General features: G+C 71.2%; 217 protein-coding genes, 2 tRNA genes and 14 pseudogenes (1 of these 233 only partly in view). 101 read left to right on the top strand and 132 right to left on the bottom strand.

Going from position 1 to position 224435, the window contains the following annotated elements; all coding sequences use genetic code 11:
• Nucleotides 1-546: 546 nt before the first annotated feature.
• Complete coding sequence (locus JYK04_RS00615; RefSeq protein WP_189747054.1) at nucleotides 547-2175, top strand: sigma-70 family RNA polymerase sigma factor; 1629 nt, start codon at nucleotides 547-549, stop codon at nucleotides 2173-2175.
• Between the two features lie 17 nt (nucleotides 2176-2192).
• Here JYK04_RS00615 and JYK04_RS00620 read toward each other — a convergent pair whose 3' ends face one another.
• From JYK04_RS00620 to JYK04_RS00635, 4 genes are all read right to left on the bottom strand, one after another.
• Entirely contained in the window at nucleotides 2193-3341 is a 1149-nt protein-coding gene (locus JYK04_RS00620; protein WP_189747052.1) for a DUF475 domain-containing protein, read from the bottom strand.
• Nucleotides 3342-3538: 197 nt separating this feature from the next.
• The gene (locus tag JYK04_RS00625; RefSeq protein ID WP_189747050.1) at nucleotides 3539-3841 is read right to left on the bottom strand and encodes a winged helix-turn-helix domain-containing protein; all 303 of its coding nucleotides are present in this window, start codon (nucleotides 3839-3841) and stop codon (nucleotides 3539-3541) included.
• Nucleotides 3841-4293, bottom strand: coding sequence for a hypothetical protein (locus JYK04_RS00630; protein ID WP_189747048.1), 453 nt, complete (start codon nucleotides 4291-4293; stop codon nucleotides 3841-3843). Before JYK04_RS00630 ends, JYK04_RS00625 begins: the two co-directional genes overlap by 1 nt.
• A gap of 92 nt (nucleotides 4294-4385) precedes the next feature.
• Entirely contained in the window at nucleotides 4386-6572 is a 2187-nt protein-coding gene (locus JYK04_RS00635; protein WP_202185913.1) for a coiled-coil domain-containing protein, read from the bottom strand.
• Between the two features lie 320 nt (nucleotides 6573-6892).
• On the opposite strand from JYK04_RS00635, the gene JYK04_RS00640 reads away from it, so the two are divergent.
• Complete coding sequence (locus tag JYK04_RS00640) at nucleotides 6893-7087, top strand: hypothetical protein (protein WP_189747044.1); 195 nt, start codon at nucleotides 6893-6895, stop codon at nucleotides 7085-7087.
• A gap of 91 nt (nucleotides 7088-7178) precedes the next feature.
• Here the strand turns inward: JYK04_RS00640 and JYK04_RS00645 are convergent, their stop codons facing one another.
• The 3 genes from JYK04_RS00645 to JYK04_RS00655 all read right to left on the bottom strand — a co-directional run bounded on the left by JYK04_RS00645 (nucleotide 7179) and on the right by JYK04_RS00655 (nucleotide 8797).
• On the bottom strand, nucleotides 7179-7766 hold the full coding sequence (locus JYK04_RS00645; protein ID WP_189747042.1) for a hypothetical protein: 588 nt from the start codon (nucleotides 7764-7766) through the stop codon (nucleotides 7179-7181).
• Nucleotides 7763-8047, bottom strand: coding sequence for a hypothetical protein (locus JYK04_RS00650; protein WP_189747040.1), 285 nt, complete (start codon nucleotides 8045-8047; stop codon nucleotides 7763-7765). Before JYK04_RS00650 ends, JYK04_RS00645 begins: the two co-directional genes overlap by 4 nt.
• Before the next feature lie 105 nt (nucleotides 8048-8152).
• Entirely contained in the window at nucleotides 8153-8797 is a 645-nt protein-coding gene (locus JYK04_RS00655; protein ID WP_189747038.1) for a TetR/AcrR family transcriptional regulator, read from the bottom strand.
• 112 nt (nucleotides 8798-8909) lie between these two features.
• On the opposite strand from JYK04_RS00655, the gene JYK04_RS00660 reads away from it, so the two are divergent.
• Together JYK04_RS00660 and JYK04_RS00665 are read left to right on the top strand one after the other, a co-directional pair.
• Nucleotides 8910-10619, top strand: coding sequence for an ABC-F family ATP-binding cassette domain-containing protein (locus tag JYK04_RS00660; RefSeq protein WP_189747037.1), 1710 nt, complete (start codon nucleotides 8910-8912; stop codon nucleotides 10617-10619).
• A gap of 81 nt (nucleotides 10620-10700) precedes the next feature.
• Nucleotides 10701-11618: a Vgb family protein gene (locus JYK04_RS00665; RefSeq protein ID WP_189747036.1), complete on the top strand. Its 918-nt coding sequence runs from the start codon at nucleotides 10701-10703 to the stop codon at nucleotides 11616-11618.
• A gap of 54 nt (nucleotides 11619-11672) precedes the next feature.
• Here the strand turns inward: JYK04_RS00665 and JYK04_RS00670 are convergent, their stop codons facing one another.
• From JYK04_RS00670 to JYK04_RS00720, 11 genes are all read right to left on the bottom strand, one after another.
• Nucleotides 11673-12104 (bottom strand): cupin domain-containing protein, encoded by a 432-nt coding sequence (locus JYK04_RS00670; protein WP_189747034.1) that lies wholly within the window; start codon nucleotides 12102-12104, stop codon nucleotides 11673-11675.
• Between the two features lie 95 nt (nucleotides 12105-12199).
• Nucleotides 12200-13099 carry a hypothetical protein gene (locus JYK04_RS00675; protein WP_189747031.1) on the bottom strand — a complete coding sequence of 300 codons (900 nt, stop codon included), beginning with the start codon at nucleotides 13097-13099 and terminating at the stop codon, nucleotides 12200-12202.
• The gene (locus JYK04_RS00680; protein ID WP_189747029.1) at nucleotides 13096-14109 is read right to left on the bottom strand and encodes an SPFH domain-containing protein; all 1014 of its coding nucleotides are present in this window, start codon (nucleotides 14107-14109) and stop codon (nucleotides 13096-13098) included. Before JYK04_RS00680 ends, JYK04_RS00675 begins: the two co-directional genes overlap by 4 nt.
• A gap of 366 nt (nucleotides 14110-14475) precedes the next feature.
• Nucleotides 14476-15066, bottom strand: coding sequence for a hypothetical protein (locus tag JYK04_RS00685; protein ID WP_229876872.1), 591 nt, complete (start codon nucleotides 15064-15066; stop codon nucleotides 14476-14478).
• Between the two features lie 178 nt (nucleotides 15067-15244).
• Nucleotides 15245-15874, bottom strand: coding sequence for a hypothetical protein (locus tag JYK04_RS00690; protein ID WP_189747027.1), 630 nt, complete (start codon nucleotides 15872-15874; stop codon nucleotides 15245-15247).
• Nucleotides 15875-16149: 275 nt separating this feature from the next.
• Nucleotides 16150-17118, bottom strand: a complete 969-nt coding sequence (locus tag JYK04_RS00695) for a Clp protease N-terminal domain-containing protein (protein WP_189747026.1) — start codon at nucleotides 17116-17118, stop codon at nucleotides 16150-16152.
• Nucleotides 17119-17328: 210 nt separating this feature from the next.
• Complete coding sequence (locus tag JYK04_RS00700) at nucleotides 17329-18210, bottom strand: ABC transporter permease (protein WP_189747024.1); 882 nt, start codon at nucleotides 18208-18210, stop codon at nucleotides 17329-17331.
• Nucleotides 18207-19322 carry an ATP-binding cassette domain-containing protein gene (locus JYK04_RS00705; RefSeq protein WP_189747022.1) on the bottom strand — a complete coding sequence of 372 codons (1116 nt, stop codon included), beginning with the start codon at nucleotides 19320-19322 and terminating at the stop codon, nucleotides 18207-18209. The genes JYK04_RS00700 and JYK04_RS00705 overlap by 4 nt, the downstream gene beginning before the upstream one ends.
• A gap of 106 nt (nucleotides 19323-19428) precedes the next feature.
• Entirely contained in the window at nucleotides 19429-19584 is a 156-nt protein-coding gene (locus JYK04_RS00710) for a VenA family class IV lanthipeptide (RefSeq protein ID WP_189747020.1), read from the bottom strand.
• Between the two features lie 45 nt (nucleotides 19585-19629).
• Entirely contained in the window at nucleotides 19630-22317 is a 2688-nt protein-coding gene (gene lanL, locus JYK04_RS00715) for a class IV lanthionine synthetase LanL (protein ID WP_189747018.1), read from the bottom strand.
• Between the two features lie 820 nt (nucleotides 22318-23137).
• Nucleotides 23138-23677 (bottom strand): MarR family winged helix-turn-helix transcriptional regulator, encoded by a 540-nt coding sequence (locus tag JYK04_RS00720; RefSeq protein ID WP_229876871.1) that lies wholly within the window; start codon nucleotides 23675-23677, stop codon nucleotides 23138-23140.
• 205 nt (nucleotides 23678-23882) lie between these two features.
• Here JYK04_RS00720 and JYK04_RS00725 point away from each other — a divergent pair, with 205 nt between their 5' ends.
• Nucleotides 23883-25013: an NADH:flavin oxidoreductase gene (locus tag JYK04_RS00725; protein ID WP_189747016.1), complete on the top strand. Its 1131-nt coding sequence runs from the start codon at nucleotides 23883-23885 to the stop codon at nucleotides 25011-25013.
• Between the two features lie 114 nt (nucleotides 25014-25127).
• Here JYK04_RS00725 and JYK04_RS00730 read toward each other — a convergent pair whose 3' ends face one another.
• Nucleotides 25128-27347: an ABC transporter substrate-binding protein gene (locus JYK04_RS00730; RefSeq protein WP_189747014.1), complete on the bottom strand. Its 2220-nt coding sequence runs from the start codon at nucleotides 27345-27347 to the stop codon at nucleotides 25128-25130.
• A gap of 202 nt (nucleotides 27348-27549) precedes the next feature.
• Here JYK04_RS00730 and JYK04_RS00735 point away from each other — a divergent pair, with 202 nt between their 5' ends.
• On the top strand, nucleotides 27550-27792 hold the full coding sequence (locus JYK04_RS00735) for a hypothetical protein (RefSeq protein WP_189747012.1): 243 nt from the start codon (nucleotides 27550-27552) through the stop codon (nucleotides 27790-27792).
• Nucleotides 27793-28205: 413 nt separating this feature from the next.
• Here the strand turns inward: JYK04_RS00735 and JYK04_RS00740 are convergent, their stop codons facing one another.
• Nucleotides 28206-29174, bottom strand: a complete 969-nt coding sequence (locus JYK04_RS00740; protein WP_189747010.1) for a helix-turn-helix domain-containing protein — start codon at nucleotides 29172-29174, stop codon at nucleotides 28206-28208.
• 257 nt (nucleotides 29175-29431) lie between these two features.
• Between JYK04_RS00740 and JYK04_RS00745 the strand changes: the two genes are divergently transcribed.
• Nucleotides 29432-32173 carry a M4 family metallopeptidase gene (locus JYK04_RS00745; protein WP_189747009.1) on the top strand — a complete coding sequence of 914 codons (2742 nt, stop codon included), beginning with the start codon at nucleotides 29432-29434 and terminating at the stop codon, nucleotides 32171-32173.
• A 98-nt stretch (nucleotides 32174-32271) separates the two neighbouring features.
• Here the strand turns inward: JYK04_RS00745 and JYK04_RS00750 are convergent, their stop codons facing one another.
• From JYK04_RS00750 to JYK04_RS00785, 8 genes are all read right to left on the bottom strand, one after another.
• Entirely contained in the window at nucleotides 32272-32655 is a 384-nt protein-coding gene (locus JYK04_RS00750; protein WP_189747007.1) for a hypothetical protein, read from the bottom strand.
• Between the two features lie 94 nt (nucleotides 32656-32749).
• Nucleotides 32750-33628 (bottom strand): C40 family peptidase, encoded by an 879-nt coding sequence (locus JYK04_RS00755; protein ID WP_229876870.1) that lies wholly within the window; start codon nucleotides 33626-33628, stop codon nucleotides 32750-32752.
• 228 nt (nucleotides 33629-33856) lie between these two features.
• Nucleotides 33857-34915, bottom strand: a complete 1059-nt coding sequence (locus tag JYK04_RS00760) for a 3-oxoacyl-ACP synthase III family protein (protein ID WP_229876869.1) — start codon at nucleotides 34913-34915, stop codon at nucleotides 33857-33859.
• On the bottom strand, nucleotides 34912-35601 hold the full coding sequence (locus JYK04_RS00765; protein WP_189747003.1) for an HAD family hydrolase: 690 nt from the start codon (nucleotides 35599-35601) through the stop codon (nucleotides 34912-34914). The genes JYK04_RS00760 and JYK04_RS00765 overlap by 4 nt, the downstream gene beginning before the upstream one ends.
• Nucleotides 35598-36689 carry a ScbA/BarX family gamma-butyrolactone biosynthesis protein gene (locus tag JYK04_RS00770; protein WP_189747001.1) on the bottom strand — a complete coding sequence of 364 codons (1092 nt, stop codon included), beginning with the start codon at nucleotides 36687-36689 and terminating at the stop codon, nucleotides 35598-35600. Before JYK04_RS00770 ends, JYK04_RS00765 begins: the two co-directional genes overlap by 4 nt.
• Before the next feature lie 64 nt (nucleotides 36690-36753).
• Nucleotides 36754-37797 (bottom strand): ketoacyl-ACP synthase III family protein, encoded by a 1044-nt coding sequence (locus JYK04_RS00775; protein ID WP_189746999.1) that lies wholly within the window; start codon nucleotides 37795-37797, stop codon nucleotides 36754-36756.
• Nucleotides 37794-39338 (bottom strand): FAD-dependent oxidoreductase, encoded by a 1545-nt coding sequence (locus tag JYK04_RS00780; protein ID WP_189746997.1) that lies wholly within the window; start codon nucleotides 39336-39338, stop codon nucleotides 37794-37796. Before JYK04_RS00780 ends, JYK04_RS00775 begins: the two co-directional genes overlap by 4 nt.
• A gap of 102 nt (nucleotides 39339-39440) precedes the next feature.
• Nucleotides 39441-40835: an MFS transporter gene (locus JYK04_RS00785; RefSeq protein ID WP_189746995.1), complete on the bottom strand. Its 1395-nt coding sequence runs from the start codon at nucleotides 40833-40835 to the stop codon at nucleotides 39441-39443.
• A gap of 221 nt (nucleotides 40836-41056) precedes the next feature.
• Here JYK04_RS00785 and JYK04_RS00790 point away from each other — a divergent pair, with 221 nt between their 5' ends.
• The 5 genes from JYK04_RS00790 to JYK04_RS00810 all read left to right on the top strand — a co-directional run bounded on the left by JYK04_RS00790 (nucleotide 41057) and on the right by JYK04_RS00810 (nucleotide 47148).
• Entirely contained in the window at nucleotides 41057-41455 is a 399-nt protein-coding gene (locus tag JYK04_RS00790) for a nuclear transport factor 2 family protein (RefSeq protein ID WP_189746993.1), read from the top strand.
• Nucleotides 41456-41509: 54 nt separating this feature from the next.
• Nucleotides 41510-43990, top strand: coding sequence for an alpha/beta fold hydrolase (locus JYK04_RS00795; RefSeq protein WP_202185985.1), 2481 nt, complete (start codon nucleotides 41510-41512; stop codon nucleotides 43988-43990).
• Between the two features lie 151 nt (nucleotides 43991-44141).
• A complete protein-coding gene (locus JYK04_RS00800) occupies nucleotides 44142-44876 on the top strand; it encodes an Ldh family oxidoreductase (protein WP_189746991.1) in 735 nt (244 codons plus the stop codon).
• 554 nt (nucleotides 44877-45430) lie between these two features.
• Nucleotides 45431-46183, top strand: coding sequence for a helix-turn-helix domain-containing protein (locus JYK04_RS00805; RefSeq protein WP_341875267.1), 753 nt, complete (start codon nucleotides 45431-45433; stop codon nucleotides 46181-46183).
• A gap of 119 nt (nucleotides 46184-46302) precedes the next feature.
• Nucleotides 46303-47148 carry a helix-turn-helix transcriptional regulator gene (locus JYK04_RS00810; protein ID WP_189746987.1) on the top strand — a complete coding sequence of 282 codons (846 nt, stop codon included), beginning with the start codon at nucleotides 46303-46305 and terminating at the stop codon, nucleotides 47146-47148.
• 86 nt (nucleotides 47149-47234) lie between these two features.
• Here JYK04_RS00810 and JYK04_RS00815 read toward each other — a convergent pair whose 3' ends face one another.
• From JYK04_RS00815 to JYK04_RS00825, 3 genes are read right to left on the bottom strand one after another with little or no spacing between them, the layout of a single operon-like run.
• Nucleotides 47235-48308, bottom strand: a complete 1074-nt coding sequence (locus tag JYK04_RS00815) for a DUF7405 family protein (RefSeq protein WP_189746985.1) — start codon at nucleotides 48306-48308, stop codon at nucleotides 47235-47237.
• Nucleotides 48308-48961 carry an NAD(P)H-binding protein gene (locus JYK04_RS00820; protein ID WP_189746983.1) on the bottom strand — a complete coding sequence of 218 codons (654 nt, stop codon included), beginning with the start codon at nucleotides 48959-48961 and terminating at the stop codon, nucleotides 48308-48310. The genes JYK04_RS00815 and JYK04_RS00820 overlap by 1 nt, the downstream gene beginning before the upstream one ends.
• A gap of 4 nt (nucleotides 48962-48965) precedes the next feature.
• Entirely contained in the window at nucleotides 48966-49943 is a 978-nt protein-coding gene (locus tag JYK04_RS00825; RefSeq protein ID WP_229876868.1) for a zinc-binding dehydrogenase, read from the bottom strand.
• Between the two features lie 107 nt (nucleotides 49944-50050).
• Between JYK04_RS00825 and JYK04_RS00830 the strand changes: the two genes are divergently transcribed.
• On the top strand, nucleotides 50051-50974 hold the full coding sequence (locus tag JYK04_RS00830) for a LysR family transcriptional regulator (RefSeq protein ID WP_268254182.1): 924 nt from the start codon (nucleotides 50051-50053) through the stop codon (nucleotides 50972-50974).
• 53 nt (nucleotides 50975-51027) lie between these two features.
• On the opposite strand, the gene JYK04_RS00835 is transcribed toward JYK04_RS00830, so the two are convergent.
• The 4 genes from JYK04_RS00835 to JYK04_RS00850 form a co-directional block, all read right to left on the bottom strand.
• Complete coding sequence (locus JYK04_RS00835) at nucleotides 51028-51897, bottom strand: hypothetical protein (RefSeq protein WP_189746980.1); 870 nt, start codon at nucleotides 51895-51897, stop codon at nucleotides 51028-51030.
• Nucleotides 51897-52214: a hypothetical protein gene (locus JYK04_RS00840; protein ID WP_189746978.1), complete on the bottom strand. Its 318-nt coding sequence runs from the start codon at nucleotides 52212-52214 to the stop codon at nucleotides 51897-51899. Before JYK04_RS00840 ends, JYK04_RS00835 begins: the two co-directional genes overlap by 1 nt.
• 629 nt (nucleotides 52215-52843) lie before the next feature.
• Nucleotides 52844-53548: a ribonuclease FAU-1 family protein gene (locus JYK04_RS00845; RefSeq protein ID WP_229876867.1), complete on the bottom strand. Its 705-nt coding sequence runs from the start codon at nucleotides 53546-53548 to the stop codon at nucleotides 52844-52846.
• A gap of 165 nt (nucleotides 53549-53713) precedes the next feature.
• Nucleotides 53714-55945 carry a DUF6777 domain-containing protein gene (locus JYK04_RS00850; RefSeq protein ID WP_189746976.1) on the bottom strand — a complete coding sequence of 744 codons (2232 nt, stop codon included), beginning with the start codon at nucleotides 55943-55945 and terminating at the stop codon, nucleotides 53714-53716.
• 785 nt (nucleotides 55946-56730) lie between these two features.
• Here JYK04_RS00850 and JYK04_RS00855 point away from each other — a divergent pair.
• Entirely contained in the window at nucleotides 56731-57723 is a 993-nt protein-coding gene (locus JYK04_RS00855; protein ID WP_189746974.1) for a DUF4344 domain-containing metallopeptidase, read from the top strand.
• 26 nt (nucleotides 57724-57749) lie between these two features.
• On the opposite strand, the gene JYK04_RS00860 is transcribed toward JYK04_RS00855, so the two are convergent.
• Nucleotides 57750-59174, bottom strand: coding sequence for an oxygenase MpaB family protein (locus JYK04_RS00860; protein ID WP_189746972.1), 1425 nt, complete (start codon nucleotides 59172-59174; stop codon nucleotides 57750-57752).
• A 289-nt stretch (nucleotides 59175-59463) separates the two neighbouring features.
• On the opposite strand from JYK04_RS00860, the gene JYK04_RS00865 reads away from it, so the two are divergent.
• The gene (locus JYK04_RS00865; protein WP_189746970.1) at nucleotides 59464-60309 is read left to right on the top strand and encodes a hypothetical protein; all 846 of its coding nucleotides are present in this window, start codon (nucleotides 59464-59466) and stop codon (nucleotides 60307-60309) included.
• A gap of 71 nt (nucleotides 60310-60380) precedes the next feature.
• Here the strand turns inward: JYK04_RS00865 and JYK04_RS00870 are convergent, their stop codons facing one another.
• Nucleotides 60381-64163 carry an nSTAND1 domain-containing NTPase gene (locus JYK04_RS00870; protein ID WP_189746968.1) on the bottom strand — a complete coding sequence of 1261 codons (3783 nt, stop codon included), beginning with the start codon at nucleotides 64161-64163 and terminating at the stop codon, nucleotides 60381-60383.
• A 155-nt stretch (nucleotides 64164-64318) separates the two neighbouring features.
• Between JYK04_RS00870 and JYK04_RS00875 the strand changes: the two genes are divergently transcribed.
• The 5 genes from JYK04_RS00875 to JYK04_RS00895 all read left to right on the top strand — a co-directional run bounded on the left by JYK04_RS00875 (nucleotide 64319) and on the right by JYK04_RS00895 (nucleotide 67569).
• Nucleotides 64319-64777, top strand: coding sequence for an RICIN domain-containing protein (locus JYK04_RS00875; RefSeq protein WP_189746966.1), 459 nt, complete (start codon nucleotides 64319-64321; stop codon nucleotides 64775-64777).
• Between the two features lie 153 nt (nucleotides 64778-64930).
• Nucleotides 64931-65416, top strand: coding sequence for a DUF2975 domain-containing protein (locus JYK04_RS00880; protein WP_189746964.1), 486 nt, complete (start codon nucleotides 64931-64933; stop codon nucleotides 65414-65416).
• Nucleotides 65416-65664 carry a helix-turn-helix domain-containing protein gene (locus tag JYK04_RS00885; protein WP_189746962.1) on the top strand — a complete coding sequence of 83 codons (249 nt, stop codon included), beginning with the start codon at nucleotides 65416-65418 and terminating at the stop codon, nucleotides 65662-65664. The genes JYK04_RS00880 and JYK04_RS00885 overlap by 1 nt, the downstream gene beginning before the upstream one ends.
• 269 nt (nucleotides 65665-65933) lie before the next feature.
• Nucleotides 65934-66653, top strand: coding sequence for a hypothetical protein (locus JYK04_RS00890; RefSeq protein WP_189746960.1), 720 nt, complete (start codon nucleotides 65934-65936; stop codon nucleotides 66651-66653).
• A gap of 73 nt (nucleotides 66654-66726) precedes the next feature.
• The gene (locus tag JYK04_RS00895) at nucleotides 66727-67569 is read left to right on the top strand and encodes an amidase family protein (protein WP_425282275.1); all 843 of its coding nucleotides are present in this window, start codon (nucleotides 66727-66729) and stop codon (nucleotides 67567-67569) included.
• 19 nt (nucleotides 67570-67588) lie between these two features.
• Here JYK04_RS00895 and JYK04_RS00900 read toward each other — a convergent pair whose 3' ends face one another.
• On the bottom strand, nucleotides 67589-67963 hold the full coding sequence (locus tag JYK04_RS00900; protein WP_229876866.1) for a winged helix-turn-helix transcriptional regulator: 375 nt from the start codon (nucleotides 67961-67963) through the stop codon (nucleotides 67589-67591).
• A gap of 64 nt (nucleotides 67964-68027) precedes the next feature.
• On the opposite strand from JYK04_RS00900, the gene JYK04_RS00905 reads away from it, so the two are divergent.
• The gene (locus JYK04_RS00905; protein ID WP_229876865.1) at nucleotides 68028-68732 is read left to right on the top strand and encodes an NADPH-dependent F420 reductase; all 705 of its coding nucleotides are present in this window, start codon (nucleotides 68028-68030) and stop codon (nucleotides 68730-68732) included.
• Nucleotides 68733-68769: 37 nt separating this feature from the next.
• Here the strand turns inward: JYK04_RS00905 and JYK04_RS00910 are convergent, their stop codons facing one another.
• From JYK04_RS00910 to JYK04_RS00940, 7 genes are all read right to left on the bottom strand, one after another.
• A complete protein-coding gene (locus JYK04_RS00910; RefSeq protein ID WP_189746956.1) occupies nucleotides 68770-70521 on the bottom strand; it encodes a thiopeptide-type bacteriocin biosynthesis protein in 1752 nt (583 codons plus the stop codon).
• A gap of 29 nt (nucleotides 70522-70550) precedes the next feature.
• A complete protein-coding gene (locus JYK04_RS00915) occupies nucleotides 70551-72488 on the bottom strand; it encodes a TOMM precursor leader peptide-binding protein (RefSeq protein ID WP_189746954.1) in 1938 nt (645 codons plus the stop codon).
• Nucleotides 72485-74365 (bottom strand): hypothetical protein, encoded by a 1881-nt coding sequence (locus JYK04_RS00920; protein WP_189746952.1) that lies wholly within the window; start codon nucleotides 74363-74365, stop codon nucleotides 72485-72487. The genes JYK04_RS00915 and JYK04_RS00920 overlap by 4 nt, the downstream gene beginning before the upstream one ends.
• Nucleotides 74362-75585, bottom strand: a complete 1224-nt coding sequence (locus tag JYK04_RS00925; RefSeq protein WP_189746950.1) for a lantibiotic dehydratase C-terminal domain-containing protein — start codon at nucleotides 75583-75585, stop codon at nucleotides 74362-74364. Before JYK04_RS00925 ends, JYK04_RS00920 begins: the two co-directional genes overlap by 4 nt.
• A complete protein-coding gene (locus JYK04_RS00930) occupies nucleotides 75582-78281 on the bottom strand; it encodes a lantibiotic dehydratase (protein ID WP_189746948.1) in 2700 nt (899 codons plus the stop codon). Before JYK04_RS00930 ends, JYK04_RS00925 begins: the two co-directional genes overlap by 4 nt.
• 189 nt (nucleotides 78282-78470) lie before the next feature.
• Complete coding sequence (locus JYK04_RS00935) at nucleotides 78471-78653, bottom strand: thiazolylpeptide-type bacteriocin (RefSeq protein WP_189746946.1); 183 nt, start codon at nucleotides 78651-78653, stop codon at nucleotides 78471-78473.
• 22 nt (nucleotides 78654-78675) lie between these two features.
• Nucleotides 78676-78864 (bottom strand): thiazolylpeptide-type bacteriocin, encoded by a 189-nt coding sequence (locus JYK04_RS00940; protein ID WP_189746945.1) that lies wholly within the window; start codon nucleotides 78862-78864, stop codon nucleotides 78676-78678.
• Between the two features lie 610 nt (nucleotides 78865-79474).
• On the opposite strand from JYK04_RS00940, the gene JYK04_RS00945 reads away from it, so the two are divergent.
• Nucleotides 79475-80464 (top strand): PI-PLC domain-containing protein, encoded by a 990-nt coding sequence (locus JYK04_RS00945; protein ID WP_229876864.1) that lies wholly within the window; start codon nucleotides 79475-79477, stop codon nucleotides 80462-80464.
• A gap of 182 nt (nucleotides 80465-80646) precedes the next feature.
• Here JYK04_RS00945 and JYK04_RS00950 read toward each other — a convergent pair whose 3' ends face one another.
• From JYK04_RS00950 to JYK04_RS00965, 4 genes are all read right to left on the bottom strand, one after another.
• Nucleotides 80647-81810: a PP2C family protein-serine/threonine phosphatase gene (locus JYK04_RS00950; RefSeq protein ID WP_229876863.1), complete on the bottom strand. Its 1164-nt coding sequence runs from the start codon at nucleotides 81808-81810 to the stop codon at nucleotides 80647-80649.
• A gap of 167 nt (nucleotides 81811-81977) precedes the next feature.
• Nucleotides 81978-82625, bottom strand: coding sequence for a CE1759 family FMN reductase (locus tag JYK04_RS00955; RefSeq protein WP_189746941.1), 648 nt, complete (start codon nucleotides 82623-82625; stop codon nucleotides 81978-81980).
• The gene (locus JYK04_RS00960) at nucleotides 82622-83722 is read right to left on the bottom strand and encodes an LLM class flavin-dependent oxidoreductase (protein WP_189746939.1); all 1101 of its coding nucleotides are present in this window, start codon (nucleotides 83720-83722) and stop codon (nucleotides 82622-82624) included. The genes JYK04_RS00955 and JYK04_RS00960 overlap by 4 nt, the downstream gene beginning before the upstream one ends.
• Before the next feature lie 329 nt (nucleotides 83723-84051).
• Nucleotides 84052-85656 carry a phospholipase D-like domain-containing protein gene (locus JYK04_RS00965; RefSeq protein ID WP_189746937.1) on the bottom strand — a complete coding sequence of 535 codons (1605 nt, stop codon included), beginning with the start codon at nucleotides 85654-85656 and terminating at the stop codon, nucleotides 84052-84054.
• A gap of 440 nt (nucleotides 85657-86096) precedes the next feature.
• Between JYK04_RS00965 and JYK04_RS00970 the strand changes: the two genes are divergently transcribed.
• Nucleotides 86097-86849: a dienelactone hydrolase family protein gene (locus JYK04_RS00970; protein WP_189746935.1), complete on the top strand. Its 753-nt coding sequence runs from the start codon at nucleotides 86097-86099 to the stop codon at nucleotides 86847-86849.
• 51 nt (nucleotides 86850-86900) lie between these two features.
• Entirely contained in the window at nucleotides 86901-87464 is a 564-nt protein-coding gene (locus tag JYK04_RS00975; RefSeq protein ID WP_189746933.1) for a hypothetical protein, read from the top strand.
• A gap of 136 nt (nucleotides 87465-87600) precedes the next feature.
• Here JYK04_RS00975 and JYK04_RS00980 read toward each other — a convergent pair whose 3' ends face one another.
• Nucleotides 87601-88722 (bottom strand): glycosyltransferase, encoded by a 1122-nt coding sequence (locus JYK04_RS00980; protein WP_189746931.1) that lies wholly within the window; start codon nucleotides 88720-88722, stop codon nucleotides 87601-87603.
• 278 nt (nucleotides 88723-89000) lie between these two features.
• Here JYK04_RS00980 and JYK04_RS00985 point away from each other — a divergent pair.
• Nucleotides 89001-89075 (top strand) — tRNA-Trp (locus JYK04_RS00985).
• Between the two features lie 50 nt (nucleotides 89076-89125).
• Entirely contained in the window at nucleotides 89126-89518 is a 393-nt protein-coding gene (locus tag JYK04_RS00990) for a hypothetical protein (RefSeq protein WP_229876862.1), read from the top strand.
• Between the two features lie 29 nt (nucleotides 89519-89547).
• Here the strand turns inward: JYK04_RS00990 and JYK04_RS41820 are convergent, their stop codons facing one another.
• The 5 genes from JYK04_RS41820 to JYK04_RS01010 form a co-directional block, all read right to left on the bottom strand.
• Nucleotides 89548-89679 (bottom strand): hypothetical protein, encoded by a 132-nt coding sequence (locus tag JYK04_RS41820; protein WP_268254181.1) that lies wholly within the window; start codon nucleotides 89677-89679, stop codon nucleotides 89548-89550.
• Complete coding sequence (locus JYK04_RS00995; RefSeq protein WP_189746929.1) at nucleotides 89670-90065, bottom strand: nuclear transport factor 2 family protein; 396 nt, start codon at nucleotides 90063-90065, stop codon at nucleotides 89670-89672. The genes JYK04_RS41820 and JYK04_RS00995 overlap by 10 nt, the downstream gene beginning before the upstream one ends.
• 571 nt (nucleotides 90066-90636) lie before the next feature.
• Entirely contained in the window at nucleotides 90637-91071 is a 435-nt protein-coding gene (locus JYK04_RS01000) for a hypothetical protein (RefSeq protein WP_189746927.1), read from the bottom strand.
• A 516-nt stretch (nucleotides 91072-91587) separates the two neighbouring features.
• Nucleotides 91588-93027 carry an MFS transporter gene (locus tag JYK04_RS01005; RefSeq protein ID WP_189746925.1) on the bottom strand — a complete coding sequence of 480 codons (1440 nt, stop codon included), beginning with the start codon at nucleotides 93025-93027 and terminating at the stop codon, nucleotides 91588-91590.
• 720 nt (nucleotides 93028-93747) lie between these two features.
• Entirely contained in the window at nucleotides 93748-94152 is a 405-nt protein-coding gene (locus JYK04_RS01010) for an aggregation-promoting factor C-terminal-like domain-containing protein (protein ID WP_202186001.1), read from the bottom strand.
• 780 nt (nucleotides 94153-94932) lie between these two features.
• Here JYK04_RS01010 and JYK04_RS01015 point away from each other — a divergent pair.
• On the top strand, nucleotides 94933-95394 hold the full coding sequence (locus tag JYK04_RS01015) for a hypothetical protein (protein WP_229876818.1): 462 nt from the start codon (nucleotides 94933-94935) through the stop codon (nucleotides 95392-95394).
• A gap of 786 nt (nucleotides 95395-96180) precedes the next feature.
• Here JYK04_RS01015 and JYK04_RS01020 read toward each other — a convergent pair.
• The 4 genes from JYK04_RS01020 to JYK04_RS01035 form a co-directional block, all read right to left on the bottom strand.
• Nucleotides 96181-96783, bottom strand: a complete 603-nt coding sequence (locus tag JYK04_RS01020) for a TIGR03086 family metal-binding protein (protein WP_229876978.1) — start codon at nucleotides 96781-96783, stop codon at nucleotides 96181-96183.
• Nucleotides 96693-97277, bottom strand: a complete 585-nt coding sequence (locus tag JYK04_RS01025; protein WP_229876979.1) for a hypothetical protein — start codon at nucleotides 97275-97277, stop codon at nucleotides 96693-96695. Before JYK04_RS01025 ends, JYK04_RS01020 begins: the two co-directional genes overlap by 91 nt.
• 827 nt (nucleotides 97278-98104) lie before the next feature.
• Entirely contained in the window at nucleotides 98105-98311 is a 207-nt protein-coding gene (locus JYK04_RS01030) for a hypothetical protein (RefSeq protein WP_189748584.1), read from the bottom strand.
• Nucleotides 98312-98683: 372 nt separating this feature from the next.
• Nucleotides 98684-98845: a hypothetical protein gene (locus tag JYK04_RS01035; protein WP_189748587.1), complete on the bottom strand. Its 162-nt coding sequence runs from the start codon at nucleotides 98843-98845 to the stop codon at nucleotides 98684-98686.
• A gap of 315 nt (nucleotides 98846-99160) precedes the next feature.
• Here JYK04_RS01035 and JYK04_RS01040 point away from each other — a divergent pair, with 315 nt between their 5' ends.
• A complete protein-coding gene (locus JYK04_RS01040) occupies nucleotides 99161-99910 on the top strand; it encodes a DUF6082 family protein (protein WP_189748590.1) in 750 nt (249 codons plus the stop codon).
• Between the two features lie 188 nt (nucleotides 99911-100098).
• Here the strand turns inward: JYK04_RS01040 and JYK04_RS40905 are convergent, their stop codons facing one another.
• Entirely contained in the window at nucleotides 100099-100440 is a 342-nt protein-coding gene (locus tag JYK04_RS40905; RefSeq protein ID WP_308431154.1) for a transposase, read from the bottom strand.
• A gap of 164 nt (nucleotides 100441-100604) precedes the next feature.
• Between JYK04_RS40905 and JYK04_RS01050 the strand changes: the two genes are divergently transcribed.
• The gene (locus JYK04_RS01050) at nucleotides 100605-100880 is read left to right on the top strand and encodes a hypothetical protein (RefSeq protein WP_189748601.1); all 276 of its coding nucleotides are present in this window, start codon (nucleotides 100605-100607) and stop codon (nucleotides 100878-100880) included.
• Here JYK04_RS01050 and JYK04_RS01055 read toward each other — a convergent pair.
• The 3 genes from JYK04_RS01055 to JYK04_RS01065 form a co-directional block, all read right to left on the bottom strand.
• Nucleotides 100841-101563, bottom strand: coding sequence for a DUF4232 domain-containing protein (locus tag JYK04_RS01055; protein WP_189748593.1), 723 nt, complete (start codon nucleotides 101561-101563; stop codon nucleotides 100841-100843). The genes JYK04_RS01050 and JYK04_RS01055 overlap by 40 nt on opposite strands.
• Nucleotides 101564-102120: 557 nt before the next feature.
• On the bottom strand, nucleotides 102121-102474 hold the full coding sequence (locus JYK04_RS01060) for a hypothetical protein (protein WP_189748595.1): 354 nt from the start codon (nucleotides 102472-102474) through the stop codon (nucleotides 102121-102123).
• A 199-nt stretch (nucleotides 102475-102673) separates the two neighbouring features.
• Nucleotides 102674-103177, bottom strand: coding sequence for a GNAT family N-acetyltransferase (locus JYK04_RS01065; RefSeq protein WP_202186002.1), 504 nt, complete (start codon nucleotides 103175-103177; stop codon nucleotides 102674-102676).
• Between the two features lie 168 nt (nucleotides 103178-103345).
• Between JYK04_RS01065 and JYK04_RS01070 the strand changes: the two genes are divergently transcribed.
• The 5 genes and pseudogenes from JYK04_RS01070 to JYK04_RS01090 all read left to right on the top strand — a co-directional run bounded on the left by JYK04_RS01070 (nucleotide 103346) and on the right by JYK04_RS01090 (nucleotide 106499).
• Nucleotides 103346-103555, top strand: coding sequence for a hypothetical protein (locus tag JYK04_RS01070; protein ID WP_189748203.1), 210 nt, complete (start codon nucleotides 103346-103348; stop codon nucleotides 103553-103555).
• 240 nt (nucleotides 103556-103795) lie between these two features.
• A pseudogene (locus tag JYK04_RS01075) lies at nucleotides 103796-104188 on the top strand (transposase); the annotation flags it as partial.
• Nucleotides 104189-104674: 486 nt separating this feature from the next.
• Nucleotides 104675-105109, top strand: coding sequence for a hypothetical protein (locus JYK04_RS01080; protein WP_189748201.1), 435 nt, complete (start codon nucleotides 104675-104677; stop codon nucleotides 105107-105109).
• 177 nt (nucleotides 105110-105286) lie between these two features.
• Nucleotides 105287-105783 (top strand): annotated as a pseudogene (locus JYK04_RS01085) (helix-turn-helix domain-containing protein); the annotation flags it as partial.
• 206 nt (nucleotides 105784-105989) lie between these two features.
• Entirely contained in the window at nucleotides 105990-106499 is a 510-nt protein-coding gene (locus JYK04_RS01090; RefSeq protein ID WP_189748199.1) for a hypothetical protein, read from the top strand.
• Nucleotides 106500-106595: 96 nt separating this feature from the next.
• On the opposite strand, the gene JYK04_RS01095 is transcribed toward JYK04_RS01090, so the two are convergent.
• A complete protein-coding gene (locus JYK04_RS01095) occupies nucleotides 106596-106745 on the bottom strand; it encodes a hypothetical protein (protein WP_189748197.1) in 150 nt (49 codons plus the stop codon).
• A gap of 587 nt (nucleotides 106746-107332) precedes the next feature.
• On the opposite strand from JYK04_RS01095, the gene JYK04_RS01100 reads away from it, so the two are divergent.
• The 5 genes from JYK04_RS01100 to JYK04_RS01120 all read left to right on the top strand — a co-directional run bounded on the left by JYK04_RS01100 (nucleotide 107333) and on the right by JYK04_RS01120 (nucleotide 110399).
• On the top strand, nucleotides 107333-107680 hold the full coding sequence (locus JYK04_RS01100; RefSeq protein ID WP_189748194.1) for a VOC family protein: 348 nt from the start codon (nucleotides 107333-107335) through the stop codon (nucleotides 107678-107680).
• Between the two features lie 194 nt (nucleotides 107681-107874).
• Nucleotides 107875-108692, top strand: a protein-coding gene (locus tag JYK04_RS01105; protein WP_189748192.1) for an IS5 family transposase whose coding sequence is annotated in 2 segments (ribosomal slippage) — nucleotides 107875-108217 and nucleotides 108217-108692 — 819 coding nt in all. Because the reading frame shifts where the segments join, the coding sequence is not laid out codon by codon here.
• Between the two features lie 27 nt (nucleotides 108693-108719).
• Nucleotides 108720-109112, top strand: a complete 393-nt coding sequence (locus JYK04_RS01110; protein ID WP_189748190.1) for a DUF6221 family protein — start codon at nucleotides 108720-108722, stop codon at nucleotides 109110-109112.
• Entirely contained in the window at nucleotides 109109-109906 is a 798-nt protein-coding gene (locus JYK04_RS01115) for a site-specific integrase (protein ID WP_189748187.1), read from the top strand. Before JYK04_RS01110 ends, JYK04_RS01115 begins: the two co-directional genes overlap by 4 nt.
• 25 nt (nucleotides 109907-109931) lie before the next feature.
• Nucleotides 109932-110399, top strand: a complete 468-nt coding sequence (locus JYK04_RS01120; RefSeq protein WP_189748185.1) for a site-specific integrase — start codon at nucleotides 109932-109934, stop codon at nucleotides 110397-110399.
• On the opposite strand, the gene JYK04_RS01125 is transcribed toward JYK04_RS01120, so the two are convergent.
• Nucleotides 110339-111622, bottom strand: a complete 1284-nt coding sequence (locus JYK04_RS01125; protein ID WP_189748183.1) for a helix-turn-helix domain-containing protein — start codon at nucleotides 111620-111622, stop codon at nucleotides 110339-110341. The two genes, JYK04_RS01120 and JYK04_RS01125, sit on opposite strands and share 61 nt — an antisense overlap.
• A gap of 233 nt (nucleotides 111623-111855) precedes the next feature.
• Here JYK04_RS01125 and JYK04_RS01130 point away from each other — a divergent pair, with 233 nt between their 5' ends.
• Both JYK04_RS01130 and JYK04_RS01135 read left to right on the top strand, forming a co-directional pair.
• Nucleotides 111856-112005: a hypothetical protein gene (locus tag JYK04_RS01130; protein ID WP_189748181.1), complete on the top strand. Its 150-nt coding sequence runs from the start codon at nucleotides 111856-111858 to the stop codon at nucleotides 112003-112005.
• Between the two features lie 6 nt (nucleotides 112006-112011).
• Nucleotides 112012-113127: a methyltransferase domain-containing protein gene (locus JYK04_RS01135; RefSeq protein WP_189748179.1), complete on the top strand. Its 1116-nt coding sequence runs from the start codon at nucleotides 112012-112014 to the stop codon at nucleotides 113125-113127.
• 77 nt (nucleotides 113128-113204) lie between these two features.
• Here the strand turns inward: JYK04_RS01135 and JYK04_RS01140 are convergent, their stop codons facing one another.
• Both JYK04_RS01140 and JYK04_RS01145 read right to left on the bottom strand, forming a co-directional pair.
• Nucleotides 113205-113417 carry a DUF397 domain-containing protein gene (locus JYK04_RS01140; protein ID WP_189748177.1) on the bottom strand — a complete coding sequence of 71 codons (213 nt, stop codon included), beginning with the start codon at nucleotides 113415-113417 and terminating at the stop codon, nucleotides 113205-113207.
• Nucleotides 113410-114291, bottom strand: a complete 882-nt coding sequence (locus tag JYK04_RS01145) for a helix-turn-helix domain-containing protein (protein ID WP_189748175.1) — start codon at nucleotides 114289-114291, stop codon at nucleotides 113410-113412. Before JYK04_RS01145 ends, JYK04_RS01140 begins: the two co-directional genes overlap by 8 nt.
• Before the next feature lie 347 nt (nucleotides 114292-114638).
• On the opposite strand from JYK04_RS01145, the gene JYK04_RS01150 reads away from it, so the two are divergent.
• The 6 genes from JYK04_RS01150 to JYK04_RS01175 all read left to right on the top strand — a co-directional run bounded on the left by JYK04_RS01150 (nucleotide 114639) and on the right by JYK04_RS01175 (nucleotide 120296).
• Nucleotides 114639-115142 (top strand): recombinase family protein, encoded by a 504-nt coding sequence (locus JYK04_RS01150; RefSeq protein ID WP_189748173.1) that lies wholly within the window; start codon nucleotides 114639-114641, stop codon nucleotides 115140-115142.
• A gap of 323 nt (nucleotides 115143-115465) precedes the next feature.
• The gene (locus JYK04_RS01155; protein ID WP_189748169.1) at nucleotides 115466-116047 is read left to right on the top strand and encodes a class I SAM-dependent methyltransferase; all 582 of its coding nucleotides are present in this window, start codon (nucleotides 115466-115468) and stop codon (nucleotides 116045-116047) included.
• Between the two features lie 241 nt (nucleotides 116048-116288).
• Nucleotides 116289-116783, top strand: coding sequence for an NUDIX domain-containing protein (locus JYK04_RS01160; protein WP_189748167.1), 495 nt, complete (start codon nucleotides 116289-116291; stop codon nucleotides 116781-116783).
• 93 nt (nucleotides 116784-116876) lie between these two features.
• Nucleotides 116877-118121 carry a hypothetical protein gene (locus JYK04_RS01165; protein WP_189748165.1) on the top strand — a complete coding sequence of 415 codons (1245 nt, stop codon included), beginning with the start codon at nucleotides 116877-116879 and terminating at the stop codon, nucleotides 118119-118121.
• Between the two features lie 88 nt (nucleotides 118122-118209).
• Nucleotides 118210-119529, top strand: coding sequence for a UDP-glucose dehydrogenase family protein (locus tag JYK04_RS01170; RefSeq protein WP_189748163.1), 1320 nt, complete (start codon nucleotides 118210-118212; stop codon nucleotides 119527-119529).
• Nucleotides 119530-119582: 53 nt separating this feature from the next.
• Nucleotides 119583-120296, top strand: coding sequence for a nucleoside triphosphate pyrophosphohydrolase family protein (locus JYK04_RS01175; protein WP_189748161.1), 714 nt, complete (start codon nucleotides 119583-119585; stop codon nucleotides 120294-120296).
• 339 nt (nucleotides 120297-120635) lie between these two features.
• Here the strand turns inward: JYK04_RS01175 and JYK04_RS01180 are convergent, their stop codons facing one another.
• The 6 genes and pseudogenes from JYK04_RS01180 to JYK04_RS01205 form a co-directional block, all read right to left on the bottom strand.
• Entirely contained in the window at nucleotides 120636-121598 is a 963-nt protein-coding gene (locus tag JYK04_RS01180; protein ID WP_189748159.1) for a hypothetical protein, read from the bottom strand.
• A 220-nt stretch (nucleotides 121599-121818) separates the two neighbouring features.
• Complete coding sequence (locus JYK04_RS01185; protein ID WP_202186004.1) at nucleotides 121819-123855, bottom strand: WD40 repeat domain-containing protein; 2037 nt, start codon at nucleotides 123853-123855, stop codon at nucleotides 121819-121821.
• A 277-nt stretch (nucleotides 123856-124132) separates the two neighbouring features.
• A pseudogene (locus JYK04_RS40910) lies at nucleotides 124133-124261 on the bottom strand (IS5/IS1182 family transposase); the annotation flags it as partial.
• Between the two features lie 1521 nt (nucleotides 124262-125782).
• Nucleotides 125783-126724 (bottom strand): hypothetical protein, encoded by a 942-nt coding sequence (locus tag JYK04_RS01195; protein ID WP_189748156.1) that lies wholly within the window; start codon nucleotides 126722-126724, stop codon nucleotides 125783-125785.
• 425 nt (nucleotides 126725-127149) lie between these two features.
• A complete protein-coding gene (locus tag JYK04_RS01200) occupies nucleotides 127150-128034 on the bottom strand; it encodes a hypothetical protein (protein ID WP_189748154.1) in 885 nt (294 codons plus the stop codon).
• Nucleotides 128031-128408: a hypothetical protein gene (locus JYK04_RS01205; protein WP_189748152.1), complete on the bottom strand. Its 378-nt coding sequence runs from the start codon at nucleotides 128406-128408 to the stop codon at nucleotides 128031-128033. The genes JYK04_RS01200 and JYK04_RS01205 overlap by 4 nt, the downstream gene beginning before the upstream one ends.
• 64 nt (nucleotides 128409-128472) lie before the next feature.
• Between JYK04_RS01205 and JYK04_RS01210 the strand changes: the two genes are divergently transcribed.
• Nucleotides 128473-130137, top strand: a complete 1665-nt coding sequence (locus JYK04_RS01210) for a trypsin-like serine peptidase (protein WP_237410250.1) — start codon at nucleotides 128473-128475, stop codon at nucleotides 130135-130137.
• A gap of 236 nt (nucleotides 130138-130373) precedes the next feature.
• Here JYK04_RS01210 and JYK04_RS01215 read toward each other — a convergent pair whose 3' ends face one another.
• Nucleotides 130374-130718, bottom strand: a complete 345-nt coding sequence (locus JYK04_RS01215; protein WP_189748463.1) for a hypothetical protein — start codon at nucleotides 130716-130718, stop codon at nucleotides 130374-130376.
• A gap of 327 nt (nucleotides 130719-131045) precedes the next feature.
• On the opposite strand from JYK04_RS01215, the gene JYK04_RS01220 reads away from it, so the two are divergent.
• Complete coding sequence (locus JYK04_RS01220; protein WP_189748466.1) at nucleotides 131046-131189, top strand: hypothetical protein; 144 nt, start codon at nucleotides 131046-131048, stop codon at nucleotides 131187-131189.
• An 11-nt stretch (nucleotides 131190-131200) separates the two neighbouring features.
• Complete coding sequence (locus JYK04_RS01225) at nucleotides 131201-131470, top strand: hypothetical protein (protein ID WP_189748469.1); 270 nt, start codon at nucleotides 131201-131203, stop codon at nucleotides 131468-131470.
• Nucleotides 131471-131799: 329 nt separating this feature from the next.
• Here the strand turns inward: JYK04_RS01225 and JYK04_RS40915 are convergent, their stop codons facing one another.
• A complete protein-coding gene (locus tag JYK04_RS40915; RefSeq protein ID WP_229876974.1) occupies nucleotides 131800-132600 on the bottom strand; it encodes a hypothetical protein in 801 nt (266 codons plus the stop codon).
• Here JYK04_RS40915 and JYK04_RS01235 point away from each other — a divergent pair.
• Nucleotides 132599-132790, top strand: coding sequence for a hypothetical protein (locus JYK04_RS01235; protein ID WP_189748472.1), 192 nt, complete (start codon nucleotides 132599-132601; stop codon nucleotides 132788-132790). The two genes, JYK04_RS40915 and JYK04_RS01235, sit on opposite strands and share 2 nt — an antisense overlap.
• Nucleotides 132791-132851: 61 nt before the next feature.
• On the opposite strand, the gene JYK04_RS01240 is transcribed toward JYK04_RS01235, so the two are convergent.
• Both JYK04_RS01240 and JYK04_RS01245 read right to left on the bottom strand, forming a co-directional pair.
• Entirely contained in the window at nucleotides 132852-133574 is a 723-nt protein-coding gene (locus JYK04_RS01240) for an HNH endonuclease family protein (protein ID WP_229876975.1), read from the bottom strand.
• A gap of 168 nt (nucleotides 133575-133742) precedes the next feature.
• A complete protein-coding gene (locus JYK04_RS01245) occupies nucleotides 133743-134327 on the bottom strand; it encodes a hypothetical protein (RefSeq protein WP_189748478.1) in 585 nt (194 codons plus the stop codon).
• A 743-nt stretch (nucleotides 134328-135070) separates the two neighbouring features.
• Between JYK04_RS01245 and JYK04_RS01250 the strand changes: the two genes are divergently transcribed.
• Both JYK04_RS01250 and JYK04_RS01255 read left to right on the top strand, forming a co-directional pair.
• The gene (locus JYK04_RS01250) at nucleotides 135071-135712 is read left to right on the top strand and encodes a hypothetical protein (protein WP_189748481.1); all 642 of its coding nucleotides are present in this window, start codon (nucleotides 135071-135073) and stop codon (nucleotides 135710-135712) included.
• Entirely contained in the window at nucleotides 135705-137432 is a 1728-nt protein-coding gene (locus tag JYK04_RS01255) for an IclR family transcriptional regulator domain-containing protein (protein WP_189748484.1), read from the top strand. Before JYK04_RS01250 ends, JYK04_RS01255 begins: the two co-directional genes overlap by 8 nt.
• Nucleotides 137433-137566: 134 nt before the next feature.
• On the opposite strand, the gene JYK04_RS01260 is transcribed toward JYK04_RS01255, so the two are convergent.
• From JYK04_RS01260 to JYK04_RS01270, 3 genes are all read right to left on the bottom strand, one after another.
• On the bottom strand, nucleotides 137567-137749 hold the full coding sequence (locus JYK04_RS01260; protein WP_189748486.1) for a hypothetical protein: 183 nt from the start codon (nucleotides 137747-137749) through the stop codon (nucleotides 137567-137569).
• 15 nt (nucleotides 137750-137764) lie between these two features.
• Entirely contained in the window at nucleotides 137765-138055 is a 291-nt protein-coding gene (locus JYK04_RS01265) for a hypothetical protein (protein WP_189748489.1), read from the bottom strand.
• Nucleotides 138056-138150: 95 nt separating this feature from the next.
• The gene (locus JYK04_RS01270) at nucleotides 138151-138576 is read right to left on the bottom strand and encodes a hypothetical protein (RefSeq protein WP_189748491.1); all 426 of its coding nucleotides are present in this window, start codon (nucleotides 138574-138576) and stop codon (nucleotides 138151-138153) included.
• A gap of 582 nt (nucleotides 138577-139158) precedes the next feature.
• Between JYK04_RS01270 and JYK04_RS01275 the strand changes: the two genes are divergently transcribed.
• Together JYK04_RS01275 and JYK04_RS01280 are read left to right on the top strand one after the other, a co-directional pair.
• Nucleotides 139159-140118, top strand: coding sequence for a CPBP family intramembrane glutamic endopeptidase (locus tag JYK04_RS01275; protein ID WP_189748493.1), 960 nt, complete (start codon nucleotides 139159-139161; stop codon nucleotides 140116-140118).
• A gap of 196 nt (nucleotides 140119-140314) precedes the next feature.
• Nucleotides 140315-140512 (top strand): hypothetical protein, encoded by a 198-nt coding sequence (locus JYK04_RS01280; protein WP_189748495.1) that lies wholly within the window; start codon nucleotides 140315-140317, stop codon nucleotides 140510-140512.
• Here the strand turns inward: JYK04_RS01280 and JYK04_RS42265 are convergent.
• Nucleotides 140499-140603 carry a Mu transposase domain-containing protein gene (locus tag JYK04_RS42265; RefSeq protein ID WP_373297553.1) on the bottom strand — a complete coding sequence of 35 codons (105 nt, stop codon included), beginning with the start codon at nucleotides 140601-140603 and terminating at the stop codon, nucleotides 140499-140501. The two genes, JYK04_RS01280 and JYK04_RS42265, sit on opposite strands and share 14 nt — an antisense overlap.
• 56 nt (nucleotides 140604-140659) lie before the next feature.
• Here JYK04_RS42265 and JYK04_RS42270 point away from each other — a divergent pair.
• A pseudogene (locus JYK04_RS42270) lies at nucleotides 140660-140812 on the top strand (NAD(P)H-dependent glycerol-3-phosphate dehydrogenase); the annotation flags it as partial.
• A 22-nt stretch (nucleotides 140813-140834) separates the two neighbouring features.
• Here JYK04_RS42270 and JYK04_RS01290 read toward each other — a convergent pair.
• The 3 genes and pseudogenes from JYK04_RS01290 to JYK04_RS01300 all read right to left on the bottom strand — a co-directional run bounded on the left by JYK04_RS01290 (nucleotide 140835) and on the right by JYK04_RS01300 (nucleotide 143736).
• Nucleotides 140835-141116 (bottom strand): hypothetical protein, encoded by a 282-nt coding sequence (locus JYK04_RS01290; RefSeq protein WP_189748497.1) that lies wholly within the window; start codon nucleotides 141114-141116, stop codon nucleotides 140835-140837.
• Nucleotides 141117-141571: 455 nt separating this feature from the next.
• Nucleotides 141572-142404, bottom strand: a pseudogene (locus JYK04_RS01295) (IS5 family transposase).
• A 471-nt stretch (nucleotides 142405-142875) separates the two neighbouring features.
• Nucleotides 142876-143736 (bottom strand): hypothetical protein, encoded by an 861-nt coding sequence (locus JYK04_RS01300; protein ID WP_189748695.1) that lies wholly within the window; start codon nucleotides 143734-143736, stop codon nucleotides 142876-142878.
• Nucleotides 143737-144287: 551 nt separating this feature from the next.
• Between JYK04_RS01300 and JYK04_RS01305 the strand changes: the two genes are divergently transcribed.
• Nucleotides 144288-145823: a trypsin-like serine peptidase gene (locus JYK04_RS01305; protein WP_202186005.1), complete on the top strand. Its 1536-nt coding sequence runs from the start codon at nucleotides 144288-144290 to the stop codon at nucleotides 145821-145823.
• 316 nt (nucleotides 145824-146139) lie between these two features.
• On the opposite strand, the gene JYK04_RS01310 is transcribed toward JYK04_RS01305, so the two are convergent.
• Nucleotides 146140-146406, bottom strand: coding sequence for a hypothetical protein (locus tag JYK04_RS01310; RefSeq protein WP_189748685.1), 267 nt, complete (start codon nucleotides 146404-146406; stop codon nucleotides 146140-146142).
• Between the two features lie 53 nt (nucleotides 146407-146459).
• Here JYK04_RS01310 and JYK04_RS01315 point away from each other — a divergent pair, with 53 nt between their 5' ends.
• From JYK04_RS01315 to JYK04_RS01330, 4 genes and pseudogenes are all read left to right on the top strand, one after another.
• Entirely contained in the window at nucleotides 146460-146771 is a 312-nt protein-coding gene (locus tag JYK04_RS01315; RefSeq protein WP_189748682.1) for a hypothetical protein, read from the top strand.
• A gap of 910 nt (nucleotides 146772-147681) precedes the next feature.
• Complete coding sequence (locus JYK04_RS01320; protein WP_229876981.1) at nucleotides 147682-148251, top strand: hypothetical protein; 570 nt, start codon at nucleotides 147682-147684, stop codon at nucleotides 148249-148251.
• Nucleotides 148252-148937: 686 nt separating this feature from the next.
• A complete protein-coding gene (locus tag JYK04_RS01325; protein WP_189748679.1) occupies nucleotides 148938-149213 on the top strand; it encodes an isoamylase early set domain-containing protein in 276 nt (91 codons plus the stop codon).
• A 43-nt stretch (nucleotides 149214-149256) separates the two neighbouring features.
• Nucleotides 149257-149602, top strand: a pseudogene (locus JYK04_RS01330) (PRC-barrel domain containing protein).
• 163 nt (nucleotides 149603-149765) lie between these two features.
• Here the strand turns inward: JYK04_RS01330 and JYK04_RS01335 are convergent.
• Nucleotides 149766-150164 carry an STAS domain-containing protein gene (locus JYK04_RS01335; RefSeq protein WP_202186006.1) on the bottom strand — a complete coding sequence of 133 codons (399 nt, stop codon included), beginning with the start codon at nucleotides 150162-150164 and terminating at the stop codon, nucleotides 149766-149768.
• 74 nt (nucleotides 150165-150238) lie between these two features.
• Nucleotides 150239-150910 carry an HSP18 transcriptional regulator gene (locus JYK04_RS01340; RefSeq protein ID WP_202186007.1) on the bottom strand — a complete coding sequence of 224 codons (672 nt, stop codon included), beginning with the start codon at nucleotides 150908-150910 and terminating at the stop codon, nucleotides 150239-150241.
• Nucleotides 150911-151035: 125 nt separating this feature from the next.
• Between JYK04_RS01340 and JYK04_RS01345 the strand changes: the two genes are divergently transcribed.
• The 3 genes from JYK04_RS01345 to JYK04_RS01355 all read left to right on the top strand — a co-directional run bounded on the left by JYK04_RS01345 (nucleotide 151036) and on the right by JYK04_RS01355 (nucleotide 152489).
• Entirely contained in the window at nucleotides 151036-151470 is a 435-nt protein-coding gene (locus JYK04_RS01345; RefSeq protein ID WP_189748824.1) for an Hsp20/alpha crystallin family protein, read from the top strand.
• Nucleotides 151471-151580: 110 nt separating this feature from the next.
• Nucleotides 151581-151976: a DUF2267 domain-containing protein gene (locus JYK04_RS01350; RefSeq protein WP_189748393.1), complete on the top strand. Its 396-nt coding sequence runs from the start codon at nucleotides 151581-151583 to the stop codon at nucleotides 151974-151976.
• 66 nt (nucleotides 151977-152042) lie between these two features.
• Entirely contained in the window at nucleotides 152043-152489 is a 447-nt protein-coding gene (locus tag JYK04_RS01355) for a DUF2267 domain-containing protein (RefSeq protein ID WP_189748391.1), read from the top strand.
• A gap of 73 nt (nucleotides 152490-152562) precedes the next feature.
• Here JYK04_RS01355 and JYK04_RS01360 read toward each other — a convergent pair whose 3' ends face one another.
• On the bottom strand, nucleotides 152563-152736 hold the full coding sequence (locus JYK04_RS01360) for a CsbD family protein (protein WP_189748389.1): 174 nt from the start codon (nucleotides 152734-152736) through the stop codon (nucleotides 152563-152565).
• Nucleotides 152737-152945: 209 nt separating this feature from the next.
• On the opposite strand from JYK04_RS01360, the gene JYK04_RS01365 reads away from it, so the two are divergent.
• A complete protein-coding gene (locus JYK04_RS01365; RefSeq protein WP_229876972.1) occupies nucleotides 152946-153584 on the top strand; it encodes an ATP-dependent Clp protease proteolytic subunit in 639 nt (212 codons plus the stop codon).
• Nucleotide 153585: 1 nt separating this feature from the next.
• Nucleotides 153586-154188: a ClpP family protease gene (locus tag JYK04_RS01370; RefSeq protein WP_189748386.1), complete on the top strand. Its 603-nt coding sequence runs from the start codon at nucleotides 153586-153588 to the stop codon at nucleotides 154186-154188.
• Nucleotides 154189-154273: 85 nt separating this feature from the next.
• On the opposite strand, the gene JYK04_RS01375 is transcribed toward JYK04_RS01370, so the two are convergent.
• Nucleotides 154274-154714, bottom strand: coding sequence for a helix-turn-helix domain-containing protein (locus tag JYK04_RS01375; RefSeq protein ID WP_189748383.1), 441 nt, complete (start codon nucleotides 154712-154714; stop codon nucleotides 154274-154276).
• 169 nt (nucleotides 154715-154883) lie between these two features.
• Nucleotides 154884-155081, bottom strand: coding sequence for a hypothetical protein (locus tag JYK04_RS01380; protein WP_229876971.1), 198 nt, complete (start codon nucleotides 155079-155081; stop codon nucleotides 154884-154886).
• Nucleotides 155082-155203: 122 nt separating this feature from the next.
• Between JYK04_RS01380 and JYK04_RS01385 the strand changes: the two genes are divergently transcribed.
• The 10 genes from JYK04_RS01385 (at nucleotide 155204) to JYK04_RS01420 (ending at nucleotide 163435) form a co-directional block, all read left to right on the top strand.
• Nucleotides 155204-157987, top strand: coding sequence for a tetratricopeptide repeat protein (locus JYK04_RS01385; protein ID WP_202186008.1), 2784 nt, complete (start codon nucleotides 155204-155206; stop codon nucleotides 157985-157987).
• A 144-nt stretch (nucleotides 157988-158131) separates the two neighbouring features.
• Nucleotides 158132-158683, top strand: coding sequence for a helix-turn-helix domain-containing protein (locus JYK04_RS40925; protein WP_229876970.1), 552 nt, complete (start codon nucleotides 158132-158134; stop codon nucleotides 158681-158683).
• 21 nt (nucleotides 158684-158704) lie between these two features.
• Nucleotides 158705-159055, top strand: coding sequence for a hypothetical protein (locus JYK04_RS40930; protein ID WP_229876969.1), 351 nt, complete (start codon nucleotides 158705-158707; stop codon nucleotides 159053-159055).
• Entirely contained in the window at nucleotides 159025-159312 is a 288-nt protein-coding gene (locus JYK04_RS40935) for a hypothetical protein (RefSeq protein WP_229876968.1), read from the top strand. Before JYK04_RS40930 ends, JYK04_RS40935 begins: the two co-directional genes overlap by 31 nt.
• A 167-nt stretch (nucleotides 159313-159479) precedes the next feature.
• Entirely contained in the window at nucleotides 159480-159641 is a 162-nt protein-coding gene (locus JYK04_RS01395) for a hypothetical protein (RefSeq protein ID WP_189748376.1), read from the top strand.
• A complete protein-coding gene (locus tag JYK04_RS01400) occupies nucleotides 159638-159871 on the top strand; it encodes a hypothetical protein (protein WP_189748373.1) in 234 nt (77 codons plus the stop codon). The genes JYK04_RS01395 and JYK04_RS01400 overlap by 4 nt, the downstream gene beginning before the upstream one ends.
• Before the next feature lie 102 nt (nucleotides 159872-159973).
• Nucleotides 159974-160132 (top strand): hypothetical protein, encoded by a 159-nt coding sequence (locus tag JYK04_RS01405; protein WP_189748370.1) that lies wholly within the window; start codon nucleotides 159974-159976, stop codon nucleotides 160130-160132.
• 133 nt (nucleotides 160133-160265) lie between these two features.
• Nucleotides 160266-161192, top strand: coding sequence for a hypothetical protein (locus tag JYK04_RS01410; protein ID WP_189748368.1), 927 nt, complete (start codon nucleotides 160266-160268; stop codon nucleotides 161190-161192).
• Nucleotides 161193-161567: 375 nt separating this feature from the next.
• Nucleotides 161568-162488, top strand: a complete 921-nt coding sequence (locus JYK04_RS01415; protein WP_189748366.1) for a hypothetical protein — start codon at nucleotides 161568-161570, stop codon at nucleotides 162486-162488.
• 66 nt (nucleotides 162489-162554) lie between these two features.
• Nucleotides 162555-163435, top strand: a protein-coding gene (locus JYK04_RS01420; protein WP_189748396.1) for an IS5 family transposase whose coding sequence is annotated in 2 segments (ribosomal slippage) — nucleotides 162555-162921 and nucleotides 162921-163435 — 882 coding nt in all. Because the reading frame shifts where the segments join, the coding sequence is not laid out codon by codon here.
• 22 nt (nucleotides 163436-163457) lie between these two features.
• On the opposite strand, the gene JYK04_RS01425 is transcribed toward JYK04_RS01420, so the two are convergent.
• Nucleotides 163458-163898: a phage tail protein gene (locus tag JYK04_RS01425; RefSeq protein WP_189748364.1), complete on the bottom strand. Its 441-nt coding sequence runs from the start codon at nucleotides 163896-163898 to the stop codon at nucleotides 163458-163460.
• A gap of 329 nt (nucleotides 163899-164227) precedes the next feature.
• Between JYK04_RS01425 and JYK04_RS01430 the strand changes: the two genes are divergently transcribed.
• A complete protein-coding gene (locus tag JYK04_RS01430) occupies nucleotides 164228-164932 on the top strand; it encodes a phosphotransferase (protein ID WP_189748362.1) in 705 nt (234 codons plus the stop codon).
• A gap of 111 nt (nucleotides 164933-165043) precedes the next feature.
• Here JYK04_RS01430 and JYK04_RS01435 read toward each other — a convergent pair whose 3' ends face one another.
• On the bottom strand, nucleotides 165044-165526 hold the full coding sequence (locus tag JYK04_RS01435) for a DUF6233 domain-containing protein (RefSeq protein WP_189748360.1): 483 nt from the start codon (nucleotides 165524-165526) through the stop codon (nucleotides 165044-165046).
• Nucleotides 165527-165695: 169 nt separating this feature from the next.
• Nucleotides 165696-165947 carry a hypothetical protein gene (locus JYK04_RS01440; protein ID WP_229876967.1) on the bottom strand — a complete coding sequence of 84 codons (252 nt, stop codon included), beginning with the start codon at nucleotides 165945-165947 and terminating at the stop codon, nucleotides 165696-165698.
• A 202-nt stretch (nucleotides 165948-166149) separates the two neighbouring features.
• Here JYK04_RS01440 and JYK04_RS01445 point away from each other — a divergent pair, with 202 nt between their 5' ends.
• The 4 genes from JYK04_RS01445 to JYK04_RS01460 are packed head-to-tail and all read left to right on the top strand — an operon-like array spanning nucleotide 166150 to nucleotide 167573.
• Entirely contained in the window at nucleotides 166150-166488 is a 339-nt protein-coding gene (locus tag JYK04_RS01445) for a hypothetical protein (protein WP_189748357.1), read from the top strand.
• The gene (locus JYK04_RS01450) at nucleotides 166485-166931 is read left to right on the top strand and encodes a MerR family transcriptional regulator (RefSeq protein WP_189748356.1); all 447 of its coding nucleotides are present in this window, start codon (nucleotides 166485-166487) and stop codon (nucleotides 166929-166931) included. Before JYK04_RS01445 ends, JYK04_RS01450 begins: the two co-directional genes overlap by 4 nt.
• Complete coding sequence (locus JYK04_RS01455; protein ID WP_189748355.1) at nucleotides 166912-167226, top strand: hypothetical protein; 315 nt, start codon at nucleotides 166912-166914, stop codon at nucleotides 167224-167226. The genes JYK04_RS01450 and JYK04_RS01455 overlap by 20 nt, the downstream gene beginning before the upstream one ends.
• Nucleotides 167227-167237: 11 nt before the next feature.
• The gene (locus JYK04_RS01460; RefSeq protein WP_055616634.1) at nucleotides 167238-167573 is read left to right on the top strand and encodes a YnfA family protein; all 336 of its coding nucleotides are present in this window, start codon (nucleotides 167238-167240) and stop codon (nucleotides 167571-167573) included.
• A gap of 1 nt (nucleotide 167574) precedes the next feature.
• Here JYK04_RS01460 and JYK04_RS01465 read toward each other — a convergent pair.
• Nucleotides 167575-167811 (bottom strand): annotated as a pseudogene (locus JYK04_RS01465) (Tn3 family transposase); the annotation flags it as partial.
• A gap of 120 nt (nucleotides 167812-167931) precedes the next feature.
• Here JYK04_RS01465 and JYK04_RS01470 point away from each other — a divergent pair.
• The 6 genes from JYK04_RS01470 to JYK04_RS01495 all read left to right on the top strand — a co-directional run bounded on the left by JYK04_RS01470 (nucleotide 167932) and on the right by JYK04_RS01495 (nucleotide 173709).
• Nucleotides 167932-168549 (top strand): hypothetical protein, encoded by a 618-nt coding sequence (locus JYK04_RS01470; protein ID WP_189748354.1) that lies wholly within the window; start codon nucleotides 167932-167934, stop codon nucleotides 168547-168549.
• Nucleotides 168550-168660: 111 nt separating this feature from the next.
• The gene (locus tag JYK04_RS01475) at nucleotides 168661-169689 is read left to right on the top strand and encodes an ATP-dependent DNA ligase (protein ID WP_237410251.1); all 1029 of its coding nucleotides are present in this window, start codon (nucleotides 168661-168663) and stop codon (nucleotides 169687-169689) included.
• A 115-nt stretch (nucleotides 169690-169804) separates the two neighbouring features.
• Complete coding sequence (locus JYK04_RS01480; protein WP_189748732.1) at nucleotides 169805-170689, top strand: hypothetical protein; 885 nt, start codon at nucleotides 169805-169807, stop codon at nucleotides 170687-170689.
• A gap of 399 nt (nucleotides 170690-171088) precedes the next feature.
• A tRNA-Gly gene (locus JYK04_RS01485) sits at nucleotides 171089-171207 on the top strand.
• 615 nt (nucleotides 171208-171822) lie between these two features.
• Nucleotides 171823-172392, top strand: coding sequence for a methyltransferase domain-containing protein (locus JYK04_RS01490; RefSeq protein ID WP_229876950.1), 570 nt, complete (start codon nucleotides 171823-171825; stop codon nucleotides 172390-172392).
• A 414-nt stretch (nucleotides 172393-172806) separates the two neighbouring features.
• Complete coding sequence (locus JYK04_RS01495) at nucleotides 172807-173709, top strand: helix-turn-helix domain-containing protein (protein WP_189748138.1); 903 nt, start codon at nucleotides 172807-172809, stop codon at nucleotides 173707-173709.
• A 128-nt stretch (nucleotides 173710-173837) separates the two neighbouring features.
• Here JYK04_RS01495 and JYK04_RS01500 read toward each other — a convergent pair whose 3' ends face one another.
• Nucleotides 173838-175310 carry an ice-binding family protein gene (locus JYK04_RS01500; RefSeq protein ID WP_229876949.1) on the bottom strand — a complete coding sequence of 491 codons (1473 nt, stop codon included), beginning with the start codon at nucleotides 175308-175310 and terminating at the stop codon, nucleotides 173838-173840.
• 321 nt (nucleotides 175311-175631) lie between these two features.
• Here JYK04_RS01500 and JYK04_RS01505 point away from each other — a divergent pair, with 321 nt between their 5' ends.
• From JYK04_RS01505 to JYK04_RS01515, 3 genes and pseudogenes are all read left to right on the top strand, one after another.
• Nucleotides 175632-175910, top strand: a complete 279-nt coding sequence (locus JYK04_RS01505) for a hypothetical protein (RefSeq protein WP_189748134.1) — start codon at nucleotides 175632-175634, stop codon at nucleotides 175908-175910.
• Between the two features lie 512 nt (nucleotides 175911-176422).
• A complete protein-coding gene (locus JYK04_RS01510) occupies nucleotides 176423-177652 on the top strand; it encodes a PP2C family protein-serine/threonine phosphatase (RefSeq protein WP_189748132.1) in 1230 nt (409 codons plus the stop codon).
• 208 nt (nucleotides 177653-177860) lie between these two features.
• A pseudogene (locus JYK04_RS01515) lies at nucleotides 177861-178148 on the top strand (HNH endonuclease); the annotation flags it as partial.
• 378 nt (nucleotides 178149-178526) lie between these two features.
• On the opposite strand, the pseudogene JYK04_RS01520 reads toward JYK04_RS01515, so the two are convergent.
• The 4 genes and pseudogenes from JYK04_RS01520 to JYK04_RS01535 all read right to left on the bottom strand — a co-directional run.
• Nucleotides 178527-179350 (bottom strand): annotated as a pseudogene (locus JYK04_RS01520) (SecDF P1 head subdomain-containing protein); the annotation flags it as partial.
• Between the two features lie 99 nt (nucleotides 179351-179449).
• Nucleotides 179450-179827, bottom strand: a complete 378-nt coding sequence (locus tag JYK04_RS01525; RefSeq protein WP_189748130.1) for a hypothetical protein — start codon at nucleotides 179825-179827, stop codon at nucleotides 179450-179452.
• Between the two features lie 465 nt (nucleotides 179828-180292).
• Nucleotides 180293-181039, bottom strand: coding sequence for a DUF2071 domain-containing protein (locus JYK04_RS01530; protein WP_189748128.1), 747 nt, complete (start codon nucleotides 181037-181039; stop codon nucleotides 180293-180295).
• Complete coding sequence (locus tag JYK04_RS01535; RefSeq protein ID WP_189748126.1) at nucleotides 181036-181368, bottom strand: metalloregulator ArsR/SmtB family transcription factor; 333 nt, start codon at nucleotides 181366-181368, stop codon at nucleotides 181036-181038. Before JYK04_RS01535 ends, JYK04_RS01530 begins: the two co-directional genes overlap by 4 nt.
• Before the next feature lie 326 nt (nucleotides 181369-181694).
• Here JYK04_RS01535 and JYK04_RS01540 point away from each other — a divergent pair.
• Nucleotides 181695-181832 (top strand): annotated as a pseudogene (locus JYK04_RS01540) (IS5/IS1182 family transposase); the annotation flags it as partial.
• 27 nt (nucleotides 181833-181859) lie between these two features.
• Here JYK04_RS01540 and solA read toward each other — a convergent pair.
• From solA to proC, 4 genes are all read right to left on the bottom strand, one after another.
• Nucleotides 181860-183023, bottom strand: coding sequence for an N-methyl-L-tryptophan oxidase (gene solA / locus JYK04_RS01545; protein WP_189748124.1), 1164 nt, complete (start codon nucleotides 183021-183023; stop codon nucleotides 181860-181862).
• A complete protein-coding gene (rarD, locus tag JYK04_RS01550) occupies nucleotides 183020-184003 on the bottom strand; it encodes an EamA family transporter RarD (RefSeq protein ID WP_189748122.1) in 984 nt (327 codons plus the stop codon). Before rarD ends, solA begins: the two co-directional genes overlap by 4 nt.
• Nucleotides 183967-184785 carry a 50S ribosomal protein L11 methyltransferase gene (locus JYK04_RS01555; RefSeq protein ID WP_189748120.1) on the bottom strand — a complete coding sequence of 273 codons (819 nt, stop codon included), beginning with the start codon at nucleotides 184783-184785 and terminating at the stop codon, nucleotides 183967-183969. The genes rarD and JYK04_RS01555 overlap by 37 nt, the downstream gene beginning before the upstream one ends.
• 149 nt (nucleotides 184786-184934) lie before the next feature.
• On the bottom strand, nucleotides 184935-185735 hold the full coding sequence (gene proC, locus JYK04_RS01560; RefSeq protein ID WP_268254193.1) for a pyrroline-5-carboxylate reductase: 801 nt from the start codon (nucleotides 185733-185735) through the stop codon (nucleotides 184935-184937).
• 285 nt (nucleotides 185736-186020) lie between these two features.
• Here proC and JYK04_RS01565 point away from each other — a divergent pair.
• Nucleotides 186021-187783 (top strand): annotated as a pseudogene (locus tag JYK04_RS01565) (Tn3 family transposase); the annotation flags it as partial.
• A gap of 173 nt (nucleotides 187784-187956) precedes the next feature.
• Here the strand turns inward: JYK04_RS01565 and JYK04_RS42275 are convergent.
• From JYK04_RS42275 to JYK04_RS01580, 3 genes are all read right to left on the bottom strand, one after another.
• A complete protein-coding gene (locus tag JYK04_RS42275; RefSeq protein ID WP_373297547.1) occupies nucleotides 187957-188292 on the bottom strand; it encodes a group II intron maturase-specific domain-containing protein in 336 nt (111 codons plus the stop codon).
• Complete coding sequence (locus JYK04_RS01575) at nucleotides 188195-188932, bottom strand: reverse transcriptase/maturase family protein (protein WP_268254194.1); 738 nt, start codon at nucleotides 188930-188932, stop codon at nucleotides 188195-188197. Before JYK04_RS01575 ends, JYK04_RS42275 begins: the two co-directional genes overlap by 98 nt.
• A gap of 34 nt (nucleotides 188933-188966) precedes the next feature.
• A protein-coding gene (locus JYK04_RS01580; RefSeq protein WP_189748115.1) for an IS3 family transposase occupies nucleotides 188967-190177 on the bottom strand; the annotation gives its coding sequence in 2 pieces (ribosomal slippage) (nucleotides 188967-189880 and nucleotides 189880-190177; 1212 coding nt in all).
• A gap of 168 nt (nucleotides 190178-190345) precedes the next feature.
• Here JYK04_RS01580 and JYK04_RS42280 point away from each other — a divergent pair.
• Nucleotides 190346-190495: a pentapeptide repeat-containing protein gene (locus JYK04_RS42280; RefSeq protein WP_189748113.1), complete on the top strand. Its 150-nt coding sequence runs from the start codon at nucleotides 190346-190348 to the stop codon at nucleotides 190493-190495.
• Nucleotides 190492-190686, top strand: coding sequence for a pentapeptide repeat-containing protein (locus JYK04_RS41825; protein WP_189748141.1), 195 nt, complete (start codon nucleotides 190492-190494; stop codon nucleotides 190684-190686). Before JYK04_RS42280 ends, JYK04_RS41825 begins: the two co-directional genes overlap by 4 nt.
• Here the strand turns inward: JYK04_RS41825 and JYK04_RS01595 are convergent.
• The 4 genes and pseudogenes from JYK04_RS01595 to JYK04_RS01610 form a co-directional block, all read right to left on the bottom strand.
• Nucleotides 190628-191698 carry an IS630 family transposase gene (locus JYK04_RS01595; protein ID WP_189748110.1) on the bottom strand — a complete coding sequence of 357 codons (1071 nt, stop codon included), beginning with the start codon at nucleotides 191696-191698 and terminating at the stop codon, nucleotides 190628-190630. The two genes, JYK04_RS41825 and JYK04_RS01595, sit on opposite strands and share 59 nt — an antisense overlap.
• A 1601-nt stretch (nucleotides 191699-193299) precedes the next feature.
• On the bottom strand, nucleotides 193300-193617 hold the full coding sequence (locus JYK04_RS01600; protein ID WP_189748108.1) for an STAS domain-containing protein: 318 nt from the start codon (nucleotides 193615-193617) through the stop codon (nucleotides 193300-193302).
• 101 nt (nucleotides 193618-193718) lie between these two features.
• Nucleotides 193719-194945, bottom strand: coding sequence for a hypothetical protein (locus JYK04_RS01605; protein ID WP_189748106.1), 1227 nt, complete (start codon nucleotides 194943-194945; stop codon nucleotides 193719-193721).
• 371 nt (nucleotides 194946-195316) lie between these two features.
• Nucleotides 195317-195454, bottom strand: a pseudogene (locus JYK04_RS01610) (IS5/IS1182 family transposase); the annotation flags it as partial.
• Between the two features lie 92 nt (nucleotides 195455-195546).
• On the opposite strand from JYK04_RS01610, the gene JYK04_RS01615 reads away from it, so the two are divergent.
• Both JYK04_RS01615 and JYK04_RS40945 read left to right on the top strand, forming a co-directional pair.
• Nucleotides 195547-195738, top strand: a complete 192-nt coding sequence (locus JYK04_RS01615) for a tetratricopeptide repeat protein (RefSeq protein ID WP_189748104.1) — start codon at nucleotides 195547-195549, stop codon at nucleotides 195736-195738.
• A 180-nt stretch (nucleotides 195739-195918) separates the two neighbouring features.
• Nucleotides 195919-196206: pseudogene (locus JYK04_RS40945) on the top strand (GmrSD restriction endonuclease domain-containing protein); the annotation flags it as partial.
• A 61-nt stretch (nucleotides 196207-196267) separates the two neighbouring features.
• Here JYK04_RS40945 and JYK04_RS01620 read toward each other — a convergent pair.
• The gene (locus JYK04_RS01620; RefSeq protein WP_189748102.1) at nucleotides 196268-196459 is read right to left on the bottom strand and encodes a hypothetical protein; all 192 of its coding nucleotides are present in this window, start codon (nucleotides 196457-196459) and stop codon (nucleotides 196268-196270) included.
• 471 nt (nucleotides 196460-196930) lie between these two features.
• On the opposite strand from JYK04_RS01620, the gene JYK04_RS01625 reads away from it, so the two are divergent.
• Together JYK04_RS01625 and JYK04_RS01630 are read left to right on the top strand one after the other, a co-directional pair.
• Nucleotides 196931-197266: a hypothetical protein gene (locus JYK04_RS01625; protein WP_189748100.1), complete on the top strand. Its 336-nt coding sequence runs from the start codon at nucleotides 196931-196933 to the stop codon at nucleotides 197264-197266.
• Between the two features lie 5 nt (nucleotides 197267-197271).
• Nucleotides 197272-197625, top strand: a complete 354-nt coding sequence (locus JYK04_RS01630; protein ID WP_189748098.1) for a DUF6233 domain-containing protein — start codon at nucleotides 197272-197274, stop codon at nucleotides 197623-197625.
• A 595-nt stretch (nucleotides 197626-198220) separates the two neighbouring features.
• Here JYK04_RS01630 and JYK04_RS01635 read toward each other — a convergent pair.
• The 4 genes and pseudogenes from JYK04_RS01635 to JYK04_RS40950 all read right to left on the bottom strand — a co-directional run.
• The gene (locus JYK04_RS01635) at nucleotides 198221-198739 is read right to left on the bottom strand and encodes an RICIN domain-containing protein (protein ID WP_189748096.1); all 519 of its coding nucleotides are present in this window, start codon (nucleotides 198737-198739) and stop codon (nucleotides 198221-198223) included.
• A 96-nt stretch (nucleotides 198740-198835) separates the two neighbouring features.
• Nucleotides 198836-198964: a hypothetical protein gene (locus tag JYK04_RS41830; protein WP_268254192.1), complete on the bottom strand. Its 129-nt coding sequence runs from the start codon at nucleotides 198962-198964 to the stop codon at nucleotides 198836-198838.
• A 21-nt stretch (nucleotides 198965-198985) separates the two neighbouring features.
• Nucleotides 198986-199108, bottom strand: a complete 123-nt coding sequence (locus JYK04_RS41835) for a hypothetical protein (RefSeq protein WP_268254191.1) — start codon at nucleotides 199106-199108, stop codon at nucleotides 198986-198988.
• 241 nt (nucleotides 199109-199349) lie between these two features.
• Nucleotides 199350-199796: pseudogene (locus tag JYK04_RS40950) on the bottom strand (HNH endonuclease family protein); the annotation flags it as partial.
• A 401-nt stretch (nucleotides 199797-200197) separates the two neighbouring features.
• On the opposite strand from JYK04_RS40950, the gene JYK04_RS01645 reads away from it, so the two are divergent.
• The gene (locus JYK04_RS01645; protein WP_202186013.1) at nucleotides 200198-201259 is read left to right on the top strand and encodes an IS630 family transposase; all 1062 of its coding nucleotides are present in this window, start codon (nucleotides 200198-200200) and stop codon (nucleotides 201257-201259) included.
• Nucleotides 201260-201284: 25 nt separating this feature from the next.
• On the opposite strand, the gene JYK04_RS01650 is transcribed toward JYK04_RS01645, so the two are convergent.
• From JYK04_RS01650 to JYK04_RS01665, 4 genes are all read right to left on the bottom strand, one after another.
• Nucleotides 201285-202115 (bottom strand): gluzincin family metallopeptidase, encoded by an 831-nt coding sequence (locus JYK04_RS01650; protein WP_189747668.1) that lies wholly within the window; start codon nucleotides 202113-202115, stop codon nucleotides 201285-201287.
• Between the two features lie 648 nt (nucleotides 202116-202763).
• Nucleotides 202764-204230, bottom strand: coding sequence for an NF041680 family putative transposase (locus JYK04_RS01655; protein WP_189747670.1), 1467 nt, complete (start codon nucleotides 204228-204230; stop codon nucleotides 202764-202766).
• Nucleotides 204231-204370: 140 nt separating this feature from the next.
• Nucleotides 204371-204700, bottom strand: coding sequence for a hypothetical protein (locus JYK04_RS01660; protein WP_189747672.1), 330 nt, complete (start codon nucleotides 204698-204700; stop codon nucleotides 204371-204373).
• 73 nt (nucleotides 204701-204773) lie between these two features.
• Nucleotides 204774-205643, bottom strand: a complete 870-nt coding sequence (locus tag JYK04_RS01665; RefSeq protein WP_189747673.1) for an IS5 family transposase — start codon at nucleotides 205641-205643, stop codon at nucleotides 204774-204776.
• A gap of 313 nt (nucleotides 205644-205956) precedes the next feature.
• On the opposite strand from JYK04_RS01665, the gene JYK04_RS01670 reads away from it, so the two are divergent.
• A complete protein-coding gene (locus JYK04_RS01670; protein ID WP_229876918.1) occupies nucleotides 205957-206307 on the top strand; it encodes a hypothetical protein in 351 nt (116 codons plus the stop codon).
• Nucleotides 206308-206456: 149 nt separating this feature from the next.
• Here the strand turns inward: JYK04_RS01670 and JYK04_RS01675 are convergent, their stop codons facing one another.
• Genes JYK04_RS01675 through JYK04_RS01690 form a run of 4 tightly spaced genes read right to left on the bottom strand, consistent with a single transcriptional unit; the run spans nucleotide 206457 to nucleotide 213269 of the window.
• Entirely contained in the window at nucleotides 206457-209393 is a 2937-nt protein-coding gene (locus JYK04_RS01675) for a TniQ family protein (protein WP_189747677.1), read from the bottom strand.
• The gene (locus JYK04_RS01680; RefSeq protein ID WP_189747679.1) at nucleotides 209390-210478 is read right to left on the bottom strand and encodes a TniB family NTP-binding protein; all 1089 of its coding nucleotides are present in this window, start codon (nucleotides 210476-210478) and stop codon (nucleotides 209390-209392) included. Before JYK04_RS01680 ends, JYK04_RS01675 begins: the two co-directional genes overlap by 4 nt.
• Entirely contained in the window at nucleotides 210475-212520 is a 2046-nt protein-coding gene (locus tag JYK04_RS01685) for a helix-turn-helix domain-containing protein (RefSeq protein WP_189747681.1), read from the bottom strand. Before JYK04_RS01685 ends, JYK04_RS01680 begins: the two co-directional genes overlap by 4 nt.
• Nucleotides 212517-213269, bottom strand: coding sequence for a TnsA-like heteromeric transposase endonuclease subunit (locus JYK04_RS01690; protein ID WP_189747683.1), 753 nt, complete (start codon nucleotides 213267-213269; stop codon nucleotides 212517-212519). Before JYK04_RS01690 ends, JYK04_RS01685 begins: the two co-directional genes overlap by 4 nt.
• A 190-nt stretch (nucleotides 213270-213459) precedes the next feature.
• Here JYK04_RS01690 and JYK04_RS01695 point away from each other — a divergent pair, with 190 nt between their 5' ends.
• On the top strand, nucleotides 213460-214089 hold the full coding sequence (locus JYK04_RS01695; RefSeq protein WP_189747685.1) for a class I SAM-dependent methyltransferase: 630 nt from the start codon (nucleotides 213460-213462) through the stop codon (nucleotides 214087-214089).
• A 192-nt stretch (nucleotides 214090-214281) separates the two neighbouring features.
• On the opposite strand, the gene JYK04_RS01700 is transcribed toward JYK04_RS01695, so the two are convergent.
• From JYK04_RS01700 to JYK04_RS01740, 9 genes are all read right to left on the bottom strand, one after another.
• Nucleotides 214282-215445 carry a C40 family peptidase gene (locus tag JYK04_RS01700; protein ID WP_229876919.1) on the bottom strand — a complete coding sequence of 388 codons (1164 nt, stop codon included), beginning with the start codon at nucleotides 215443-215445 and terminating at the stop codon, nucleotides 214282-214284.
• Nucleotides 215442-217784, bottom strand: a complete 2343-nt coding sequence (locus tag JYK04_RS01705; protein WP_189747687.1) for a hypothetical protein — start codon at nucleotides 217782-217784, stop codon at nucleotides 215442-215444. Before JYK04_RS01705 ends, JYK04_RS01700 begins: the two co-directional genes overlap by 4 nt.
• Nucleotides 217781-220324, bottom strand: coding sequence for an ATP-binding protein (locus JYK04_RS01710; RefSeq protein WP_189747688.1), 2544 nt, complete (start codon nucleotides 220322-220324; stop codon nucleotides 217781-217783). The genes JYK04_RS01705 and JYK04_RS01710 overlap by 4 nt, the downstream gene beginning before the upstream one ends.
• Before the next feature lie 14 nt (nucleotides 220325-220338).
• The gene (locus tag JYK04_RS01715) at nucleotides 220339-220968 is read right to left on the bottom strand and encodes a hypothetical protein (protein ID WP_189747690.1); all 630 of its coding nucleotides are present in this window, start codon (nucleotides 220966-220968) and stop codon (nucleotides 220339-220341) included.
• On the bottom strand, nucleotides 220965-221279 hold the full coding sequence (locus JYK04_RS01720) for a hypothetical protein (RefSeq protein ID WP_229876920.1): 315 nt from the start codon (nucleotides 221277-221279) through the stop codon (nucleotides 220965-220967). The genes JYK04_RS01715 and JYK04_RS01720 overlap by 4 nt, the downstream gene beginning before the upstream one ends.
• Nucleotides 221280-221293: 14 nt before the next feature.
• Nucleotides 221294-222400 (bottom strand): conjugal transfer protein, encoded by a 1107-nt coding sequence (locus JYK04_RS01725; RefSeq protein WP_189747692.1) that lies wholly within the window; start codon nucleotides 222398-222400, stop codon nucleotides 221294-221296.
• A complete protein-coding gene (locus JYK04_RS01730) occupies nucleotides 222397-222666 on the bottom strand; it encodes a hypothetical protein (RefSeq protein WP_189747694.1) in 270 nt (89 codons plus the stop codon). Before JYK04_RS01730 ends, JYK04_RS01725 begins: the two co-directional genes overlap by 4 nt.
• Before the next feature lie 67 nt (nucleotides 222667-222733).
• Nucleotides 222734-223606, bottom strand: coding sequence for a hypothetical protein (locus JYK04_RS01735; protein ID WP_189747696.1), 873 nt, complete (start codon nucleotides 223604-223606; stop codon nucleotides 222734-222736).
• Nucleotides 223607-224016: 410 nt separating this feature from the next.
• Nucleotides 224017-224435, bottom strand: the 3' portion of a protein-coding gene (locus JYK04_RS01740; protein WP_189747698.1) for a DUF2637 domain-containing protein. The gene runs 1273 nt beyond the window's last position; 419 of the gene's 1692 nt are visible here — the last part of the coding sequence; its start codon lies off the right edge, out of view — the gene reads right to left on this strand; its stop codon occupies nucleotides 224017-224019.

Consider the following 224435-nt stretch of genomic DNA (forward strand, 5'->3'; position numbering starts at 1 on the left):
CGCGTGGTCACTGCGGGGCTGTCCTGCTCGGCTCGCGAAGCGGCCCGGGGTGGAGGCCGTATGCCGCGGCGCCCGGGCACCGTTCTTCGCCGAAGGCGCCCCAGGCGGTGCGGGTCGCGGGCAGGTGGCGCCTGTGGCACAACCCGGGCGAGGCCGCCGGGCGTTGTGTCGCAGATGCGGCCCGGTCCGCCCCCGGCCGGGGAGGCTCGAAGACCCGTCCGGCTCGCCCTGGCCGACCGGACGTCGGCTCGCCGCCCGCACCCGCGCCAAGCACGCGGCCGGGCTCGGCCGGAAGGCGGTCCCCGGTGCGGTCGTCGCCTTCGGCGGCAGCGATCCGGGGCGTCGCGTCATCGCCGGGTCGCGCTGTGCCCCTGATCGGCCGGTCGGCCTCCCGTGCGAGGCGTTCCGGTTGTGCGTCCCGTTTGCTTGCCGCCCTGCAAGGGTGCACACTTGCGCGAATTCCGGTCGGGCGCAGCGTCGCACCCTCATGACGGATGTGCCCGGAACCGACGCCCGGGTCATCAGCAAGCCACACGGGAGCACGTGTTGAGCACACCAGGTACCGCCCGTCAGCAGCATCTTCGAATCCTCAGCGACGGGGAACTGTGTGCCCTGCTGCGCGGGCACACCTCGGAGGCCGACGCGGCGGTCAGCGACGTGATGGACGAGGTGTTCGCCCGTCACCATCCCTCGGTGCTCGCCTACGCCCGCACGTGCTGCCGGGACCTGTCCACCGCCCAGGACCTCGCCGCCGAGGCCTTCGCCCGTACCTACCGGGCCATCGCCTGGGGTGCCGGACCCGAGTACGCCTGGCGGCCGTACCTGCTGACCTGTGTGCGCCGTCTGGCGGCCGCATGGGCGCGGGATGCCGCCCGTACGCGGCTGTCCGACGATTTCGAGGAGTGGGCCGCCCAGCTGTCGGACGGTCAGGACACCGAGGACGCGGTCTTCTCGGCGGAGGAGGGGTCGCTGGTCCTGCGGGCCTACCGGTCGCTGCCGGAGCGCTGGCAGGCGGTGCTGTGGCACTCCGTCGTCGAACACGAGCCGGCGGCCGAGACCGCGGCACGCCTGGGGATATCGGCGGGAGGTGTCGGCTCGCTGGTCGCGCGTGCACGGGAAGGCTTGCGGGAGGCGTACCTGCGCGCCCACCTGGACCAGGCCGCGAGCGACGAGTGCAGGCACTACGGCGGGCAGATCGCCGCCAGGTTGCGCCGGCCGGGCAGGCGCCTGACCCGGGATCTGGGCCGTCACCTCCAGGGGTGCGACGACTGTGCACGGGCCGAGCGCGACCTGCGCGATGTCAACGGCCGTCTGGGCGTGCTGCTGCTGGGCGGAATCCTGCTGTGGAACCCCGCCTCCTTCCTGTCGGCCCTGGGCGGGGGCGGTACGCATCTGGCGTCGGGCACGCTGAACGGGACGCAGCTCGCCGGGGCCAAGGCCGGCGTCGTGAAATGGGCCGCTGCGGCAGCCGTGGCGGGAACGGCGGCCACCGTGGTCGTCCTGCTGCCGGCCGACTCCGAGGGCGACGGGCCCGGCCGGGCCGCGGCCCCCGCCATGACCTCCGCGGCCCCGGGCGACCCGCTCCCGGAAACCGCACCGGTCACGGCCATCGGCCCGGCTGCATTCGCCACTGCTCCCGCCGCACCGGACCCTTCCGAATCCGCCTCCGCGTCCGCCTCGGCCTCCGCCGTGGCGCCATCCGCGTCGCCCTCGGCGGACCGCACCGGCTCCGCCCTGGTCAACGTGGCCTCGGGGCTGTGCGTCGGCCTTGGCGGCCCCGGTTCCGGCGGCCCGTTGCAGCTCGAGAAGTGCACCGGAAAGGCCGGCCAGGGATGGGAGCGGCTGCCGGACCGTCAGAACACGTACCAGCTTCGCAACACGGACACCGGCACGTGCCTCGACGGAACCACCGGCGGCGGGAACCTCGCCGAGGTCGCCCTGCGCGACTGCCGGACCGGCGCGGACCGTGCGACGCAGCTCTGGCGGTTCGAACCGGACGCACGGCCGGGGGCGTACCGCATCTGGTTCGTGCCGAAGGTCCCGCACACCGACTACTCCGACCATCTGCTGGGCCCGCGGAACTGGCCGAAGGCCGACCCGCCGCGTCCGGGGTCGCAGATGGTGCACCTGCCCAACTACTACAACTCGGTGAACCTGCTCTTCGCCCTGAGGTGAGCGCCGGTGGCCCAGGGTCAGACGCCGGAGGGGACCTCGGCCTTTCCGTCGGCCCCCGTGCCCTGTGTCCGGGCCGGCGCCAGCCTGCGGTTGCGGCGGACCGAGGAGACGAAGGACCAGCCGATCAGGACGACGCCGACGAGGCCCGTGACGACTTCGTGGATCTCGTACCGGATGGTGACGAGCAGGATCACGGCGAGGGCGCCGATGGCGTAGTGCGCGCCGTGCTCCAGGTAGACGTAGTCGTCGAGGGTGCCCTGGCGGACCAGGTAGACCGTGAGCGAGCGGACGTACATGGCGCCGATGCCGAGGCCGAGCGACATCAGGACGATGTCGTTGGTGATGGCGAAGGCGGCGATGACGCCGTCGAAGGAGAAGGAGGCGTCGAGGACTTCGAGGTAGAGGAAGAGGAAGAAGGCGGCCTTGCCGGCCATCACGACCGCCGGGACCTTCGTGCCGCTCGTCCTGGCCGCTTCCTCGGCCTCGTGCTCTCGTTCCTCCTCTTCCTCGAGCTTGTTCTCGAAGTGGCCGGAGAGACCGCCGACGACCAGGTAGGTGACCAGGCCCGCGATGCCGGCGATCAGGACGGTCTCCGTCTTGTCCGCGTGGATGCCGCCGTACTGGTGGGCGTTGGTGGCGAAGGTCGTCGCGGAGACGAGCAGCACGATGAGGGCGATGCAGGCGGAGAGCATGTCGATCTTGCCGAGCCTCGCGAGCGGGCGCTCCAGCCAGGCGAGCCACTTGAAGTCGCGATCCTCGAAGATGAAGTCGAGGAAGATCATCAGGAGGAAGATGCCGCCGAAGGCGGCGATCGACGGGTGGGCGTCGGTCACCAGCTGCTGGTACTCGGCCTTGTCGTCGAGCGCGAGCCGTACCGCGTCGATCGGACCGATCCTGGCGCTGACGGCGACGATCACGACGGGGAAGACCAGGCGCATGCCGAAGACCGCGATCAGGACACCGACGGTGAGGAAGATCTTCTGCCAGAAGGCGTTCATCTTCTTCAGGATCCCGGCGTTGACCACGGCGTTGTCGAAGGACACCGAGATTTCGAGGATGGACAGGACCGCCACGATCCCGAATCCGGCCCACCCCCCGTATAAGACCGCCGCGATCAGGCCGAGCGCGGTGACCGCGAACGACCAGCCGAACGTTTTCAGGAGCACTGGCTACCCAATCGTCATGTGCGGGGCTCCCCCGCGCCGTACATGACTTTGCGAAACGTTGGCCCTGGAGTCTAGAGCGATGCCTCGCGGCCCTGGCGGATCTCGCCGGGCCGCGCGTGCTCAACTTCCGTTCGTCGCCGCGCCGTTGGGCTTCGCCGATCGCCCTGGGGGCGCCGCCGGGCGTGCGCGTCTTCCGGCTACTCCAGGGGTTTGCGCGCTGCCGCCACGATCCTCTCCAACGCCGAGGCGTGCCGCTGGAATGCCTGGCGCCCGTACGGGGTGAGGCGGAGGTGGGTGTGCCGGCCCGTGCGGATGCGCGTCTTGCGGACCTCGACGTACCCGGCGTCCGCCAACGCGGCGACCTGCTTGGACAGGGCCGAGTCGCTGGTGCCCACCGCGTCCCGGACGAATCCGAACTCCACCCAGTCGGCCGGGGCGAGGAGCGCGACCACCGAGAGCCGCGCGGGAACGTGCAGGAACTCGTCGAAGTCGGGATCCATCAGGCTTGGCCGTTCCCGCGGACGATGGTCTCGACGAACGGGCGCAGTGCGTACGAGACGGCCACGATCGCGAGGACGGTGACGGCCGCGGCGAGCGTGTGCCGTGCCGACAGGTGAAGGAAGTAGGCGCCGATGGCCACCGCCCAGAAGAGCACGAGGAGGAGGACCCCCACGGCCGCGTAGACCAGCACCTCCGGGCCGGTGGCCTTCCGGCGGACGGGAGCCCTGCGCTTGTACACGAAGAGCCCTCCCAGGACCAGGGCGTTCCCTACCAGGACCGCGGCGGTTTTCCAGGGGCTCGGCAGATCGAAGGACGAGCACACGGCGAACAGGCCCAGCGTCGAAACGATCAGCTGGGGGCGGGAGCCGGCGTGGCGCATGTAACCGTCGAGGGTCTGCTCCTGACGGTGGTGTATGGCGTCGAGGGCGGTCTGGGCGTCGTAAGTGGTCATGGGTGGCGTCCTGTTCATCGTTCTCCGAGCACTTTCCCATGAGGAAAGTACCACCTTCTTTCCCGATGGGAAAGAAGGTGGTGGGCGGCTGTTCATTCGACGCGGGGCTCCGTGCGCTGCCAGAACGCCCGGGAGAACACTCTCTGGTGATGCTTGAAGCGCTCCTTGCGCAAGGCGTCGGTGAAGCTCCGGCCCTTGCTCGCGGTGGCCGCCGAAACCAGCGCGGCCGCGCTGCCGGGGAGCCCGGCGGCCTCCAGCGCCAGCACCATCACGACCTGGTACGGCACGGACCTGGCCGCTGCGGTCATGTTCATGATCTGGCCGCTCACCGACTCGCGCCCCGCGCCGGCAGCGCTGCCGAGCCGTTCCAGCTGCTTCAGGAGAAGCACGATCTCCTCCGCATCCCGGTACGCCAGCTCCCGCACCAGACACGCCAGTTCCTCGTGCAGCCCTGCGGCTCCAAGGGCGAGCAGGAGCGGTGCCATTCCCGCGGGCGGACCGCTCTGCGCCTGCGCCACGAGGAAGCCACTGCCGGTGAACGCGGACCCGGCCTGGTTCAGGTGGATCAGGAACCAGGCGGCGTGGCCGGTGGGCCTGCCCCGCACGGTGCACGTGAAGACGGTCCGGGCATGCTCCACCAGCCCGTTCTTCTCCAGACCGGCGACCACCGCCGCGGCTTCCTTGTAGCCGGCGGTCTGGGCTGCCCGTTCCAGTAGGACCTTCGTGCCGGGGTGGGCGCCGTCCAGACCGTCCAGAAGGTGGAGGAGGTCCGTGGAAGACGCCCGCTGCAAGGCGGTGATCAGCGCTTCCGAAGCCTGCTGGTGGCGTCCCATGGCATGCATGTCCGTGATCAGCACCCGGGTGTCGGCTGTCGGGCGGGAGGCGATGGCATGGTTCACCACGGCGGTCGCGACGTGATGTCTGTCCATGGCCTGCAGGGCGGAGACGAGAGCGAGCAGATGCCCGATCGTCTGGTTCTGCGTGGCGCGGAAGACGTTCTCGGCATCCTGGTGCAGCCCTGCGCGCGCGAGGGCCTCGGCCAGTGCGGCGACGTCGTACGCGGACCGGCGGGTCGCCGCCGCAGTGTGCAGCGCACTCTTGACGGGGTGCATACCCGCCTCCGTCAGGCAGCGGCTCAGGGCCACGAGGTCGTGCACGGTGCGTTCGGTGGCGGCCGCTTCCATGGCCGAGGCAACCGTCGCGTCCAGCCCCGTGCCGGCCAGCCAGGTGAGCATGGGCACCACGTCGGGGAGCGGCCGGGTCGCGCAGGCAGCACCGAGGAGGGTCACGGCGTGCTCCCGCAGGCCGCTCGCGTGCAGGCCGCGGACCAACACGGCCATGTCGCGAGGGGTGTGCAGCTGCACCGAGGCGCGGAGCAGCTGGACCAGGTGCTCTTCCAGGCCCGCGTGGTACAGGTGCACGATCAGCGCGCAGGTCTCCTCCACCGAACGCGTCATGACCAGCGCGGGCAGGGCGGCCTCGGCATGTGCGTGCAGGCCTGCGTTCTGCAGGCCCGCCAGGAGCACGGCGACCTCCTGGACCTCCCGGGAACGGCTGACCGAGGCCACGAGCTCGCTCGCCATCGCCCGCTGGGTCCGTGACTCGAGATCGGCGACGACCGTGATCAGCTCTGCGACCGAGGCGCTGCGGTCGGTCTCTTCCAGCACGGCCATCAACGAGATCCGGCCGGCCGGTTCCACCTCCGGATCCTGCGCCTGCTCCAGCTGGACTTCCAGGTGATGGCACTGTTCCTCGGCCGCGATCAGTTCCGCCCGGGCGACGGCGAGCGCCTCCCGGAGGTAGAGCACCTGCTGCTCGAGATCACCGCACTCGCTCTCGAGCTCGTCGAACTCGCTCTGCCACAGTTCGAGGTCGCTGCGGTGGGCGAGCCGCTGCTCCTCAAGGTCCACCTGGAGCTGCCGGCAGCGCCCGTGCGCCTCGGCCAGGCGCTGGGTACGGTCCATCAGAGCTTCTTCCAGGGCACGCTGGCGGGTCCGGATCCGGCGGGTCTCCTCGTCCGCCTCGGCCAGCCGATCCTGCAGAGTCTGTTTCTCGTTGTCGCTCCGGTGGCACTCCAGCGCCTTCCGGTGCAGGGAGCGCAGACCCGTCTCCGCTTCGAAGGTGACCGGTGAGTCCGCCTCGCGCAGGTCGGCCAGCACTCCGGCGACGAAGTCCCACGGAGGAACGCGCTCCCCGCCCAGATAGCGGGTGACCGTGCTGGGGTCCATGTGCCGGCGTGCCGCATAGCGGCGGACGCTGACACCCAGCGCCAGGAACATGCCGCGGAGGTCCTCGGCGAAGACCCGCTTCTCAGGCGGGAGGCCTTCCTTCAGGGGTGATAAGCGAGCCGGTCGAGCTGTGCGCTCCATGTTTCAACAACCTCGCCACAGACGCTGCCGATCTGATCGAGCGTCCAGTATCCCGGCTGGGACCCGACTGCGGCCGCTGCAGGTGTTGCCGCCGCAGACGGCAACACCGAGCCGCCGGCGAGGGGGTGCCATCTGCGGCGGCAACACCCGTCCCTGCTGTCCGGAGCCCTGGCCCGCCCAAGATGAGACGAGCGACTCGAGACCCCTACCCGGACAGGAGACACAGGCACATGGAACTGCTCGACGACGGCAACGGGGAGCGCAAGGCGCCACGGCCCGCCCCACCGCCCTGCCCGCGCCGACGGCATCGGCAACGGTTCGGCCGGCTGCTGCACCGGCTGCTGCGCCAGTCGCTGCTGGGCGCCGCCGGTGCCGCGGGCGCCGCTCTGGTCACCTGGCTGCTCGCCTGGCTGCAGTCGCTCTGACGGCAGCCACCGAGCGGCCGCCCCGCGCCGCGACTCGTCCCGTACCGACGACTCGCGGCGCCGGCCGGACTCGGCATCGGCCGGGCCGGGTTCAGGGGGCGACGGGCCGCTTGTAGTAGCGCCACGGGAACCATCCCGCGCCGACCGGGATCCAGCCTTCCGACTCCAGTCGCCGGTGCCGCGCGAGGGAGGGGAGCGTGATCCGGCAGTGCTCCCAGGGGTGGCCGGACGCCTCCACCTCGTGGAAGAAGGGGCCGTAGCCGACCATGTGCCAGCCGTCCCGGCCGGCCTCCTCCAGGGCGGCCATCTCGTTGAACGCGGTCAGCCCGCCGAGGGTGCGGCGCTTCGGGTCGTCCGGTCCCCCGGCGGGCGGTGCCGACGGGGACGCGCCCGCGGCCTTGCCCGCGAAGCGCTGCTGGGCGGCCTGGCGGCTCACCCCCAGGACGCGGCCCACCGTGTCCCAGCTGTGGCCGGCGGCCCTGGCGCCCTGGACGGCCTCGCGCAGCAGGCGGCTCGCCTCCTCGGCGCCGACGCGCGAGGCGTCCAGCAGGCGCAGGTAGCCGTGGGCGTCGTGTTCGAGCGACTCGGCCAGCCCCTCGGGGGCGCCGAGGACGGCCGCGGCGATCCCTTCCCGGATCCGGTCCATCTCCACCGGGTGGAGCAGCGGTTCGCCGCTCATCGGCGCAGTCCGGCAAGGGGTTCGAGGGCGTCGAGGACCGCCTCGTCGCGGCGCGCCCGCTCGGCCGAGTCACGGGCCGCCGCCCGGGCGGCCAGGCCGGCCGTGCAGGCGATGAGTGCGAGGCCCACGACGATCAGGGCGATGGTGGCGAAGGTGGCGAACCAGCCGCCGAACATCACCGTCACGGCCGGCAGGCTCACGGCGAGCGGCAGTACGGCGGCCATGGATCCGGTGGCGGGGAAGAGGTCCCGGTGCCGGGTCTCCGAGTTCAAGATCAACATGCGTCAAGGAAACCTTGACACGGGCGACTTGTCAAGAATTCCTTGACACTCAGGTCTCTCACCGCCCCGGGCCCGCACCGTCCCCGGCCCGTCCCGCCTCCGGGGTCATCGCGGGGTGCCGAAGGCGCCGGCGCGGGCCGCCGCGGCGGCGGCCCGGGCGGCGCGGTGCGGGAGCGCCGGTTCGGGGGCGGCCCGGACCAGCAGCAGCTCGTGGTAGAGCGGGGCGGTCGCCGCGACGAGCAGCGCCCGGCCGTCGGCGGGGCCGGGCAGTTCACCGCGGCCGGCCGCCCGGGTGACGACCACCGCGCACCGCGCGTAGCGGTCCTCCCAGAAGCGCGACAGCGCAGCCGCCGCCTCGGGCGAGCGGAATCCGGCGGCGATCAGGGCCGTGGTCAGGTTCGGTCCGCCACCCGCCAGCGCCTCGTACACCTCCTGGTTGAGGGCGGCCAGGTCGCCCTCCAGCGACCCGGTGTCCGGCGGGCTCCACGGGTCGTCGGACGCGGTGTCGAGTACGTCGGCCAGCAGCGCCCCGACGTCGCGCCAGCGCCGGTAGACGGTCGTGCGGTGGACGCCGGCGCGTTCGGCGACCGCGTCGACCGTCAGCCCGTCGTACCCGGCCTCCAGGAGCAGTGCGCCCACCGCCTCCAGCACCTGGGCGCGGACGCGGGCGCTGCGACCGCCCGTCCGGCGCCGCCTCGTGGCCGTTTCCTGTCGGCCTGAATCTTCGCTTGCCTGCGCGGGGGAATCCATGTCAGCATTTTAACGCAACATTCGTCGCCTTAAAGGAGAAGTCCCGTGGTCATCCCCCGCGTTGCCGCCCACCGCACCGCCGCCCCCGCCCCCGAACCCCTGGAGCCGCCCTGTGACCGCACAGCTCACCGCGTCTGACCTCACCAAGTCCTACGAAGGCCGCCCGGTCCTCGACTCCGTCGACTGCTCCGTCCGCGTCGGCGAACGTCTCGGTATCGTCGGCGAGAACGGCTCGGGCAAGTCCACCCTGCTCCGGCTGCTGGCCGGGGCCGAGCGCCCCGACCGCGGCGAGGTCGTCCTGCACGCCGAAGGCGGCGTCGGCCACCTCGCCCAAGAGGAAAGCCTCCCCCCGCACCTGACCGTCCAGCAGGTGGTCGACCGCGCCCTCGCCGGACTGCGCGCCCTGGAACGGGACCTGCGCCGGCTGGAGGCCCGCATGGCCGGCGGCGACGCCACCGCCGGGACCCTCACCGCGTACGCCGACACCCTCACCGCCTTCGAACTGCGCGGCGGGTACGACGCGGACGCGCGCGTGGAGCGCTCCCTGCACGGCCTCGGCCTGCCGGGCCTGCCCCGCGAGCGCGCCGTCGGCAGCCTCTCCGGCGGCGAGGCCGTACGCCTGCGCCTGGCCGTACTGCTGGCCGCCGCACCGGAGGTACTGCTCCTCGACGAGCCCACCAACCACCTCGACGGCACCGCCCTGACCTGGCTGGAGGACCACCTGCGGGCCCGGCGCGGCATCACGGTCGCCGTCTCCCACGACCGGGCCTTCCTGGAACGCGTCGCCACCTCCCTCCTGGAGGTCGACGGTGACCTGCACAAGGCCGTGCGGTACGGCAACGGCTACGCCGGCTACCTGGCGGAGCGCGCCGCCGAGCGGCGGCGCCGCACCGAGGCCCACACCGCCTGGCGGGCCGAGGCGGCCCGGCTGCGCGAGGCCGCCGCCGTCACCGCCCGCCGGGTGGCGCCCGGCCGGGCCGTCAAGGACGGCAACAAGATGGCGTACGACCGCGCTGCCGGCCGGGTCCAGCAGTCCCTCGCGAGCCGGGTGCGCAACGCCGAGGAGCGGCTCGCCCGGCTGCTGGCCCGGCCGGTGCCCGCGCCCGCGGACCCGCTGCGGTTCACCGCCGTACCGCGCACCGCCACGGCCACCGCCACGGCCACCGCCACGGCCACCGCCGTCGCCGGGCCCGGGGCGCCCGCCGGGCCGGCCGGGTCCGGCGACGCGCGACGAGTGCTGCTGGCCGCGGCGGGCGTCGCGGTCGAGGGACGGCTCGCGCCGGTGGACGTGAGCGTGCCGGCCGGCGGCCGGCTGCTGGTCACCGGCCCGAACGGGGCGGGCAAGAGCACCCTGCTGCACGTTCTGGCCGGCGCCCTGGACCCCGGCCCCGGGCAGGTCGTCCGGCACGGCCGGACCGGGCTGCTGGCCCAGCACGCCGACGCCGGCGCAGGCCGCGGGACGCTGCTCGCGGCCTACGCCGAGGGCCGCCCCGGGAACCCCGAGGAGCATGCCGAACGGCTCCTGTCGCTGGGCCTGTTCGCCCGCGACCGGCTGTCCGCCCCGGTCGGCTCCCTGTCCGTCGGGCAGCGGCAGCGGCTGGCCCTGGCCCGCCTGGTCACCGAACCGGCCGACGTCCTGCTGCTGGACGAGCCCACCAACCACCTCTCCCCCGCGCTGGCGGAGGAACTGGAGGAGGCGCTGGCCCGGTTCGCCGGCGCGGTGGTCGTCGTCAGCCACGACCGGCGGCTGTGCGCCCGCTGGACGGGCGACCGGCTCACCCTGCGCGCCCCGGCGTACGCCGCGGCCGGCGCCCGCCCGTGACGGCGGACCGGCGGACCGGCAGACCGGCAGACCGCTCCCCCTTCCCCGCCTCCCCGCCTCCCCGCCGAAAGGACGCCCCGCTTGACCACCTCCGCAAGCCCGCTCGCCGCCCTCACCGTGCCCACCGCAGGCTCCGGCCCGTACGCGCTCGCCGTCGGGCCGGACGGCCACCTGTGGTGCACCCTCGTCCACGCCGGGCGCATCGCCCGCCTCACCCCGTCGACCGGCCGCGTCGAGGAGTTCGCACTCGACTCCCCCGACTGCGGCCCCACCCTGATCACCGCCGGACCGGACGGCGCGCTGTGGTTCACGCGGTACCGCGACCACCGGATCGGCCGGATCACCGTGGACGGCGAGACCCGCTCGTACGCGCTTCCCGGCGGTGCGGGCGGGCCCTACGGGATCGCGGCCGGGCCCGACGGCGGCGTGTGGTTCACCCTGACGAACGCCGACCGCATCGGCCGGATCGGCGCGGACGGCGAGGTCCGCGAATTCCCTCTGCCGTGCGCGGGGGGATTCCCGTCCTTCCTCACGGCGGGACCCGACGGAGCCCTGTGGTTCACCCTCAACCAGGCGAACGCGATCGGCCGGATCACCGTCTCCGGCGAGGTCCGGCTCCACCCCCTGCCCACGCCCGGCGCCGCCCCGGTCGGGATCGCGGCCGGCCCGGACGGGAGCCTGTGGTTCGCGGAGATCGACGCCGGGCGGATCGGACGGCTCACGACCGGCCCGGCAGGCGTGGAGATCACCGGATTCGCGCTGCCCGAAGCCGACTGCCGGCCCCACGCCGTCGCGGTCGCGCCGGACGGCACCTGCTGGTTCACCGAGTGGGCCACCGGCCGGATCGGCTCCGTCACCCCGGACGGCACGATCACCGAACACCCGCTCGCGCACCGGGACCGCGAACCCCACGGACTCGCCTTCGGCCCGGACGGCACGCTGTACGTCGCAGAGGAGCGCAGCGGCATCTCCAGGTGGCAGGTGCGCCACGCCACCTGAGACCCGGACGGACGGCAGGGCCGACAGAACGGCGGCGTCGAGGCGGCCCGTGGCTCAGCCGGCTCCGACCGGCATCGGGGCGAGCCGGGTCTCCAGCCAGGAGGGCAGGTCCAGCAGCCGGACGCCTTCCTGCTCTTCGGGGTCGGTGCGGGCGACCAGGCAGACCATGTCCTGCGCTCCGGTGTTGACGGGCAGGTGGGGCGTGTCCGCGGGGATGTGGAGGTAGTCCCCGGGGTGCAGGACGACGTGTTCGGCGAGGTCCGGGCCGTGCCAGACCTCGACCTGCCCGGACTGGATGAAAATGGCCGACTCGTGCCCCTCGTGGAGGTGAGGACGCCCCCGCGTCCCCGCGGGCATCACCAGCCGGTGCAGGCACAACCGCTCCGAGCCCGCGGACCGGGCGCTGATCCCCGCGCCGAACGTGCCGCCCTGGACGCCTTCGTAGGTGCCGGTCCGCACGACCGTGCACTGCTTCTGATCTGCCATGCGGGCAGTACACCAGGCAGCGGGCGGCGTCCGGGGAGTTCCCGCCACCGTCGGCCGCGGGGCCTGCGGTGGCGGCGGCCGGTCGGGCGGGGCGCTCATGTCACCAGGTGCAGTGACGTTCCCGCGATGCCCAGCCGTACGCTCTGACCCCAGGTCAGCTCCAGGGCGTCGCTCTCCATTCCGTCGCCGAAGACCACGATCCGGTCCGATTCCACGGTCAGCTGCAGCCCCTGCCCCCGCCCCAGCTCGCCGGCGACGTTCGCCGTTCCGGTCGTCGGGGAGGGCCAGGCCTCGCGCACGAACCACAGGAGCCGCCGGTCGCAGGGGGCGGGCAGTCCCGCGGGGCTGCCGCGCTCCAGCCACAGGGAACGCAGCCAGCCGGTGGCGCCCGTGCCGGTGCCCACCAGCACCCCGGAGGAGGCCTGGGCCTCGCCCGGGCCCTTGTCGGCGTCGGAGCCCAGGCGGTAGCGGGCCGTCTGATGGCCGGGCGAGCCCACGTAGATCTCGTTCAGTGCGAGAAGGCGCTGGGTGTCGTCGGCGACGGCCTCGACCATGGTCAGCTCCTCCGCCCGGCCGCCGGCGGCGGTCGCCGCACGCAGCAGGGCGGCCGCGTCGGCCCAGCGGTGCCGGACCAGGACCCCGGGGTTGCGCCCCGGGTCGGTGTCGATGCCCACCACCGGCTGTCCGCGCAGGTACTTCGCGGTGTTGGCGACCAGGCCGTCCTGGCCGACCACGACGACCACGTCCTCCGGGGCGAACAGGAAGCGGTCCAGGTCGGCCCGCTCCACCCGGGTGCTGCGCCAGGTGAGCGGCACGGCCGCCGCCACCTCCCGCAGCGCCTGCCGGGTGCGCTCGTGGCGGCGGGCCACCTCGTCGATCGACCGGCCCCGGCTGGAGAGGAAGAACGCGGCCTGCCCGTGCGTCCCGTGCCGGGCGAGCAGTTCCTCGTACTCGGTCCTGCGGTGCACGAGCACCGCCCGCGGGGCCAGGCTCACGCGTCCGCGCCGCCTTCCGGGCGTCCGAGCCTGGTGAGGAGCCCGGTGAGGACGTCGGGAGAGAGCGTGATGCTCTCGATCCGCGGCAGGTTCTCCGCCAGCCGGGTCACCGCCAGGGCGTGCAGCGTGCCCGGGCCGGCTTCGTCGTGCACGCGCAGCCAGGCTGCCTGGGCCTCGGCGCGCGCCGCGCCCGTCTCGCGCGCCGCCTCGGCGTCCGCGCGGGCCAGGCGGACCTTGCGGGCCGCCTCGGTCTCGGTGCGCACGCCGTCCGCCGCCGCCTTCTCCTCCGCCTCGCGGCGGGTGTTGGTGCCGCGCTGGTCGATCAGCTGTGCCTCGCGCCTGGCCAGTTCGATCTGACTGGCCAGTTCGTTCTCGGCGATGGCGCGCTCACGTTCGACGGCGACGGCCCGCCGTTCGTAGGTGGCCCGGTCCGCCTCCTGCTGGATCTGCTCGCGGGCCGGGGTGCGCAGGGCGCGCTCCACCTCGGCCTCGGGGCGGATCGCCACGACCCGCACGGCCACCACGTCGATGCCGGTGGCCGGGAGCCTGGGCTCGGCGGCGAGACCGGCGGCGACGCGCCCCCGCACGGAGGCGACGCCGTCCACCAGGGCGACGGCCAGCGGAGTGCGGGCCAGTACGTCCAGCGTGTGCTGCTGCGCGGTCTCGGTGAGGAGGGTGGCGATCTGCTCCAGGGGGGCGCCGCGCCAGCTCCCGGTGTCCGGGTCGACGGAGAAGTCGAGCCGGTCCGCGGCCTCGGCCGGGTCGCTGATCCGGTAGGTGACGGTGGCCTGCACGGCGACGTCCTGGAAGTCGGACGTACGGGCGTGGAACGCCATGGCCAGCTCCCGGTCGTCGACCGGTACTTCGGAGAGCGCCGCCGACAGCGACCGGTACCAGAAACTGAGCCCCCGGCCGTCGTGGACGAGCCGGCCGCGCTTGTGGTGGCGGATGTGGGCGGTGGGCGCGGAGCGCAGATGGCGCCAGCCGAAGCGCCGGGTGATGTCGGCCATGACGGACCCCCTTCATTTCGTCAATGCGACGATAACGAGACGCGTCCATATCGTCAAGTAGACGAGAAGAAGGTTCCGCGGCGCCGCCCGGGCGGCAACGGGAGCCGCCCGAACGGGTCTTCGGCCTGCGGGACGGCCTGCCCCGAGCGGTCTCACGGTCCGTGCGTCCGGTGTGCCGGTCGTCCCGGAGTCGGTGATCACGGCCCCGGACCCCCGGTCCTGTCCGACGACCCCGAGGGGACCCCCTGCCTGATGTCCATATGTCCATATGGACTTCGATCGATCGCCGCGGCCGCCACGCCGCTGGGCCCCGGCCATCGCTGACCGGCGAGCGCACCGGGCCGGGATCCGCTCCGGCGCGTGCCGTTACCCGTCCCGCGCGGTCAGGAGCAGGACCTGGGCCTTGGAGCGGGTGGTGCCGAGCGCGGTGGCCACCGCTTCGGCGGACATGCCGTCGTCGCACAGCGCGCCGGCGGCCGTCCGGCCCGCCCGGGCCGCCATCCGCTCCAGCACACCGGCGGCGCGCAACGCGGCCAGCGGCGCGTCCGCGGCCGTGGCGGTCAGCTGCCCGGCCATCGCGGCCAGGAGCGCGGCCAGCGGCTCGGGCAGCGGTACCGCCCTGTCGCGGACGACGGACAGGTGCGCGGTCCAGTCCGCGAGCGGTCCCGCCAGGTCGACGTCCGCCTCGTACAGGGGCTGGTCGCCGATCGTCGCCCAGTCCAGCGGATACTCGGCGGCGCCGCGCCATCCGCATGCGCACACGGCCCTGAGGGCCTCGGCGCGCGGGCGGCGGGCCCGGCCGTCGTAGGCCGACCAGTGCGTGGTCGACGGCACGTCCGGACCGCTCCCGACATCGAAGTACGCCGGGCCCGGTTCGCTGCCGCCGACGAGTACACCTGCCGCGCCCGCGTGCGCGTCCCCGAAGTCCACCGTCCACCAGTCCCAGTCCACGAGCACACCGCCTTCTCCCCGGTCCCGCCGACAGACCGGCCGGATCCCGACTGCGACCCTGCCCCGCCCGCGCACCCGCCCACACCCCGGCGACCCCAACAACCGATGCCGTTGGATCCCGGGCCTGGAGCCGGGACCACGATCCGTGAACAGAGCCGGCCGGTACGGGCGTTCGGCCCTGCTGCTATGGGCAGGACTCCTCCGTCTTGGCGACGGTGAAGGCGACCGGCTGTCCGGTCAGCGCGGTCCCCGGCTTCGGGTCCTGGGAGCAGACCTTCCAGTTCGACTCCTGGAGGACCATGCGGCCCTGCAGCGCGTCCTTCACCGTGATGCTCGCGTTGGAGGGCAGCGCGCCGCGGACCGCCTTCATGCCCTGCCCGGTGAAGTCCGGCATGGTGCTGCCGGCCGGCTTCGGAGCGGGCGCGTCGGCGACCGGGCAGGACTCCTCCAGCTTCACGGCGCCGAAGTCCACGGTGGTGCTCGTGTCGACGTTCGCACCGGCGGCAGGGGTCTGGCTGCAGACCTTCCAGTTCCGGTCGAGGGCCTGGAGCCGGTCGCGGCCGAGGGCGTCGTGGGACTTGAGGAGGACGAACCCGGCCGCCTGCGCTTCGTCCTGGGCGGTCTGGAGGCCCTTGCCGACGAAGCCGGGAAGGGTGGCGGTCTTCGCTGCGGGCGCGGAGCCGGCCGGCGCCGGGGCGGCGGGCGTGCCGGGGGCGGCGGGCTTGGCGGTGTCGGTGGTCTGCGGGTTGCAGGCGGTGAGGGCGAGAAGGGCTGCAGCCGTGGCGGCGAGGGTGGCGGTGCGGTGTGTGCGCATCGCGCCATGGTGGCCGACGTGTACGGGGCGTGAGGTGGCTGTGACGCTCCTGTGACGCGCGAAAGCCCGCCGAGGTGGCGGGACTTCGCACATCGGCCGCCAGGGCTTGCCGGGTCGGCGGGTCGTTCGGAACCGGCGGTGAGGGCTGCGGCGGGGACCGGCGGAGGGTCGGTGCAGGCGCCGGCCGCGGGCTGACGAGCGCGGCAGACCCTTCCGACTCCCGTCACCGGCGCGGCGCGTGCACGAGGCGGTCCGGCCCGCCAGCGCAGGTGCGGTCAGGGGCCGGCGGGGCGCCGGAGAGCGGCCGGGTCCACGTCGAGCGCGGCCAGCAGCCGGACGCTGCGGTTTCCCGGCTCGCTGAGCAGCCGGTCCAGCAGCCCGGAGGTGCCGCCGGCCATCGTGTCCTTGAGCAGCTCGCGCGGTGGCACCGTGTCCTGGCCGAGGTCTGCGCTCGCCATCACCGCACTCGCCCGTGCGTGGTCCACCCCGGCCCCGACCAGGACCCGGCCGCCGTCGTAGTCGGCCTTGGCCTCCTTCGCCAGGTGCGGATAGGCCTGCGCGACCGCGTACGTCCGCAGCATGCCCAGGAGGACGTCGTCGGTGCGGACCTTCCCGCGGTGTGCTCCGGCAAGTTCCCCGGCCTCCAGGCGCGCCCACAGCACCGGGTGCGCCGCGGCGTTCATCGGCATCACCCTGACCAGCAGCGTCGACCAGAACTGCCCCAGCTCACGCGGCTTGTAGCGGCGGCGGCCCACCAGGGCGTCGCGGGTGGAGCGCAGCTCCGGCGGGACGGCGTCCTGCACGGCGGGGACCCGTCCCGACCGCACGGCCTGCCGCAGCGCGGCCGTGTCGACCCCGCATCCGTCGAGGTAGCGCACCGCCCCGCAGGACGGGTCGTCCAGGATGGCCGCCAGCAGATCGGCCGGGGAGCGCTCGACGCCGCGACCGGTCACGGACGGGTGTTCCCGGCACCGGGCGAGCGCCGCTGCCCCGGCGGTGCTGAGCGTGAGCGGGCGGCCCTCCTGCCCGGCCGGTGCGACCTCGGCCCTTCCGGGTTCCTCGTCCATCTTCCCGACGCCCCGGCGGATCACGTGCGGTGTGAGGTCGTACGGGGCGAGGAACTCCTGGACCCGGTCGTCCTTGCCGATGCAGGCCAGCAGGGTGTGTGTGCTGACGTGGCGTCTTGCGTAGACCGGGCCGAGCGCGGTGAGCAGGGCCTGGTCGGCGCGGAAGTCTGAGGTCATGCGGAAGATCCTGGCCGGGGCGCAGGGGTGTTGCGTCAGCCCACGGTCGGAATCGGGTGCGAGGAATGCCGGAAATCGGTGCGACGAAAGTTGGAAACCGGTGCGACGAAAGGGGGAGTCACGGCGCGGGCTTCGCCGAGGGCCTCGCGGCTGCGATCGGGCGGGCCGCGCGTACCGGCCGGGGTCTGCGTTCGGTCCCTCGGCTGCCGGTCATTCGGGGCGGCTGAAGCGGTGGGCGGCCCAGAGCAGGGCCATGACTCCGCCGGCCAGCAGGAGGGCGCCTTCCAGGAGCAGGGGAGGTTGCCGGCCGAACCAGTCGAGGCCGGCGGTGGCCGCCTGGTCCGGTACCCGTAGCGCGATGCAGCGGCGGAGCAGGTCGACTCCGTAGGCGAGCGGGTTGGCGGCGGCCAGCGCGTGGGCCCAGCCCGGGAGGTTCTCGATCGGGAAGAAGCCTCCGGACAGGAACAGCAGCGGCATCATCACCAGGCCGAGCAGCATGTGGAAGATCTCGGGCCGGCCCAGGGTCACGGCGAGGGCCAGGGACAGGGCCGTGATGGTGAAGGAGGTGAGGATCATGCCGACGAGGAGCAGCGCCAGGAGGAGCGGGTCGTAGGGCAGGCCGACGGTGCCGGCCAGGCCGAGCAGGACGGCGCCCTGGACCGTGGAGACGATGGTGCCGCCGGCGCAGCTTCCGAGGAGCAGGGTGGACCGGCTGACCGGGGCCATGAGGAGTTCACGCAGGTAGCCGCTCTGCCGGTCGGTGATCAGGCGGATGCCGACCATGATGGCCGGCGTCTGCACCGTCATCATCAGCATGCCGGGGAACAGGTAGGTCTGGTAGCCGACGCCCAGCGAGGAGTTGGGGATCAGGGCGGCGAGACCGCCCCCCAGGACGAAGAGGTAGAGCACCGGCTGGAGCAGCATCAGGGCGGTGTGGGCGGGTTGGGAGGACAGGCGCAGCAGATCGCGGTAGATCAGGGCGTGGACCGCGCGCAGTTCGTGGCGCAGGGGGGTCCCCGGCTCCCGGCCGGTGGCGGGGGCGTCGGGGGTGCCGGCGGAGGTGTCCGGGGCCGGGACGGCGGGTGCGGTCATGGGGCCTCCTGGTTCGCTGCCGTGGTCGCGCTCGGGGTGGGAGCGGCCGGCTTCGGGTGGGGCCGGGGGGTGTGGATGCTGCGGCCGGTGTGGTGGAAGAAGACGTCGTCGAGGGTCGGCGGGGTCGCGGACGCGGCGTGCACCGCGATGCCGTGGGCTTCCAGTGCCGCGCACAGGCGGGGAATCCAGGCGCTGCCGTCGGGCACCCTCAGGGTCACGCCTTCGGTGTCCAGGGTGACGGCGAGTCCCGGCGGTGCGGTCCGGCCCACGACGTGGCGTGCCGCTGCGTCGTCGCCGGTGCGCAGCACCACCCGGTCGTCTCCGATCGCGGCCTTCAGGGCGAGGGGGGTGCCCTGTGTCACGAGCCGGCCGTGGTCGATGATGCCGAGGCGGTCGCAGTTCTCCGCCTCTTCCAGGTAGTGGGTGGTGACGAAGAGCGTGCTGCCGTGCCGGTCGCGCAGTGCGCGCAGGTGCTCCCAGACCTGGGCTCGGGCGTGTGGGTCGAGTCCGGTGGTCGGCTCGTCGAGGAACAGGACCCGGGGTGCGTGGAGCAGGCCGCGGGCGAGCTCGAGGCGGCGTCGCATGCCTCCGGACAGGGTGCGTACCGGGGCGCGCCGGCGGTCGGCCAGTCCGACCATCTCCAGGGTCTCGGTGGTGCGCAGGCGGGCGTGGCGGCGGCGCAGTCCGTAGAGGCGTGCGTGGATGTGCAGGTTCTGTTCGGCTGTCAGGTCCGGGTCCAGGGCGCTGTGCTGGAAGAGCATCCCGACCAGTCTTCGTACCTGCTGGGGGTGGCGCAGTACGTCGACGCCGGCCACCGTGGCCTGTCCGGCGGTGGGGCGGGCCAGGGCGCACAGGAGGGCGAGGGTGGTGGACTTCCCCGCGCCGTTGGGGCCGAGGAAGGCGAAGGTTTCGCCTTGGAGGACGTCCAGGTCCAGGCCGCGGACGGCGTGGGTGGTGGTCCCGTCCGGACCCTCGTAGCTCTTGAACAGGCCGCGCGTGCTGATGGCGTGGACGGGCGGGGCGGCGGCGGACGGTGTGGTGTCCGGGTGGGTGGGGGCGGCGGTCAGGAGGGTTGCCCGGGTGCGGGCGTCGTCCGCGGCAGGTGGCTGCATGGTCGGGTCCTCGTCTACGGGGGTGTCGTGCGCAGGCGTGCCGGCCGCGGCGGCCTCGCTCCGTCCGGTGGCTGCCCGGGGGCGGCCACCGGACGGAGGTCGTCGGCTAGGCGCAGCTGATGCCGATACAGACGGTGTTGAGGAGCGTCAGCAGGCCGACGCACTCGCAGGTCGCGGCGAACGGCGCGCCGTCGACGCCGACCGGGTCGGTCTCCGGAAGGGCGTGCAGGTGGGCGAGCAGGGTGAGGTCCTGGTTCTCCATGACATTCTCCTTCTCTGAGCGGTTGCGACAGGGGGTCCCTGTCGCTCAGCCCGGCTGTTGGACCATCCAGTGCCGGGAGTCTGTGTGGCGGGTCCGCAGGAGGAAGGCCAGGATTCCTGCGGATCCGTCGCTCCAGCTCGTCGAGACGTCCCCGTATTCGTTGGGGAAGACGACGTGGCTGTCGCGGTGGGCCCGTTCGGAGACGATGAGACGGGCCAGGTCGTCGGCCATCGCGCGGTAGGCGGGGTCCCCGGTGGCGTCGGCCATGTCGAGGAGGAAGTCGCCGTTGCCCGCCAGCCCGTGGCACTGGGCGAGGGCGGCGCGGGAGGCGCGCTCCATGACGGCGTGTGTGGCGCCGCGGGCGAGATCGCCGAACCGTTTGTCCCCGGTGCGCTGCCAGAGGCGGATCAGGAACGAGCCGATGCCGGCCGAGCCGTGGCACCAGTACGGGGCCGTGGGCACGTCCGTGGCCTGGGCCGGCCACTGGGCCGCCCGGCCGACCATCACGGCGTTGGCCACCAGGTGCTCTCCCGCCGCCACGGCCAGTTCCAGGTGGTGCGGGCGGTGGGAGACGGCTGCGGCCGTGAGGAGGAAGAAGCCGATGCCGGAGGTTCCGTGCGCGAAGCCGAGGTAGCGTTTGCCGGCCTCCGTGGAGACGGCTTCGGCGGGGACCGGCCAGCTGACGCCGGACGGCTCGGGCTGTGCGGCGGCGGCGAGCCGGTCGGCCGCGTCGGCGACCAGCTCGGCCAGGCGCGGGTCGCCGGTACGGTGCCACAGGTGGGCGGCGGCGAGTCCGCTGCCCGCGGAGCCGTGGGTGATGTCGTGGCTGGGTGTCGGTTCCAGCGGGGCGAGTGCCAGGGCCAGCGCGTGGTCGGTGAGCGCGCGGTCGTCGATGGCGCGTCCGGCGTCGTACAGCGACCAGGCGATTCCGCGGCCGCCGAAGTGCAGGCCCGGGCGGATGGAGCGGGTGTCGGTACGGGCGGCGATCCAGTGGCCGGCGGTGGCGATCAGGTCGGGCAGGCGCGGGTCGCCGGTGAGTTCGAAGTAGCGGGTCAGGACCGCCAGCGCGCCTGCCGCGCCTTGCTGCACGGTGCAGGGGTCGGTCTCCCCGGCGAGGGTGGACACGGGCCACAGCCGCCGGTCGTCGGCGGGGGTCATGGAATCGACGAGGTGGTCCACCATGCCGGTGATCGCGGTGTGTGTCGCGGCGTGTGTCGCGGGGTGCGGCTCGTCCGCCCGCGTCGTTCCGGTGCCGGGGTGCACCGGCCGGCGCGCCGGGTCCGTCCCGCGCAGTGCCTCACGTGCCCTGGCGGGGTCCCAGCGCTCGCCGGGATCGTCCTTCATCAGCCCGAGGATCATCTCCGGCAGGCCGTCCGGCAGGTGCAGCGTCGCGGCGCAGGCGGTCAGCCATTCGGCGAAGCGCTGCTCGGCCGGCCTGGTGGCCGGCTCCTCGGGCAGGAGGTTGGGTACCTTCCCGCCGAGCACGAAGCACACGGTGGCGCCGAGGCTGTAGTAGTCGGCGGTCGGGGAGACGGGGGCGTCCAGCAGGCGCTCGGGGGCGCTGAAGCCGGGGGTTCCCACCTGGGTGGGGAGCGTGGCGTCGTCCGCCAGGGCGGCGAGCTCCAGGTCGATGAGGCGCAGTTCGCCGTCGGGGCGGACCATGACGTTGCCGGGTGTGAAGTCCCTCAGTACGCAGCCGTGGGCGTGGGCCGCCGCGACGAGGTCCACCAGGCGCCGGACCTGGGCGAGTGCGTCCGCTCGGTAGCGTTCGCTGCCGGCGTCGCGGAAGCGTTCGGCGACCCAGGTGCGCAGGGGTACGCCCGGCACTTCCTCCTGGGCGAGGAACAGGTGTCCGCCCGCTTCGAACAGGGCGAGCGGTTCGGGTGCCAGTCCCGTGCCCTTGAGCTTCTCCAGCGTCCTGGCCTCGGCCCGCAGCCAGTCGCGTACGTCGGAGCCGGACGCGTCGCCCTCGACGTGCGGCCGGGCCTCCTTGATCACCACGGGTGCGCCCGTGGTGATGTCCGTTCCCCGGTAGACGCCGCCCTTGTTGGTGTGGCGGATCGCCTCCCGTACCGAGAACCGGCCGCCGAGCAGCACCGGGTTGCCCGCCGCCTTCTCCTGTTGCGGTGGAAGCGGTACCGAGGCGGGGAAGGGGCTGACCGCCCAGGGGGGCGGGGAGTACTGACCGGTGCGCTTGTCCTCCACGGGGTTGCCGTCGGGGTCCTCGATGAACCACACCAGCAGGCCCTGGTCCGACAGCCGCCGGCGGCCGACGAAGGCGCCGTAGCGGTAGTGCACGAGACTGTGCGGGGCGTACGGCTGGTCGGACAGGATCCGGGGGCCGGCCAGTCCTGCCGTGGCCTTGTGCAGTGCGAGTGCTATTCGGGCCGCGTCGTCGTCGGAGGGCGGGTAGATGGTGATGAACTTGCCCGAGCTCCCCCGTGGCGTGGCCCGGGAATTGAGTGCGCTCACCTGTTCGAGTGACCGGACGAATTTGAAAGCGGCCTCTTCGCCCAGCAGCACGTCCAGGGCTTTTACGAGGACTTCCGGTGCGGAGGCGGCGGTTGCGGACACATGCAGTTTCCAGCCCTGCGTACGTCGTATTCCGGAGTGATGCGTGAGGCGGCACCACATTTCGTCCGCGTCGGCCGTCCAACGCTTTTCCGTACCTGTGGTCCGCAGCGCCCGGCGGAGCAGACTTTCGAGGTCGACTTCGGTTGCGTGGCTCGTCATGCGTGTCCCTCTCAACGGTGAGAACCGCTGGTTGGAATATGCCTTCGGTAAGAAGAAACGTACAACGTGCGCCCGGCGGCGGTCAGTTGATTCGGCGAGCGCACAGAGGTGTTGCGACGGTGGATGGCGTGGTCCGGCGTGAATGGAGGCGCATGGGCATCACCGGAACGGAAATGCTCCGCCTGTTCGATGAAATGAACCCTCGCACTCGGTAGATAAACAGTCCGGGCGATTCGCTTAAAATTTCGCAGGGCCCGGCGGCATCGGTTCAGGAGAACTGCAGTGACACCCTGACCTCAACTCCCCCATCGGACCCTTTGTGTTCGGCTGCGGCGAGCGCCGTTCTCGTCTTCACCGTTGGCCGGCACCTCGTTCCGATCTGGCGACGGGATGAATACGAGCGGCGGCACGGCCACGGCGAACGCTATCGACGCGGGCTGTCGCGGTACAGCTTTCCTCCCGACCGGGCGGCGGTAAAGAGGTTGATTCCGCCACGACTCCAACCAGCGAAGGGGCATGATCCGGAATTTCGCGACCGCCGGGATCAGCGCCCTGATCTGCGCTCACCGGAGATGTTTAACGAGCAACTGGTTACCGAAGGTCGCCGGATACTGGCTCGAAGTGACGAGGGGGGCTTTCCCGGTCCGGCCGCGCGCGCAGCGACCACCGGGGCTGCCGGTGCGGCAGGGGTCCGTGGTGCCACGCCTGCCGCCCCGGAGGGAAACGCGGGGGCGCACCGGTCCCACCCGGCGCAGGACGCCGGCCGCGAGTTCGCGCCGCCCGGTGCGCGGGTGTTTCCGCGGGGCGGGAGCGGGCGCTCCTACGGAGCGGGATCCGCGGGCGCCTGCGGAGCGGGATCCGGGGATCCGTGCGGGGCCGGCGGGCGGCATGCGGCGCGGGCGCCGCCTTCCTCCGCTTCCTCCGCGCGCGGCCAGTGCCGTCCTTCGAGGGCCTCGGCGCTGCGGTTGAGCCGGGCCAGGGCGTCCTCCAGCTCCCGCACTTCCTCAGGGGACCAGCCGGCGACCACCCGGGCCAGGCAGGACCGGTTGACCTCACGGTCTTCGGCGAGCCGGCGCCCGCCTTCACCGGTGATGCGCAGCTTGCGGGCCATGCCGCCGTCCGGGTCGGCGACGCGCTCGGCCAGTCCGCAGCGCAGCAGCGCGGCCGTCTGGCGGTTCACGGTCGAGGTGTCGAGCCCGAAGGCCTCCGCCAACTGTCCGATGGACATGGGGCCTTGTGTGTCGATCCGGCTGAGCAGCAGGTACGCCGACCGCTCCAGGCGTTCGGGGTCGCGCTCGCGCCGGGCCAGCACCTGGTGCCGCGAGAGCAGCATCAGCTCCCGCTCCAGTTTCTCCAGCACTGCGCCTCCCGCTCCTTCCGGCGCTCCATTATCGCGGACCTGTGGACCCCCGGGACCGGCGGACCCCTGCGCAGCCCGTCCCGCGGGCGGCGCCGCGCGAAGGCCGCACGACGGTGGCACGGCAATATGCATGATACATAGCATGTGTACTATGCACTCCTCGTTGTCATCCCGACGAGGCACAGCCTCAACCCGGAGGACCCGCATGACCGTCACCACGTCCACCGCCTCCCGCGCGGCCGAGATCCTGTCCCGGCCCATCGAGCTGAACGGCCTGACCGTCCCCAATCGCATCGCGATGGCGCCGATGACGCGGATGTTCTCCCCCGGCGGCGTGCCCGGCGAGGACGTGCAGGCGTACTACGCCAGCCGGGCCGCCGCGGGCGTGGGCCTGATCGTCACCGAGGGCACCTACGTCGGGCACGACTCCGCCGGGCAGAGCGACCGGGTGCCGCGGTTCCACGGCGAGGACCAGCTGGCGGGGTGGGCGAAGGTCGCCGCGGCCGTGCACGAGGCGGGCGGCACGATCGTGCCCCAGCTGTGGCACATAGGCATGGTGCGCAAGCAGGGCGAGGCCCCGTATGCCGATGCGCCCGCCGTCGGCCCCTCCGGCATCCGCGTCGACGGCACCGAGGGGACCGGCAGGGCGATGACCCGCACCGACCTCGACGACGTCATCGGCGCGTTCGCCGACGCCGCCGCGGAGGCCGCGCGGATCGGCTTCGACGGCGTCGAACTGCACGGCGCCCACGGCTACCTGCTCGACCAGTTCCTGTGGGAGCGGACCAACCGCCGCACCGACGCCTACGGCGGCGACGCGGTGGCCCGTACGAAGTTCGCCGCGGAGATCGTGGCCGCGGTCCGCGAGCGCGTCCCGGCCGACTTCCCGGTGATCTTCCGCTACTCGCAGTGGAAGCAGGAGGCCTACGACGCACGGCTCGCGCAGACCCCGGAGGAGCTGGAGGCGATCCTGGCCCCGCTGGCGGCGGCGGGCGTCGACGCGTTCCACGCCTCCACCCGGCGCTACTGGCTCCCGGAGTTCGAGGGCTCGGACCTGAACCTGGCGGGCTGGACCAAGAAGCTCACCGGCCGGCCGGCCATCACCGTCGGCTCGGTCGGCCTCGACGGCGACTTCCTCCGCGCCTTCACCGGCGAGGGCGCGGCGCTCGGCGACATCGACAACCTCCTGGACCGCATGGAACGCGACGAGTTCGACATGGTCGCCGTCGGCCGGGCGCTGCTCCAGGACCCGCAGTGGGCGGCGAAGGTCCTCGGCAACCGCTTCGACGAGCTGAAGCCGTACGACGCGGCGGCGCTCAGGTCGCTCAGCCGGTAGTCCGACAGCCGGAAGCCGTCCGGACGCCGGTCCGCGGACGCCCTGTGACATCGGTCCGCCGAAGTCACAGGGCGTCCGCGCCCACTCGGCCCACGCGCCCGCCCCGCCGTCCGGTCAGGGGCTCGGGGGGCCCAGGCGGACCACCTGGGGGGTGTGGGTGCTGATCCGGTTGCCGGTCTGCGGGTCGATGCGGAAGATGCCGCCGGCTCCTTCGATGACGTTGGTGGTGGCGAAGAGGTAGAGCTGCGCTCTGACCGCGTAGACGGTGGGCGGCTTCTGGGGCGGGTCGACGGCGTTGCGGATGGCCAGGGTCGCGGTGACGAGCGAGTCGTGGGCCATGACCGCCCACCCGCTGGCCAGGTGGCCCGGGTCGAACCTCTGGCCGTGGTGGTCGCGGCCGAAGTCGTCGGCGAATTCCTGGTAGAGGCTGTGGTCGGGGTTGGTCTTGTCGCCGAGCTGGCCGGGGTCGGCGAGGGGGACGTAGAGGATCGTGATGGGCGCTTCGGGGTCGTTCAGGGCGGGCAGTTTGCGGTCCAGGGTGGCCGCGTCGGAGCCGGTGACCACGGTGATGGGGGTGGTGCGGCACTGCCGCTGGTGCAGTTTCTCCAGGAAGGTGGGCAGGAAGGTCGCGCGGCCCGCGTAGATCACCACGTCGGGTGTGACCTTGCCGCAGAGGTTCTTGCTGATGGTGCCGAGGCTGGTCTGCGCGGCGCCTCCCCGGACGTCGAAGTTGAAGGAGATGCCTCCCGCCTGGAGGTAGGGCAGGAGTCCGGTCGCCGGGTTCTGCGCCGCCTTCTCGATGGAGTTCGAGTAGAAATCGGGGGTTCCGGCGGGGGTGGTCGGGGCGCTCACGAGGGCAGCGGTCTTCAGCTCGGGACGCTTGCGGAGCTCCTGGCCGATCGCCTGCAGCTGCGCGCTGGAGTTGGGGGCGACGCGTACCAGCCCCTCGATCCTGGCGCCGGCGTCGATGCTGCCGGTGGTGTCGAAGCCGTCCGCGGTGATGACGTCGCCGACCATCGGAACGGATGCCGCCGACAGTGCCCGCGCGGCGTCGATCGACTCCTGCTGGCTCAGGCCCATCCCGGTCACCGCGACGAGCGGGCCGGGTGTACCGGGGGCTCCGGGTGTGCCGGTCATCTTCTTGAGCTGGTCGACGACGCCGGGCCAGTGCGTTTCGTCCGAGCCCATGTTGGCCAGTACCAGCCGGATCCTGGGGTAGGCGTTGCCCTCGTTCGCCTTGCGTACGGCGATGAGGGCTCCCTCGATCTGGTGCACGGCGCGGTCGCCGGTCAGGCTGCCCGGGCCCTGGGTCAGCGGCCCCATCAGCGCCACCGTGACATAGCCGCCGGTCTTCTCCGTGGCCGTGTTCTCGGCGTCGAGCACCGTCAGGGCCGGCTCGAGTCCGGGGCCGAAGATGCCGGGCCCGTCACTGCCGTCGGTGATCCCCGCGCACCCGTCCGGCGTGGTCGTCAGTGCCGGATTCCCGGTGCCGCAATGGGCCTTGCGTTCCTGCTCCTCCAGCTGCCGCTCGTGTGCGTGCTTCGCGGCGTCCTTCCCCTTCCCGTCCTCCACGTACCACCACGCGCCGCCCCCGATCAGAGCGCTCGCCGACACCAGCGCGGTCACCACGATCAGCCGGCGCGTGAGCCAGGACGGCCGGCCCCGGCCGAAGCGTTCCGGCTCTGCGGATCCCTGCGCCGGGGCCGGCGGATCGGAGGGGGCCGCGGCACCGGAGCCCCCGGCCGGGTCTGCCGCAGGACTGCCCGCCTGCGTCTGCGCCTGCCCCTCGGGCCCGTGCACCGGGGCCTCGGGCTCCTGCGGCGGGGTCCCGGAGCCCGCGGGCGGATCTGCCGGGGAACCGTCCTGCGACGGGGCTGCGGAGCCGTTCGGGTCCGGCTCGACGGGCAGCGCGACGGGCGGCGCGGTGTCGTCGTGGGTCTGCCGGCCCGTGGTCTGCCGGCGTCTGCTCGCCCACTGGGCGCGGCGCTGGGCCAGCTTGACGTCCTGCCAGTGCCCGCGCCACTCCTCGACGAGCCCGGGGTCGGCCCGGAACTTCTCGGCGGCCGGCTTGTCCAGGGAGCTGGGGGTGGTGACGATGCGGACGAACTCGAGGAGCGCCTCGAGGGAGGGCAGGCGTTTGCCGGTGAGCATCTCGTTCAGGCCCGTGGTGGTCAGGCGTGGCCGCACCGAGGCGGAGGCGACGGTCGCGTAGGACGGGGAGCCGCCGGATATGTGGAGGAGGTTCAGCTTCTCGGTGAAGGCGGCCTGTGCGCCCTCGTACGCCTCGATCGCCTCGCGGTCCTGCGGCTCGACCCCGGGTTCTTCGGCTGCCATCAAACCCCCCTGCCTGTGCGGAAAAAGCCACGCTAGAGGGCGGTGGGACCGTACGTATGCGGAATGCTCCGAACAGTTACGGACACCCCGCCCCGTCCGGAACCGGCCCGGACTCCGCCTGCCGGAACGGAGGGTCGTACGGGTCCGGGCGGACCCGTACGAATCGCTGGGAACCGGGCGGAGCAGCCGCTCTCCTGGACTCATGACCACCACCGGCACCACCCCGCAGACACCCGACCCCGACCCCGACCCCGACCCCGGCCGACAGCCCGCCGGCCGCGAACCCGACCCGGAGACCAGGACGCGCCGCGTCCCCGACGCCGTGGTCCTGGTCGCGCTCCTCGCCACCTGCGCCGGCACCTACCTCACCGTCGGCGAAGCCGGATTCGCCGGCGTCATCAGCGCCGTCGCCGCCCTCTACGGGACATGGCGCGCACGCCGCTGAACGCGGCGGGCGGGCGGATCCACTTGCCGGGCCCGCCTCTTCGGCCGGGATGCGCCGGTGCCGTGCCCGACCCGCCGGGGCGCCGGCTCCGGCGCGGGCCGGCGCCGGGTCCCCTCGGCGCCGGGCCGCGCGGGCGAAGGCGGGGCAGACGCCCGCCGCGTCCGTCAGATCACGGGCGTGGACCTCGTACACCCGGCCGTCCGCGGCGCGCAGGGCCGCCGTCCGCTCTGCGCATGCGGCCGCCCCGCGAGGCCGAAGACGCCCCAGGGCGTCTGTGCCCCGGCCACATCGAACAAGGTCACGTCGGTCCTTTCCGGCGGCTCCGCTGCCCCTGGCCCCTTCCCGTGCCCGGTCGTTCCGTCCAGCCGCACCCTGCGGCGCGTTTCCGGGCGGGAGGAGGTCCTCCGCGCGGGTCAGCCGTTCGCCATCGCGGTGGGGCCGGGGCCGCCGGATGCCGTGAAGTGCTCGCCGGCCGGGTCGGGTTGCGGGGGGAGCCAGCCGCGGATGGCGGCCTGGACGCCGGCCTGGAAGCGGGTTCCGGCGTCGAGTTCCTCCAGCATGCGGGTGATCCGCCGGCGGGCGGTGTGCACGTGCACGCCGAGGCGGCGGGCGATGGTTTCGTCCTTCAGGCCGGAGGCGAGCAGTCCGAGCAGTTCCCGCTGGTCCGCGGTGAGGGGGCCGCCGGGGCTGCCGAGGGGGGTGGCGCGCGCCCACAGGGACTCGAACAGGGGCAGGGCGGCCCGGTGCAGCAGGCGGTCGCCGAACACCAGGGCCGCTCCGTCGTCCCCTTCGTCGTCGCCGGGCGGCGGGGGCAGCAGGCAGGTGCGCCGGTCCACGAGGACCAGGGCGGTGGGCAGGTGCTGTCCGATGCGGGCCTGGAGGCCGAGTCCGGTGAGGGCGATCAGCTCCTGTGCCCGGTCGGGGAAGTCGGTGCCGCGCCGGTCGGTGACGGTCCGTACGGCGACGCCGCGCGCGAGCAGGCGGCGGATGCGGTCCGCGCCGGGTGCCCCGGTGCCGACGGCGTCTGCGGTGCTGTCGGGTGCCCCGGCGGTCCGTGTCGCGCGGTCGAGGATCAGGACCTCCGTCTCGGCGGCTTCGAGCATGGTGTCGAGGCGGGACCCGGCCGCTTCGGTGCCGGTGAGGACCTCGATGCCGGCCGGGGGTCCGGGGGTTCTCGCGGGCTGCGGGGGAAGCCGGTGGGCGAGCCGCTCGGCGTAGGAGCGCAGGGACTTCAGGTCGGCCGACTCCTGGTGCAGGAGGGCCTGGCGGCGCTGGATGAGTACGTGCAGTACGGCGGCCGGGTCGGCGGCCGTGCGGATCACCGCCCTGGTGTCGTCCTGCGTGCGGGCCGGAGTCCGGTCGTACGGGTCGGTTTCGATCATGCGGGGGATTTTGACCGCCTTCACAGATGCCCCACAAGTGTGCATGGCCACTTCTGAGGGGGGCCCGGCTCTGGTCGGGAGCCGCCCGCGGCGCTTGCATGGCGGCGACTCACAGCAACGCATCAGGCACTCATGGTTGAGGAGACCCCTTGCCCAAGTTCAGCGCAGGTTCGTCGGCGCCCACCCCCGCCGCACGACGGATATGGCGGAAAGAGCTCCGCTCCGCCGGAGGAATAGCGGTTCTGCTGGCCGCCGCGATGACCTTGCAGGCGTCGCCGGCGTGGGCCGCGGGCTCCGGCCCCTCGAACGCCCTTCCCGGCCAGGACACCGCGACCCCGGTGCTCGTCGAGGGCATACGGGAGCCCGTGGACGCCAAGGCCGCCCCGGCCGACGCGGCACGGCAGCACCTCGCCTCGAACAAGAGCCGCTACAAGATCCCGCGGGCGGGCAGCGACCTGGTCCCCCTGGCGGCGACCGCCACCGGGGCCAAGGACGAGACGGTCCGGCTGCAGCAGAAGCACCGCGGTGTCGACGTCCTGGGCGGCCAGTACGTCGTGCGCATGCAGAAGCAGGACGGCAAGCGCGTGGTCACCGGCACCTCGGGGCACTACTTCACCGCCCTGAGCACCGACGTCACCCCCCAGGTCGGCGAGGACGTCGCGGTCCGCCGTGCGGTGGCCGCCACGGCCCGCCGGCTGGGAGCGGCCCTCGACAAGAGCCGGGCACCGCGGTCCGAGTCCGGTGATCCGGCGGCCACCGGCATGACCGGTGAGCCCAAGGGGCTCGTCGTCCTGCCGAAGGGGGGCGGTGTCCTGGCCTACCGCGTCACCGTGCGGGGTACCGCGCCCGGCACCGGGGCGCCGGTCGTGGACGAGGTGTACGTGGACGCCCGGTCGGGCTATCCGGCGCTCCAGTACAGCGCGTTGAAGACGATGGCGGCCCCCGCGGCCCGGACGGCCGGTGCGGCCGCCGACGGCCCGACGGCGGGCGGACCGCCGGCCCCGGCGCCGAACCTGGTCCCCGAGACCGGGTCCGGGGCCCGGCTGAGCGGCGCCGCGACCTCGCTGGACATCGCCTACGACCCGGCGGCCGGCAGCTACCTGCTGGCGGACGCGGGCCGTATGCGCGCCGGCTCCAAGAGCCTGCTGGCCACGTGGGACGCCCGTGGCAAGTCGGTGTCGGAGACCTCGGGCACGTGGCCCGCCGGCATCGCCATGTTCTCCTCCCCGAGCACCGCGTTCGGCGCGGCGGCGACGGATTCGGGGGCCGTGGACGCCCACTGGAACGCGGGCCAGGTCTACGACTTCTACAAGAAGAACCTCGGGCGCGACAGCCTCGACGGGAACGGCGGGGCCGTCAACTCCCTGGTCGGCGTGACGTACTACGGCCTGCCCTACGCCAACGCGTTCTGGGACGGCACCAAGATGGTCTACGGCATCGGGGACACGGAGTTCAAGCCGATGTCGGCCGACACGGACGTCGTCGGCCACGAGATGACCCACGGGGTCATCGAGCACACGGCGAACCTGGTCTACGCGGGCCAGTCCGGTGCCCTGAACGAGGCCCTGGCCGACTACTTCGGCAACGCGATCGACGTCACCGCGAGCGGGACGCCGATGAGCGATCCGGCCGCGGGCCTGATCGGCGAGAACCTGTGCCGCACGAAGGCGGCCGCCGACTGCGCCCTGCGTGACCTCAACGACGGGGCCACCACCTCGAAGAGCTTCCTGGGCGTGTCGTTCGCCACCGACAACGGCGGCGTGCACCTGAACTCGACGATCTTCTCCGGCGCGCTGTGGGACATGCGCGAGGACCTGGGCGGCGCCCTGGCCGACAAGATCGTGTACAAGGCCGTCACCGAGTACATGACGCCGATCGACGGGTTCACCGAGGCGCGGGGCGCGGTGCTGGCGGCGGCCAAGGCGCTGGGCGCGACCTCGGCCCAGCAGAACACGGTCAAGCGGTCGTTCAACGCCCACGGCATCGTCCCGGACTGGGAGCAGGCCCTGGGGATCGACACCGACACCCTCTTCGGGAAGCTGAACACCACCGATTCCGGAGTGGGTGCGGGCGGTGGCTGGTGGACGGCCTCCAAGTCCAACGACGACGGCTCCGAGCCCTACTCGGTGTACGCCGGCCGCCTGGACGGCAAGGGCGCCCCGAAGGTGATCAGCCCCAACGACGGCCGGTACCACACCGCCCCGGCGACCGACGGCAAGACCGTGGTGTGGACGGCGTACGGCCCGACCTCGGTCGACGTCCTGTCCCGTCCGGTGGCGGGCGGCCCGGTCAAGACCCTGTACAGCTCGGCGACGGGCGTCGCGGGTCTGCGGGTGGAGAAGAACACGGTCGTGTTCGAGGAGTACGACATCTTCGGCGGCCGGCACGTGGGTTACATGCGGCCCACCGACAAGGCCCCGGTCTTCACCGACGGGAAGAAGTGGAACACCCTGACCGCCCTGCCTTCCATCGGCGACAACAGGATCGCCTACGCGAAGCTGTACTCGCAGGGCGGTTCCTACCGGCTGGGCGTGGAGGTCGTCGACCTCGCCACCGGCACGGCGGTGATGACCGAGCAGCTCGACGAGCCGGCGGGTCTCGGCCAGACCGGTATCAACGGCAAGAACGTGTTCTGGCTGGCGGACACCGACGAGAGCGACGGCGGTCTGATGTCGGTCCTCAGCTCCGGCCTGGACGGCCGCGGCACCTTCATCGTCAGCAGCGAGCACAAGCCGGGCGCGTTCGTCGCCTCCGACCTGACGGTCTCGCAGGACGCGCTGACCGTGGTCGCGCAGACGCCCGACACGCGGTACCGCAACGAGTCGCTGCCCAAGCTGTGGCAGCTGACCACCGACGGCTCCCGCCGGGAGCGGGTCTCCTGCAACCGCGGTGAGCAGAGCTATCCGGCGGCCGGCGCGGGCCGTCAGGTCGCCTGGCTGGACGCGACCACCGGCTCCACCGACCTGGTGGTCCGGGAGCGGCCGGCCGGGACCTGCTGATCCCGGCAGGTGGGTGAGGGGCCGGCGGCGCTGCCGCCGGCCCCGTCCGCGGGCCGCCGCCCCCTGGCGGAGGGGGCGGCGGCCCGGGCCTCAGCGGGTCAGCACTCGCGCAGGCCCGGGGCGGGGTCGACGGGGGTGTGGAGGTCCACGGCCGCGACGTTGCCCCACTGGCCGTTGTCCAGCTGGGTCCAGTACCAGACGTTGTTGCCGCCGGCGTGCTGGTCGCCGCGGCCCCAGCACTGGAACCAGCTGGGGCTCGTGTTCAGCGGCCCCCGTACCGCGGAGTTGTAGCGGCGGTGCTCGTAGCCCTTGGCGCCGACCCGGTTGCCGCACCACAGTTTGCCGTCGGCGCGCACGCCGCATTCGGCGGCGGCGCTCTCGGCGGCCGCGGGCGTCGCCTGGGCGGGGCCGGTCACGGTGGCCGTGCCGGCCGCCAGTGCGATGGTGGCGAGGCCCAGGGCGATCTTCCTGCCTGCGTGCATGCTTCCTCCTCGGAAGGGCTCCCTCGGGAGCCGGGTGACGGTGGTGGGTGATCCGTGGTGGGTGATCGGTGGTGCGTGGTGGTGGGGACGGTGCTCAGGGGCAGGTGGGTACGCCGTCCAGCCAGGCGGCGCCCTTGATGTAGATGTTGGTGATCCACGACCCGTACTCGGGCAGGTAGGACCAGGCGTCGTTGGTGTAGCCCTCCGCCGTCACCGGCTGGGCGTGCTTCTGGCATTCGACGCGCACGGTGGTCGGGCCGGGGAACCGGTGGACCCGCGGGCTGCCGGTGGACGGTTCCCGGTGGGTCCACACGTCCGTGCCCCAGGTGCTGAACGTGCCGGGTGCCGTGGCGGGCGCGATGCGGACCGCTCCCGCGTAGTCCCCGCCCGGCCGTACGTCGCCGGCGGTGATCCGGGTGCCCGATTCCCGGGCCTCGACCATCTTCCCCGCGCCCAGGTAGATCGCGATGTGGTGGACGGAGCCTCCTGAACCCCAGGCCAGGAAGTCTCCCGGGAGGAGCGGTGCGGTCCCTTGCGCGGCGGTGAACCGCTGTTGCACCTGCGGTGAGTGGAACTGGTGGTGGGCGTTGCCGGGGAGCGGGTCGCCGCCGGCCGCGCGGTGGTAGGCGTAGCGGACCAGTCCCGAGCAGTCGAAGCCCAGCCGCTCCGGGTCGTGTGCGCTGTCCGGGTCGCTCGGGTCGACCTGGCCGTACGTCGGCCCGGGCTGCGGTCCGTGGCCGCCGCCCCAGGTGTACCAGACGCCGATCTGTTCGCACGCCGCCACCACGGCCTTCTCGGCCGCCGTGGAGGCTCCGGGGGCGAGCACGCCGCACGCCTGCTCGGTCTTCGCGGTCTTCGCGGTCTTCGGTGCCGCGGCCGCCGCGGCGTCGTGGGTCCCTGCCCCGGCGGCCAGGAGGGTGAGCACCGCCACCGCCGCCGCCGCTACCGCCGCCGCCGTTCTCCGCATCGCCATGTCCGCTCCCCCTTGTCCCCGCCACGCGGTGTCCTGCGGGTCGTCCGCCGGCACTTCGAGACTGTGCCCCGCCACCCCTGCGTGTCGAGGAAGCGCGGGTAGCCCACCGCAACGGGAAACGGGAAACTCCCGGGAAACCCCCTCCCACCAGGGTTCTTGAGCCCCTGTCAGCATGCCGCCGGGGCGCGCGACGGGATGCGTCGGCGCCCCGGCGGGGGGAGGGCGGGGTCAGCGCGCGGCGGCGGCCAGGACGCGGGGGGCGGCCGCGTGGGCGGTGGGGGCCCAGCTGAGGAGGGTGGAGCCCACCGACATGCCGCCGCCGAAGCCGGACAGGAGGACCACGTCGTCCTCGGCGAGCAGGCCCCGGCGGTGGATCTCGTCGAGGGTGATGGCGATGGACGCGGCGCCGGTGTTGCCGTACCGGGCCAGTTCCAGGTGGAGGGCGGCGTTGTCCAGGCCGAGCGCCGGCCATACCTCGCCGATCATGACGGCGTTGGCCTGGTGCGGGACGAAGTGGTCGACGGAGCCCGCCGGCAGCCCCGTGCGGGCCAGCAGTTCCGCGACGGCCGCGGGCAGGTTCTCCTGGACGAACGTGCGCACGCCGCGGCCGTCCATGCGGAAGTGGTGCGCGCCTTCCTCCAGGGTCCGTGCGGAGGCCGGGCGCCGGCTGCCGCCGGCCGGGACGCCGATCAGCTCGTGCTGGTCGCCGCGGGTGAGCAGGCTGGTGCCGAGCAGGCCGTGGCCGGAGGGCGAGGGGCCGAGGAGGGCGGCGCCCGCTCCGTCGCCGAAGAGGATGGCGGTCTTGCGGTCGGTGTGGTCCAGGATCCGCGAGTAGATGTCCGCGCCGATCACCAGGCCGTGGGCGTCGCCGGGTTCGGCGCGCAGGAGGCGTTCGGTGACCGTGAGCCCGCAGACGAAGCCGCTGCACACGGAGTTGACGTCGAAGGCGGCGGCGTTGACGGCGCCGAGCAGGTGCTGGACCACCGCGGCGGTGGCCGGCTGGGGCTGGTCGGGGGTGGAGGTGGCGACCACGATGTAGGAGAGGTCGTGCGGGCGGATGCCCGCCTGCTCCAGGGCCCGGCGGCCCGCGTGGGCGGCGAGGTCGGAGGTGGCTTCGTGGGGGGCGGCGCGGCGGCGTTCGCGGATGCCCGTCTTGCGTACGATCCATTCGTCGGTCACTCCGGTGGTGCTCGCCACCTCGTCGTTGCCGATGATCTGCTCGGGCAGGTAGGAGCCGGTGGCCAGGACGGCTGTCGGGTTTCCCGTTGCGCGGACTCTGTTCGTCACGTTCTCGTCTCCTGATGTCTGGGCTCGGCGGCGCGCGTGCCGGGCAGTTGCTCCCATCCGGCCAGCTGTGCGTGCGCGGCGAGTACGGGGTCCGAGCCGACGACCACCGGGCGGCCGACGGAGCGGAGCAGGTCGAGGTCGCTGCTGTGGTCCCCGTACGCCGAGCAGTGGGCGAGGTCGAGGCCGCGGACGGCGGCGACGGCGTGGGCGGTGCGGCCCTTGGCGGCGCCGATCAGCGGGGTCACCACGTCGCCGGTCAGGACGCCGCCGCGGATCACGGGCCGGGTGCCGAAGGCCCAGTCGGCGCCGAGGTGTTCGGCGACCGGGTCCAGGCAGGCGAAGAAGGACCCGGAGATCAGGACGGTCAGGTCGCCGCGCCGGCGGTGTGCGGCGAAGCGGGCGGTGGGGCCCGGGATGAAGGGGGCGCCGGTCAGTTCACGGGCGAACCAGGCCCGGCCGGACGCCGCCAGGGCCGCCGCGTTCTCCCCGGCGTAGAGGCGGTAGTAGCGGCGGTTGACCTCGGCGCGCGGGACGCCGTCGGCGGCGGCGCGGTGGAGGGTGGCGGTCAGGCGCGCGTAGGTGCCGGGGGCCGCTCCCCGGCGTTCCAGGTGGAACGCCAGGAAGCGGAACATGCTCTTGAAGCCGATGAGTGTCTCGTCGACGTCGAAGAAGGCGGCGGTGCTCATCGCGGGTTCCGGACCCGGGCGAGGTTGAGGGTCAGCAGGCACAGGCTCTCGCCGTCCTGGTGGGCCTCGACGCGCACCGGCACGTGGTCGGTGTCGGGTGTGGTGTCGTCGCCGAGCTCCACGATCCCGCCCTGGGTGTAGTAGGAGGCGGGCTCGCCCGGGCGGGCGGTGTTTCGGTGTTCGCCGACGACGGCGGTGAGGGTGGCCGGGCTGTCGAGTTCGCCGAAGCGGCTGAAGGTCACCGCGAGGTCGGTCGGGTAGGTGCGCGACGGTGACATGCCGCGCACGTCGAGGGCTCCGTAGAGGGCGATCTGGCGGGCGGCCTCGGCGATGACCATGCCGGGCAGGTGGTCCTGCGGGTGGTCGAACATGCTGGGGTGGCTGCCAGGGGTGCGGATCCCGGCAGTCAGGGTGTCTCCGGTGACTTCGATGCCGGAGAGGACGACGTTGTCGGCGTTGGCCCGGCCCACGCGGTAGGGCTCGACGGGTGCGCCGGTGGCGCTGCCCGGCCCGGGGTGGTCGGCGGAGGAGGGCAGCGGCCGCTGGTCGCGGTTGCGCAGCCGGAGCGCGAGGTAGGACTCGGGGGACTTGAAGCGCAGGCCGATGCCGGCGCGGCCGATGCTGAGGTCGCCGACGCGCAGGTCCACGTCGTAGTCGAGGCCGTTCGTGCGGCCCTCGCGGACGTAGTGGTTGCTGGTGGTGACGTGCAGGGTCAGCTGGCAGGGTGAGGCGCCGACGGCTATGCGGTCCGGGCGGGAGAGGTGGACCCGCAGGTGGGTGAGGATGAACTTGTCCGTGCGGGGCACTGCGAAGTAGGCGTGGGCGCCGGCCAGTGCGGCCTGCCGGCAGGCCTCGAGCAGCAGGACCGGGTCGTAGACGTTGGGGTTCAGCAGGTGGTCGCCGTAGTAGGCGTGGGAGCGCGGCAGTTGGGAGGCGGCGACGTAGGAGGTTCCGCCGAGGGGCTGGAGGTCGGTGAGGAACACTTCGCCGAGCGAGTCCCGGTGGACCAGCGTGCGGTCGACGGTACGGCTGTAGCTCAGCTCAAGTGCGGCGAAGTCCTGTTCCAACGGCGAGGGTGCGGTGGTCACGTGCGGAACCTGCTTTCTCGGGTGGTGTGCTGCTTCTGCTGCTTCTTCGTCGTCGTCCGGGTGGTCAGCGGCGCTCCAGGAGCACTCCTGTCCAGGTGAAACCGGCTCCGGCGCCCAGCAGGACGATCCGGTCGCCCGCGGCGAAGGTGTGGTGGCGTTCGAGGTGGTCGAGGCCGGCGATCTGGTCGCCGCTGCCGAGGTGGCCGACGGTGGCGCCGAAGTCCCACAGGGATGTGTCGGCGCCGCCGGGGAACTCGGGGAAGTAGTTCTCCTGGAGGAGGGGCAGGCCCAGGTTGGGGTAGACGACGTGGCGCAGCGCGGGGTCCGTGCCGGTGGGCAGGAGGGCCCGGCGGATCTCGCGGACCGCTCGGCGGGTGGCCTCGCGCAGGCTGTCGGTGCCGTGGGCGGCGAGGTAGCGCTTCTTGGCGGCGCGGACGTCGTGTTCGGCGCCGAACAGGGCGCGTGTCTCGGGGGCCGGTTCGTCGAGGCGGTGCAGTCCTTCGAGCTCGGGGTCGCTGACGCTGTGGATGGTCAGGACGCGCCAGCCGGGGGCCCGGGGGGCGGGGGTGTCGGCGGTCAGGACGGCGGCGGCCGCTCCGTCGCCGTAGACGATGCCGTAGTCGGCGGTGAACCGGTCGAAGCCGGAGGCGGCGAAGCGGTCGGTGGCCACGATGAGGGCGTTGCGCCGGCTGCTGCCGGAGAGGAGGCCGGCGGCGAGGTCGAGGACGAGGAGCTGCGCGTTGCAGCCCTGGCTGACGGTGAAGGGCAGGGCGCGGGTGGCGCCGAGCCGGGACTGGAGCCAGGAGGCCGGGGACCACAGGCGCTGGTGGCCGTGGCGGTGGATGGCGGTGACCGCGATGAGGTCGATGTCCTGCGGTTTGGTCCCGGCGGCGGCCAGGGCCCGTTCGGCGGCGACGAGGGCCATGTCGCCGGGGTAGAGGGTGTTCTCGGCGGCGATGGTGCGGTAGCCGGTGGCGCGGATGCGTTCGGCATCGGCGTCGGGGTGGCGGGCCGCTTCGGCTGCCAGGTCGAGGCGCTGCTCGGGGAGGTAGCTGCCCGTGCCGGCGATGCTGAGGCCGGGTGAGGGGCGGGGCGGGGCGGTGGTCATGCCGCCTCCTTCTCGGTTTCGGCGGTGGCACCGGCGGTCGTGCCTGCGGTGGTGTGCGGGTCGGCGGGGACGGTCCGGGCGACGTGGGCGACGTGGCCGTCGGGGCGTACGAGGACCGCGGTGGCGCCGGCCGGGAGCCAGGAGCGTTGTGCCGGGGTGAGTTCCGCGGTGCGGGTGAGCGGGGGCAGGGGGGTGTCGTCGGGGCGGGCGCCGGGCAGGTGGAGCCAGGTGTGGCGGCCGGGTTCGGGGCGGTGGCCGGGGACGCGGGCGCCGGGCTGGAGGCGGTGGCCGGCGCGGGGCGGCAGTGCGAGGTGTTCGGGCGGGGTGCCTGTGGGTGCGGGGGCGGTGGGTGCGGGGGCCGGGCGGTAGTGGAGGTAGAGCTGGCTCCAGGCTTCCGCGTATCCGGTCAGCGCCTCCTGTACGGAGCTTCGCGCCGCCGGTGTGGTGGCCCGGCGCATCGCGTCGAGCAGTGCGAGGACGCCGGTGGAGCGGGCGACTTCGGCGGCGGCGGCGCGGCGTTCGCGGTCGTAGTCGGCGAGGAGGGGGGCCTGGGAGCCGTCCAGCAGGGCGGCGAAGCGCCAGGCCAGTGCCCAGGCGTCGCCGAAGCCGGTGTTCATGGCCTGGCCGCCGGCGGGTGAGTTGAGGTGGGCGGCGTCTCCGGCCAGGACGGTCCGGCCGCTGGTGAGGCGGTCGGCGAGCCGTTCGTGGACCTGGTAGTGGGCGATGCGGTCGACGCGTTCGAACCGCAGGGCGGGGCCGAAGCCGAGGGTGTCGACGGTGTCCTGGAAGTGCTGGGTGCTCAGTTCGCTGTCCCGGTCGAGGGATTCGGCGGTGACGGGGCCGGCGATGCGTACGGTGCCGTGGGGCAGTGGCAGCAGGGAGACCGCGCCGGCCGGGCCGATGTACATGGCGGAGGCGTCCGGGTCGGCGGGGACGAGCGGGGCTCCTTCGGCGAGGAGGTAGCTCATGGGGTAGGTGATGCCGGGGAAGCCGATGTCCAGGGCGGTGCGGACCGCGCTGCTCGCGCCGTCGGCTCCGACGAGGTGGCGGGCGGTGATGGTGTGCGGGCCGGCGTCGGTGAGGGTGTCGGCGGTGATGCCGTGCCCGTCCTCCTGGTGGCCGGTGTAGCGCAGGCCGCGCAGCAGCCGGCCGCCGGTGGCGGTGAACCGGTCGGCGAGGACCGCTTCGACGTCGGGCTGGGGGACGTTGACGTAGTAGGGGAAGGCGGTGTCGAGTGCGGTGAAGTCCACGGTGAACAGGGCTTCGTGGCGGGTGTGGAAGTCGATGCGGGTCTGGCGTACGCCCCTGTCCTCGACGGCGGTGCGCAGGCCCAGGACGTCGAGCATTTCCAGTCCGGCCGCGTGCACCATGACCGCGCGGGTGCGGGGGTCGATGGTGTCGCGCTGCTCGATGACGGTGCACTCGATGCCGTGGTGGCGCAGGAGGCAGCCGAGCATCAGTCCGGTGGGGCCGGCGCCGACGATCAGGATGTCGGTGGTGCGGTGGTCGCTCGCCCGGGCGCGCGGGGTGTTCCGGTTCATCGGTTCGTCGCTTTCTGTGCGTACGGGCGTGGCCGTCGCCGGGGGCGCGGGCGGGGGTGGGACCGGCCCCCGGCGACGGTCGTTCGGTGCCGGCCGGGCCGGTCAGTGGCGGCCGGCGGTGCGGCGGTTGCGGAGGAAGAGCGCGACCAGCAGGGCGACGGCGATGAGGATGAGGCCGTTGACGAGGATCGCGAGGTTGATGCCGGACAGGGTTGCGGCCTTGACCGGCTCGCTCGACATGCTCCGGATCTGGGCGGTGGCGATCGCGCTCATGATCGGGATGCCGATCGTGATGCTGACCTGCTGGGTGAGCGTGGTGATGCCGGTGGCCAGGCCCTGCTGCTCGTTGGGCAGGCCCGAGGTGGCGGTGACCATGAAGCCGACGATGGCGGCGACGTGGGCGTAGCTGCTGAGGAAGGCCAGGCCCAGGACTCCGTACAGCCAGCCGCGGGCGTCACCGGCGAAGAACAGCACGCCGACGGTGATGCCCTGGACGAGGAGGCCGGCGACGAGTACGGCCCGGCTGCTGCCGAGGGCGCCGATCCAGCGGGGGGCGGTGACGCCTCCGAGGAAGGCGCCGACGCCGAGGACGCCGAAGGTCAGACCGGTCGCGATGGCCGAGTAGCCCAGGACTTCCTGCAGGTAGAGGGTGAGCAGGAAGATCATGGCGGTGAAGCCGATGAAGGTGGCGGCGCCGCCGATGTTGCCCCAGGTGACGCTGCGGCGGCCGAGGATGCGCAGGGGGGCGAGCGGCTCGCTGGCGTTGAGCTCCACGAAGCCGAAGACGACGAGGAGGACGATGCCGACGGCGAGGGAGATCAGGGTGGTGGGGTCGCCCCAGCCGTACTGGCCTGCGGCGGAGATGCCGTAGACGAGGGCGATGAGGCCGGCGCTGACGGACACGGCGCCGGGGATGTCGAGCTTGCCGCCGTGCGAGCGGGAGCCCTGCAGGAGCAGGGGGGTGACGACGATCAGCAGGATGCCGATGGGGATGTTGATGAAGAAGCCCCAGCGCCAGCTGAGGGTGTCGGTGAGGAAGCCGCCGAGGATGGCGCCGCAGGTGAAGCCGGCGGACAGCATCGCGCCGTTGAGTCCGAGTGCGCGGTCGCGCAGCGGTCCTTCGGGGAAGGAGGTGATGAGCAGGGCGAGGCCTGCGGGGGTGACCATGGCGGTCGCCAGGCCCTGTGCCACGCGGGCGGCGAGCAGGGGGCCCGCGGAGTCGACGAGGCCGCCTGCCAGGGAGGAGAGGGTCAGCAGGACGAGGCCGGCGAGGAAGACCTTGCGGGGTCCGATCAGGTCGGCGACGCGGCCGAAGAGCAGGCTGAACCCGGCGGCGCTGAGCGCGAAGGCCGTGGCGATCCACTGCAGGTTCTCCGTGGCGAAGTCGAGCTCGCGGCCGATGACCGGTACCGCCACGTTCATGATGGAGAAGTCCACCGCCAGGGTGAACTGTGCGCCGAGCAGCAGGAGCAGGATGAGCGTCTGCCGCTTCGTCATCCGCTCCGACGCGGGGGCCGGGCCCGGCGAATGATCTGCCCGAGTCTCCTCGGGGCTGTTGACCGTTGACATGAGAGACCTTTCGCTTCCTGCCGGTTGGGGTGTTCCGAGCATCTGCGCGGTGTGGGGGGCTAGCCAGTACCCGCTGTTTCATAGGGCTGCGGTGGGTACCACTGGCTGGGTCTGTCTCATGCGGCCCGGCCGTGAATACGTTTCGGGGCATGACGCATTCCACACTCTCCGTAGTCGAAGACTTCTTCGGCCGGCTCGGTGCAGGCGAGGCCGACCGGGCCCTGGAACTGCTCGCGGAGCCCCTCGACTGGTTCACTCCCGGTGACACGGCGCTGATTCCGTGGATGGGCCGGCGTACCACCCGCGGCGAGGTCGCGGACTTCTTCAAGCAGGCGGGCGAGAACCTGACGCCGGAGGAGTTCGCCATCGAGCGGATCCTGGCCGAGGACGGCACCGCCGTGGCGCTGGGCCGGTTCCGTTACCGCGTGAACGCCACCGGCAAGTCGTTCGGTTCGCAGTTCGCGGTCGAACTGCAGGTCTCCGACGGGCTGATCACCCGCTACCACATGCACGAGGACAGCTACGCCATCTCCCTGGCCTTCCTCTGAGCCGTCCGGCCCACTTCGATCCGGCTTCGGACGGCGAGCGCGAAAGAGGCTTAGATGACCACCCGGTACCCCACTGAAGAAGACAGCGGCGCGGACGCCGCGCGGCCGGATGCCTACGACGTCCTGGTCGTAGGTGCCGGCCCGACCGGTCTGACCGCGGCGTGCGAGCTGCTGCGCCGGGGGGTCCGCGTCAGAATCGTGGACGCGGCTCCCGGCCCCAGCGTCCATTCCAAGGCGATGCTGGTGTGGCCGCGCACCCTGGACATCCTGGAGGACCTCGGGCTCTCCGGTGGTGTCGGCCAGGTCGCGGTCAAGCTGCGGCAGATGACCTACTACTCGGAGAAGAAGCCGGTCACCCGGATGCGGATGGCCGACGACATGGCTCCCTACTGCCTGCCCCAGCGGCTGACCGAGGAGGTGCTGGCCGAGGGTCTGCACCGGCTCGGCGGCCGTGTGGAGCGCGGTGTGCGGCTGGTGTCGCTGCAGGACGTGGACTTCAGCGGGGCGATACGCGAGGACCGGCCGGTCACCGCGGTGCTGGAGCACGCCGACGGGAGCGTCGAGCGGGCCGCCGTGCCGTGGGTGATCGGCGCGGACGGGGCGACGAGCGCGGTGCGCCGTCAGCTCGGTATCGCCTACGAGGGCGCCACGTACGAGAACCGCTTCCTGATCACGGACGCGAAGGTGGCCGGCGACCCGCTGGAGCCCGACGAGATCCACTACTACCAGTCACGGATGGGTGTCCTGGCGATCGTGCCGCAGCCGTTCGGGCTGTTCCGGTTCTTCACCAACGCGCCCGCGGACATGGCGGACGGGACGCTGGCGGACATGCAGCGGCTGGTCGACCTGCGCGGGCCCGGCGGGCTGCGGCTGACCGATCCGGACTGGGTGACCACCTTCCGGGTGCACCGGCGGCGGGCCGCCTCCTTCCAGCTGAGCCGGGTCTTCCTGGCCGGGGACGCCGCGCACGCGCACAGTCCGATGGGCGGGCAGGGGCTGAACACCGGGATCCAGGACGCCCAGAACATCGCCTGGAAGCTGGCCTCGGTGGTGCGCGGCGAGGCGCGGACCGCGCTGCTGGAGAGTTACACGCCCGAGCGGGCCGCGGTGGCCGATGCCGTGGTGCGCGACACCGATCTGCAGACCCGGGCCGCGATGTGGACCAGGGGCAGTCAGGTCACCCTGCGGGACACGGCGATGCGGGCCCTGGACCGTACGGGGGTCCTGGACCGCTTCTACGTGCCGGTCGCCGCGGGCCGGCGCTGGGTCTACGGCCCGGTCGCGGACGGCCCGCGGCGCGCGCGGGCCGTGCACTGGTGCTCGGCCCGGGCGGGTCTGCGCCGGCACGCCCGGGAGGGTGCGGCCCTGCCGCGGCAGCTGGCCGTGGCGCTGGGGGTGGCCGGGCCGGCTGCCGATCCGGTCCGGCTGCACCTGGTGGTGCTGCCGGGCGAGAAGGACCCGGACCGCGGCCTGGCGGGTGCGGTCCGCCGGCTGGCCGCACCGTGGGCCGGCCAGGTGCGGGTGGTGGACACCGCGGCGCTGCCCGGGCGTGGCCCGGCCGCGTCGGCCGCCCGTGAACTGCACTGCCGGCACGCCGGTTTCCATCTGGTGCGGCCGGACGGGCACGTCGTCCTGCACGGGCACCGCGAGGAGCTGCGCGAGCTGTACGACACCCTCGACCGCCTTCTGGTCCCCGGGGCGGGCACCGCCCCCGAGGCCGGTCATTCACCGATCGTCGAACTCCCGCTGGAGGAAGAAGACATGTACCAGACCGCCGGATCCGTTCCCTTCGCCCACACCGTGGGTTCCGGCCCGCACAAGGTGATCGTGCTGCACTCCCTCTTCGGCGGGCACCAGTCGTTCTCACCGCTGTGGCCGTACCTGGACGGGTCGCGTTTCACGTATGCCTTCATGGACGCCCGGGGCTTCGGGCGCAGCCTGGACGTGGCCGGTACGTACACGACCGACGAGATCGCCTCGGACGTGCTGACCCTGGCCGACAGCATGGGCTGGCAGGAGTTCTCGCTGATCGGGCATTCGCTCGGCGGGCAGCCGATCCAGCAGGTGCTGCTCAAGGCTCCGCAGCGGGTGCGGCGGATCGTGGGGATGAGCCCGGTCCCGGCGGGTGGCATGCCGATCCCGGACTCCGACTTCCCGTTGTTCGCGGAGGCCGCGCACAAGGTGGAGAACCGTCGCATCGTCATCGATCTGACCACCGGCAACCGGCTGTCCCCGCACTGGGTGACCTCGTTCGCCGAGTCCTCGATGAAGGAGGTCGGGCCGGTCGCCTTCCGCAGCTACCTGGATTCCTTCCGCACCACCGACTTCGCCGACCGGGTGAGCGGTGCCCAGGTGCCGGCTCTGGTGGTGGTCGGTGAGCACGACCCGGCGGTGACGGCGGAGTCGATGCAGGAGACGTGGATGAAGCACTACCCGAACGGGCGGCTGGCGGTGGTCGGGAACGCCGGCCACTACCCGATGGTGGAGACGCCGGTCGCGCTGGCCACCCTGCTGGAGGAGTTCCTCTCCCAATAGTCCTGGCTGCCCCTCCCCCGTCCCCCGCGGGCGGGGCGCCGAGGAGGCGGAGGCGGACGTCCGGTGACTCTCCTGTCGGTTGCCCGGGCGTCCGCCTTCTGTCTTGTCCGGGACCGGTTGCGGCCGGCGCGAGCAGGAAGAGGTGGGACGGATGTCCAGGGTGACGGCGGCGCCGGCGGCGGTGCGCGGGTCCGGGACGGGTCTGGTGGCGGTGGTGGCCGGGCATGAGCTGACCGCGTTCGTCAGTGCGGCGCTGGAGTCGGCGGGTGCCCGCCCGGCCGATGCGGACCTGACGGCCGAGGTGCTGGTGGCCGCCGATCTCGCGGGGGCGGCCCGGCACGGGGTGGTGCGGCTGCTGCCCTATGTGCAGGGGCTGCTGGGCGGAACGATCAACGGTGCCGCCCGGCCCGAGATCGTGCGCCGGTACGGGGACGTCACCGTGATCGACGCGCATCACGGGCTGGGCCAGCCCGCGCTGGCGTTCGCCGTGGACCAGGCGGTGGAGCAGGCCCGGGTGCACGGTTCGTCGGTGGTCTCGGTGCAGCATTCACGCCATGTCGGCATGACGGCCTGGTATTCCGGGCGGGCGGCGCGGGGCGGCGCCTTCGGTGTCATCACCACACGTGCGGCCGCGTCCGCGGGGGGTGCGGGGGGCCTCCGGGAGGGGGCGGTAACAAGCCAGTTCCTGATGTGCCTGAGCCAGAGCGCCGCGGGCTCCGCGCGGCCCCCCGTCCCCGTCCCGCCGGCCGGCGCCGCGAGGGTGCGGCCGCGGTTGACGCTGCCGGTTCCGGTATTGGACGAGCTGGTCCGGATCGCGGCTCTGGTCAAGGTGGCGCCGGTGCGGGCGCTGGACCGGCGGCGGCCCACCCGTTCCGAACACCCTTGAGTAAACACTCCGGACTTATTTTATTTACCGGCTCCGCTGCAGAACATACCGGAAGACAGGTAGTACACACCCGAACCAAAAATCGTACACACGTCAACGATCGAGGTGGATTTACACGGTAAGTGACCAGTAACTCCGGCACCTGCAGCCCGCCGGGGAATACGGCGGCACTTGGCTGAATTGTTGCCGGTGCTCCCCTGCGGGCGGACTCGCCGGTCCTGCTCTGCTCGCCAAATCGCCCTGCTGCATGGGATCTTGGGCCCCAGTCCTGGGGAGTGACGGATGTCACGGGCCGGAATTCGCTGTTCCGGGTTTCCTTTGTAAGGAGACCCGTGGCGTGAAACAGACCGGCCGCGGACGGGCACTTCCCACGTTCCCCATCGGCTAGTATTCGGCGGATGTTTCAGCGCAGTGCGCGGGCAGCGAAAGGCGAAAAGAGAATGCAGCGGGCGACGGGAGTTCGAGATTCTGATCTTGGAAAGTTCCTTCAGGTACGGCGCAGCCTGCTGACGCCAGACGACATCGGCCTGCCCGGCGACGGCAAGAGACGCCGGGTGCGGGGGCTGCGCAGGGAGGAGGTCGCCCATATCGCCCAGGTCAGCGTCAACTACTACACGCGCCTGGAGCAGGGGCAGAACCGCAGCGCCTCGCCCGAGGTCCTGGACGCCATCGCCAACGCGCTGCGCCTGAACCCGGGCGAGCGGGCACACCTGCACAACCTGTCCCGCGCCGCCGAGCTCGCGCGCCCGGCCAAGGCCGCCGAGGAAGTGCGGCCCGCGGTGGCCCGGATGATCTCCGCCTACCTCCAGGGGCCGGCGGTCGTGCTGGGCCGGCAGATGGACATCCTCGCTTGGAACGCCCTGGCCCGGACCATGTTCTCCGGTCACATCGACATCGAGGAACTCCTCGCCCGGGACACCGCGCCGAACCTGGCCGAGCTCGTCTTCCTGCACCCCGGCGCCCGCGCCCTCTACCCCCGCTGGAACGACGAGGCGGTCGAGATGGCGGGGTACCTGCGGATGATGGCCGGCCGCTTCCCGGGCGACCCGGAACTGGTCGAGCTGATCGAGCGTCTCTCCCACGCGAGCCCGGAGTTCACCGAGATCTGGTCGGGGCACGTGGTGTGGGACAAGACGTTCGGTACGCGCCATCTCCACCATCCGGCCGTCGGGGAGCTGACCCTCTCCTTCGAGAGCCTGCGCCTTCCCGACTCCCCCGACCAGTGCATCGTGCTGTACCACGCGGAGCCCGCCTCCCTGGAGGAAGAGGCGCTGCGCATCCTGCTGGAAGGCCGCGGCGGCGGCTGACGGCCCGCGCCGCGAGGACGCCGGCGCCGGTCCGGGGGCAGTCGAGAATCCGTCAATTCCCGCTGAGGATGACCAGCAGGGGCAGGCGAGGGGATCAGCCCCTCGCCGAGACTGGACCCATGGAATCCTTCGCCGACCTCAGCCACTTCCTGCGCTCCCACCGCCTGCGCACGGCCCCCGCGGAGACGGGGGTGTCGACGGGCGCGGGACCGCGGACCGCGCCCTGCCTGCTGCCCGCCGAACTGGCCCGGGCGGCGGGGCTCGACGCCGACCGCTACGCCGACATCGAGGACGGCCGGGCCGGCCGCGTGTCCTTGTCCGTGCTCCACGCCCTGGCGTCGGCACTGCACCTCGACGCCGACGACCGGGCCGAGCTGTTCCGGCTGGGCGCCTCCCCGGGCACGTCCCGGCTGCGGGGGCTCGGCCACCTGACCCGGGCGGTGCCCATGCTGCCGGTCATCGCCTTCAACCACCGCTACGACATCACCGGTTGGAACCTGCCGGGGCAGGCACTGCTCGCCTGGGACCTGGACTGGCCCGTGGAACACGTACAGCCCAACCTCGCCCGGATGCTCTTCCTCGGCCGGGCGACGCGGGCGCTGTACGGGAACGGGAACGCGCACGGGCAGCGGCAGGTGGCCGGGCTCGTCGGGGCCCTGCGGCGGGCGGTGGAGCAGCATCCGGACGAGGAGCTGACCCGCCTGGTGGTGGAACTGGCCGCCGGCAGCCGGGAGTTCGCGGAGCTGTGGGCCCGTCCGGCCGAGGAGCGGAGCGACGAGGACGACTGCGGCGTCCTCTTCCGCTTCGAGCATCCCGCGGTGGGCCTGATGGAGCTCTCCCGGGTGGTGCTGGAGGAGGGGGCGCAGAACGGGGAGTGGGCCGTGGTGTTCAGCCCGGAACCCGGTTCCGCGTCCGCCGCCGCCCTGGACGACCTGCTCGCGCGGGTCTCCGGCCGGCCCTGCTGATCCGCGGCGGCCGGCCGCCGCGGCCGCACCCGGCGGCCGTCGCCGCGCCGTGCACGCGTACGCGTACGCACGGGGGCCCGGCCCGCTCAGGCGGGCGGCCCCGGCAGCCCCGGATAGGCGCGCTCGGCGCGCGGGGGCACGGCGAAGGTGGCCCGGCTCCGGACGTCCATGAACGCGTTGATGCCGTTGTTGCGCCGCACGCCGATCCCGCCGTGGTGGGTGGACGCGTCGGCCGCGTTCATCATCGCCCGGGTGGCGTGGAAGTCCTCCATGGTGCGCTGCAGGGACACGAAGTGGGTCCCGGGCACCCCGTGGTCCATCGTCGCGAAGTCCCTGCGGTTGATCCGCGGGCGGCCGGCGAGCCGGGCCCGCCCGGTCGCCTGGGCATGGCCGACCCGTCCGTGGGCGGCGGCCACCGCCGCCAGCTCCGTACGGTCGCTCTCCGCGTCCTCGACCAGTTCCTCCGCTTCCTTCGCGGTCATCCGGGGCGAGTACATCAGTCCGGCACGCTCGTCCTCGTGCTGCTCGTACCAGCTGTCGGTGTCCAGGACGATGTAGCTGACGTGCATGGTCGTGCCGCCGGCCAGCGGCCCCCGGGGGATCGAGACCTCCTCCTCGGTGGCCTGGTTGCGGCGCAGTCCCGAGTGGAAGCCCAGCAGCAGCGGGGCCTTGGCGGGTACGCCGGCCTGCGGACGGCGCCGGGCCGGCAGGCCCTCCCCCACGAAGCCGCTGCGGGTCTCGCGCAGCACGAGGCGTCCGCGCTGGTCGTGCGGTCCCGGCCCGAAGAGCGACGCGGCGGCCTGCGTCACCGTCTCCTCCCGGTCGGAGGCCAGGTGCAGGCAGGCGTCGTAGTCCTCCAGCACCGGGTTCTCCCAGCGGGCCATCGGAACGGGCCGCCCCACCGGGGAACGCAGCCGGGTGTGCCGCTCGAACCAGCCCGGGCCCCAGCCCATGCACATCAGGATGCCGTCGGGCCCGTGCCCGTGGCGTTCCTCCAGGGCGCCGAGCGCGGCCTCCAGGTGTGCGGCGTCCTCCGGTACGGGGGAGCCCGCCACGTCGAGCATCAGCAGCCGGTGGTGGCGGGGCGGCAGCGCGCGGCCGGCCTCGTCGGAGCGGAAGGTGTCCTCCCAGGCGTGCTGGGCGGCGGGGCGCAAGGGCATCACAGCTCCTCCTGCGGCTCGTCGCGGCGCAGGGCCGCGAACGCCGCGGCCCAGTCGGCCACGGGCGTGCCGGGTTCGTTGAACAGGCTGAAGGTCGTGGACCGGCTGGCGGGCTGCTCGATGGCCGCGACGATCGCGGCGGCCATGTCGGAGCGTGCCACCATGCCGTCCCCGTGGGGATGCTGGCTGAGGGTCAGGGCGTGGCTGCCGGGCGGGTCGTCGGTCATCCAGGTGGGCCGCACGATGGTGTACGGCAGACCGCCGGCGCGTACCAGCCGCTCGGCGGCGACCCGGGCGGGCAGCAGGGTGTCGTTGATCCGGTTGAGCGGGTGGGCCGGTCCGTGGCCCACCGCGAACGAGCTGAACAGGACGAAGTGCGCGCCGGGCCGGTGGCGCCGTACCTGCTCCAGCATGACCCGGGTGGCCCGTTCGGTGTGCACCCGGGCGTCGCCGCGCTTGGGTACGAGTACGACGGCGTCGGCGCCCTCCAGGACGGCGGCCGCGTCCGTCAGTTCACCGAGGTCCTGCGGCCGGGCCGGGTCGCCGAGGTCGCAGACGTAGCGGACCGTGTGGCCGCGGTCGGCCGCCGCGGAGGCGATGATCTTCCCGGTGCCGGCGCTGTAGGCCGAGCCGGCGACGACGATCCTTGCCACGCCCTCACGCCCCGTCGTGGACGAGCAGGGTGGCCTTGCCGGCGATGCGCCGCTCGCGCAGCGAGGTCATCACCTCGGGGAGCCGCTCCCAGGCGTCCTGGTGGCCCAGGACCGGCCGCAGCCGGCCGAGGTCGATCAGGCGGACCAGCAGCTCCAGGTCCTCGCCGACCGGCTCGCCGGACCCGAACACCCAGAAGGGGTGCAGGGTCTGGCGTGCGTGGGGCACGAAGGAGGAGATGCTCAGGCTGGCGGTGCGGCCCGAGGAGGTGCCGAGCACCACGATGTGGCCGAGGGCCGACAGCCGCTTGAGCGCGGAGACCAGCACCTCGCCGCCCACGGATTCGAGGATCACGTCGAAATCGCCCTCGGTGTCGGCGAGCGAGGTGGCCACGTGGTGCGCGCCCAGCGCCTTCAGGTCGAGGTCGCGGTGGGTGCCGGTCAGCGCCGTCACCTCGGCGCCCTCGGCGGCGGCCAGCTGCACGGCGAAGGAGCCGACGCCGCCGCTCGCCCCGGTGACCAGGACGCGGCGGCCCAGCAGCGGCCCGCCGCGGCGCAGGGCGCGCAGGGCGGTCAGTCCGGCGACGCCGAGGGTGGCGGCCTCGGTGAAGGCCACCGCGTCGGGGAGGACGGCGAGGCGGTCGACGGGGACGGCCGCGTACTGGGCCCACCCGCCGAAGTCGTTCATCGCCGCGATCCGGGTCCCGGCGGCGGGGCCGCTGCCGTCGGCCGCGGCCCGTACGACGACGCCGGCCAGGTCCTGCCCGGGCCGCCAGCCCTCGGCGCGGCGCCGGAACAGGTTCAGTTCGCCGCGGTTGACGGAGAAGGCCGCGACGCTCACCAGCGCCTCGTCCGGGGCCGGTTCGGGCAGGGCGACGATGCGCAGGTCGGGGCCGTCGGGGGTGCCGATCCAGGCGCGCATCCGCTGCGGCAGGATCGGCGGCACGGGGTGCGCGGGGGCGGGAGAGGTGCGGGAAGAGGTCATGCACCGACCGTAGGCAGGGCCCCGGCCGGGAGGGAAAGACCAGCTCCGTCTCGGTTCATAACTCCCGGATATGAATGGGGCGGCGCCCCTACGATGGCGGGGTGACGATGCCCGAGGCGAGACTGCTGCGCTACTTCCTGGCCGTGGCCGAGGAGGGGAGCTTCACCCGGGCGGCGGCCCGGCTGCACATCGCGCAGCCGGCGCTGAGCACGCAGATCCGCCGGCTGGAGAGCCGGCTGGGCGTGCTGCTGCTGCACCGCACCACCCGCGTCGTGCGCCTCACGGAGGCCGGCCGGGCCGTGTACCAGCGCGGTGCGGGCGCGCTCGCGGCGCTGGAGGACGTGTGGGAGGCGGCGCGGCGGGCCGGGCGCGGCGAACTGGGCCGGCTGCGCCTGGTGTACAGCACCAGCACGGGGTACGGGACCGTCCCGAGCCTGGTGGAGGCGGTGCGGGCGCGGCTGCCGGACGTGCAGGTCGCCGCCGAGGTGCTGCGGACCCCCGACATCGCGCACGCGGTGCTCGACGGGCGTGCGGACGCCGGGATCGCGCGTTCGCCGGAGGCGGTGGCGGGGGTCCGGCTGCTGCTGGTGCGGACCGAGCCGCGCGGGGTGCTGCTGGCGGCCGCCCATCCGCTGGCCGGGCGGCGCGAGCTCACCCTGTCCGAGGTCGCGGCCTTCCCGCTGGTGCTGCACGAGCGGCAGGCCAATCCCGGCCACTTCGACGAGGTGCTGGCCGTCTTCCAGGGGGCGGGCCTGGTACCGCGGCTGACGGAGCGTCCGATGGCCTTCGATCCCACGCAGAGCGCGCTGCGGGACGCCCGCACGGTGGGTCTGGTCGCCGCGTCCTCCGGCGACCAGCTGCCGGGGTGGCTGCGCTGGATCCCGCTCGCGGCGGGGACCCGGCCGCTCAGCACCCACCTGGTGCTCCCGGAGACCTCGCCGTCGCCGATCGTCACGCACTTCACGGATGCCGCGCTGGACGCGGCCCGGGAGGCGGGGTGGCTGGACGGCGACGGCGCCCGGCCCGTGTGAACGTGGGAGAGGGCCGCCCCGGGCGGGGCGGCCCTCCGGGTCCTGCCGTCGGGTCAGATGCCGTGCTTGAAGAGCGAGAGCAGCTGGAGCGTGAGGAACAGGATCGTGGAGATCATGCTGAGGGCCGCCTCGAAGCTCAGCCGGGCCCGGAACTCGTTCCAGGCGGCGCTCATCCTCCTCCTTTCGGTCTCGGATCCGGCCGGCTCGGCGGACCTGGCCTGAGAGATCTTGATGCGGGTGGCGGTGCGGTGCCATTCGTTGATCCGGACGAGTCCCACGTTGCAGCCCAGGAGGAAGCCGTGGAGGGGCTCGGTCTCGGGGATCTCGCTGCTGTGGAGGACGCTGAAGACGTCGCCCCGGCCGAGGACGATCCCCTTGGCACGGGCGTTGGCCCTGATGTCGAGGGAGCTGAGGCCCTGGGTTTCCATCAGGTCGCGCAGCAGTTCGCGGAAGTCGTAGGCGGTCGTGCACAGCGCGAGCGCGGTGCTGACGGTCATGGCCTCCGACGGGCTCCAGGCGGTGGTCTGCTGGCGGCGTTCGACCTCCTCCCGTACGAGCTCGGCGACGGTCGACCGGCGCTGGCGCGGGACGCCGCCGCCCGGCCGGCGCTCGGCGGTGTCCGGGCCGGTGGCGTCGGCCTCGGTCCGGCGGCGTTCGCCTTCCTCGGCGGCCAGCCACCGCGCCTTCCAGACCGGCTCCTCCGCGCCGGGGTCGCAGCCGTGGATGAAGGCCCAGGTCACCTCCCAGGTGGGCAGTTTCTTGCCGGAGACCGCGCCCGAGAGGGCGGCGGTGGAGTAGTGCACGCGCTCGTGCAGGGTGGAGAAGGTGAGGCCCGCGCGGTCCTTGAGGTCGCGCATGGCGCCGGCGAGCTCGCGGAGTTCGGCGGACGCGGCGGCGCTGATGGGGCTGGGCTGGCGCGGCATCAGCGGCCTCCCGTCCGGCGGACGGTGATGCGGCGGACCCGCCGGGGCGGCCAGAACGCGGCGGTGGTGGCCGCCACGTTCAGCCCGAGGCCGGCCGATTCCGCCGGGGCCAGGCCGGCGGCAAAGCCGGTGGTACCGGCGAGCGCGCCGGCCAGGACGTAGGCGGCGAGCCGGACCGTGGAGGCGCCGTGGCGCCGGACGAGGCGGCCGAAGTGGTCCCGGGAGCGGCGGACCGCGCGCGACGGCGCGGACCACCACGGACCGGGCGTGGGCGAAGGCAGGCAGATACCGCCTCGCGGATGGGTGTGGGCTTGCATCAGGTCTCGAACCCTTCCCTTCAGGGCAGGGTCCGCCACCGTGGAGGCACGCGGTACCGGATTCCATGGCGGCGGACCCTGCTGACCTCGGACTGGTTCCGCCTGGGAGCGCCAACTCCCTCGTGCTGCGGAACCGATGACACCCATTCATGTTGGCCTACGCTGTCGCGCCCGTACAGAGCGTGATATTCACTCTTCCGGGCTCTTCTCGGAAACCGAAGTGAAGAACACCGAAAGCCGTGCTGACCTGCATTGACGTCTCGGGGCCGGGTTCGTAACAAATCCTTTGCGCCACTACGGTGGATGAACAACCCCCGGAGAGAGCACGATGGGTCCACACGGCCCCAGCGGCCGCGGTTCTCGGCGCTCGTCCCGACCTCGGACACGCTGACACCCCGGGTGCCCTGCGCCAACAGGACGCCCACGGCTCGGCCTCCCCGCCCGCACGCTCCGGCACGCGGGACACACCCACTTCTGGGCGTGTGCGCGGGGAGGCCGAGCCATTTCCATGGGCCGGTCCGGCGGACGCACCACTCCCGCAGGCTCCAACGCCGGCACCACACCCCCGGGTTCCCCGCCCCCGGGTTCCCCCCGCCCCCGCACCGGGTGTGGAACCGTCCGGCAACGGTTCAGCCTCCCTGCGGTGCAGCCCGCTCCGCAGCCGCCGTCGGCCAGGGCAGGCGCGGCGTGGGCCAGGACGGCTCCCGCCTCCGGCCCGCCCACCGCGCTGCCTGCGCGAAGGCACCGGCGCGGGCGGCGGGCACCGCCAGCACCTGGGCGCGGGCGGCGTCGACGGCCCGGTGTTCGGTGTCGGAGACGATGCCGATCCTGCGCACGCGGGCGTACTCGTCTTCGTCCTTCCACTCCCAGCGGGTGAGGTCGGGGGTGACGACCAGGTCCACGGCGAGGTCGAAGGTGTCGAACCCGGCCTCGGTGCGGCGGGTGGGGTGCTCGAAGTTGACGTACCAGTTCCGCAGCCGCCGCCCCTCGCCGCGGGGGACGAAGAAGGCGTTGACGCTGAACCAGGCCGCCGGCGGCTTCCACAGCAGCAGGTCGGTCTCCTGCCACACCGCGTCCGCGAGCTCCCACTCCCCCGTCGCCATCGTCATCGCCATCGCCATCGCCTCGAACGCCTCCGTGCGCACCGAACGCTCCCCGCCGTCACGGGCGTTCGCGTACAAGGCGGGCCGGCGGGCCTCCGCTCCGGGCGCGCAGGCGCTCACCAGCGCCTCGCCCGTGTCGGCGACGACCCGCAGCGCCTGCTCGCTCCACACCCGGCCCGTCCGGTTCACGTCGCGCCGTACAAGCGTCTGCCCCGTCTCGAAGCCGGGCACCGCACCCTCCCCCGCCGGCCGCATCCGTGATGCCCGGCCGGACCTGCCCACCTCACCACAACTCCACGACGGGATCAGGCCGTCGGCGAGGAGGCGGCTCTGTCGCCCACACGACGGACGCAGCCACCGCGGGCATCAGCCCGCGGTGGCTCGGCCGGGGCGTCATCACCCGGGTGTGCCGACTCCCGGCTCACCGCCGGAAGCCCCGCCTTGCTGCCGTCCCGGTTCGTCACCGGGATTCCGGCCCGTGCTCCCGCCCGGCTCCTGGCCCGCCTTCCCGGGGCGGTTGCGGTTGCCGGGGCCGGCGCCCGAATCCCGGCCCGGCGCCGTCCCGGAATCCTGACCGGCGCCCCTGCCTGTGTCCTGCCCGGGGGCCGTCCCTGAATCGTTCCCGCCGCCCTTGTACGGGGCCTTGCCCGACTCCTGGCCGGATCCCGGCGCCGTCCCGGGGCCCCTGCCCGGCTCATGACCCGGCGAGTTCCCGGACTCCTGACCTGCGCCCCTGCCTGTGTCCTGCCCGGGGGCCGTCCCGGGCTCGTGGCCGGACTCCGGCACCCTCCCGGGAGCCGTGCCCGGGGCCTGGCCCGCCCCGCTGCCGGGGGCCTCACCGGGCTCCTTCCCGGAACCCCTGCCCGACTCCTGACCAGGCACCTTCGCCGGATCGTGGGCGGTCCCCCTGCCGGGCTCCTGGCCAGGCGCCTTCCCCGACTCCTTCCCCGGGCCCCTGTCCGACTCCTGACCGGGCACCTTCGCCGGATCGTGGCCTGACTCCCGGCCCGGAGCCGTCCCCGAGTCCTTGCCCGGGTCCTGACCGGACTCCTTGCCCGGGTTCCGGCCCGTCTCCTTGCCGGGCGTCTTCCCCGAGTGCCCGCCGGACCCCTCACCCGGGACCTTCTCCGAGTCCTTGCCCGGCGCCTTCCCGGGAGCCTGACCGGACTCCTTGCCCGGCTGCTCGCCCGACTCCTTGCCGGGCGCCTTCGGCGGGTCCTCTCCAGGCTCCTTGCCCGACTCCTTGCCGGGCGTCTTCCCCGGGTCCTCTCCATGCTCCTTGCCGGGGGCCTGGCCGGACTTCTCACCCGGCTCCTGACCTGACTCCTTGCCCGGCTGTTCGCCCGACTCCTTGCCAGGCGCCTTTCCCGGGTCCTCGCCGGACCCCTCACCCGGGACCTTCTCCGAGTCCTTGCCCGGCGCCTTCCCCGGGTGCTCGCCATGCTCCTTGCCCGACTCCTCGCCCGGGACCTTCTCCGAGTCCTTGCCCGGGTCCTTCCCGGGAGCCTGGCCGGACTTCTCACCTGGAGCCTGGCCGGACTCCTTGCCCGGCTGCTCGTCCGACTCCTTGCCGGGCGTCTTCCCCGGGTCCTTGCCGGGGGCCTGGCCCGGGTCCTTGCCGGGGGCCTGGTTCGGGGTCTTCTCCGAGCCCTCGTCCGGGTTCTTGCCCGGTTTCTGGTCCGGGGGTACGGCCGGTGCCTTCCCAGGGGCCCGGTCCGGGACGTCGCCCGGGCTCTGCGCGGGGGCGTTCCCGGGGTTCTGGCCGGGGGCGTTCCCCGGGGGACGGTCCGGTACCCGGTCCGGGGTGGTCTGCGGGGGCTGGACCGGTGCCGGGTGGGCCGCCGGCAGGACCGGGTAGGCGGAGCCGGGGGTCTGGCCGTTCGGGGGCGGGACCTCGCGGTCGTGCTTGCCCTGCGCCGCCCCGCTCGGGCGCTCGTACCATCCCCTGTGGTCCTGGTCGAAGACCGTGACGGTCTTCACCGGCTCCACGGCCGGCTTGACCGCGACGAGGCCGGAGGGCCGGAACGAGGACCACTTCGCGCCGCTGTACGTCTGGCTGCCCCTGACCGCGACGGGCGGGTCCAGGGGGTTGCCGCAGGCGCAGCGGACCCGGGGCACGCCCCGGCTGTCGACCAGTACGGGAGTGCCTGCCTGCAGGACCGCCTGGTAGCTGGTGGGCATGCCGTTGCGGTATCCGTGATTGGTGACCCTGGTGTCCCAGCCCAGCCGGACGGGCGTCAGCGACCGCAGGTACGAGGGGATCCCGGACTGGCGGATACCCAGCGCGACGGCGAACGCCCGGCCCTTGTCCGGGTGCTGCGTGAGGAACCGGATCTGCTTCTCGACGTCGCAGCTCGCGACGTTCCGCGTTCCGCCGTATAGCCCCGGATAGCCTCCGTCGACCTCGAGCGTGCGGGCACCGCTCGTGCCGTCCTTCGGGTTCGCGCCCGGTGTCATGGGCGTGGTCTTGGCGACGCTCTCGGCCTGTGTGGCCGTCGAAGGGGTGAACGGGTCGGGCCCGGCCTCCGGAGCGGCCTGGAGGAAGACCTCGCCGCCTGCGGCGGTGTTCCCGCCCAGCGCGGTGAAACTGAGGGCCACCGCCGACACGACGGCCACCGCCGTACTCACGCTCAGCACGGCCTTGCGTGATCGCCACCCGCGACCCCGGCCGCCGCCTTCCGGCGGCAGCGCAGACCCGCCGGAAGAGACCGGGAGGGGGCCCGACGGGGGCCCGGAGGGAGGCGGAGGACCTGGTGGCGGCGGAGGGGGCGGCGGGGGCGGCGGCTCTGCCTGCGCGCCCCGGCCCGACAACGGGCCGGGCGGCGGGCCGGTGGGACGCTCGGAGGAGGGAGGCAGGGAATTCACGACGCTCGCCCCCCGACGCGGGGCAGCGGGTAGACCGTGGTGACTCGCATGCGCTCACTCCTTCCGTACCGTCAACGCCTCCACATCCCGGAGGTGGAACCAGCCGTCCACTGGGCGTGCGTCCATCTCCTGAGTAAGCCCCCCTCCCTCGCACCAGGTCATGCCGCGACCTTTCGGGACTTGACAAACCGGACCCCGCTGCTTGAGCCGCGGGCGTCCGCCCGCCGGCCGTCGCCGGCCCGCGGAGGGCTAGGCCGTCTCTTCCGGATCTTGCCGGGCCCGCGACGCCCGGCACCGCACCTGGCCGCGTTGTCGGGGCACCCGAGTACGTCCAGTACACGGGCGCCCCTCCGCCTTGCCAGGCACGGCACCGGACGCCGCGGGCTCGGCCGACAAGATCCGAAAGAGACGGCACGAGCGGTGGCCTCCCCGGCCCGCGGCGCGGCATCCGGGCGGGCGGAGGGCCCCCGAACGGGCGGTTCGGCGGGCAGCGGCCTGCGGACGGCCGGAGGATCGGTGCGGGGACACGTGACGGGAGCCGACCAAGGATGCCGAACACCGCCGGTTGCTCGAAGAGGGCGCGCCTCGCCCTGTCGGGGGTGCTGGTCCTCGCCGGGGTCGCGGCCGCCGGGTGCGGCGGCGGGACCCGCGACGCCGGGCAGGGGCCCGGAGCGGGACCGCGCCCCCAGGCTATGCGCTCGGGCAGGGTCACCGTCGTCTACGAGACCCGGACGGTCGCGCCGAAGGACCGGCAGGCCGTGGCGCTGATCCGGGACTCGCGTGTGCTGGAGCGGACGGCCGACTGGGTGAACAGAGCACTCACCCTCCCGCACGACATGGTCGTGAAGGTCACCGCCGAGGTGCCGCGCGGCGTCACCGACGCCGTCACCCAGCCCGACGGCAGGACGATCTTCATCCCGCCGCCGTTCCTGACCGAGATCGAGAAGGCCCTCGCCGATGTCGTGAAGACCGTCGAACGGCCCGCCCCGTTCCCCGCGTCCGAGTACAACACCGACGACCTGACCGTGCTGTCGACCGAGTTCATCTTCGGCCACGAGATGGGCCACGCCCTGCAACGCCAGCTCCTCCTGGCCAACCTCGGCCTCGAAGAGGACGCGGCCGACGGCTTCGCGTCCTTCTACACCGTCAACGAGGTCGGGCCGGGGCCGTCGCTGGCCGCCGCGATCCTCTTCGACGAGATCGCCCGCAAGGAGGGCCGGCCGACCCTGGAGGGCATGTCGAGCGACCACCCCGTCACCCAGCAGCGGGCCTTCAACTTCCTGTGCTACCTGGAGGGCAGCGACCCGAAGGAGTACCAGCGGTCCCTGGTCGACAGCGGCTATCTCCCCAAGACCCGCGCCCCGCTGTGCCCGCAGGCGTGGGCGATGCTGGACTACGGCTGGTGGACCCAGCTCCAGCCCCACTTCAGCGCGGCGTTCAGGGCGAAGGGGGACGAGGAGCAGAAGAAGGCGCACGCGCGGCTGATCGCGGAGACGCAGGCTCTGGCGAAGCGCATCGACGAGATCCGCAGCAGTCAGTGAGCCCGCGCCGGCATGTCGCCCGCCTTCTAGGGGCGTCCGAGGAGTTGGCTGCCGGCCGTGTTGTCGGTGCGGGCGGTGAAGTAGTCGGTGAAGGCCCGGACGAATTCGTCTTCGGTGATGCGGCCGTCTCCGTCGTGGTCGAGCTGGCGGAAGCCGTGGTTGAGTTCGGCGAGGTGGACCCGGGAGCCGCCGAAGACCTTGCGGTACTCGTCGGCGCACAGGTGTCCGCTGCCGTCGGTGTCGACCGCGTGGAAGACCGCCCGTACCGCGACGTGCAGTCCTTGGTCGAGGTAGGACGGCTCGGAGTCGATTCCGGTGAGCATGGCGGTGACGAACTCCTCGCAGGTGACCTGTCCGTCCTCGTCGGTGTCCATGCCGGTCCGCAGCTGCTGCCACCAGCTCTCGAAGGCGGCGTAGACGGGGGCTTCGCGTTCGGCGGCGAGTTCGAGCGGCCAGCACACGTTGTGTGCCATGGCCTGCAGATCGGCGGCGCCGATGCGGCCGTCGCCGGTCTGGTCCAGGACCTGGTGGAAGAAGGTCCGCAGGCGCGCCGGGCGGGAATCGGTGCCCTTGCGGCGGCGTGCCGCGGGGAGCCGGACGGGGCGTGAGGAGGGGCCGGCGGAAGGCTGCGGGTTCTGGGGGACGCCGGCCGGCGGGGTGCGGTAGCGGCGGTGCTCGGGCAGGGCGTTCGTCAGCACGCGCATGCCGCGGTGCAGGAGGAAGGACAGCAGGGCCGCGCGGCGGGTGCGGGGCAGGCCGAAGCGCTCGCGGAAGGGTTCCGGCAGGTCGGCGACGGTCAGCGCGCCGATCACATGGGCGGCCGTCGTGCGCAGGACCGGCCAGAGCGGCTTCAGGCGGCCGAGGCGGCGGGGTGCGGGGGCTTCGCGGAGCATGTCGAAGAGCAGGTAGCGCACGGGTTCGCCGTATTCGAGGCGCTCGCGGATCGTGCGGTCCATGTACGCGGGCACGTCGGCGGCGGTGGCCGGGAACAGGTCGTCGGGCAGGGCGAACTCGGCGCACACCGCACGGAATTCTCCGTACATCTGCTCCAGTTCGGGTGGCGTCAGCGGGTGTCCGGAGAGTTCCCGCATCGCCGTCATGCACTCGTACAAGGTGACCAGCACCCAGACCCGGACGGCCGGGTCGGATGCTGTGAACGGCCTGCCCTGCTCGTCGGTCCCTGCCAGGCGGCGGTGCGTGCGCTCGAGCCGGGCGACTTCGCGGCGCAGTCCTTCGCGGTCGGAGAAGAACAGCCGCTTCCCGCTGTCCATCGTGTGCTCGATGCGCCGCCACGGGTGCGCGCGGTAGGTGGAGAAGCCGCGCATGCCGGCGGCGACCGCCGGATCCGCGGTCTGCAGGACCAGCAGCCGCCATGCGACCAGACCGATCCGCCACTCCCCCAGCGTGCGGCGCAGCAGCGAGTCGGGGCCGGGAAGGTCAGCGGTAGCCAAGGGTGGTGTCTCCTCGAGCACGTGTGCGGGAACGGGCCGGGCGAACGGCCGGAGGAGAGATCATCCGGCGGTCCGCCCGGCTCAACGGCCCTGCCGGGATCGGGGAGCGGCCGGATTCCCGAGTTCACCCGTCCGGGAAGCGTGCTGACGCGGTCCGTGGGGGCGGGTCGCCCTGCTGACCTGTGATGATGGGTGGTGGCGGGCTCCGTGGCGGCGTCCGGCGGGTTCCCGGGGGTGGGCAGTGGTCGAGGTCGGGCGGCAGGGCGCGTTCGGTGTGAACTGTGTCGGCATGGAGCGTCGGCCGTTCCCGTTGAGCTTCAGTGTCCGTGAGGCCGAGGGGGTGTGGCGGGTGAGCGCGGGTGCGGCCCAGGCGGGTGAGCTGGCCGACCTGCTGGTGGCCGTGGCGGACGGCTCGGTCGCGGTGCTGTCCCTGGAGACCAATTCCTATCTGGACGAGGACTGGCAGCAGCTGCGGCCCGGGCTGATCGCGGCCGATCTCGGCGTGCCGTGCACGGTCCACCCCCTCGGGTCTTGGGCGTCCGGCACGCACGGGCTCGCGGAGGAGATCCTGGTGATGGACCGCGGCCTCCTGCCGCGGTTCCTGGACGGCAGCTGGTCGCCGTACGAACTGGCTCTGGTCGACGTGCCCGCCGGCGTGAGTGCGGAGCGGCTCGACGAGCTGGCGCTGGTGGTCGGCACGGCCGGCTTCGACGAGACGCTGCTGAGCCGCTTGGAAGGCTCCCGGGTCTGGTTCTCGGGTCACGACGACTGCTATGTGCTGCTGGAGGCCCGCGACGCCGCCCTGCCGGGCGCGGTCCTGGCCCGGCTGCTGACCCTGCTGGCCGGCTCCGCCCTCGCCGGACTCACCGGGAGCCCCTCCGTGCGTGTTCCCGAGCCCGGGCCCTGGCTGTCTGAGCGGCTGATCGCCCGCGCACCCCACTGGATCGGGGCCCTGGGCGAGGTCACCGGGGAGCTGGTGACCATCGAGCTGGCCGCCCTGGCGGCCCCGTGGCGGCTGGACGTCGCCTTCCCGCAGCGGGCCGACCTCACGGTGACGCTCGATGTACGCGGCGGGACGTGGCGGATCGCGCCCGTGGGGTCGGATGCGCGGAGTGTCGCGCCGCCGGGCTCGTGACCGGCCCGGTGCGGTGCCGTGCGGTACGCCCGGTGTGTCGTGCCGTGTTGTGTTGTGGGGGTTGACGGCTGTCATGGGGCGGGGCAGGGCGGGGTGAAGTCGACCGCCGTGAAGTACTGGGCCCACTGGGCCCTGGTGATCCGGGGGTAGGCGCTGTCGCAGATGCGGGTGGCGACCGTGGCCGGGCCGGTGTCCCGCAGCCGGATCGTGAAGTCGTTGCCGCCGGTGGCCAGGGTGTTGCCGTCCGGGCTGAACGCCACGGCCGGGACGGGGTTGGTGTGGCCGGTGAGGACGACGGGGGTGGCCGCGCCGCCGACGTCCCACAGCAGGGCCTTGCTGTCCGCGGCGCCGGCGGCCAGCCGGCGGCCGGCCGCGTCGAAGGCCATGGTGTAGAGCCAGGAGCCGGAGGCCGGCAGGCGCGTCACTTTCGCCGGGCGGTTCATGTCGTCGACGTCGATCAGCCAGAGGGTCTTGTCCGTTCGGTGGAAGGCGGCCAGTCTCCGGTTGTCGGGGCTGAACACGCCGCCGGTCAGGGGGTCGGACCGGAACGGGGACGGCAGTTCGCGGGGGCTGCGCGGTGCGCTGATGTCCCAGAACCTGAGCGAGCCGGACTCGCCGGTGCTCGTCACCAGTGTGCGGCCGTCCGGCCGGAACGAGGCCGTCGTGACGTGCGGTCCGTCCTCGGCGATCCGGCCCAGTGGCCGGGGGTCGCCGGGGTCGGTGAGGTCCCACAGTCCGGCCGTGGCCTGGGCCCAGAGGGCCAGCAGGTGGCCGTCCGGGCCGAAGGCGGCGCCGGCGACCTCGCCGCCGTCGGGGGTGAGGACCGATACCGGCCGCGGTGTGCGGGGATCGGTCACGTCCCACACGCGTGCGGTGCCGTCCTCGCTGGTGGTGACGAGGGTGCGCCCGTCCGGGCTGAACGCCACGCACCGGACGAACCTGGTGTGCCCGTGCAGGACCGACAGCGGCCACAGGGCCCGGCCGCCGGTGACCTGCCACAGCCGTGCGGTGCCGTCCCAGCTGGCGCTGGCGAGCAGGTGGCCGCCGGGGGCGAACGCCAGGGACGTGACGACGTCGTCGTGGGTGGCCAGGGACAGGTCCCGCAGGTCCAGGAGGCGGTCGGAGTTGGCGAGCACGCGGCCGTCCGGGCTGAACGCGGCCTGGTAGAAGCCGCCCTGGACGGTGCTGGTCCGCTTCGGGTGCGCCGGGGCGGTGACGTCCCAGAACTGGGTGGACCCGCCGACCGAGACGAGTGTGCCGCCGTCCGGGCTGAACGCCACCGACCAGACGATCGCCGGATGGACGGGCAGGACGGCCGGTGGCTGCGTCCGGCGGTCGCCGGAGATGTCCCAGACCCGTGCGGTGCGGTCCCAGCTCCCGGTCGCCACGGTCTTGCCGTCAGGGCTGAAGGCGGCGGAGGTCACCGTGTCGGTGTGGCCGCGCAGGACGTCGAGGAGGAGCGGATGCGCGGGGTCGCGGACGTCCCACAGTCTGGTGGTGGTGTCGCCGGTGGTCGCCGCCGTGCGGCTGTCGGGGCTGAACGTCACCGAGGTGAGGGCGGCGGAGTGGCCGGGCAGGGTGGCCAGCAGCCGCGGGCGGCGGGGGTCGGTGACGTTCCACAGTCGCGCCGTGCCGTCGGTGTGGCCGGTGGCGATGAGGCCGGCCGGCCCGGACGCCACCCATGTCGGCGCGGACCGCTGGTCCGCCAGCGTGCTCAGTTCGGCGGGCGCACGCCGGTCGGTCACGTCCCACAGCCGCACGGAGCGTTCGCTCGCCGTGGCCAGGATGCGGCCTCCTTCGCCGAAGGCCACCGACATCAGCCGCTCCGGCTGGTTCACGACGGCCAGTTGGAGGGGGTGGTGGGCGTCGGCGATGTCCCACAGCCGGATGGTGCGGTCCCAGCTCGCGGTGGCCAGGAGCGTGCTGTCCGGGGCGACGGAGACCGAGACCACGTCGGAGGTGTGGCTGGTGAGCCGGCTCGTGTACGGCGTCGCGAAGGTGCTCATCAGCTGGTCGCGGACGTCGTCGGTGGCTGCCAGGCGGTACGCGGCCAGGTTCAGCTGCGCGGCGAGCGAGGGGTTCTGCTGCCGTACCTCGGCCGCGTTCGCGGCGGCCTTGCGTGCGATGGCCACGTTGCGCTGCCCGATGGCCGCGTCGCGCGAGTCGACGGCCAGCCCGCCCGCGGTCGCCGCGACGGCCACCAGCACGGTGAGCAGGGTGACCAGTTGCCGCAGGCGGACCGTCCGGCGCCTGACCGCCGCCAGCTCGCCGGCCTGTGCTTCGCGGCTCGCGTCGAGGAAGCGGCGTTCCCTGGAGGTCAGCCGGGCGCCGTCGTGGGCGGCGGCCAGGTCCAGTGCCGCGGCCAGGCGGGCGCCCCGGTACAGGGTGTGCGGGTCGTGGTCCTGCGCCTCCCAGGCGGCGGTGGCGTCGGTGAGCTGGCGGTGCAGGAGCAGCTGGTCCCGGTCCTCGGTCAGCCAGCCGCGCAGTCTCGGCCAGCAGCGGATGATCGCCTCGTGGGTGATCTCGAGGCATTCCCGGTCCAGGGTCACGAGCCGTTGCCGGGCCAGGGATTCGAGTACGTGGACGGTGTCGGGGCTCGGGTCCAGCTCGTCCCTGGTGATCCGGCGCCTGGTGTCCTCGGTTCCGTCGCCCAGTGCGGTCAGCCGCAGGAACAGCGACCGGGCGAGGTCCTGCTGCGGCGGTGTCAGCGCCCCGTAGGCGGTCTCCGCGGTGTGGGCGAGCGCGTGCTGGATTCCGCCGGCCGCCAGGTATCCCTCCAGGGTCAGGCGGCTGCCGCTGCGCCGGCGCCAGGTCTCGACCATGGCGTGCGAGACCAGTGGCAGCGCGCCCGGCCGGCCGGTGGCGTCCGCGACCACGGCGGCCAGCAGCGGGCCGGTGACGGTGCAGTCGGCGAGGGCGGCCGGGCGGGTGACGGCCTCGCGCAGTTCCTGGCTGTTCATCGGGCCGACGGCGAGCTGTGCGTCGCGGATCGCCTCGACCAGGCGGGGGTCTTGGACGCAGTGGCCGTAGAAGTCGGCGCGGACGCCGAGTACGACCCGGGTCCGGCTGGTCGCCGTGGTGGCGGCCGCGGTCAGCATGGCGATGAAGGCGCCTCGTCGGCCTTGGTCCCCGCAGAGGGTGAAGACTTCCTCGAACTGGTCGACGACGATCAGTGTGTCGGTGTCCGGCGGATGATCGATCATGGCCTGCCGGATGCGCAGGTGCAGTGCCGCGGGATCGTCCGGCAGCTCGGCCGCGAGTGTGCCGGGGGCCTCTCCCGTCGCCGCGGCGAGGTGGATCGCGCACTCCTCCATGGGGTGCGGGCCGGGTGTGAAGAGCATCACCGGCCACCCCGATGCCCGTGCGCGGGCGACGAGTCCGGCCCGCAGCAGGGAGGACTTCCCCGAGCCGGACGGCCCGAAGACGGCCAGGAAGCGGTGCTCGCGCACCTTCGCGAGCAGCTCGGCGGTCAGGCGCTCGCGTCCGAAGAAGCGGTCGGCGTCCTCCGGCTGGAATGCCGACAGGCCCGTGTACGGTGCGCTCCGCCGGCCGGGCTGTCCGGGCTGCTCGTCGGGGGGTGTGCTCGCGGCGATCTCGGTGGCGACCGTGTGCCATCGGGCTTCCCACGCGCGGCGGTCGCCCTGGCAGGCCTCGACGTAGGCGAGCGTGACGGCAAGGCTCGGGAAGGTGTTCCCGCCCGCGGCGTCCGAGAGTGTCGTGGACGAGTAGTGCGCCCGTTTCGCCAGGGCCCGGTAGGGCGGCCGTCCCGCTGTCTCGCGCAGTTTCCGGAGGTCGGCCGCGAAGCGGGTGAGTGGACCGGAGTCCGGGTCGAGCGGGCGTTCGGGGCGTGGCATTGCCTTCCTTTCTGCGGCTCCGCAGCCGTGTCGGGTGGTGTTTGTCCAGCTTTTGATGTCCGGAACCCTCGTTCCGGCGCCGGACATCGGCCGGGGGCTAGACCAGGGCCAGCGCAACCGCGCAACGGCGATGGGAAGGGGAAATCATGAGGTCCGTGCGACGACTGATGCTGCTGGCGGCGGTCACCGGGCTGCTGGCCGGCGCCACCTTGACGGGCTCGCCCGCGGCTGCCGCGGCACCGCTGCTCAGGTCCAACCTGAACGGAAGGTGCGCCGACGTCTTCATGTTCCACCAGGAGAACGGCGCCTCCACCGTGACGTGGGACTGCCATGGCGGCACCAACCAGCAGTGGTACTGGGACGGTGAGCAGATCCGTTCGAGCATGAACGGGAAGTGCCTGGAGATCTACGGTCCCCATCTGGGTGACCAGGGCTCGGTGAGCATGTGGGACTGCCATGGCGGTCTCCACCAGAAGTGGTACCGCAACGGCAGTGAGATCCGTAACCGGGTGAACGGGAAGTGCCTCGACATCCTGGCCGGCCGGCCGGAGATCGGCCAGCTCCTGGTGAGCTGGAGCTGCAACGGCGCGCGGAGCCAGAGCTGGGACTTCTGAACGCCGGCCCCGTCCGGCCCGGCACACCGCGTGCCGGGCCGGGCGGGGCGTGCCGGGCCGGGCGGGGCGGGGGCCGTTGCCCGTTGTCCCGGACCTTGCCCTGCCTATCGAGTTTCGATAGATTTCCATCGTGGATCGATGGAAGGATGGGCCGTGGGGAAGCTGACCGTGCGTGCGTTGCGCGCCGTGCTCGCGGTGGTGCTCGTCGGCACCGTGTTCGTGCAGGCGTCGATGGTGTGGGCGTTGGTCACCGGCGAGGTGGAGGGGTCGCTCCCCCTGACCCCGATGCGGGTGATCGTGATCCTGGGCATGGTGTCGGCCCAGGTCGCCCTGGTCTGCGTAGGGCGGCTGACGGCGATGGTGCGGCGCGGAACCGTGTTCTCGCACGCCGCCTTCCGGTACGTGGACGGCGTGATCTGGGCGATCGTGGCGGCGGCCCTGCTGTGGTTCGCGGTCACGGCCGTCAACGCCCCCGGCCAGCGGGAGGACCCGGGCGTCACCGTGATCATGGGCGGGATCGGTCTGGCCATCCTGGGGGTCGCGCTCATCGTGCTCGTGCTGCGGATGCTGCTCGCCCAGGCCGTCGCGCGCGACGGCGAGGCGGCGCAGATGCGGGCCGAGCTGGACGAGGTGATCTGATGCCCATCGCCGTCGACATCGACGTGATGCTGGCCAGGCGGAAGATGTCGGTGGGTGAGCTCGCGGACCGGGTGGGGATCACGCCGGCCAACCTGGCGGTGCTCAAGAACGGCCGCGCCAGGGCGGTGCGCTTCGCGACGCTCGCGGCGCTCTGCGAGGTGCTCGAGTGCCAGCCGGGCGACCTGCTGCGCTGGGAGGCCGGGGACACCGCGGCGGACATCGCGGCGGACGGCGCGGAAGGGCGCTGAGCGGCCGGCGTCCGCCGTGCGGGACTGCGTACGGGCCAATTCCCGGGAACGGGCCCCGGCACGGCTTCGCACCCGGGGGCCGGCCCGGCCCGGAGGGCGGCAGCTCGTGTGCGCGTCTTCGCCGGAACCGGACTCCTGCCGGCGGTACCGCGGCTGCGGGCTGAGTGACCGTCGGTTTCGGAATGTCCGATTCCGGGGACGGTGTCCCAGCAGTGCCGCGATCGGCCCCCGCGCCACGACGGCGCCTGACGCGACAGCCGAGGGAGACCATGGGTGGGAAAGGCGTACGCCGGACGGCCGCGTCGGCCGCTCTTGCCGGAGCGGCCGCCCTCGTCCTGGCGGCTCCGCCGCCGGCCGGCGCCGAGCCCGGGGCCGGGACCGCGCCGCCGTCCGGGACCGCGGCCGCGCGGCAGGACGCCTCTCCCGCGCCGCCCGCGCCCCGCCTCCCCCGCGACTTCCGGGGCAGGGGCAAGTGGATCGTCCGGGACCTGGACATCACGGTGCCGTTCACCTGGGAGGGGAGGGAGGGCGACAGCCAGATGACCGCGGGGGGCCCGCAGTACCCGATCTGGTTCACCAACCTGATCTACCACGACACGCTCTACACGCTGACGTACAAATGGCCCGGCCTGGACGAACACCCCTGCTCGCGCATCCCGGGCTTCAGCCTGGAGGACCTGAACCAGGGGTTCGCAAACGCCCGGTTCGTCGGGCCGGAGACCCTGCGGCGCACCCCGCAGCGGCGCGTGAACCACTGGAGGGTGGGGGTGGTCTTCCCGGAGCTGCCTCCCGGGAATTACCCGCGGCTGCCGCTCGCGCTCGGCGACGTCTACGTCGACGAGAACGACCGGGGCACCTTCTGGCAGGTGCTGCAGTTCGGCGTCCAGAACCTCTACGACCCCGAGCTGGACGAGTGGCTGGTCATGGACACCTTCGAGCACCGGCCGGGGACCGTGACGCTTCCCCGGCGGTGCGAGCCGCCCCGGTGAGCGGTTCCCGTCCGGTACCCCCTCGACTGATCGATCTTCAACATCATCCGGTCGCATCGGCACTGCCCCTGACATCAACGGCCTCGCGGTGCACGGCGGGCTCAGCCGCACCGTGCGCGACAGTGCGGCCCTGCTCGACCTGATCCAGGGCCCGGAGACCGGCGACCCCTACTTCGCCGAGCGCCCCCGCCGCCCGTACCTCGAGGAGATCACCAGGGAGCCCGGCCGGCTGCGCGTCGGCCTGGTCACCACCCCCTGGAGCGGGCGGACGGTGGAGCCGGCCGTGGGCGAGGCCGCGCTGGCCGCCGCCCGGCTGCTGGAATCGCTCGGCCACCGGGTCGAGGCCGCCGCCGTGGATCTCGGCGTGGGCTGGGAGGAGTTCGTCCTGGCCAACGCCCGCCTGTGGTCCGCGAATCTGGTGACGTGGATCGACGGCCTCGCCGGGGCGTCGGGCCGCCCGGTGGACGAGTCCACCGTGGAGCCCGAGATGCTCGCGAGCTACGCGTGGGGGCTCGGGGTGAGCGGTGCGCAGTTCGTGCACGCCCTGGAGGTGCGCAACCGGGTCGCCCGCTCGGTCGGCGCCTGCTTCGGGGCCCGGGACCTGCTGCTGACGCCCACCCTCCCCGAGATACCGGTGCCCCTGGGCACCTACGGCCGGGGCGCGGAGCACGCCGACGGGCTGGGCCGGATGGAGCACCTCTTGCACCGCTCGCCGTTCACCGCCGCCTTCAACGTCGCCGGGACGCCCGCGATGTCGGTGCCGCTCGCCTGCGACCCGGCCACCGGCATGCCGGTCGGTGTCCAGTTCGCCGCGGGCTACGGACGCGAGGACGTACTGTTCCGGCTCGCCGCGCAGCTGGAGAAGGCCGCGCCCTGGGCGCAGCGCAGGCCTGCCGTGTGGGCGGGCGCGGCCTGACCCGGCAGGAGACACCCCCTCAGCGGGTGCTGAAGCGGTCCTGGGAGGCCAGGACGGTGTCGGCGTGGCGGGCGGCCCAGCTGCCCATCGCGCGGATGGGGACCAGCAGGGCCGTGCCGGCCTCGGTGAGGGTGTAGTCGACGCGCGGTGGCGCCTGGGCGTAACGGCGGCGCTCCACCAGGCCGTTGTACTCCAGCCGCCTCAGCGCGTCGTTGAGCACCTTGGGGCTGATCCCGCCGATCCGCTCCAGCAGGGCGCGCGGGCGCATCGGGCCGCCCTCGCCGAGGACGAAGACCACCACGCTGTCCCACCGGTTCGCCAGCACCTCGAAGGCGATCCGGGCCCGGCAGTCCGCCGCGAACACGTCCCCCGCCAGCTCCTGTTGCTCTCCCATCCGCCCATCCTGCCCGGCCGATGCACACCGTGCGGTGTGCATCGGGGCGCCTAGCGTCCGGGGCATGACATCCCACAATGCGGGGGAAAAGGGGAGCGGCATCATGCGGATCGGCATTCTCGGCACGGGCTCGATGGCGACGGCCCTGGGCGGTGCCTGGGTGCGGGCCGGGCACCAGGTCCTGGTGGGCGGGCGGAACGCGGCGGCCGCGGCCCGGGCGGCGGCCCGGACCGGGGCCGCCGGGCACGGCGGGCTCGCCGAGGCGGCCGCCTACGGTGAGGCGGTGCTGATGGCCGTACCGGCGGACAGCGCACCGCGGCTGGCCCGGGAGCTCGCCCCGGTGCTGGCCGGGCGGACGGTGCTCGACTGCACGGTGCCCATGGCGGCGGGCCCGGACGGGCCCTCGCCGACCACGGCCGGCGGCACGGACTCCGTCGCCGCGCGGATCTCGGCGGCCGCGCCGGACGCCGGTGTCGCCAAGGTCTTCGGGATCTGCCACGAGAGCATCTGGACCCTGCCGCGGCCCGCCTTCGAGGGAGCGCCCCTGGCGGTGCCCTTCTGCGCCGGCACCCCGGCCGCCGCCGCCCTCACCGGGGAGCTGATCGTGTCGATGGGCTGCTCCCCGCTGCCGTGCGGCGGACTGTCCCGCGCGGCGCTGCTGGAGTCGGCCGCCGTCCTCGCCGTCGGTGTGTGGTGGTCCGGCGGCGAGGTGCGCCACGTGTTCCCCTCCCCCGCCCTGGCGCCGGGCGCGGTCGACGACGGGCCCTGAGGGCCGTAGTGCGGTGCGGGCCCGTGGCGTGCCCGGGTCACCTGTCGTGGCGGTGCGGCCTGCGGCCGAGGGGAAGGAGGTACTGGAGCGGCTGGTCCGGGTCGTTGAGTCCGAGCAGTTCGTGGGCCAGGTCGTCGTGGAAGCCGCCCAGCGGGGTCCCGCCCAGGCCCAGGGCCGACGCCGTGAGCAGCAGGGTCTGGGCCAGGTGGCCGGTCTCCAGCAGGGCCAGGCGCAGCGCGCGCAGTCCGTAGCGGCGGCGCAGCAGGCCGAGGTCGGCGTAGAGGGCGAGGAGTACCGGTGCCTGGGCGATGCCGATCCAGTCCGGGTCGGTGGAGGGGCGCGAGAGGTAGGTCGACAGGGCGGTGATGTCCTCGGGCGGCGCCGCCGGGCCGATGCGGCGCAGGGTCCGGCGTTCGGGGACGCAGTCGTAGGTGCCGGCGGGAAGGCCGCTCACGTCGAGGACGAGGAGGCGGACGCGTGCCGTGTGGAGGGCGCCGGCGCTGGGGTAGGGGCGGTGGGCCAGGGTACGGGTCGTGCCGTCGGCGAGGTGCTGCTCGCTGCGGCCGCTCTCGGCGAGGGAGTGCCACAGCAGGGCGCCGAGCGTGCCGGTGTCGAGGGGGCCGGTGAGGGCGCCGCGCAGCGAGGAGCGTGCGGCCAGCACCGCGGCCAGGGGCACCTGGGGCAACGGGTCGGCGGGGAGGGGGATTTCGGCCGGCCCGGCCGCCGGGGACGGGGATGGGGCCGTGGATGGGGACGGGGAGGGGGAGGGGGAGGGTAGGGGGCGCAGTGCCGAGTCCTCGCCGCGGCCGATCTGGAACTTGCTGCGCTCCAGGTACTGCAGGTCGGGGGCGGTGTGGCCGGGCGGGAAGAAGCCTGCCGGCGCGTCCGTCTCCAGCAGGGTGCGCGCGGCCAGCCGGCACACGGCCCGTTCCTCGTCGGGGCTCACTCCCAGCCGGTTGAACAGCATGTGCAGCTGGGAGCCCCAGATCCCGGCCCGGGTCCCCTCGCCGGGGCCGCCGAGCAGCGCGTCGGCCTCCCGGACCTGTTCGGCCCAGTGCTCCAGCCAGGGCGCCGCGGTGCCGGCCCGCAGGCGTTCGCGCAGGTCCGCGGCGCGCCCTGCGAGGGTGGTGCGCTGCGCGGCGTGGACGGTGTTGACCCTTGTGTGGACGGCGGCGGCGGGCAGCAGCGGCACCTCGGTGACCCAGCGCCAGCCGGCCGCGTGCGCGCGGAGCCAGCGTGCGGCGGCGAGCGGGTCCATGCCGAGCGCGTACGCCGTGGTGTGTGCGAGGTCCGCGGCCGCGGTGAGGCGGGATGCGGCCGTGGTGGTGGCGGGCAGGGCCCGCAGTACGTCCAGGGCGGTGCGGGTGGAGGCGGCGAAGAGCGCCTCGGCGACGGGCAGGGCCCGCGGTCCGCCGTAGCGCCGGGTTTCGGGTACGTAGGGCACGGCGCGGATCTCGGCGTGCCGGGAGGGCCAGGGGCCGGGGACGGCGGGCACCTGCCGGGCCCGCCGGGCCAGCAGGTCCGGGAGGTCCGGGAGCCGGTGGGGGTCCGCGGCGGCCGCGGCCGTGGTGGTGCGGATACGGATCCGCAGGTGGGGGCCGTCCTGCCCGTAGCGGATGAAGAACCAGTCGGCGGCTTCGCCGGCGGCCACGAGGCCGTCGAGGAGGGGGGCCGCGTCGCGGAGCAGGAAGCGGTCGGTGTCCTCGGTGGTGGAGTGCAGGAAGAGGTGGTGGCTCTGCCAGGTGCCGGCGGCGGCGCCCGTGCCGGTGTCGTTGTCGGTCGTCGTCACGTCGTCCGGTCCTCGCCTCGCGTGTCGGGTCAGGGGAAGGGGTGCGGGTGCAGGGGCAGTTCGCCGTGGCGCAGCGGCCGGCTCGTGCGGCCCAGGCGGTGGGGCACGTCCAGCAGCCGGGACAGGCCGAGGGTGCGCCGGTTGACGTGCCCGAAGGTCATCGGGAGGGCGCCGGGGACGACGACCTTCACGCAGTGCAGGCCGAACCGGTCGCGCAGTCCCGGCTCGCTCTGGTCGACGGTGATCACTTCCAGTCCGGCCCGGGCCAGCCGGCCGACGGTGTGCGTCAGGAGGCCGGAGAGGTCGGGCACCGGGGCGGGGGCGCCGGGCCAGGCCGCCTCGACCGTCGTGGCCGGGGTGTCGGCGAAGAGGAACTCCAGGCGCGGGGCGGCCTCGGGCAGGGTGCTCAGCCCGACGTGGTCGTCCAGGGTCTGCACGAGTTCGGGGTGCTCCAGCATGGGCCGCAGCCGTCCGGGGTCGCGCGGCCCTCCCGTGGCGGAGGAGCGGTGCGGTGCCTCCAGCACGTTGGTGACGACCTCGGCGACGGCGGAGCGGATGGCGGCGCGCGGATCGTGGTGGGCGCCGGCCGCGAGGAACATCCGCGGTGCGTCGGGGTGGCCGCCCTCGTAGCGGCAGACGGCCAGGACGGCCGGGACGGCGAAGTCGTTGGTGGCGTCCAGGAGCAGGAGCCGGTAGCCGGCGGCCGCCGCCCGGTCCGCGAGCAGCAGGGTGTCGGTGTCGTCGGCGGGCGGGTGGATGCGGCGCAGCGGGGTGGCGGCGTACCAGGCCATGAGGAAGGCGTCGCGTTCGGCGACCTCGAACAGCCCGTACAGGGCGGCTTCTTCGGGGCTGTTGCCGAGGCCGCAGCCGTTGGAGGACTCGTAGACGACGCGCGGCCGGTCCGGTCCCGGCACGTCCCAGTAGGCGACGTGTTCGGGGACGGCGGTCGGTTTGCGGTGGGTGAGGGACCAGCCGTGTACCCAGTGGAGCGGCAGGTCCGGGGTGTAGGGGACGGTGGGTGAGGCGGGGTGGCCGTGGTGGGCGGGGTCGGGCAGGCCGAGGCGTGCGGGGTCCAGGGCGCGGTCCGGGCCCAGTTCGGCGAAGGAGGCCAGCAGGTCGGTGCGGCGGCCGGTGGGGCGCATGCCCGCGTACCGTTCGACGGCTTCGAAGAGGGCGATGCGTTCGCTGTCGGGGAAGGTGCGGGCCCGGCCGTGGCCGCCGTCGTCGACGGTCCTGCCGTCGGTGACGAGCGCGCTGGTGAGGCTGAACGCCGAGTCCTCGGAGCGGCGCAGCAGCCGCACGGGGCCGAACCGTTCGTCGTGGAGGGCGGCGCGCAGTGCGGCGCCGGTCGTACGGGGGTTGGGGTCGCGCAGGACGGCCGGGTCGGGCAGCGGGCGGGGTCCGCGGGGCAGGGGGGCCAGCGGTGTCTGTGTGTCGGAGGGCAGCGGGTGGCACACGTCGCAGCCGCCGACGGGGCGGACGTGGTGGGTGGACCAGGTGCCGCGGCCCTGGTGGACGATGTGGACGACGGCCGCGTCCGGGTCCCTGTCCGGGTCGGGGTCGGGGTCGAGGAGGTCGTGGACGAGGGCTTCCACGGCCGGGGTCAGGGCGGGTGAGGGTACTCCGGCCAGGGTCAGCTTCGGGGTCTGCCAGGGGACCCGGCCGCCCGCGGTCGCCAGGCGCTGGTACTCGGTGCAGACGAGGCAGGCCGGGCCGCCCGGCCGGAGCACCGGTCCGATCACCGCCAGCGGCCCGTCGTAGCGCACCGGGACCAGGGCCAGGGGCCGGTGCAGGGCGTGGCGGCTCAGTTCCCCGGCGAGGCCGAGCGTCCAGCGGGTCAGCAAGACCGCGGCCCGGCCGGTGGTGGCGGCGAGGGCTGCGGTGGCGTCCAGTACGGGGACGGGGCCCGGACCGGCCGCGGGTGCGGGTGCGGGTGCGGGTGCGGGTGCGGTGGCGGGGCGGGTCATCGGGCCTCCCCGGCGGTGTGCAGCACGGTGAGGCCGAAGGAGCGCAGCAGGCCGGCGAGGCCGGGGTCGGGTGCGGATTCGGGTGGGGGTGGTGTGGGCGCGGGGCCGGCTCCGTAGAGCCGGTGCAGGGTGTCCTGGAGGGCTTCCTCGCGTCCGGCCAGGTCGGCGAGCCAGCCCCCGGTCCAGCCGGGGTCCTCCCAGGCGGCGGTGGGTACACCGGCCGCCGCCAGCGGGGCGGCCGCGCCTCCGGAGGGCGGTGGCGGGGCGTCGGGCGCCCCGGCGGCGGGGGTGCAGGCGGTGGTGACGGCGGCCAGCGCGGCGAAGGCGGCGGCGTCGCCGGGGGTGGCCTCGACGGCTTCGCCGAGCAGCGGGCCCGGCCCGTGTCCCGGCCCCGGCGGGGTGCGGTGGACCACGGCCCGGTACGCCTGTGCGTGGGGGGCGGCCCGGTGCACCTCCAGTCGTGCGGGGACGGCGAGCCGGCCGGTCAGGGTCGTCCACCAGTGGCGCAGCTGCGGGTGGCCGGACCATCGGGCCGGGTCCATCGGGGTGCGGCGGTGCGGGGCGGCGGCGAGGCGGCGTGCGGCGGCGTGGCGCAGGGCGCGGCCGCGGGCGTGCCCGGGGTCGGCCCCGACGGTGAACGCGGTGTTCCCGAGGAGCAGTTCGGCGGCGCGGCAGAACAGTTCGAGGCGGGCCAGGTCGAGGCGGGGCCCGCCGCCGGTCAGGGTGCGGGGGGTGGTGGCGTGCCCGGTGGCGGGGCCGGGCAGTGTGCAGGTGGCGAGGGGGACCGGGAGTTGGGGCAGGTCCCCCGGCAGGGGTGCGGGCAGGGGTCCGCAGCGGCGTTCCCCGAGGGCGGTGATCCGCCGCAGTGCTTCGGCGAGTCCGGCCGGGGGCGCGAGGCGGACGCGGCGGTCGGCGTCGATCCGCTCGGGGCCGAGCCAGCTGTGGTGGTCGGCGCGGGCGGGGCGGGCGTCGGCGAGGAGGACGGCGGGGATGCCGGGGAGCAGCCGCGGGTCGTCGGCCTCGGTGGCGGGGTCGGGCAGCCCGGCGGCCGCGCACAGCAGCCGGTGGGCGGCCGCGCCGGCCAGCAGTGCGGCGAGCGTGCCCGGGGGCCGGCCGGGGCGCGGTGCGGCGGCACCGTCGGCGGCGTCGGCGGCGTCGGCGGCGTCGGCGGCGTCGGCGGCGTCGGCGGCGTGGGCGGCGTGGGCGGCGTGGGTGAGCCGGGTCTCCAGGGCGGCCGCGTCGGCGCGTGCCTGGGCGGCGCTGCCGGGGGCGGTCGCGTATCCGGTGGCGCCTACCTGTCCGGCCGCGACCGTCCGGTCCGGGCCCGTGCCGCGGACGGTCAGCAGGACGCGGCCGGGGGGCAGGTCCGGGTCGGGGGTGAGGGTGACGGGCACGCCGCCGGCTGCCAGCGCCCGTACGGCGGCGGCGGCGGGCGGGGAGGCCGGGTCGCGGGCCAGGACCTGGGCCCGGGCGGTGGCGAGGAGGGCGGCCGCGTCGGCGGGGCGGGCGGCCGTGGCGTCGATCCATTGTGCGACGGCGGGGTCGGGGTGCGCGGCGGGTGGTGCGGGGAGGAGGAGGTCGTGGTCGGCGAGCCGGGCGAGGAGGGTGTCGACGGCGGTGCGGACGGCCGAGCCCGGTTCCAGGCCCTCCCGGAAGGCGGCGAGGCGTCCGTGGCGCAGGGGTTCCTCCAGCAGGCCCCACACCACGGGGACGGCGGTGCTGCCTTCCAGCGTGACGCTGCCACGGCGCCCGCGCAGGTGCAGGCCGGTGCGCAGTGGTGTGGCGGCGGTGCCGGGGCGCAGCCGGTCGCCGCCCGCCCGGTTCCCGCCGGCGCCCTCGGCGTTCTGGGTGTTCTGGGTGGTGTGTTCGCCGGTCATGTCCGTGCCTCCACCGCGTCGATGACGGTGGCGATCTCGGTGCGCCAGTCGCAGCCGGTCAGGGCGGGCACGGCGCGGACGACGAGGTGGGCGGCGAGGTAGCGCTCCAGCGGGCGGACGTCGCAGACGGCCAGCAGCCGGTACAGGGCGTTGGTGCAGGCCCGGTGGATGAGGTAGTCGGGGCGGCTCCACATCGTGCCGTGCGGGTCGGCGCGGCGCAGCAGTTGGTGGAACTCGCTGTAGCGGGTGCGGATGTCCTGGTTCCAGCGTTCGTAGGCGGCGGTGTCGCCGGTGGCGGCGGCGCGGGTCCGGTAGGCGAGGGGGTCTCCGTGGAGGTCGGCGCCGGCGGCGTGGCGGCGGGCCGTGAGCTGCCAGGCGGTGCGGGAGAAGCCGGCCCAGGCCTGTTCCCATGCGTCGGTGTGTCCGTCGGCGATGCGCTGGACGAGGGCGGTGACGGTGTCCCCGGCGGTTTGGGCGTGCCGTTCGAAGGTGGCGCGGAGCCTTCCGTCGGGGTCGTCGTGGAGGAGGAAGTCCTCCAGGTGGGAGACGTAGGACCAGTGTCCGCCGGTCAGGCCGCCGGGGTGGGCGCAGGCGTGGGCGGCCAGGGCGGTCACCGCGAGGCGGAGCCGGGCCCGGTCGGTGTCCCCGTGCCGGCCGAGGAAGCCGGCTCCGGCCCGCAGGGCGTGAAGGCCGTGGCGCAGGAGGTCCTCGCGCAGGGCGGTTCCGTCGGCTTTGAGGAGGGTGCGTACGGGGGTCCGGTCGACGGGTTCGATCCGGGTGGTGTTGTCGGGGTGGATCGGCCCGTAGGGCGGGGGGAGGAGTTCGGCGCGTCCGGCTTCGGCGGCCTGTTGCAGGAGTTGGGCCTCGGTGAGGTCGCTGTGGGAGGGGTGGGCGTGCAGCCAGGTGCGGATGCGGGCGGCGGCGGCCTCGGCGGTGCGGGCGACGGCGGCGGGGTCGGTGCCCTGCAGGCGCAGCCGCAGGTGCGGGCCGTGCAGCCAGTGGCGCTCCACGTGGGCGGGGGTGCCGGCGGCGGTGGCGGTGGCGGCGAGCGGCAGCATGACCTCGCGCAGCAGCGGGGCTTTGACCGGGTGGTGGTAGTAGGCGACGACGTCCAGCGCGCCGTGGTCGCGGGGGTCTGGTCGCCGGGGGGTGGCGGGGTCGGGGGGCGGCATGTCGGGTGCGCTCCTGTCGTGGTGCTGCGGGGTCGGCGGGCGGGTCATCGCGGGCGTCCGTCCCGGTAGACCTCGAGGGCGAGTTCGACGGCCCGGGCGGGTGCGGGCAGGCCGCCGGGTGCGGGCAGTGCCTCTTCCAGGACGGCGCCGTCGGGGTGCCGGGACAGCCATTTGGCGAGGCTGCGCAGGTGCAGGGCGTTGCCGAGGTCGGCGAGGTGGGGTTTGGGGCGGGTCAGGCGGCCCAGGAAGTCCTCGGTGGCCCGGCCGGTGGGGGCGGCGGCGGCCGGGTGCAGGAAGACCTGTTCGGGCAGGCCGAGGCGGGCGCGCCAGTCTGCGGTGGCGGCGGCGGGGACCCGGTGGGGGCGGGTGTCGGCGGCGAGGTCGGCGCGCAGGGCGGCCACGACGGCGGGGGGCAGCAGCCAGCGGCGGCGCTGGAGGACCACGTGGCGGTGGCGGAGCCGGGCGCTGACGGTGACCGGGCCGCCGGGTGTGTGAAGGGTCCGGCGGGGGGCGAGGGGCCGGAAGTCGACGGCGCCGGCGGGGTGGTCGGCGAGGTGGGGTGCGATGCGGGCGGGCAGCAGCACGGGGGCGAGGAAGCCGGGGTAGAGCACGTCGAGGGGTTCGCCGGTGGTCCTCAGGCGGATGCGGACCTGGTCGGTGGCTTCGTCGTGGACGAGTTCGAGGTCGGCCTCGGCGATGGGGGTGCGGGTGCGGTCGGGGCCGATCTCGTCCGGGACGAGGAGGGGGTGGAGGTTGGCGTTGAACCCGCCGACGGGGCGGATCTGGGCGGGGCGGGCGCCGGGGCCGAGGCCGCGGCGGATCTGCCGGGACACCTCGGCGGTGGCGCAGGGGTCGAGGAAGTCCAGGAAGCGGCTGGTGAAGCGGCCCCATCCGCCGTAGACGTGGTTGACGGCCAGCAGCCCGGCGGCGGGGTCGCGCTGGAGGAAGTAGGTGTAGCTGAGGGGGCGTTCGAGGGCCTGGGCGGGGAGCCGTTCTCCGAGGGTCTTGAGGGTGTCGGCGGGCAGTACCGCCTCGGCGGTGGGAGCGGGGCCGTCGTGGTCGTGCAGGGCGGCGGTGATCTCCGTGCGCAGCCGGGCCAGGGGTTCGGTCGCGCTGGGGAACGCGTCCCGGTCGGCGGGGTCGAGCAGGGCGATCCGTCCGGCGGACTCCCAGGCGGCGGTGACGTCGGGGCCGAACTCCCAGGGGTGTGCGCAGCGTCCGCCGGTGCCGTAGCGCTCGACGAAGCGGTCCCGCAGGGCGCGGCGGACGAGATGGCCGAGGTCGAAGAGTTCGGCGAGGGCGGTGACCTCGCCGAGGGCCTCGTGGTCGGCGGCCGTGAGGAATCCGTCGAGTGCCAGCGGGCGCGGGGCGATCACGTCCTCGGACAGGACGGTCAGCGGGGCGGATCCGGTGGGGACGGGCCGGCCGGCGGCGGCCAGCTCGGCGGTCCAGCGCTGGGTGAGGGTGGTGAGCAGGCCGGGGCGGTCGGCGGCCGGGGTGGCCGTGAACCGGTCGGTCAGCGTGGCGAGTTCGGCGATCCGGTCGGCGCGGTGCGCGTCCGCGGGGTGGCCGGGTGCGAAGGTGCGGACCCAGGCGTCGAGGCGTTGCAGGGGGGCGGGGTCCTGCGGGGCGAGGGGGTGCTGGGGGACGAGCAGGCCGGCGTGGGTGAGCCGGTCGAGGAAGGCGGCGGCCGCGGCCGCGGCCCGGCCGCCGGTCTCGTCCTCGCCGGGCGGGCAGAGCGCGGTGGCCAGGTGCCGGGTCAGGTCCGCGAGCGGTACGGGGTTCTCGGCGAGGGCGGTGAGCAGGCTCAGCGGTCGGCCGGAGGCCACTTCGGCCTGGTCCTCGCCGGGCACGAGGTAGCGGCCGCCGGCGAAGGAGGGCCGGTCGCGGGTGTAGGCGGTGCGGGTGCCGGCGGTGCGTGCGGTGCTGGTGATGCGGTGGGGAAGGGTGGTGCGCCGGTGTGGTGCGTCGAGGAGGGCGAGGGTCAGCGCGGTGGTCAGGGTGCGGTTGGTGCGTACGACGGAGTGCAGGGGGCCGTCGAGGAGGGGTGCGGTGCCCCAGGAGGTGACCGGGCGGGCGGGGCCGTCGGTGGGGTGGCCGGGCAGTGGGCCCCATCCGACCGCCGTGAACCATGACAGCGGGCTGGTCTTGGTGCTGGCCCGCAGGGCGTAGCGCAGCACGGTGGGTTCCTCTTTGCGGGCGCGGCGGTCGGTGGCGGCGGTGGCGGCGCGGTTGATGGCGCGCAGCAGGTCGGCGCTGGTCAGGGCGGTGGCCTTGGCGAGGGCGGGTTCGCGGCAGAGGGCGGCGAGCGAGGCGCGTTCGGCGTCGAGGGCGGGGCCGCAGGCCGTGTCGAGGGCGGCCAGGAGGGTGGTGCGGTCGGCGCGCAGGGCGAGCCAGGTGGCGAGCCGGGGAAGGCGGGCCGGCAGGTCGCCGAGGCGGGCGAGGAGGGCGGGGCGGGGTTCGCGGCGGTTGTGCAGGGCTCTGCGCAGGGGCAGGACGGTGTCGCGGTGGAAGTCCGCGGGGTGGGTGTCGCGGGCGGCGTACAGGTCGTCGCACAGGGGTGCGGCGGTCAGGGCCAGTTCGGTGTCGAGGCGGTGGAGGCGGGCCAGCAGGTCCCGGAAGGCGGCCGCGGCGGGGGGCTGGGCCGGGTGGGCGAGGACGGTGGCGCGGGCCAGCGCGTAGGGCGCGGACCGTACCCGGTAGCCGTCGGTGCCGGGGGCGGAGTGCGGTGGCGGCTGCGGCATGGGTTCCCGTCCTGTGGGTGGGGGCGGCGCGCGGCTTCCCGCCGGGCACCGGGGCCGCGGCGGGAAGCGTCTGGCGAGCGGTCATGCGGTGGCGCAGTGGCGCAGTGGCGCAGTGGCGCGGTGGTGCAGTGGCGCGGTGGTGCAGTGGTGCTGTGTTCGGTGGTGCGGTGGTGCGGTGGTGTTCCCCGGTTACAGGGGGAGTTCGGGCAGCTGCGGGTGGGCGCAGGAGGACGAGCCGCAGGAACAGGAGCTGCCGCCGTTGGACGCGCCGCCCTCGGGCAGCGCGACCGTGTCCCGCATGGAGGTCACGGTGAGTTCACCGAGGTCGAGGTCGTCGAGGCCGAAGCCGGCGGACTGCGTGGTGTCGTTCATGGGGTGCCTCTCGTGTAGGGGGTCAGACCTCGAGGGCGGTGACGTCCTGCGGCTGGGCGCAGGACGACGACCCCTGGCAGGAGCAGGAGCCCCAGGACGCGCCGCCCTCGGGGAGCGCGGCGGTGTCCCGCATCGAGGTGACGGTGAGGTCGCCGAGGTCGAGCTCCAGGTCGTGGAGTTCGGTCTCGGGGGTGCGTGCGGTGTCGGACATAGCTGTCTCCCGGGATGTGGAAGCGGAAAGCCGGAAGTGCACTGGACGTCGGTCGGCCGGACCGTGCGGAGAGTATTGCGACGCCGTCCGGACGGCAGCAAGTGCCCGGGGGTTATGTTCGCCGCCCGGCCGAGTCCGGTTCTGATCGGTGATGCCGCGGTCGGCCGGAACCGGCGGCGGGGGATTTCGGCCGCTCCCCCGCAATTGCGTCCGCTCCCCCGCTATTCCGCGGGGATGGCCGGGCCCTGCCGGAGCGGGGGCGTCCGCAATTTCCCGGCGGGAATGCGGAATGCGCGGCGTGCGGGCCGCCGGTGCCGGATGCCGTGCACCGGTGCGGCCCGGGGGCTTCCGGCGGGGCGGGAAGCGGTGGCCCGCGGTCCGGGCCGCCCCGGTGGACGTCCGGCCGCATGGAGGCGATTCACACCGCACCGGAATCCCTGCCCCCGTTTTCCCTGCGGGTGTTTTCCCGTCAACCGGCAAAAGCGGGGCGGCGGCTGTTTCCCGCCATTCCGGGACCACCCCCAACCGGATTCATTCATCGTGCATCTACGAGCATGCGGCGGGTGGGATGAACCGGCCGATCCGGACACCGACATGACGGAGTTGTTTCTTGACCAGTTATCTCAGGCATGGCGCCGGACCGCGGATGCTGCGGGTGTTGCTCTCGGCGCTGTGCGCGGTCCTCGCCGCCACCGCGCTCGGTACGGGCCCGGCGGCAGCGGCCGATCAGCGTCACCCGGTCTACGCCATCGCGCACCGCGTCGACACCCTGGGCGGCGTGGACGCCGCGCTGGCGCACGGTGCCAACGGCATCGAGATGGATGTCTGCGCCTGGTGGAACCCGAACGAGTGGCGGGCCTATCACGACTGTTCCTCGGCCGGCGACAACCGGCTGGGCCCCGGCTTCGACAGCATGGTCGACCGCATCCTCGCCCACGCGGGCCAGGGGCGCAGGCTGTCGCTGGTGTGGCTGGACATCAAGGACCCGAACTACTGCGGGGAGCGGGAGAACCGCGGGTGCAGCGTCGCCGGGCTGCGGGACAAGGCGCAGCGGCTGACGGCTGCCGGGATCCAGGTGCTCTACGGGTTCTACGAGTACCACGGCGGCGGCACCCCGGACGTCGGCGGCCGGGGCTGGAAGAGCCTGGAAGGCAGGCTCGGCGCTCTGGAGGGCATCACGACGACCGGGACCCGCGACCAGGTCCGGGGGGCCTTCGACCGGTCCGGTTCCGCCTTCCCGGCCGGGCGCCGGGTGATGGACTACGGCGACAGCGACATCACCAAGGGGTTCGGCAACTGCACGGAGGCCGGCTCCTACACGTGCGCGGAGCTGAAGAAGGGTGCCGCCGACCGTGATGCCGGACGGCTGGCGGCGGCCCTGTCCTGGACGACCACCTACAACGATCCGTGGTACGTCGACAGACTGCTGGGCGACGGGCGGGTGGACGGCATCATCGCGGGCTACGGGGCGTTCACGGGGGTGCGGGAGTACGACGACGGCTGGCAGTGCGCCAACTCCGTCGCCCTGATCCGTGACTGGGTGATGCGCCACGGCGGGACCCATCGCATGGCCGCGCCCGGAGACCGGCTGTTTGGGTAGGGCGCGGGCAGCGCGGCCGGCCGCATCCGGGGGCGGGGGCGTGACGCTCGGCCCCCGGGGTCGTTGGACGGGTAGGTCAGCGAAGTGCACGAAGGCCCCGGGTCGTTGTCGGGGCCTTCGTGGTGTGCGGCGGCCGGTCCGGGGCGGGGCGGGGCGGGGCGGGGCGGGGCGGGGGTGGTGTGTCAGCCGGGGGCGTGCGGGGCGATCGCGAGCATCGCGACGTCGTCGTGGAGGGTGCGGGTGTGGCGGGGCAGGTCGGTGTTGAGGAAGTCGACGACGTCGGCGGGTCCGGGTGCCGGGCGGCCTTCGAAGCGGTGGCGCAGCCGCTCCACCAGGGGGTAGAAGTCGCCGCCGGTGTCACGGGCCTCCACCAGCCCGTCCGTGACCAGCAGCAGTACGTCGCCCCGGGTGAAGGGGTGGGTGCGCGCCACCGGCCCGTCCGGCCCGTCCGGTCTGTCCTGCCCGTCCGGTGCGTGTGGTGCGGCCAGCCGGCCCAGGCCGAGCGGGAGCGCCGGCGGGCCGTCCAGCGTGCGTACCCGGCCGCGGGAGATCAGTACCGGCTCCACGTGCCCGTGGTTGGCCACCGTCACCTGGTGCGCCAGGCTGTCGTACTCGATGAGCACGGCGGTCGCGAACAGTTCGGCGTCCCGGGTCTCCTCGGCCTCGCGGACCAGCCCCCGTTCCAGGCGGGCGGCGACGGCCGGCAGGTCGTGCGCCTCGTAGGCGGCGTCGCGGAAGCTGCCGAGGAGGGCTGCGACGGTGCGGACCGCCGGGAGTCCTTTGCCGCGTACGTCGCCGATGATGGCGCGTTCCCCGGCCCGGGTGGCGCGGATGTCGAAGAGGTCGCCGCCCACCATGGTCCCGGCCTCGCTGGGCCGGTACAGGCAGGCCGCGAGCACGTTCCCGACCTGGTGCGGCACCGGGCGCAGCAGGGCCCGCATCAGGGCTTCGGCGACGGAGTTGGCGTGGACGAGGTGGCGTTCCTGGCTGCGGCGGTGTGCGGCGAGTGCGGTCGCGAGGATGCCGACGACGGCGGTGGCGATGTCGGCGGTGACGTGGTGGGTCTCGCCGAGGTGGTGGGCGGTGGCGGCGAGGGAGCCTTCCAGGAGGATCGCGAGGGCGGTGAACGCGGCCACGGCGGCCGGGCCGAAGGCGTACGCGGCGATGGCGGGCAGGGCGATGAGGAAGAAGCTCACCGCCCATTCCTTGTGCAGGGCGGCTTCCAGGAGGAGGACGAGGGCGGTGTAGAGGAACGGCAGCCACCGCGTCCAGGCCGGCGGCGCGGCCGGCCGGAAGCCGTCGTCGGCGGCGGCCGTCGGGGGCGTGTCCGGGCGGGTGCCTCTCACCGCCCGCTCCCGGGTGCCGTGCGGAGGGCCGCGCGCCCACGGGAGCTGTGCACACGGGCCTCCTGACATGGGCGTGATCGACTGTCACAGCGTGAGGAGGAAGCCGGGCCGAAGCGTCGATTACGCCGACCGCGGCATGTTGCCCGCCGGGTGGGGCCGCGGGGCCGTCACCCGGCGCGCAGTGCGGCCAGCCTCTGTTCGAAGGGCACCGGCCGGTGGCCGTGTGCGGGATCCGCGGAGGTGATCGCCCCGGTCACCGAACGGGGTGCGATCGCGGCGGCGGTGTCGGGGGCGGTGTCGGGGGTGGCGGGGTGCATGGAGCGGGCCAGTTCCGTGCCCGCGCGGGTGATCCGCTGTGCCAGGCCCTGTTCGCCCCAGTCCTGCGAGGCCGCGTACACGGCGGTGGGCAGGACGAGTGCGCGCAGGTGGGTGAAGAGCGGGCGCATGGCGTGTTCGGTGACCAGGCTGTGCCGGGCCGTGCCGCCGGTCGCGCCGAGGAGGACCGGTGTGCCGGTGAGGGCGTCTTTGTCGATGAGGTCGAAGAACGACTTGAACAGGCCGCTGTAGGAGGCCGCGAAGACCGGGGTCACGGCGATCAGGCCGTCCGCGGCCGCCACCGTGTCGAGTGCGGCGGCCAGCCGGGCGGGCGGGAATCCGGTGACGAGGTGCTGGGCGATCTCCGTGGCCAGTTCCCGCAGTTCGACGGTCTCGGGTTCGGCGTCCAGGCGGGCGAGCGTGGCGGCCGTGAGCCGGTCGGCGAGCAGGCGGGTGGAGGAGGGCGAGCTCAGTCCTGCCGATACGACGGCGAGTTTCATGCCTGGGTCCGCTCCTTCGGGGCCTGCCGGGCGGCCGCCACGCGGGCGGGGTGGGTCGGGGCGTCCGGTACGCCGGCCGGGCGCAGGTTCGCGAACTCCTTGCGCAGGACGGGTACGACCTCTTCGCCCAGGAGGTCGAGCTGTTCCAGGACGGTCTTCAGGGGCAGGCCCGCGTGGTCCATCAGGAACAGCTGGCGCTGGTAGTCGCCGGCGTAGTCGCGGAAGGACAGGGTGCGTTCGATGACCTGCTGGGGCGAGCCGACGGTCAGCGGTGTCTGGGAGGTGAACTCCTCCAGGGACGGGCCGTGGCCGTAGACGGGTGCGTTGTCGAAGTAGGGGCGGAACTCGCGTACCGCGTCCTGGGAGTTCTTGCGCATGAAGACCTGGCCGCCGAGTCCGACGATGGCCTGTTCGGGGGTGCCGTGGCCGTAGTGGGCGTAGCGCTCCCGGTAGAGGCGGACCATCTGCTCGGTGTGGGAGGCGGGCCAGAAGATGTTGTTGTGGAAGAAGCCGTCGCCGTAGTAGGCGGCCTGTTCGGCGATCTCCGGGGAGCGGATGGAGCCGTGCCAGACGAAGGGCGCGACGTTGTCGAGGGGGCGCGGGGTGGAGGTGAAGGACTGCAGCGGGGTGCGGAACTTGCCCTTCCAGGTGACGGTGTCCTCGTCCCACAGGCGGCGCAGCAGGGCGTAGTTCTCGATGGCGAGGTCGATGCCGTCGCGGATGTCCTTGCCGAACCAGGGGTAGACCGGTCCGGTGTTGCCGCGGCCCGTCATGAGGTCGACGCGGCCGTCCGCGACGTGCTGGAGCATCGCGAAGTCCTCGGCGATCTTCACCGGGTCGTTGGTGGTGATCAGTGTCGTCGAGGTGGACAGGATCAGGTGCTCGGTGCGTGCGGCGATGTAGCCGAGCATCGTGGTCGGCGAGGAGGGGACGAACGGCGGGTTGTGGTGCTCGCCGGTGGCGAAGACGTCGAGGCCGACTTCCTCGGCCTTCTGTGCGATGGCGAGCATCGCCTTGATGCGCTCGTGCTCGCCGGGCACGCGTCCGGTCGTCGGGTCGGCCGTGACGTCGCCGACGGTGAAGATCCCGAACTGCATGGCTTCCCATCCCCTTCCAAGATTGTTGATGATTCAACCACACTGGGAACGGGGGGTGCGCCCGGGGTATTCCCGCCCGGCGCGGGGCCGGGGCACGGCGGCCCCGGGGGTACGGGGGTACGGGGGTACGGGGGTACGGGGGTACGGGGGTACGGGGGTACGGGGGTACGGGGCCGCCCCCGCCGCGCCCGGCGGCAGGGGCCGGGCGCGGCGGGGGCGGGGAGCCGGGGCCCGGAGGCCGGGACGGCGGGGGCGGGAGGCCTGGGGGCCCGGTGGCCTGGGGCCTGGGGGCCGGGGGCCGGGGGCCGGGGGGCCGGGGGCCGGGGGTGTCAGGCCTGGCAGAGGCCGCGGGCCCAGTCGTACGTCGCGGTGGCCTGGGAGTAGCGCCACTGCGGGTCCAGCAGGTCGCTCTTGATCTGTCCGGCCGCGGCCGGGCTCTCGACGACGTACCCGAAGTCCTGGAGCCAGGAGGGGTAGAGGTTCTTGGAGCCGACGTAGAAGGCGGATCCGTCGACCGAGACCAGCTTGTGGTGCTGGGCGTAGGGCTTGCCGTCCGCCCAGGTGGGCCGGTCGGACGCGCGGAAGGTGGCCAGCTGGAGGTTCTCGCACATCGCGGTGCGCGCCCGGCCGCCGTCACCGGTCAGGGCCGCCACGCGGCCGCGCAGGGCGTCGCTGACCTCGTTGAGCGACTTGATCTGGGAGTAGCCGCCGCTGCCGATCGTGCCGCGGTTGGCCGGGTCGCTGACGACGATGCGGACCTTCACGCCGGAGACGAGCTTGGCGGCGAGGGCGTCGTAGAGGCGCACGTCGTAGCGGGGCAGGGGCGGGCAGGTGGCGTGCACGTCCTGCTGGGAGATCTCGATGTGCGAGGTCGCGCTGGAGACCAGGGCGCGCAGGGCGCTCTCCTCCGGGTTGACGGTGTCGTAGTCCCGGTCGGCGTTGGTGTTGTCGTGGACCCCGATCCCGCACTTGGTGTCGCCGGCCGTGGGCAGGACGGGGCGGAAGGAGGAGGCGGGGTCGCTCTGGCGGATGCCCACGCCGAGGCCGCCGACGGCGAGCGCGGGCACGTCCCCGCCGCCCGCCGGGGCGGCGGGCCTGGGCAGGGAGGGCATGCAGTCCGCGCCGGGCGAGGCGGCGAACCAGACCGAGGCCCAGTTGCTCCTGTTGCGGCAGGTCCAGTCCCACAGGGAGTCCAGGTAGCGGCCCGCGGAGCCCGCGGCGGGCCCGGTCAGCGCGAGGTCGACGTCGGCGACCGGGTGCGAGGTCTCCAGGTAGTCGTCCTTCCAGCTGTTGATGCCGCCGGTGATCACCGAGGTGCCGTCCACGACGACCAGCTTGGAGTGGTTCCAGGAGAACGCGGTCTTGGAGGTGGTCATCGAGGCCACGTTCAGGGTGATGGCGCCCGCGGCGGCCGGGCCCAGCTTCGCGAGCAGCTCGTCGCGGTAGGACGACGGGATCACCGTGGAGTGGTAGACGGGCGCGGCGCCCACCATGACGCGCACCTTCAGCCGGCCGCCCTTCTGCACGGCCTCCTTCAGGCCCGCGACGATCGCCTCCTGGTAGCCGCCGTTGGGGAAGGGCGCGAGCGTCGATATGTCCACCGTCTCGCGGGCGCCGGCGATGTCCTGGCGCATCTTCTCCAGGAGACGGCGCGATCCGGGCCGCTCCGCGCACGCCGGGTCGCCCCAGCAGCCGGGGGTCTGCAGCAGCCAGTCGGCGCCGCCGGGGACGGAGGAGCCGAGCCGGTTGCCGGCGGTGCGCTCCCACACCGAGCCCTCCAGGCCCGGCGAGACCTGGCGCAGGGTCTGCTCGACGGAGTCCAGGTGCGGTGTGGGGGCGTCCGCGGCGGACGCGGGGGCGGCGCCGAGGAGGGAGAGGCCGAGTGCGAGGGCCGTGGTGGGGACGAGGGCCGCCGCAGCGACGGTGCGTGCCAATGTGGTTCCTTGACTGGGGTGGGGGTGGCTCGGGCCGGGAGCGTGGCCGGCCACACCCCGACCTTGATCAACTCGCGTAAGTTACCAGCACGTAGCTCTTTGTTCACCCGCCCCGGGCGAGTTCCGGCCACCGGGAGCCGGGCCGCCCGCCGCGGGGCCGGGAGCGCCGACCGGGCCCGGGATCCGGGGAGTTGGCCGGGGAACCCCCGAATCCTCCTCGCGAACGGAGCCGCCCGGCGGCTAGGGTGGGCGACCATGACTCCCGGGACGGCATCGCGCCACACACGGATCGGTGACCCGGTGCTCCGCTGAGCGCCGTACGGGCCGGTGCGGACTCCCGGTCCGGGCGAGGAGCCCGCGCCGCCGCCCGAGCTCCGCCTCCGCCGTGTTCGACCACAGGCTCGCCACATCGGCCTTACCGACCACGACGGAGACAACTCATGCCCATCACGACCCTGTCGATCCCCACCCCTGACGGCCCGGCCGACGCTTTCGCCGCCTTCCCCGACCGCGGCGGACGGCAACGGCACCCGGGGGTGCTGATGTACCCGGACGGCTTCGGCATCCGGCCCGTACTGCGGGAGATGGCCCTCGAACTCGCCGGGCACGGGTACTACGTACTCGTCCCCAACCTCTTCCACCGGCACGGCCCGGCACCGGTGATCGACCTCCCCGAGTACATCGGGGAAGAGGCCCGGCCCGCGGTCTTCGCCCGGCTGATGCCCCTGATCGAGGCGCACACCCCCGAACGTGTCCTGAGCGATGCCGACGCCTACCTCAGGTTCCTCACCACCCGGTCCGAGGTCGGGGCCGGCCCGGTCGCGGTGACCGGCTACTGCATCGGCGGGCTCCTGGCGATGCGCACCGCCGCGGCGCACCCCGGCCTGGTGGCCGCCGTCGCCGCGTTCCACGGCCCCGTGGGCGCCGACGGGCCCGAGGACCTTCGCCGCCTCCTGTCCACGCTGACCGCCCAGGTCCACCTCGGCCACGCCGAATCCGACATGACGCCCGAGGCCCTCGGCGAGCTCGAACGGGCCCTGGACGCCGCGGGTGTCGGCCACACCTGCGAGGTCTACCCCGGCACCGTCCACGGCTTCACCATGTCCGACACCGACGCCTTCGACCCCGCCGGGCTGCAGCGCCACTGGGACCGGCTGCTGCCCCTCCTCGGCCGTACCCTGAGCGGCGGCTGAGGCACCGGGCCCGGTGCGGGGGTTGTCCGGGCGGTCTCGTAGCCTGCGGCCATGAGCACCGCCGAGCCGGAGGCCGCTGAACCGGAGGCCGTTGGGCCGGAGGCCGTTGGGCCGGAGGCCGTTGGGCCGGAGGCCGTCCCGGAAGAGGCGCCCGGGCGATACCTGCCGGTCATCGACGCGATGATCGCGCTGCCCTTCCCGGCGGCGGACTTCGCGGACGCCGCCGGCTACGGCGGCCCGGACTTCCGCGTCCGTGTGCTGCGCGCGAGCGAGGACTTCTGGGACGACGAGTACCACCGGGCCCTGAACCTGGCCGACGCGCAGATGAGCGCCGTCCTCGGCACTCTGGCCGCGGCCCTCACGGTGCGCTGGGGCGATCCGCTCACCGTGGACCTTGGGCCGTACCTGGAGGTCGGCTTCGACGGGGAGTGGGTCCCGGAGCCGGTCGGCAGCCTGTCCCAGTGCGCCTGCAGCATGCAGGTGTGGACCGTCCCGGACCGCGGCCGCTGGATCGGCCTCACCGTCGGGCAGCACGACACGGAACTCCCGCTCGAACTCATGGCCGTGGTCGCCCGCACCCCCCTGCCCGCCCCGGGCGCCGGCGTCGCGGGCTGAGCACGAAGCCGCGTATGGGCCCCCGCCGCAGGAGTACGGGCGGGGGCGCGGTCGGGGGCAGGGGTGCGCGCTCGCCGGGTCTGTACGGCCGTCCCCCGGCCGGGCCCGGCGGCCGTACTGATCCGGTATGCGCTCCTCAGGAGGCGGCCAGGGCCTCCAGGGCGGGGACCGTTTCGGCCGGGGTCGGCAGGGCCGCGTTCTCCGCGCGGAGGCGGGCGGCCGCCTCGCGCAGGGCCGGGTCGGCGGTGAGGCGGGTCAGCAGCGGGGCGTCGACGGCGTCGGAGGCGGAACGCAGGGCGGCGCCGGTGGCGGTGAGCGCGTCGGCGTTGGCGAAGTGGTCGGCGCCCTGGGGCAGCAGGAGCTGGGGCAGGCCGGCCTGCAGGGCGGTGAGCAGGGTGCCGGAGCCGCCGTGGTGGACCAGTGCGTCGGAGGCGGTCAGCAGCTCGGCGAGCGGGACCCAGGGCAGCGGGCGGACGTTGTCGGGGAGGGTGCCCAGCGGGCCGAGGTCCGCGTCGCCGACGGCGAGCAGGAACTCGGCGTCCACCGACGCGGCGGCCTCGATCAGACCGACGATGGCGCGGACGCCGTCCAGCTCGGTCAGCACGGTGCCCAGGGTGACGGCGACGCGCGGACGGCCGGCGCGCCGGAGCAGCCCGGCGGGGACGGTGCCGCCGCCGTTGTAGGGGAGGTAGCGCACGCGCAGGCCGCCCGGGTCGCCGCCGAGCGAGGCGGGGACGATGTTCAGCGCGGTGGGCTCGGCCGGGCCGGCCACCCCGTACGTCCCGTACGCCTCGGTGAAGTTGGCGGCGAGCCGGGCCACCATGTCCAGGCCGGAGGTGACACCGAAGTTGTGGACCACCGACGGGATCTTGAGCTTGGCCGCGACCAGCGGGGCCGAGGCCTGGAAGGAGTCGTAGACCAGCAGGTCGGGACGCCAGCTGTCGGCGGCCTCCAGCAGGCCGTCCACGGTGGAGCGGGAGACGAGCGCGAAGCCGTGGGCCGCCCTGTCGAGGATCTGGTCCGTGGTCAGGTCCGGTGCGACGTAGCGCACTTCTTGGTCCGTGGACTGCTCGAAGACGTCCCGGATGCTGCGGCCGTCGCCGATCTCGACGATCGGGAAACCGCTCTCGCGGAGCGGGCCGAGCGGCTGCGAGCCCGCGAACAGCACCTCGTGGCCGGCGGCACGCAAGGCCTGCGCGGTCGGGATCATCGGGAAGAGGTGACCGGCCGCGGCCGGTCCGGTGAAGAGTATGCGCACGGTTTCTCCTTGCCATCGGTCTGCCGGCCGGGGCGAGTCGTGCGGGCCCGACCCGGTTCCCTCCGGTGAACCGACGGGAACGCACGCGGCGTTCCCTCCCAAGGGGTCGATAATCGGACGTTCTGCGGTGCGGCTGTCCGGAAGAACACGACACACCCCCCGGAAGCCCTACCGGGGGCCGTGGCGGGGGGCCGTGGCGGGGGGTGCCGTGCCGGGGGGGTGCCGTGCCGGGGGGGCGGTCTGGGGGTGTGCGGCACCGGTACGATCCCGGGGCGGGCGGAGCCGTAGCGCAGAGGTCGACGCGCGCGGTCTCCAACACCGCGAGGACGCCGGTTCGATTCCGGCCGGCTCCGCCCGGCGAGTACCCCTCCCCCACGGCCCCCTTCCCTGCCAGGATGGGCCCGTGACCGGATCTCGTGCATGGACGGACCCGTGGCGGCGCAGGGACGGTTCCCTTCTGTCCCTCTGGTCGAAGGACTCGGTGCTGTCCATCGGCTCGGTGGGGTCGGTGCTCTCGATCGGCTCCGTGGGCTCGGTACTGTCGGTCGGCTCCGTGGGCTGCACACTCTCGGCCGCCTCCCTCGGCTCCTGCCTGTCCGCGCTCTCCGCCGGCTCCTGGCTCAGCACGGGCTCGCTGCTGTCCGCGCAGTCCCGCTGGTCGGTGCTGTCCTGGCGCTCACGCAACGGCTTCATGACGGCCGGCACCGCCACCGCCGTAACCGCCGCCGCCGTAACCGCCGCCGTAAGCGCCGCCGCCGGGCTCGCGCTGCACCGGGGCGGGCGCCGCGGCCGCTGAGGTGCGTACGGCGGCCCTGGCGGCCGGCGTCAGACGGCGGGCGGGGTCCAGCCGGCGGGCAGGCCGGACTGGGCGAGGACGGCGGCCAGGCTGTAGCGGTCCTCATCCGAGGCGATCCGGCAGTGACTGCCGTCCAGGCCGAGCCGGGTGGTCATCGGCACGGCGAAGGACCTGGGCGCGCCCTTGAGATGCCGGAGTAGACGGCCCGGACGGTGATGCGGTCACCGTCGAGGCGGGTGCTGCGCACGGTGACACGGACGTTGTCGATGAGGGTGCCGGCGCGGGCCTTCCACCCCGCGATCTCGGTGCGGCCGCGGAAGGTGACGCCGACGGCCCCGTCGGTGTAGGTGCCGTCGGCGGTGAACAGGGCGCCGAGCGCCCGGGGATCGGTGCCGTTCCAGGCACGGGTCCAGGCGGCGGCGATCCCCGGCACGCGCCGCCCGGTGTCCTGGGCGGCATAGGCGGTGGAGCCGGTGACGCAAAGAGCGGCGCCGGCAGTGGCGGTGGCGGTGAGCACGGTGAGGGTGCGCAGGGCGCGGGACGTCATGGCGGATGCTCCCGGGAGTGCGGATACGGGTCTCGTGCCGGCCGCCCGGGCAGGTGCGGCCTTCATGGGGCACAGACTCGTGCCCGGCGGTGTCCACTCTCCAGGCCCTGCGGGGCCGGTGACTGTCCGGCACTGCCCGCTCCTGTCCACCCGGCCCGGCGGGAGCGGGAGCGTTCCCTGCTGTTCCCGCGCCTGTACCGCGGAGCGCAGGATCGCAGGATTACAGGAAGGCCGCCGTGATCAGGTCCGGACCGTGTACGGAGCCGGACGTCCGGCCCCGGGTGGCCCGTTGCGTGCCGTCAGCCGCAAGAACCTCGCCGTACGCATGCAGAGCGGGCGGGCGCCGGTGGCGGGCTCCGGTCGCTCGAGGCCGGCGTGGAACGCCGGGCCGTGCGTCCGCGCGCCGCCGGTGACACAGCCGCAGAAGGCGCGGATGCCGTAGTGCCGGGCGCGGACGGCGCGGCGGCGGGGTCCGTCCCGCGGACGGCGGCGTTCAGGGCCGCCGTCGCCGGGAACGGCCCGCCGCGCTTCAGCGGGGCGGGGATCGCGGCGAATGTCCCCGACACGCCGTTCAAGTACCGGAGGAAGGTGTGGCACAGGACCACGCCGGATCCGCGTCAGCGGATCCGGCCGACGGCGCGGCCACGCCGGCCCGCCGACAGGTGATCGGCTCCGTCAATCCGGGCGCCGCGGCCCGCCCGGCCGCGGCGGCGGGCAGGGCGGGCGCGGCGGCGGGCAGGGCGGGCGCGGCGGCGGGCAGGGCGGGCGCGGCGGCGGGCAGGGCGGCCTGCGATGGTGACGTGGTGCCCGCGGGCGGTGCGGCGCACGCCGTCGCCGCCGTCGCCGCGGCGACGTCCAGTACGCGCGGCGGCGCGTCCCCCCCGGGCTGTCGGGGTGCGGGGGCGGGTTCGCTCGGCGATCGCGCGGCGCAGGCGGCCCCCCGGGGGGCCGGCCCTTCCTGCCAGGCGGTCATCGCGGCGGCGGACTTCCCGGGAGCTTCGGGCATCCGGCGACGACAGCCCGGACGGTGTCCCGAACGGGTGCGCCCCACCAGGGAGTTCGGCCGGCGGGGACGGCAGTCCCGCGTGATCCCGCGCACCGTCCGCAGCGCGTCCCGCCTCGCCACCACCGGGACCGGGACCGGTGGTGGCCGCCCCCACCGGCAAGGCCCCGGCGGCGCAGACCTCGGCGGGGCGGTCGTTCGGGCGGGGGTGCGGACGGGGGTGCGGGGGTGTGGTGCCCGGCGGCCGGGTGCCCTCGGTGTTCTGCGTGCGCGGGCTCCGTGCGCGGGACGCGGGCCGGGAACGCGTAACCGCCCGGAGCCCGCCGGCCGTACGCGCCCGCGGCTGCGGCCCGCGGCAACCTGCGCCCCGGCGACGTCCTGATGCTCTTCACCGACGGCCTCGTCGAGACCTCCGACCGGGAGATCAGCAAGGCGGCGGCAGCGGCGGCCGGTGCGTGCCGGGCGGTGAGTGCGGCGGGGCGGCGGAAGCGGGCGGGGGCGGTCGGGGCGGACGCGCCGTCAGGGCCGGCGGCCCGGCTCCCGCGCGGCGGCGGCGGCGTCCGCCCGCAGGGACAGGGGCGGGATCCTGCCGAGCACCACGAGCCGGTGGCGTACGGCCATGACGGCCGCCGCCGCCGCGACGATGACCACCCCGCCCAGCCGCAGGATCGCGTCGTAGACGTCCTCGGGCGGGTGCTGCGGGGTCATCGCGGAGATCGCCGCCGCCGTCCCGGCGAGGGCGATCGCGCCCAGCGTGACCAGGAACGTCAGCAGTACGCCCGAGGCCTCCCCCGCCCGCTCCGGTGCGACGACCTGCTGGGTCGCCACGCCGGAGTAGGTCCAGCCCAGCCCGAGGCCCAGGCCGCACCACGCGAACACCGGCACGTACAGCCACCACGCGCCGGCCCCGGCCAGCGCGTACATTCCGGTGCCCGCGATCGCGCCGGCGAGCGCCATGACCGCGGTCGGCCGCATGTGCCGGCCCAGGCGCGCGCCGAGCGGGCCGCTGACCGCGACCAGCAGGGCCGGGGCCAGGAACACCGTGCCCGCCAGGAGGGGCGAGAGCCCGCGTACGTCCTGGAGGTAGAGGGTGGCGAGGAAGACGGTGACGCCGTAGCCCATGTTCGCGAGCGAGCCCATCCCGGTCACCAGGACGTACGGGACGTTGTGCAGGAGCCGCAGATCGACCAGGGGGTGGCGGGCGTGCCGTTCGCGTACCGGGAACAGGGCGCCGGCCGTCACGGCCAGCGCGAAGCACAGGAGGGTACGGGCGCTCCCCCAGCCCCAGGCGTCCCCGCGTTCGACGGCCAGGGTGAGCGCGGCCAGCGAGCACACGATCAGGGCGCAGCCGGCAAGGTCGAGCCGGCGGGGTGCCGAGGTGTCGCGCGAGTCGGGTACGTACACCAGGGCGGTCAGGAGCGAGAGCAGGCTCAGCGGTGCCATCAGCCAGAAGATCCAGCGCCAGCCGGGGCCTTCGGTGAACCCGCCGCCCACGAAGGGCCCGAGCGCGGTCCCGATGTTCGCGACGCCGAACACCGCGCCGAGGGCTGCGGCACGGGACTCGGCGGGGAAGGTGTTGGTGATCACGGACACGGACACCGGGAAGACGAACGCCGCGCCCACCCCCTGCACGATCCGGGCGGCCACCAGCGGGCCCAGGCCCGGTGCCAGCGCGCAGCCCGCGGAACCGGCCGCGAACAGGGCGATCCCGGCGAGCAGACTGCCGCGCCGGCCGAAGACGTCTCCCACCCGGCCGCCGATGATGAAGAAGCAGCCGATGGCGAGCATGTAGGCGGACAGGGTCCACTGCGCGGCCGAGACGGTGACGCCGAGTTCCGCCGCGATCTCGGGGATGGCGAGGTTGAGGGCGAAGAAGTCGAGCTGGATACAGAACAGCGCGACGGCGACCGCGGCGAAGGCCCCCGCCCTCCTTGCGGCCGGTGACGTCTCAGCGCGCATGAACGCGTTCCTCTCAGCCGGCGCGAGCCGGGGGGGCACCGCCGCGGAACGGCCACGCGCATGCCCCGGTCCCATTGTGGGACCGCCCGCCACCCAGCGCAGTCCAACCGGGACCGGGGACGCGGTACAGGACCGGGGGCGCGGTGCGGGACCGGGGACGCGGTGCGGGACCGGGGACGCGGTGCGCCGGGCGCGGGGCGGACCGCCTCCACCGCGTCACGGGACATGCCGGCCGGTCGCACCGCACCGTCCCCCGGCCCGTGTTTCGGCGGCGGAGGACCATCCGCCGAACGCGCCGGCCCGCACCACGCCCTCGCCGTCCGCCGCCGGGCCGAACACCCTGCGCCATCCCTGCGTGTGCGTGACCGGCGACGCGACGGATCCGCGGACACCCCCGTACGCGGTCCCGGTTCCCGCGGCGTGATGCCGTGCACGAAGACCACGCCGTGCCGCCGGCCGTCCTCCCGGCCCGCACACCACCGGATGCCGGATGCCGTTTCCGCCCGGCACGCCCGGTGCCGCCGCCCGGTGCCGGCCGGCGATCACACCGGCCGGCGGGTGCGGCAGGGCCGCGTCGGCCGGGCTCCGTCCCGGTGACCGCCCGCCTCGCCGGACCTTGGGGAAGACGGCGGTGGCCGCGGACGCGACGACGCCCGGCCGGGGTGTCCGGGCCGGGCGTCGTCGTATGCGTGCTGTGCTGTGCTGTCCGCTGGTGGCGGCTTAGTACCAGTGGTTGGCGGACCAGAAGTTCCAGGCGCCGACCGGGCTGCCGTAGCGGTCGTTCATGTAGTCCAGGCCCCACTTGATCTGGGTGGCCGGGTTGGTCTTCCAGTCCGCACCCGCGGAGGCCATCTTCGAGGCCGGCAGGGCCTGGGCCAGGCCGTAGGCACCGGAAGAGGCGTTGGTCGCGGTGTAGTCCCAGCCGCTCTCGTGGGAGATGATCTTGTCGAACGCGGCGAACTGGGCCGGGTCCTTGATCATCTGCTGCGCGATCGCCTTGGCGCTCACCGGGGCCGCCTGGGCGGGAACGGTGGCGAGCATGGAGCCGGCGACGCCCAGGGCGACGACGGAGCCCGCGAGGGCCTTCTTGGAAGCGGCGATGCGGCGGATGACGGTGTTGGACACGGATTGACCTTCCACAGGGAAACAAGGGCGGTCGCAGGCATGCCGAAGACATGCGTGAGCCACTCACGCGGTGGAGAGGGGTTCGTCGGCGGCGGGTGAAGTACCCCTGCCGCCTGGCGACTCATCCAGTTCTACAGACGGCCCGACCCCCTGGCAACGACCCTGGTTACTAAGCGCCCTCGCAGCCGGACACCAGCCGCCCCCCGCCGGTGCCGGAGGGATCCGTGCAGGTGGAGGCCACCACCAGGGGCCGGTACAGGACCTGCAGGGGCTACTACCCCGGCTCGTATGTGACGTGGGCCCTATGGGGCGGGTCACCCCCCAGACGCCCGGATCTCACCGGCTGTCACCAGCCGTACCCCCTTCCGGGACCGCCGGCCGCCGGCCGGAACCGCCCCAGAGGCCGGGAAAGCCGCCGGCCCAGGACCGGAACCGCCCCGCAGGCCGGGAAAAGGGGGCGGGCCGCAGGCCCGGCACGGCCGGAGCGGGCCGTGCCCGTACCCGGCACGGCCGCAGGGGCAGTGCACCGCCCGGAACGGGCCGGAGAGTCCGGCCCGGTACGGCCGTACCGCGCCGGGCCCCTCCCCCGTCACGGTCCGCCCGCCCCGCCCCGCCCGTCCGCGTCCGTCCGGGTCCGTCCGGGTCCGTCCGGGTCCGTCCGGGTCCGTCCGGGTCCGTCCGCGTCCATGTGGGCGAAACCGTGGGCGAAACGCTGCCCGCCATGCCTGCGGGGGGCCATGGTCTCCTCACCGACACCGGCCCGGAGAAGGGAACGAGACATTGCTGCTGAGGCGTACGGGAACGGTCCTGGGCGCGGCCGCGCTGGGCGTGCTGACCGTGCTGGCGGTCCCGGCCGGCGCCCGCGCCCCGGCGGTCGCCTGCGGCGGGGGCACCTCCACCGGCCGGGTGGCCGTCAACGGCTGCATCAGCGCCGAGCGGGGATCGGCCGGCCGGTTCCCCACACGGGAGATCACGGCGCACATCAGGGCACGCAACACCGGAACGAGGGGGGTGGACGTCTCCTACGAGGCGTTCTTCCGTGTCGTCGACGGCGGCCACTGGGAGAAAGTGGGCAGCGGCCGCACCCATGTGCGGGCGGGCGAGTCCGTGGGCCCCCTCGAGGTGGGGAGCACTACACGGGTGTGCGGCCCGGTGAAGGTGGAGATCCGGGTCCACGCCCGGGCCGCCGGCGCCGCCTGGAGCGGCTGGTCCCCCGCGGCAACAAAGCAATGCCAGACCTGAGCCCCCCCACCCCCCAAAGCCACCGCCCAAAACCACAAGCCCAGCCCATCGACCATCGACCATCGACCGTGGACCGTGGCCAGCCGGCCATGGGCGGTAGGCGATCGGCCCTGGCTCGCCCGCATTGAGCCGCCCGCCGCGGCCGTCGGCCATGTCCGGTGGCCGTGGGCCGTGGCCCGTCGGGCCTGGCCGGGTAGGCCGTGGCCCGTCGGGCCTGGCCGGGTAGGCCGTGGCCGGGTAGGCCGTGACCGGTAGGTGGCGGCCGGCGGGTGGTGGGCCGCAAGCCCGTCGGCCGTGGGACGTGGCCGGGCCACGGACCGTGGGCGGTAGGCCGTGGGCCGTCGGGCGTGGCCGGTGGCCCGTCGGGCGTGGGCCGTCGGGCGTGGCCGGTGGCCCGTCGGGCGTGGGCCGCAGCCCGTCGGCCGTCGGCCGTGACCGGTGGGTGGTGGGCCGCAGCCCGTCGGCCGTGGGACGTGGCCGGGCCACGGACCGTGGGCGGTAGGCCGTGGGCCCTGGACGGCGGGTGGTAGGCCCCGCAGGCCGTGAACGGCAGACGGCAGGCGGTAGGTGGTGGGCCGTGGCTCGCCCGCATTGGCCGCCCGCCGCGGCCGTCGGCCATGGCCGGTGGGCGGTAGGCCCTGGACGGTGGGTGGTGGGCCCTGCATGCCGTGAACGGCAGACGGTAGGCGGTGGGCCGTCGGCGTGGGCGGTGAACCGTGGACGGTGACCCATCGGCCGGCGGGGCGGGGGGCCGTGGTGGGGCGGTGGTTGCTGTCCGCCGTGGTGTCAGGGGGACGGCGGCGTCCAGGCCGGATCGCGGCCGCTCAGGCCGATGGCCCGCTCCAGCAGCGGGGCGCCCTCCGGCACGGACACGACCGCACCGAAGATGCCCCCGCCGCGGCCCGCGTCCTGCGCAGCCTCCCGCAGGAACCCGTACGAAGCACGCAGCGCGGCCGGGTCGGGGACGTACTCCAGGCCGGTGGCCCGGGCCAGATCCCATCCGTGGACCACCAGCTCGTCGGCGGCCACCACGGCAGCGACGGACCCGGGCAGGTCCACACCGCCCGCACGGGTCATGCCGCTCCAGGCCGCCGGGTCCCGCCAGGCCTCGGCCAGCTCACCCAGGACCCCGGGCAGCTCCTCACGCCAGCACGCAGGCAGGACCGGCACGGCCGTGCCGGGCGGCGTGCCGGTCCGGGCGGTGATCACCGCCCGCGAGTCCACCAGCGGCCGAACGACGGGGAGCGGGGCGACGTCCTCGCCCGAGGCCGCAGCGGCTGTGGTCCGGCACGTCCGGGTCAGGATGCGGCGGGCGTGTAGTGGTCGGCGTACGACCGGAGGCGGGGAGGGAGCGGGCTGTCGGCGCCTGCGGAGTTCGCCTGCATCCACAGCTCGTTCTCCACGACGAAGCGGTACGCGAACTCCTCGAAGGTGTCGGCGCACCGCACCAGCGAGGAGGCCACCGCAGCTCGGACCTCCTCAGCCGGCTCCCCCTCCGCCCACCAGCCGGCGGACTCCAGTTCCACATGCGAGAAGACCACGAACGCCTCGCCGGACGGCCGCAGGTACAGATACCAGATGACGCAGTCCTGCTGGTCGCGCAGGAACCGTACGAGACGGGCGCCCTCCTCGACCGGGCTGTGCAGCGGACCGGAGAGGTGGCTCCAGCACGCTGTCACCGAGACCTCGTCGAAGACGCGGCAGAGGTGCTCGCTACCGTAGAAGGCGGCGAAGCCCTCGGGGAGCGCCAGTCCGGCCTCGGCCAGTTCCTGCTCCGTGGCCGCGAGATGCTCCGTGTGCCCGGATCGCGGCCCGCCCGCCCCGTCCAGCCAGTCGAACCCGTCATCCAGGTGCACGGCCTCCAGAGGCGGCAGGCTTTCCACGGGGTACACCTCGTAGGTGGAAGCGCACGGCCGCAAGCTCCCCAGGTCCGTGGCGCACCAGCCGGTGGGGAAAGGGACGGCCGCGACGTCGACTGCGGGTTGGGAGATGGAAGCGGACATGGAGAACCCTTCAGACTGTGCTTGGTTCAGCGGTATGCCCTCATCCTCGCGCCCACCACTGACAACGGCTGGCTTCGGCGCCCGGACCTGCGTGCCTCTGGCGCCACGGCTGCCGTGACGTCCGTGACGCTGAGCCTCCTAGTTGCGGGGCGGTTACCGTTACAGGCTCCATGGACGCCGGTTCGCACTGCTCAGGGCGGGGAGGGGCGGTATCTGCGGCCGGTTACCGGTAACCGTGTGGATCCTTGCCTGGTGTGACGTTCCGATGTCGCTGACCGTTTCGATCTGCTGCCGTCGCCCGCTGGCAGCCGCATGGAAGAAGCCACCCGGCCGCGCGCCGGTGGCCTCTTTGTCTCTCGGCTGTAGGGGCGCAGCGTCCGCAGAGCCTCCACCCCAGGGACGACTTTGGCCTGCGGTGATGCTCTTAACCGGGGGCGGGGGCTGCGGACGCTGCGGACACTGTCGGATGCTGGCCACTTCGCTTAGTGTCCGCACGATCGATGCAGGTCAGAGGGGGGTGATGGCGCCCGGCGGACACTGTGTGAGCTGGTCGTCTCCCGCGCCCCCTTGGAAGGCACCGCTCTCCCCCGTGGCCGGTCTACTGGCAGCGGGCGGGTTGTTCGCCGGTCCGGGGCCGTCGCGCACGCCGGTGCCGCGGCGTCCCCGAAGACACGCCGCGGCACAGGCCGACGCTGGGGGGCTCGGGCCTAACTCAGGTAGAAGACGTCGAACCTTCCGTCGGGCCGGGGGGCGATGGTCGCCTCGCCCGCGCCCTGGGGCGGGTTGATGTTGAGGAAGTGCGCTGCGAGCTCCGCGTTCGGCTGGATGCTGACCTGCCAGGTCTTCGTCCCCGCGTCGCCCGCCATCGCCAACGACTTCTTGAGCTCCGCGTCAGCGGCGCTGATCTGGGTCATGGCCTGCTCCTTCGCATGGTGGCCGAGAGCGCCGCCCCGACCGGGCGGCAGCTGGAAGCTAGCACCGGAATCGGCCGAAAGCGCGGCGCACAAGCGGCGGCCAGGTGGCGTTCCGCCGGGCGGCCTACAGCGGGGACGGGCCGGGCGCGCGGGCCCGCCGCCGGCCTCCGCCCGCACGCGCCCCGCCCGTGGTCGATCCGCCCTCGCCACCGTGGACCGGATGCTGACCGCCCAGCAGGACGCCGCCGACCAGGTCGGCCTGCGAGCCATCGGCCGCCGGGTGTGGGGGTAGCGGGGCCGGCCCCTCTCCTCGGCCGCCGGCCCGCACTGGCTCCAAGTGGTCCGCGCCGAGGCCGGCACCGAGGGCTACGCCTACCGGGCCGAGCTGTACGCCTTCGCCCCCAACCCGATCGTCTCCCGCGCCCCGTCCTCGACGAGGACCCGGGCCTCCCCGAGCGGTGGTGGAAGGAGATGGCGGCCGCCCTGGACGCCCTCGCTGACGTCCCGCCACCGGCGGACCGCGAGGCCGTACACGAGGAGTGCAACGAGCCTCAGTTCAGCCGGGGTGAAGCTCCAGCCACCAGGGGCACCACCGGACTCCGGAGGCGTCTGAACGGCAGCAACAGCGGATCCACTCCGTCTCACCGCCCGACTGTCATTACGTTCTGCGATCTTTGGCCTCAGTCGCAGAAGGTGCGCCCACGCGATGCGGAGGGCCGACAGTCGGCGAGTACCCATCTCACCCTGAGCAAAGCAGAGCGCTCTTCGGACGGATGCTGTGGTGCGGCAACAGCTCACGGAATTGATCAGCCGAGAAATCGGGCCAGTCCTGAGTCGGGTGGCGCTCAAGTGAACAAAGGGGATGGCTTCCAGGCCATCCCCCTGCTGTTCGAGGCTCCTTCTCCTGACAACACAGACAACTGGGCTGAAATCTACGCCATGGTATGGGATTCTATTGCAATGATTCCTCGCAGGACTCTAGCTTTTGTGATCTTAGCGATGGCCCTGCTGTCAGCGCTTCTGGTCTTGGTGTTCAGACTCATCGACAACCGCGCACAAGCCTTCAGCGCGGCGTCGGTGCTGATTTCCGGAATCGCCCTGACCGGCGTTGTGGTCTCGCTCACGTTTCAAGCGCAGCAGACAAAGGCTGCCAGAGATGAACGGGACAGGTCTACCCATAGGCAGATGATCTATCTAACGATGGGAGATCGGGCCCTGGCGGAATGCCTGGAACCGCCAAACACTCCAATGCCATTCGAGCGGTATCGGCAGATCATTTTCGCCAATCTGATCATGGGTAGATGGTATGCCGCGTATCAACTGGGAGACGTGGATGATTCCATGCTCAGGTATACGCTTGAGCGGCATTTTCGCGGCGAGATAGGAAGAGCGCATTGGGAATATGGCGGACACGACTGGCTTCGCGGCGCCATAGGAGGGCGGAGGCGAAGAGCTGCGGCGTTCGCCGACCTAGTCGAGGAGAGCTACCAAGCCGCTGTCAACGCAGGACCTGCAGTGCCAGCAGCTGACTACTTCACCGACGCGGGCACCGACCTTGGACCCCCAGAGCTCACAACAGATGACAGTCGGTCGGAATGAGGCATCACGAGCCCTGTCGGCGAACTGGGCGGTCACAGCTGTTCGCCCGGCATCACCGTATCTGCCTGGTAAACCGAGCATGCCTCTTCCTGAGCGTGGGACGGCAGGACTGAACCAGCACGGGCCCCTGAAACAGGTAGCCGCGTCCCAGACATCACCAACATGCCTGAACACCCGTCGGATGGCCGTCAGGCAGTTGCTGAACTCCGGCATGGCTCACGTGCCAGATGACGTTGCGGTGGAACCGGTCGGCGACCTGCAGAGCGTCTGGGGCACCGTCGTGCTCCCTCGGCATAGGCGCTGGCCCGGTCCCGGCAGATGACCTCCACGCCGGGGTGGCGAATCAGCCAGGCGGCCAGCGGCCCGGCCTCTCGGGTAGGGAGCACGTCGACCACGCGATGGTCTTCGACGATGGTCAAGATCGTGGAGTAGGTCTGGCCGCGGCGGATAGCGAAGTCGTCCACGCCCAGCACGCACGGAGTGCCGAACTGAGGATCGGGCAATGCCATGACCCTCCGTAACAAGGTCATCCGGCCGGCTCCAAGCCCAGCTGGGCTGCCAGCTGCGAGAACGGCTCGGCGAACGTCGGCGCGGGCAGTCCGCCGACCCGCAGATGAAGTGCCGAACCGTCAGCAGGATCACAAAGCCCTGTTCAGCGAGCGGAAGGTCATTCAGCCTGCGCTGGTATCGCGTGATGGGCCCGGAGCACCTCCACACCCTGGGCACCCGCATGGGCCTGGCGCGTTGGCGTACGGCGGCGGGCGAACCGGCCCGCGCGGCGACCGAACTCACCGAGCTGCTGGCCGACGAGGAGGAACTCCTCGGCCCGAACCAGCCCGCCCTCCCGGCCACCCGCGCCGCCCTCGCGGACGCCTTGGACGCGGCCCCCAGGACACCACCTGACCTGCGGGGCAGCCGCGCTGCGCCCGGTCAGAGGGTGTCGAACGAGTCGCGTGCGGTGAAGTGGTAGAGCCCGACCCTCGGCTTGGCGACGGTACCCGTGGTGGCGAGCGGCAGGCTGACGCCGTCGGCGTTCGGCATGTGGCTCGGGTCGGCCAGGATGTTGATCTCGTCGGCCACGGGACCGCCGCCGCCCGAGGGGTTGAGGTCCACCGCCGCGTACGTGGTCGCCCCGGGCCGCACCGGGTGCGCCGGCGCGCCGCCCAGACCCTCGGGCGGCGTGGCCTGGATGCCGAGGGCGGAGCCTTTGGCACTGAAGCCGACGGCGGGGTGGAAGTCGAGGCCGCACGTGGTGGAACCGTTGTTGGTCACCGTGACGACCCGGACGGTCGCCGGGAAGCCCTGCGGCGAGGTGACCTTGACGGTGAGGTTGCTGGCGGAACAGGGGTGGGTGTAGGCGTAGGCGTCCTCGGTGGTCGCGTCGGCGCTGTACGTCGCCTTCCCGTTGCCGTCGGGGCCCGTTGGCGTCGGGCCGGCGGCGCCCGCCGGATCGCCGGTGCCGCTCGGACCGGCCGCCGTCGGAGTCGCCGACGCCGTACCGGAAGCGGCCGGGGTGCCGGAAGCCGCCGACGTGCCCGTGCCGGCCGTTGGCGCCTTGAGATCCCCGTCCGTGCCGCCCCCGCAGCCGGTCAGTGCCAGGACGAACCCGACGGCGGTGGCAAGGGCCGCGGCACGGCTTGGGTGGATGCGCATGGTGTCCCCGTTTCTTACGTTCGGACGGAAGCTGCCCGAACGGCAAACAGTATGATCTAGGCGGTCCGGTGGGCGGGGAGCGACACCGTACGCCCGGCGCCCCCGGGCGACCAACGGCCCACCGAACCGACCGCAGGGCCAATTCCCGGACCGACCGTCGGACGAATCACCGTACCGACCTCCGCACCACCCTCCGGGCAAAGCGACTTCGGCAAACCCAAGGCACTGAGGTGCCCCGCGCTCACCTCCACTGCAGAGCACCCGCCGTCGATGTCTCCGGTGGTACACCCGATGTGTCTGCTGCTTGACGACTACCTCCGTACTCAGCGGACCGAGCGCCTCAGCCTGGCCACACGAGACGGGTGACAGCCGACAGGAATCTCGCACCGGACTCCGGGAGCAGCGCCGCAGGCCGGACATGCCACCTCGTGAGTGTGCCTCTTCCCTGGCCGCTGCCCTGGTACGAGGGCCGCTTCGCGGTCGACTCCGGCCCCCGATGCCTTGTCAGCGGGGCGGCCGGTCTCGGATGGAGGTCCGTCGAGGCCGGCACGCGTCTTCTATGACTCGACGAGCTCCCGCTCTCGGGTATTGAGGACGCTGTCGGCCTCGTCCGCTGCCTTCAGCAGTCTGCGCACCGAATCCCGCATCACCTCACGCCCCAGCGACCGGCGCCCGGTCGGGAGCCGCCGCAGTGACGACAGCAGAGCACGTACACGCTCCGCTGCCCGCCGGGCCCGCTCAGCCTCCTGCTGAGCTGCCAGGATTTCCTCCTGCCGCTCCTGTGCATCCGCGGCCAGCAGCGCGCTGGCCCGCTCGGCGATCACGGTCTCGGCCGCCATGCGGTCATGGCCCGCAGTCCCGTTGGCCATCACCAGCAGGTGGCCGACCGCCACCAGGTTCCACGCCGCCATTTCGGGTTGGCCGCATCACGGGACGCCGGCTGCCTATCCGCCTCCCGAGGCCCGGCGGCGGCTCGGGGGCGGGGTCTCTTGATGCTCGGTGATTCGACACCAGCGAGCTGTTCAGGAGGCCCTGCTCGCATGCGCCGAGCACCCAGTCGAGACGGCCGCTCGAGCACCAAGCCCCCAAAGCATTTCGACAAAAGGCTACTTACGCGTCGGGGTGCTCCGGCAGGGCGAGCCAGTCCGACCAGGAGATCTCTCGGCCGAGGAAGCGCGGCTGCTCGAACGGCCAGTCGGCGGCGATCCACTGCGGCACCAGCTCGTCGAGGGCCTGCTCGACCTTGCTGTCCACCAGCTCGTCCACCACCCACCAGGAGATCTCGCCGTCCGCGCCGGCCCTCTCCGGTGGGTCGATGTAGACGCAGCCGAGCAGAGCTGTCTCCTCTGCGTCGAACAGCGCGTAGTTGAAAGACTGGTGTGCGGCGATCTCCTTCTCGTGCCGCAACAGGTCGGCCTGGTCGGCCTCGTAGGTCATGGTGGCTGCGGGCCAGCCCCAGGCTGGGCCGTAGATGGTCCACAGCCGCTCGCGCGAACCCATCACAGCCGGATAGTCGAGCGGGGTGTCCGTCTCCCGGATTGGCCGCAGGTGATGACCACTGCCCGGCAGCCGTATCAGGACGGGATGGACGAAGTTATCGGGGAGCCAGCTCATAGCGCCCGACCGTAGCAGCGCGGCCGTCCGCTCCCCAGGATTTTCCCCGTATACCGCCAGGTCCTACTCTCATGCCGGGCAGTGCCCGCGATCACCCGATCGAGACTCCCGTTCGATCGACAGACTCCGTGATCGGTATGGCAACGGCTTCTGACGGAGGGCTTGTCCATGTCGGCCCAAGAAGCCGAAGTGCTGCTGCGGGACTCGATGGATGAGGGCCGCATCGCAATGCTGGACCTGATGGCTGGCGAGCACACGCGCCTGAACGAAGCACGTCCAGGGTTTCTGACTGCCGCCCGTGGCGCACTGGACGGCGAGCTTCCGAACAGCGGTCCGTCGACGCGACCAGAGATGACGGGCAGGACAGAGACGGCCTGATGACCCCACAGCCGAGCACCGCAACAGACCCGAAGTCCGGGCCGAACGGTCCGGCCGTGGACCGCAGAGGAGCGGACTGCGGAAGCGGGGCTACGGCCCCGGACCGCTGGGCGCGTTCGGCTCGGGCCCTGTACAGGGAAGCGGGTCTCGGTGGCGGCGAGCTCCCGACGGCGGTGTCGATCGACGCAGGCAGCCCGGGATATGACGGTCGAGCATGGTGGGCAAGTCCCGGCGGGCAGAGGTGTGACCTGGGCTGACGTGCCCGCCGGGCAGATCGGCTGCAGCGTGACCTGCCGGCGACGCCTGCGGGACTGGACCGAGGCCGGGCTCTGGCCCCGCCTCCACGAGACCCTACTCACCGAACTGCGCAGAGCCGGCCCCCTCGACATGGACGACTGCTCGATCGACGGCTCCCACGTCAGAGCGCTCAAAGGCGGAGCTCACTCCGGACCTTCGCCGGTCGACCGCGGCCGTCCCGGCAGCAAGCACCATGTGATCGTCGACCGGCACGGCACTCCGCTCGCGGTGTCGCTGACTCCAGGCAACCGGCACGACGTCACCCAGCTGATACCGCTGCTGGATGCCGTTCCTCGCGTCCGCGGCCGGCGAGGACGCCCCCGCCACCGGCCCAAACGACGCAGTCTGAGACAGCAGAACGGTCGCCGGGGGGCACCGGGAACACGGGCATGACATCCAGGAGGGCATTCACCCCCCACCACGTGATCGCACGCGCCTCGTGGTGCGCGGGCGTCGTTCCCGCGTGCGCGGGAACGACCCCCACGGGTAGCATGACTGCCGATGTGATGAGCGTCGTGACTCTCGGCCAATCAGTGTCCACCGGTGTGCCCCGTGCCGGATAACGGAAGTGGCCCGGTACCTCTGTCCCCAATGGTTGGTGTGGAGTGTTCACCGCGTCCGCGAAGCAACCGAAACGAGACGCGGTCCCTGTCGAGGGGGAACGAGGTCGGCATCTGAACGGATACGGTCGGGCCCGCCAACGCCGACAGCACTCACTCACGGAGGCTGTCCAGCGGCATGCGCCGAAGCGAGGGGCTGTCACCCCCTCACGCAAGCCGACCCTGCTGCGTCTTCTACAGACCAGGGACCGACGAACAAGGGATGAGCGCGCAGATGAAGACGACGATCCAGTCAGCATTGGGCACCGCACTTCTGCTCCTGGCCGCCATGACGGCCACCAGTGGCTCCGCCGCCGCCCAGGTGGCGGGGGCAGACGCCCCGGCCGCACACCAGGCCCGGCTGACAGGGCAGTGGGCCGAGTCCGTCGACAAGGACCGCCCGGGAATCACCCTCTACATCCAGAAGCTGACCTTCACCGCGGACGGCCGTTTCGAGCAGATCAACAACGTGATCTGCAACCTGGACGATTGCCCCGTGTTCAAGATCGGCGTCAACACGGGCACTTACCGCACGGAGGGAAGGTCCATTCACCTCGACGGCAACCTCTCGGACCTCCACGGCACCGTCCGAAGCAGCAACACCATCGTCCTGGACAAGCACGTTCTTCACCGCACGGCCGCCGACGCCTCGGACTAGCTCGCCGGGCTATGGTCTCGAGCCCGACACAGGGTGGCAGCCTCAGACGCCATGGATTGGCGGCGCTGTGCACGAGCAGCCCTAATCGAGCTAGTGCCGTATCAAGCAACGTTTGCCCCGTCCTGACATGTCGCCCGGTTGCTGCGCCGGGCGGCGCCAGACGTCCAGAATGATCATGTGGCTGAGCGCGTGCAGGTCCGGGATATCGACGACGACGAGGGCAGGCGGTTACTGCAGAATATCCGCAGGGGCACCGGGTCGGTGGTGACTTGGCGGCGGGCCCAGATGGTGCTGCTGTCAGCGCAGGGAATGCCGGTGGCGAAGATCGCTGAGGTGACGATCACCAGCGTGGACCGGGTCCGGGACGTGGTCCACAACTTCAACGCCGACAGCTTCGAGTCGCTCTATCCGAAGTACAAAGGCGGCCGGCCCAGGACGCTCACCCTTCCCGAGCGCCGTGAGATCAAGAAGACCGCCAAGTCCAAACCGGTCGAGCACGGTCTGCCGTTCTCGACCTGGAGCCTCGCGAAGCTGGCCGACTTCCTGGTCGCCGAGGGGGTGGTCGACGACATCAGCCACGAGGGCCTGCGCATCCTGCTCCGCGAGGAAGGCGTCCCTTTCAACGCCTGAAGACCTGGAAAACCTCCCGCGACCCCGACTACGCGGCCAAGAAGCCCTCGGGAGCGTTCCCCGGACACAGCCCGGCGGAGGACGCGAAACGGTGGGCTGCGTACGACAGGAAGCCACCCGCCTGGGTGAGGATCCGTTTCAGCCCGGGAGAGCCTGTCCGAGCGATCATGGTCTGACCCTGCAGACAGACACCCCACCTCCATACGTAAGGATCTTGACGGATGAGGCGTCAACATCTTTACATGTAGCCATGTTTGATGACGATCACCTCCGCAAGCGAGCGGAACAGTTGCGGGTCGATGCTGGTGACCACTACCGCGAGGCCGCCAAGTACGACGAGCAAGGAAAGGTCACCCAGGCCGAAGCGGAGCGCCGATCGGCTGCCCGATCCACCCACAGGGCTGAGATCTATGAACGAATCACCGGGCGCCGGTGGTCGGCAATGACCATCGCCTGGCTCGTCTCGGCGGACGTAGACCAGGCGATCAACCTCCTCGACCGGATCGACCGAGTCCCCGCCAAGGAACTGCTGACGCACACAGACCGGGATGAGCACACTGCCTACAGCCTCGAGGCCCTACAAGGCAGTGCGTGCGACTGGGCCATGGCGAACGACCTGCGCAACGGGGCGGTAAACGGCATCGTGAGCGAAGTGATACGCCTGGAAGAGAGCGGCGTCGAGGTCAACATCACCGCCCTCGCCCGCATGACAGGGATATCCCGGCAGACTCTTCACACCCGCCTGAGCGCCGCCCGGTAGCGGCGCCACGGCCCCGTCTCGCGCCCATTTTCGAGTCCCCCACGAAGACCAGGGCTGCGTTCTGCGCCACCCTGAAGGCTCGGATGCGCAGCGGCATCAACGGCCGCTTCTCAGAAGAGGGGTGGTGGAGTGCGAGCGGGCCGCCATCGGGGAGACCCACAGCCTGGACGCGGGCGCGGGCCGGGCGGTCAGCGGCCTGGTGAGGGCGTGGAGGGTCGCGTCCACGAGGCGGCCCGCCAGAGCCATGCCGGTGGCCTGCTTTCAGGAGGTGCCGGCCGTCATGGAGCCTGCCGGATGCCGGCTTCCTGCACCTCATTTGAAGCGCGGCGTCAGCCGGCCGGACGACTCGCGCGAGGTCCGCGAGCACAGGCTGCGGGAGGCCAAGGGCCGGGGCCGACATCCGTCTTCTCTCCACGCCACGCCGCCGAGTCGCAGCCGTGCTCACCGTGATGGCCGCCGTCGTCGCGTTCGGGTCGTGGGTGCTGTGGCCGGTCTACGACTCATCATGCGTCGTCTACTCCGGGTCCTACGTCCCCATGAATGCGCCGAAGGCCGAAGTCGACGCCGCCATGCAGTGGCGCTACGACAAAGCCGTCGCCGACGGCGCGTGCGGGCCCAAGCGGGCGCGCTTCCACAACTGGACTCGGAGCGGTCGGTCCTGGCCTCACCGTGCGTGGCCGAGTAGCTCGACGTCGATCCGGGCGGGCGGTTGCACGACCCGCCACTGCTGGCGTCGTTCACTAAAGGTTGTTGCGGAAGTGCGTGCGGTGGCGGACGTCGCGTAGTACTCCTGGGGGACATAGAGACACGTTTGTTCTCACATGGAGTCGTCGATGGCCGTTCGCCGTGTCGTGCCCAACATCCAGTCGGAGGCCGCGCAGGAGAGCCGGGAGTTCTATGGCCTGCTGGGCTTCGAGGAGGTCATGAACCACGGCTGGATCATGACGCTCGCCTCCCCGTCCAGCCCGGCAGCGCAGATCAGTGTCATGACCAGCGACAAGACCGCGCCTGTCGCCCCCGACATGAGCGTCGAGGTGGACGATGTGGATGCGGCCTATGCGGTCATGCGGGAGAGCGGTGCGGAGATCGTGCACCCCTTGCAGGATGAGGAGTGGGGCGTGAGGCGGTTCTTCGTCCGCGATCCCAGCGGACGGGTGGTCAATGTGCTGGGCCATCGGTGACGCGCCAAAACCGTCAAACGACCCGAGACCCTCAAGGCCATCGGCAAGCCCGGTAGGTCCTGGTAGATAAAGAAAAAGCTCGTCTGCGGGGAACCACTCCCGACACGCACTTAGGCATGCCTTACCAGATATTCTGCTTTAAATAACCGGTACTAAGACCGTGTCCTATGTGGTGAGGCGTCGTTGATGTCGGTATGGGGCGGGGTACTTGGAGCTGGATTGTTCCGGACGGGCTGTGGGAGATCGCGGAGCCGCTGATCCCACCGTCGAAGGTGCGGGCGCAGGGCGGTGGCACGCAGGACACGCCTGATGAGACGTTGTTCGCGGCCATCATCTACGTACTGGTCAGAGGGTGCGCCTGGCGGGCACTGCCGCCTTGCTTCGGGATATCGAAGTCGACGGCTCACCGCAGGTTCCTGATCTGGTCGAGGGCCGGAGTGTGGGGCCGGCTGCACGAGGAGATCCTGCACCGGCTCGACGACGCCGGCCTGCTCGATCTTTCACGCGCGGTCCTCGACTCCGCCCACGTCCGGGCCAAAAAGGGGGCGAACTCACAGGCCCGAGCCCCGTGGACCGGGGCAAGCCGGGTTCCAAGATGCACGTCCTGTCGGACGCGAACGGACTGCCCCTCGTCGTCGGCCTCTCGGCCGCCAACACCCACGACAGCCAAGCGCTGAAGCCCATGGTGCTCGGTCACCAAACGAGACACGACCCCCACCGCGGCCGCCACTTCAAGCCCCGACGCCTCCATGCCGACAAGACCTACGACAGTCCTGAACTGCGGAAATGGCTCCGCGGCAAGCGGATCGGCGTCCGCATCGCCCGCAAGGGCATCGAGTCCTCCGAACGGCTCGGGCGCCGCAGGTGGGTAATCGAACGGACCATGTCCTGGCTGACCGGCTACCGCCGACTCAACCACCGCTACGAGCGCCACCCCCGCAACTACCTGGCCTTCCTCGGCCTCGCTGCAGCCCTCTGCTGCTACAAGCGACTCGTCCGCATCACCACATAGGACACGGGATAAGAGGGGGGCGCGACGATGACGAGCAGCGACGGGCCGGTGCCGGCCGGGACATGGATCGCCTTCCTGCGGGCCCGCGTTGACGATGAGCGCAGCCTCGCGCAGGCGGCCACCGCCGCCAGCGGCTGGTGGGAGCCGTCCGGCCCCGGCATCGCGGTGGACGGCCGGATCCTGACGAAGGTCTTCACCGGCCACGGCGCGGCCGCCGATCATGACGTCGCGCTGCACCTGGCCTGCCAGCAGCCGGTGCGGGTGCTGGACGACCTCGACGCCAAGGAGCGGCTCTTGGAGCTGTGCGAGCGCCAGAGGGATCGGCTCGATGCGGGTCTGCTCGCGGTGCTCGTGCAGTTCGCCGAGCCGTTTCGCGATCATCCCGAACACCCCGACCAGTCCCCTGTGGAGGAGCCGTGAGCAGGGAGCTGGACATCTTCGACGCCGAGCTGGTCGAGCGCGACAGCGTGGTACCGCGCGCGGCCGTAGAGCCGGGCCCGCGGTACCTGGTCACCCAGCACACCACGCTCGGCCCCGGCGAGCTCCCGCCGCTCGCCGACGAGCGACCGGCCTGGCAAGGCCACGACTTCCGGCTGACTGATGAGGATGTCGCCGACCTGGGCGAGCCCGACCTCGCCGAGAACACGATCACCAACCGCGACTCCACCAGCGGGATCTTCGAGGCGTGGTGCGCGGCCCAGAAGCCTCCCCGGCTCGCGCACCCGTGCACGACGGCGACCTACACGCCCTACGGCCTGCACCTGATCCGCCGCGGCAAGGCGGGTGAGTGCAAGCCGGACAGCGTCGGCCAGTACATGCCCCGGATCTGGAACTGGCAGCCCGTCGACCTGCGGCCGGACCCGAGCTGGTTCAAGAGCGGCCTGCGCGTCTGGAAGAAGGAGTGGGCGAAGGCGGGCGGGGAGGTGAAACGGGCCCCGGCTGTCACGATCGGGTACAACGTGCGGATCATCGCCGCGATCGACGAGACGACCAACATCGGCAAGCGCGACGCCTTCCTTGCCGCGCTCGCCTACAGCAACCTGAACCGCGAGTCGGAGCTGACCGACCAGCTCATCGGGCGTCTCAAGATCCACGACACCGGCCTTTACGTGGTCACCGCGACGTCGAAGACCGACCAGACGGGCAAGGGCGCCGGCCGCTTCATCGAGGACCGGGAAGACCTCCAGCTCGTCCGCCGAGCCCGTGCCTGGTAGGCCGTCCTGCGCGACCTCGGCGCCTATGCCCCCCCACCTGCCGGTCTTCCGCGCCCTGACCGTCAAGGGCGAGCTGCGGAAGTACCCGGAGGACCGCAAGCGCGGCGTGCGCATGCGGCCCGGGTCCCTGGACGAACGGCTCCGGGAACTCGCGGAGCGCGCCGGCGTCCCGTACATCGACGGGCGGAAGGTCACCTCACACGGCTGGCGGGCCGGCGCCAACACCGACCTGATCGCGGCCGGGGTGCCCCTCGCCGAGCGCAACACTGCCGGTCGGTGGGCCGAGAGAGCCCACACCGCGGACACCGTCTACGACCGCCAGCACGGTGCCGGTGCCCGCGACCCGCTCGCCAAGGTCCCGCTGTACGGCGGCCCGGCACACGCCGCGGTGGCGCAGGCACACCGGTCACGAGCGCGTTGGGTAGGCCAGGGCTATGCGGCGGTCACCGCGACGAGCTCGCGGACGCCACTGACGTGGGGGTGCTTGGCGTAGAGATCACCGACGATCTGCCGAATTGCGGGCCGGTCGCGGACCTCTCCGGGGGCGAGTCGGGCTGCGGAGAGGAGTTCGCCGACCGTCTGATCCGGCTTGGCGCGCTGCCACCAGGCGCGTGCGAGGTCGGTGTGCATACGGCCCTTGCGCTCGATGGTGGGGAACTGATCGGCGTGCAGGTTCCGGCCAGCTTCGAGAGCGGTGCCAGCGTCGCCGAGTGCCCAATGGACTCCGACCGCGTAGAGATCGACGGCCGCCGGGGTGATCGGGAAGAGACGTCCGGTCGGCGCAGCGTCGGGCAGGTCGCGTGCCGCGCGGGCGGCTTCGCGGATCATGGCGAGCGCCTGGTCGCGGTCCCCGGCGATGGCGGCTGTGTAGGCGGTGCTGCACAGCATCTGCGCGAAGGCGGCGGCTTGTGCTTCCGTGGCGAGGCCGGTGGCCTCCACGCGGGCGACAGCTGCTTCGATGTGCGCCTGGGCCGCGGCTTCCTGGCCCTGATGGCGTAGTACGGCGGCGAGTTCGCGGGTGGCGGCGGCTGCGGCAAGCGGGGAGCCAGACACGTCGGCATACAGGGTGGCCCGGTCCGCGGTCAGCCGTGATTGCTTGTACTGGCCGAGCTTGTTCAGGAGCTGGGAGGCGATGGTGTACGCCGAGGAGAGGCGTGCGTAGTCGAGATCTCGGCGCGTCTCGGAGGCTCCCTGGTGGGCGTCTGCGAGCAAGCTCGGCAGGGAGCGCAGGAGCCCGGCATGGGCGGCGGCATCGAACTGCCCTCGTGCGGCCGTCAGACGGGCGTCGAGGGTCCAGGCTGGGGCACCGCTGGGCTCAGATGTCGAGGCGAGCGCGGATTCCAGCCGAGTCATCAGGCTCAGGGGGACGGCGAACGCCGCTGCGGTGATGAGGTGACGGCGGCGCATGGGATCCTCCTCGGCCGGGGTCCTGTCAACGACAACTGTAGGCGCTGGTGAGGAACTTAGGCCTAAGGACGTGTTGAGGAGCCAGCCGGAAACGCCGACCAGGTTCGCGGCCTGTTTGAGCAGGGGCAGATCGAGGGACCGGCCCTGCTCCAAGCGCGAGACGGTGGACTGCGAGCAGGCCAGGCGCACTCCGAGGTCCCTCTGACGCCACCCGCGGGCTTCGCGGCCGACGCGGATGAGTGAACCTGCGTGTCGGCGCTCGGCGAACTCCAGCACATGGTGGGAGCTCCAGAGCGGGTCCGTACTCACGGGCGCCCTCCGTCGATAGGCGCTGGGCCTGCCGCCCCCACCCTAGAGCCTGTAACCGGATGGGCACAGCGCGTATTCAAGAACTGCATACGCCATGCATGGTGTGGGCAGCGTGGACCGCGGGGCGTGCCGTTGTGGTGTCGTGGTCACCGGCACCACAACGCGGACCGCCTCCCGGGCGACCGCCTGGTACCGAGTCCAGCACCATCACTCGACTGTGAGGGGAGCGCATCATGCCGAAGGACAAAGGCTCGAACAGCGGCGGCGGTGGGGGGAACCACGCCAAGCCGAACCCGCCGCTGAGCGGTGGCACACCGCCGCCGGGAAACAGCGACGGCCAGGTCTCCACCCCGGGGCCCGGCTCGGGCAAGCGCAAGAAGTAGCGCGACATGTACCTCGACGACCGTCAGCGTGAGCTGGAGGAGGTCATGGAAACCCAGGGCCTGTGGCCGGCGGACTCCCCGTGGGTCCGCCGCGCCATCCTGGATACCGTGCCCCGCCACCAGTTCGCCCCCGACCAGCTGTGGACGTGGAACGGGCACGGCGCATACGTGCCCGTCGATCGCGACCGTGACCAGGACGCGTGGGCCGACCTCGTGTACGCGGGCCCCCAGGACTCGGCCATCATCCAGATCCTGGACGGCCTGCCCAGCTCAAGCCTGTCCTGCGTCGCCGTCGTCGCGGACATGCTCGACTCCCTCATCCTGGAGCCCGGACAGCGGATCCTGGAGGTCGGCACCGGCGTCGGCTGGAACGCGGGACTCCTTGCCTCCCGTGCAGGCGCCGGTCTGGTCACCAGCGTCGAGGTCGACCCCGACCTTGCGGCGGCGGCCGGCCAGCGTCTGGCCGCGGCCGGGCTCGACGTCGCCGTGCACGCCGGAGACGGTAATACCGGCTGGCCCGCAGGGGCGCCGTACGACGGGGTGATCGCCACCTACGCCGTTGACGAGATTCCCTGGGCCTGGATCGAGCAGACCAGACCCGGCGGCCGCCTCGTCATCCCCTGGGGCCGCCTCGGGCATGTCGCGCTCACCGTCGCCGACGACGGCAAGTCTGCGACGGGCTGGGTGCAGGGGCTCGGGATGTTCATGCCGAGCCGCGGTATCGAGCAGGGCCGTGAGCATCACGCCATCCGTGGCGACGGCCCACCCGACCGCACGGTCCCCGCCGCAGGCGGCCTGCGCGCGCTCACCGACGCGAACCTGCTCTTCGCGCTCAGGGTGTCCCACCCGGACATCCGGATCGCCACCGAGGAAACGAAGGAAGGCCTCACCATCCGGCTGCACGACGGCGTCAGCTCCTGGGCCACCGCCGTCATCGATCAGACCGGCACCACGGCGGCGTACGAAGGCGGCCCCCGCCAGCTCCTGGCAGAGGCCGACGCCGGACGGCGCCACTGGGAAGAGCGCGGCTCTCCGGAGCTGTGGGACTTCGGAATGACCGTCACACCCGACGGGCAGAGTGTCTGGTGCGGCGCCGCAGATGCCGGACCGTACATGCCCTGACGGTCGTCGGTGCTCTACGGCAAGCTGGCCGGTGCGGGTGTCCGCCTCGATGCGAGCGAGGAGGACACCCGAAGGACCTAGCTGCGGCCGCTGACGTGGCCGGCAAACGCCGCCCAGGCGGCGCCCGAGAAACTCAGGACAGGCGCCTGGGGGTCATCACGGCGCTTGGAATCCCTGACGTAGACCGCTGCTGGCTGCGGGCACGCCTCAACGCACTGATCACTGGTCCCACCGCTGTACGAAGACTTGAACCACTGCCCGTAGGGACGGGGGGTGTCGGTGTTACTCATGTTCCTTCAATACCTCTCGTGCTACTTGATCAATGAACGCAGGGGTCTCGTGAACGGGCAGGGCACCCTGAGCAAGGACATCGAAGCGGCGGATGAACTGCCTCACCGACCGCTCTTTCGACAGGACACGCGTCTCACCGGCCACCGTCGTACTCGCGACGACGGGACCAGGAAGTTCCTGGCGATCGAAATCGAGGACCTGGAACTCGCCGCTCAGCACCCGGTAGGCAGGAGCCTTCGCCGGGATGAACCGCAGGGTGACGTTCGACAGGCCGGCAAGACGCTTGATCTCCTCGTACTGCGCCTGCATCACGTCCGGGCCACCAACCATGTTGGTGAGTGCCGACTGGTCCATGATGCAGATCAGCTCCATACCGTCGTCGGTGATCCGCTTCTTTCGGTTCATCCGGACCTTTACGGCACTCTCCACGAACTCGGCTGTGCGATCATCCGCGATCCGCGCGCCCTCGATCAGCGCCTCGGCGTACTCCTCCGTCTGGAACAGGCCGTTGATGACCATGGGCGTCCACACGTGGACGCGGCGCGCGCCGGACTCAAAAGCCAAGAACGTGCTCAGGCCAGAAGGAAGAACGGAGCCGATCGGAGCCCACCAGTCCTCCCGCTTCGCGTTCTTGTACCAGTCCGTGAGGACTGCCGCGTCCTGGCGGCTGACCTTGTACTCGTCGAGGAGCTTGGTGAACTGCTCTATGCGTTGAAAGCCTGACGTGCCGCTCTCAACCCGGCTGATGGCCGAGGGCGCGCAGCCGACCTTCCTTGCCGCCTGGTCGCCCGTCAACCCGGCTTGATCGCGTAGACGGGTGAGTTCCGCTCCGAGGGTGATCCTCAGGAATGTGGCTCGTACGTTCGCTGCCATACGCCTTGCCTCCTCTCGGTTCGGACCGTGCGAGCCTCGGCTCCGATGGTCGCAGCTTCGGTTTGCGTTGCGCGACCTCCGGTTCACCACAGGCGGGCTCCGGTCCGCGCTCTCTCAGCATCGGTTCGCCTTATGCATATACCAATCCCCTTCCGCTAGCAATTGCTCTCGGAGTTCTGATTGCACATCAACTCACTTTGGTAGGAACGTAGTCGAGCCGCCACCGGGCGCCGGCCAACTGCCGCGCATCCGGCTCCGGGCGGCCTCCCCCGCCGTGCGGGGCCCAGGACTCCTTCCTGCTCAGAGCGCCTGGGTCCCGCACGGACTGCGATGGATGGAGGTAAGTCGTGCACAGCGCTGTTCAGAGGTGGATGGACCGCGACAACGCGGTGTACGCCTGGAACTCCTGGTTCTCAGGGGGTGGGGGGCTGAGGGTGGCCGCCGATCCTCACCGGCGGCTGATGTACCTGCGCCAGAGCATGCTGAACGAGGCGACGCACGCGCTGCGCCGCAACGGAAGGACACCCCGGGTCGCGCTGTATGTCTGCACACGGTCCTCGGCCCAGGAGGCGGAGGAGCAGTTCGCTCGCCTTCGAGCCGTCGCCGTGCGGCGGGCGATGCGGGTCGGGGCGGAGTTCACCGACGGCCACGGGCCGAGCGCGGTCGAGCAGCGCATGGGTCTGCTGAAGGCCCTCGACCAGGTGAGGCAGGGGTTCGTCGACGGGATCCTGTGCCCGGACTTCGAGCACATCAGCCCCGACTTGGACGAGTACGAGCGGGTGCTGCGCACGACGGCGCAGCGCCGATGGTTCGTGGCGCTGGGGTCCCCGGAGGCGACGGTCGGGCTGTGAACGGCTTACGGGAATGGATCTTGAAGGAACGGCCAATCGACCGGCATGGCTTTGGGTGGCGCCAGTGGGTGCTCCAGGCATTGATCGTGCTGTGCGTGCTGGCGTTGATGGCCGCCTACGTGGTGGCCGTATGGAGCAATGGAGGGGATGACCATGTTCGAGGCGTACGGCGACAGCCGGCCGCCGAGGCCCGTGGAGGACCGCGGGCCGGAGCAGAAGCACGAGAAGACGCCGGACGGGTCTGCCGGTGCGGGCACCGTGCCGGCAGACCCGGGGACGACCGTTCGGGACCGGCTCCTGCACTTCCCTGAGAGCGTCCGATGATGAGCCGCGCCGCGGTGACCGTCGAGGACTGGGACCGGTACCACCAGCTTGGCCGCTCGGCACGTGTCATCGGGGACGCCGAGCTACGGCTGTTCTTCGACCACGCCGGCCCCCAGCAGGGCATGCAGGCTCTTGACCTGGGGTGCGGGCGTGGCGCGTGGACGCGCCAGCTGGGCCGGTACGGCATCCGGACTGTGGGCTACGACTACAGCCCGGTCGCGCTCGCCTCGGCACGGGCAGGCGGCCCGTACCACGGGCAGGTCTACTTCCAGCAGTGCGACCTGAATGCCGAGGGCATTCCGGTATCGGTCGAGCTGGGCTCGGTGGACATCGTGACGATGCGTATGAGCCTGGAGCACCTGGACCGGCACCGCTTGATGGGTGACGTGAAACGGGTGCTGCGGCCCGGCGGGCTGGTCTACGTCATGACCAAGATCATGGAGGAGGATCCCCCGGATTTTCTGGAGCGCGGGCTGAGCCCGGGCCAGTTTGACGAGCTCGCCGACGGATGGGGCTCGGCCGTCCCGTACCGGGTCGGTCTGCACTCGGTGATGGTGCTGCGCGAACCCGTCGGCTACTGAAGGTCTCCCCCGGTCCAGCCGGACATGCGGGGGTGAGTGCGCGGGCGGTCAGGCAACCCAGGGCGTGGACGGCCGCCGCGCGCACGGTCCCCGCCGGGACTTCCCCCCACCGGCGGGGACCGCCACGGAACGCCGCCCTCTGCCAGCGGATCAGCATCGGAAGGCCCGGCAGAGGGCGGCCCACACCGCGACTGCCACAAGCCGATACCCCGGCCCTGCCGGGTGATCGAAGGAGGCACGGATGAGCGAGAACAGCGAGAACCCGGACTACTTCAAGAACCCTCCTCCCCGGCGGGTCGGCGCTCTGGCCTTCCTGGAGGCGCCCGAGGGCCGGTTCGCGGTGATCGAGCGTTCCTACTGGACAGAGGTGTCCCGGTGGGGACTGCCGGGCGGCTCCGCAGCCCCGAACGAGCTTCCCCGCCGCGCCCTGGCCCGGCACCTGGCGGAGAAGCTGCACGTGCGCCTGACCGCCGACCGGTTCCTCCTCGTCGACCACGCCACGGCCGTGCCCGACAAGCACCACGAGGGCTCCAATTTCGTGTACTACAAGCGCCTCGCCGAGCTCCCCGAGGACGTTCGGCCGACCCGCGGATACAAGGGCCTGCGCTGGGTCACACCCGAACAGGCCGAGGGTCTGCTCCTGGATCACGAACTGCTGCGCTTCCGTGCCTGCGTACAGGCCGTGCGGTCGCGCGCGTTCGGCGTCGAGCTGCTGTACGGCAACCCCATGATCTGACGCCGGCCGGCCCGCGAGCAGCCGGGCCGCCGCGCGTACCCCGCTCCCGGTGTGGGTGCGGGCCTGCTTCGAATCAGAAATCGAGGACACGGCATGCAGTTCCCCCTCACGGTCATTGACCAGCTCGACGAAGAGCAGCTCCAGAAGTGGCACGACTTCTACGGGTTGACCGCGGACCGCCCCCGGTACCAGGAGGAAGGGATCTGGCGGCGCACCCAGCAGGAGGAGACCGCCGACAACTCTGGCTGGACGGGATCCGGCGACGCACGGCGGCGCATCATCCACTACCGGCACCAGTTCGGCCTGGTGGACACCACCGGGGCCCCGGCGCTCGCGATGACGGAGCTGTACGTCTACCACTCGGTGGCGGCGCCCCACGACGAGATCCACGAGGCGTGGGAGCAGAACCACCTGATGCTGGCCGAGGGCGGCTGGAAGGAGACGGGACCGGGCCGCTGGGAGCTGGGAGACCTGCGCCTCCACACGAGCCGCATCGAGGAACACCCGGAGGACGTGAGGGCGGGCCGCAAGCTCCCGGCGGGCTACCAGGTCATCGACACAACGTTCACCTCCGTCAACTGCTTCCTGCCGAAGGCGATCCGGCGTCGGCCGTGGGAGGTACTGACCCACGGTGTCCGCGTCAAGGACACCCCTGGGAAGCCGATCTACGCCGACAACCTGGCGCAGCTCACCGACTTCCTCCCGTTCCAGGTTGAGGTTGGCTGCGGCGTCTCCTACGAGGCAGGGATCCCCCCGCTGCACCGCCTCCACGAGATCTACCGCGTCAACGAGATCGAGGACATCGAGCTCGGCAAGGGCACCACCTTCATCCTCGCCCCCGGCCGGGACCCGTTCCTCCAGGAGCTGCTCCTCAATACGGAGGACAAGGTGCTGGAGCTGTCGGAGATGTACCAGTCCTGCTTCAACGCCGAGGTCACCCCTGCCCTGCACGCCCTCAAGCGCCTGGAGACGGCAGGCCACATGGTCGGCCCGTTCATCACGAACAACTTCGACGCCCTGGGAGCCCGAGCAGGCTTCCGCGAGGAGTTCATGCGGCGCTACGACCAGCGCATTCCTCCGGTCACCCTCCACCCCGAGGCGAAGGCCCTGGTCGTGATCGGGCTGCACGCCGACCGGCGGCAGGTCGCCAGGCGAGCCCGCGAGGCCGGGCTCAAGGTGTTCATCGTCGACCCCGAGGGCTTCCCCCGGCCGGACGGCACCTGGTTCGACTACCCGCTGGAGGGGCCGCAGGACGGTGACGTCGTCGTACGCCAGACGGCCGCCACCGCCATCGGCGAACTGGAGCGCCTGCTGGAGCACGGCACCGACAGCGAGTGAACGGTGGGGCCGGAGAACGGCACTAGCCTCTGGGCTTGTTCTCCGGCCCTCCGACGGCGGGCCCTCTTCCAGAACGAAAGTCAGGCGTATGCGCATCTCAGTGATCGGCTGCGGGCACCTCGGTATCCCGCACGCCGCGGCGATGGCCGAGCTCGGGCACGAAGTGATCGGTGTCGACACCGACGCCGACAAGATCGCCCGGCTCAACCGCGGCGAATGCCCCATCTACGAGACGGGGCTGCCCGAGCTGCTGGCCCGGCACACAGCAACGGGCCGACTGCGGTTCACCACCGACATCGCGGAAGCCGCCAAGTTCGCCGAACTGCACTTCCTGGGAGTGGGAACGCCCATCGACTCCGACGGCCGCAGCTACGACACCGGGCAGGTCTTCGGAGCGGTGCGCCAGCTCGCCCCGCACCTGAAGCAGCCGTGCACCATCGTCGGGAAGTCCACCGTCACGGTGGGCACCACCCGACAGCTGACCGCGCTCGTCCACCGCCTGGCACCCGCCGGCGAAACGGCCGACGTGGTGTGGAACCCGGAGTTCCTGAGGGAGGGCCACGCCGTCGAGGACAGCCTGCGCCCCGACCGGATCGTCGCCGGCCTGACCACCGCCGAGGCGGAGAAGGCCATCCGTACGGTGTTCGCGCCGATCCTCGAAACCGGCGTGCCGCTGTTCATCACCACCCCGGAGACCGCCGAGCTCGCGAAGGGCGCGGCGAACAGCTTCCTCGGCGTCAAGATCAGCTTCATGAACGCCGTGGCGAACATGTGCGACGCCGCGGGCGGCGACGTGTCGCAGATCGTCGACATCCTCGGCGTCGACGTACGCATCGGAAAGGGCAGCATGTCGCCGGGCCTCGGCTACGGCGGCGGCTGCCTGCCCAAGGACATCCGGGCCTTCACCGCCTCCGCGCAGAAGCTCGGCGCGGCCGACGCCGCCACCTTCCTGCGGGCAGCGGAGGAGATCAACGAACACCGCACCGACGTGGGTCTGGGCCTGGTGGTGAAGGCGCTCGGCCGCCCGCTGGCCGGGGCCCGCATCACCGTGTGGGGGGCCGCCTTCAAGCCCGGCACCAACGACGTGCGGGAATCCCCCGCCCTGTCACTGGCACAAGCCCTCCAGACGGCCGGAGCAGTCGTCACCGTGCACGACCCGCAGGCCGTATCCACGGCGATGCACCGCAACCCGGAACTGGAGTACACCGACGACCTGACGGCATCCGTAGACGGCGCCGACGCAGTGGTGCTGGGCACGGAGTGGCCGGAGTACCGGCAGGCCGACCCCGGCCCGCTCGCCGCCCGAACCTCCACACCGCTGATGGTCGACTGCCGCACCACCCTGGACGCCACCCTCTGGCGGACCGCGGGCTGGACCCTCCACCAGATCGGAAGGCCCGCCCACTAGACCCCGGGCCACGCACCGCGCGCGGCCCGGCACATCGATCGAAGGAGACCGACGTGGAAGACCTGCTCACGACCGGCCGGATGTTCCCCATCGTGGACGCCCTCGCCGGGGTCTGCTCCTCGGCAAACATGAAACTGCCGCACGAGGAACTGCTGGCCCTGCAGATCGCCAAGCCGGCTGAGGAGGCCGGAGAGGCATGGCACGCCCTGCAAGGGCTGCTCGGGCTAATGCCAGCCTGCGCGGATAACTGCGCGACACGCGACGAGCACTCGTGGAACGGCGTCAGCAACGACCTCGTCGGCGCTTCCTTCGCATCACTGATCGCGCTCAACTACATCGACGCCGACAGCTGGCAGGCTGCCGTCATCGACGGGTTCCGCCAGCGGCTCGCGGAGATCGGCAGCCCTCTCGCCGAAGACTTCGAAGGACAGAACCGGATCCTGGACGCCGTCGAGGAGCTGGGCAAGCACTACGCGGCCGCCGCCGACGGACCGGGCTACGTGATCCCGATCCTGGCCCTGGGCAACCTCACCCGAGAGGCCGGCGAGGCCATTCACTCGCTGCACGGCATCAAAGGCCTCCTCACCTGTGACGAGGAGTGCGGGCCCCGCATCCACTCGTGGGAGGGCGTCAAAGACCGGCTTATCGGCTCCTTCGTGACATCGCTAGTCGGCCTGTATTGCGTAGACCCGGCCGGGTGGCGGAGCACCTTCGAGACGATCGCGTTCCGCCGGAGCCGGCGCGGCCGGGAGGTCCTGGGCGCATAGCTGAGCCGGCGGCCTGGCCAGACCTCTGCAACGTGGTGCGGGAGGCTACATCAGTTCCAAGGCGGGGCAGCTCCGGCTGCCCCGCCTTGGCTCCTGGCAGCTGCGCGGGAACTGACAACGAGACGTTGATGCCCAGCGGGGTGTAACGCCTGGCGCTCCCACTCCGTCCATAGGGGTGACCAGGCGTTGACGCTCGGTCAAGCGCTGTTGTACCGCCGCCGGAAGGATTCATCACGTGCCGACCTCTGTTGTCAGCGACCAGCTCAGCTTCGAGACGTTCGCCGACCTGCGCCGCCAAGGCAGCCAAGCCGTTCCTGGCCAAGCTGACTTCTCTACTGACTACGTGGCGCTGGGCGAACTCGCGGACGAGGCCTTCGCGGGGCGGAGGCGGTTGTGCCGCTTGCGGATGTCCTCGACCTGCTTGCGGTGACCGGTGTTGGTGGCCAGCCCGTCGGCGACGGCGATGGCCTCGGCGAAGGGGTAGCGGGAGTTGGGCACGGGCCACGCAAGCTCCAGGTTCCAAGCGATCTTGCAGATGGCGTCATGGATTCCACCGATGACCGAGGCCCGGGTGCTTGCCCGGCCGACAAGGCTGATCACCTGGTCGAACTGTTCGGCCACCGCGTACAGGGCGGCCAGTGTGCGCAGCGCGCTCTGGGTCGGTGCGGACGGGGCGATCGCCGCCGACACCCGGTTGCACAGGCCGTCGAAATCGTCGGTTTCGAGGCTGTGGGCGACCAGTGCCCAGCGGGCGCCGTCGGCGGGGGCGACGCGATGGTAGCCACGGCCGTGCGCGGGGGAGGCCAACTCGCTGACGATGATGTCGAGGAGTGGTGTGATGTCGGTCGGCTGGTAGATGTTGCCCACCATGCGCATGGCGGCGTGACGAACGCCCAGTTCTTCCTGGTCGAGGCCGTCGAAGAGTGCGAGCAGGCACTGCTCCGGTATCAGGAGTCGGAGGTCGATGCCGTGGACTTCGGACGGTGCGACCTGCCGGAGTCGTCGGACGAGGTCCGGATCGTCGGTGCGGCACGCGTGGATCAGCAGGGCCTCAGTGATGTGGCGGCGGCTTTCCTCACGCAGGTTGGCGGGCTCGGTGGGCTCGTTGACGAATGCCTGCGGGTCACCGAGCAGGCCAACCAGACTGCCGGTGTCATCGGGAGCGATCGCTGCTCCGGCGTGCACTACCCTGCAAACGCCCCGCGCTTGGTCACGTACGTAGAGTGCGTCCGGGCCGCCGCGGCCCTCAAGCAGCAACTCGTCGGAAAACACCCATTCGGAAGTGGAAAGGTCGCTGGTCACTGCCCGATCCTAGGGCACGGGAATCGCCACTCTCTGGGCGTTTTACCCCGTAACCGCGGCGCGTGGCACTGTGAGGATTCCATCTCGGTGCGCGCGTCCGCCGCCATGCTCGGCACGCGATACCAGACCACAACCGGACTGGCTCGGACAACTCACCAACAGCGGACTGGCGCGCCTCGCCGGCATGCCGGCGCTCCGGGACACGCATGGTGGGGCCGGGTCAGCGGTCGGCCAGCAGCGCGACCTCCCGGCCGAATCCCGCCACCAGCCAGCCGTCCGGGGTATAGGCCACCGTCTGGACAGGCGCGGGGAACACCAACTCCAACCCGATCTGCAGGCTGGTGGTCAGGTCCCATACCCGGACGGTCTCGTCGCCGCCGCTGACGGCGACCGGGAGGCCGTTCAGCACGGTCGTGGCCACCGCGTTCACCCGGTCGATGTGTCCGGTGAAAGGCTCACCGATGGGCTGGCCGGTGGTCAGGTCCCAGACCCGCACCGTCTCGTCGCCGCCGCTGACGGCGACCGGGAGGCCGTTCAGCACGGTCGTGGCCACCGCGTTCACCCGGTCGATGTGTCCGGTGAAAGGCTCACCGATGGGCTGGCCGGTGGTCAGGTCCCAGACCCGCACCGTCTCGTCGCCGCCGGTGACGGCGACCGGGAGGCCGTTCAGCACGGTCGTGGCCACCGCGTTCACCCGGTCGATGTGTCCGGTGAAAGGCTCACCGATGGGCTGGCCGGTGGCGAGGTCCCAGACCCGCACCGTTTTGTCGTGGCTGGCAGTGACGGCGACCGGGCGGCCTGCCACCATGGTCGTCGCCACCGCCGACACCTCGCGGGTGTGTCCGGTGAGGGGTTCGCCGACGGTCTGGCCGGTGGCCAAGTCCCAGACCAGCACCGTCGCGGCGTAGCTCCCGGTAACGGCGACCGGGCGGGCGTCGAGCACGGCAGTGGCCACGGCGTTGACCCTGCTGGTGTGTCCGGCGAGGGGTTTGCCGATGGTCTGGCCGGTGGTCAGGTCCCAGACTCGCACCGTTTCGTCGTGGCTGGCGGTGACGGCGACCGGGCGGCCGTCGAGCACGGCAGTGGCCACGGCGTTGACCCTGCTGGTGTGTCCGGTGAGGGGTTCACGGACGGGCTGGTCGACGGCGAGGTCCCATATCCGCAGGGTTCGATCCGAGCCGGCGGTGATGGCGATCGGACGATCGTCGAGCACGGTCGTTGCCACGGCGTTGACCCTGCCGGTGTGTCCGGTGAGGGGTTCACCGATGGGCCGGCCGGTGGTCAGGTCAAACACCCGCACCGTCTCGCCGTAGCTGTCGGCGACGGCGACGGCGACCGGGCCACCGTTCACTACGGTCGTGGCCACTGCCGTAACCGCGTTGGTGCGTCCGATGGCGGGTTCGCCGACGGACCGGCCGGTGGTCAGGTCCCAGACCCGCACCGTCTCGCCGTTGCTCCCGGTGACGGCGACCGGGCGACCGTCCACCACGGCAGTCGCAACGGTGTTGACCATGCTGGTGTGTCCGGTGAGGGGTTCACCGACGGGCCGACCGGTGGTCAGGTCCCAGACCCGCACGGTTCGATCCCAGCTGGCGGTGACGGCGATCGGACGGCCGTCGAGCACGGCAGTCGCCACCTCGCACACGTCGCGGGTGTGTCCGGTGAGGGGTTCGCCGACGGGCCGGCCGGTGGTCAGGTCCCAGACCCGCACCGTCTCGTCCTCGCTGGCGGTGACGGCGACCGGACGGCCCACCACCACCGCGGTCGCTACCCCGAACACCCAGTCGGTGTGTCCGGTGAGGGGTTCGCCGACGGGCCGCCCGGTGGTCAGGTCCCAGACCTGCACCGTCTGGTGATTGCCGCCGGTGACGGCGACCGGCTGGCCGGCCACCACGGCAGTTGCCACCGCCCACACCAGGTCGGTGTGGGCGGTGAGGGGTTCACCGATGGGCCGGCCGGTGGTCAGATCCCAAACTCGCACCGTCTGGTCCTTGCCGCCGGTGACGGCGACCGGGCGGCCGTCCACCACCGCAGTCGCCACCGCGGTAACCCCACCGGTGTGGCCGGTGATGGCATGCCGGAACCGGTGGTCGACCATGGCGCCGCTGGCCCACTCCACCCCCCACCGCGCGGGGGGCTCCCCCTCGACCGGTACGGCGTTGATCCGTGCCGACAGCTCTTGGTCCCCGTACCGGGCGGCGTCCAACGCCAGCATTCCCCGCCGTACCCCCGCGGCGGCGTCCCCGTGCAGGTGCACCGACGCCCGGTACACCGCCGCTGCCAACCGCCCTGCAGGCCCCGAAGCCTCTTCCAACCGCCCCAGCACCTCGGCCGGACCGGCGTTCACAAGGAACGCCGTATCGGCCAGCCACCCGTCCACTCCCACAATTGCGGCCCCAGCACCGTCAACACGCAGATCTTCCGACATGCCCGCATCCAACCACCTGCACCCGACACACCACGTTCACCAGGCCCCGGCACGGGACTGCGTAGCGCATGACGTACGTCACTGAACCCCTTTCATCCTGGGTTCCGCAGGTGAGGAGGGTGTGGACGGCAGCGACCATGCGGCTGATCCGGTCTGTGGAGCATCGGGCCTTGCGGAAGGCCTTCCATGTCTTCAGTTGAGCGAAGGCGCGTGCGCCGGGTGCTCGGAGGCGGGCGCGGCCCCGCCACGCCTGGTCCTCCAGCCCGCCAGGCAGCATCCCGCCGAGCCCGACGTTTCGCCACAGCCGGAAGGCGCGCGGCGTCGGCTTCAGCCACTTCACGTCCGACGTCTTCACGTCCGTCGGCGCGGTCAGCAGGACGGGGCTGGCCGGCACGAAACCCCGCGTGGCCGCGATGTCGTAGAGCAGCTTGGGGGCAGCCAGTTCCATGGCCCAGGTGCCACCGCTGATGCGAGCCGGGTTGTCCGCACCGCATCCCCCCCGCCCGATCATGTACCTGGCGCGGGGAGGAGAAGACGACGGACATGAACATCGGACAGGCTGTCACAGAGATCGGGAACGCCGAGGAGGTGCCTGGCCTGCCCATGGCCTGGCTATGGTCACCCATGTCGCGCTTCGTGTTCTCCCTCGCCATGGACACTGACGGGCAGTGGGCCTACCAAATGAACTCGCTGGACGTCCACGACGAGGGGCTGACCAGGGCTGTTCTTGAGTTCGCGAGGCAGCATCGGCTCGGGCGCGGACCAGGCTCCCGACCTTTCACGATTGCCGCCGGCTTCTCTTACGGGACCTGGCTTCCAGCCGGTGGAGGTCTTCACCTCGTACCAGCGCTGGTACCAGTTAGTGCCGTCCGGAGTGGCGTTACAGGGCTCGGTGTAGACCTCGCTGCCATAAGCCGTCAGGCACCATCCCGGAAGGTATCGAGAAACCTGGCCGGGTGGCAGTGGATCGTCGCCATCGTCGTGTCTCCTTCTCGTCATTCACCGCCCCACACCGGGGCCGAGGAGGGAGAGCATGCAGAGGTACCCCTTGACCGCCGTCTAACGGTCGCCCGTCGCAGAGCAAGTCAAGGGGAGATGCGGCGTACGCGGCCGAGCGGTCGACCTGGTCAACGGGGTCAACGGGGTCAACGGGGTCAACGGGCAGAGCCAGCGTCGAGTTGGGCGCTGGTCAAGGGGGTCCGCTAAGGCCCCTTGTCCGCAGGGTTGTCCGTTTCCGAGGGGCACCTTCGAAACGGCGGTGGGCCGCACGCAGTCTTCCGTGCGGCCCACCGCCGTACCTGTGGGATGTCGCTGGCACCACCCTCGCCCGCAGCGGTCGAACGGCGCAACGCGGCGCAGCTCTCAGGTTTTCTGGGCTTCGACTTCGTCGAAGGTCAAGAACTGGCGACGTGCTTGCGTCGTTGCAGGATCCACCGGTGTACGGGCGGTGTCAGGCCGGCGCCTATGATGAACCCGAGTGCGACGCTCTGGCTCGCGATCGCAATAGTCCCGATGATTGCGCACAGGACTATGCCGGTCGCAATCAGGCCCGTGACCCTAACTCGCCGGGATAGCTGATTGAGCCATTTCACGGTCGAGAAAGTCACAAGATATACGGTTGAGCCGAAAGCGGCCGACGCCAGAGCGGTTAGAGTATCCATTCCGCAACCTTTCAGATTCGGAAGCCGACATATTTCTCTCCGGCCGCCACGGTCGGCCGTACTCCCCGTTCGGAATTACTTGACTGCCGGTCTAATTACCTGCAGTATCCGTCGCCGGCACTGCCCTTGTAAGTTCCGCTTCCGGCCAGGGCCGCCGCCGGAGAAAGGGGTGCCAGCGCGGGGTTGACCTTAAACTTGATGCATTGATCGGTCGCAACTGCGTACCCCGCGACCCCCGCGAGGGACCGGCCCCCGACGACCGCGGCCGGGTGCGGCAGCCAGGACACAACAGTTCCGCCGAGGGCGAGGACCTTGGTCTCGCTCTTGTTGAAGTACACGGTGCCACTGATGATGCCCCAGGTGTAGTGGGGGTCGGCCACCACGGGGTAGGCGGTGTTGGGGCCGGTCTCGATGGTCTGGGCGAGGGTGTTGCCGTCGAGGCTGTAGCTCGTGGGGACGGCCTTGCCGTTCGCGTCCTTTGCCCAGGGAGCGTCGATGTGGCCGCGGACGGCGCCGCCTGCGGAGGTGACGATGTCGTAGCCACCGGTTCCGTCGGCGATCAGGGTGGCGCCGTCGGGCAGGCCGAGGTTGAAGCGCTGAGTGGTGGGGGCGTTGGCGTTCTTGAGGGTGACCAGAGCGCGGGCGCCGCCGTCGACGGTGGCCTGGGTGGCGAGGTCGATGTGCGCGGCCGCGTTGGGATAGACGGTAGTGCCGGCCGCCGAGGTGGTACCTGCGGCGTTGACCGCTGCGGGTAAGGTCATCGTCACCGCAGAGCCGTCAGAGGCCGCCACGGTCACCCGCCCTTCAGCGCTGACCGGGGTGGTCACGGTGACGAGCCCTCGGTCCGTCGCCATGACCGTGCCTCTGGTGCTGTCGCGGGCAACGTCGGCGGTACCGGTGGCGCTCTGCACTGTGGCCACGACCTGGTCCGCCGCGCTGACGGCGGAAGCGCCGCTGGCAGCGAAAGCCGGGGCTGCGGTTCCGGATATCAGTGCGGCGGTGAGCAGTGCGGCATGAACTGAATTCTTAAGCTTCACGTAATGTTCCTTGATCTGCATAGTGTCGTCTTCGGTGGAGCAGAATGAACACTAGCGATCTTCACGGAATGATCAACGGACTTGAGCAAATGCTGAGGTTCCCCACTCAACCATCCACCCGGCGAGCGCGAAAGAATGGGCGATTTCAAGCCGCTGCGGCGTAAAGAATACCGCCACACTCGTCAGGACCCGGCGAAACACCGGCTTGAACTGCCCCCCAACCTGGTGAACCTGCACCCAGGTTTTCCTTCAAGTCATTCCTGGAATCGTTTCAGCCACAATGAACGACGCTCCTATATCGCCGACTCAAGAGCTCTCAGAAGGACAACCGGGCGCCTCCTCATGGTTCGGCAGGAATAACCGGAACGAGCACCCGGCCCGGGCGAACTGGATCTACCACCGGTTCCGGAGCCCGATGCTGCGCTTCACGATGACAGGGGAGGGCGGGCACGCCGCCTCCGCTTCAGGGCGCGTACCCCTACCACAAGCGCGGCAGAACAGATGCCTGCCGCCAGCCAGGGGGTCGCGCGCTCGACCATGTCGGCCAGCGTAGGGGCAGGGTCTCGGCAGTCAGGGGCTGCGGGTTCCACCCGCAGTCGGGCCCAGACCTTTGACGGCTTCCCCTTCTCCCGCCAGACCACCGTGTACAGACCCGGCTTCGCGTCGCACCTGATACGGACGACCGCGGAGACCTTCTTCGCTCCGTACATGACCACTGGTCGTGTGAACACCGGCGAGGTCAACGTGACGTCTCCGTCGCCGCCCATCTCCAGGTCGTCGGTGACCGTCATCTCCCGGCCGGCCCGCAGCGACCGGACGTCCCATGGGCTCGCGGGCCATTCCACGTCGGCAGGCCAGCGCTCCTCCTGGGACTCAGGCGGCAGCTCGGAGACCCGCCTCGCGCACGCCGCACGCTCCGCCTCTTCGGCCGGAGCCACCCAGACTCGCCCCCAGAGTCGCGTGACCTCGGAGAGGTTCCGGTCCCCGCCTGATCCGATGCGCACCTCGTAGGACCCGGGCGCAGCGGTGCAGGAGATCGTCATGACCGCGGTGACGTGCGGATCGTTCATCCTCATCCGGCCATCGGCGGTGAACGCCTCGGAGAAGACCCTGTCGCCGTTGCCGGCGGCGTCCTGCAGGCCCACCGAGACGCTGACCTGCTCTCCAGGCCGAACCGACTGGTCGGCGCCACTTTGAAGCGGCAGTGGCACATCCGTAAGCGGAGCAGCCTGCACGCTCTCCGCTCCGAGTGACATGAACAGCGGAATCGTCAGGACTACCGCACCGATCCATGCCCGTAATCGCTTCATTTGTCGCCTATCTGAATTCGTTGACGATCTGTCACACCACTGCCTACTCTGCCCTCTTCGTCGAACTGACGCACCAACACACAGCGATGCCAGGCGTCGTCACTGCACTCAGGAAGCAAGTCATTGAGATCAAAATGGTTGACCGCACTCGCACTCGGCACCAGCACCGTGCTACTCACCGCCCCCGCTACCCTGGCGGCGTCGGCCGCTCCCTCTCCGGCCGCCACGACGCTCCCTCCACCCTCGGCCTCATCCTCGCCGTCGCCCCCCACACCCAGCCCTTCAGACTTACCCCGCTCCACACCCTCCGCCTCGAAGCTTCCCCTTCCGGCCGCACCCCCGATATCCGCTCCCCCCTCTCCCTCCGCGTCCACCCCCAAATCACCCCCTGCCTCCCCGGCCCCGACGGCGGACGAGCAGTACTGGACAGCTGAGCGGATGGCCCAGGCCAAGCCGATCGACGCCGCCCGCGACGCCGGGCCCAAAGCTCCGTCAGCACCCAACTCGCCCGCCGCTGCGCCGCGGGACACGCCCCACGCCTCGCACTTCGACGGCCTCCCGATGGTGGGGACGTTCTTCTTCGACGGCACGCCGGTCGGTGGAAACGCCACCTATTGCACCGGCAGCGTCGTGCGTAGCAAGGGAAAGAGTCTGGTGCTCACCGCGGGGCACTGTGCGAACGGCCTGAACCGGGCCACCCACCGCGTCTTCGTGCCGCAGTACCAGTTTCTCAAGATCCCGGCCAACCAGCCGTGGGGACTCTTCGCGGTCGGCGACGTCTACAAAGACAGACGCTACCCTGACAAGGGCCAGACGAAAGCTGCCGAATCGGACCTGGACTTCGCCTTCGTCACCGTCGCCCCCAACGGCAAGGGCGCGATCGAGGACGTCGTCGGCGCCCTTACCTTCACCACCTCGACGTCGTACGACCACAACGTGACGGTCGTCGGCTACCCGGCCGACGCCAGCGAGAACAGCCAGCACAAGGCCATCCGCTGTGATGTGCCAACCCGTCGGCTGTACGGGTTCCGGCAGATGCAGATGGAGTGCGGCGGCTACTACGGCGGCGTCTCCGGCAGCCCGTGGATCAAGGGATACAACGCGGCTTCCCGGACCGGCCAGGTCGTCGGCAACATCGGCGGATACAACGGCGGCGGCAACGACGCCAACGTCGACTGGATCTCGTACTCGCCGCTCTACGGCAAGGACGCCCAGGACCTCTACAACGACGCCAACAACGGCATCGGACCGGAGAACGTCCACCGGCCCGACTACCAGCCTCCGACGGACGGCCCCGTCCTGCCCGGCAGCGGCGAGACCTGGAAGCACGCCAAGCAGATAGCCTCCGGCGACTTCTCCGGCACCGGACACAGCGACCTGCTCGTCATCTGGACCGACGGCGAAGTCACCCTCTACCCCGGTGACGGCAACGGCGGATTCCGCCCCGAACGCCAGCTCCTGGCACCCAACGCAGGATGGAAGCCGGTCGCCACCGTCACCGCCGGAGACTTCACCGGCACCGGTGAGTTCGACCTCATGGTGCGGTGGGACGACGGCCGGATGACCCTGCACGGCGACGTCGGCTCCAACGGCCTCGGCGCCGGCATCGAAATGGCTCCTTCAGGATCCATCTGGAGCCACGCCACCCAGATCGCCGCCGGCCGCTTCAACGCCGCCACCTACGTCACCGACCTCATGGTCCGCTGGTCGGACGGCGAACTCAGCCTCTTCACCAACGTGAGCGCCGGCACCATGGGCCAGGAATACAAGCTCAAGGACCCCAACAGCACCTGGAAGGACGCCACCCTGCTGACCGCGGGGCAGTACTCCGGAAACCAGAAATGGGACCTCATGGTCCGCTGGTCCAGCGGCGCGCTCAACAACTACGTCGGCACCACCACCGGCGGCCTCGGCAGCGAGCAGCCCATCCACGGCCCCAACAAGACCTGGACCCACAGCGTCATCATGACCACCGGCCAGTACACCGGTGACGGACTCACCAACGACCTCATCATCCGCTGGAGCGACGGCGAGACCACCATGTACAAGGACACCCGCATGAACAACCTCGGAACAGAAATCATGATCGCCCCACCCGCCTAAGTAGCCCAGCAGGCACATACGTACGCAGGCCGGCCCCGGACGGCCTGCGTACTCTCCTCGGCCCAAGGACAGCGCCGCAAGCCGCCACCCACCACGGTGACCGAAACACGCTGCGCTTCCTGGCCCGGAGTAGAGAGAGTGCGGGGGGCTCGAGGACGCTGACGCCCTGGCCCGACAGGCCGACAACCGCGCTGTACTGCCTTGCCCGGATGCGAGCGGTGTCCGAGGACATGGGCTCAACGACCAGCCTCCGGACCGCGATGCGGCTCAGGATGGGAGCGGCGTGCGCGTTGGCCGTCCTCGCGCACCCGGCGCCGTGCGGTGGCGTTCTCCCGGTCGGCGTACCGGTCCATCCTGTTGCGCGCATGGTCGGCCGCCTTCGTGAAGATGGCCTGGAGGTGACGCAGCTGCTCGTCGGTGAACTCCAGGGCTGTCGCGTCGGTGCGTGACTCCTTCAGGGCCCGCATGGCCATCAAGTCGAGCACCGGCTTGTCGTCCAGGCGGTCCGGCTCGGCGTCGGGGAACGGCACGAGGAGTTGCCCGGGCGTCGCGGCCTGCTGGTGGGTGGTGACGTCGTACATGGCGCGGCCGGTACGGCGGGCGGTGCCAGTTGGGTGGCGAGCATGGTGGAGGCGATGACCGCGCGGTCATAGCGCAGCGGGACGGGCGGATGGCCCGCTCCCCCGCCTCCAGCGCCAGCAGGGGCCTGTCGGGGTCGCCGTGACCCGCCGGGGGCGCCACCAGGCAGGGCACCGGTCAAGGGGGGGCCGGTATGGCCCCTTGTCCGCGCGGTTTGTCCGTTTCTATGAGGGAGGAGAAGTCTCCGGGCCCTGTCCACAGTTCCGGGACTTGAGGCTGTCCGGGAGGTCGCCGTGATCGGCACGGCGAACGTACATCAGGAGCGGTCTGTGTCCCTCATCCTTCCCTCGCTGCCCCCGCACTTGGTCCAGCTCGGCTTCGACTACGTCTTGGCAGTGGAGGCCAGAGACGACGTCCAGGCCGCGCGACTCGCGCCCAAGGTGGAGCACTGCTGCCGGCCATCGCGGAGCTGATCGTCTTCCCTGTGACCGCGTTGTCCGATGACACCGATCCCTGCGCCGACTCCTTCGTCCTGGACGAGGTCGGCGTCATCTACCTGATGGCAATTAGGGAGTGGGCCACGCACGCCCCCGCGGCTGCTGCGCCGGGCATCGCCCGCACCATCGCGCACTTCGTCGGCCAAGTTCTCGCTGACGCACCGACGGAGGTCCTCCAGGCTCTGCAGGCGCTGCGCGATGAGCAGGTGGAGCGGGCCCGTGCGGTGGTGGAGACCGTGGTGGCTCTGCACCGCTGACCGCACCACCGCACCGGTGGGTGCGCACCGGTGCGGCTGGCGGTGCGCATCGGGTGGACTCGGTGCGGTGGAGGCCGCGTATTCTCCTTGACACGGGCCGATGTCAAGGAGAAATACGGCGGGTACGCACCGGGTGGATGCGCGGCATCGTCCCCGTTGTGTCGTCCACTCCTGCACGGTATCGGCCACTCCACCGGGTGGGCTCCACTCGGTGGAGTGGACGCAGAGCACGGTGAAGGCCACTCCCGGCCGGTGGACTCCACTCGGTGCAGTCCACACCGGACATCGCCGGTGCGCACCACCGCACCGGGTGCGACATCGGGGTGTGCTCAGTGGCCGGTCTCCCGGCCTCGGTGCGGTCCGGGCTCCTGCGGACGGTGCGCCTGCTGGTCGTCCCGGCGTACCGGGTGCGCTGCGTCGGCATCGCCCGGTTCGGTGTAGCGAGTCGTGCGGGTGCGGGAGTCGTCAGCCGCCTTGGTGAAAGCGTCCCGGAGGTGGCGCAGCCGTTCGGCAGTGAGGTCGAGGGCTTCCACGTCCGTGCGGGACTCCCGGAGGGCCCGCAGCGCCGTCATGTCGATCGCCTCCCGGGGTCCGGCCTCCGGCTCTTGGTCGTCGGGCTCGGGGTCGGCGGCCGCGGGCGCGGGCGCGAGCAGCTGCTCGGGCATCGCCGCCTGCTGGTGCCGGACGACGTCGTACGCCCGGCCCCGCACGGCCGTTGCTGTGGTGGTGCGCAGCTTCTCCCGGACCACCGCACCGGCGAGGACAGCGCGCTCGTACTGGATCGGGATGCGGGGTATCTCCCACTCCCCCGCGTCCTGGCCCGGGGGCCGGGGCGCAGCCCGCTCGCCGGGATCGGCCGGGGGCTGCCGGTCCGGTTCGGGTGCGGGGGTGGGTGGGCGGCGGCGGGCGGGGAGGTCGGACAGGGCCCACCGGGCGGTGTAGAGGCGGTAGCCGGACTCCAGGCCGCGCACGGTCTTCGGCTCGCTGATGTCCAGGCAGTGGGTGGAGATGGCGGCGGCCACGGTCCGGTCGTCCAAGCCGGGGTCGCGGCGGCGGCCGCGCAGGACGAGGGCGAGGCGGCGGCGCCGGACGGGGTGACGTGATGGGCGGTTCGGCGTTGTTGCCTGCATGGACGAGATGCTGGACGTGCTCCTCGACGGGGTCACTGAGCCGCGCCTGAAACTGATCAGCGGGGACGAGGCGCGGGCCCTGATGATCCTCCTCGGGGTGCTCGACGACGACGCGCAGCCCGAGGAGGTCCGTCACGCGGCCGGGGAGATGCGCTTTCGCATCGGTTCCCGGCTGGCCCAGCCCATGTAGCCGGCCGCCGGGAGAAGTGGGGCATGGGACCTGTGCGGGCCCGGTCCGCCCGCCGCGATGATCACGGGGCTGGCTCGTAGACGACGGTGGTGTTCGGGCAGTCCTCCGCGACACCGAGCAGGGCCTGGCGTTCGGCGTCGTCAGCGGAGAGGTTCCAGCGCAGCTTGGTCGCGGCCCACTGGGCGGCGTACTCGCAGTGGTAGCCGCCGGCCGGGGGAAGCCACTGGGCGGGGTCTTTGTCGGCCTTGGACCGGTTCGACTTCGCCGTGACCGCGATCAGCGTCAGCGGGGACGCCTGGTCGTTCGCGTACGCCTCACGCCGGGCCGCGTCCCATGCGAAGCCACCCGAGTCGTGGACTTCAGCCAAAGGTACAAAATGATCTACATCAAGACCCGCGGCGTCCGTCACAACAACGTCGTCGTACGGGCTCAGCCACGATCCACCCGACATCTTGCAGCCCGCAGCGACCTGCGGGGCCTCGACAGCCTCCGCGAGGATGACCTCCCTGCGGGTGTCACAGCCGTCGGTCGCGTTCAGCCCGCGGTTCCAGTGCTTGTACAGGTCCCGCTTGTAGCCCTCACGCTGCTCGTCGGCGACGGGGATCCGGTCGATCGCCTCGAACAGTGGCATCGGCGCACGGACTCCAGGGGCCCCAGCGATCCCGGACGCGGCGGATCCGGCTGGCTGGGCCCCGGTCGCGTGTGCGGCGGGAGTGGCGGTGAGCAGGGGCAGGGCGGCGAGCGCGAGCGCGGGCAGACCGCGTTGCAGCAGGTTCTTGATCACGTCCCGGGTTGTAGCCGTCCGGGCCGGAAAGCGGGAGAGGGCAGGGGGCGGCATCACCCGGGTGGGCGGCCCGATTCACCGCAGAAACGGCACTCCAGAGCGCCGAGTGCTGCAGGGCTGGAACGGGAGTGACTCCGCTGGCGCCGGGCGGGACGGCGCGCGCTCGGGTCAGGGGTGGAGGTAGCTGTTGAGGTAGGTGCGGGCTGCGGCCTCGCTCGTGCCGAGCGCGGTCGCCACCTCCCCGATCGGGACATCCTGGGCGGCGAGTTCACCCGCCCCGTCCTGGCCGGTCTGGGCGATGACGTACCGCAGGTCGGCCAGGGCCTTCAACGTGACCAGCGGCTCCTTGGCGGCCAGGCCGCCGAGCCGGCCGACGAGTTCGGTGAGGAGCGCGGTGAGGTCCGCAGGGGGTTGGACGGCCGCGTCCCGGATGACCGACAGGTGCGCGCCGTAGTCCGAGATCGGCCCGGACAGGTCAACATCCGCCTCGTAGAGAGGCTTGTCCGTGGGGAGGGCAGTCCAGTCGAGCGGGTACTCGGCTATCCCCCGCCAGCCGCATGAGCAGCTGCCCCGCAGGACTGCGGCCCGGGGCCGGCCGAACCGGCCGTCGTACACGTGCCACTCCTTCGACGACGGCACGTATGAACCGCTGCCCACGTCGAAGTAGACGGGGCCCGGCTCGTTGCCGTCGCCGAGCAGCACCCCCACCGACCCTTCGTGCGCGGCCCTCAAGGCCTTGAGCACCCTGTCCACGTCGACCAGCCCCTCCCTGCGGCGCGCGATCGGGCTGGCCCACCGGCCGCCCGACGTTCAGGCTGCCCGGGCCGGGCCGTCCACGTACCGGGTTTCACCGAAAGCGGTACGGGCGGGTCCTCCTCCGGCAAGACCGGCGCTGCGAAGAAGCGGATCCGCTCCGCTTCGAGGGAAGACGTGAGCAGCCTGTCGAAGGCCGGCCTCTACAAGAGGGCGGCCGCCGCGCACCTGCCCGGACGCTCGCATATGACCCACGACGACCTGGTGAAGGCCCTGCCCCGAGCATGACCGACGGCGGGTTCGCGAGCGGAGGCCACGCGCGCATCCGGTACCGGGCGGGATCGGACAGGGGTCGATCGATATCCGTCGGTTTCGATCGCTTTCGTGCGGCAGGAAAGTTCAGGCCCTCCGCGCCGTAAGAGAGACGTGACGCGGATGCGTTGCTCTCCGATCGAACATGTGGAGCGTGAATTGACAGCCCTGGACGTGGTCGGGTTCATCTCGGCCGTGGCCGGCGTGACCCCCGTGGTGTTCGCCGTGTACCGGGCCTGGGGAAGGGCTTCTCGCGGGCGAGTGGGACGCGAGGGGGCTCTTGCCCGGGCCGGGCGTAGTCCCGGTACGGCGTGCGGCTGCTGTTGGTCCGTCATCGTGCGGCACGAGTCGTCGGGCGGCGGCCGGGTGACGGTCTGGACCACCCTGGTGGCCAGCCCTGCCTCCGATCCCCGTGAGCCGGAGCGTGGACCGTGGTAGACGGCCCGGACGAGGAGGAGCTGCCCTGGCAGGAGGCCGCGCGCACGCTCTTCGAAGAGCGCGTGGGGGAATGGACCCGCCTCATCGCGGTGGGGCTGTGGAAGCGGCATCCGATGCTGCGCTCCCAAGTGCAGGACATGGCGCACGAGGCTCTTGTGCGGACCTATGTCGTGTGGCTGCGGGATCCGGAGAAGCGGGACCGCAACCCCCTGCCGTATGCGCGGGAGACCGCGAACAACCTGGCGAATGACGCCTACGACAAGCTGGCCGAGCCCGCCGACGAGGCAGGTCTCCAGGAGTGCGAGCGCGTATTCGTCGCGCGCCCCAGCCGGGCCTCGGACCTGCACGGCGACTACGCGGGCCTCGTGCCGCACACGCCCCTGGACCCCCTTGAGGACCTCGTCATACCCGCCATCAGGCGGATGAAGAGGACTCAACGCAGGGACGTCGCGGAGATGCGGAGCCAGGGCATGGAGGACCAGGCCATCGCGGAACGCATGAAGCGGGAGCCGGCCCGCATCCAGACCCTGATGACGAAAGCAGCAGCCGAGCTGAGGGAAGACGAGCAGATCCAGCTCCACATCCGCGATCGGCACAGGAAGACCCGGCGCCGGGAAGAGGACACAGGTGAGTGATGTGAGCGGCAACGACAGCGAACGGGGCGACACCGGCGCGGCGGAGCCTTCCGCGTTTGCCGCTCTGCTGTCCGGACTGAAGGGAGCCGACTTCTGGGACCGGCCCGGAGGCGACTGGGGACCACCGCGGACGTGGAGGGGGCAGGAACTGGAACGACGCCTGCACGCGAACTCGTGCTACCGGCTCGGCTCGAAAGCACTGCGGATCGGTGAGCTGGACCGGGCCAGGAACTGGCTGAAGCGGGCCTATGAGGACAGCCACCCCGGTGCCGCGTTCCGCCTGGCCGTGACCTTGTGGCGGCAGTCGGGCCCGGACGCCGCCCCCCAGGCCGTCACCACCGTCGTGAGCGCCGCCCGGTGGGGACACCAGGACGCCCGGACACTTCTGCGGCAAGCCGGGTGGGACCTCGCAGACATCGGCCTCGCCAACCGCGAGGACACCGTCCCCGACCAGGACGGTGAGTTCATCGCCGACGTGCGGACCCTCCTGGCGACCGTCCGCAAGCGCGGCACGTTCACCGCCCGGATTCCCCAGCCCAGGCGTACGGGAGCCGCCCCGGATGCCCTGCCCGCAGACACGGCCCCGGTCACCATTCCGTCCAGGCGAGCGCCCCGAGACGGGAAGCCGGAGCCCGGCTCGGCCTGGTCGCCGGCTCCGCTGCGGCACGCGTCGCTGACGCACCTGGCTCAGCAGGTCCCACCCGCCAGCCCGCCCGTGCGGCGCTGGCAGTCCGCACAGCGGGTCCTCGAGGTACTCCAGATCATCGCCGGAGCCGGCCGAGCCGTGGGCGAGCGGCACCTGGCCTGGGCCACCAGCCTTCCCCACCCGGTGATGCAACGCCTGCTGGTGTGGCTGAGCCAGCAGCACCTGACCCTGCGCACCCCCGACGGCGGATACGTACCAGGGCCCGCGCTGCGACTGATCGCGGTGTCCGAGCCCGGCCGGCCCGGGAAGGTCATCGACCAGGTCCTCGCCAGCCTGCGGGACGCCGTCGGCGCGGCCGTGTACATCAGCACCTACAGCCACGGGGAGGTCTCCATCGTCCGGTGGTCGGACGGGCCGAGCACCCCAGGCGTCAAACAGAGGGTCGCCTTCACCGAGGCAGCGCACGCCACCGCGGTCGGCAAGAGCCTGCTCTCCCAGCTCGACTTCGGCCAGCGGATGGACCACCTCTCACGGCACCGGCCCATCGCCCTCACCCGGCGCACCATCACCGATGGCACCGTGCTCTTCCAGAACCTGGACCACCATGGCCCGCTCGCCGCCCAGTTCGACCTCCTGGAGTACTCCGACGGCGAAGTGTGCGTAGCGGTCCCACTCGTCATCGACGGCGAGATCGGCTGCGTGGCCCTGTCCCTGCCCGTCGCTCAACGCCACCGGCTCATTCAGGCAGCGAAGGTCCTCTCCAGTCGCTCTGCCGGCCTTCTCCTGTCCCTGTTGCTCGCTGCCAGTCCACCTGACCTGGAGACCGGCAGGCAGGACGCGCCCGCGAGCGGACAGCCGGGAAGGACCTCCGCGGGGCACCAGCGGGCCACGCACGCCCCGGTGCCGAACCACGCCGCAGGAGAAGAGGCGGACGACGTCGAAGAAGAACATGAGGCGCAGGTGATTCCCTTCCCCTCACGAACCGTGGAACCTCCACCGGTCGAGCCCCCGGACGTGCTGTGCTCCACCAACCTTGACCTCTCGCTCAGGGAGGTCGCCGCTAGTCACCGCTGACACAGGTGATGGGGGCCAGGACATGGCCCCCACCCGACCGCCCGGAAGGGGTACTCCACGCTGGGCGGCAGAGCTCCGGTGATGTCAGTGCAGGTCGGCGCGCCAGAGGAGAACCAGCTTGGTGCCCGGCGCTTTCAGGTGAGCGCGTCGCCGAGCAGCTGGCGCGGAGCGCCGTCCAGGTATCGGTGGAGGAGCTGGGCGCGGGAGTGCACCAGGCTGCTCCGGTATGCGGCTGGGAGCCGGTCGTAGACGGTGGCGGCCATCTTGGCGGCCGCGCCCGGATCTCCGTCGAAGCGCAGGCATGCTGCGGTGTCCATGGCGATCTTGGGGCGCTACAGCCCAATGATCAGTCCCACAGCGGCCAGGCAGCCGAGGTGGGCGACGGTGAGCAGGAGCCATTCGATGATTCCCATGCGCCAGTGATTGCGTGCCAGCACCCGCCACTGGTGGATCATGAATCCGACGGTGGCGGCGAGCAGCGGGGCCCAGAGCAGAGCCCACCAGGACCAGACGCCGCCGAAGCGGAGCGCGGCGCACGCTGCGCCGGTGAGCACCACCATCGGGGACCAGGTCGGCGTCTGCCGTGTGTCGTTGGAGTGTTCGGCGGCGAGGGAGTTGTTCACGGCTGACGACCTCTCGTGCTGGGGACTGCCGGGGATGGCGGAAGGCGCGCCGCCCCCTGCGGGGTGCGGCGCGCCCTCAGTCACAGCTCAACTGCTCAGTGGAACATCTGCCAGAGGGTGTAGATGTCCATGCCGAGGCCCGCGGCCGCAAGCGGGGCCCTCCACTTCCAGTCGAGGGCCTTGTACCACTTCAGGAAGTCGTCGTAGTTGCCCTTCGCGGCCTTGGCCAGGCCGGGGATCTTCGACGCGATCTTCTTGATCGCGTCCCACCTGCCGGCGGTGGCAGCCTCACCGTTCGCGACGGCCTGCAGCTCGGTACGCTCGGTTGCGTTGAGTTCGATCGGAGAGTTCAGCAGTGCCCGCGCGACATTCCGGACCTGCTGCTCCTGCACCGCCGGCGCGGCGACCGCTGCCGCCGGAGCGGGGGTGGTGGTGTGGGCGTGCGCAACGCCGCCACCGAGTCCGAACGCCAGGGCTGCAAGGACGGTGGCCCCACCCATGCGGAGCGCTTTGCGATTCACGTTATTGTTCCCCTGTATCAAGGCATAGGGGGGTGGAGTCCAGGTATCTGGTTGCCGGGTCGGCGGCTTGGACACTTTCGGCCCGCAACCGCACCTGACTTCGCCCCCCTATGCGAACGGTTGTCCACAGCCCGTTAGTTGGCCTGGTCAGGGCCTACGTGGCTATGTCAGGAACCTAGCCCAGTTGAGTGATTGCACCCAAGCATTTGTTGCCGCAGATGTGATCGCAAACGAATCGTTTCCGCCGTATCAGAGGCTGTCGGCGCCTCCCTGAATCGGCTCATAGGATCCGAAACCGTCTGCGCATCACGTCCTTCCGGCCAAACCCGCTGGACGCGGCTTCCGGCGTGTCGCGCGGTTCGTCGAAGGCTCGGCTCCGTTTACGGCTACCCGCGTCTCGCTTCGGAACTCCCGACTGCCTGCTGCCGTGTGTCCCCGGCTGGGCACAGTGGCGACAATCGGCTGGTGGGATGCGGAACTCCTGGCGCCATGACGAATCCTGATGCCATGACGAACGACACGACGCCTCCCGGCTCAGCACCGGCATTCCCCGTGCAGCCCGGCCCTCTGGCATTTCACCGGATGGCGCTGACCACCGGGCAGCACAGCTGGTGGCGGCCGCTGGCCGGAACGGCTCTGGTGCTCATGGCCACCGCCGTGATGACGGTGATGCTGGCCTCCGGCACCGAGATCGCGGGAGAGCTCGCGAACCGCCCCCTCGACTCCGAAGGCACAGCAACCTGGGGCGACATCGGGGATACCGCACTGGCGCTGCTGTCCATAGCCTTCGCGATCCCCGCAGTGCTCCTCGCCGCACACTGCGTGCAACACCGCCCGATGGGGACCGTTTCATCGGTCGAGAGCCGGCTCCGCTGGCGCTGGCTGGCCATATGCCTTGCGTTGGCCCTGCCCCTGGTTCTGTTCACGGTCGCGGTTCAAGCGCTGATGCCAGCCCCGGCGGGCAAAAGCGGGGACCTGGCCTGGGCGGGCACACCGGCGTTCCTCACGGGCCTTGCGACCGTGTGGCTCCTGGTGCCGTTCCAGGCCGCGGCCGAGGAGTACGCGTTCCGCGGCTGGCTGCTGCAGGCAGTCGGCGCCTGGTGCCGCTCACCATGGATGGCGATCACACCCCAGGCACTGCTCTTCGCCACGGCCCACGGCTGGGGCACCGTCTGGGGCTTCACCGACCTCGTCGTGTTCGGCGTGGTGACCGGCTGGCTGACCATCCGTACCGGCGGACTGGAAGCCGCCATCGCCCTGCACATCCTCAACAACCTGGTGAGCATGAGCATCGCGACCGCATTCGCCGGCGCCTTCGCCTCGGACGACACCGCCGCCGACATGGACTGGGCCGCAGTGGCCATCGACGTCCCCATGGTGCTCCTCTACGCGACCGCCGTCCTGTGGGTCACCCGCCGCCGCGAACGCGCAAACGGCACAGACGTGCCCGGTGGGCCGAACACCTCGCCGCCACCGCCCACCCCGCAGACTGCCGCGGCCTCACGCCCCACCGGCTACATGGACCCGGCCGCCGAAGCCTGACCAACAGACAGGGAGCGCGACAGGACACCGCGAGACGAGGCCAGGCAGGCAGGCAGGCAGGCAGGCAGGCAGGAGCAGGCCACCAGCCTGCCATCGGCCACGAGCGCGCGGTCAGTGAACCGACTGGGGAACAACCCCGTACCAGCTCTGCCCCGGTAGTGGTCAGTCCCCCACCCTGCGCGCGAACGCGCCCACGGTGGCCGGCCCCGCCGAGCGCACCGCGTACGCCGAGCAGCTGCGCAAGGAGGAGGTGTTCGAGGCGCTCCACCCGCACGTCGTCTCCGAGTTCGTCGCTTCCCTGGACGCCCGCGACCCCGGCCGCCCGGCCCCCTCTCCCGCACGTCAGGATCCCGCCCGGCGCGCCGCCTCGCACCATCCGGCTACCGGACCGTGACGTGGGCGCCGGTAAGCCCGAGCGGGACGGAGTAGTGGTTGCCGGCGAAGGAGACGAGTCCTTGCGGGCTGACGACGCGGGTCTGCTCCAGCTCGGCGGGGAACGGGCGGTCGGCAGGTCCAGCAGCGGCTCGGCTTCGGCGAACACCTCGGCCGCGGCCTCACCCTCGCCCAGGCCACCGCCGCCACCAGCCAGACCGCCGAAGGCGTCGCCTCCGCCGAGTCGGTACTCCGACTCGCCCGCCGCGTCGAAATGCCCGTAATCGAAGTCGTCGTCGACGTACTGCAGGGCCGGATCACCACCGGCCAGGCCGCGGCCCGGCTTATGGAACGGACTCCCGGAGCCGAGCGGCACGCCGCCTGGCCGCCGCCGCTTCCGTCGGCCGGCAACTACCCAACGCGACGCTTCCGCCCCGCGGCTTGCTCGCGTGCCGGTAGGTCAGGTGCGGGGAGGCGATCCGCTGGATCTGGTCGGCCGTGGCCACCTTCAGCACCCCGAGCACGCGCAGCACATTCCCGCGCAGGTCGTTTGAGGATCTCGCCGGATTCGTCAGCCGCTTGCCTGCCATCAGCTCCACGCCTTCGCCGCTCGCGACCAGTTGCACCTGTCTCCCGTGAACCGGTCCTGTCTGGTCGTGGAGGGCGCCGGCCCCCTGGAACCCGATGGTCTCGTCCCACGCGGACAATAAACGTTCACCTTTCAGGATGGGGCGGGTCCTGCCCGCCCGGGTGGGAGTCCAGCCCGGCGGGCAGGAGGAGGATCAGCCGGTGAACTGGCTCACGATGTAGTCGATGAGCTTGCCAAGGGCAGCACGGCATAGATGCGGCGTGCGGCTCGCCTCGGCGAGCCCGGCCGTCGGCCGCACGGCGGAAGGACCGGAGTGGCCAACAGCGCCGATCGTCAGCCCGTCCGGGCGCGGCTACAGCCGATCTCGCGGACCGGCGCGGCGAGCTCGGCGTAGAAGTCGACGCGGTCCTGGGCCCGGAGGAGCCGGGCACACACGGTCAGCAGGCCGGTGCGGGCCTCGGGCAGGTCCAGGCCTAGGGCGTGTCCGCAATGTCAGTCGGGGAGCCATAGTCGCAGGCAGGCGAGGGTGACCAGGGCTTTGTAGTGGCGGGCTCGTTTGTCGTAGCGGGTGGCGAGGGCCTTGTTCTGCTTGAGCCGGTTGAAGCAGCGTTCGACGACGTTGCGGCGCCGGTAGACCTCACGGTCGAGACGGCACAGGCTCTCTCCGCGTCGACGCCGTCCGCTGATCTGGTCGACGCGTTCGGGGATGGTGCAGGCGATGCCGCGTTTGCGCAGGTAGGAGCGGATCTTGCGGGATGAGTAGCCCTTGTCGCCGACCACCCGTTCCGGTCGGGTCCGGGGCCGGCCCGGCCCGCACCGCTTGATGCGGATGCGGGCCATGACCGGCTCGAACTGCGTGCAGTCGTTCACGTTCCCGCCGGTGAGCGTGAACGCGAGAGGGCGGCCCCGGCCGTCGCAGGCGAGGTGGATCTTGGTGCTCAGTCCGCCTCGGGACCGGCCGAGTGCCTCACCGGTCCAGGGCCCCCTTTTCGGGCTCCGGCAGCGTGCTGGTGGGCCCGCACGATCGTCGAGTCGACGCAGACGACCGACCAGTCGACTTCGCCGATCGCATCCGAGTGCTGCTGGACGTGGGCCAGGAGCCGGTCCCAGGTTCCGTCCGCCGACCAGCGGCGGAACCGTTCGTAGACCGTCTTCCACGGCCCATACCGTTCGGGCAGGTCCCGCCAGGCAGCACCCGTGGACAGCTTCCACAGGATGCCGTTGAGGACCTGCCGCCGGTCCCGCACCGGACGTCCCATCCGGGGCGGAGCCAGTAACGGTCCGATGATTTCCCAGGCCTGATCAGTCAGTTCATGACGTCGCACCACGAACGGAGTAACGACCGATCGACATTGCGGACACGCCCAGAGCCAGCCCGGTCCGGACGCGGGCGGACGCTTCGGGGTTTCTCCGTCCGGTTGGAAGGATGCCTGCCACCACCCGTTCTCTTCGGATGCATCAGCGTCACCCGACTGCGCTGCGAGCTGGTTGCCGAGCACGCTCCTGTCACCTTTGGCATGGTCCGCGCACGTCGCCGCTCTGATGAACCGTGGAACGTGTCTCCCCACGGCATATTGCGGACTGCATTCCTTCGACCGGCATCCGGAAGTCTCTTTAAGTCTCGCTAGTTGACCGATTCACTAAATACTGTGGAGTATTCGAGACATGACTCAGACCTTTTCGGACATAGTCGAAACCGAAATGCCGCACTCCGATCCTGCGGCGGCAAGGCTTCCGCTGAGCCACGCCGCATTGCGATGGGTTGAATGGATCCCGGTGGAACAGCACCATCGGCGTCAGCGGGAAGCCTTACGGCGCCGGAGGAAGGCATAGCCGGCAGCGCCTGCTGCGGTCAGAGCTGCGGCGCCGCCAAGCAGCCAGGGAGCCGACCGCCGGACCGCGCTCGCCTGGGGTGCCACCACCGGGTCCTGACAGCCTGGTGCCGCCGTGTCGACCACCCTGTAGCGGGCCCAGATCTTCGCCGACTTGCCGTGCTCGTTCCAGCGCACTTCGTAGAGCCCGGGCTGTGTGTCGCAGCGGATCTGGACGACGGCCGATACCAGTTTCGCGCCGCGCATCACCACTGACCGTGTGAAAGCGGGGGATGACAAGGTGACCTCCCCGTCGCTTGCCAGCGCGAAGCCGTCCGAGGCCGTCATCCGTTCCCCGGCCCGCACGGGACGCACGTCCCAGGGTGTCGCCGGCCATCCCGAGTCCTCGGGCCAGTGCTCTTCCTGGGACACCGGCGGCAGTTGCGCCACCCGCCGTTCGCACGCCTCCCGTTCGACCGCTTCAGCCGGCGCCACCCGGACACTCCCCCACAGCCGGTCGATCTTGGACACGTTCTCGTCGCCGACGGGCGAGCCGAACCGCACCTCGTAGGAACCGGGAGCGGCCGTGCAGGAGACCGTCACGACTGCCGTGAGGAGCCGGTCGTCCATGCGCAGGGTGCCGTCCGCCACGAAGGCGGGGGAGACCACCCGGACACCGTTCCTGGCGTCCCCGGAGACCCCTGCCTCGGTCGAAATGCTGATGCGCTCCCCCAGCGTCACGGGCATCTCCGCACCACTGGGCATGGGCCGGGGCGGATCCGCGGTGGGCACCGCTAAGGCGCCGCCTGACACCCCGGACAGCAGCACCGCCAGCGAGGTGGCCACACCGGCCCTCATCCAGTTCATGCTCATTTGAACCCTTTTCATTTCCGTTGACGATCTTTCAAACCTCTGCATAGTCTGCCCCCTCGTCGAACTGGCGGACTATTACGTCTTGTTTTCTGCGTTGCCGCCTCGCTCAGGAAGTAAGTTCTTTGAGATCCAAATGGTTGACCACACTCGCTCTCAGCATCACGACCGTCGTACTCGCCAGCCCTGCCGCTATGGCCTCGGGCACTCCGGCTCCGACCGCTTCGATGCCGGCCTCCCCTTCCGCGTCTCCCTCCTTACCCCGGCCCCCGGCGGCATCTCCACCGCAGGCCACGCCGTTACCCTCGACGTCGCCTCCCCGAGCCACCCTCCCGCTGGCTTCCCCTTCTCCCTCCCGCTCCGTCGCCCCTGAAGAGGAGTACTGGACCGCTGAACGGATGGCCCAGGCCCAGCCCGTGGATGCGCGGGCAGTGAAGCCGTCCCCAGGCTCGTCCTCGCCCTCGGCCCGAGACTCGGCCGGCGCCCCCGCAGGCACTCCCACGGCGCGACACTTCGACGGGCTGCCCATGGTCGGAACGTTCTTCTTCGACGGCCAGGCCCTGAACGGCAAGAGCACGTACTGCTCGGGCAGCGTCGTACGCAGCAAGAGCAAGAGCCTGGTGCTCACCGCGGGCCACTGCGCGAACACCCTCAAGGACGCGACCCACCGCATCTTCGTACCGCAGTACCGCTACGGCCTGCCCGCCGGCACGCAGCCGTCCGGGGTCTTCCCTATCGACGAGGTCTACAAGGACCCCCGGTATCCCGAAGAGGGAAAGGCCACCAGAGGTCCGCTGTCCGACCTGGACTTCGCCTTCGTCGTGGTCGCACCGAACGCCAGAGGCCAGATCGAGAACGTCACAGGGGCACTGACTTTCACGCCCACCACCTCATACGAGCACAACGTGACCGTCGTGGGGTACCCCGACAGCATCGAGAACAACAGCACGCACAAAGCCATCACGTGCGACGTCCCCACAAGCCGGTTCTACGGCTTCCGCCAGATGAAGATGGAATGCAAGGGCTACTACGGAGGCGTCTCCGGCGGCCCATGGATCAAGGGGTACAACGCCTCGGCACGCACCGGACAGGTGATCGGGAACGTCGGGGGCATGGGCGGTGGCGGCGACGTCGACTGGATCTCGTACTCTCCGATTTACGGCAAGGACGCCCAAGACCTCTACAACGACGCCGACAACGGTATCGGACCGAAGAACGTCCATCGCGGCACCTACCAGCCTCCGACGGACGGCCCCGTCCTTCCCGGCAGCGGCGAGACCTGGAAGCACGCCAAGCAGATAGCCTCCGGCGACTTCTCCGGCACCGGACACAGCGACCTGCTCGTCATCTGGACCGACGGCGAAGTCACCCTCTACCCCGGCGACGGCAATGGCGGCTTCCGCCCCGAGCGCCAGCTCCTGGCCCCCAACGCAGACTGGAAGTCGGCCGCCACCATCACCGCCGGCGACTTCACCGGATCCAACCAGTTCGACCTGATGGTCCGCTGGGACGACGGCCGGATGACCCTCCACGGCGACGTCGGTTCCAACGGCCTCAACGGGGGAACCGAGATGGCGCCCTCCGGATCCATCTGGAGCCACGCCACCCAGATCGCCGCCGGCCGCTTCAACGCCGCCACCTACGTCACCGACCTCATGGTCCGCTGGTCGGACGGCGAACTCAGCCTCTTCACCAACGTGAGCGCCGGCACCATGGGCCAGGAATACAAGCTCAAGGACCCCAACAGCACCTGGAAGGACGCCACCCTGCTGACCGCGGGGCAGTACTCCGGAAACCAGAAATGGGACCTCATGGTCCGCTGGTCCAGCGGCGCGCTCAACAACTACGTCGGCACCACCACCGGCGGCCTCGGCAGCGAGCAGCCCATCCACGGCCCCAACAAGACCTGGACCCACAGCGTCATCATGACCACCGGCCAGTACACCGGTGACGGACTCACCAACGACCTCATCATCCGCTGGAGCGACGGCGAGACCACCATGTACAAGGACACCCGCATGAACAACCTCGGAACAGAAATCATGATCGCCCCACCCGCCTAAGTAGCCCAGCAGGCACATACGTACGCAGGCCGGCCCCGGACGGCCTGCGTACTCTCCTCCCAGCGGAGCCAGGCCGGCCTGGACAGCCCGAAGCCGGGCGACCTCGTTTTCAACGCCGGCTCCGACGGCTAGACACAGGCACCGCCGCTGGCAGGAACGGCCGGGGTGGATAACGAGCAGCTCACGCCCGTTGCCACCCCGGTATCCACTCCCGAGACGCAGGCGGATGCGGACCGGCGCGGTGCCGGCGGCGGAGTTTCCTGGGGGACGGTTGTCCGGGCCCGGTCCGCGAGTCGCGGACGGGCAGCCGCTTTGCTCAGCACAGGGCGATCTGCTCATGGTCGGCGAGATGGACGTGAGTTAGCCGGCTGGTGCCCAGGCCGCCCGCTTCCAGGGCCTGGACTTCCTTCGCGTTGCGGGCGATGGCCTGGTGGTAGGCCAGCTGTGGGGAGAAGGGTGACCAGCCCGGGCAGGGTCGGACGATCCCGTACAGGCGGTGGGAGGCGTGGACCGGAACCCCATAGGCGTGGATCCCGTCCGAGTTCGAACCGCTTTGGGCGATAGCCCGGTGACGTTCCGTCATGGGACGATCCAGGCTCGGCGATAGCGAGCCGGTCGGCCAGAGAAGGAGACGCAATGTCCGAGTCCACGCCCAACTCTAAGGGTCCCGCCAAGGTGCAGATGTCACCCGAGTCGACACAGGCGGAACCGGCACTGGTGCCGGTGTCGGAAGTCGACCCCGAGGACGTTGGCACGCTGGCGCTGGAGTACCGCGACGGTCGGCCCGTGATCATCGTGAGTGGCGGAGAGTTCGTCCCGGCAGGGCTCAAGGTCGTGAGCGAGGACGGAGAAGTTGTTGGTGTCTACAGGCGCTTCACGGCCGGCTCTGGCACCCAGGACAACGCTGTGCTGACAGCGCTCATGGCCCTTAATGTCGTCATCCGGTAGAGACTCCTGCGCTGGTCGACAAGGGCTGGCCGAACATCGCGTCGCGGACTTGGTTCCGCCACCCCGACCGCGACTGTCCGGGTGGCGACCGCGGCGGTGCTCGTGTGGGACAGCGGAAGCCCGTCACAGCCCCCGCTCACACATTGGGGTGCCGTTGACGAACGGCGATCCGGCCGACACGTAGCCGAATGTTCTGGCCGTCGAAGCCGCCGGCGTTGTTTCATGGGTGGTCGCCTATGGGACACGGCACCGTTGGATGGTCCACCTGCAGCGATCGTGTTTCATGAGGCGTTGCAAACGGTGGGATGGCTGAAACGCCCTGTGAACGGCGGAGGTCTCATCCGTCGTCGAGGGGGATGCGTGAGTCGTCGGCAGGGTTTTCGGCGGCGCAGAGGTGATCGTCTGCGGCGCGCCGCGCACCCTCACCAGGTAGCGGCCGGCGGGGAAGTCTGCCAAGGGGCGCGCGGCGTGAGTGGCGTGGAGGGCCGCCCAGGGGGCCCGGCGCGCAGGAGCTCGGTGGCGGCCAGGGCGGCGGTGGTGTCGAGGGGCTCGTCTCGATGAACCGCAGTCCGTTGATGTAGGCGAGCAGGCCGGGCCGCTTGGTGTCGCCTGCGGTCAGGGAGAGCACGGGCGTGTAGAGGGAGCCCATGCCGCCGGAGGCTTGGACGTAGAACCCCGGCGCCGGCCTCGTTGTACGGGTGGCTGTAGACACGAGAACGCGAGTCGTTTGTTGACGACTTCGGGAGTGGCTTCGTGTGCCGCCACCATGATCATGTCGATGGGTTCGGGAGTCACTGATGGCGGTCGGACGCGTCCCGCGGTTTGTCTCAGGGCTGTTGCGCCGCCGAAGTGGAGCGACGGTTGGCCGCGATCCGGGCACCTGCCGCACCTCGTGATCGTTGCGAAGGTTGTGATCGAACTCAAGCGCGTCATCGCGACCCTCGCAGTTGCCCTTGTCGGCGCCGCGACCCTCACCTCGCCCAGTGCAGCCGCCGGTATCGCCCCATATGAGCCCACCCACACAGGGCCGCGCGTGGTGAGCAGCCTGGCGGCACTCGCCAGCGCGACGGTCACGGAAGGGCAGGTCAAAGAGGTCGCACCTGGGGGCGTGATTACCTATCCGAGCGTCACCAGCTGCCTCACCGTGACTGTGCGGTTGAGGGGCGGCGGCCTCGCCGGTGCTCACGCCAGTCTGTTTCAGGTACCGGGTGAACTGCGATCCGATGAGATTCTGGGCGCGCTCAAGCAACTCGTCGGCGGGCGCCCTGTGGCCGCGATCGAGGTCAGGGGGGCCGTTGGCGCCTGGCATCCGAGCTACTTCGTGAAAGCGCTGGAGAGCTACGGCGAGGGGGAGCAGGTGCCGATCCCGCAAGGCCCGGACTTCAACGGGATTGCCCAGGCGGTGTCGCGGGGACTTGGGCTGCCCCGCGGCCTTGTCACGGTCGAGGACGTGCCTGACGGGGACCAGATCATCAGGTGACGAAGCCGATCATCACGCCAAGGGGCTGTGCGCCCCGCTGCAGCCCGAGGACCGGAGCTGCTTCACGCGATTGACTACGGCTTGGAGCAGAGCCGGGGTGACCGGCTCCCGTTCTCGGGTTCTGGCTCATCTTCTGTGGTGGCGGGCCAGACCTGAGCGCATCGGGCGACCGAACATGGCGGACAGGCAGGTCAGCGGGATGCTCCGCCGTACACCAGAGCGCGCACGGCACGGCTCCACAGAGGTTGAGCCAGAACCCGTTCTCGTGAACACCGCCTATTCGCGCGAGCGTACGGCTCCCAGTTTCGCGTCAGAACGACGTTGCTTGCTACTCGCATACACAGCCGTACGGGTCCTTGGGATCGTGGAGGGCGGTGGCAGTCGTGTGGTCCAGGACGACTGCGATCGGCCCCATTACGCGGCCGCTGCGTCCTGGTGGGCGCCGAGGCGTTTCAGGAGGCCGCGGGCCTTCGCCTCGGTTTCCTCGCTCGGGACGGTGCCCAGCATGGAGGCGAGCTCGGCGCGGGCCTGCTCAGCGCGCTCCGCGTACTCGGCCTGGGTCGGCCGGCCCTATGCAGCCGAGCGGGGGACAGCTGTACCGGGTGGCGTAGTGCCCCGCTACCGAGACGGGCGCAGCGCGCAGTGATGGCGGAGCCATTCCCCCGCCTGTGAGGAGCTGACCGTCCATGTTGGCGCGCACTCGGAGTAAGAAGCGGACCGAGATCACGTTCGTGTTGCCCGCCGGCCATCCGGCTGGTGAGGTCAGCGTGGTCGGTGACTTCAACGGTTGGCGGCCCGGCGCTCATCCCTTGGTCGAGCGCCCGGACGGAAGCCGCGCGGTCACGGTCACCTTCCCGGTGGACCAGCACCACGGGTTCCGCTACCTCGCCGACGGTGGCCACTGGCTCGACGAAGAAGGGGCGGACGGCCACGACGGCCGTAACTGCCTCCTGCACACCTGACTCTCCGCACGACCACGGACTCTGGCCCAGAGGGAGAATTCCTGTGGCTGACGACATGTGGAGCTACAACCCCGGGTCGCACTACACGCCCGGCACCAGCCTGGTCGGCTTCAAGGTCGAAGCCAGCGACGGGAGTATCGGCAAGGTGGACGAGGGCACCGACGAGGTCGGCGCTTCCCGTCGTGGACACCGGCCCGTGGATCTTCGGCAAGGAAGTCCTCATCTCTGCCGGCACCGTCGTCCGCGTCGACATCGAGGAGAAGACGATCAACGTCAACCTCACCAAGGACCAGATCAAGGACTCCCCCGAGTACGACAAGGACAAGCACCGCGGTGACGCCGCCTACCGTGACCAGCTCGGCCAGTACTACGGCCGCGACCGCGGCTGAGCCCGGCTCGCCGGGCTGCGGCTCCCCACCACGCAAGGGAGCCGCAGCCCACGGAGGGGCCGGGGCCGCGAGCTCGCCGTGTGGTCGTCCTGCAGCAGTCCGGCCGGGTCGGGCACCGCCTGCAACCGGCGCTCCTGTCGGTGCCCGTGCACCACCGGCCTGCCTACCGAGGCAGCCCGTGCGGGTATCCCTTCGAGGAGCGGTCGGCGGGCGGCGGGTCGTGGTCCACGGGGAAGAGGGGCAGGGCGCCGGTCATCTCCAGGAGGCGCTGGAGCTGGTGGTTGGGGGCTGCCAGGCGGACGACGGTTCCGGTCTCCTGTGCTGCGCGCCGGGCGGCGAGGAGTGCGTTGAGCGCGGAGGAGTCGCAGAAGGTGATGTCGCTGCAGTCGACCGTCACGGGCTTGGCCGGTGAGGCGTGGGTGAGGGCTTGGGCGAGGGCGAACCGCAGGGCGGGGGCCGTCTCGATGTCTATCTCGCCCGAGGGCCTGATGGCAACGGCGTGCTCCAGGACTTCCACGGCGATGGCGTTGCCGCCGGCCTCCGGGGAAGGGCGTTCGGCCATGGTGGGTCACTCCCAGGTTCGTGGCGTGGCCCCCGAAGCCCGTGGTCCGGTCGGCGGTTCGGGGGAGGGGCGGGTCAGGTGCTGCGTTGGTCGTGGGTTTCCTGGCGGAGCCGGTCGGTGTGCCAGGTCAGGGCGTCGATGCGTTCGGCGAGCTCGGTGTCCTCGGGTCGCAGGTGGGCACGGGTGTCGATCAGAGGGCGGACGAGGCGGGCGGCGTCGTCGTCGGCGAGGGCCAGGTTCAGGTCGCCGACGGCGCCCTCGGCACCCTCGGGGAGACCGGTCAGAGCGGTGACCTGGCCGGCGAGACGGCGCAGGTCGGCCGCGTGGTCGCGGGCCCAGGCGGTCACCGTGCGGTCGGCGGCGCGTGTGTCGCGCGTGGCCTGGACGCGCTGCTCGCCGGTGCTCCCGGCCGCTCCCGGGCGCAGCCGCAGGTAGCGGCGTTCGGCGGCCTGTCGGCTGGCGACCCCTAGCGGGCCCGCGAGGTCGGCCCAGCTCGCGCCCTGCTCGCGGGCGGTCTCGACCAGGCCGCTCTCCCAACCGGCGAGCTGCTCACGGACCTCGCGCAGCATTACCAGCGCGGCCAGAGCGACGTGGGGGTCGGCGTCCGCTGTGGTCGCCGCGGCTTCGGCCGCCGAGGTGCGTGCAGAGGGCTTACGCGCGTCCCTTATGGCCTGGTTGATCGCCTCCAGTGCTGCGGCGGCGGCCGGGAAAGGGATCGGCTCGGGCGGCTCGATGCTCTCGTTCATACGGTCTCCAGTCCGTCACCCTCCGGATGACTTCACACTTGTCATCGTTTCGATGACATGTTACAACGGGAGCACGTTGAAGCGCATTGGCAGTTTCTGCCTGAACCAACTGGAGGTGTTTCGCGATGTTGATGCGCACCGACCCGTTCCGCGAGATGGACCGGATCGTCCAGCAGCTGTCGGGTACGTCTGGCACGTGGTCAAAGCCGTCCGTGATGCCGATGGACGCCTACCGTCAGGGCGACGTGTACGTGATCGCCTTCGACCTCCCCGGTGTGAGCACCGAGGCGATCGACATCGACGTCGAGCGGAACATGCTGACGGTGAAGGCCGAGCGCCGGCCCGCGGAGAAGTCCGACGGCGTGCAGATGGAGCTCTCCGAGCGGCCCCTCGGTGTCTTCTCCCGCCAGGTCATGCTGGCCGACACCCTCGACACCGAGCACATCGAAGCCGAGTACGACGCGGGTGTCCTGACCCTGCGGATCCCGATCGCCGAACGCGCCAAGCCCCGCAAGATCAGCATCGGCGGCGAAAGCGGCCGCAAGCAGATCTCCGGCTGAACCCTCCCGCACCAGCCGGCAGCGGAGGGCGGGAAGAGCCCATTCCCCCTCCGGCACCCCGCCCTCCGCACCCCCTTGGCCCCCTTCACCCCTTTCTCGGAGGTGATGTGATGCCGATGCGCAGGGAATCGTTCCTGACCCACGTCCAGGAACGCGGCGAGTACGAGACCCTGGAAGACGCCGATCGCGTTGCCCGCGTCGTCCTGGCCCTGCTGGGCGCACATCTGGTGGGCACCGTACGGTCCGAGCTCGCCGCCCGCCTCCCCGAAACGTACGCGCTGATCCTCCTGAACCCGCTGGAGGCAGCAGAGCCGCTCTCGCCGGAGCGATTCGTGCGTGCGACCGCGGCCTGGATCGAGGGCGCCACCGAGACGACCGCGCTGTGGGACATCGGCGCGGTCCTGTCCACCACGGCCGCCGCCGCGGGTGACGTCCTGACCCGCGAGGTCCTGCTTCAGCTCCCGCCCGGCTACGACCTCCTCTTCGGCCACCCCCAGCCCACCTGACCAACCAGACCCCTGACCTCCACCGGCCGGAGGACGGATCCTTCGCAGAGAAAGGCAACCGCAGCCATGTACGACCAGCCTCGACCGAACCGGGCCACCCCCGCCATGACGTTCGACCAGATGCTGGAACGCGTGCGCTACGAAGGCGCCTACCCCACCCGCGAACGCGCAGCGGAAGCCGTCCAGTACGTTCTGTCCGCCCTCGGCCGCCAGCTCACCGGCGACGAACGCGTCGACCTCGCCCAGTGCCTGCCCGTCGAGGCCGCCCTCCCCCTGACCGCCCAGATCCCCACCACCGAACCCCTCAGCGGCTGGGGCTTCGTCAAAGACCTTGCCGCACGCACCGGCGCCACCCCCGCCACCGTCCGCTGGGACACAGGCGTCGTCCTTGCCGTCGTCACCCGCCTCGCAGGACCCGACCTCCTCGCCCGCATCCTGCGCCAGCTCCCCGGCGGCTACGCCCTCCTCTTCGGCCAGGCAGAACTGCGCCAGCCCGAGCCCGCCGCCGCCTGACCCACGCCGACAGCGCGCGGACATACGTCGGGGCCGGGACCACACCTGCGGTCCCGGCCCCGACGTATGACGATCAGCGCTTGAAGACGTCCTTGACCTTCTCCTTGGCCTCACGGGCATCGCCCTTGGCCTGCTCCGCACGGCCCTCGGCGGTCATCCGCTCATTGCCCGTCACGCGGCCAGCAGTCTCCTTGAGCTTGCCCTTGGCCTGCTCGCCCTTCGCCTCGGCCTTCTGCTCACCAGACACAGCTGATCACTCCCTCTTCGGTGGAAACGCCTGATGTGGAGCAGACCGTTCAACTCCAGCGTGAACAAGGAGCTGATCAGGTTCGACCACCAGTGCCGTGACCTCGTGTCCGCCCGTGGCGGATCTGCCGGGGGCAGAGGAACGACGTTCGGGGGGTTCCCGAGGTCAAGAGTGGAGTCGACGGCATCCCGCCTCGACAAGGAGAAGAGATGACTCCCCTCACCATGCTCGCCCCCCGCGCGGAGGAGGGCGACACACCGCCCGGCCACTTCGACGACCACCTCGCGGCAAGGCTGCTCGACCAGCGGATCGTCCTCCTGGGCACCCAGGTCGACGAGGTGTCGGCCAACCGGGTGTGCGCACAGTTGCTGCTGCTGTCGGCGCAGGACCCGCGCTCCGACATCGGCCTGTACGTCAACAGCCCCGGCGGGTCGGTCACCGCGGGTCTCGCCATCTACGACACGATGCGGCTCATCCCGAACGACGTCTCGACGCTGGCGATGGGCTTCGCCGCCAGCATGGGCCAGTTCCTGCTCACCGTGGGGACGCCCGGCAAGCGGTTCGCGCTGCCGAACGCGCGGATCATGATGCACCAGCCCTCGGCGGGCATCGGCGGTACCGCCGCGGACATCGAGATCCAGGCGGAGAACCTCCAGTTCACCAAGAAGGCCATCGAGCGGATCACCGCCCAGCACACCGGGCAGAGCGTGGAGACGATCGCGCGGGACGGCGACCGAGACCGCTGGTTCACGGCCGAACAGGCCAGGGAGTACGGGATGGTGGACCGGGTGGTGGAGTCGCTCGCCGACATCCGCCCGGCCACGCCGCGCCGACGGACGGGGCTGTGACATGGGGTCGTACACGGTTCCCTACGTGATCGAGCGGACCGCGCAGGGCGAGCGGTCCTACGACGTCTTCAGCCGGCTGCTGAACGAGCGGATCATCTTTCTCGGCACCGAGATCGACGACGGGGTCGCCAACGTGGTCATCGCGCAGCTCCTGCACCTGGAGTCGGCGAGCCCGGAGCAGGAGATCTCGATCTATCTCAACTCGCCCGGCGGATCGTTCACTTCGCTGATGGCGATCTACGACACGATGACGTTCGTGCAGGCTCCGATCTCCACCTTCTGCGTCGGTCAAGCGTCGTCGACGGCGGCGGTGCTGCTGGCGGGCGGAGATCCCGGGCGGCGGTTCGTGCTCCGGCACGCGCGGGTGCTGCTCGGTCAGCCGGCCAGCGGCGGCCGGCAGGGGACGGTCTCCGACCTCAGCCTCGCGGCCAAGGAGATGGTCCGTATCCGCTCGCAGGTGGAGGAGGTTCTGTCCCGGCACACGCACCACGACGTGGCGACGCTGCGCGCGGACATGGACCGGGAGAAGGTGTTCACCGCCGAGGAGGCCGTGGCCTACGGGCTGGCCGACGAGGTGCTGAGCCGACGGTTCGCGTTCGTCTGAGCCCGCGCGGTCGTGGCCGAGGGCCGGCGAGGCGGCCGGTACGGCGGGGGTGCGCCCCGTCGTACCGGCCGTCGGCCCGGTCCGGTCAGGCGGCGAGGCAGAAGCCGTCGTACTGCGCCGTGGGCGACGTGGGTGACGTGCGGGCCCGGACCACCCGGCTCCGGGCGTGCCGGGCCAGCTCGTCACCGGCGAGCAGGAGCAGGTCGGCGAGGCCGAGCCCGAGGGCCTGGGCGGCGGCCGCGAGCACCTCGGAGGATGCCTCCTTGCGTCCGCGCTCCACCTCCGACAGGTACGGCATCGAGATCCGGGCCGCCTCCGAGACGTCCTTCAGCGTGCGCTCCTGGGCGAGCCGCTCGCGCCGCAGCACGTCGCCGACGAGGTCACGCCACAGCGGCTCCCTCGGCGCGCGTGGCTGTGGACCCCCCATGGGGCGCCGCGGGGCGCCGGCCGCCCCGCCGGAACCGGGCGACGGAGCCTTCGGGCGCAGGGAGATGACGCGGGACTCGTTCGGCGCATGAGTGCTCACCCCCTCACCCTAGGGATCCGGCGCGCGGGGGGAAGGGCGTGGCCTTCTGCCCTGGGTGAAGCCGCGCCAGTGCCTGGGACGACTCGGGTTCGGCGCTAGAGCGGGGTGCGGTAAGAACTCTGTCACCAGCCGCAAACGGGGGCGCTTTGAGACTGAGTAGGGCTGATCGTCAGGTGAGGAGGGCGACGAGGGTGCCTGCTACGACGGCGGCGAGGGTGATGACCGCGACGAAGGTGGTGGCGGCGCGGGTGAGGGCCGTGGGATAGCTGGTGTTGTCCATGCGGGCGAGCTTGCCCGCGCCGGCGGCGGCCAGCAGCGCGACGACGGTCACGAATGCGGTGGTGAGCAGGACGACGGCGACGGTCACGGCAATCTCCCGGTACGCGGTGGGGTGTTGACGTGGTCCAAGGTCGCGGAATCCGTGTTCGCCGGGGTTCGCCGGCAGGAAGATGAACACTGGCGAACACGACGGTCCTGGGGGCACGAACCATGCACGACGAACACGACAGCCTGGACCCGGCGCTGACCGAGCTGCGGGAGAGGCTGACGAGCGGGATGGCCCGCATGCAGCTGAACCAGACGGACCTCGCCAAGCGTGCCGGGCTGGGGCGCACGACGGTGTCGGAGGCGCTCTCACCGGCGAAGCCTGCCCCCTCGCCCCAGACGGTGGCGGCCCTGGCCCGTGCTCTGCAGCTGCCAGTGGAGGAGCTGCTGGAGTTGCAGCGGAGCGCGGTCGAGGACACAGAGGGTGGGGTGCGGTCGGCACCAGGCCGTTCGATCGGTGAGTGGGATCCGCACGACCTGGAGGTCCACCCGGCCGGGCCGGGTGACGCCGCCTCCGGGCCCGGGAGGTCGGGGGCCCGGACGATGCCCGGGTATGTACGGCGCGAGCATGACCGGGTACTGGCCGGGCTGGTGAAGGACGCCGCAGCCGGCCGTAGTCGGGCCGTGGTGTTGGTGGGCAGTTCGTCGACGGGGAAGACGCGGGCGTGCTGGGAGGCAGTACAGCCGCTCGCGGCGCAGGGGTGGCGGCTGTGGCATCCCTTCGACCCGACCCGCGCCCAGGACGCCCTGGAGGACCTGCCTCGTGTCGCGCCGCGCACCGTGGTGTGGCTGAACGAGGCCCAGCACTACCTCGGCGACCGCACGGCGGGCGAGCGGATCGCGGCGGCCGTGCACCAGTTACTGGTGACCGCGGAGTGCGGGCCGGTCCTGGTGCTGGGCACGCTCTGGCCCGAGTACGCCGCCCGGTACACGGCCCTGCCCGCGCCGGGTGAGGGCGATCCATACAGCCGGGTGCGGGAGTTGCTGGCCGGCCGCGTGCTGACCGTTCCCGAGACGTTCGAAGCTCCGGCGCTGGCCGCCGCGTCCGCTCTTGCCGAGGGCGGGGACCGGCTTCTGGCTGACGCCCTCAGCCGTGCGGGCGCCGAGGGGCGGGTCACCCAGGACCTCGCCGGTGCCCCCGAACTCCTCAACCGCTACCGGCACGCGACCCCGGCCGCCGCAGCGGTACTGGAAGTGGCGATGGACGCCCGCCGCCTCGGTGTCGGCCTCCACCTCCCCCAGGCTTTCCTCACCGACGCCGCCGCCGACTACCTCACCGACACCGACTACGACCAGCTCACCGACGACTGGGCCGAGCAAGCTTTCGCCGAACTCGCCGCCCTCGTCCACGGCAAACAGGCCCCCTTGCGCCGCACCACCCCCCGCACCCAGCGACGTCCCCCCGCCCCGTCCCCGGCTCTTCACGGCCCGGCCCCGTCGACCGCGGGACCGGTGTTCCGGCTCGCCGACTACCTCGAACAGCACGGCCGCACCAGCCGCAGGCACCTGTGCCCGCCCGCGTCGTTCTGGCACGCCGCCCACACCCACCTCACCGACCCCGACGACCTCGGCAACCTCACCCAGGCAGCCGAGAACCGGCACCGCCTGCAATGGGCCCACTCCCTCCGCCACCGCGCCGCCGACCACGGCAACACCAACGCCCTATTACTTCTGGCCGTGATGCAGGACGAGGCCGGGGACCGGGAGGGTGCCGAAGCCTTCTACCGGCAGGCCGCCGACTACGGCAATGCCGAGGCCCTGAACCGCTTGGCCGTGATGCGGGAGCGGGCCGGGGACCGGGAGGGTGCCGAAGCCTTCTACCAGCAGGCCGCCAACCACGGCAGCCCCCACGCCCTGAGCCGCTTGGCCGTGATGCTGGAGCGGGCCGGGGACCGGGACGGCGCTGAAGCCCTGGCCCGGCAGGCCGCCGACCACGGCAGCCCCTACGCCCTGGTTCACCTGACTGTGATGCTGGAGCGGGCCGGGGACCGGGACGGCGCCGAAGCCCTGGCCCGGCAGGCCGCCAACCACGGCAGCACCAACGGCCTGCACCGCCTGGCCGAGATGCGGGAGGAATCCGGGGACCGCGACGGCGCCGAAGCCCTGGCCCGGCAGACCGCCAACCACGGCAGCACCAACGGCCTGCACCGCCTGGCCGAGATGCGGGAGGAATCCGGGGACCGCGACGGCGCCGAAGCCCTGGCCCGGCAGACCGCCAACCACGGCAACGCCGACACCCTGTACCACCTGGCCCAGATGCGGGGGCTGGCCGGGGACCGGGACGGCGCCGAGGCCCTCTACCGGCAGGCCGCCGACCACGGCAGCACCAACGGCCTGCTGCGCCTGGCCCTGGTGCGGGAGCTGGCCGGGGACCGCGACGGCGCCGAAGCCCTGGCCCGGCAGACCGCCGACCACGGCAACGCCGACACCCTGTACCACCTGGCCCGTATGCGTGAGCGGGCGGGGGACCGCGACGGCGCCGAAACTCTCTACCGACAGGTCGCCGACCACGGCAACCTCGATGGCCTGGTTCACCTGGCCGAGATGCGGGAGGAGGCCGGGAACAGAGACGGCGCCGAAGCCCTCTACCGGCAGGCCGCCGACCACGGCAGTACCCAAGCCCTGGTTCACCTGGCCGAGATGATGGAAGAGGCCGGGGACCGGAACGGCGTCGAAGCCGTGATCCGGCAGGCCGCCGACCACGGCAAGGCCGACGCCCTGTACCGCCTGGCCGAGATGCGGGAGCAGGCCGGGGACCGCGACGGCGCCGAAGCCCTGGCCCGGCAGACCGCCGACCACGGAAACCCTCGCGACCTGTACCGCCTGGCCATGGAGCCTGGAATCTTCACCAGGCTGTGGCCGTATGGCCTGGACCCGGACGGCACACCTACATCTCCATGGCGAGCGTCCGTGTTGATTGAGCGGACCGTACCGCCGGGCACGCCGTAGGGATTCCGCCGTTTGCGGCTGGTGACAGAGTTCTTACCGGCACCCCTAGTGGTACGCGGCGCGGGTGTCGCCGAGGACGTACCCGCTGGAGATTCCGGTGGCTCCCGGGCGAGCGGTACCGTCCCGGTAGACGAAGGGGACGCCATGAAGTGGAACGAGCGCACCACCGGTCAGCGAATCAAGCTGCTGCGCGGAGCCGTCACTCAGGAAGAACTCGCCGAGAACGCGGGCCTGTCCATCGCCACGGTCCGAAAGGCCGAGCAGGACCGGGGCCAAATCTCGCTGCCCACCCTCCTGCGGCTCGCACACGTCCTGGGCGCCGACATCCCTGTGATCGTTGGCCAGCAGGCCCCCCGGAGGGCGCTGCTCGCGGACGACCGGACCACCCTGCGCGAGCTGTCGCGCACGGTCCACGACACCGCCGCGGGGATCGGCACCGACAGGGAACCCGTCGACTTCGCCGACGATCTCGCGGCGGGATGGGACGCCTACCGGGCCGGGCGTATCGGGGTGGCCGGGCAGTTCGCCGCATCCTGCGTCAGGGACGCGGCGACGGCCCTGGCGGACGCCGCCGAGGACCGCCGCATGGCCGCACGCGGAGTTCTCGCCGATGCCTACCGCCTGGCCGCCTACGTCGCCAACCAGTTCGGAGTCCGCGATCTCGCGTACGCCGCCATCGGCCACGCCGCCGACTAGGCCCGGCAGGGAGGCGATCCGGTGCGGGAAGCCTCCGTGGCTTCCGGGCGGTCGTGGGTCTACCTGCGAGATGCCCGACTCGATGACGCCGAGCGCACCGCGGACATCTCCTACACCAGCATCGAACCGGCGTACAGCGACCGTGATCCCGTACTCCTCGCGACCTACGGGTGGCACGTCACCTTCGCGGCCGTCGTCGCAGCCCGTCAGGGAGATACCGCCGCCGCCGAGGATCTGCTGTCCCAGGGCTTCGCCGTAGCCGCCCGGCTGGGGCGTGACGTCATGGTCAACGGCACCGCGTTCGCCCCGCCGCCGTCACCGCCCAGGCCGTGGGTATCGCCGTGTCCACCGGCAAGGCCGGAAAGGCCCTGAACCTCGCCAAGGAGGTGCACGACTGGTCCTCACTGCACCAGGCCGCACAGAACCGGCTCCAGCTCGACATCGCCCTCGCCCAGTGCGACACGCGGCAGTACGACACCTGCCTGGACACCCTGCTGACGGTGTGCAAAGAGCACCCGGAATGGGTGCGACACCAGACCCTCCCCGGCGTCATCGCCCAACGCGCCGGCTACGCCACCACCTCCCGCTCCCGGAAAATCGCAAAGATCATCGGGGCCGCCCTCGCGTAACTGCTACGCCTCGTAGCACTCCACCCCTGCACAGATCCCGGTAGTGCTACACCCGCGCTCTTCACTCTCTGCGACGGCACGATCACTCTGAAGGGGTCAGCAGGCGGCCGGTCCCCGTCGTCCCCCTTCGGGACCGGCTGCTCTCCCTCCAGCCCGAGGAGTGCTCCATGACCGAGCCCCTCCCGCGCCGCACCACCGGCGTCAGCAGACGCAAGGCCGCCGCACACCCGCTGCCCGGATCGCCGAGCCGGGACCTACGGCTTCGGGCGGCCGGCGGCTGGGAGAAATTCATGCGCCGCACCGAGATCCAGCCCGGGGACGAGACATGATCGACGCCCCCCGCCCCGCCTCCCACCAGGAACTCCCCACATGGCTGTTCGAGGGCGCCCGCGTCCTCGACCCCGGTCGGGACCCTGAAGCGGTCGTCCAGGCCATCGCCGACTTCGAGGACCCGGCCACCCGTCGTCTCATCAGGAACGCCGTGTTCCTGAGGCCCGAGGGCGGCGGCAAGGAGTGGATCATCGCCCCAGAGGCCGCCCGCCCCGCAGACGAGCGCTAGAGCCGCTCAAAGGCCCCCGCCCCGAACTTCCTGCAGCACCACCGCCCGGGACGGGATGCACCATCCCCTGCACCACTCGCATACACCGAAGGGAGCACCACCATGACCAGCAGCACCCAGGTCAACAACCTGACGCGGCGTCTGGACCACTCCGTTCCGGACGGCGACTTCGTCCCGGCCGCGGCCGTCGGGTCACTGACGCGTCGGCTAGACCATTCCGTCCCGGACGGCGATTTCTCGCCAGAGGGTACCGAGAGCTGATCTCGGTACTGAACTGATGCCGCCTGGTTGACGGCATGGCGGGCCGGCTCGGGCTCCCATCCTGAGCCGGCCCGCCGCGCTCTGCGCCACCGCCCGCTCCAGCACCTGCACGTCTCGACCAAGGAGAGTTCGCATGCAGACCACCATCGCCACCCGCGTGGAGTCCGGATCCTTCTTCGATCTCAGCCGGGAGGATCCGGCGCTGACCCGTCTGCGCGAGGACGACGCCGAGCCGGCCCTTCCGTTCGCCCTGATGGAACGTCTCGTGAAGTCCGGCATCCCCTACGCCGAGCACGCCCGCGCCCTGAGTAGCGACACCGTGCACGTGTCCGGAGCCAGCTTCGACTGGTACGGCGCCGGCCTGCCCCGGCAGATCGCAGGCGAGATCAACCAGGCGGACTACGAGATCGTTGAGCACACCGACGGGCGCCGTGCCGCGCTGACTCAGGCGCTGGAGCGGCTGGCCTCGGCCCACCCCGAAGGCTTCGCCCGCGTGCAGGAGTTCGTCCGGGGACTGCTGTGGGTGGGGCTCAAGCCCGGCACCCGCACCTCATCACTGACCAGCTCCAGCGACCCGGCGCTGCCCTACGTCATCGTGTTCTCCGAGAAGGCGCGGCACCACATCCCGCCGAACACCGTCAGTGAGGAGCCGTCCCACGTCTTCCTGGCGGAGAACCTCCTGCACGAGGCGGTCCACCAGTCGGTCAGCTTCCACGTCCTCCAGCATCAGGTCTTCGCCGACGGATACTCCTCGAAGACCTCCCCCAAGATCGAGATCGCGTGGCGCGCTACGCAGGGGGTGGCCCGCAACCAGTTCTGGGAGGTGGACCGGACCTTCCACGCGACCTGCGTGTACAACCAGCTCCTGCGGTTTCGTCGGAGCGAACTCGATCGCGACGACCTGACCACCAACGAGCGCGTAAGCTTCCAGGCGGCCTACGACGAGGGCATGCCGGCCGTCAGCTACCTCATGGGCCAGCTCGAACTCCTGGATGAGCACTTCACCGTGCACGGCAGGGAACTGCTGGCCGACCTGCGTCACCAGACCGACCAGCTCTAGCACCGGCGACCGGAGCGAGGACCGGACAAGGGAGAGACGAGTGCTCCAGCACCTCATCACGCAAGATGAGGACCTGCGCATGGTCCCCACCGACCACGATCAGTTGACCACCGCCGTAGAGAAGATCCGCGAGGAACTCCAGGCGCTCCCCGAAGGTGCGGACATCGCCAGGACCCGTGTCCTGGCCCGGTGGGCCGGCATCGGCCTGCTGAGCCTGGGCCACCACGACGACGCACGCGTGTTCCTGCGGCAGGCGCTCGACCTGGCCACAGCCAGTGGCAACTCCCGGGCTGTCATCGCCACCGAGCTCAACCTCGCCGACGCGTACCGCTACGCCGGTGAGGCGCAGACCGCTGAAGTGCTCTCCGCAGGGCCTTGGACGGCGCCCGAGGCCAGCACCCGGAACTCGTCGACTTCGCCCTCCAGCACCTCGGCAAGCACCTCATGGAGCAGGGCAGCCTCACCCTGGCCCGCGCCCACCTTCAGGAAGCCCTGCGGCTGCGGACCGCCAAGGGCGACGCCGGGCTGATCGAATCCACCCAGGCCGCAGTCGACCGGGTCGAACTGCTGATCCGCCACGCAAGCGCTGATACGGCCGCGTCAGCGGATAGTGGGGCAGAAGCGGCACAGTGGAGCAGGCGATGGACCTCATGGCTCCAGTCCCGCACCACGGCCCTGGCGTCGGCCCGGTGGGAGGAGGGGTTTCCTGCTCTCCGGGACGCCGTACGCGATCTCACCGCGCACGAGCGGGTGCACCCCCGCCACCTGCGTGGTCAGTCGTTCCCCGTCGAGTTACTCGCCGGCATGGAGGAGGAGGCCGAGAAGGCCCTGGCCGCCGACGGATACCTGCACAACGGCAAGTGGAACGCGGCCGTCGGCGAGGCGGCGAACCGATTCGCGGGACAAGTCGATCTCGCCGCTGTCGTAGCGCGGACCACCGGTCTGGAGGTCGAGCAGCCTCACAACGGCGTCTACATCGCTTACCTGGAGGAGGGGCAGTTCCTTGACTTCCACGTTGACGAATTCGGCTTCGGCGAGGCCAACCTGATCCTGTGCCTCAGGCACGAGCGCCTCACCGCGGCCCCTACGGTGAGCTGCACCGTCTTCATCGACGCCAGCGGCTACCTCGAATGCGATCTCGCACCGGGAGACTGCGTCGTGTTCGATGGAGCGCTCCCGCCCCACGGCCGGACGCCCCTCGGCGCCGGAGAGAGCGTCATTCTCGTCAGCTTCGGCTTCCACGCACGCGATCAGGCTCCGCGTACGCTCGCCCACCTCCCACCGGTCCCGCTCTGAGGACGGCGTCTAGGGCCTGTCCGGCGGATCATGTGACCTTCCGGTCGGATGTTCGTTGGTCCGGGCATGGGTCGGGGGGATCTGACGAACATGGAGTGGTCGATTCTGGAGCCTCATCTGCCGCCTTCGGGCGGACGCGGCGGCCGGTGGAGCGACCATCGCACCGTCATCAACGGGATCATCTTCAGGGTCCGCACAGGAGTTCCGTGGCGTGACCTACCGGAGCGGTACGGCCCTTGGAAGACCGTCTACGAAAGACATCGCCGCTGGTCGGCGGACGGCACCTGGGACAGGATCCTGTGCGCCGTGCAAGCCGACGCCGATCTCGGCGGCCGGATCGACTGGAGCATGATCGGCGTGGACTCGACCTCGTGCCGGGCCCACCAGCACGCGGCCGGCGCCAGCAAAGCCACGCCCCGGATCCCGAAAAAGGGACGACGCCCCGACACCACCGCACCGACGAGGGGCTCGGCCGGTCCCGGGGCGGTCTGACCTGCAAGGTTCACCTCGCAGGGGAAGGCGGCTGCCGCCCTCTCGCACTGCTGCTGACACCGGGGCAGTGGGGCGACGCGCCACAGATGGTGAACGTCCTCGAACGAATCCGGGTACCCCGCCCGAACGGCGGGCGCCCTCGAACCCGCCCGGACCGCGTCAGCGGCGACAAGGCGTATAGCTCCCGCCGAAACCGCCGCTACCTGCGAAGACGCCACATCAAGCACACGATTCCTGAGCCGAGGGACCAGCGGGCCAACCGCAGACGCCGTGGCAGCAAGGGCGGCCGCCCCGCTGGCTTCGACAAGGAGCAGTACAAGCGACGCAACGAAGTCGAGCGGACCATCAACCGGATCAAGAACTTCCGAGCCGTGGCAACCCGCTACGAGAAACGGGCCTACGTCTTTCACAGCACCGTCACCGTCGCCTCGATCCGGCTATGGCTTCGGACGTGATCCGCAGGACGGAAGACGAGCGCTATTCGACGGTGATGTCTTCGTAAGTGATCGTCACCTGCTCCGTCGCGGGCCCGGATTCGGACGCTCCCAACGACGGCCCCTCCCAGCGGGACGCCCAGGCGTTGCTGAGGTGGATGCGGCGGACGGTCTGCTTCTGCGCGTCTTTCAGCGCGATCGTGATGTTCTGGCGGGCGGAGTCGAGGTCGGCGTTGACCAGGGTGGCCTTGATCCAGTCGGTGAACGCGGTGCTCTTGTCCAGGCCGCGGGTGACCGTGATCTCGCCGGACTTGCGCGCCCCCGGCTGCTTGCGAACGATCAGCTCACCGGTCGCCGAGGCCTGCCGGGTCTCCACTACGTCCTGCTCCAGAGTGAGTCCCGAGACGTCCTGGACGGTCTCCACCTGGAACTTGCCAAGCTCGATGGCGAATGCACTGCTGCTGAAGGTGTCACCGGTCAACACGTTGTATGCCCTCCACTGCTCATGACTGAAGGGCCGGTGGTCATCTCTGCCGACCCGCTACGCATGTGACTAACGCCACGAGCATGAGGAGGTCACATGATCCGCCGGACAGGCCCTAAGCCCCGGAAGGAGACGCCCCCTTGCCCAGGCCTTCGCCCGTCCTCGTCCCCGCGCAGATAGCCGTGGCCGCGCACTGTCTCCTTCGCCCGCCTCGCCTTCGGGGAGCGGGCCGAGCGCTCCGGCCTCACCCTGGAACAGGTCGCGGCGCTCGCCACCGAGCTGGTATCCAAGGACGCGGCAGCCGTCTCCCAGCCGAGGTAGGACCCGCCATGTTCGAGGCCCCCGCTCCCGCCACCGTCGACCGGATGCTGGCCGCCCAGCGGCACGCCGCCGATCAGTTCGGCCTGTGTGCCACCGGCCGCCGGGTGTGGGGGTACCGGGGCCGCACCCTTTCGGGCGCCGCAGGCCCGCACTGGCTGCGCGTGGTCTGCGCCGAGGCCGGCACCGAGGGCGGCATCCTGTGGGACGGCCCGTCCACCTCCCGCGCCCTCCCCGTGTCGGTGCCACGCCCCGACCTGTTCCGCATCCGGTACTGGACCACCGACGGCTACGCGCTGGCGGCCCTGGACGCCCTCGCCGACGTCCCGCCGCCGGCGGACCGCGAGGACGTACGGGAGGAGTACCTGCGCCGCGTCATCCCCCAGTTCACCGGCCACCAGGCCGACGCCGTCACCTGGTCCACCGCCCACGGAGACCTCCACTACGGCAACGTCACCCGGGGCCCGCACATCCTGGACTGGGAAGGGTGGGGCCGCGCCCCGTACGGCTACGACGCGGCCACCCTGTACGTGTACGCGCTGCTGACCCCCGAGACGGCCACCCGCATCCGGGCCCAGCTGGCCTACGTCCTGGACCGGCCCAAGGCACGCACCGGCCTGCTGACCGTCTGCGCCCAGGTCCTCCAGGCCCAGGACCGCGTCGACTTCTACGCCGAGCTTGCCGGCCCCGTGCGCGAGCACCTGGCCCACCTGTAGCCGCGTCCGTCCACCTCTACACGGAGTCGACCCTGTGCTGCCGCCCGACGGCCGGCGTTGGTGGGCGCGAGAAGGCGCGGGACCACGCACTGACGCGATTGTCTTGACGCATCAGCCGCCGTCGTCCTGGCCGTGGGCGAGGATCGGCAGCAGCGCCTCGGCCGCGTCGCACACGGTGCAGGCCGTCGTGCCGGGCCGCGCGAGCGCGTCGAGCGCCTGCACCGTGCCCAGCGGATGCGCGCGGTCGGTGGCGTTCCGGCAGCCCTCGGCGTGGACGGTGGCCGGGCGGCCGTGGGCGCGGCCGTCGAGCAGCCACGCCCACCGGGCCGGCGCCGAGGTACGGGTACGCGGGTGGGCCGGGATGCCGCCCAGGTCGATCCCGGGCAGAGGGCGCAGCTGCTCGGCGGTGACCCACGTGCCGTACTCGGCCGGCTCGACGCCGCCACCCACGGCGGTCTGCCACAGGGGCACGCCGATGCGGTACATCCACAGTCCGGTGTCGAGCTGCTCGCGTTCGTAGAGCCGTACCCGCTCGATGGCCTGCCCGTCAGGGAGGACCAGGGTGATCGGGGCCGACGGGGAGGCATCGGGCACGGTCAGGGGCGGGACGGCAGCGCTTGCCGGGCCTGCCTACAGGGAACGCAGAGCGGTGACGCCGGAGCGCCGTACCGTGCGCAGGGAGATCCGCACCGGGCGCAGGGGCTGGTCTGGCTGGGTGCCCAGGTGGCGACCTGCGGGCGGGGCTTGGTGGTGGTCTGCTCGCTCATGCTGCACCCTCCCTTTCTGTCGATGCGGAGGTGTGGGTGGCGCGCCGCAGCTCGACGCCGCCGGTCCGCCAGGCGGTGGGGGTCGCCCAGTGGGGGTGGGTGCACAGGGTTCCGGAGAGGGCGATCAGTCGGCGCCGCAGCGCGGTCGTACCGGCCGTGGTGGGGGCCTGCGCGAGTTCGGCGTAGGTCTGCTGCCACGCCTTCTGGAGCGTGATCAGGTCCTCGGGGGAGCGGAACGGTGGTCTCACACTTTCAGTGAAACATATGTTCGATTTTCTTCGCGACTGCCGCACCCTGGGCATGCTGCCGGGTGTGACTGAGCGTCGTAGTTGGCCAGTGAGCGCGCTACTTGGCCAGTTGTGCGCTCGGCGGGTTGCAACCGGTACCGAGGTACAGGTTTACCGTCGGAGGTGTCCCCACCTGCGGGACGCGATGACGGGAGTGAGCCCGATGAGTGATCTTGCGTGGGTGCCGCAGTCCTGCACGCTGCCCACCGCCGAGCGGCCCCTGCGGGTCGCCGAGTGGGATGCGCTGTTCGCCGAGCAGCTGACCTCGCTGTCGAGGCCGCAGCCGCTCCACCTGCGCCTTGACCTGGCCGGCGGGCCGGGTGTCGAGGACCGCGTCCGGGGCCTGGTGGAGCGCGAGAGCGGCTGCTGCTCGTTCTTCACCTTCACCACCACCTCCGGCGAGCACCTGATTCGGCTGGACATCTCCGTGGACCAGGCTTACGAGGCGGTCCTGGACGCGCTGGCCGCACGGACCGCCGCCACCGCCGGAGAGCAGCGGTGAGTACGGGCCTGCGCAGTGGGCAGGTGGCCGAGGCGGCCGGGGTGAACGTCCAGACGCTGCGCTACTACGAGCGGCGTGGCCTGCTGGCCGAGCCGGAGCGCAGCAACGGCGGTCACCGGCTGTACGGCGAGGACGCGGTGACCGCCCTGCGGGTGATCAAGGCCGCCCAGCGGCTCGGGTTCACGCTGGAGGAGGTCGCCGAGCTCCTGGAGGCCGGCCGCCACCGGCACGGCCGCCCCGTCGCCGGGCTCCAGGACCGGGCCGCAGCCAAACTCGCCGAGGTCGACGCGAAGATCGCCGACCTGACCACCATCCGCACCGCCCTGGCCGCCGCCGTCGAGGCCGGGTGCGACGACCTGACCGTCTGCGCCTCCAGCACATGCTGCCCCATCCCCTTCACCGACCTCGCCGAGGAGAACCGCCATGCCGGACCCTGCTGCTGACCCCCAACCCAGCCGTGCCCCGAAGGCACTCGGCGGCCTGGCCGCACTCGCCTGCGTGGCGTGCTGCGCGCTCCCCGTCCTGATCACCGCCGGGGTCGTCGGCGCCGGGGCCGGGGCGGTGGTGGGCTGGCTTCCCGCCCTCGCCGTCGTCCTGGCCGTGCTCGCCGCCGGCACCTGGTGGTACGGCCAGCGCCGCCGCTCCTGCTCCTGCGCCCCTAAGACCGCAGGTCAGGACGGGTGCGGCTGCAAGGCATCCGGCGACCCGTTGAAGATCACGAGCGCGGGCCGCCGGTAGGGTCAGCCGGTATGACTGTCGCTCGTTCCGTTGCCCTGTTCGTCGTCGCCGCCCTGTTCGAGATCGGCGGCGCCTGGCTGGTGTGGCAGGGCATCCGCGAGCACAAAGGCTGGATCTGGATCGGCGCCGGCGTCATCGCGCTGGGCCTCTACGGGGTCGTGGCGACCTTCCAGTCCGACGACAACTTCGGCCGCATCCTCGCCGCCTACGGCGGGATCTTCGTCGCCGGGTCGATCGCCTGGGGCATGGTCGCCGACGGCTACCGCCCCGACCGCTACGACGTCATCGGAGCCCTGGTCTGCCTTGCCGGGATGGCCGTGATCATGTACGCGCCCCGCAGCCACTGACCTACTCCTCGTCCACCGCGTCCGGATCGCGCAGCGGCCGCAGGCCGCCGGGCAGGTCCGGCAGGGAGAAGGAGTAGCGGCCCAGCATGTTGATGTGGTGCCGCACGAACGGCGAGAGGCGGGCCACGTCCTGGTCGCGGACCTCGAAGCCGTCGGCCCGCAGACGGGTGACCGCGGCGTCCATGTACCGGGTGTTGAACAGCACCAGGGCGTTGAGGACGAGTCCGAGGGCGCTCAAACTGTGATGGCACGGGACAGTGGCGCTCGGATCAGCGTTCTGGGCAGCTGGCCTGCGCTAGCGCGGCGTCGTCTGCTGGCTGTCCGTGTCCGTGAGCGGCGCGGTCCGGTTAGGGCGGGCATGAAGATCCGTATCGTGCTGGCCGGCGTCCTCGCTGCTGCCGCGCTGCCGCTGGCCCTGGCTGGCAACAGCACCGCCGCTCCCGCTCCCACCCCGGAGATCCGGGTGAAGACCGCCCAGGGCCTGGACGCCTGCCCGACCGCGCACCTGTGCCTCTACGAACACGAGCAGTACAACGCCTCCGGCCCAGCCCGTATCTGGCTGTTCGGCAACAACGGCGCCGCCGATCAGGTCGAGTACAACCTGAAGGACAGGCAGCCCGCACACAAGGGCCGCTCGGCCTTCGACAACACCAAGCTCTACACCGTGACCCTGCGCAACGAGTGGACCATCCAGGAGTCCGGCGACATCATCGCCCTGGCCCCCGGGGAGAAGCTCCCCAGCCTCGACGTGACGAGCGAGTGGGGCGGCCGCCTGGCCTCCTACAGCCGCACGGAGCAGGGCACGTACCTGTACGACTACAGGCCCCAGGCCGTGAACCTGAACGACCACGTCGGCTCACTCCTTCTGGAGAAGGCCCCCGTGCGCCCCCGGGGGGAGAACCATGCGCACGGGCACTTCCTGCCGGCGGGGCACTCGGTGGTCGTGCCGGCCGTGCCGGCCGTGCCAGTTGCCTAGGTGGCCCCATAGCCCAGCTTGGTGAAGCTGTAGCGGCGCGGCCCTGGAGTCGCCTTCGGCTGGTCTGGCGGACCCTGGAAGGGGGACGCGCACGCCGTGAGGGAGGACCTCGTGACGCTCAGGCCGCCGGTGGAGCCGATGCTGGCGCAGGCCGCGGAAGCCGTGCCGGGCCCGGCCGCTGTGCGGGCGGGGGTGGCGTACGAGCAGAAGCTGGACGGTCACCGGGCGCTGCTGTTCACCGCGGCCGGCCCGGGCGGCACGGTGGTGGTGCAGACCCGTCGCGGGGCGCTGGTGCAGGACCGGTGGCCGGACCTGGTGGCGGCCGCCGAGGCGCAGCTGCCTCACGTCCTGGTCCTCGACGGCGAACTGGTCGTCTGGGACACCGAGGCCGGCCGGTTGTCCTTCGAGGTGTTGCAGCGCCGGGCCGCGACCCGCGCCCGCGGCGCCCTGGCCCTCGCCGCGCGGTGGCCGGCCTACTTCGTCGTCTTCGACCTCTTGCAGCACGACGGCCAGGAGCTCCTCACCCGCCCGTACGTCGAGAGGCGCGCCCTGCTGGAGAACCTGTTCTCCGAGCACGCCCTGAGCGTACCGTGGACGCTCGTCCCGCAGACGACGGACCTGGCCACAGCACGAGAGTGGCTGGAGTCCTGGACGGACGTGTCCGGGGTGGAGGGGATCCTGGTCAAGCCCCTGAACGGCCGCTACCTGCCCGGCTACCGGGGATGGACCAAGATCAGACGCCGGGACACCACGGAGGCGATCGTCGGCGCGATCACCGGAACCCTGACCCGCCCCGGCCTCCTCGTCCTCGGCCGCCACGACCACGACGGCCGGCTGCGCGCGGTCGGCCGGACCGTACCGCTGCGCCCGGACGCCGCCCGGCAGGTCGCCGAGCACCTCACCGCGGCCGCACCCGGACACCCGTGGACGGGGGCCAAGTTCTCGGCGACGTGGGGGAGCCGCGACGTCCTCGACACCACCCTCGTCCACCCCGCTCTGGTCGCCGAGGTCAGCGCCGACCGGGCCGTCGACCACGGCTGGATCTACCGCCACCCGCTCCGCTTCCAACGGCTGCGTCTGGACGTGGGCCTTGGAGACGTGCCCAGGTTCGGCCGGGGGCCGACCGCGGCCGCCGGCTGACGGGGAGGGGGCCCGATCGTGTGAAACCCCGGATTGTCGGGTCTCAGCCGCTCTTCTTGATCCACTAGCGTCGGCCTGCGGTGCTACGAACTGTTGACGAGCGAGAGGCCACCCCATGGGCTACCTGCGCAGTACCAGCTTCCTGATCTACGCCGACCCCAAGGCTGGGGAGAGCAAGCCCAGCGACGCCGACGCGGCCCAGCGCAGCGCCGACGATGCCGCCAAGGCGGCGATGAAGGACCTGGACACGCAGATCGACGTCCTCGCGTTGAAGGCGCACACGGTCGAAGGCATCACGGAGGAGCAGGTCCGTTCATTCGCCAAGGACATCCTGAAGGCAAAGGCCAAGAAGACGGGGCCCATGATGCTCACCGCCGAGGAGCTGACGCAGATTAAGTCGAAGTACCTCAAGCCCGACGCGCTCTACGGCGTGGAGGGGACTCCCGGGCATCTGCTGCAGATGGTCTTCACGGCCGTCGTGCACTACGAGGCCGCTGAGAGCAAAGCCAACTTCCAGGCGAACATCGAGCGCTTGCAGGGGCATGAGGACCAGGCGTGGCGGACCTCTCACGGGGTGGTCCGGTTCGGTGATGACGGACGCCTGGGGGTCAACGGGGTCGCGCCGGAGTACCAGTGGAACGAGGACAAGAAGGACTTCGAGAAGACCGCCAACGCCGACTGGGCCCCGCGTACGGCCCCGGCACTGTGGGTGAAGGTCGCGGAAGGCGGCTGGGCGAAGGACGGGCACTGGGGCGGGCATCTCCAGGTCACCTGCCGTACCGAGAAAGGCTCGTGGATCGAGTCCACGGACGGGTGGGTGAAGCCGAAGTCGGCGAAGGGCGACCCGGTCAGCTTCTACGACATGGGCGACTGGTACGAGATCTGGCAGGGCACCCGCGACAACGGTGGTAAGCCGCTGGTGATCCACAACAATGGCCTGCGGTTCGTGAAGGACGCGACGCCGGCCAAGTTCAACGTCCAGGACGGCACGAAGAGCTGACCGGCCCGCTGCCGTGCCGGCGCAACGACCGCGCCTGCCCCCAGCCTCGGGAGGGCAGGCGCTTCGCCTTGTACGTCATGGCTTTGTTCACGAGATCCAGATCCGACAGCAGATGTTCACCAGTTTCGGTTCTGGCTCAAGTTCTGTGGGGTCGCGTCACGTGGGCCGGTCGCCCGACGTCGCCCAAGCCACCGACCTGGCGATTCCCTCTCCCTCGACCGCGCTCTGCCGGGCGACCGCGCCGCACCACAGAAGTTGTGCCAGAACCTTCTCGGGCTCTGGCACAACTTCTGTGGACCCATGGCAGAGGTCTCCGGCTTCCCGGATAAGGATTCGTCCGCAGCGAACGGTGTCTCTACCCTGAGTCGCAGCGGGAGTGCGCGCATTCCCGCAGGTTGCAGTGCCGTGGCAGAGCGGCCCATTGCGATCGACGTGGGCGAGGTCCCTCCCACGGCGACTGACGGAGACGGAGCGGACCTGCTCCCATCTGTCCGCGGGTTCAAATCCCGTCGGCACTGCAGCCGACCTGGACGTGGTCCAGCGCACGGACCTGTCGCATCGCGCCAGGTCCACAGAAGTTGTGCCAGAGCCCCAGTTTCGACAGCACCAATGCGCTGTTCGATTGTGCTGTGGGGAGTCCTGACCGTGGGCGGCCGCCAGGCCTCACTCGCGAGTAGGCCCTGGGAGGTCTGCGACCGGTGTTGCCGTTCTCGGGCCAGGACAGGGTCTCGATGATCCGCTGGTGACGACATCGACTGGTGTCGCGTCCATCGATTCCCTTCGAGCATCCGATCGGACGATCCCGGCGTCCCGCCTCGTGCAGGCGAGTGAACGTGAGCAGGCTCGCGAGGGCGAACCCGGCGGACAAAACCGATGCGGCCGCAAGATCGACTGCGGCGGCACGGCCGGTCGGCCGATGCGGGCATGACCGCCGGTCGCGTCCGCTTTCGCCTACCCGTCTGGAATCTCCTATGCATCCCCTGCCCCACTCCTCCGCCGACACCTCGCCGACCGGCCAAGCCTCCGCAGCCAGTGCAGCCTCCGGCGTCGGCGCGCATCTCGTACGACGGCACGGTGAGGCCGGCGAATGCGGGTTCACCCTGCTCGGGCGACGGTGGCACCTCCTGCCCGAGGTGTTCGCGCCGACGCACACCGACTCGACGGAACTGTTCACCCGGTGGCTGCCCTTCCCCGCAGAGGGGTCTTTCCTGGAAATGGGCTGCGGGGCGGGGGTCACCGCGGTGACCGCCGCGCTCGAAGGGTGTGCGCGGGTCACGGCGGCCGACATCAACCCGGAAGCCGTACGCAACACCCACCTCAACGCCACTCGCCACGGCGTCGCCGACCGGGTCGAAGCGGTACGCAGCGACCTCTTCGATGCTCTGGATCCCGGGGCTCGGTTCGACGTCGTCTTCTGGAACTCGAACGTGGTCCACGCCCCGGCCGACTTCGCCTACACCCGTGACCTGGAATACGCGGTCTTCGATCGCGACTACGCGGCGCACCGCCGCTACATCCGCGACGGGTTGGCCAGGCTGTCCGGCGCCGGGCGCCTGTTTCTGGGCTTCAACAGCCTGGGCGACACGGCACGGTTGGACGCGGCGGTCGCGGAGGCAGGTGCGCGGATCACCGAGCACACCGCGCTGACCCGCCGTGCAGGCGATGTCCCCGTGGCCTTCCGACTGATGGAAATCACCCGCTGAAGCGATACAGAGGCGATGAGCACTGTCCCGGATCCCGGCGGTACGAAGCCGATCTGCGCAGGTTGTTCGAACCCGCGAGACCGGGAGCGCTGTCGAAACCGGTGAACATCTGCTGTCGGACCTCGTGAACGAAGCCATACGTCAAGTCTCTCGGTGATCCTGGTGTTCAGGTGGTCGTAGTGATCGCCGCACACCGCGGTCCGCAGCCGCTCGTTGCCAGGCTTCGGCCGGCGGCGGTTGTCACGGGGATGCAGTGGCGTTTCGGCGGTGAACCGGGGCGCTCGGGTGGGTGAACCGGGCCGGGGAGGCCTGTTGCTGACGGTGCGGAAACGGTGAAAAGGTGGAGTCGAGTGGCCGCTGGCCGTGACAATCTGCTGGCCTCGCTAGGTCCTTTTGAGCGGAGGTACACGGTCCGTGGGTGTCAATGTCAATCCCACCGTCAGCAGGCGCCGGCTGGGATCGGAGCTCCGTCGGCTCCGGGAGATGAGGGGTATGACGACGCCGCAGGTGGCGGAGAGCCTGCTGATCTCCGAGTCCAAGATCAGTCTCATGGAGAACGGCCGTCGTCTCATCAAGCTGCGGGACGTGCGCGATCTCTGCGGGCTGTACGGAGTCCAGGACCGGAGGCTCGTTAACCACCTGATGCAGCTGGCCAGGGAATCGGGGCAGCAGGGCTGGTGGAACGCTTACGGTGACACCCCTTACGGCGCCTACATCGGCCTGGAGGCCGAGGCCGCGGCGATCCGATGCTACGAGCCCCTGGTGATCCCCGGCCTGCTGCAGACCCCCGCCTACGCCCGGGCGGTCATTGCAGGATCGATCCCTCAGGTCGCCGCCGAACAGGTCGCCACACGCCTTCGCGTACGGCTGCGGCGCCAACGCCGGCTGGGCGCCAGGGGCAACCCACTGCGCTTATGGGCCGTACTGGACGAATCGTCACTGCGGCGCGTCGTAGGCCGCCGCGAGGTCATGCGCGAGCAGCTGGACCATCTGATCCACATCGGATCCCAGCCGCACATCACCGTGCAGGTTCTCCCCCACGATGTGGGGGCGCACCCTGGCGTCTCGGGGCAGTTCGCGCTGCTCGAGTTCGCCGACGCCGCCGACGCGAGCTTGGTGTATTTGGAAAGGTTCACCAGCGATCTCTATCTGGAGAAACGATCCGACGTCAGGCTCTACAGCGATATGTATGCGCACCTGCAGGCTCAGGGGCTGAGCCCGGACGGTACCCGGAATTTCATCGACGAAGCCAACAAGGCGTACGTCGGCAAGGAATTTGGCCCAGACGCCCGCACGCCGTCCCGGCCGGACCCGTGAGTGCTGTGCGGTACGCATCCTGACATCGAAAGCCGAGCCCCTGGACGACGTGTCCAGGGACTCGGCTTCGGGCGATGTCGAGACCGGTCGGTCAGAGGCGTGAGGCTGTCACGCCTGCCATGTGCCGGCTAGTCCTGTCGGGTTGTTGCACCTCGGTGGGTCCGCTTCATGGCGAAGAAGGCCGAGCCTCCGATGAAGGCCAGCGCGACTGCGGTGGCGGCCGCGATGCTCGCCTCGCTGCTTGAGCCGGTCGTGGCGAGGTTCTGCGACGCCACCTTCGGCTGCCGGTTGGTGGCGGCGCTCACGGGGGCGAAGTTGACGCTCTTGGCGGTGTGGCCGGGGCGGAACTGACCCAGAGCGTCGTCGAGGCCACCGGGCAGGAAGTCGGCCCACGGGGGCTTGCCCTGGTCGTGGCCGGGCTTGCCGTGGTCGTCGGGGCCGTCGTGACCGTGGCCGGGCTTGCCGTGGTCGTCGTCGCGACCGTGGTCCTCGTCGCGACCGTGCTCGCCCTCGTGGCCCTCGTCGTCCTCGTCGTGACCGTGGTCGTGGTCGCCCGAGTCACCCTTCTCGCCCTTGTCACCGCGAGGCCCCTTGGGTCCTGCGGGTCCTGCGGGTCCTGCGGGTCCTGCGGGTCCTGCCGGTCCTGCGGGTCCTGCGGGTCCTGCGGGTCCGGCGGGTCCGGCGGGTCCAGCAGGTCCCGCGGGTCCTACGGGTCCGGCAGAACCGGTGGGTCCGGCGGGGCCGGGAGCCCCGTCGGGGCCGGGTGCACCGGGTGCACCGGGTGCGCCGGGGCTGCCGGACGGGCCGGGGGAACCGGGTGCACCAGGGGCGCCGGGGCTACCGGACGGGCCAGGCGCGCCGGGGCTGCCGGACGGGCCAGGGGAGCCCGTCGGGCCGGGGGGGCCGGGCTCACCCGTCGGGCCGGGAGAGCCGGTGGGGCCGGGCGAGCCCGTCGGTCCGGGAGGTCCGGGCGGGCCGGCGGCGCAGGTCGGCACCGTAATGGTGTTGTTGTCCATCGTGACCGCGGCCACACGCGCCAGGGCGCGGCCTTCGATCACGGCGCTGTTGTTCAGCGTGATGGACTGCATGGCCAGGATGGTGCCCTTGAACTGGGTGCTCGTGCCGAGGGTGGCGGCGCTGCCCACCTGCCAGAACACGTTGCAGGCATTGGCTCCGTTGATGAAGGCCACGGAACTCGACGAAGCCGTGGTCAGGGTCGAGGGGATCCGGAAGATGAAGACGGAGTTGGGGTCGTTCTGGCCGTCGAGGGTGACCGTCCCGGTGAGTTGCAGGGAGTCCGGGGACGCCGGGGCCGTGTAGACGCCGGGCGCCAGCGTCAGTCCGCCGATCTCGTCCGAAGCGAGAATGGTCCCGGGCCCCCGGCCTGCCGCGTCGTCGTAGGCGACGACCAGGTCGGACTTCGCCTGAGCGGCGGCGGCGTTGGGGGCCACGCGCGTCACTCCGTTGACGATGCCGGGCGGGAAGCCGGTCACCGACGTGCCCGGATAGAGGCCCAGGTCGCCGTTGATGACGGTGGGGTTCGTGTTGGTGACCGTCGAACCGGCCAGGACCCCGTAACTGGCGGTGGTCCCCAGCAACACGGGGGCTTCTGCGGCGTGGGCGAGGGTCGGGACCAGGGCGGCCGACGCCAGGAGCGTTGCGGGGAGGAGGGCAAAGGCTCCCCGTTTGAGCAGACTGCGTTGAGGGCTCGTGTCGGGTGGAGCCGACCGGATGACATCCAATGCCATAGCAGGACCTCTCTTGTTGCTGGTCAGGGCCGCCGGCCCGCTGCCTGTGCCGACACGCGGGCTCACCCCGGCAGGGGCGCAGATGCTCCGTGCCAGAGGTGGTGATGGGTCGTCATGTGGGAGCATTTCCGCATATTACGTAGTAGTAGACTGCAAATCGGGAAAATGGTCTGCATGAGTGACGTGGCGTCAGGGGGTACATACGTGGCAGGCGCCGAGCCGCATCCGCAGTTCGACCGGCGCGCCTGGCTCCTCACCCACGACAAGACCGGCATCCCCACCGCCCTTCCCGCGGTCACGCCGCCTGTGGCCGGCCCCCGCGGCCGTACGCGCACCGTGCGTCTCGACGACCCGGTGCTGGTCCTGGCGGACGACGTGGAGCGGGAGGACCGGCTGTCCGGCTGCTCCACCGTCGAGGACGCCGAAGCGCTGGTCGAACTGGCGGCTGGGTAGGCCGGGGCATCGGTCCACAGGCGGACCGCACCCGGCACGGTGCCGCCGGCGGTGCTCGGCGAGGTGCGGGCGATCGGCCGGTTCCAGTGGGGGTCGGGCGGCCTGCGCGTGACGCCGGCCTGGCCCGCCCGCCTGCGCGGCACCGCAAGCGCGGGCTCGGCGGGGCCGGTCCGCCACGGCCTTCCCTACGCAGGCCCCGAGGAAGAGTGCGTGTGTGCGTGTGCAGGCAGCACGACTGCGGCGGCATCGTCCCCATGTCCCGGTGCCCGGAACACGGCAGCGCTGCGCGCGATGGAGTGGCACCCCGGAGGCGGGATCCGTTACACGGACCTGCGTCTGGGCCGCCTGGGGGCGAGGTCCGAGTCCGCCACCATAAGCAGTTCGAACTGAGGGACGCGCCGTGGGCCGACATGCCGCGCTTGGCGTAATGAGGCACTCAAGCCGGGCTTCCGAGGCCACGTTGTGCGCAGGCGTGACCGGGGTGGTGGCAGGAAGGATCGGCGAAGCGGGCTATGGGCGAGGAGATCGAGGAGGACCGGTCGGAGGGTTTCGGTGAGCGGCTGCTGGGCCTGCTGCTGGACCGGGCGCGGCTGCTGCCGCCGCAGCTGATCGCCCCGCTCATCGCGGAGGAGGTGGGCAGGGTCGGAGGCCGTGATGTCTCCATCCTGCTCCAGGACTACGCGCAGGAGCTGCTGGTGCCGCTTCCGGGCAAAAAACTGCACGCCGGCCAGCCTGAATCGGTGATCGACTCACCCGCGGGCCGGGCTTTTCTGCGCGGGGTGGTCGTCGAAGTGCCGCAGGCCCGCGGCGGCGTGCGGATGTATCTGCCGCTGCTGGACGGCGGCGACACGGTGGGCGTGATGGCCCTCACCCTGGACACCGTCGGCGACGACGACCGGCGGCTGCTGAGCCGGCTCTCATGCCTGGTGGCCGACCTGCTGGTCACCAAGAACGCCTACACCGACCAGTTCTTCCAGGCCCGGCGCCGGGAGCCGATGAGCGTGTCCGCAGAGATCCAGTGGGGCCTGCTGCCGCCGCTGTCGATGGCCGTGCCGCAGGTGGAGGTGGCCGGCATGCTGGAGCCCGCCTACCGCGTCGCCGGAGACAGCTTCGACTACGCCCTCAACGACAACATCCTGCACGCCGCCGTGATCGACGCGATGAGCCACGGCATGGAAGCCGCCACCATGGCAACCGTGGCCATCGGCGCCTACCGGCACGCCCGCCGCGTGTTCATCAGCCTGGCCGAGAAGTACGCGTTCATGGACGATGCCATCTCCCGGCTGTTCGGCCCCGACCGGTTCGTCACAGCGCAGTTGATGCACTTCAACGTCGCCACCGGTGCGATGGAGCTGGTCAACGCGGGCCACCCCGCACCGCTGCTGATCCGCGACGGGCACGTCGTGCGGCAGCTGGAGAGCGCGACGACGCTGCCCGTCGGTTTCGGCGGTGAGGAGCCCCGGATCAGAGAGCACACACTCCAGCAAGGCGACCGCGTGCTGTGCTATACCGACGGCATCATCGAGGAGCACGTCGCCGGCGGGGAGCTGTTCGGCGAGGAACGCCTCATCCGTTGCGTCAACCGCCTGGGGGAGGAACCCTCACAAGGACTGCGGGCGGACCTGCGCCGGCTCTCCCACATGCTCAAGAGCGAACGGGGCGGGCACACCAGCGACGACGCCACCCTCTTCATGATCGAATGGCGCGGGGGCGCCGCCGACCACCTCGCGGTCCTTGGCTGAGCGCCCCGCGATGGAGTGCCATCCCGGATGCGGGAGCCGCTGCACAGGCTTGCTTCTGGACCGCCTGGTGGGAGCGGCAGAGTCCCGGCAGAAGGGGGGTAGGTCTGCGCGCCGGATGTTCGTCCTCGCTGCCACTAAGTCACAAGGGACAGATCTGGGGCCCTTTGAGGGCGGGAATACCGCACGCTTCGAATGACGCTCCCCGCCAGCTGGCGCTAGTTCGTGGACTGCACAAAGGCGCGAAGCCTACGCGAACGACCAGGGCCAGTCGGCCTCGCTGGTGGCGGTGACGGCCCGTTCGAACCGGTCGAAGGCGGACCAGGATCCGGCGGAGTGGCTGCCGCCGGCGCCGGATGCGCTGTGCCGGTACGGCGCCGAGTGGACCGCGACCAAGCTCCGCTGGGGCCTCGCGGTCGACGAGCAGGAGCGCGACCGCTTGCTGGACATCGCGGCCGGCTGCGGCGGCACGGACGTGGAGTTCACCCCCGCCCCGTAGGAATGCGCAGGCGCTTCCCCGCCGATGTGGGGGAGCCGCGATGTCCGCGGCACCCCCTCGTCCCCCTTGCCCTCCGGTCGCGCGGCGCTGGAGGGTGCTGGGTGGGAGGTCTCTCGTTGTTCAGTGGGTGATTGTGATGTTCGCGGCCTGTGGTCCCTTGGGGCCGGTGGTGAGTTCGTCGAAACGGGCCGTCATCCGGGCCGCCGGCCCCGTCGGCGCATCAAGGGCGACTGCAGGACCCTGCACGGTCACTGGCGGCTCGCGCCAGAGGCAAAGTATCTGGTCGGACTGAGCCTCAGAGACGGGGTTCTTGCTGCGCGGTGAGTTCCCGGGCCCGGTTGGAGCGCGCTGGGTGCGGTTTACCAGGCGTGAGGCACCAGGCCCCGGCTTCCTGGCCACCACGACGTCGAGGGGCACCGGCAGCGCGCCGCCCTTCACGAGCGCCGCCAGCTCGCGCGCCTCGGCCCGGCCGAAGCCGCCGCTGATCTGCGTGGAGCCGCCGGTGATACCGGTCCCGCACACCACGTCCGCGGTGACGCCGGGCGCCGAGATGATCTTGTTGTCGAGGGTGATGACGACGCGGCGTTCCGGAGCGCCCTGAGGCGCGCAGGCCGCGTCCGAGGTGATCTTCGTCCAGGTGTCGCCCGCTCCCTTGCGGAAGTCGAGGGAGACCATCCAGCCGCTGAGCGACTGCTGGTCCAGGACCGCCTCGGCGTCCTCGACCCCCTCGCCGGTGAGGGCGGTGGGGCCCAGCTTCAGGTGGTTGCCCACCTGGTCCGGGTCGGGCAGGGTGCGCGATCCGTCGGCCTCGGGCTTCGCGGAGCCCTCGTCGGCCGTCGCCCCCGTTACCGGGTGGACCGTGAGCTGTGCGGTGCGGCCGATGACCTCGGCGGCCTTGCGGGGTCCTGCACTCCGGGCAGTTCGACGATGATCCGTTTCTCGCCGGAGCGGGCGATGCCGGGTTCGGAGACGCCGAGGGCGTCGACGCGCTGCCTGAGGACCTCCAGAGCGCGGTCGGTGGATGCGGCGTCGGCCTTGACGGTGGGTGAGTCCCGGGTCTCCAGGACGATCTGGGTGCCGCCGCGCAGATCGAGGCCGAGGCGGGCGGATTGGGTGAGGGCGATGTAGAGGGACAGCGCGACGGCTGCCAGCGCGATGATCGCCCTCCACAAGGGTGGGTGGGACAAGGGTGCGCGAGACATGCGTACTCCACGATGAGGGCAGGACGGAGGGACGCGTGACCGGCCCCGCGCGGTGTGCGCCGGGTTAAGAGGGTCAGGCGTCGATGACGGTCTGCGTGCTCATCGGTGGGGCGGGCCGCGCGGGGCGGCGGACTCGGCCGGCCTGCGCGGCGGCGCGAGTGCGGTGGCGGGGCCCGTGTCGGGCCGGCCCAGGGCGCGGTGCGGGGCCGTGTCGACGGCCGTACGCGCGGGGCCCGCAGGCTGCGGGCCCGGGATGTGGGCGTCAGGTCGGTGCGTGACCTCAACATGCAGCGCCGGGACGCCGTCCGGTCCTGCCCCTTGTCCGGCGTGCCCCGCCACCGCGTGGTGCGCGAGCGGCCTGTCGGCGGGCACGGGCATGCCCTGCGCCCCGCCCACCGGCACGAACAGCGCGAGGACGGTGACGACGAGGGTCAGCGCGGACGCGGCCAAGCGCGCGGAGCGGCTCTGTTGCGGCACGCGCCCCCCACCCCTTCGGCGCTCGTCAGGTGCACACGGCGTGGCCCCGCCCTGCTCAACGTATTGGGCGCCCCGGTCCGTTCCGTGTTACTCGGCAGTTCTTCGGAAGCCGAAGAACTGCAGCAACAGCGCGAAACCCAGCCGGTTCGCCGCCCCCGACTTGCTCCGAAGCCGCTCCTGGTCCTCCTCCAAACAGCGTCCAGAGGCGGTGGCGGCTGCAGCCTCGGCGGCGAGCTCAGCCTGGACGACGTCCTCGACCTCCGGGTCGCAGACGGTGCCCGGACCGGCGGCGACGAGCAGCTCGGCGATGCGCCGGCGAGTCGGAGGCTGGCATCCGGGCCCCCGTCAAGCAGTAATCGGGACCGCTGTACGCGTCAGATCGCTACGCGCTACCCATGTCTCCGCGTCGCAGGCCGTCTTGGGCTGATGTCCGAAGTGGACGGTGCGCGGAGGTGACCGGGCTTGTCATCCGGCGTGTCGAGCGGTCTGTTCGAAAGGCAAGGTCGGGAGGGGTTGCCAAGTGGCGGGGACATTGCGCATGACCAGGGCGCAGTCCAGGGTCGCGCTGCCCGGCGGGAAGCGGGTCGGGTCGTCGAAGAACGACGAGGCGGCGGAGCTGACCCGGCCGGCTTCTATGTGCCAGGCATCGGAGCGCAGTCGCATGCCCTCCAGGTGGCGGCCGGTGCTGCTGGGCGAGAGGCCCTTGGACCCGTGCTGGAAGAAGAGGGAGGCCTCGGCGAGATCGGCGAAGAGCTCGCTGCCACGCAGCTCGTCGGACAGCTCGACGGTCACGTCGACCTGGGTGTCGCCGTCCCGTGTCGCCAGTGCGACGCGCATCCGATCGGGCGTCTCGTCCACCTCGAAGTCGGCGCGGCCGTGTTCACCGGGGAACAAGCGGCCTCCGGCCCAGGCGTTGAGCCGGGAGGCGGTGTCGCGGCGGGGGATGTAGACCCCGGTCTCCACGCCGGCCGGGCCGTCCCACTCGACGGCGATGCGATGGGCCACGTTCTCGCTGCGCACCCCGACCGCTGCGGGCGCCCAGGTGGGCCGGACGCTGCCCAGACGCAGCAGGCAGATGCCGGCGACGGCGTAGCCGTTCACCAGCTGCGGACGGAGGGCATCGGGCAGCAGACGTGCCGCTGCTTCCGGTGCGACCCGGTAGTTCACCAGGAGGCGCCGTTCGATGACGCTGGACACGGCCGGCTGCTTCATGATCCCTCGCTCTGCGCCCCGGGGCGCCATTTGGTGTGGCGGAGCACGATCTGTTCAGGGCATACGGCGCTGAGGAACCGGCCGATGGAGGTGGCCAGGCGGTCCTCGGCGAGTGCGTAGAGGATCCGGTTCCCCTCCCGTCGCTCGGTGACCAGTCCGGCGCCCTTGAGCACGCCGAGGTGCCGTGAGATGGAGGGCGCGCTGATCGAGAACCTGGCGGCGATCTCCCCCGCCGCGAGCTCGCCGTCCCTGAGGTCTTCGAGGATCTGCCGCCTCGTCGGATCGGCCAGGGCTCGAAAGGCCCCCGCCTCGTCCTGAGCTTCCGTCATGCCCGCAATTTAGCTCATTAGCTAAACAGCTAACAAGAGGTGCGGTTGAGGTTCAACGATTCCAAGTGCGGACCATGACTGCGAACAGGGGGCTGTCGGGGAAGGGCTGCTGGGTGCCCGCCTAACGAGCTCGTTAGGTCGAGGCGGCATCGCCCGCCGCGACGCCGTCCAGCGCCAGGTGTCGGGCGCAGGGTAGATGTCAGTGCCGCGCAGAGTAGGTGTCAGTGACCCGCTGCCGTACGACGCGCCGAACGACCGGCCCCGGACGCCGCGACCAGGCGACCAACCGCCGACGCCGCGGAGCCCTGGGCGGCAGAACACCTGCCTTCGACAAGACCGCCTACCGCGGCCGCAATGTGGTCGAACGCTGCTTCGCCCGTCTCCAACAGTTCCGGGCGATCGCCACCCGCTTCGACAAACTCGCCGACCGCTACCGTGCGGGGATCGTCCTGGCCTACTTGGTCCTCTGCCTCCGCGAACCCACTGAATGATCATTTGCCAGACAGGTCCTGGACGTCGAACCGCGCCCGGGCGAAGGCGGTGAGGTCGATGTCCGGCTTCTCCCCCAGGGCCAGCTGCGCCAGGCATTCCCCGATCGCCGGGGCGAACTTGAAGCCGTGTCCGGAGCAGGAGGCGGAGTACACGAGCCGCGGCGCGGACCGCACCCGGTCGATGACGAAGCTGCCGTCCGGCGTCATCGTGTAGAAGCACATCGCGGACCGCACGGGCTCGGGGTCGATCCCGGTCAGGAACCGCGACACCGCCTCGGCGATCTCGGCCTGCTGAGTCGACCCGACCGGGCGGGGAGTCGGGTCGGACGGATCGCCCGGGGCCTGCTGCCTGTTGTGGAAGCCGATCTTGACCTCCCGGCCGCCGCGGCCCCACTCCGGACAGCAGTAGACGACACCTCCGGAAGCCGACTCGTAGACGAACGCGGGCATCCCCTCGTTTCCCCTGGAGGAGCGGGTACGGAACCAGTACACGGGCACGCGGTGCGGGCGGAGAATGCCGGGGAGCTCGTCGGCGAGGTAGTCGTTCGACCAGGGGCCGGCGGCCAGGACGACCGCTCCGCACGACACCGTCTCACCGGAGGCGAGACGTACGGTCGCGCCCTCGGCGGTGGAGGGGACGGCCAGCGCCCGCTCACCGAAGCGCACTGCGGCGCCAGCGCGCACGGCCGCGTCGATCAGCGCCAACCGGGCACGGTCAGCGAGGAGGGTGTAGGCGCCGGGTTCGTGCAGGACGGAGATGTCCGGGCCCAGGCTGAGCCAGTCGAAGCGGGCGTTGGCCTCCGCCGCATCCCAGATCTCGTGCGCGATGCCGCCGGCCCGGGCGGTGGACCGGCTGAGCTCAACCAGGCCCTCGGTGGTGTCGCCCATGAAGAGGCCGCCAGTGCGCACGGTCAGGACGTCGCCGTGCGCGCTCTCCAGTTCGTTCCACATCCGGTCGGCCCGGTCCAGGAGCGGCAGGTACGACGTCCCCTCCCAGTACGCGCGCCGGAAGATGCGGCTCTCGCCGTGCGAGGAGCCGTACCGGTGGGTCGGGCCGTGCGCGTCGACGGCGAGGACGGAGGCTCCCCGCGCCGCCAGCGCCGCGGCGGCGGCGGATCCGGATATCCCCAGGCCGACGACAACGGCGTCATAGGTGCTGGTCACGAACGGTGGTTTCCCTTCATCAGTTCCGTGGCCGGCTGCGGATTCTTCGGCTGTCGGCGTAGCTCGCCGAGGACGGCCTCCAAGACGAGGGAGACGAGCGAGAGCCAGACCAGCGCGAAGCAGACGAAGGTGTTGGCCGACGGCACCTGTCCGTAGACGCTGAGGGCGATGACGAGCTGGGCGGTCGGATTCAGGTACTGGACGAAGCCGGACACGGTCAGGGTGATGACCTTCGCACCGAACGAGAAGAGCCAGAGCGGGATGACGGAGATCAGCCCGCAGAGCGCGAGCAGTACGTAGTCGGAGGTGTCAGCGGGCGGTTGCAGCGCCAGCGAGTAGGGGGAGAGCACGGCGACCGCCACGACGCCGACGGCGAGGAAGGACGTCTCCAGGGTGAGGCCAGTGACCGGGTCCGCCGGGGAAAGCTTCTTGACGGCGCCATACAGCCCCCAGGTCGCGCTGATGGTGACGAACACCCACCAGTCCAGTTCACCGCTCCTGGTGATGAGCAGAGCGATGCCAAGCAGACAGAGCGCCAGCGCGGCGCGGCGCAGCCGGCTGACCGGCTCGCGTACGAGGAGCATCCCCACGGCGATGGTGACGGCCGGCGCGATCAGGTACCCGAGGCTGGCCTCGATGACCCGGCCGTGGATCGACGCCCAGATGAAGGTGAGCCAGTTGACGCAGATCAGTACGGCGGCGAGCAGGTGGGTGACGAGCAACTGCCGGTCGGCGACCGCCGCGCGCAGCGCCCCGGTGCGGCGCAGGACGGCGACGGCGACGGCGAGGGTGACGAGGGAGACGAGGATCCGGTACCCCAGCAGGGTGGTCGCCGGAATGTGGCCGAGCGCATGCCAGTAGACGACCGAGGAACCCAGGATCAGGTTCGCGGCCACCATGGACGCCGCCCCGGTGGCCACCCCTGCGGCAGGGGCCGGACGGGTCACCTGGTGGCCCTCGCAGAACCGGAGATCCGGCATTCGACCAGTTCGTAGGAGAAGTAGAGGGTGCCGTCGGCGTGCACGGAGAACGCGGAGCCGTAGCGCTCCTTCCAGAGCTGGAACTCCGCCATCAGCATGCCCATGGAGGCGCGCCACTTCTCCGTGTAGACGAAGAGCGGGAACGTGTGCCGCTCCAGGAGCCGGAACCTCAAGGGGCAGTTGGCGCCGAACTGCTTTCTGACGTCGGTGAGCACTTTCTGGATTCCGACCATGGAGTTGAAGCCGACGATGGCCCGCCCGGATTCGGTCAGGTGGTCGGGCAGGCGGCCGAGGAATTCCGTGAGCACGCGGTCCCCCGAAAACATCGCCTCCAGACCGAGTCCGGTCAGGCCGAGTCGCTCCAGACCCTCCTGGCAGTCGGGCGAAGGAGTGTGCCAGCCAGGGGGGTTGAAGACGATGAGGTCGAATGCCCGGTCGGCGGAGGGCGCGTCGAAGAGACTGCCCACCCCGAAGGTTACGGCCCGGTCCCCGAAGTTCAGGATCTCGTTCTCACCCGCGATCTTCACGGAGGGTTCCGAGATGTCCGTGGCCACGATGTTCCGGGCTCCGATACTGCGCAGCAGCAGGGCCTGGACGCCGCTGCCGGTTCCCATGTCGAGTGCCGCCCAGCCGTCGCCAGCTGGTACTTCCACATGACGAACCAGCAGGTCGCCGAGGCGCAGCCCGGCCGGGCTCACCCGGAAGACCCCGGACCGGTCGAGGAGGCGAAGTGAGTGGCCAAGCCCGAAGCAGGCCTCGTACGAGTCTTGCGATGACACCATCGCGGAGTCGGACGTCCGACTCTCATTGGTCAGGCCGAGCACGTGCCCCCCATATCGTCCCACGGTCCGGCGCGTGGGCTCCACTGCCGGTCGTCCCTGCCGGACATCACTGCCCGGCTCCGCCTGCACTCTCATGTGCCGGCCGGGTCTCACTTACCGATCGCGCCGAGTTCACGCGAACGGGCGGCGGCGCTGTCGAGCGCCTCGGTGATCACATCGTGCAGATTCCGCTGCCGGAGCACGGACATGCCGCGCTCCGTGGTCCCTCCCGGGGTCATGACCTGGCGGGCCACCTCTTCCGGGTCACGCCGTGTGAGCTCCAGCAGATCGGCCGTGCCGCGTAGCACCTGGCAGATGATGGCCCGCGCCTGGGACGCGTCGAAGCCCGCCCTCAGGGCGAAGTCGGCGAAGGCGCCTGCGATGTGCGCGACGAAGGCGGGCCCGCCGCCGCAGAGCGCGGAGGCGTCGTCCAGCAAGGTCTCGTCCGCGACGCGGAGGACCCCGCCGATCGCCGAGAGCACCCGGCGGGCCGCCTCCACGTCGGCCTCGCCAATCGACGGATTGGCGCAGAACGCGGTCATGCCCTGCCCCACCTCGGACGGGGTGTTGGGTATCGACCGCACGACGCGCTGCGTGTCGAGGAGCTTGGTGATCGCGGCGACGGTCACCCCGCCCATCACGGAGATGACGAGGCAGTCCCGGTAGGAGCCCGGGACTGCCCGGGCGGCGAATTCCTCGAATGCCTGGGGCGGGATGGCGAGCAGGACCACGGTGCCGGGGCGGGGCGTGTACGCGTCGCGGGCCTCTATGCCGAACTGGTCACGCAGGAGGCGGACCCGCTCCGCCGACTGCTCCGCGACTTCGATCCGTACGTCCGGCATCTGCTTCCGGATACCCGCGATCATGGCTGTCCCCATGTGCCCTGCACCGATGACCGCTACGTCCTGCATGACAAAGCCCCCTGTTTCGACATGGGTGTGGTCCGGATTGCGTACCGGGCTCAGCGTGGTGGTGAGGTACGGACCGGGGCAATCGGTACTCCACTTCTCGTCCGGAAACCACTGTTGGTGGGAGGATCCAAACAAGCCACGCAGGTGTGCGGATTTCGATTTGTCCGGGGTTCTGGATCAAGGGATGCGCAGCGTGCTGCCCGGCGCGGAGCAGAGCTGGGTCGGGAGTCGGCCACCGCAGCGGCACGCGGAGATTGGCCAAGGCCGATGTCGGCCTCGACGACGGACCCAGACGGGTGGGGACGGAGGTTCCGTACGTTCCTGCACGGCCGGGCGTGGACGCACGCGGAGGGCCGGTCGCGCTGTTCAACCAGGCGGTGGGCTGGCTGCGCCGGAACCGGGTGCTGCTGCCGGGGGTCTCGGTGCTGGCCCGGCAGGTCTCCGAGGTGCGCACGGTCGCTGAGAAGCGCCTGCACGCCACCGTCGCCAGGGCCGCTCACCGGGCGGACCCGGCGCTGCCGACGGACCTGGTGGCCACGCTGGTGGTGCCGGAGGGCGGCCGGTACTCCGAGCTGGAGCGGCTGCGCCGGCCGCCGACCCGGACGACGGGCACCGCGTTCGCGCGGTCGCTGGAGCGGGTCGATGAGATCGGTGCGTTCCAGCTCGGCCGGTTGAAGCTGTCGCAGATCCCGCCGAACCGGCTTGCGGCGCTGGCCCGGTACGGGCTGGGGTCCAAGGCCGCGAGTCTGGAGCGGGCGGCGGAGCCCAAGCGCACGGCGATGCTTACTGCGGTGATGCGCCACCTGGAGGCCAAGGCGATCGACGAGGCCCTGGACCTCTTCTCGGTACTCATGGCCACGCGGCTGATCAGCACGGCGAAGAGGGCGACGGACAAGGAGCGCCTGTCGACGCTGCCGCAGCTGGAGAAGGCGTCCCGGACGCTGGCGCGGGCGGCGAAGGTGCTGTTCGAGGAGCTTGAGCTGGTCGAGGCACACGGCACGGATCTGGATGCGGCGGCGCTGTGGCGGGCGGTGGAGGAAGTCGCGCCGCGGGCGGTGGTGATGAGCGCGGCCGCGATGGTGGTCTCGCTGGTTCCAGAGGATGAGGACTCGGCGGCGGTCGCGATGCGGGCGGCGCTGGCCACCCGGTACAACACGGTGCGGCCGTTCTTGTCGCTGCTGGGCGAGTCGAAGGCACTGGACGCGGCGAGCGGAGGGGCCCGTGTCCTGGCCGGGGTGAGGCGGCTGCCCGCACTGGCGCGGCGGCGGGTGAAGGACAAGCCGCTGTTGCCGCGCGAGGTCGACGACAAGCTGGTGCCAGCCGCGTGGCGCAAGGCGGTGTACGCCAACGCCGACCTGCCGGTGGGGGCGGTGGACCGGGACGCGTACGTGGTGTGCGTGCTGGAGCAGTTGCACCGCGCCCTCCAGCGCCGGGACGTGTTTGCCTCCCCGTCGCACCGCTGGTCCGACCCGCGGGCCCGGCTGCTGGACGGCACCGAGTGGGAGGACGTGCGGGAGGACGTCCTGGCCGGGCTGAGCCTGGACATGCCGGTCGAGGAGCACTTGGCCGCGCTGGTGACAGCGCTGGATGCGGCGTGGAAGCAGATGGCGGAGCGGCTGGAGACGGCCGGCCCGGACACGAAGATCACCATCGAGGTCCCGCCCGGCGGCCGGGCGAAGCTGAACGTGTCCAAGCTCGGCGCGCTGGGCGAGCCGAAGTCCCTGGCGTGGCTGCGGGGCAGGGTGGAGAAGATGCTCCCGAAGATCGACCTGCCGGAACTGCTCTTCGAGGTGCACGGCTGGACCGGGTTCCTGGACGCCTTCGTGCACCTGGCCGACGGCACGACGTCCCGCATGAAGGACCTGCCCACCTCCCTGGTGGCCCTCCTGGTCTCCGAGGCGTGCAACATCGGCATGACCCCCGTAATCAACCCCGCCCACGAGGCGCTGACCCGGGCCCGGCTGGTGCACGTCGACCAGTTCTACCTAGGTTTCGCCGCCTCGGTCCTGTCCGAGTTCCGCGCTCGTCTGGTCGCGCACAACCTGGAGGAACGGGCCCTGGACCTGCTGCTGGCCGCATTGAAGAGCAAGGGCCTGGTCAAGGGTTGGGTCGGACCGGGGCGCGGTACTGGCCTTGCGACCATTCCGTTTCCCCGACCCGCCCGCCGCACCCGCCGTGCGTGTCTCCACGCAACGGGCGCTCCACGTGCCTTGGCCGGTGGTCAGCCGCCGGTGTTGGCGACTGCCGGTCGTGGTGTCCACGGGGTCGGGATGTTGCTGCCGCGGTAGCGGTAGCGGTAGCGGTAGCGGATCACTTTGACGCTGGATGCGCCGGTGAATTCGACTCCGTCGCAGATGAGCTTCCAACTGCCCGGTCGGCAGAACCGACGGCGCAGTTGCCTCCAGCTGAGCCGGGAGTGCTTGTGGAAGATCCAGCGGACGATGCGATGCCACGCGTGGTCATCGACCGTGCTGAATACCGCCTTCGACACCCCGTGCCGGAAGTAGTTCGCCCACCCGCGCAGGGTGCGGTTGAGGCTGGCCAGCAGCTCGTCCACGTCCCTGTGCAGGTCTGATCTGCGTGTTCTGTCTTTCACCTTGTCCTTGATCGACTGGATCGCCTTCGGACGGCTTGGTGTAGACGTAGTGCTTCTGCGTTCCTCGTTTCCGCTGCCTGCGGATGTGGAAGCCGAGGAAGTCGAAGCCCTCATCGATGTGGACCACCTGGGTCTTCTCCGGTGCCAGCCGCAGCCCCAGTGGGGCGAGCACGCCGGCTGCCTCCTCGCGCAGGGCCTCGGCATGGCGGCGTTCCCCGGAGACCATCAGTACGAAGTCGTCCGCGAAACGGATCAGCCGCCAGTTGCCCAGTCCGTGCTTCCTGCGCGTGACCCGCCGCTTGTAGCTGCCCATCTCCTGCTGCCACTGCCGGGCGAAGTGCTCGTCCCGCACGGACAGTGCGATGTTGGCCAGCAGCGGGGAGAGAATCCCGCCTTGCGGGGTGCCGGTCAGTGTCTCTTTCCGGTCGCCGGAGGTCGTCATGACCCCGGATTTCAGGAACGCCTTCACCAGCGTGCAGACGCGCCTGTCCTTGATCCTCGCCCGCAGGCGGTCCATCAGGGCCGTGTGGTCGATCTCGTCGAAGCACGCCTTGATGTCTGCTTCCAGGACCCAGTGGAACTTGTTGGCCCCGGAAGACAGGTGGTGGGGCCTTGACCCCGGATTTTGAACACGTCTATGCGGCTTGGGCCAGGGTAGTTGCTGTTGGTTGGAAGTCGTTCTCGTAGGCGATCGGGGACTGCTGACCGAGCCGGGAGTGCCGGCGTCGGGTGTTGTATCGGGTCAGCCAGCGGAAGGCGTCGAGCCTGGCCTCGCGCTCGCTGGACCAGCCTTTGCGGCCTTTGAGCGTCTCCCTCTTGAAGGCAGCGTTGAAGCTTTCCGCGGCGGCGTTGTCCGCGCTGGACCCGACCGCGCCCATGCTCTGCCGGACCCCTGCTGACCTGCAGATCTCAGCGAAGGCTCGACTCGTATATTGAGACCCGTGGTCCGTGTGCATGATCGCTCCATCGAGACTGCCGCGGGTTCGCTCGGCGGCCGCCAGGGCGTCGATGACGAGCTCGGTTCGCATGTGATCGGCGATCGCCCACCCGGCCAGCCGACGGGAGGCGAGGTCGATTACGGTCGCGAGATAGAGCGGCTTCGCGCCGCTGACCGGCAGGTATGTGATGTCGCCGACGTACTTCATGTTCACCGCGGCCGCGGTGAAGTCACGTCCGATCAGATCCGGCGCCTTCGGCGCCGCCTGGTCCGCGAGGGTGGTCCGGTGCCGGCGGCGCAGGCGGACTCCCTCGAGCCCGATGGTCCGCATGATCCTCGCGACGCGTTTGTGGTTGACCACCGGGCCGCCCTCGGCGCGGAGTTCGGCGGTGATCCTGGGGGCTCCGTAGGTGCCGTCGGAGTCCTGGTGGACCTTGCGTATCCGGGCTGCGAGCCCGGCTTCGGCGATCTGCCGGGCCGCCCTTGCCGCTGCGGTGCGGCGCCAGTCGTAGAAGCTGGAGCGAGAGATACCCAGCATCGAACACAACCGCGTGACGCCGAACCGGCGCTGATGGTCTTCAACGAACTGGCAGCGGTTCACCAGCGCGTCTCCCCTGCGAAATACCGGGCCGCCTTGCGGAGGATGTCGCGTTCTTCCTCCAGCTCGCGGATCCTCTTCCGGGCTGCGGCCAGCTCCGCCTGAACGTCGTCACCGCTGGCTTGCGAGGCGGCCGGCTGTGTCGAGTGGGAGCCGGGGCGGCGCCCGTCGGCAGCCCGGATCCAGTTCCGCAGCGTCTCGGTGTTCACCCCGAGATCAGCGGCGACCGACTTGATCGTCGCGCCTGGCCGTGACCGGTACAACGCGACCGCGTCCGCCTTGAACTCGGCGGGGTAGTGCTTCATCCCCACGGGGACTCCGTTCTCCTGGACCATCAAGATCTGAGTCTCTCCGGTGTCCAAAATCCGGGGTCAAGGCCCGACCTCCGTGAGGCAGTGCTTTTTGAAGCGAACCTCTCAGACGCCTGGTTCTGCGGCGGCGACCGTAGGCGTGGCTCCGACCCAGGCCCTTGTCCTGACATGACCGGCGCCAAACTGCACAACGCGAATCTGACCCGTGCCGTGCTCGTCGGCGCAAACCTCGCCAAGCATAAGTTCTGTGCAGGCCCCTACTGGGAAGAGACTGAGACCGGAATGCACCGGCGCCCCGGGGGGGGTGCGCTCGCCTGACTGATGCGGACCTCTCCCGCGCAAACCTCTCGGAGGCGGGCCTTGCCGGGGTAGATCTGAGCAATGCCGACCTGACCGGTGCTGATCTCTCGAAGGCCAACCTCAGCAAGGCCAACCTCAGCGGCGCGGTCCTCACCGGAGCGAAGCTGGACGGCGCCAGACTTTTTCGTCGGCGGTCTTGGTCCAGATGAAGGGCCTGGGCTGCTCGTTCCAGTCGGCGAGCCAGGTGCGGATGTCGCGTTCGAGGGCCTGGACGGAGCGGTGGGCTCCCCGCTTGAGTATCTTCTGTGTGAGTTCGGCGAACCACCGCTCCACCAGGTTCAGCCACGAGGCACTCGTCGGCGTGAAGTGCAGGTGGAACCGCGGGTGGGCCAGCAGCCACCGCTTGATGTCCGGGGTCTTGTGGGTCGCGTAGTTGTCCAGGATGAGGTGGACCTCGAGGCCGGCAGGGACCGTCTTATCGACCTTGGCGAGGAATTTCTTGAACTCGGTGGCGCGGTGGCGGCGGTGGAGGGATCCGATGACCTTGCCGGTGGCGACCTCGAGGGCGGCGAAGAGGGTGGTGGTGCCGGCCCGGATGTAGTCGTGGCTGCGGCGTTCGGGGACGCCGGGCATCATTGGCAGGATCGGCTGGGACCGGTCCAGGGCCTGGATCTGCGATTTCTCGTCCACGCAGAGGACCAGGGCCTTCTCGGGCGGGTCGAGGTAGAGGCCGACGACGTCACGGACCTTGTCGATGAACAAAGGGTCCGTGGACAGTTTGAACGTCTGCGACCGGTGCGGGGCCAGTGCGAATGCGCGCCAGATGCGCGAGATGCTCGACTGCGACATTCCCGTCGCGGCTGCCATCGAGCGGGTGAACCAGTGGGTGGCGTTCTTCGGCGTCTCCTCGAGTGTCTTGACGATCACCCTCTCGACATCCGCGTCGGTGATCTTCCTGGGGACACCGGGACGGGGTTCGTCGCCCATGCCGTCCAGGCCGCGCTCGAGGAACCGCCGCCGCCAGGTGCGGCCCGTCTCGGGAGCGGTCCCGAGACGGCGCGACACCTCAGCGATCGAGTGGCCCTGAGCGCATTCCAAAACGATCCGCGACCGCAGGGCCAGGGCCTGAGCAGTCGTGCGACGCCGAACCCAGCCTTCCAACACTGCCCGCTGGGCATCGGTCACCGACAACGGCGGAATCTTCGGTCCAGGACGACTCACACCGAATCAACGACGAATCTCTGACTCAGGTCGCTAGCCGGGGTGAGTGGGCCAGGTGGGGCGAGTTCGGGGTATGCGGTTGGCGGACGGCTGGTGTTGACCTCTGCCCATGTTGCCGGACCCATCGGGAGCCGTTTGGAGGTCTTCTACCCGGGCGGCAGCGGTGTGGCGGGCGGGACGGTGGTGTGGTGGGGTACCCCGGGCGGCCGCGATGATGCTGCCCTGGTCCTGGCCGACGACGACCCGCACTGGCAGGCGCCGAAGGTGCCGGTGCGGTGGGGCCGGCTGGTGACGGACCGGCCTGGCACCGGCAGCAAGACCTGGGGCCTGCCGGATGTCGCCCAGCGTGAGGGCAGGCCGGTGGAGGCCGCGCAGCTGCGCGGGGTACTGAATCCGGGCAGCGGGTTCGTGGGCAACCAGTACGTGGTGGACCTGCTTCAGCATCCCCCACAGTGGTCACCTGAGGGCACGTCGCCGTGGGGCGGAATGTCGGGTGCCGAAGTGTTCGCCGACCGGTTGCTGGTCGGTGTGGTGGCCTCCGACCGTGCGTACTCCGGCGGCGGGCAGCTGAACGTCGTGCCCGCCTACGTCCTCCACCACGACCCGGCCTTTCGTACCGCCCTCGCCGAGCACGGCGCCAGCGCAGACCACGGCCTGGAGGCGGTGGAACTCCAGCATCCCGCCGACCCCGCTCAAGGCCGGCCGAAGCGTGAGGCTGCCCTCGCCGGCTGCTCTGCTGGAGGCCCGGCGCCATACCGTGCCCTTTCACGGCCGCGAGGACCTTCTCGGCGAGCTGAGGGCATCGTGCGCACCGGGCGGGTTCGGAGCTTGGCTGCTGTATGGACCGGGCGGGCAGGGCAAGACCCGCCTCGCCCACCACCTCGCCGCCCAACTGACCGCCGACCGGTGGGCCGTTCTATGACCGAAGGCGAACGCCACCCTGGAGCAGCAAGGCCGCTGTTGGTTGTCCTCGACTATGCCGAGACCCGCACCGACCAGCTCGCCGCCCTCGCCGAGGCCGCCGCCGACCACGCCGGCACCACCCCGCTCAAACTCCTGCTCCTTGCCCGCACCGGCGGCGACTGGTGGCGCCAGGCCGCCACGGCCACCCGCCTCGCCGATGACCACCTCGCCACCGCCCCTCGGCAGTCATCGCTGCGATCGCGCTCGCGCCGGCGGTGGCACCCGCGGAATCCGACCAGGCCGCAGCCCGGTCCTGCGATGAGGACGTACGCAGGGCCAGCCCGAGCAGGCGTTCTTCCCACCGGCTGCACAACGTCCCACTGCAGCAGACCGGAGATCGCAGGCGAAGCTTCGGCTGACCGGGCCCGCGCCCGGGCCCCTCTTGCTGATTGATCAGGGCTCGGAATTCGAGGACGAGACAAGATAGGGGGCGGTCCCGCAGCTATCGCGGGCCCGCCCCCTATCTGGGGTTACGCCATCGCGCCAAACAACGGGGGCGCCAGCGGGCAGTGGATCAGGTTCCTGCGGGGTGTGCGCCGAGGCGGCCGGGGTGGACCGCCTCTGCCGGGGTTCACGAGGTTCCCAGTGCAGCAGGAGGACCGCCGCGAGCATCGGGGTGCAGGTCAGGAGTATGAACGTCACGATGTTGCCGCCGCCGTCGGTGAGACAGCCTGCGCCGGCTGCTGTGTCGCAGCGGAGGCCGCGTGCAGGAGGCGTCTCACGGCCCGGGAACGGTTGGCGAGCCTGAGGCGACGCCCGTGGCGGGGCCACCAGTCGAGGACGGCCAGGAAGCCGGAGTCGGCGAAGGTTACCCGCTCGGTGTCCAGCACGAGGCCGGTGTAGCCGTCGTCGGCCGCCGAGGCCAGGAGCGCCCGAAGCGGGGCGGCCCTGAAGTGGTCGATCTCGCCGGCCAGGTGGACGAGCAGGGTGGTGCCGCGGGTGGGTTGCTCACCCACTCACGAACGACCGAATCATGACATCGGGCACGGCCAACCAGGACATCACACCAAGATGTCGATACGATCTCTCAGCAGCTGGCCGAGTCCCAGCCGGGTGGTCAGCTCCTTTTGGCGGCCTTGGCCTTGGCGTGGTCACTGTTTGAGCTGCAACCGGGGACGGGGTCTCCGGCGCAGTTGTCGGGCAGGTTCTTGACGATCTTGCTCTTGTTCAGGATGACTTCGGCGCCGACCCAGTTGTAGATGCCGCCACCCGCTTCTGCGGCGCGGTTCTCGGTGACTGTCGTGTGCTCGAGGGTCAGCACCACCGGGTCCGCGGCGCTCTCCTCCTCATTGTTGATACCACCGCCGCGCCGGCCGGCCTGGTTGTCCTTGATCGTGCTCTTCTTCAGGGTCGCCGTGCCCTCGTTGTTGAGCGCACCACCCCATTTGCCGGCCCTGTTGCGGTAAAAAGAGCTGCCCGTGATTTCCGTCGTGTTGGTGTCCGTGGGATCGCTGTTGATGGCGCCGCCGTCGAGGCCGGCCCAGTTCTCGATGAACTTGCTGTCCTTGATCCTGGCGTTGCCCAGTTGGTTGATGGCTGCGCCGTCGTCGTCACGTGCCACGTTCTTTTGGAAGAGGGTGCCCTCGACGGTCAGCGTACCGTGGTTCTGGATGCCGCCCCCGTCCTCCTGGGCGGTGTTGCCGACGATGGCGGATTTCTTGACGGTGAGGGTTCCGGCCGCGTTGTTGCTGATGCCGCCGCCGTCTCCGGCTTCGCCGGAGGCTGGGTCGCTGAAGGCAACGTTGGTGAGGACGTGGCTGTCCACCAGCGTGATGTTGCCGCCCTCGTTGGAGATGCCGCCACCGTCGCCGGAGACTTGGTTGCCGGAGACCGTGACCCTCTCTAGCCTGAGTGTGCCTTCGTTGGCGATCCCTCCGCCGTCGGCCTCGCTGGGGTTGACGTTGAGGTAGCCGCCGGTCACAGTGAGGTCCTTGAGGGTGAGGCTGCCGCCCTCCTCGACGCGGAGAATCCGGAACTCGGTGCCCCGTGCCGAGCGGATCAGCGTCGAGCCGTTGCCAATGATCTTGATGTCACTGGTGATCGGGGGCAGTGCATTGGTGCCGTCGACGGAGTTCTCGAACTGGTAGGCACAGTGCTTGGCCAGCTTGATGGTGCCGCCGCTGTTGCCGTTCGCCGCGTTAATGGCGTCGATGAGGTCCTGGAACCCGTTCGCGCTGCAGCCGATCGTCACGTCGATCTGGGCCGCCAGGGCGGGTACCGCCGACACCCCCATACCGAGGCTAGCCACCAGGGCGGATCCGGCGAGCACCAAACGCTTCTTCATGAGTGTCCCTTCTTTGGTCCAAGCGACCAGACCTCCACGGCAACTTCCCTCAACGGGGTAGGGGAGGAATTTGGGCGCTAGATGGGCACGACAGATTTACCCTCGGACTCCACGGGCATCATGCAGCTCCACTCACGACACTCGGAACTGCATACGGATGGGTGCGACGGAAGGGCGTACGGCCGAAGTAGCGGACTGACAGCGTGAGAGCTTGTGGGCAGTGAACGGCGGAATAGTCACATGGCCACGGCGAACAGAACACTTCAACAAAATCATGTCACGAGCGCCGCGCCCACGCGTGCGAGCTACTTCATCTCACAACCTGAGAACGCATCAGCCCTGCCGACCTTACGAGCTCTCACGGCGTCGGGGGGCATGACGAGTTTGGTGCCGGGATAGCCGCCGTCCGCGATCGTGAGCGTCCTGCCGACGGCGGCTTTGGCACCGGATTCCTCTCATGCCTTGCAGTCGTTGCGCTTCCCGGGCAGGGGACAGCCGACGACGACCAGGCGCTAATCGGACGGACACATCCGATCAACTGACCAACCGATCAAAGAGACACGCGCTAGCCGCTTTCGAGGAAGCCGTCGGCATCCGCGGCATGCTGGCCGGGGCCAACCCGGACGCGTACCTGCCCCACCTCGCGCAGTCCCTGAACAACCTGGCCGTCAATCTGCGTGCGGTAGGGCGGCGGGAGGAGAGCCTGACGGCAATCGAGGATGCCGCCGAGCTTTACCGCGTACTGGCCGGAGCCAACCCAATAGTCTTGAAAGCGATCTACGACAATCTCTGAAAGTAGCAGCCTGGCCCGAAGCCCTCGGACCGTAGTCCAGCAGGCCAGGCGTGCGCATTCCGAGCAGCCCAGCGTCATCCCCCTCAGCGCAACGTGACACCAGTTGCAGACCATCCACCCTCTGCGCGTCAAGGGGCGGGCCGGAGGAATAGCGCACGTTTGGAATGACGCTTCCCGCCAGCTGGTGGCTTCGCGTGGGACGCGGCCCGGCGTGAGGCGTACGCGAACGACCAGGCGTCCCCGCTGACGCTGATCGCGGTCACCGCGAAGTCGAACCGGTCCAAGGCCGACAAGGACCCCGCCCAGTGGCTTCCCCCGGCCGGCGGCTATCACTGCGAGTACGCCGCCCAGTGGACCGCGACGAAGCTGCGCTGGAACCTCTCCGCTGACGACGCCGAACGCCAGGCCCTGCTCGGTGTCGCGGAGGACTGCCCGAACACCACCGTCGTCTACGAGCCGGCCCCGTGATCATCGCGGCGGGCGGACCGGGCCCGCACCGCTCCCATGCCCCACTTCTCCCGGCGGCCGGCTACAGAGGCAGGGCCAGTCGGGAGCCGATGCGAAAGCGCATCTCCCCGGCCGCGTGACGGACCTCCTCGGGCTGCGCGTCGTCGTCGAGCACCCCGAGGAGGATCATCAGGGCCCGCGCCTCGTCCCCGCTGATCAGTTTCAGGCGCGGCTCAGTGACCCCGTCGAGGAGCACGTCCAGCATCTCGTCCATGCAGGCAACAACGCCGAACCGCCCATCACGTCACCCCGTCCGGCCCCGCGGTGCGGTCCGGTCCGAAGCAGGAACGCATGGCGCATTCAGGGGGCTGGCAGCCGGGGGCGCGGGCGTGCGGACCGTGAACTCTCCGTCGCGGTACTCCACGACGAGCTCGGGTTCCCCGCCGGGTGCAGCGACGGCCTGGTGGTGCAGGTCGGAGCGCGCCCGGCCGGTTAGGGGCTCGCTCTGCCAGTGGGGGTGGGAGCCGATGAGGCAGAAGAGCCTGGTCAGCTCGCTCCGGAGCTCGGCGTTGCCGTCGCCGGCTGCAGGGCCAGGCGGTTGAAGGTGCGGATCTGCTGCTGCTTGAGCTTGATCAAATCCTCCGAGAAACGGTTTTGCGCCATGGCTTGATTACATCAGCTGTTCGATTTTCGGTGCGGACGCGGCGTGTGGCCGCGTTGATTCGAACGGACGTACGATGTCGGCATGTCCTTCGACTTCCCTCCCCATCTGCGGGCCCTGCAGGCACAGCTCCACCGCGTCCGCGCCGACCACACCGCCCTGTGCGCCACCCTGCCCTGGTCGGCGGAGCCCCTCCCCGGCTGGACGGTCCAGGAGGGCCGCTACTCCCCGCGCGGCGACGTACCGGCCAGCCCCGGCTACACCCCGGAGCAGCAGGTGACGCTGGGGCGGCTGGAGCGCCGCCTGCGGCGGCTGACCGGCGTCGTGATGACGGACGCGTTCTGGCAGAGCGTGGAGCGGGAGAAGGTCGTGGCCGCCCGGATGGCGCTCAAGCGGGCTCACGAGCCGGCTGCGGGGTAGCTGCCGTGGCCGGGCGTGATCCGCGCGCTCTCTTCCCACCGGATCTGGCCCGGCTCGAGGTGGTGGAGCAGCAGCTCCACGCGCTCCTGATCGAAGTCCGCACGCTGATCGCCGAGGCCCGCCGCGACCAGCGCCTGGCCGCAACCGAGCACCGTCCCGTGCCCGAGGTCGAGTGGCGGATCCAGTACGGCATCGGCGCGGTACGCCGGCCCGTGATGGTGCACACCGGGGACTGCTCCATGGGCATGGCGCGCTCCCGCCCCGCCTCCCGCGAGCAGGCTGTCCAGGCCCTCGCGCAGGGGGTGGAGGCGTGTGCGATCTGCCGGGCCGACTCCGGGCTGGGGATGCTGGAAGCCTGAACCGACCGAGCGCCCGCCGGCCGGCGCGGGCCACAGTCGACTCTACGTCGATGGCGTGGAACTCAAACCGGCTGCCTTGATAGCGGGGCCCGCCCCCGCTCGCTGGACACGGGGCCCGTATGGCGGGTTGGCTACCGCGTAGTCGAATCCGCCCAAGCCGAGAGTCTTGGTGTCCATGGTCACGATGTCGGCGCAGATCCACCGGGCATCGGGCAGGACCCTCTTCCCGACGGCGACGTACTCCGGGTTCCGCTCCACGCACACGATCTCGCGCGGTTCGGCTCCCTCCCACTCGCGTACCCATCTGTCACGGGCGGCGTCCGCAAGCCGCCCAATTCCGACGCACAGGTCGATGACACGTTGATCTCAAGACGCATGTCCCACGCGAGACGAAAGCCTGCCGGGGGCCATCCCTGCCACCGGTGCGCATCCGGTGGCAGAGACGGCCCAAGAACGATCCGTTCCTCGACCGTCAGGCCCCCACCTTGCTCTGGCCCGAGCAAGTAGAGGGCATTCGACCGCGGTCCAGACCCTCCCCCCACCCCTGCCCAGCCCCGCCGTCAGGCCGTCGGGATGGGCCACCGGCTCGGGTGCGTCAGACCCACCACTGCTGGTCAGCGTTCGAGTTCTGGTGCCAAATGATCAGGTCAGTGCCATTGGCCACAGAGCCGTTCCTCGTGCCGATGCACCGCCTGGAGCCTTCGAGCTCCGCCTTCCAGTTGCAGATATTCACGGTGGTCTTGCCAGCGGGCTGGTAGGTGAACCACTTCTGATCGTCGTTGCCGTTACACGACCAGGCGGCAACCTCAGTATTGAGTTCCGTACGTCCACCCCACGTACCGAGGCATTCGTTGAGGGCATTCTTCATCGTGAAGACCTCGTACCCCTCGACGTTGAGTTCGACGTTGCGGGTCCACCGCTGGTCGGCGTTGGCGTTGCAGCCCCAGAGTACGCCCGTCTTCATGGCGTCGTACCTCTTGATGGTGCCGATGCAGCCATAGCTGCTGTTGTAGATCACCGAGCTCGCTGCCGATGCCTGAGATGCAGTGGTGAGCACGGTCCCAGCGGCAAGTGTGAGGCTTACCAGCGAAGAGGCCCACATCTTCTTGTTCACAGGTCCTACCTCATGAGAGTTTGCAAGATCATCAATGATTGGATTGCGCTCGGGGCCACAACAACCGGTGCGGCTCCTGTCCCCCGTTCCTCGCCGCTACGGATGCGAGTTGATGGACCCCGCCTGCACGGTGGTCTCGCCGCTCGTGGCTGCGGCGGCGCCGCCGGTGACGAGGGCGCCCGCGACGAGCGCGGCGGCCAGCAGAGTACGGATACGGTTCTTCATGGTTCTCCCTGTGTTCGATTACTACGGATGGGCTGCGATGACTCCGGCCTGGACGGTCGATCCGTGGTCTGACCCAGTGCCTGCGGCAGCCAGGGCGTTGATAGCAAACGCTGCCGTCAGCAGCGCGACGATGGTCTTCTTCATGTCTCTCCCCTTCCGCCCCCCGAAGGGTGTGACAAACGTAGGACAGGGCGCCCCCCCCACCAGGTGTAGTACTGCATGGTGACGGTGGGCTTCCGGTGCCTCAATGCACAGCGAGCCGCAGCAGTGTTGGCGGGACCAGGCGCGAAGTCGCTGGTCATGCACAACGACCGGATCAGTAGGCTGAGGAGAACGGCAAAGGGCCGCCACCTGTCGAGGCGCCGGCCCTCACCTTCGGGCTGTCTTACGGGGCGGGGGTGAACTCCACGTCAGTGCCGCCGCAACCGCCGCGATGTCGAGCAGCCGGTCCTTCTCCGCCTCATCGACCGCAAGACCCCACCCGAGCTTGGTCGCGGTCCACTCAGCGCCGTACCGGCACAGCGCATCCGCGGACGGCGGCAGCCACTCCGCCGGATCCTGATCCGCCCTTGACCGGTTCGAGTGACGGCGACCAGGGAGGCCGGCTGGCCCTGGTCGTTCGCGTACGCCTCGCGCCGCGCCGCCGTCCACGCCGACGCCCCCGAGTCCCAGGCCTCGGCAAGCGGCTCCATGTGGTCGATGTCCAGCGCCACAGCCGCCGTCACCTCCCGCTCGTCGTAGTACGACCACCACACACCCCCGGTCAGGGTGCAGCCCGGCCCGATCTCCCCGGATACACGACCGCCTCCGCCAGGAGCACCTCCTGGCGGGTGCGTGTCGCTTTGCCTGGCCCCGGGGCCAGGCGGTTGTGTTGCTCACGAAGTCCTGCTCCGTACGTGCCACCGCAGACGGCATCCAATTCAGGATCACGCGAAGGCTGTACCGTTGTCCCGGAAGCACCCCAACGAGTGATCACCAGATCCGCCTGTTTCGAACCGGCCGATAATCACGAGCCAGCTCGAGCGGGTACCCGAGTTTTCCGGTCCGGGTACCCGCTACGCGACCGCTGATCAAGCGTCAATTCTTGACGGGACCGCTGTCACCAGGTGGTGCTGCCTATCGGCACCTCACCGCCCGGCGCGAACCAAGAGTTCCACAGCCATCCGTTCTGCACGAACTGCCGACCGTTGCTATTGATCCGAAACGCTTTGGGTTCAGGCTCGTTGATGGTGTGTGAGTGATCTGGTGGGGGATGCGCGGGCCTGGTCGCCGGATGCGCAGGAGGCTGTGCGGTTGCTGGCGGTGTCGGCTCTGGTGGAGGGCCGGGACCGGGTTGAGGTTGCCGCCCTGTTCAAGGTGTCGGTCAAGGCCGTGGACAACTGGTGGGCGAAGTGGCAAGCCGGCGGCCGGGACGCACTGCTGTCCCGCCCACGAGGCCGTCGCGTGGGTGAGCACCAGGTCCTGTCTGAGGCCGAGCAGGCCGCCGTTCGGCAGGCTGTCCTCGATCACGTCCCCTCCGACGTGGGACTTTCTGGTCAGTTGTGGACGCGGGGGCAGATAGGCGAGCTGGTCTTCAAGCTGTACGGGGTCCGCTTCACCGAGCCCGGGGTGGGCAAGTACCTCAAGCGTTGGGGGCTGACCTTCCAGCGTCCGGACAAACGGGCGGTCGAGCAGGACGCGGAAGCGGTCCGGGTCTGGCACGAGGAAACCTGGCCGGCGATCCGGGCCAGGGCGAAGGCGGAGAACGGCGAAGTTCTCTTCGGCGACCAGGTCGGGGTCCGCTCGGACCAGGTCACCGGCCGCACCTGGGGCGCCAAGGGCACGACTCCCATCGTCCGCCGCACCGGGAACCGGTTCTCCGTGAACGCGATGTCCGCGATCAGCACCCGCGGCCGGATGCACTTCATGGTCTTCACCGAGTCGTTCGACGCGAAGGTCATGTGCCGCTTCCTCGTCCGGCTCGTCGGGCACTTCGACCGGAAGATCCACCTGATCGTCGACAGGCACTCGGCCCACCGCTCGAAGACAGTCCGGGCCTGGCTCGCCGACCACCAGGACCAGATCGAGCTGCACTTCCTGCCCTCGTACTCACCCGAGCTGAACCCCGACGAGCTGGTCAACGCCGACCTCAAACGCAGCCTGCCCCACACCCACCGGGCCAGGAACCAGGCCGAACTCGCCGCCGAAACCCGCAGATTCTTCCACAGGCGCCAGCGTCAACCACACATCGTCCGCGGTTACTTCGGCGGCCCGCACGTCCGCTACGTCCTCGACGAGAACCCCTTGAGTTTCTGATCAATAACCGAGTGGGGACCTCGGATTACGTGGAGACACCCACCGCCCCGCTCTGCTTCGAGTACGACAGCGGTGACAACTCGGGCAGACCCTTGAAAACTTCCATTGCGATGACCTCGACGCACTTGCTGAAACGAGAGAAGGTCTGGTCGTCCCCGTCGCCGAGCAAGACAGCCTGGCCATCCCAGGCGGCGTTACGGAAGTTCTTACCGAAGTGAACGATCGCCCTGATCGGTACCCCAGGCTTCCCGATAAAGTCGCGGTCGAACGACTCACGCAGGAACGTCGAAGCTGCCACTAGCCCGTCATAGGCGTCATCGATGGCGGGATCGCCAACCGGTTCGTCTCCTGACTTTCGAAGCACGGGCAGTTGCTTCCAGTGGTACGCCTGGCGCCCTTGGGCGTCGTAGACGATGTGTTGCATCTCGGCAGTTGCTGGTGTGCTTAGGCGCGGCCGCGTCTCCGGAACTTCGACATGCATGTCGACCGACAGCCACCACTCGCCGTTCTCAGCCAGTACCCGTTCCTGCACCAAGGGCGGGGGAACCACACCGGACCCCGGGGGAAGGCGCAGCGACGTCGCGGCGTTCTGCGCGTTCTGCAGCCGACGCACCGACTCTTGGATCTGGTCCTTGGAGACCTTCCCGGCTTCCCCAAGAGCGTTGATGGCGTCGACGAGCCGTTGGGCGGCCTCGCTGAGGATGTCATCACGGACCCTTTCGGGAATTTCACCCTCCACGGAGTAGGGGATCATCTCCAATGCCTCGTAACCACGCAGAGTGACTTCAAAGATCGGGCTCTTATGCTGGCGGGCGAGCATGGCGCCGTGGCTCTCCCAACCGGTCCGGGTCAGCATGGAAGCATCCCAATACCCGTACCTTCGGAAGAACGCAACGGCTGTGCTGTTACGAGCGAGCTCTGCGTACACCAGTCTTGCGGCCGTGCGCACATGGTTGCGCGCGCATCCACGCAGTGAGGGCTGTGGCAATAACGCCACCGATCACGGTCAGAATCGCACCGAGCAGCGTGCTGTCCACTTAGCTTGCCGTTTAACGTCCTGCCTGAAGTCGCTCAGTACGAGTTGTCGAGTTGGTCTACGAGGAATCGAAGCTCGCGAGCTCGGCGCCGAGACATGCCGTGTATCACGGCATCCAGGAACTCCCGTGCTTCGAAGGGGCTGCCGCAGCATTCCCACACACCGCAGCCGCCGTCCTCGTACTCACTCCAGAGGTTGCGGTACGGGTCCCGCACGAACCCTCGCCAAATCCTCACGGACTCGGCCGTGACGCCAGGCCACAGGTAGTTCCGGCTCCTCTCGACCCTGGCAACTTCGGCAAGAGCGGGCGGGGACAGGCCAGCGATAGGAGGTTGATAGGTAAGCCGGTGCCGCGGCCACTGCTCGGCGCGGACACGCCCGGGCCGTCTACGCGGCATGGGCCTTTCTGTAGAACGTCATGGGGTGATCCTGCCAGAGACGGTTGCGCCGTGGCACCTGACTTGCAGCTCAGTCCGTTCGTCGCGGCTTCGTCCCCTTCTTGTGGTGTGCGGGGCGGTTGTACGGCTCGCCGGTGGCGAGGACTCGTCCGACGTCGTAGCGGTTGGCGGTCCGCCGGTTCTTCGATCCTCGTGGCCTGCCGGGGCCGGGCCGGCTGGGTTTCGGTGCACGGGCTGGCGTGCCTGTCTTCGCCCGCAGGTTCCTGAACCCGCGACGGACTCGGGCAGGGGTGAGTCTGTTCGGTTCAGCCGGCCGCTCCCACGGCCGGCGGAGATCGCGCGCGAGGGGGCGGGCCAGGCGGAGCTGAGCGTGTGCGGCCAGGACGAGCCATGTCCAGCGGTCGGCGGCCTGCGAGTCCCGCAGTTTGGGCCGGGTCCAGCCGAGAGTCTGCTTGAGCAGTCGGAAGGTGTGCTCCACGTCGAACCGGCGAAGGAACGCCTGCCAACAGCGATCGACCTCCTGAGGATCGGCGCCGGTGCCCGACCACCACAGCCAGACGGGCTTGTTCACACCGCCGCTGGGCAGCTTCTCGACCGACAGGCGGATCACGGTGCCCTCGATGATCGGCAGCGGCTCTTCGTGATCGCCCCATGCCGCCCGGCGGGTCAGCCGGGGATGCAGCCGGTCCCACGCTTGCGCCGTCGCCGTCCCATACCTGTCGGTGTCCCTGAGGGTGACCACGTCTGGATCACCCCAGGTCCCGGGTCGGCCGAAGACGAACTCACCGCCATGCTTGGGCGGGCGGCCGCCCTGCGGCGGGCAGATCCACGGCACCGGAACGGGCTTACGCATCACCCGGTCCGAGCGGAGCCTGCCCAGAACCTCCACGGGCAGGTCGGCCAGGAGGTGAGCGATGCGGGGCCCGTCGTAACCCGCGTCCAGCACGACCAAGACCTTCGGGTCCCCGTCGCGCCACTGGCTGGCGTCCACGAGACGTTGGACGACGTCTCTGACTTGGTCGGCGGTGACCGCGGCCAAGTCGGCGCCGGGCTCCAGCCGGATTGCGTCCAGCAGCGCGGTCCATGAGGTCCGGCCGGTCTCCAGCGCGGCGACGATCGAGTACGGCCAGCCGGGCACCATCTGATGCTTGCCCAGGCCCCGGCCGAAGGTATGCCAGAAGGAGCGGTCCGAGGAGGTGTCGGCGTCCGGACGCAACCAAGGGGAGACGTCTACCGCCAGCACCAGCCGACCGTCAGCGGCTCGGGGAAGCGGGACATCGGTCAGTGCCCGACGCAGCCGGGCGACGTCGATCCGGCCGTGGTTGATTCCGGAGTACAAGGCCCCGTGCCCGCGCCGATGCTCGGGAGCGAGCGCCAGGTCCACGAGGGTGCGGACCGGACCGTCGGTACACAACAGCGCGTCGCACAGCTCGAACAGGGCGTCGCTCCGCGCAGTCAGGCACGCGTATAACTCCGACCGGAACTCCGCCACCACCGTGAACGCGTCTCGTTGAACCTCATGATCGACCAGTCCCACGATCCCGGCCTCCGTGCTGCGTTGTCGCTCAGCACAGGATCGTCCCGCGGCCCCTCCCACATCTGGTGAACTGGGGAAACACCGAACAAATTCGAACATTGTTCGACGGCGGACGTTAAACGGCAAGCTTAGGCCATGTTTTAGAAGTTGCTCGTGTGCTGGGTGGGTCGTCCGGGGAAGTCGCGGGCGGCCATCCAGATCGTGAGGTCACGGGCGATGTGATTGATGCTGGTCTCGGTGGCGACGTCGTGTTCGTGGCGGGTGGTGTCGCGTCGGACGACCTCGTAGCCGCCTTCATCCAGGGCCGCGACGGAGGTGAACCAGACCGGGTCGTCTTCATCGGGCTGGATGACGACGAAGGTGTTGTCCGAGTCGTTGAGGTCGTCGATCAGCATGAACAGCGCGTCCTCGGACGGGTCCTCGATGTGGTCGCCGCTCTCGCTCTCGGCCCGGTAGTACGTAGCCCCCATCGGCCCTGTCTCCCCTCAACCCGCTGACCTGATCGCGGCCAGAATGACATGCGCGACCGACACTCCTGGCAGGTCACAGCCATTCATTGATCGCGGCGATGAGAACGGTGGCCTCGAATCGGACCGCGAGCTTGTCGAACCGGGTGGCCACCGCCCGGTTCCGTTTCAGCCGGTTGATGCCGCACTCGACCGCGTGCCGGGCCTTGTAGTCCTCACGGTCGAAGGCCGAAGGCCGCCCGCCAGACATCCCCCGCCGCTTGCGGTGGCCGACCTGATCGGCAGGTTCCGGAATCGTGCAGCGGATCCCGCGCCGACGCAGATAGGCACGGTTCGCGCGCGATGAGTACCCGTTGTCGGCCCGCACCCGCACCGGACGGACCCGTGGCCGGCCCAGGCCGAGACGCGGAACCCGGATGGCTTCCAGCACGGCCGTGAACTGTGGGCTGTCTCCCCGCTGACCTGCTGTGACCAGCAGCGATAACGGCCTCTGTCCCTGTTCACAGGCCAGGTGAATCTTCGTGGTCCAGCCCCCGCGGGACCGGCCCAGGCCGTGGTCGTCCGGTTCGGCCTGGTGGCCGCCCGGCGGCTCCTTCTGGGCTTGGCCGTCCCGACGTGCACCGGCCGCGTGTTGATGGGCCCGGCAGATCGTGGAATCGACGTTCACATCCCAGGTGATCAGCCCGACGGCGTCCGCCTGGGCCTGCAACCCGGTCAGTACCGACGACCAGACGCCATTGCGCTGCCAGCGCCGGAAGAGCCCATAGACCGTCTGCCACGGACCGTACTCCAGCGGCAGATCCCGCCACGGGGCACCGGTTCGCACCCGCCAGCGGATCCCGTCGATCAACCGCCGTCGGCACACCGACGGTCGGCCCAACACCGTGACCGGCAACAACGGCCCCAGCACTGCCCACTGGTCATCTGAAAGATCCCCTCGCCCCACACCTAGATCATCACGGCACGAGGCGAGACCCGGACCCCAGTTCCAAAACACGACCTAGGTGTCTCACCTCCAATCACTCTTGATCATGGTCGAGGATGGGGTGTTTCCTGCCAAGTCGGACACGGTGGCGTCGGCTACACCGTTCCTGGAAGGACCAGCTCCGCCGCACAATTCGACGATAGGCGTCGAGTCGCTGACCCGCGACGACTGCGTTGGATGACAACGGACAGCTGACAAGTACCTTCTGCCTTGCCCGAGCAGTGCCCTTCCCGGCGCTGGCGCCGTTGATCTCGTCATGAGGAAAGCGATCTACATGACTGCGGTGGCACTGCTGCTGGTCGGCACGGCCCCGGCATACGCGAGTGGGGGCGCTGACAAGGGTCCTGTGAGCGTCGGCGTGATCGGCGAGGGATTGAAGGTGAAGGAGGTACGGGCCCTGCTGAAGGGCTGGTACCCGGGTGCACGGGCTGAGGTCTTCGTGATGCGGGGCGGCAAGCGGGTTCGGACGGTGGGGCCGTGGAAGGCGACCGAGTCGCTGGAGGTCGGCGGGCACAAGTTCGAGCGCGCGACATGGCAGGTGGGCAAGTCGTTCCGGCACGGAGACCGGATCTGCTCCAGCTTCGGCCACCGCGGCGAACGCCCTTGCGTCACCATCCAGCGCTGACCACGGCCCCGTGCCCGCAGCCGAACAGGGGCGGGCACGTATTGTAGGTTCCGATTTCAGCTGTCGGCCGGTGGCGACGTGACCTGGTGTTTTGGGGCGCTGTCCAGGCTTCTTGTCGGGGGCTTTGTCCGGCCGATCTGTCGGATTCTTCAGGCCGTGGCGCGGTGTTGAGTTTCGTGTCGGGCGGCGCGGCGGCCCTCGCTTGTGAGGGTGTAGAAGGTGCGGCGTTTGCCGGGGCCGCGGCCTGGGGTTGCTCTGTTCATCCAGGTGATGTCGTCTTCGAGGCGGCTGGTGAGCCAGCCCGCTTGTTCGAGCCTCTTGAGCCGGGGATAGACGGTTCCTGGATCGAGTCCGGTGCGGGCGATGACCTCGGCTCCGTAGAACTTCTGGTTCGGTCGGGCGAGCAGATCGTGCAGGAGGGCGAGCGTTGGCCTTGTGATGCGGATGCGTTCGACCGCGATGTCGTCGAAGGGGGTGGGCGGGCCGGGGTTGCGGCGGGTCCGAAACTTAGCATGGGCGGCTTCCAGGACGTGGTCATCGGGCGGGGCATGGGTGGGGTCGTGCGGAAGTGAGGCGGTCATCAGGGCCCGGACACGATCGGTTTCGAGGTCTCGAAGCAGTCGTCGGCCCTGCGGGGTGGGCTGTTGAGGGCGGCCGAAGGCCGCTCTGGTGAAGAGGCTCTTGCCGATGTCGCGTTCCAGCCGCTGGAACTGTGTGACCAGCGCGTTGGGTTCGGTCTTGAGGTGGCGGGCGGCGCTGTCGAGGGACGGGAAGCGCATGGCGATGTGGAAGCGGTGGAGGCGGAGCCAGCCGTGAAGGGTGCCCTCGACGGCGGATCGAACATCGCGAGGGAGGCTGGTGTCGATCTTGGTCATGATGGTGCGGCTGTGCACTCCTGGGGGCCGGAGGGGAACGTTCAGGTGCTTGAGGCGCCGGCGGACTGTTTCGTCTTCGGTGCCGAGTTCTTCGGCGATGTCGAGGGTCGAGCGCTTGCGGGTGAGGTATTGCTCGCGCAGCCAGGTCTCGTCGATGGGGAAGGGCTTGCGGGTGCGGCGGACGGTGAAGCCGAGGGCGCGGGCTTGGACGACGGCGATGTGGCGGGGGATGCCGGTTTCCCGTGCGATTCGGGTCAGTGTCTTGTCGCCGTCGACGTACTCGCTTTTCAAGAAGTCCGCGGTGAGGACCGTCTTGGCCTGCTGGTGCAGACGCCAGGAGCCGACACTCGAAGACCTGCCCCACTCGCGGGGCTCGCAGGGAACCTGTTCGAGTGCGAACCGGATATGGGTGAGGGTCGTGTCCAGCTCCCTGGCCGCCTCTCGGGGGGCCCGCTGTTCGGTGATGACGATGCGTCGTACTTCTTCCAGTTCGATGTCTTCGAGGTGTCGACCGGGGAGGTCGAGTCCATCGGCGCACTTTTGTGGCGGTTCCCATGTCAGGGGCTCGTTGATGTTCAGGTCGTGCAGGACGCCGAGCGCGTGCCGATGGAGAGCGTCTCGCTGGTCGAGGGTCAGGGAGGGAGGGAAGGCGAAGTACCGGGACCGGTCGGGTGCCGATCGCAGGGCGAGGGGGTGGCATGGATCGGTGAGGTCGGCGCTGGTGAGGAGCTGGTTGAGATAGCGCTGGGCGTTGAGGTAACGGGGGGCCTGGGTGGTCTTGGCGCTGAGCTGTTCACCGGGCTGGGTGCCGGTGCGGAAGCAGAGCTCGCGCCACTGGTCGGGGGTGATCGGGGCTGCGGGAACGAGGCGCCGTCGGCGTTCGTAGTCGATGGGGCTGCCGTGGTCGTCGAGGTAGTGGGCGAGGTTGCAGAGCGCGGTGAGCACGTCCGGGTGCCCGGACTTGAGGGCGCGCTGCAAGGTGACGGTCATCGCGCTCGGCAGGTGAGGTCCAAGGCGGTCGGTGACGCCGCGTGCCCGAAGGACAGGTTCCCCGGGCAGGAGAAGCAGTGCGGCGGCGATGCCGCGGAACAGGTTCTCCTGCATCCCCTCCTGGGGCATGAGCCGCACTGTCCAACCGGGCCAGAGCAGCTGCGGAACGTTCCGGATGCGTGCGCTCGCGCTGCGATCGCCGGGTTCGGGAACGCGGGCGCGTGGGGTGGAGGAGGAGAAGCGGACGCGGTCCAGAGCGCCCATGATCTGGTCGCCGGCGTGCAGGAAACGGCGCCGTGTGCCTGGTGAGAGCCGGGACCATTGCTCGGCGGTCATGGCCTTGGGGATCACCTTGTTCGGGGTGTCGCGCCGGGACCGCAGGACGTGGACAGCGTGGACGGCCGAGTCGTCGTCGGGTGTGTCGAGGAAGGCCAGGGCCGCGTGGGCGATGACACCGCTGGCGGCGGCGTCGAGCGGCTTGACCCGGTCGGCCGGAGTCCGGGTGGCCAGCGGCCGGCGGCGCCAGCGCTCGCGGACCGTCCGGCCCATCGTCTGAATGTCGTTGTCGTCGATCGTGTGCATCAGCCATGGCGTGCACTGGTTCAGGTCGGCCAGGACCGTGCCGGCCGTGGACGGCGTGGCGAGCAGGACGTCGACGCGGTGCTGAGCGGCGAGCAATGGATGATCGGAGTCGAGCGGCAGAACGTCGGAGCTGGTCAGGTCGGTGCCGCAGACCGACGTGAGCCGGGAACCGAGGGTGCAGGTTCCCGCCGGGAACCGCAGAGTGTGTCCGGGGAGCCTGATGCGTACTCCTTCGCCGCAGCCGGAACAGGTGTCGTGCAGCAGGGCCTCGTGCGTGGTGCAGGCGAACGTCCAGGGCAGCCACCACTTCCGCAGCCACCGTCCTTCCCGCTCGGCCAGGCACTGGGGACAGAACCGGCATCGTCGTTGCCGCCTGGGGCCGAAGGGGAAGTCGCTGCCGATCACCGCCTGATCGAGGCGACCCGCTGGAAGGCCGGTGCGGATCTCCAGCTTGCGCAGCACGGCGACGGGCGGGGCGCTGACCAGCAGGCGGGTGAGGTGGTGCCGGGGCATACCCAGGACACGCAGGAACGCGGAGAGCGTCAGGCCGTTGCGGCGGCCCAGCGTCTCCAGCCAGCTGTCGAGACTCTCGCCGTCCAGGATCGGGATCCGCAGCGGCAGGACACGTGCTTCGGTCACGAGGCATCACCGAGCACGGAAGTGATCTTCGCGTGAGCCATGGTGGCGGCCAGCTGCTTGCGGGCCTGCTCGGACGCCTCATCGAGCCGGACGCCGTCCAGGACCTCGCGGGTGATGGCTTCCGTGCCGGTGCGGATCGCGCGGTAGCAGCCGCGCATGAGCAGCGTGAAGTACGACCCGATGTGCCCGCTGGTGCGTTCGAAAAGGTAGTCGGCGTGGCGCAGGAGCCTTCCGGGCCGGTGCTCGGCGAGTACGAGCTGACGTTCAGTGGACTTGATCAGGCTCCGCCAGTGGCGTCGGCCCTGCTCGGTGTCGAGACGGAACGGATCGACACCCAGGCGGGTCCAGCGGCGGGCAGTCTGGGCCAGGGCCACGTTCTTGCCGGTCAGGCCGTCTGCGAAGAACCGCCGCTCAGCGAGGCCGACACCGACATAGATGAAGGTGACCGGCAGCTCGTTGGCGAGCCACTTGAGGTGGTTGGACACCGCCAGGCCGTCGCGGCGGTCGAGGTCGATGAAGTGGATGTCGTCGATGATGCCGAGCTGGGTCTCGCAGGACAGGACGCAGTCCAGGGCGTGGCTAGCCAGGGCGGCGGCGTTCGCCCGGTCGGTGGCAGGGTGGCCGTAGTACTCGCAGATCATCCGGTTCAGGGTTCGCAGGGTGGTGTTGGAGGTCAGGCCGACACGGAAGACGGGGATGCGTTCGTGTCCGGCCTCGGTGACCGTGGACAGGCGGCGCATCTGCTGGCGGTCGAAGTCGCGGCCGAACAGGTTGGCGATGGTGGTCTTGCCCAGGCCCGGCAGTGCGTCGATGACGGCGGCGGAACGGATGCGGTCGCCGTCCTGCCGGTTGGCGGCGACGATCTGTTCGAGTTCGTCGTGGATGCCCGCGAGTTGCGGCGTCTGGACGATGCCGAAGTTCGCATGCCAGTCGTGCCGGGAGTCGTTGTAGTCCTCGGCTGCCGCCTCGGTCAGCGCGGCCAGTTGGGCCCGGGTCAGGATCTCGGGCCGCTGGCGTGGCGGGGCGTCGGCGAAGCGGCGCCAGCCCTCCTTGCGGGAGAGGCTGAACAGGTTGGGCTGCCTCACTCGATCACCTCGAAGGCGTCAGCGTAGAAGTCGTCGCCCTCGGGGGCGTCGAACAGCTCGTCCTCCTCATCGCAGTCCCCGGCCGGCAGGTCGGGCACCAGCCTCAGCTCCGGAGGCGTCAGGGGACCGGACTGCTCGGGCAGCACCGGCAGGGACAGGGCGCCGCGTTCTGCCGACAGCCGCACCGCCATGCGGCGTTCGCGCCGGTCGGTGACCATCCCCTGGTCCCAACGGGCCAGAAGATCCGACAGGGCCTGCGAGGCGTCGATGTGCCGGCCCTCGCGTGCGGCCAGACGGCGGGCATAGGCGGCGGCCTCACCGCTGAAGGCCATCTTCAGCGCCGGAGCGTGTTCCCAGAACAGGGGATGCCAGGAGTCGTCGGCCGGGTCCTGGAAGTAGACGAACCGCACGTCGTCAGGGTTGACGTGGATCGGCCACTGCCGCCCGAGACCGGCGTAAGGACTCGGTGCGTTGCGGTAGCCGTCCAGCACGGGCCCGTTGTAACGCAAGCCATCGACCTCGACCCCGTAGTGCTGGATCGTGCGCGGCTTGACCGCGAGGAACTGAAAGACCAGGTCCGACGAAGCAGGCATGCGAAGGCGCCCGGCGCGGGCCAGGCCGATGCGCAGCATCTCCAACGGGGATAGCGACAGCTTAGGCCACTGCGGGATGACCAGTCCGTCATGCTCACGCCGGTGGTAGACCTCCGTGATCCACTCACGGATGATCTCCTCCACCTCGTGGATGAAGAAGAACGCGGCGTCCTCGACCGCCTCCCCGCGGCTGTGGACGTCGGGCCCCTTGTAGGCGGGAAGGTGCTGGATCAGCCCCTCCCGCAAGGTGCGGAAGAAGCGCTCGACGGTCGGCTTGTCCGTGGGCTTCTTCGGCTGGGCCGGCTGAATCGACATCCCCAGCCGCGTGCAGACGCCGATCACGTGCGCGGACATGAACGCCCGCCCGTGGTCAATGACCAGCGTCTCCGGCGGACACAGCCCGCCGCCAGGGGCGAGCCCGTCCTCGGTGAACACCACCTCGTCCCACAGCCCGTGGTAAGGAGCGAGCACGGGCCGGACCGTGTCGTCCAGGGAAGGACAGACCGCCTCGAACAGCACTCCGGCAACGTCCACCGCCTTCGTGGAACAGGCCGTCACCCGAAGGCCGACGATGCAGCGCGAGAACAAGTCCTGGGCGACGGTGAGCTGAAGCGGAACCCAGCGGCAGGTCACCGGTTCCATGGCGTAGATGTCCAGGTCCTGGGTGTCGAGCACGACGTACTCACCGGGCCGGGTGGCCCGCAGCCGCCCGTAGGTGCCCTGCGGCCTCTCCGCGATCGAGCGGCGGGCCTTTGCACTGCCGGACACCGCGTTCGTGCCCTTGGCCAGCCAGGCGAGCCGGGCGTAGGCCGTGCTCCGCGACGGGATCGGAACCGTCCCCTTCCCGTACTCACTGGTCAGCCGCTCCTCGGCCCGCAGCAGCAGAGCCGACCGCGTGGGGGTCGAGCCGGTCGCCGACTCCGCCATCACCCGGCGCACCGCCTCCTCCCACCGGGGATCGACGCTGGAGACCCTCCCCGCCCGGGCATCGACGAGGCCGGCCTCCCCGCTCTCCCGGTAGGCGGTCAGCCACCGCTCAATCGTGCGAACCGAAACACCCAGCTCAGCGGCCTTGGCCGCAGACCGGTCCTTCAGCGGAAGATCGGGGTCGTAGGCGGGCCTGGGCTCGCTCGGCAGAGCAACGCCGACATGCCCAGACCGGTAACCGCTGAGCACCTCCCGAACGTGCCCCGCCCGTTCCTCCAGCCGCTGACGCTGGTCTGCCGACAAGCCCGCCAGCAGCAGGCCAACCCCGCTTGAGGCGGTCGGCGCGGGAACACCGATCGACCGGGCTCCGGCTGCAAGCCGCCCGAGCGGAACGGAGCTGTACTCGCCTGTCCGCTCGCTGCGGACCGTCGTGCGCAGACCCTCGATGTCCTCGACCTCGACGACGTCGCCGCCGAAGAAGAGCCGGGCCCCCGGAAACAGGGCCATCGCGTAGGCGTTCATGCCGCCACCCGGATGCGGCTCGCACGGCTCAGCGGAGCACGCAGTTCGGTGACGAGTTGGCCGGACCAGACCAGGTGCAGGACGACCGGACGGACGATCTCGCACGAGTGGCGTCCGGCCAGCGCGGCCTCGACACCGCCGATCGTCGACTGGTCCGCGGCGACCTCCATCACATGCGCAATGAGCGAGGTCTCCACCAGGTCGCGGCGCCTGTAGCCGGCCAGGAAGCGCACGTTCTCCACGACGGCAGGCTCGGCCCCCGACCAGGTCTCATAGACCCAGCCGCGGTGCGAACACACCTGGCGTGTCCAGTCGAACTGTGCGATCACCTTGGGATCCTTCATGCGTGAGGAGGCTTTGACGTCCACGACGGTCACCAGACCGTCGGCGTGGACAAGGAACAGATCGGGAACATGGCGGCGGACGCGCGTACCGTCCGAGCCGACCAGTTGGAAGGGCTGGGCCGCGATCTGCGCGATATCACCGGCGAAGTCGGCGATCAGGATGCGGGCGAGCTCCAACCGGCTCTCGTAGGCCACCATTCGGCCCGTCGTTGAGGCGTGGTACCAGCCCGAATAGTGTTTCCGGCCCCGGTACCAACGGAACTCGCGTACGGGGAGTCCGCCGGCGACCTCGTCCACCGGAATCCGGTCGAGAGGGGCCTCGACCAGCCGTCCGTTGGCCCGCCGATACGTGACCCGGACCGTCCGACAATCTGTCGCGTCCGCGTCGCCTGCACCAGTCCCCATGGTCGCCCCTTCGTGCCCGATGTTGTCGACACCAGGACACTGGCCACCACCAGCGCTAACGTGAGCGGAAAAGCGGACAAACCAAACGAAAGGCTGGACCGCGGACTGCCAGTGTGACGCTGGTGCCGGGGCGAGGGACGGCACGGGGCCGGAGAAGCTGCGAAGGTGCGCGGGTGTTAGCTTCCTTCCTATGGTGGAGCACCAGGAACAAACCAGGGCGGCCTACGACGGAGTCGTCGAGCTGTATGCGTCGATGTTTGCCAATCGTCTGGAGACGCAGCCGTTCGCGCGGAACATGATCGGCACCTTCGCCGAGCTGGTGCGCGGGACGGGAATCCCGAGGGCAGCCGACGTCGGGTGCGGACCTGGACATCTGACGGCCATGCTGCACGACTTGGGACTGGACGCCTTTGGGCTCGACCTCTCTCCGGCCATGATCGACCACGCTCGGCAGGCCCATCCGGCACTGCGGTTCGACGAGGCGCGGATGGAGGCTCTGCCGGTCGAGGACGGCGCGCTCGGCGGCGTGCTGGCCCACTACTCAATGATCCATACCCCGCCCGGGGAACTGCCCGCGCTGCTTGCCGAGCAGGTACGTGTCCTGGCGCCTGGGGGCCTGCTCCTGGTCTCATTCTTCGCGACCGACGGACCAGAGCCGGTCCGCTTCGACCACAAGGTGACGCCTGCCTATAGCTGGCCGGTGGACCAGTTCGCCGAATTGCTGGCCGGGGCTGGGCTCGTCACGGTCGCCCGGTTGATCCACGACCCGGCCTCCGAGCGGGGCTTCCTCGACGCCCACTTGCTGGCCCGCCTCCCCTAGAGCGGGGTGACAAACGCGAGCTCATCTGCAAGGGCACCGTTGGTGTCGCCTCGATCCGCATCTGGCTCCAAGACCCCGTCACGTGATCACGGGCCAGGCCGTAGTAGAGACTCAGCTGGACGAGTCGGACGACAAGTTGATGACAAATCACTTGGACAACGACATCTCTATTCGGAACCTACACGTATGGCATCAGCCGACGATGCGCCGGACGACGAGGATCGGGCCGAGTTCGCTCTGTTGCACCACGGAGACGGGCCGGCCGGTCCGTGGCGCGTGCACGACATAGCCGTAGCCGATGGCCATGGCCACGTGCTCAGGGGCGTCAGCCGTACCCCGGACGAAGAGCAGATCGCCGGGAGCGATGGTGCTGGCGGGGGCGGCTCGTCCGTCGTGGATCTGCGTGTAGGTGGTGCGGGTGATTTCCTTGCCGGCGACTCCGTACGCGCGCTGGGTCAGGGAGGAGCAGTCGCACCGCTCGGATGGGTCGCTGCCGTGGGGGTTCGTGCAGCTGCCGCCCCACTGGTACATGGTGCCTAGCTGGCCCAGCGCCCAGCGGATCGCGGTCTTCACCTCCATCGGCGCGGTGGCCGGGATCTGGTAGCCCTCCGGCAGGGTGCCGGGCGGGATGCTCCCGAAGTCGACGTTGCCGACGCCCTGTCCGGCGCACCTTCCCGGGCCGAAGCCGCCGCCGAGACCAGGCTGCCCCGGCATCGGGCCGACGGGGGCGGCGCCGAGGGTGGGGGCGATGGCCTGCTGGAGGGCGGTCGCGAGGGGCTCGTGCTTGGCGTAGGCGTCGGGGAACCCGGAGCGCTGGACCTTCTGCGCGGCCACGGTGACGGGCATCTGCTCCCAGTCCTTTATCTCCATGAGTCCGTTGTAGAACTTGGTGCTGGAGTAGACGGGGTCCATGATCTGCTCGCGGGTGCCCCAGCCCTGGGAGGGCCGCTGCTGGAACAGGCCGAGCGAGTCGCGGTCGCCGTGGTCGAGGTTGATCAGGGTGGACTCTTGGAGGGCGGTGGCCAGGGCGACGACCTGGCCACGGGCCGGCACGCGCTTCTGGATGCCGGTCGCGACGATCGCCTTGGCGTTGGGGATCTGCTTTTTGGGCTCGTCGAGGCCGGGCACGTTCACGTCGCCGCTGCCGGCGAGCATCTCCTTGACCTTGCGGGCTATCTCGGCGGTATCCGGGTCGAGGCCGGGCTGGCCACCGGCGGGGCAGCCGGCTGCCGCAGCGGCCTCGGCTTCGCTCTGGCCGAGGCCGGCCACGTGGGCTCCGATGGCGGCCAGCAGAACGAGCGCCAGGCCGAGCAGGCCCGCGACGCCGGCCAGCCACCCCTTGAACTTCTTCTTCACGAGCGGCGCTGCCGACGGCGGCGGAGGTTCAGCTCCCGCTCCTCGCTACGGCTCAGGGACGCGTCGCTGGGCCGCCGGGGGGACGCGGTCGGGACGCGGCGCGGGCCGGGCTGCCGTGGGGTGCCGCGGTCCAGACGCTGCCGGAGCTGCTGCTGGCGCGGCGAGACCGCCGGCTGGGCCGGGACCTGGTGGCGGGGCTGATGACGCCTCGTCGCCTGCGCGGCCGGGAGGTTGGGCTGATTCGGGACGGTGACCGCCTGGCTGCTGCTGGCGAGGTTGTGCGCCGGGCCTCCGGGGAGCTGGTCCGCCGGGGTGCCGGGCGGGTTGAGCGGCTGCGCGGGCGGGTTCTGCGGCGGGACGGGCGGTGTCTGGCCCGGGTTGCCGGCGTTGCCCGGCTGGGGCTGGGGCTGGGGCTGGGGCTGGGGCTGGGGCTGGCCCGCAGGCCGGGCCGGGCGGCGGCCGCCGTTGCCCCCGGACTGGATGCGGTTCATCAGGGCGACGGTGCTGACGCTGGAGGAGGTGGCGTAGCCGAGGGCGGCGATCGGATTGCCCGAGGCGAGGGAGACGCCGACCATCGCGGTGCGGACCGCGCCGCGGGTGATCTTGCGGGCGATCGACTGGTTCTTGGCCACCGGGGTGGAGGAGGGGGCAAGGGCGGAGTTGTTGGTCCCGCCGATCCGGGCGGAGGACATCTTGTCGCGCCACTTGGCCGCAGCCTGCTTGGACTTGACCGTGAGGGCCTTGCGCTTCTTGATCGCGCCAAGGCACACGATGTCCACGGCGAGAAAGCGCAGGGTGAGCTCGTTGCCCCAGTCCTGCTGCACGGGGTCGAGGACGGCCTGGACGATCAGGATGAGGACGGCGAGGCCGATGATGGAGGCGAGGAGCTGCCCGAGGGAGTGCAGGACAGAGGCGGCCCAGTCCCACAGGTAGCCGCGGCCGGCGCCGGGCATCAGCCCGGCCACGAGAGCGGGTTCGGCCCGTACAGCGTCCCAGGCGATGCGGCACTGTGCGACGAGGAAGCTGCCGGCGAGGCCGGCGATCAGGACAGTGACGATCAGGGCGGCGACGAGAAGGAAGATCGCGCCGCCGACCTTGTCCATCGATGCCCGCTTCGCGGCCTGTACGTCGCCCTTGACGCAGTCCTTCTCGAACTGCTCCATCGGCGGGTTGCCGTAGTGGTCGACGGTCCACTGCTTGGCCAGGGGCAGGGTCCAGTCGGTCATCTGCGCGCCGGTGGGGTCGATCCAGGCCCGGTAGCTGTTGAGTTTCTTCAACCGCTCCATCTGCTGGTTCATCGCCCGCTCGTAAGCGAGCTGCGTGATCTTGGTGTTGCTGTACTTCTTGGCGCAGTCGCCTTCGAAGACGCGGCCGTACTGGAGCAGCATGGCCGGCTTGACGATGAAGGCGTCGGTGAGTGCGTTGGTGAGCGGGCGGGAGAGCGCCCGGGAGCTGGCGGAGTCTTCGTCATCGGGGGCCTTCTCCTTGGGGCCGGGGTTGGCGTCGAGGATGATGTCGGCGACTTCGAGGGCCAGGCCGCGGGCGGCGGCGATGGCGCCGTCCTGTTCACCCAGCAGGAGCTGCGGGGGCGAGGACAGCAGCGTGGCGGTGAGACCTGCGATCAGGAGGGACAGCGCCGCGTCCCCCCACCCCTTGGCCCGGTCCCCGAAGAAAATGCGCACGACGGCGATCAGGGCGCACACCGACAGGAACAGGGACGGCAGACCCATCTGCAGGATGACTTGCGTGTGCAGGCTGTTCGCAACGGACAGGACGGGCGCCAGGAGGAGCTTGGCGAGGCCGAAGCCGAGGGCCCAGACGATGAGCCAGCAGCAGAATGCGATGACCCACTTGGTGGTCATGAAAGCCAGCTCGGTGATCAGGTTCTGGATGGTCAGGTCCCAGTCGGCCAGACCGCCGGTGTCCGACTTCACGGTGTAGGCCGAGATCGGCAGGTTCCGCTCGTCGGTGACGTTGAAGACGGCCAAGACGCCGCCCTCGTTGGGCAGGAGCTTGCGCAGGCGCTCCTCCTCGGCCTTGAGGTAGGCCTCCTGCAGGTCCTCCGAGAGGCGCTGGTTGAGGTCGGCGATGAGCTTCTCAATCTCGGCGAGCTCCTCCGGCGTCGGCGTACGCGTACCCGGTGTGGGCGGCCCGAGGGGGTTGGTCGTCGGCGGGCTGGTGGGCGTCGGGGTCGCGGACGGGTTCGGCTCGGCGAGGGCCGGCAGCGAGGTGAGCATGGTGAAGGCGGTCGCAGCGAGCGCCGCCACGAGCAGGGCAAGGCGCAGACGGGCTGTGCCGAGCAGCCGCAGCCGCTTGAACGGGGCGCGCAGGACTCTCATGCCGCCGCCTGCAGGCTGGTCGGGGTGGTGTGGATGACGCGCTCGATCGCCCGGTCGCGGGGGATGAGGACCCGCATGAGGCCGATGCGGCCGGCCAGGTCGCGGTAGAGGCACTCCCCCGCGCGGGCCCGTCGCTGGTCCTCGGGCAGGCCGAGCGGGGAGAGGCCGCCGGTCACCAGGTCCAGGAGGTCGGTGTCGGTGGAGTCCACCCCGAGGAATTCGAGGCTCCGCGCGGCCAGGGGGCGGCTGGTCTGCCGGAAGACAAACCTGTGCGGGATGAGGCCGCGGACGATGGCGCCCTTCTCGCTGTCGGCGGGGCCGATGTCGTCGGCGTCGTGCGAGCCGACGTACGCGGCCGCGTTGCGCTTGCGGCCGTCGCGGAGCAGCTCCAGGAGCAGCTCCAGGCCCTCGTCGCTGGAGGTGAGCCACCAGCACTCGTCGAAGACGGTGACAGCGAACTCGTCCCGGGAGCGCATCGCGGTCTCGCGGGAGACGGCAGCGATGAGGTACATCAGGGCCCGGCCCAGGACCTTTTCGAACTCCAGGCGCTGGATCCGGTGCTCACTCGCGAGCTCGGACTTCTTAGGCAGGGCGAGCGCGCTGACGAGGAAGACGACGGAGTCCGCGCGGTGGGTGTCGACGACCGGCAGCGTCTCGTCGAAGACGACACGGGCGAGGTCCTTGCGGGCGACCGAGGCGAGCTTGCGGGCCAGGCCCTGGGCCGCCGGGTCAGTGGCGCCCCGGGCGGTGAGCTCCTCCATGAGTGCGCGCATCGAGGGCTCCGGCCGGCCCAGGACCGCCTGCACGGCCTCGGAGAGGGCGACGCCTTCGAGGTCCATCGGACGTACGCCGAGGAGCAGGGTGAGGAAGGACTCGGTGAAGCGGGCCGCGACCTGGGGGCTGTTCTCCTTGTAGAGGCGCAGCGGGTCGAGGGAAACCTCGGCGGTGTGGTCGATGCGGATCAGCTGGGTGGTGCCAGGGCACGCCTTTGCGAACCGCGCCCATTCCTGGTCGGTGGTGCGGTCCACGATGACGGCGCGGCCGCGGCTGCCGGGCCGACCGAGCTGATGCCCGCGGGCCAGGACGTTGTAGACGGCGCCCTTCATTCCGACCGACTTGCCGGCGCCGAGCTCGCCGAGCCAGGCCATCGACGCGGACGCGTTCTCCCGGGGACCGCGGGCGGGGTCGATCAGGACCGGTCGGGCGCCCCCGGAGGCGACCTGGAGGCCGTACAGGCCGCCGCGCTCGTCACCGAGCTGGGAGCCGCACCAGGGCATGGCCATCGCGAAGTCCCGCGCAAGGAGGATCTGCGCGTACCCGGCCATGACCCGGGGGGTGCGGCAGCCGGGCAGCATCGCCTGCCACAGGTTCGCCTGCTCCCCGGCGGGCCGGGAGAACGTGTAGTCGGTGGACCCGAAGTCGCTCGCGAGGGCGGCGGCGCGGTCCATGGCGTCGCCGGGGCTGTTACCCCACACGGCGAGGGTGACCATGGCGCGGATCTCCACCTCGCGCCGGTTCGCCGTCAGCCGCTCGTGGTACTCCTCGTTGTCGGCCTGGTTCCGGGCGACGGCCGCGGGCGGGCCAGCCGGGTCACCTTCGTATTCGGCGGCCTGGGCCTTGAGGTGCCGCGCCCTCTTGCGGACCTTCGGCTCGGCCTTCGAGCCGGGCACGATGACCAAGCGCGCGGTCCAGTCGACGGGGTAGGCCAGGTCGTCGAGCTGCTGAAGGTAGGCCGCGCCGGGCAGCGCGAACGCCTCCGGCATCTCCGAGAGAGCCAGGAGCGCCTGGTAGGAGTCGCCCCACTCGCTGGAGACCTGGAGGAAGCGCCGCGTGAACGGGTTGGCCGGCAGGGCAGGGCCGGAGTTGAAGTCGGCGCCACCTTCGCCGACGAGGATCTCCCCCAGCGCCGCGGTGTTCCGGCCCCGGCCGCGGACCGGGGTCTCGGTGCCATCCGGGAGGAACGGTTCGGCAAGCCCGCGGCGCGCGCTGTGGCCGTAGATCCACAGGATCTCCGCCTCGGACGCCGGCCGCATCGACACCCCGGTCGGCCACTGGGCCTGGATCCGCTGGGCCTGCTCCAGGCGCCGCTGCACCTCCGCGGCGGTGACGACCGCAGGCATCAGCCCGAGCTGCAGGGAGACCTCGGCCCGGGCCGCCCGGAACGCGGAGAGCACCGCGTCCTTCTGCGACAGCGGGGGCAGCGGGAGCGCGAGCCAGTCGGTGCGGCCCGTCAGCTCCATGGACTCCAGCTGGTCCAGGACCGCATGGCCGAGGCTCTCGTAGCGGGGCGCGCGCTCCAGGTCGATGTCGTCGACCATGGCGCGCACCACGGCGGTCGGGTCGATCTGGGGGCACAGCGACAGCAGCATCGGCTCGCCGGTCATCGCCTTGAACAGGCCCTCCAGAGCCTTGAGACGGCGCTTCTTCACAGCGGCCGGGGCGTGGGAGTAGTTGGTCGCAGCAACGCGCCACACCGCCCAGACGGTGCCATGGGTGGTGAAGATCAGGTTCTGCTGGACGTGCCGGATCGGCAGGCGCATCGTCAGTTCTCCAGTCAGGTGCGGGTGGTGGGGGCGCGTCGGGCGAGGAGGGCCTGCACCCCCGAAGCCACCGGCGCGGCGGGCACCGAAGCCCCTCCGGGTACTGGCGGCGCGGCAACGGGTGCTGCGGGCCGGGGCCGGGCCTGCTTCGGCCGGGGCTCCCGTGCGGGGGCATCGGTGATCGCCGGGGCAGTGGCTTCGGTGGCTTGCTCGTCGGCGGGCAGGTGGATACGGGTGTCGCCGCGGGTGGGCCGGGCGGGCCGGTAGGTGCGGCCGCGGAGCTGGCCGCGCCGGGGCGCGGCCAGCATCAGGGCGATGCTCAGCAGGGCGGCCGCGGGGTTGCGGCCGTCGATGTGCAGGTGTCGGAGCACGAACGCCACTGCGGCGGGCAGGACGAGGAGGGCGGCGACGTCGAGCCAGCCGTGGCCGCCCCACACGGGGCGGGTCAGGATGAGAGCGGCGACAGTGGAGACGATCCCGGCGAGCTGGGTCATCGTGTAGGGGCCGCCGGGCAGCCGGATCCCCCGGCCGCCGTTGACGTCCCGGATCACCCCGTGGACCAGCGGAGCGCGGCGGGCCTTGGTGTAGCAGCGGCCGATCAGCTCGAAGTCCGGCTCGCCGCCATTCGCGGCGGCTTCGGTCACTGGTCACTCCGGACGGCGTTGGGGCCGCCCTGGTACTGGACGATGTCCTCCGTCGTCTTGTTCTTGAGAGCGGGCATCTGGGCGGCCAGACCCCAGACGACCGCCGCGAAGATGCAGGCCATGATCGTCGGACCAGGTGCCTTGGTCTTCCAGCCAACAACCACCACGAAGGTGCCGCAGAGAATCGGGATGGCCACGTCAAAGATCAAAGTCCTGATGGAATTGCCGAGGCTGGTGCTGGTCTGGATCCAGCCCTGGGCGAGGGTGACGTCGTTCAGCCCCTGGGCGAGCGTAATGGTGTCGTTCAGCATGTCGGATGCTCCTTCTACGGGGTGTGGATGGGTGCCGGGCTCGGCGAGCCGGCCGGTTCAGCAGCCCCGGGCGTGGGGGCGAGGACAGGGGCGCCGTCAAGGCCGACGATCTCCCAGCGCCCGGCGCGGGCCTTGAGGGCGAGCGCGTAGGTGAGTGGGAGCCTCACCCCGTCCTGGCCGGTCGCCCGGAGGGTGACGAGCAGGCGCAGGGTTGTGCCGTCGCCAGGGACGGAGACGACCGGCTCTCCCCCGGTCTCGCCTTCGACGGCGAGCTGGTCCACCGCGACGCCCGAGTACGGAGCCGGGGACGGCGCGGACAGGCGAGTACCGGGCGCGAGGTAGCGGTCGAGCTCGGCGCCAGCCTTCGTGAGGTAGGCACTCAAGAAGCTGGTAACCGCCTGGGCGCGCGGGTCGGTCGGCAGCGCCGGGTGCATCGCGCCGTAGACCAGCTCCGGGGTCTTGGCCCGCTCAGGGGCGGCGACCTCGGCTGGCAACGCGAGCGCGGTGTACGCGGTCACTCCCCCGGCACCGGGCGCGGTGGCCACGGGCACCTGGAAGTAGCGCACCGGGTCGGCTGCCGGAGTCAGGGAGGTGCCAGGTTGCGCGGACGGCGCCAGCGCCGACTGCGCGCCGGTGACGCGTGCCGCGACGGTAACCGCCCAGACCGAGGTGTCGGTCTGACGCAGCCGGACGACGGTCAGCTGCTCGCCCTGGCGCTGGCCGGAGACTCCGTCGAGCTGGAGGCTGCTGGCCGGCGGGTAGTAGGCGGCGAGCTTGGGCTCGTCGCCGCGGCCAGCAGACAGATAGGCGGCCAAGAAGAGGCTCGCGAAGCCGGCCGCGCCCTGGCCGCCGCTCGCGGACGGTGCGAATGGGGCGGCCTTCGGAGCCGGGGCTGCGGACGTAGTGGGCACCGACAGGTAGGCGAGCGCGCCCAGGAGAGGCCCGAGGGCGATCAGGCCCCAGACGATCCACCGGATCAGTGCGGCTGAGTTGGCCTGGGCGCCGGTCGACCATCCGCCGACCCAGCCGGCGTCCTGCGCTGCTTCGGGCACCTGGACGGCCTCCGGCTGCGGCTCAACTGGCGGTACCGGCCTCTGGCGGCGGGTGCGTACGAGGCTCATGCCGTGCCTCCGGCCGAGCGCAGGGTGTGGCCGGCCAGCTCCGCGCTCCGGTTCCGGAGTCCCGCCTCGGGTCGGAGGCGCAGCGCGGCGAGCGAGGCGAGGGCCAGCTCGGCATCCTCGTCGAGGAAGGCGCGGAGCTTCTCGTGGGTGCCGGTGTCGAAGGGGCGGCTGACGAGGGCGGCGCCGAGGTGGATGAGCAGACGCTGGGCGCGGGTGACGCGCTCCTCGTCGGCGTCCAGCGACGTCGCGGTGGCGGTTGTGGTCAAGACACATCTCCAAAGGGGGGAGCGGACGGTCGCCGGAGCGGTGTTCCGGTCATGCCGCGGGCGCGGGCTAGAGAGATGCTGTGAGGCGGGCCAGGGCCCGCGAGCGGCGGCGCTGCCACGCGCCGACCGTGGTGCCAGCACGGGAGGCGGCCTCGGCATCCGGGATGCCGCCGCTGATGTGGTGCCAAGCCAGCGCCTGCGCGTCGGCGGTGGACAGCGCGCCGTCGCGGACCGCGACGAGGAAGAGCTCCAGGAGCTCCAGCCGGGCCGGGGTGCCCTCAGCGTCGCCGGCCGGCCCGACGTGGAGGCCGGCTTCCGCGGCGGCCGCGCGCACGGTGCGGGCGCGGGCGATCTCGTACGGGCCGGGTGCCGGGTCGGCGAGGTGCTCGGCCGTCGCGAGGTCCTCCCCCGCCGGGCCCTGCTCGGCGCCGAGCTCGGCGAGGACCTGACGCAGGGTGTCCAGCGTGAGGTTGGCAGCGGGTCGGCCGGGGCGGAGGTGGATACGGCCGGAGCAGGCGACCTCGTAGAGGGCAGCCACGGTCACGTGACCGACGGCGTCGCGAGTGCGGCCACCAGTCACGCGGACCTGGCCGCGGGTGATGCGGCAGGCGGCAGGGAGCATCGCCTGCACGATGACGCGGGCGGCGAGAGCGGCTGATCGGTCACGGCCGGCGGCGCGCTGAAGGAGGGCCCGCATGACGGCATCGGTCAGTGCATCGGTCACGTCGTTGGCCGTCGGCCGGAGCGCGGCGAGGAGCTGCTTGGGCGTCAGGGAGCCGGACCAGGAATCGGTCACGGCCGCGATGCCATCCAGGTGGCCATCGGTCACCCAGTCGGCCACCGCCTGGCGCAGGGCGGGGTCCGCGCACACCGCGGCCCAGTCCGCATCCAGCCGGTCGAAGAACCCGCCGCCGGCGGCGGGGTGCGAAACGTCGTGCACGACACGTCTCCTTTCGGATCTCGTGCCGTACACACTCCTCGGACCGGCTTGCCCGAAGGCTTGCCCTCAGCCCTAAAAGCGCAGATGGGAGGCTTGCCCTCTGCCTGGGCAAGCCTCCCCTGACCGATTGGGCAAGCCTGGCGGGGGCTGGGCAAGCCCCCTCGTGACCGGTCCGTGCAACTCTGGCGAGCCTCCCTGGGGGTGGGCAAGCCCCAAGATTCGGGTACGCAGGCTTGCCCAGAAGGCGGGCGCAAAGGACGGGTGACCGGTCGCTGAGGATCGGTCATGACCGGTGACCGATGGTGCCCAGACGGGTCACCGGTCACCGGGCCCGGCATCGGTCACCGCCTGAGTGTCGCTCGCGGCGGCCGACGGCGATGACCGGTGACCGCGGCCCGAGGGAGGGTCGGTCAGCTGCTGGTGACGGAGCGGAGGTGCGCTCTGCCCTGCTGCTGGCGCTGCTCCTCCAGCTGCTTCTGCGCGTCGAGCACGCGGCGCTGACCAGTCTTGGGCGAGACCCCGAGGCGCCGCGCGACCTCAGCTCCCGACAGCCGCGTGTTGGCGTCCTCGGCTTCGGTGAGCCATGCGATGACTTGCTTGATCTCACTCGGAAGCGAATCGTCGTCGGCCGGAACGTAGTGGGTCTGCTGCCTCGGTACGCGGACGATCGCCTCACCGGACGCGGCCACGTCGGCCACCCAGTGCTGCGCGTCCGGGCCCATCGGCGCCGCGAGAACGGTCTGCTCGAAGGAACGGCTGCCCGAGCGTCCGGCCGGGCTGGCAGCGGGCACAGAGGCCGTCGGTGCGGGGACCGCTCCGGCCGGAAGCG

The sequence above is a fragment of the Streptomyces nojiriensis genome (assembly GCF_017639205.1).
Classification (GTDB): domain Bacteria; phylum Actinomycetota; class Actinomycetes; order Streptomycetales; family Streptomycetaceae; genus Streptomyces; species Streptomyces nojiriensis.

Excerpts from the sequence above, each read along its gene's own strand:
- JYK04_RS00625 (WP_189747050.1), bottom strand. The coding sequence starts at position 3,841 with ATGGATCCCGACTTCGACGAGTTCCTGCACGTTCCCGCGCGGCTCTCG.
- JYK04_RS00630 (WP_189747048.1), bottom strand. The coding sequence starts at position 4,293 with ATGACCACTTACGACGCCCAGACCGCCCTCGACGCCATACACCACCGT.
- JYK04_RS00635 (WP_202185913.1), bottom strand. The coding sequence starts at position 6,572 with ATGTTCCTGGCGCTGGGTGTCAGCGTCCGCCGCTATGCGGCACGCCGG.
- JYK04_RS00640 (WP_189747044.1), top strand. The coding sequence starts at position 6,893 with ATGGAACTGCTCGACGACGGCAACGGGGAGCGCAAGGCGCCACGGCCC.
- JYK04_RS00645 (WP_189747042.1), bottom strand. The coding sequence starts at position 7,766 with ATGAGCGGCGAACCGCTGCTCCACCCGGTGGAGATGGACCGGATCCGG.
- JYK04_RS00650 (WP_189747040.1), bottom strand. The coding sequence starts at position 8,047 with ATGTTGATCTTGAACTCGGAGACCCGGCACCGGGACCTCTTCCCCGCC.
- JYK04_RS00655 (WP_189747038.1), bottom strand. The coding sequence starts at position 8,797 with ATGGATTCCCCCGCGCAGGCAAGCGAAGATTCAGGCCGACAGGAAACG.
- JYK04_RS00670 (WP_189747034.1), bottom strand. The coding sequence starts at position 12,104 with ATGGCAGATCAGAAGCAGTGCACGGTCGTGCGGACCGGCACCTACGAA.
- JYK04_RS00680 (WP_189747029.1), bottom strand. The coding sequence starts at position 14,109 with ATGGCCGACATCACCCGGCGCTTCGGCTGGCGCCATCTGCGCTCCGCG.
- JYK04_RS00690 (WP_189747027.1), bottom strand. The coding sequence starts at position 15,874 with ATGCGCACACACCGCACCGCCACCCTCGCCGCCACGGCTGCAGCCCTT.
- JYK04_RS00695 (WP_189747026.1), bottom strand. The coding sequence starts at position 17,118 with ATGACCTCAGACTTCCGCGCCGACCAGGCCCTGCTCACCGCGCTCGGC.
- JYK04_RS00700 (WP_189747024.1), bottom strand. The coding sequence starts at position 18,210 with ATGACCGCACCCGCCGTCCCGGCCCCGGACACCTCCGCCGGCACCCCC.
- JYK04_RS00705 (WP_189747022.1), bottom strand. The coding sequence starts at position 19,322 with ATGCAGCCACCTGCCGCGGACGACGCCCGCACCCGGGCAACCCTCCTG.
- JYK04_RS00710 (WP_189747020.1), bottom strand. The coding sequence starts at position 19,584 with ATGGAGAACCAGGACCTCACCCTGCTCGCCCACCTGCACGCCCTTCCG.
- lanL (WP_189747018.1), bottom strand. The coding sequence starts at position 22,317 with ATGACGAGCCACGCAACCGAAGTCGACCTCGAAAGTCTGCTCCGCCGG.
- JYK04_RS00725 (WP_189747016.1), top strand. The coding sequence starts at position 23,883 with ATGACCGTCACCACGTCCACCGCCTCCCGCGCGGCCGAGATCCTGTCC.
- JYK04_RS00730 (WP_189747014.1), bottom strand. The coding sequence starts at position 27,347 with ATGGCAGCCGAAGAACCCGGGGTCGAGCCGCAGGACCGCGAGGCGATC.
- JYK04_RS00735 (WP_189747012.1), top strand. The coding sequence starts at position 27,550 with ATGACCACCACCGGCACCACCCCGCAGACACCCGACCCCGACCCCGAC.
- JYK04_RS00740 (WP_189747010.1), bottom strand. The coding sequence starts at position 29,174 with ATGATCGAAACCGACCCGTACGACCGGACTCCGGCCCGCACGCAGGAC.
- JYK04_RS00745 (WP_189747009.1), top strand. The coding sequence starts at position 29,432 with ATGACCTTGCAGGCGTCGCCGGCGTGGGCCGCGGGCTCCGGCCCCTCG.
- JYK04_RS00750 (WP_189747007.1), bottom strand. The coding sequence starts at position 32,655 with ATGCACGCAGGCAGGAAGATCGCCCTGGGCCTCGCCACCATCGCACTG.
- JYK04_RS00755 (WP_229876870.1), bottom strand. The coding sequence starts at position 33,628 with ATGGCGATGCGGAGAACGGCGGCGGCGGTAGCGGCGGCGGCGGTGGCG.
- JYK04_RS00765 (WP_189747003.1), bottom strand. The coding sequence starts at position 35,601 with ATGAGCACCGCCGCCTTCTTCGACGTCGACGAGACACTCATCGGCTTC.
- JYK04_RS00775 (WP_189746999.1), bottom strand. The coding sequence starts at position 37,797 with ATGACCACCGCCCCGCCCCGCCCCTCACCCGGCCTCAGCATCGCCGGC.
- JYK04_RS00780 (WP_189746997.1), bottom strand. The coding sequence starts at position 39,338 with ATGAACCGGAACACCCCGCGCGCCCGGGCGAGCGACCACCGCACCACC.
- JYK04_RS00785 (WP_189746995.1), bottom strand. The coding sequence starts at position 40,835 with ATGACGAAGCGGCAGACGCTCATCCTGCTCCTGCTGCTCGGCGCACAG.
- JYK04_RS00790 (WP_189746993.1), top strand. The coding sequence starts at position 41,057 with ATGACGCATTCCACACTCTCCGTAGTCGAAGACTTCTTCGGCCGGCTC.
- JYK04_RS00795 (WP_202185985.1), top strand. The coding sequence starts at position 41,510 with ATGACCACCCGGTACCCCACTGAAGAAGACAGCGGCGCGGACGCCGCG.
- JYK04_RS00800 (WP_189746991.1), top strand. The coding sequence starts at position 44,142 with ATGTCCAGGGTGACGGCGGCGCCGGCGGCGGTGCGCGGGTCCGGGACG.
- JYK04_RS00810 (WP_189746987.1), top strand. The coding sequence starts at position 46,303 with ATGGAATCCTTCGCCGACCTCAGCCACTTCCTGCGCTCCCACCGCCTG.
- JYK04_RS00815 (WP_189746985.1), bottom strand. The coding sequence starts at position 48,308 with ATGCCCTTGCGCCCCGCCGCCCAGCACGCCTGGGAGGACACCTTCCGC.
- JYK04_RS00825 (WP_229876868.1), bottom strand. The coding sequence starts at position 49,943 with ATGACCTCTTCCCGCACCTCTCCCGCCCCCGCGCACCCCGTGCCGCCG.
- JYK04_RS00830 (WP_268254182.1), top strand. The coding sequence starts at position 50,051 with ATGCCCGAGGCGAGACTGCTGCGCTACTTCCTGGCCGTGGCCGAGGAG.
- JYK04_RS00835 (WP_189746980.1), bottom strand. The coding sequence starts at position 51,897 with ATGCCGCGCCAGCCCAGCCCCATCAGCGCCGCCGCGTCCGCCGAACTC.
- JYK04_RS00840 (WP_189746978.1), bottom strand. The coding sequence starts at position 52,214 with ATGCAAGCCCACACCCATCCGCGAGGCGGTATCTGCCTGCCTTCGCCC.
- JYK04_RS00855 (WP_189746974.1), top strand. The coding sequence starts at position 56,731 with ATGCCGAACACCGCCGGTTGCTCGAAGAGGGCGCGCCTCGCCCTGTCG.
- JYK04_RS00865 (WP_189746970.1), top strand. The coding sequence starts at position 59,464 with ATGGAGCGTCGGCCGTTCCCGTTGAGCTTCAGTGTCCGTGAGGCCGAG.
- JYK04_RS00870 (WP_189746968.1), bottom strand. The coding sequence starts at position 64,163 with ATGCCACGCCCCGAACGCCCGCTCGACCCGGACTCCGGTCCACTCACC.
- JYK04_RS00885 (WP_189746962.1), top strand. The coding sequence starts at position 65,416 with ATGCCCATCGCCGTCGACATCGACGTGATGCTGGCCAGGCGGAAGATG.
- JYK04_RS00890 (WP_189746960.1), top strand. The coding sequence starts at position 65,934 with ATGGGTGGGAAAGGCGTACGCCGGACGGCCGCGTCGGCCGCTCTTGCC.
- JYK04_RS00900 (WP_229876866.1), bottom strand. The coding sequence starts at position 67,963 with ATGGGAGAGCAACAGGAGCTGGCGGGGGACGTGTTCGCGGCGGACTGC.
- JYK04_RS00905 (WP_229876865.1), top strand. The coding sequence starts at position 68,028 with ATGACATCCCACAATGCGGGGGAAAAGGGGAGCGGCATCATGCGGATC.
- JYK04_RS00915 (WP_189746954.1), bottom strand. The coding sequence starts at position 72,488 with ATGACCCGCCCCGCCACCGCACCCGCACCCGCACCCGCACCCGCACCC.
- JYK04_RS00920 (WP_189746952.1), bottom strand. The coding sequence starts at position 74,365 with ATGACCGGCGAACACACCACCCAGAACACCCAGAACGCCGAGGGCGCC.
- JYK04_RS00925 (WP_189746950.1), bottom strand. The coding sequence starts at position 75,585 with ATGACCCGCCCGCCGACCCCGCAGCACCACGACAGGAGCGCACCCGAC.
- JYK04_RS00930 (WP_189746948.1), bottom strand. The coding sequence starts at position 78,281 with ATGCCGCAGCCGCCACCGCACTCCGCCCCCGGCACCGACGGCTACCGG.
- JYK04_RS00935 (WP_189746946.1), bottom strand. The coding sequence starts at position 78,653 with ATGAACGACACCACGCAGTCCGCCGGCTTCGGCCTCGACGACCTCGAC.
- JYK04_RS00940 (WP_189746945.1), bottom strand. The coding sequence starts at position 78,864 with ATGTCCGACACCGCACGCACCCCCGAGACCGAACTCCACGACCTGGAG.
- JYK04_RS00955 (WP_189746941.1), bottom strand. The coding sequence starts at position 82,625 with ATGAAACTCGCCGTCGTATCGGCAGGACTGAGCTCGCCCTCCTCCACC.
- JYK04_RS00960 (WP_189746939.1), bottom strand. The coding sequence starts at position 83,722 with ATGCAGTTCGGGATCTTCACCGTCGGCGACGTCACGGCCGACCCGACG.
- JYK04_RS00970 (WP_189746935.1), top strand. The coding sequence starts at position 86,097 with ATGCCCATCACGACCCTGTCGATCCCCACCCCTGACGGCCCGGCCGAC.
- JYK04_RS00975 (WP_189746933.1), top strand. The coding sequence starts at position 86,901 with ATGAGCACCGCCGAGCCGGAGGCCGCTGAACCGGAGGCCGTTGGGCCG.
- JYK04_RS00995 (WP_189746929.1), bottom strand. The coding sequence starts at position 90,065 with ATGACGTCCCGCGCCCTGCGCACCCTCACCGTGCTCACCGCCACCGCC.
- JYK04_RS01000 (WP_189746927.1), bottom strand. The coding sequence starts at position 91,071 with ATGCCCGAAGCTCCCGGGAAGTCCGCCGCCGCGATGACCGCCTGGCAG.
- JYK04_RS01005 (WP_189746925.1), bottom strand. The coding sequence starts at position 93,027 with ATGCGCGCTGAGACGTCACCGGCCGCAAGGAGGGCGGGGGCCTTCGCC.
- JYK04_RS01030 (WP_189748584.1), bottom strand. The coding sequence starts at position 98,311 with ATGACCCAGATCAGCGCCGCTGACGCGGAGCTCAAGAAGTCGTTGGCG.
- JYK04_RS40905 (WP_308431154.1), bottom strand. The coding sequence starts at position 100,440 with ATGACCTTGTTACGGAGGGTCATGGCATTGCCCGATCCTCAGTTCGGC.
- JYK04_RS01050 (WP_189748601.1), top strand. The coding sequence starts at position 100,605 with ATGGGCCCGGAGCACCTCCACACCCTGGGCACCCGCATGGGCCTGGCG.
- JYK04_RS01055 (WP_189748593.1), bottom strand. The coding sequence starts at position 101,563 with ATGCGCATCCACCCAAGCCGTGCCGCGGCCCTTGCCACCGCCGTCGGG.
- JYK04_RS01060 (WP_189748595.1), bottom strand. The coding sequence starts at position 102,474 with ATGGCGGCGTGGAACCTGGTGGCGGTCGGCCACCTGCTGGTGATGGCC.
- JYK04_RS01065 (WP_202186002.1), bottom strand. The coding sequence starts at position 103,177 with ATGAGCTGGCTCCCCGATAACTTCGTCCATCCCGTCCTGATACGGCTG.
- JYK04_RS01070 (WP_189748203.1), top strand. The coding sequence starts at position 103,346 with ATGTCGGCCCAAGAAGCCGAAGTGCTGCTGCGGGACTCGATGGATGAG.
- JYK04_RS01080 (WP_189748201.1), top strand. The coding sequence starts at position 104,675 with ATGAGCGCGCAGATGAAGACGACGATCCAGTCAGCATTGGGCACCGCA.
- JYK04_RS01090 (WP_189748199.1), top strand. The coding sequence starts at position 105,990 with ATGTTTGATGACGATCACCTCCGCAAGCGAGCGGAACAGTTGCGGGTC.
- JYK04_RS01095 (WP_189748197.1), bottom strand. The coding sequence starts at position 106,745 with ATGGCTCTGGCGGGCCGCCTCGTGGACGCGACCCTCCACGCCCTCACC.
- JYK04_RS01100 (WP_189748194.1), top strand. The coding sequence starts at position 107,333 with ATGGCCGTTCGCCGTGTCGTGCCCAACATCCAGTCGGAGGCCGCGCAG.
- JYK04_RS01110 (WP_189748190.1), top strand. The coding sequence starts at position 108,720 with ATGACGAGCAGCGACGGGCCGGTGCCGGCCGGGACATGGATCGCCTTC.
- JYK04_RS01120 (WP_189748185.1), top strand. The coding sequence starts at position 109,932 with ATGCCCCCCCACCTGCCGGTCTTCCGCGCCCTGACCGTCAAGGGCGAG.
- JYK04_RS01130 (WP_189748181.1), top strand. The coding sequence starts at position 111,856 with ATGCCGAAGGACAAAGGCTCGAACAGCGGCGGCGGTGGGGGGAACCAC.
- JYK04_RS01135 (WP_189748179.1), top strand. The coding sequence starts at position 112,012 with ATGTACCTCGACGACCGTCAGCGTGAGCTGGAGGAGGTCATGGAAACC.
- JYK04_RS01140 (WP_189748177.1), bottom strand. The coding sequence starts at position 113,417 with ATGAGTAACACCGACACCCCCCGTCCCTACGGGCAGTGGTTCAAGTCT.
- JYK04_RS01145 (WP_189748175.1), bottom strand. The coding sequence starts at position 114,291 with ATGGCAGCGAACGTACGAGCCACATTCCTGAGGATCACCCTCGGAGCG.
- JYK04_RS01155 (WP_189748169.1), top strand. The coding sequence starts at position 115,466 with ATGAGCCGCGCCGCGGTGACCGTCGAGGACTGGGACCGGTACCACCAG.
- JYK04_RS01160 (WP_189748167.1), top strand. The coding sequence starts at position 116,289 with ATGAGCGAGAACAGCGAGAACCCGGACTACTTCAAGAACCCTCCTCCC.
- JYK04_RS01165 (WP_189748165.1), top strand. The coding sequence starts at position 116,877 with ATGCAGTTCCCCCTCACGGTCATTGACCAGCTCGACGAAGAGCAGCTC.
- JYK04_RS01170 (WP_189748163.1), top strand. The coding sequence starts at position 118,210 with ATGCGCATCTCAGTGATCGGCTGCGGGCACCTCGGTATCCCGCACGCC.
- JYK04_RS01200 (WP_189748154.1), bottom strand. The coding sequence starts at position 128,034 with ATGAAGCGATTACGGGCATGGATCGGTGCGGTAGTCCTGACGATTCCG.
- JYK04_RS01210 (WP_237410250.1), top strand. The coding sequence starts at position 128,473 with ATGGCCCAGGCCAAGCCGATCGACGCCGCCCGCGACGCCGGGCCCAAA.
- JYK04_RS01215 (WP_189748463.1), bottom strand. The coding sequence starts at position 130,718 with ATGTACGACGTCACCACCCACCAGCAGGCCGCGACGCCCGGGCAACTC.
- JYK04_RS01235 (WP_189748472.1), top strand. The coding sequence starts at position 132,599 with ATGGACGAGATGCTGGACGTGCTCCTCGACGGGGTCACTGAGCCGCGC.
- JYK04_RS40915 (WP_229876974.1), bottom strand. The coding sequence starts at position 132,600 with ATGCAGGCAACAACGCCGAACCGCCCATCACGTCACCCCGTCCGGCGC.
- JYK04_RS01260 (WP_189748486.1), bottom strand. The coding sequence starts at position 137,749 with ATGGACACCGCAGCATGCCTGCGCTTCGACGGAGATCCGGGCGCGGCC.
- JYK04_RS01275 (WP_189748493.1), top strand. The coding sequence starts at position 139,159 with ATGGCGCTGACCACCGGGCAGCACAGCTGGTGGCGGCCGCTGGCCGGA.
- JYK04_RS01305 (WP_202186005.1), top strand. The coding sequence starts at position 144,288 with ATGGTCGGAACGTTCTTCTTCGACGGCCAGGCCCTGAACGGCAAGAGC.
- JYK04_RS01310 (WP_189748685.1), bottom strand. The coding sequence starts at position 146,406 with ATGACGGAACGTCACCGGGCTATCGCCCAAAGCGGTTCGAACTCGGAC.
- JYK04_RS01315 (WP_189748682.1), top strand. The coding sequence starts at position 146,460 with ATGTCCGAGTCCACGCCCAACTCTAAGGGTCCCGCCAAGGTGCAGATG.
- JYK04_RS01325 (WP_189748679.1), top strand. The coding sequence starts at position 148,938 with ATGTTGGCGCGCACTCGGAGTAAGAAGCGGACCGAGATCACGTTCGTG.
- JYK04_RS01335 (WP_202186006.1), bottom strand. The coding sequence starts at position 150,164 with ATGGCCGAACGCCCTTCCCCGGAGGCCGGCGGCAACGCCATCGCCGTG.
- JYK04_RS01340 (WP_202186007.1), bottom strand. The coding sequence starts at position 150,910 with ATGAACGAGAGCATCGAGCCGCCCGAGCCGATCCCTTTCCCGGCCGCC.
- JYK04_RS01345 (WP_189748824.1), top strand. The coding sequence starts at position 151,036 with ATGTTGATGCGCACCGACCCGTTCCGCGAGATGGACCGGATCGTCCAG.
- JYK04_RS01350 (WP_189748393.1), top strand. The coding sequence starts at position 151,581 with ATGCCGATGCGCAGGGAATCGTTCCTGACCCACGTCCAGGAACGCGGC.
- JYK04_RS01355 (WP_189748391.1), top strand. The coding sequence starts at position 152,043 with ATGTACGACCAGCCTCGACCGAACCGGGCCACCCCCGCCATGACGTTC.
- JYK04_RS01365 (WP_229876972.1), top strand. The coding sequence starts at position 152,946 with ATGACTCCCCTCACCATGCTCGCCCCCCGCGCGGAGGAGGGCGACACA.
- JYK04_RS01370 (WP_189748386.1), top strand. The coding sequence starts at position 153,586 with ATGGGGTCGTACACGGTTCCCTACGTGATCGAGCGGACCGCGCAGGGC.
- JYK04_RS01385 (WP_202186008.1), top strand. The coding sequence starts at position 155,204 with ATGCACGACGAACACGACAGCCTGGACCCGGCGCTGACCGAGCTGCGG.
- JYK04_RS40925 (WP_229876970.1), top strand. The coding sequence starts at position 158,132 with ATGAAGTGGAACGAGCGCACCACCGGTCAGCGAATCAAGCTGCTGCGC.
- JYK04_RS01395 (WP_189748376.1), top strand. The coding sequence starts at position 159,480 with ATGACCGAGCCCCTCCCGCGCCGCACCACCGGCGTCAGCAGACGCAAG.
- JYK04_RS01400 (WP_189748373.1), top strand. The coding sequence starts at position 159,638 with ATGATCGACGCCCCCCGCCCCGCCTCCCACCAGGAACTCCCCACATGG.
- JYK04_RS01405 (WP_189748370.1), top strand. The coding sequence starts at position 159,974 with ATGACCAGCAGCACCCAGGTCAACAACCTGACGCGGCGTCTGGACCAC.
- JYK04_RS01410 (WP_189748368.1), top strand. The coding sequence starts at position 160,266 with ATGCAGACCACCATCGCCACCCGCGTGGAGTCCGGATCCTTCTTCGAT.
- JYK04_RS01430 (WP_189748362.1), top strand. The coding sequence starts at position 164,228 with ATGTTCGAGGCCCCCGCTCCCGCCACCGTCGACCGGATGCTGGCCGCC.
- JYK04_RS01445 (WP_189748357.1), top strand. The coding sequence starts at position 166,150 with ATGAGTGATCTTGCGTGGGTGCCGCAGTCCTGCACGCTGCCCACCGCC.
- JYK04_RS01455 (WP_189748355.1), top strand. The coding sequence starts at position 166,912 with ATGCCGGACCCTGCTGCTGACCCCCAACCCAGCCGTGCCCCGAAGGCA.
- JYK04_RS01460 (WP_055616634.1), top strand. The coding sequence starts at position 167,238 with ATGACTGTCGCTCGTTCCGTTGCCCTGTTCGTCGTCGCCGCCCTGTTC.
- JYK04_RS01470 (WP_189748354.1), top strand. The coding sequence starts at position 167,932 with ATGAAGATCCGTATCGTGCTGGCCGGCGTCCTCGCTGCTGCCGCGCTG.
- JYK04_RS01480 (WP_189748732.1), top strand. The coding sequence starts at position 169,805 with ATGGGCTACCTGCGCAGTACCAGCTTCCTGATCTACGCCGACCCCAAG.
- JYK04_RS01505 (WP_189748134.1), top strand. The coding sequence starts at position 175,632 with ATGAGTGACGTGGCGTCAGGGGGTACATACGTGGCAGGCGCCGAGCCG.
- JYK04_RS01510 (WP_189748132.1), top strand. The coding sequence starts at position 176,423 with ATGGGCGAGGAGATCGAGGAGGACCGGTCGGAGGGTTTCGGTGAGCGG.
- JYK04_RS01530 (WP_189748128.1), bottom strand. The coding sequence starts at position 181,039 with ATGAAGCAGCCGGCCGTGTCCAGCGTCATCGAACGGCGCCTCCTGGTG.
- JYK04_RS01535 (WP_189748126.1), bottom strand. The coding sequence starts at position 181,368 with ATGACGGAAGCTCAGGACGAGGCGGGGGCCTTTCGAGCCCTGGCCGAT.
- rarD (WP_189748122.1), bottom strand. The coding sequence starts at position 184,003 with ATGCCGGATCTCCGGTTCTGCGAGGGCCACCAGGTGACCCGTCCGGCC.
- JYK04_RS01555 (WP_189748120.1), bottom strand. The coding sequence starts at position 184,785 with ATGGTGTCATCGCAAGACTCGTACGAGGCCTGCTTCGGGCTTGGCCAC.
- proC (WP_268254193.1), bottom strand. The coding sequence starts at position 185,735 with ATGCAGGACGTAGCGGTCATCGGTGCAGGGCACATGGGGACAGCCATG.
- JYK04_RS42280 (WP_189748113.1), top strand. The coding sequence starts at position 190,346 with ATGACCGGCGCCAAACTGCACAACGCGAATCTGACCCGTGCCGTGCTC.
- JYK04_RS01605 (WP_189748106.1), bottom strand. The coding sequence starts at position 194,945 with ATGAAGAAGCGTTTGGTGCTCGCCGGATCCGCCCTGGTGGCTAGCCTC.
- JYK04_RS01615 (WP_189748104.1), top strand. The coding sequence starts at position 195,547 with ATGCTGGCCGGGGCCAACCCGGACGCGTACCTGCCCCACCTCGCGCAG.
- JYK04_RS01620 (WP_189748102.1), bottom strand. The coding sequence starts at position 196,459 with ATGGACGAGATGCTGGACGTGCTCCTCGACGGGGTCACTGAGCCGCGC.
- JYK04_RS01625 (WP_189748100.1), top strand. The coding sequence starts at position 196,931 with ATGTCCTTCGACTTCCCTCCCCATCTGCGGGCCCTGCAGGCACAGCTC.
- JYK04_RS41830 (WP_268254192.1), bottom strand. The coding sequence starts at position 198,964 with ATGAAGAACCGTATCCGTACTCTGCTGGCCGCCGCGCTCGTCGCGGGC.
- JYK04_RS41835 (WP_268254191.1), bottom strand. The coding sequence starts at position 199,108 with ATGAAGAAGACCATCGTCGCGCTGCTGACGGCAGCGTTTGCTATCAAC.
- JYK04_RS01650 (WP_189747668.1), bottom strand. The coding sequence starts at position 202,115 with ATGCTGACCCGGACCGGTTGGGAGAGCCACGGCGCCATGCTCGCCCGC.
- JYK04_RS01660 (WP_189747672.1), bottom strand. The coding sequence starts at position 204,700 with ATGGGGGCTACGTACTACCGGGCCGAGAGCGAGAGCGGCGACCACATC.
- JYK04_RS01670 (WP_229876918.1), top strand. The coding sequence starts at position 205,957 with ATGACTGCGGTGGCACTGCTGCTGGTCGGCACGGCCCCGGCATACGCG.
- JYK04_RS01685 (WP_189747681.1), bottom strand. The coding sequence starts at position 212,520 with ATGAACGCCTACGCGATGGCCCTGTTTCCGGGGGCCCGGCTCTTCTTC.
- JYK04_RS01690 (WP_189747683.1), bottom strand. The coding sequence starts at position 213,269 with ATGGGGACTGGTGCAGGCGACGCGGACGCGACAGATTGTCGGACGGTC.
- JYK04_RS01695 (WP_189747685.1), top strand. The coding sequence starts at position 213,460 with ATGGTGGAGCACCAGGAACAAACCAGGGCGGCCTACGACGGAGTCGTC.
- JYK04_RS01705 (WP_189747687.1), bottom strand. The coding sequence starts at position 217,784 with ATGAGAGTCCTGCGCGCCCCGTTCAAGCGGCTGCGGCTGCTCGGCACA.
- JYK04_RS01710 (WP_189747688.1), bottom strand. The coding sequence starts at position 220,324 with ATGCGCCTGCCGATCCGGCACGTCCAGCAGAACCTGATCTTCACCACC.
- JYK04_RS01720 (WP_229876920.1), bottom strand. The coding sequence starts at position 221,279 with ATGCTGAACGACACCATTACGCTCGCCCAGGGGCTGAACGACGTCACC.
- JYK04_RS01725 (WP_189747692.1), bottom strand. The coding sequence starts at position 222,400 with ATGAGCCTCGTACGCACCCGCCGCCAGAGGCCGGTACCGCCAGTTGAG.